At 62.6% G+C, this 224,318-nt stretch carries 212 protein-coding genes, 4 tRNA genes and 1 other RNA gene (2 of these 217 cut by a window edge); 123 read left to right on the plus strand and 94 right to left on the minus strand.

The features are described 5' to 3' along the window. Positions 1–471 carry the 5' portion of an L-aspartate--glyoxylate aminotransferase BhcA gene (gene bhcA, locus ACR0EF_RS01640; RefSeq protein WP_170371644.1) on the minus strand. It extends 720 nt beyond the left edge of the window, so the window shows 471 of its 1,191 coding nt (coding positions 1–471); it begins with the start codon at positions 469–471; the stop codon falls past the left edge of the window. Between the two features lie 196 nt (positions 472–667). Between bhcA and ACR0EF_RS01645 the strand changes: the two genes are divergently transcribed. Further along, on the plus strand, positions 668–1,507 hold the full coding sequence (locus ACR0EF_RS01645) for an IclR family transcriptional regulator (protein ID WP_170371642.1): 840 nt from the start codon (positions 668–670) through the stop codon (positions 1,505–1,507). On the opposite strand, the gene ACR0EF_RS01650 is transcribed toward ACR0EF_RS01645, so the two are convergent. Genes ACR0EF_RS01650 through putA form a run of 3 tightly spaced genes read right to left on the minus strand, consistent with a single transcriptional unit; the run spans position 1,483 to position 6,034 of the window. Further along, a complete protein-coding gene (locus ACR0EF_RS01650) occupies positions 1,483–1,854 on the minus strand; it encodes a GFA family protein (RefSeq protein WP_170369572.1) in 372 nt (123 codons plus the stop codon). The two genes, ACR0EF_RS01645 and ACR0EF_RS01650, sit on opposite strands and share 25 nt — an antisense overlap. Next, positions 1,851–2,594, minus strand: coding sequence for a rhomboid family intramembrane serine protease (locus ACR0EF_RS01655; protein WP_170340691.1), 744 nt, complete (start codon positions 2,592–2,594; stop codon positions 1,851–1,853). Before ACR0EF_RS01655 ends, ACR0EF_RS01650 begins: the two co-directional genes overlap by 4 nt. Before the next feature lie 41 nt (positions 2,595–2,635). Beyond that, positions 2,636–6,034, minus strand: coding sequence for a bifunctional proline dehydrogenase/L-glutamate gamma-semialdehyde dehydrogenase PutA (gene putA / locus ACR0EF_RS01660; protein ID WP_170371640.1), 3,399 nt, complete (start codon positions 6,032–6,034; stop codon positions 2,636–2,638). Positions 6,035–6,136: 102 nt separating this feature from the next. Between putA and ACR0EF_RS01665 the strand changes: the two genes are divergently transcribed. Together ACR0EF_RS01665 and ACR0EF_RS01670 are read left to right on the plus strand one after the other, a co-directional pair. Beyond that, positions 6,137–6,625 carry an Lrp/AsnC family transcriptional regulator gene (locus ACR0EF_RS01665; RefSeq protein WP_093964720.1) on the plus strand — a complete coding sequence of 163 codons (489 nt, stop codon included), beginning with the start codon at positions 6,137–6,139 and terminating at the stop codon, positions 6,623–6,625. Positions 6,626–6,655: 30 nt separating this feature from the next. Continuing rightward, positions 6,656–7,222 carry a tetratricopeptide repeat protein gene (locus ACR0EF_RS01670; protein ID WP_170371638.1) on the plus strand — a complete coding sequence of 189 codons (567 nt, stop codon included), beginning with the start codon at positions 6,656–6,658 and terminating at the stop codon, positions 7,220–7,222. Positions 7,223–7,276: 54 nt separating this feature from the next. On the opposite strand, the gene ACR0EF_RS01675 is transcribed toward ACR0EF_RS01670, so the two are convergent. Then, positions 7,277–9,166, minus strand: coding sequence for a PhoX family protein (locus tag ACR0EF_RS01675; protein WP_170371636.1), 1,890 nt, complete (start codon positions 9,164–9,166; stop codon positions 7,277–7,279). 307 nt (positions 9,167–9,473) lie between these two features. Between ACR0EF_RS01675 and ACR0EF_RS01680 the strand changes: the two genes are divergently transcribed. From ACR0EF_RS01680 to ACR0EF_RS01695, 4 genes are all read left to right on the plus strand, one after another. Then, positions 9,474–9,547, plus strand: a tRNA-Gly gene (locus ACR0EF_RS01680). Between the two features lie 128 nt (positions 9,548–9,675). Further along, positions 9,676–11,496 (plus strand): ABC transporter transmembrane domain-containing protein, encoded by a 1,821-nt coding sequence (locus tag ACR0EF_RS01685; protein ID WP_170369562.1) that lies wholly within the window; start codon positions 9,676–9,678, stop codon positions 11,494–11,496. A 154-nt stretch (positions 11,497–11,650) separates the two neighbouring features. Continuing rightward, positions 11,651–13,540: an acyl-CoA synthetase gene (locus ACR0EF_RS01690; protein ID WP_170340702.1), complete on the plus strand. Its 1,890-nt coding sequence runs from the start codon at positions 11,651–11,653 to the stop codon at positions 13,538–13,540. Between the two features lie 12 nt (positions 13,541–13,552). Further along, positions 13,553–14,476 (plus strand): alpha/beta hydrolase, encoded by a 924-nt coding sequence (locus ACR0EF_RS01695; RefSeq protein WP_170371634.1) that lies wholly within the window; start codon positions 13,553–13,555, stop codon positions 14,474–14,476. A 6-nt stretch (positions 14,477–14,482) separates the two neighbouring features. Here ACR0EF_RS01695 and ACR0EF_RS01700 read toward each other — a convergent pair whose 3' ends face one another. The 16 genes from ACR0EF_RS01700 to ACR0EF_RS01775 form a co-directional block, all read right to left on the minus strand. After that, positions 14,483–15,319: an alkaline phosphatase family protein gene (locus tag ACR0EF_RS01700; protein WP_170371959.1), complete on the minus strand. Its 837-nt coding sequence runs from the start codon at positions 15,317–15,319 to the stop codon at positions 14,483–14,485. 158 nt (positions 15,320–15,477) lie between these two features. Next, on the minus strand, positions 15,478–17,115 hold the full coding sequence (locus ACR0EF_RS01705) for an ABC transporter ATP-binding protein (RefSeq protein WP_170364713.1): 1,638 nt from the start codon (positions 17,113–17,115) through the stop codon (positions 15,478–15,480). Beyond that, a complete protein-coding gene (locus tag ACR0EF_RS01710; protein WP_170340106.1) occupies positions 17,112–17,927 on the minus strand; it encodes an ABC transporter permease in 816 nt (271 codons plus the stop codon). The genes ACR0EF_RS01705 and ACR0EF_RS01710 overlap by 4 nt, the downstream gene beginning before the upstream one ends. Continuing rightward, positions 17,924–18,880 carry an ABC transporter permease gene (locus tag ACR0EF_RS01715; protein ID WP_170340107.1) on the minus strand — a complete coding sequence of 319 codons (957 nt, stop codon included), beginning with the start codon at positions 18,878–18,880 and terminating at the stop codon, positions 17,924–17,926. The genes ACR0EF_RS01710 and ACR0EF_RS01715 overlap by 4 nt, the downstream gene beginning before the upstream one ends. Positions 18,881–18,895: 15 nt before the next feature. After that, positions 18,896–20,482 (minus strand): ABC transporter substrate-binding protein, encoded by a 1,587-nt coding sequence (locus ACR0EF_RS01720; protein ID WP_170371632.1) that lies wholly within the window; start codon positions 20,480–20,482, stop codon positions 18,896–18,898. A gap of 127 nt (positions 20,483–20,609) precedes the next feature. After that, positions 20,610–22,604 carry a CocE/NonD family hydrolase gene (locus tag ACR0EF_RS01725; RefSeq protein WP_170371630.1) on the minus strand — a complete coding sequence of 665 codons (1,995 nt, stop codon included), beginning with the start codon at positions 22,602–22,604 and terminating at the stop codon, positions 20,610–20,612. Between the two features lie 51 nt (positions 22,605–22,655). After that, positions 22,656–23,759, minus strand: a complete 1,104-nt coding sequence (locus tag ACR0EF_RS01730) for a glycerate kinase type-2 family protein (protein ID WP_170371628.1) — start codon at positions 23,757–23,759, stop codon at positions 22,656–22,658. Next, positions 23,759–24,196: a D-aminoacyl-tRNA deacylase gene (dtd, locus tag ACR0EF_RS01735; protein WP_170369549.1), complete on the minus strand. Its 438-nt coding sequence runs from the start codon at positions 24,194–24,196 to the stop codon at positions 23,759–23,761. Before dtd ends, ACR0EF_RS01730 begins: the two co-directional genes overlap by 1 nt. Before the next feature lie 24 nt (positions 24,197–24,220). Beyond that, positions 24,221–24,901, minus strand: coding sequence for a nitroreductase (locus tag ACR0EF_RS01740; protein ID WP_170369547.1), 681 nt, complete (start codon positions 24,899–24,901; stop codon positions 24,221–24,223). A gap of 99 nt (positions 24,902–25,000) precedes the next feature. After that, on the minus strand, positions 25,001–26,116 hold the full coding sequence (locus ACR0EF_RS01745) for a TFIIB-type zinc ribbon-containing protein (RefSeq protein ID WP_170369545.1): 1,116 nt from the start codon (positions 26,114–26,116) through the stop codon (positions 25,001–25,003). A gap of 6 nt (positions 26,117–26,122) precedes the next feature. Further along, positions 26,123–26,440: a CPCC family cysteine-rich protein gene (locus ACR0EF_RS01750; RefSeq protein ID WP_170371626.1), complete on the minus strand. Its 318-nt coding sequence runs from the start codon at positions 26,438–26,440 to the stop codon at positions 26,123–26,125. 9 nt (positions 26,441–26,449) lie between these two features. Beyond that, the gene (locus ACR0EF_RS01755) at positions 26,450–27,598 is read right to left on the minus strand and encodes an SPFH domain-containing protein (RefSeq protein WP_170371624.1); all 1,149 of its coding nucleotides are present in this window, start codon (positions 27,596–27,598) and stop codon (positions 26,450–26,452) included. A 22-nt stretch (positions 27,599–27,620) separates the two neighbouring features. Continuing rightward, positions 27,621–28,574 (minus strand): DUF2927 domain-containing protein, encoded by a 954-nt coding sequence (locus ACR0EF_RS01760; protein ID WP_170369538.1) that lies wholly within the window; start codon positions 28,572–28,574, stop codon positions 27,621–27,623. A 13-nt stretch (positions 28,575–28,587) separates the two neighbouring features. Next, positions 28,588–29,778, minus strand: a complete 1,191-nt coding sequence (locus ACR0EF_RS01765; RefSeq protein ID WP_170340124.1) for a toxic anion resistance protein — start codon at positions 29,776–29,778, stop codon at positions 28,588–28,590. A 30-nt stretch (positions 29,779–29,808) separates the two neighbouring features. After that, positions 29,809–30,723, minus strand: coding sequence for a 5-bromo-4-chloroindolyl phosphate hydrolysis family protein (locus ACR0EF_RS01770; protein ID WP_170369536.1), 915 nt, complete (start codon positions 30,721–30,723; stop codon positions 29,809–29,811). Positions 30,724–30,900: 177 nt separating this feature from the next. After that, positions 30,901–31,779 (minus strand): pseudouridine synthase, encoded by an 879-nt coding sequence (locus tag ACR0EF_RS01775; RefSeq protein ID WP_170369534.1) that lies wholly within the window; start codon positions 31,777–31,779, stop codon positions 30,901–30,903. Here ACR0EF_RS01775 and ACR0EF_RS01780 point away from each other — a divergent pair. Continuing rightward, positions 31,778–32,248, plus strand: coding sequence for a nucleoside deaminase (locus ACR0EF_RS01780; protein ID WP_170371622.1), 471 nt, complete (start codon positions 31,778–31,780; stop codon positions 32,246–32,248). The genes ACR0EF_RS01775 and ACR0EF_RS01780 overlap by 2 nt on opposite strands. Before the next feature lie 7 nt (positions 32,249–32,255). Here the strand turns inward: ACR0EF_RS01780 and ACR0EF_RS01785 are convergent, their stop codons facing one another. Beyond that, on the minus strand, positions 32,256–33,434 hold the full coding sequence (locus ACR0EF_RS01785) for a M24 family metallopeptidase (RefSeq protein ID WP_170369530.1): 1,179 nt from the start codon (positions 33,432–33,434) through the stop codon (positions 32,256–32,258). Continuing rightward, positions 33,431–34,123 carry a metal-dependent hydrolase gene (locus tag ACR0EF_RS01790; protein ID WP_170369528.1) on the minus strand — a complete coding sequence of 231 codons (693 nt, stop codon included), beginning with the start codon at positions 34,121–34,123 and terminating at the stop codon, positions 33,431–33,433. Before ACR0EF_RS01790 ends, ACR0EF_RS01785 begins: the two co-directional genes overlap by 4 nt. A gap of 57 nt (positions 34,124–34,180) precedes the next feature. On the opposite strand from ACR0EF_RS01790, the gene ACR0EF_RS01795 reads away from it, so the two are divergent. Continuing rightward, the gene (locus ACR0EF_RS01795; protein WP_170369526.1) at positions 34,181–34,867 is read left to right on the plus strand and encodes a ceramidase domain-containing protein; all 687 of its coding nucleotides are present in this window, start codon (positions 34,181–34,183) and stop codon (positions 34,865–34,867) included. Here the strand turns inward: ACR0EF_RS01795 and ACR0EF_RS01800 are convergent. From ACR0EF_RS01800 to ACR0EF_RS01810, 3 genes are all read right to left on the minus strand, one after another. Beyond that, the gene (locus tag ACR0EF_RS01800) at positions 34,827–35,585 is read right to left on the minus strand and encodes a class I SAM-dependent methyltransferase (RefSeq protein ID WP_170369524.1); all 759 of its coding nucleotides are present in this window, start codon (positions 35,583–35,585) and stop codon (positions 34,827–34,829) included. The two genes, ACR0EF_RS01795 and ACR0EF_RS01800, sit on opposite strands and share 41 nt — an antisense overlap. A gap of 6 nt (positions 35,586–35,591) precedes the next feature. Continuing rightward, complete coding sequence (locus ACR0EF_RS01805; RefSeq protein WP_170369522.1) at positions 35,592–36,155, minus strand: DUF4202 domain-containing protein; 564 nt, start codon at positions 36,153–36,155, stop codon at positions 35,592–35,594. A 202-nt stretch (positions 36,156–36,357) separates the two neighbouring features. Beyond that, positions 36,358–36,519, minus strand: coding sequence for a hypothetical protein (locus ACR0EF_RS01810; RefSeq protein WP_170371620.1), 162 nt, complete (start codon positions 36,517–36,519; stop codon positions 36,358–36,360). Between the two features lie 227 nt (positions 36,520–36,746). Here ACR0EF_RS01810 and gatC point away from each other — a divergent pair, with 227 nt between their 5' ends. From gatC to rnpB, 5 genes are all read left to right on the plus strand, one after another. Then, the gene (gene gatC, locus ACR0EF_RS01815; RefSeq protein ID WP_005981734.1) at positions 36,747–37,034 is read left to right on the plus strand and encodes an Asp-tRNA(Asn)/Glu-tRNA(Gln) amidotransferase subunit GatC; all 288 of its coding nucleotides are present in this window, start codon (positions 36,747–36,749) and stop codon (positions 37,032–37,034) included. A gap of 3 nt (positions 37,035–37,037) precedes the next feature. Next, the gene (gatA, locus tag ACR0EF_RS01820) at positions 37,038–38,525 is read left to right on the plus strand and encodes an Asp-tRNA(Asn)/Glu-tRNA(Gln) amidotransferase subunit GatA (RefSeq protein ID WP_170371618.1); all 1,488 of its coding nucleotides are present in this window, start codon (positions 37,038–37,040) and stop codon (positions 38,523–38,525) included. Positions 38,526–38,565: 40 nt separating this feature from the next. Then, positions 38,566–39,264 carry a hypothetical protein gene (locus ACR0EF_RS01825; protein WP_093964748.1) on the plus strand — a complete coding sequence of 233 codons (699 nt, stop codon included), beginning with the start codon at positions 38,566–38,568 and terminating at the stop codon, positions 39,262–39,264. Beyond that, positions 39,203–39,970 (plus strand): N-acetylmuramoyl-L-alanine amidase, encoded by a 768-nt coding sequence (locus ACR0EF_RS01830; protein WP_170371617.1) that lies wholly within the window; start codon positions 39,203–39,205, stop codon positions 39,968–39,970. The genes ACR0EF_RS01825 and ACR0EF_RS01830 overlap by 62 nt, the downstream gene beginning before the upstream one ends. Positions 39,971–39,982: 12 nt before the next feature. Continuing rightward, positions 39,983–40,398: RNase P RNA component class A (gene rnpB / locus ACR0EF_RS01835), an RNA gene on the plus strand. 7 nt (positions 40,399–40,405) lie between these two features. Here rnpB and ACR0EF_RS01840 read toward each other — a convergent pair. The 3 genes from ACR0EF_RS01840 to ACR0EF_RS01850 form a co-directional block, all read right to left on the minus strand. Beyond that, the gene (locus ACR0EF_RS01840) at positions 40,406–40,738 is read right to left on the minus strand and encodes a GYD domain-containing protein (protein ID WP_170340147.1); all 333 of its coding nucleotides are present in this window, start codon (positions 40,736–40,738) and stop codon (positions 40,406–40,408) included. Positions 40,739–40,815: 77 nt separating this feature from the next. Then, positions 40,816–41,676 (minus strand): DUF2182 domain-containing protein, encoded by an 861-nt coding sequence (locus tag ACR0EF_RS01845; RefSeq protein ID WP_170371616.1) that lies wholly within the window; start codon positions 41,674–41,676, stop codon positions 40,816–40,818. Then, the gene (locus tag ACR0EF_RS01850; protein ID WP_170371614.1) at positions 41,657–42,292 is read right to left on the minus strand and encodes a DUF1326 domain-containing protein; all 636 of its coding nucleotides are present in this window, start codon (positions 42,290–42,292) and stop codon (positions 41,657–41,659) included. The genes ACR0EF_RS01845 and ACR0EF_RS01850 overlap by 20 nt, the downstream gene beginning before the upstream one ends. A 292-nt stretch (positions 42,293–42,584) precedes the next feature. On the opposite strand from ACR0EF_RS01850, the gene rpmG reads away from it, so the two are divergent. Both rpmG and ACR0EF_RS01860 read left to right on the plus strand, forming a co-directional pair. Next, complete coding sequence (gene rpmG, locus ACR0EF_RS01855) at positions 42,585–42,752, plus strand: 50S ribosomal protein L33 (RefSeq protein WP_007799108.1); 168 nt, start codon at positions 42,585–42,587, stop codon at positions 42,750–42,752. Between the two features lie 219 nt (positions 42,753–42,971). Continuing rightward, a complete protein-coding gene (locus tag ACR0EF_RS01860; protein WP_170340151.1) occupies positions 42,972–43,478 on the plus strand; it encodes a lipoprotein in 507 nt (168 codons plus the stop codon). A gap of 139 nt (positions 43,479–43,617) precedes the next feature. On the opposite strand, the gene ACR0EF_RS01865 is transcribed toward ACR0EF_RS01860, so the two are convergent. Together ACR0EF_RS01865 and ACR0EF_RS01870 are read right to left on the minus strand one after the other, a co-directional pair. Next, positions 43,618–44,355, minus strand: a complete 738-nt coding sequence (locus ACR0EF_RS01865; RefSeq protein ID WP_170340154.1) for a Bax inhibitor-1/YccA family protein — start codon at positions 44,353–44,355, stop codon at positions 43,618–43,620. Positions 44,356–44,528: 173 nt separating this feature from the next. Further along, positions 44,529–44,744 carry a DUF1127 domain-containing protein gene (locus tag ACR0EF_RS01870; RefSeq protein ID WP_170371612.1) on the minus strand — a complete coding sequence of 72 codons (216 nt, stop codon included), beginning with the start codon at positions 44,742–44,744 and terminating at the stop codon, positions 44,529–44,531. A 127-nt stretch (positions 44,745–44,871) separates the two neighbouring features. Between ACR0EF_RS01870 and ACR0EF_RS01875 the strand changes: the two genes are divergently transcribed. Then, complete coding sequence (locus ACR0EF_RS01875) at positions 44,872–45,753, plus strand: LysR family transcriptional regulator (protein WP_093965049.1); 882 nt, start codon at positions 44,872–44,874, stop codon at positions 45,751–45,753. Between the two features lie 5 nt (positions 45,754–45,758). Here ACR0EF_RS01875 and ACR0EF_RS01880 read toward each other — a convergent pair whose 3' ends face one another. After that, positions 45,759–46,715 carry an NADPH:quinone oxidoreductase family protein gene (locus ACR0EF_RS01880; protein ID WP_170371610.1) on the minus strand — a complete coding sequence of 319 codons (957 nt, stop codon included), beginning with the start codon at positions 46,713–46,715 and terminating at the stop codon, positions 45,759–45,761. Between the two features lie 301 nt (positions 46,716–47,016). Between ACR0EF_RS01880 and ACR0EF_RS01885 the strand changes: the two genes are divergently transcribed. The 3 genes from ACR0EF_RS01885 to ACR0EF_RS01895 all read left to right on the plus strand — a co-directional run bounded on the left by ACR0EF_RS01885 (position 47,017) and on the right by ACR0EF_RS01895 (position 49,672). Next, on the plus strand, positions 47,017–47,388 hold the full coding sequence (locus ACR0EF_RS01885; RefSeq protein ID WP_093964756.1) for a helix-turn-helix domain-containing protein: 372 nt from the start codon (positions 47,017–47,019) through the stop codon (positions 47,386–47,388). 44 nt (positions 47,389–47,432) lie between these two features. Next, a complete protein-coding gene (gene hisN, locus ACR0EF_RS01890; protein WP_170369508.1) occupies positions 47,433–48,224 on the plus strand; it encodes a histidinol-phosphatase in 792 nt (263 codons plus the stop codon). A 113-nt stretch (positions 48,225–48,337) separates the two neighbouring features. Then, complete coding sequence (locus tag ACR0EF_RS01895) at positions 48,338–49,672, plus strand: 8-oxoguanine deaminase (RefSeq protein ID WP_170369506.1); 1,335 nt, start codon at positions 48,338–48,340, stop codon at positions 49,670–49,672. A 7-nt stretch (positions 49,673–49,679) separates the two neighbouring features. Here the strand turns inward: ACR0EF_RS01895 and guaD are convergent, their stop codons facing one another. Beyond that, complete coding sequence (gene guaD / locus ACR0EF_RS01900) at positions 49,680–50,969, minus strand: guanine deaminase (RefSeq protein WP_170357217.1); 1,290 nt, start codon at positions 50,967–50,969, stop codon at positions 49,680–49,682. Positions 50,970–51,107: 138 nt separating this feature from the next. Here guaD and mgtE point away from each other — a divergent pair, with 138 nt between their 5' ends. Together mgtE and ACR0EF_RS01910 are read left to right on the plus strand one after the other, a co-directional pair. Then, the gene (gene mgtE / locus ACR0EF_RS01905; protein ID WP_170357218.1) at positions 51,108–52,502 is read left to right on the plus strand and encodes a magnesium transporter; all 1,395 of its coding nucleotides are present in this window, start codon (positions 51,108–51,110) and stop codon (positions 52,500–52,502) included. After that, positions 52,499–53,056 carry a 5-formyltetrahydrofolate cyclo-ligase gene (locus ACR0EF_RS01910; RefSeq protein ID WP_170340768.1) on the plus strand — a complete coding sequence of 186 codons (558 nt, stop codon included), beginning with the start codon at positions 52,499–52,501 and terminating at the stop codon, positions 53,054–53,056. The genes mgtE and ACR0EF_RS01910 overlap by 4 nt, the downstream gene beginning before the upstream one ends. A gap of 3 nt (positions 53,057–53,059) precedes the next feature. Here the strand turns inward: ACR0EF_RS01910 and ACR0EF_RS01915 are convergent, their stop codons facing one another. Beyond that, positions 53,060–53,290, minus strand: a complete 231-nt coding sequence (locus ACR0EF_RS01915) for a putative hemolysin (protein ID WP_217354725.1) — start codon at positions 53,288–53,290, stop codon at positions 53,060–53,062. 129 nt (positions 53,291–53,419) lie between these two features. Here ACR0EF_RS01915 and ACR0EF_RS01920 point away from each other — a divergent pair, with 129 nt between their 5' ends. The 3 genes from ACR0EF_RS01920 (at position 53,420) to ACR0EF_RS01930 (ending at position 56,938) form a co-directional block, all read left to right on the plus strand. Beyond that, positions 53,420–54,232: a TIGR00282 family metallophosphoesterase gene (locus ACR0EF_RS01920; RefSeq protein WP_170357221.1), complete on the plus strand. Its 813-nt coding sequence runs from the start codon at positions 53,420–53,422 to the stop codon at positions 54,230–54,232. 90 nt (positions 54,233–54,322) lie between these two features. Beyond that, on the plus strand, positions 54,323–56,101 hold the full coding sequence (locus ACR0EF_RS01925) for an SLC13 family permease (RefSeq protein WP_170371606.1): 1,779 nt from the start codon (positions 54,323–54,325) through the stop codon (positions 56,099–56,101). Between the two features lie 99 nt (positions 56,102–56,200). Continuing rightward, positions 56,201–56,938 (plus strand): YbaY family lipoprotein, encoded by a 738-nt coding sequence (locus ACR0EF_RS01930; protein WP_170371604.1) that lies wholly within the window; start codon positions 56,201–56,203, stop codon positions 56,936–56,938. A gap of 13 nt (positions 56,939–56,951) precedes the next feature. Here the strand turns inward: ACR0EF_RS01930 and ACR0EF_RS01935 are convergent, their stop codons facing one another. The 4 genes from ACR0EF_RS01935 to ACR0EF_RS01950 all read right to left on the minus strand — a co-directional run bounded on the left by ACR0EF_RS01935 (position 56,952) and on the right by ACR0EF_RS01950 (position 62,102). Beyond that, positions 56,952–58,613, minus strand: coding sequence for an FAD-binding dehydrogenase (locus ACR0EF_RS01935; RefSeq protein ID WP_170371602.1), 1,662 nt, complete (start codon positions 58,611–58,613; stop codon positions 56,952–56,954). Between the two features lie 11 nt (positions 58,614–58,624). Next, positions 58,625–59,482, minus strand: coding sequence for a bile acid:sodium symporter family protein (locus tag ACR0EF_RS01940; RefSeq protein ID WP_170340175.1), 858 nt, complete (start codon positions 59,480–59,482; stop codon positions 58,625–58,627). Positions 59,483–59,554: 72 nt separating this feature from the next. Continuing rightward, positions 59,555–60,289 carry a glutamine amidotransferase gene (locus tag ACR0EF_RS01945; protein ID WP_170371600.1) on the minus strand — a complete coding sequence of 245 codons (735 nt, stop codon included), beginning with the start codon at positions 60,287–60,289 and terminating at the stop codon, positions 59,555–59,557. A gap of 40 nt (positions 60,290–60,329) precedes the next feature. Beyond that, positions 60,330–62,102: an SLC13 family permease gene (locus ACR0EF_RS01950; protein ID WP_170365637.1), complete on the minus strand. Its 1,773-nt coding sequence runs from the start codon at positions 62,100–62,102 to the stop codon at positions 60,330–60,332. Positions 62,103–62,212: 110 nt separating this feature from the next. Between ACR0EF_RS01950 and ACR0EF_RS01955 the strand changes: the two genes are divergently transcribed. Together ACR0EF_RS01955 and ACR0EF_RS01960 are read left to right on the plus strand one after the other, a co-directional pair. After that, on the plus strand, positions 62,213–62,953 hold the full coding sequence (locus tag ACR0EF_RS01955; RefSeq protein ID WP_170340180.1) for a YebC/PmpR family DNA-binding transcriptional regulator: 741 nt from the start codon (positions 62,213–62,215) through the stop codon (positions 62,951–62,953). Positions 62,954–63,130: 177 nt separating this feature from the next. Continuing rightward, on the plus strand, positions 63,131–64,396 hold the full coding sequence (locus ACR0EF_RS01960) for a permease (RefSeq protein ID WP_170371598.1): 1,266 nt from the start codon (positions 63,131–63,133) through the stop codon (positions 64,394–64,396). 21 nt (positions 64,397–64,417) lie between these two features. On the opposite strand, the gene ACR0EF_RS01965 is transcribed toward ACR0EF_RS01960, so the two are convergent. Further along, entirely contained in the window at positions 64,418–65,302 is an 885-nt protein-coding gene (locus tag ACR0EF_RS01965; protein WP_170371596.1) for a LysR family transcriptional regulator ArgP, read from the minus strand. Between the two features lie 84 nt (positions 65,303–65,386). Here ACR0EF_RS01965 and ACR0EF_RS01970 point away from each other — a divergent pair, with 84 nt between their 5' ends. The 6 genes from ACR0EF_RS01970 to ACR0EF_RS01995 all read left to right on the plus strand — a co-directional run bounded on the left by ACR0EF_RS01970 (position 65,387) and on the right by ACR0EF_RS01995 (position 71,219). Beyond that, positions 65,387–65,986: a LysE/ArgO family amino acid transporter gene (locus ACR0EF_RS01970; protein WP_170369487.1), complete on the plus strand. Its 600-nt coding sequence runs from the start codon at positions 65,387–65,389 to the stop codon at positions 65,984–65,986. A gap of 40 nt (positions 65,987–66,026) precedes the next feature. Then, positions 66,027–66,935, plus strand: a complete 909-nt coding sequence (locus ACR0EF_RS01975; RefSeq protein WP_170357230.1) for a DMT family transporter — start codon at positions 66,027–66,029, stop codon at positions 66,933–66,935. Positions 66,936–67,029: 94 nt separating this feature from the next. After that, a complete protein-coding gene (gene betI, locus ACR0EF_RS01980) occupies positions 67,030–67,602 on the plus strand; it encodes a choline-binding transcriptional repressor BetI (RefSeq protein WP_170369485.1) in 573 nt (190 codons plus the stop codon). After that, positions 67,599–69,107 (plus strand): choline-sulfatase, encoded by a 1,509-nt coding sequence (betC, locus tag ACR0EF_RS01985; RefSeq protein WP_170371595.1) that lies wholly within the window; start codon positions 67,599–67,601, stop codon positions 69,105–69,107. The genes betI and betC overlap by 4 nt, the downstream gene beginning before the upstream one ends. 86 nt (positions 69,108–69,193) lie before the next feature. Further along, positions 69,194–70,852 carry a choline dehydrogenase gene (gene betA / locus ACR0EF_RS01990; protein ID WP_170371593.1) on the plus strand — a complete coding sequence of 553 codons (1,659 nt, stop codon included), beginning with the start codon at positions 69,194–69,196 and terminating at the stop codon, positions 70,850–70,852. A 127-nt stretch (positions 70,853–70,979) separates the two neighbouring features. Then, positions 70,980–71,219: an HP1242/YdcH family protein gene (locus ACR0EF_RS01995; RefSeq protein WP_093964776.1), complete on the plus strand. Its 240-nt coding sequence runs from the start codon at positions 70,980–70,982 to the stop codon at positions 71,217–71,219. Between the two features lie 46 nt (positions 71,220–71,265). Here ACR0EF_RS01995 and ACR0EF_RS02000 read toward each other — a convergent pair whose 3' ends face one another. Further along, the gene (locus ACR0EF_RS02000; RefSeq protein ID WP_170369479.1) at positions 71,266–72,666 is read right to left on the minus strand and encodes a helix-turn-helix domain-containing protein; all 1,401 of its coding nucleotides are present in this window, start codon (positions 72,664–72,666) and stop codon (positions 71,266–71,268) included. A gap of 64 nt (positions 72,667–72,730) precedes the next feature. Further along, on the minus strand, positions 72,731–73,936 hold the full coding sequence (locus tag ACR0EF_RS02005; protein WP_170369477.1) for a multidrug effflux MFS transporter: 1,206 nt from the start codon (positions 73,934–73,936) through the stop codon (positions 72,731–72,733). A gap of 172 nt (positions 73,937–74,108) precedes the next feature. Between ACR0EF_RS02005 and ACR0EF_RS02010 the strand changes: the two genes are divergently transcribed. The 5 genes from ACR0EF_RS02010 to ACR0EF_RS02030 all read left to right on the plus strand — a co-directional run bounded on the left by ACR0EF_RS02010 (position 74,109) and on the right by ACR0EF_RS02030 (position 79,530). After that, positions 74,109–75,641, plus strand: a complete 1,533-nt coding sequence (locus ACR0EF_RS02010; RefSeq protein WP_170340194.1) for an acyl-CoA carboxylase subunit beta — start codon at positions 74,109–74,111, stop codon at positions 75,639–75,641. A 70-nt stretch (positions 75,642–75,711) separates the two neighbouring features. Next, on the plus strand, positions 75,712–76,197 hold the full coding sequence (locus ACR0EF_RS02015; RefSeq protein ID WP_170364635.1) for a DUF6497 family protein: 486 nt from the start codon (positions 75,712–75,714) through the stop codon (positions 76,195–76,197). A gap of 127 nt (positions 76,198–76,324) precedes the next feature. Next, on the plus strand, positions 76,325–76,678 hold the full coding sequence (locus ACR0EF_RS02020; protein WP_170340793.1) for a hypothetical protein: 354 nt from the start codon (positions 76,325–76,327) through the stop codon (positions 76,676–76,678). 485 nt (positions 76,679–77,163) lie between these two features. Next, entirely contained in the window at positions 77,164–77,367 is a 204-nt protein-coding gene (locus ACR0EF_RS02025) for a hypothetical protein (protein ID WP_093964781.1), read from the plus strand. A 117-nt stretch (positions 77,368–77,484) separates the two neighbouring features. Next, positions 77,485–79,530: an acetyl-CoA carboxylase biotin carboxylase subunit gene (locus ACR0EF_RS02030; RefSeq protein ID WP_170340795.1), complete on the plus strand. Its 2,046-nt coding sequence runs from the start codon at positions 77,485–77,487 to the stop codon at positions 79,528–79,530. 115 nt (positions 79,531–79,645) lie between these two features. Here ACR0EF_RS02030 and ACR0EF_RS02035 read toward each other — a convergent pair whose 3' ends face one another. Further along, the gene (locus ACR0EF_RS02035) at positions 79,646–80,092 is read right to left on the minus strand and encodes a DUF4174 domain-containing protein (RefSeq protein WP_170371591.1); all 447 of its coding nucleotides are present in this window, start codon (positions 80,090–80,092) and stop codon (positions 79,646–79,648) included. Positions 80,093–80,236: 144 nt separating this feature from the next. Between ACR0EF_RS02035 and scpA the strand changes: the two genes are divergently transcribed. The 6 genes from scpA to ACR0EF_RS02065 all read left to right on the plus strand — a co-directional run bounded on the left by scpA (position 80,237) and on the right by ACR0EF_RS02065 (position 85,800). Next, positions 80,237–82,402 carry a methylmalonyl-CoA mutase gene (scpA, locus tag ACR0EF_RS02040; protein WP_367646401.1) on the plus strand — a complete coding sequence of 722 codons (2,166 nt, stop codon included), beginning with the start codon at positions 80,237–80,239 and terminating at the stop codon, positions 82,400–82,402. A gap of 155 nt (positions 82,403–82,557) precedes the next feature. Further along, positions 82,558–83,160, plus strand: a complete 603-nt coding sequence (locus ACR0EF_RS02045) for a VOC family protein (protein WP_170371957.1) — start codon at positions 82,558–82,560, stop codon at positions 83,158–83,160. After that, positions 83,157–83,645, plus strand: a complete 489-nt coding sequence (locus ACR0EF_RS02050; RefSeq protein WP_170369463.1) for a GNAT family N-acetyltransferase — start codon at positions 83,157–83,159, stop codon at positions 83,643–83,645. The genes ACR0EF_RS02045 and ACR0EF_RS02050 overlap by 4 nt, the downstream gene beginning before the upstream one ends. Before the next feature lie 45 nt (positions 83,646–83,690). Further along, positions 83,691–84,371, plus strand: coding sequence for a molecular chaperone DjiA (locus tag ACR0EF_RS02055; RefSeq protein ID WP_170369461.1), 681 nt, complete (start codon positions 83,691–83,693; stop codon positions 84,369–84,371). A gap of 4 nt (positions 84,372–84,375) precedes the next feature. Continuing rightward, the gene (locus ACR0EF_RS02060; RefSeq protein WP_170371587.1) at positions 84,376–85,389 is read left to right on the plus strand and encodes an endonuclease/exonuclease/phosphatase family protein; all 1,014 of its coding nucleotides are present in this window, start codon (positions 84,376–84,378) and stop codon (positions 85,387–85,389) included. Between the two features lie 39 nt (positions 85,390–85,428). Next, on the plus strand, positions 85,429–85,800 hold the full coding sequence (locus ACR0EF_RS02065) for a hypothetical protein (RefSeq protein ID WP_170340808.1): 372 nt from the start codon (positions 85,429–85,431) through the stop codon (positions 85,798–85,800). Positions 85,801–85,809: 9 nt separating this feature from the next. Here the strand turns inward: ACR0EF_RS02065 and ACR0EF_RS02070 are convergent, their stop codons facing one another. From ACR0EF_RS02070 to ACR0EF_RS02090, 5 genes are all read right to left on the minus strand, one after another. Continuing rightward, on the minus strand, positions 85,810–87,351 hold the full coding sequence (locus tag ACR0EF_RS02070) for a Ppx/GppA family phosphatase (RefSeq protein WP_170364623.1): 1,542 nt from the start codon (positions 87,349–87,351) through the stop codon (positions 85,810–85,812). 49 nt (positions 87,352–87,400) lie between these two features. After that, positions 87,401–88,090, minus strand: a complete 690-nt coding sequence (locus tag ACR0EF_RS02075) for an HdaA/DnaA family protein (RefSeq protein WP_170371585.1) — start codon at positions 88,088–88,090, stop codon at positions 87,401–87,403. Further along, a complete protein-coding gene (locus ACR0EF_RS02080) occupies positions 88,091–89,164 on the minus strand; it encodes an AI-2E family transporter (protein ID WP_170340814.1) in 1,074 nt (357 codons plus the stop codon). Positions 89,165–89,251: 87 nt separating this feature from the next. Then, the gene (locus tag ACR0EF_RS02085; protein WP_170371583.1) at positions 89,252–90,226 is read right to left on the minus strand and encodes an isopenicillin N synthase family dioxygenase; all 975 of its coding nucleotides are present in this window, start codon (positions 90,224–90,226) and stop codon (positions 89,252–89,254) included. Beyond that, a complete protein-coding gene (locus ACR0EF_RS02090) occupies positions 90,226–91,590 on the minus strand; it encodes an FAD-dependent oxidoreductase (RefSeq protein WP_170371581.1) in 1,365 nt (454 codons plus the stop codon). Before ACR0EF_RS02090 ends, ACR0EF_RS02085 begins: the two co-directional genes overlap by 1 nt. Before the next feature lie 165 nt (positions 91,591–91,755). On the opposite strand from ACR0EF_RS02090, the gene proS reads away from it, so the two are divergent. Together proS and ACR0EF_RS02100 are read left to right on the plus strand one after the other, a co-directional pair. Continuing rightward, positions 91,756–93,096 (plus strand): proline--tRNA ligase, encoded by a 1,341-nt coding sequence (gene proS, locus ACR0EF_RS02095; protein ID WP_170340222.1) that lies wholly within the window; start codon positions 91,756–91,758, stop codon positions 93,094–93,096. After that, complete coding sequence (locus ACR0EF_RS02100) at positions 93,080–93,973, plus strand: glycosyltransferase family 2 protein (protein ID WP_170369451.1); 894 nt, start codon at positions 93,080–93,082, stop codon at positions 93,971–93,973. Before proS ends, ACR0EF_RS02100 begins: the two co-directional genes overlap by 17 nt. Here the strand turns inward: ACR0EF_RS02100 and ACR0EF_RS02105 are convergent. Then, a complete protein-coding gene (locus tag ACR0EF_RS02105; RefSeq protein WP_170369449.1) occupies positions 93,970–94,329 on the minus strand; it encodes a hypothetical protein in 360 nt (119 codons plus the stop codon). The genes ACR0EF_RS02100 and ACR0EF_RS02105 overlap by 4 nt on opposite strands. A 312-nt stretch (positions 94,330–94,641) precedes the next feature. On the opposite strand from ACR0EF_RS02105, the gene ACR0EF_RS02110 reads away from it, so the two are divergent. The 3 genes from ACR0EF_RS02110 (at position 94,642) to ACR0EF_RS02120 (ending at position 97,693) form a co-directional block, all read left to right on the plus strand. Continuing rightward, positions 94,642–95,646 (plus strand): DUF6492 family protein, encoded by a 1,005-nt coding sequence (locus ACR0EF_RS02110; protein ID WP_170369447.1) that lies wholly within the window; start codon positions 94,642–94,644, stop codon positions 95,644–95,646. Positions 95,647–95,727: 81 nt separating this feature from the next. Continuing rightward, positions 95,728–97,014: a lipoprotein-releasing ABC transporter permease subunit gene (locus tag ACR0EF_RS02115; protein ID WP_170369445.1), complete on the plus strand. Its 1,287-nt coding sequence runs from the start codon at positions 95,728–95,730 to the stop codon at positions 97,012–97,014. After that, complete coding sequence (locus tag ACR0EF_RS02120; RefSeq protein ID WP_170340830.1) at positions 97,007–97,693, plus strand: ABC transporter ATP-binding protein; 687 nt, start codon at positions 97,007–97,009, stop codon at positions 97,691–97,693. The genes ACR0EF_RS02115 and ACR0EF_RS02120 overlap by 8 nt, the downstream gene beginning before the upstream one ends. Here ACR0EF_RS02120 and ACR0EF_RS02125 read toward each other — a convergent pair. Further along, entirely contained in the window at positions 97,677–98,114 is a 438-nt protein-coding gene (locus ACR0EF_RS02125; RefSeq protein ID WP_093964801.1) for a DMT family transporter, read from the minus strand. The genes ACR0EF_RS02120 and ACR0EF_RS02125 overlap by 17 nt on opposite strands. A gap of 95 nt (positions 98,115–98,209) precedes the next feature. On the opposite strand from ACR0EF_RS02125, the gene ACR0EF_RS02130 reads away from it, so the two are divergent. Beyond that, positions 98,210–98,614, plus strand: coding sequence for a c-type cytochrome (locus ACR0EF_RS02130; protein WP_170371577.1), 405 nt, complete (start codon positions 98,210–98,212; stop codon positions 98,612–98,614). Between the two features lie 3 nt (positions 98,615–98,617). Here the strand turns inward: ACR0EF_RS02130 and ACR0EF_RS02135 are convergent, their stop codons facing one another. Continuing rightward, positions 98,618–99,304 (minus strand): hypothetical protein, encoded by a 687-nt coding sequence (locus tag ACR0EF_RS02135; RefSeq protein WP_170371575.1) that lies wholly within the window; start codon positions 99,302–99,304, stop codon positions 98,618–98,620. 40 nt (positions 99,305–99,344) lie between these two features. Then, positions 99,345–100,007: a DNA-3-methyladenine glycosylase I gene (locus ACR0EF_RS02140; protein ID WP_170340838.1), complete on the minus strand. Its 663-nt coding sequence runs from the start codon at positions 100,005–100,007 to the stop codon at positions 99,345–99,347. A gap of 397 nt (positions 100,008–100,404) precedes the next feature. On the opposite strand from ACR0EF_RS02140, the gene ACR0EF_RS02145 reads away from it, so the two are divergent. From ACR0EF_RS02145 to ACR0EF_RS02175, 7 genes are all read left to right on the plus strand, one after another. Continuing rightward, positions 100,405–101,355 carry an ABC transporter substrate-binding protein gene (locus tag ACR0EF_RS02145; protein WP_170340840.1) on the plus strand — a complete coding sequence of 317 codons (951 nt, stop codon included), beginning with the start codon at positions 100,405–100,407 and terminating at the stop codon, positions 101,353–101,355. Positions 101,356–101,364: 9 nt separating this feature from the next. Further along, positions 101,365–102,417 (plus strand): betaine/proline/choline family ABC transporter ATP-binding protein, encoded by a 1,053-nt coding sequence (locus tag ACR0EF_RS02150; protein WP_170340842.1) that lies wholly within the window; start codon positions 101,365–101,367, stop codon positions 102,415–102,417. Next, positions 102,414–104,480, plus strand: coding sequence for an ABC transporter permease (locus ACR0EF_RS02155; protein ID WP_170371573.1), 2,067 nt, complete (start codon positions 102,414–102,416; stop codon positions 104,478–104,480). The genes ACR0EF_RS02150 and ACR0EF_RS02155 overlap by 4 nt, the downstream gene beginning before the upstream one ends. Before the next feature lie 105 nt (positions 104,481–104,585). Next, complete coding sequence (locus ACR0EF_RS02160; RefSeq protein ID WP_170340844.1) at positions 104,586–105,251, plus strand: NnrU family protein; 666 nt, start codon at positions 104,586–104,588, stop codon at positions 105,249–105,251. Between the two features lie 71 nt (positions 105,252–105,322). Beyond that, the gene (locus tag ACR0EF_RS02165) at positions 105,323–105,844 is read left to right on the plus strand and encodes a DUF2478 domain-containing protein (protein WP_170340846.1); all 522 of its coding nucleotides are present in this window, start codon (positions 105,323–105,325) and stop codon (positions 105,842–105,844) included. A 90-nt stretch (positions 105,845–105,934) separates the two neighbouring features. Continuing rightward, entirely contained in the window at positions 105,935–107,182 is a 1,248-nt protein-coding gene (locus ACR0EF_RS02170) for a D-arabinono-1,4-lactone oxidase (RefSeq protein WP_170371571.1), read from the plus strand. Beyond that, on the plus strand, positions 107,179–108,300 hold the full coding sequence (locus tag ACR0EF_RS02175; RefSeq protein WP_170371569.1) for an alanine racemase: 1,122 nt from the start codon (positions 107,179–107,181) through the stop codon (positions 108,298–108,300). The genes ACR0EF_RS02170 and ACR0EF_RS02175 overlap by 4 nt, the downstream gene beginning before the upstream one ends. 6 nt (positions 108,301–108,306) lie before the next feature. On the opposite strand, the gene ACR0EF_RS02180 is transcribed toward ACR0EF_RS02175, so the two are convergent. The 6 genes from ACR0EF_RS02180 to ACR0EF_RS02205 form a co-directional block, all read right to left on the minus strand. After that, positions 108,307–109,062 (minus strand): ABC transporter ATP-binding protein, encoded by a 756-nt coding sequence (locus tag ACR0EF_RS02180; RefSeq protein WP_093964811.1) that lies wholly within the window; start codon positions 109,060–109,062, stop codon positions 108,307–108,309. Positions 109,063–109,071: 9 nt separating this feature from the next. Next, a complete protein-coding gene (locus tag ACR0EF_RS02185) occupies positions 109,072–109,827 on the minus strand; it encodes an ABC transporter ATP-binding protein (RefSeq protein WP_093964812.1) in 756 nt (251 codons plus the stop codon). A 12-nt stretch (positions 109,828–109,839) separates the two neighbouring features. Then, positions 109,840–111,045, minus strand: coding sequence for a branched-chain amino acid ABC transporter permease (locus ACR0EF_RS02190; protein WP_149774706.1), 1,206 nt, complete (start codon positions 111,043–111,045; stop codon positions 109,840–109,842). 3 nt (positions 111,046–111,048) lie between these two features. After that, the gene (locus ACR0EF_RS02195; RefSeq protein ID WP_170340251.1) at positions 111,049–112,080 is read right to left on the minus strand and encodes a branched-chain amino acid ABC transporter permease; all 1,032 of its coding nucleotides are present in this window, start codon (positions 112,078–112,080) and stop codon (positions 111,049–111,051) included. Positions 112,081–112,184: 104 nt separating this feature from the next. Beyond that, on the minus strand, positions 112,185–113,531 hold the full coding sequence (locus ACR0EF_RS02200; protein WP_093964815.1) for a substrate-binding protein: 1,347 nt from the start codon (positions 113,529–113,531) through the stop codon (positions 112,185–112,187). Positions 113,532–113,961: 430 nt separating this feature from the next. Further along, positions 113,962–114,045 (minus strand) — tRNA-Tyr (locus tag ACR0EF_RS02205). 116 nt (positions 114,046–114,161) lie between these two features. Here ACR0EF_RS02205 and rlmB point away from each other — a divergent pair. The 3 genes from rlmB (at position 114,162) to ACR0EF_RS02220 (ending at position 116,452) form a co-directional block, all read left to right on the plus strand. Continuing rightward, the gene (gene rlmB / locus ACR0EF_RS02210; RefSeq protein ID WP_170365706.1) at positions 114,162–114,935 is read left to right on the plus strand and encodes a 23S rRNA (guanosine(2251)-2'-O)-methyltransferase RlmB; all 774 of its coding nucleotides are present in this window, start codon (positions 114,162–114,164) and stop codon (positions 114,933–114,935) included. A 452-nt stretch (positions 114,936–115,387) separates the two neighbouring features. Next, positions 115,388–115,780, plus strand: a complete 393-nt coding sequence (locus ACR0EF_RS02215) for a YHS domain-containing (seleno)protein (RefSeq protein WP_244952320.1) — start codon at positions 115,388–115,390, stop codon at positions 115,778–115,780. 201 nt (positions 115,781–115,981) lie between these two features. Continuing rightward, positions 115,982–116,452: a CoA-binding protein gene (locus ACR0EF_RS02220; RefSeq protein WP_093964819.1), complete on the plus strand. Its 471-nt coding sequence runs from the start codon at positions 115,982–115,984 to the stop codon at positions 116,450–116,452. 4 nt (positions 116,453–116,456) lie between these two features. Here ACR0EF_RS02220 and ACR0EF_RS02225 read toward each other — a convergent pair whose 3' ends face one another. The 3 genes from ACR0EF_RS02225 to hisF all read right to left on the minus strand — a co-directional run bounded on the left by ACR0EF_RS02225 (position 116,457) and on the right by hisF (position 118,193). Further along, on the minus strand, positions 116,457–117,032 hold the full coding sequence (locus ACR0EF_RS02225) for a hypothetical protein (RefSeq protein WP_170371567.1): 576 nt from the start codon (positions 117,030–117,032) through the stop codon (positions 116,457–116,459). 85 nt (positions 117,033–117,117) lie between these two features. Next, a complete protein-coding gene (locus ACR0EF_RS02230) occupies positions 117,118–117,435 on the minus strand; it encodes a phosphoribosyl-ATP diphosphatase (protein ID WP_170371565.1) in 318 nt (105 codons plus the stop codon). Next, the gene (gene hisF, locus ACR0EF_RS02235; RefSeq protein WP_170371563.1) at positions 117,432–118,193 is read right to left on the minus strand and encodes an imidazole glycerol phosphate synthase subunit HisF; all 762 of its coding nucleotides are present in this window, start codon (positions 118,191–118,193) and stop codon (positions 117,432–117,434) included. Before hisF ends, ACR0EF_RS02230 begins: the two co-directional genes overlap by 4 nt. A 117-nt stretch (positions 118,194–118,310) precedes the next feature. Between hisF and ACR0EF_RS02240 the strand changes: the two genes are divergently transcribed. Continuing rightward, positions 118,311–118,757, plus strand: a complete 447-nt coding sequence (locus ACR0EF_RS02240; protein ID WP_437342727.1) for a DUF302 domain-containing protein — start codon at positions 118,311–118,313, stop codon at positions 118,755–118,757. 6 nt (positions 118,758–118,763) lie between these two features. Here the strand turns inward: ACR0EF_RS02240 and ACR0EF_RS02245 are convergent, their stop codons facing one another. Continuing rightward, entirely contained in the window at positions 118,764–119,246 is a 483-nt protein-coding gene (locus ACR0EF_RS02245) for a DUF2867 domain-containing protein (protein WP_170371561.1), read from the minus strand. Between the two features lie 4 nt (positions 119,247–119,250). Further along, on the minus strand, positions 119,251–119,973 hold the full coding sequence (hisA, locus tag ACR0EF_RS02250; protein ID WP_170371559.1) for a 1-(5-phosphoribosyl)-5-[(5-phosphoribosylamino)methylideneamino]imidazole-4-carboxamide isomerase: 723 nt from the start codon (positions 119,971–119,973) through the stop codon (positions 119,251–119,253). A 135-nt stretch (positions 119,974–120,108) separates the two neighbouring features. Here hisA and ACR0EF_RS02255 point away from each other — a divergent pair, with 135 nt between their 5' ends. Next, the gene (locus ACR0EF_RS02255; RefSeq protein ID WP_170371557.1) at positions 120,109–120,516 is read left to right on the plus strand and encodes a DUF2147 domain-containing protein; all 408 of its coding nucleotides are present in this window, start codon (positions 120,109–120,111) and stop codon (positions 120,514–120,516) included. Positions 120,517–120,520: 4 nt separating this feature from the next. On the opposite strand, the gene hisH is transcribed toward ACR0EF_RS02255, so the two are convergent. Together hisH and hisB are read right to left on the minus strand one after the other, a co-directional pair. Next, positions 120,521–121,159, minus strand: coding sequence for an imidazole glycerol phosphate synthase subunit HisH (hisH, locus tag ACR0EF_RS02260; RefSeq protein WP_170371555.1), 639 nt, complete (start codon positions 121,157–121,159; stop codon positions 120,521–120,523). Continuing rightward, complete coding sequence (gene hisB / locus ACR0EF_RS02265) at positions 121,160–121,747, minus strand: imidazoleglycerol-phosphate dehydratase HisB (RefSeq protein WP_170357270.1); 588 nt, start codon at positions 121,745–121,747, stop codon at positions 121,160–121,162. Between the two features lie 153 nt (positions 121,748–121,900). Between hisB and ACR0EF_RS02270 the strand changes: the two genes are divergently transcribed. Beyond that, positions 121,901–122,140, plus strand: coding sequence for an Lrp/AsnC family transcriptional regulator (locus tag ACR0EF_RS02270; protein ID WP_050602861.1), 240 nt, complete (start codon positions 121,901–121,903; stop codon positions 122,138–122,140). A 3-nt stretch (positions 122,141–122,143) separates the two neighbouring features. On the opposite strand, the gene ACR0EF_RS02275 is transcribed toward ACR0EF_RS02270, so the two are convergent. From ACR0EF_RS02275 to ACR0EF_RS02285, 3 genes are all read right to left on the minus strand, one after another. After that, positions 122,144–123,007 (minus strand): GNAT family N-acetyltransferase, encoded by an 864-nt coding sequence (locus ACR0EF_RS02275; protein WP_170371554.1) that lies wholly within the window; start codon positions 123,005–123,007, stop codon positions 122,144–122,146. 88 nt (positions 123,008–123,095) lie between these two features. After that, positions 123,096–123,170 (minus strand) — tRNA-Gly (locus ACR0EF_RS02280). A 34-nt stretch (positions 123,171–123,204) separates the two neighbouring features. After that, positions 123,205–123,279: transfer RNA gene (locus ACR0EF_RS02285), tRNA-Gly, on the minus strand. 148 nt (positions 123,280–123,427) lie between these two features. Here ACR0EF_RS02285 and ACR0EF_RS02290 point away from each other — a divergent pair. Continuing rightward, positions 123,428–123,580, plus strand: coding sequence for a hypothetical protein (locus ACR0EF_RS02290; RefSeq protein WP_170340270.1), 153 nt, complete (start codon positions 123,428–123,430; stop codon positions 123,578–123,580). A gap of 123 nt (positions 123,581–123,703) precedes the next feature. After that, entirely contained in the window at positions 123,704–124,672 is a 969-nt protein-coding gene (locus ACR0EF_RS02295) for a hypothetical protein (protein ID WP_170340111.1), read from the plus strand. 62 nt (positions 124,673–124,734) lie between these two features. On the opposite strand, the gene ACR0EF_RS02300 is transcribed toward ACR0EF_RS02295, so the two are convergent. Beyond that, complete coding sequence (locus ACR0EF_RS02300; protein ID WP_170357273.1) at positions 124,735–128,172, minus strand: pyruvate carboxylase; 3,438 nt, start codon at positions 128,170–128,172, stop codon at positions 124,735–124,737. Positions 128,173–128,292: 120 nt separating this feature from the next. Continuing rightward, positions 128,293–129,453 carry an alpha-hydroxy acid oxidase gene (locus ACR0EF_RS02305; protein WP_170371552.1) on the minus strand — a complete coding sequence of 387 codons (1,161 nt, stop codon included), beginning with the start codon at positions 129,451–129,453 and terminating at the stop codon, positions 128,293–128,295. A gap of 161 nt (positions 129,454–129,614) precedes the next feature. Between ACR0EF_RS02305 and ACR0EF_RS02310 the strand changes: the two genes are divergently transcribed. Next, positions 129,615–132,035, plus strand: coding sequence for an ATP-dependent helicase (locus ACR0EF_RS02310; protein ID WP_170371550.1), 2,421 nt, complete (start codon positions 129,615–129,617; stop codon positions 132,033–132,035). A gap of 513 nt (positions 132,036–132,548) precedes the next feature. Here ACR0EF_RS02310 and ACR0EF_RS02315 read toward each other — a convergent pair. Next, a complete protein-coding gene (locus tag ACR0EF_RS02315) occupies positions 132,549–132,773 on the minus strand; it encodes a DUF1127 domain-containing protein (RefSeq protein WP_093964832.1) in 225 nt (74 codons plus the stop codon). A gap of 953 nt (positions 132,774–133,726) precedes the next feature. Between ACR0EF_RS02315 and mraZ the strand changes: the two genes are divergently transcribed. The 9 genes from mraZ (at position 133,727) to ACR0EF_RS02360 (ending at position 143,384) form a co-directional block, all read left to right on the plus strand. After that, positions 133,727–134,194 carry a division/cell wall cluster transcriptional repressor MraZ gene (gene mraZ / locus ACR0EF_RS02320; RefSeq protein ID WP_254920219.1) on the plus strand — a complete coding sequence of 156 codons (468 nt, stop codon included), beginning with the start codon at positions 133,727–133,729 and terminating at the stop codon, positions 134,192–134,194. A 4-nt stretch (positions 134,195–134,198) separates the two neighbouring features. Then, complete coding sequence (gene rsmH / locus ACR0EF_RS02325; protein WP_170371953.1) at positions 134,199–135,194, plus strand: 16S rRNA (cytosine(1402)-N(4))-methyltransferase RsmH; 996 nt, start codon at positions 134,199–134,201, stop codon at positions 135,192–135,194. Further along, positions 135,191–135,559 (plus strand): cell division protein FtsL, encoded by a 369-nt coding sequence (gene ftsL, locus ACR0EF_RS02330; RefSeq protein ID WP_093964833.1) that lies wholly within the window; start codon positions 135,191–135,193, stop codon positions 135,557–135,559. Before rsmH ends, ftsL begins: the two co-directional genes overlap by 4 nt. Beyond that, positions 135,556–137,343: a peptidoglycan D,D-transpeptidase FtsI family protein gene (locus ACR0EF_RS02335; RefSeq protein ID WP_170371549.1), complete on the plus strand. Its 1,788-nt coding sequence runs from the start codon at positions 135,556–135,558 to the stop codon at positions 137,341–137,343. Before ftsL ends, ACR0EF_RS02335 begins: the two co-directional genes overlap by 4 nt. Positions 137,344–137,364: 21 nt before the next feature. Further along, entirely contained in the window at positions 137,365–138,846 is a 1,482-nt protein-coding gene (locus ACR0EF_RS02340; protein ID WP_170371547.1) for a UDP-N-acetylmuramoyl-L-alanyl-D-glutamate--2,6-diaminopimelate ligase, read from the plus strand. Then, complete coding sequence (locus ACR0EF_RS02345) at positions 138,843–140,237, plus strand: UDP-N-acetylmuramoyl-tripeptide--D-alanyl-D-alanine ligase (protein WP_170371545.1); 1,395 nt, start codon at positions 138,843–138,845, stop codon at positions 140,235–140,237. The genes ACR0EF_RS02340 and ACR0EF_RS02345 overlap by 4 nt, the downstream gene beginning before the upstream one ends. 34 nt (positions 140,238–140,271) lie before the next feature. After that, on the plus strand, positions 140,272–141,354 hold the full coding sequence (mraY, locus tag ACR0EF_RS02350; RefSeq protein ID WP_170340891.1) for a phospho-N-acetylmuramoyl-pentapeptide-transferase: 1,083 nt from the start codon (positions 140,272–140,274) through the stop codon (positions 141,352–141,354). Positions 141,355–141,504: 150 nt separating this feature from the next. Next, positions 141,505–142,899, plus strand: coding sequence for a UDP-N-acetylmuramoyl-L-alanine--D-glutamate ligase (gene murD / locus ACR0EF_RS02355; protein WP_170371544.1), 1,395 nt, complete (start codon positions 141,505–141,507; stop codon positions 142,897–142,899). A 110-nt stretch (positions 142,900–143,009) separates the two neighbouring features. Next, positions 143,010–143,384: a glycine zipper family protein gene (locus ACR0EF_RS02360; protein WP_093964839.1), complete on the plus strand. Its 375-nt coding sequence runs from the start codon at positions 143,010–143,012 to the stop codon at positions 143,382–143,384. Here the strand turns inward: ACR0EF_RS02360 and ACR0EF_RS02365 are convergent. Beyond that, positions 143,381–144,562, minus strand: coding sequence for a BaiN/RdsA family NAD(P)/FAD-dependent oxidoreductase (locus ACR0EF_RS02365; RefSeq protein WP_170371542.1), 1,182 nt, complete (start codon positions 144,560–144,562; stop codon positions 143,381–143,383). The genes ACR0EF_RS02360 and ACR0EF_RS02365 overlap by 4 nt on opposite strands. A gap of 129 nt (positions 144,563–144,691) precedes the next feature. Here ACR0EF_RS02365 and ftsW point away from each other — a divergent pair, with 129 nt between their 5' ends. From ftsW to ACR0EF_RS02445, 16 genes are all read left to right on the plus strand, one after another. Then, entirely contained in the window at positions 144,692–145,855 is a 1,164-nt protein-coding gene (ftsW, locus tag ACR0EF_RS02370; protein ID WP_170357284.1) for a putative lipid II flippase FtsW, read from the plus strand. After that, positions 145,855–146,952, plus strand: coding sequence for a UDP-N-acetylglucosamine--N-acetylmuramyl-(pentapeptide) pyrophosphoryl-undecaprenol N-acetylglucosamine transferase (locus ACR0EF_RS02375; RefSeq protein WP_170369405.1), 1,098 nt, complete (start codon positions 145,855–145,857; stop codon positions 146,950–146,952). Before ftsW ends, ACR0EF_RS02375 begins: the two co-directional genes overlap by 1 nt. Beyond that, positions 146,949–148,358 (plus strand): UDP-N-acetylmuramate--L-alanine ligase, encoded by a 1,410-nt coding sequence (gene murC, locus ACR0EF_RS02380; RefSeq protein ID WP_170371540.1) that lies wholly within the window; start codon positions 146,949–146,951, stop codon positions 148,356–148,358. Before ACR0EF_RS02375 ends, murC begins: the two co-directional genes overlap by 4 nt. 75 nt (positions 148,359–148,433) lie before the next feature. After that, positions 148,434–148,682: a DUF2484 family protein gene (locus tag ACR0EF_RS02385; RefSeq protein ID WP_170371538.1), complete on the plus strand. Its 249-nt coding sequence runs from the start codon at positions 148,434–148,436 to the stop codon at positions 148,680–148,682. Beyond that, on the plus strand, positions 148,679–148,921 hold the full coding sequence (locus ACR0EF_RS02390; protein WP_170371537.1) for a DUF2484 family protein: 243 nt from the start codon (positions 148,679–148,681) through the stop codon (positions 148,919–148,921). The genes ACR0EF_RS02385 and ACR0EF_RS02390 overlap by 4 nt, the downstream gene beginning before the upstream one ends. Before the next feature lie 55 nt (positions 148,922–148,976). After that, positions 148,977–149,903, plus strand: coding sequence for a UDP-N-acetylmuramate dehydrogenase (murB, locus tag ACR0EF_RS02395; RefSeq protein ID WP_170371535.1), 927 nt, complete (start codon positions 148,977–148,979; stop codon positions 149,901–149,903). A gap of 104 nt (positions 149,904–150,007) precedes the next feature. Continuing rightward, entirely contained in the window at positions 150,008–150,928 is a 921-nt protein-coding gene (locus ACR0EF_RS02400; protein ID WP_170371534.1) for a D-alanine--D-alanine ligase, read from the plus strand. Next, the gene (locus ACR0EF_RS02405) at positions 150,916–151,923 is read left to right on the plus strand and encodes a cell division protein FtsQ/DivIB (RefSeq protein WP_170365776.1); all 1,008 of its coding nucleotides are present in this window, start codon (positions 150,916–150,918) and stop codon (positions 151,921–151,923) included. Before ACR0EF_RS02400 ends, ACR0EF_RS02405 begins: the two co-directional genes overlap by 13 nt. A 7-nt stretch (positions 151,924–151,930) precedes the next feature. After that, entirely contained in the window at positions 151,931–153,265 is a 1,335-nt protein-coding gene (gene ftsA, locus ACR0EF_RS02410; RefSeq protein WP_170340912.1) for a cell division protein FtsA, read from the plus strand. Then, a complete protein-coding gene (locus ACR0EF_RS02415; protein ID WP_170340914.1) occupies positions 153,252–153,668 on the plus strand; it encodes a hypothetical protein in 417 nt (138 codons plus the stop codon). Before ftsA ends, ACR0EF_RS02415 begins: the two co-directional genes overlap by 14 nt. Before the next feature lie 344 nt (positions 153,669–154,012). Continuing rightward, on the plus strand, positions 154,013–155,644 hold the full coding sequence (gene ftsZ, locus ACR0EF_RS02420; protein WP_170364557.1) for a cell division protein FtsZ: 1,632 nt from the start codon (positions 154,013–154,015) through the stop codon (positions 155,642–155,644). Positions 155,645–155,857: 213 nt separating this feature from the next. Beyond that, positions 155,858–156,778: a UDP-3-O-acyl-N-acetylglucosamine deacetylase gene (gene lpxC, locus ACR0EF_RS02425; protein WP_093964852.1), complete on the plus strand. Its 921-nt coding sequence runs from the start codon at positions 155,858–155,860 to the stop codon at positions 156,776–156,778. Between the two features lie 125 nt (positions 156,779–156,903). Then, a complete protein-coding gene (locus ACR0EF_RS02430; protein ID WP_170340921.1) occupies positions 156,904–157,767 on the plus strand; it encodes an outer membrane protein assembly factor BamD in 864 nt (287 codons plus the stop codon). 36 nt (positions 157,768–157,803) lie between these two features. Next, complete coding sequence (recN, locus tag ACR0EF_RS02435; protein ID WP_170364554.1) at positions 157,804–159,453, plus strand: DNA repair protein RecN; 1,650 nt, start codon at positions 157,804–157,806, stop codon at positions 159,451–159,453. 101 nt (positions 159,454–159,554) lie between these two features. After that, complete coding sequence (locus ACR0EF_RS02440; RefSeq protein WP_170369396.1) at positions 159,555–161,240, plus strand: chloride channel protein; 1,686 nt, start codon at positions 159,555–159,557, stop codon at positions 161,238–161,240. Between the two features lie 123 nt (positions 161,241–161,363). Further along, positions 161,364–162,029: an outer membrane protein gene (locus tag ACR0EF_RS02445; protein WP_170371532.1), complete on the plus strand. Its 666-nt coding sequence runs from the start codon at positions 161,364–161,366 to the stop codon at positions 162,027–162,029. 33 nt (positions 162,030–162,062) lie between these two features. Here the strand turns inward: ACR0EF_RS02445 and ACR0EF_RS02450 are convergent, their stop codons facing one another. From ACR0EF_RS02450 to cobS, 4 genes are all read right to left on the minus strand, one after another. Next, positions 162,063–162,407 (minus strand): DUF427 domain-containing protein, encoded by a 345-nt coding sequence (locus ACR0EF_RS02450; protein WP_170371530.1) that lies wholly within the window; start codon positions 162,405–162,407, stop codon positions 162,063–162,065. A gap of 78 nt (positions 162,408–162,485) precedes the next feature. Then, positions 162,486–164,276, minus strand: a complete 1,791-nt coding sequence (locus ACR0EF_RS02455; protein ID WP_170371528.1) for an aminopeptidase P family protein — start codon at positions 164,274–164,276, stop codon at positions 162,486–162,488. Between the two features lie 84 nt (positions 164,277–164,360). After that, positions 164,361–166,238 (minus strand): cobaltochelatase subunit CobT, encoded by a 1,878-nt coding sequence (cobT, locus tag ACR0EF_RS02460; RefSeq protein ID WP_170371526.1) that lies wholly within the window; start codon positions 166,236–166,238, stop codon positions 164,361–164,363. A 125-nt stretch (positions 166,239–166,363) separates the two neighbouring features. Continuing rightward, positions 166,364–167,350 carry a cobaltochelatase subunit CobS gene (gene cobS / locus ACR0EF_RS02465; protein ID WP_170371524.1) on the minus strand — a complete coding sequence of 329 codons (987 nt, stop codon included), beginning with the start codon at positions 167,348–167,350 and terminating at the stop codon, positions 166,364–166,366. A 438-nt stretch (positions 167,351–167,788) separates the two neighbouring features. On the opposite strand from cobS, the gene ACR0EF_RS02470 reads away from it, so the two are divergent. Continuing rightward, positions 167,789–168,799, plus strand: a complete 1,011-nt coding sequence (locus ACR0EF_RS02470; RefSeq protein WP_170371522.1) for a Hint domain-containing protein — start codon at positions 167,789–167,791, stop codon at positions 168,797–168,799. Here ACR0EF_RS02470 and ACR0EF_RS02475 read toward each other — a convergent pair. Next, a complete protein-coding gene (locus tag ACR0EF_RS02475) occupies positions 168,792–169,412 on the minus strand; it encodes a J domain-containing protein (protein ID WP_093964862.1) in 621 nt (206 codons plus the stop codon). The genes ACR0EF_RS02470 and ACR0EF_RS02475 overlap by 8 nt on opposite strands. A 107-nt stretch (positions 169,413–169,519) precedes the next feature. Here ACR0EF_RS02475 and ACR0EF_RS02480 point away from each other — a divergent pair, with 107 nt between their 5' ends. Together ACR0EF_RS02480 and ACR0EF_RS02485 are read left to right on the plus strand one after the other, a co-directional pair. Then, entirely contained in the window at positions 169,520–169,774 is a 255-nt protein-coding gene (locus tag ACR0EF_RS02480) for a BolA family protein (protein WP_093964863.1), read from the plus strand. Positions 169,775–169,856: 82 nt separating this feature from the next. Continuing rightward, entirely contained in the window at positions 169,857–170,246 is a 390-nt protein-coding gene (locus ACR0EF_RS02485) for a DUF805 domain-containing protein (protein WP_170340933.1), read from the plus strand. 12 nt (positions 170,247–170,258) lie between these two features. Here the strand turns inward: ACR0EF_RS02485 and ACR0EF_RS02490 are convergent, their stop codons facing one another. The 6 genes from ACR0EF_RS02490 to pepN all read right to left on the minus strand — a co-directional run bounded on the left by ACR0EF_RS02490 (position 170,259) and on the right by pepN (position 178,199). Continuing rightward, the gene (locus tag ACR0EF_RS02490) at positions 170,259–170,726 is read right to left on the minus strand and encodes a DUF4177 domain-containing protein (RefSeq protein ID WP_170371521.1); all 468 of its coding nucleotides are present in this window, start codon (positions 170,724–170,726) and stop codon (positions 170,259–170,261) included. A gap of 83 nt (positions 170,727–170,809) precedes the next feature. Further along, the gene (gene pepT, locus ACR0EF_RS02495) at positions 170,810–172,066 is read right to left on the minus strand and encodes a peptidase T (RefSeq protein ID WP_170369373.1); all 1,257 of its coding nucleotides are present in this window, start codon (positions 172,064–172,066) and stop codon (positions 170,810–170,812) included. 148 nt (positions 172,067–172,214) lie between these two features. Further along, the gene (gene gatB / locus ACR0EF_RS02500) at positions 172,215–173,726 is read right to left on the minus strand and encodes an Asp-tRNA(Asn)/Glu-tRNA(Gln) amidotransferase subunit GatB (RefSeq protein WP_170371519.1); all 1,512 of its coding nucleotides are present in this window, start codon (positions 173,724–173,726) and stop codon (positions 172,215–172,217) included. Positions 173,727–173,816: 90 nt separating this feature from the next. Continuing rightward, on the minus strand, positions 173,817–175,010 hold the full coding sequence (locus tag ACR0EF_RS02505) for a hypothetical protein (protein WP_367646583.1): 1,194 nt from the start codon (positions 175,008–175,010) through the stop codon (positions 173,817–173,819). Positions 175,011–175,206: 196 nt separating this feature from the next. Continuing rightward, positions 175,207–175,650, minus strand: a complete 444-nt coding sequence (locus ACR0EF_RS02510) for a hypothetical protein (RefSeq protein WP_170340939.1) — start codon at positions 175,648–175,650, stop codon at positions 175,207–175,209. Continuing rightward, entirely contained in the window at positions 175,647–178,199 is a 2,553-nt protein-coding gene (pepN, locus tag ACR0EF_RS02515; protein ID WP_170371516.1) for an aminopeptidase N, read from the minus strand. The genes ACR0EF_RS02510 and pepN overlap by 4 nt, the downstream gene beginning before the upstream one ends. 215 nt (positions 178,200–178,414) lie before the next feature. Between pepN and ACR0EF_RS02520 the strand changes: the two genes are divergently transcribed. The 3 genes from ACR0EF_RS02520 to ACR0EF_RS02530 all read left to right on the plus strand — a co-directional run bounded on the left by ACR0EF_RS02520 (position 178,415) and on the right by ACR0EF_RS02530 (position 181,980). Beyond that, positions 178,415–180,550: a malate synthase G gene (locus tag ACR0EF_RS02520; RefSeq protein WP_170369365.1), complete on the plus strand. Its 2,136-nt coding sequence runs from the start codon at positions 178,415–178,417 to the stop codon at positions 180,548–180,550. A 36-nt stretch (positions 180,551–180,586) separates the two neighbouring features. Continuing rightward, positions 180,587–181,012 carry a GlcG/HbpS family heme-binding protein gene (locus tag ACR0EF_RS02525; protein WP_093964871.1) on the plus strand — a complete coding sequence of 142 codons (426 nt, stop codon included), beginning with the start codon at positions 180,587–180,589 and terminating at the stop codon, positions 181,010–181,012. 188 nt (positions 181,013–181,200) lie between these two features. After that, the gene (locus ACR0EF_RS02530; protein WP_170364538.1) at positions 181,201–181,980 is read left to right on the plus strand and encodes a gamma-glutamyl-gamma-aminobutyrate hydrolase family protein; all 780 of its coding nucleotides are present in this window, start codon (positions 181,201–181,203) and stop codon (positions 181,978–181,980) included. A gap of 63 nt (positions 181,981–182,043) precedes the next feature. Here the strand turns inward: ACR0EF_RS02530 and ACR0EF_RS02535 are convergent, their stop codons facing one another. Together ACR0EF_RS02535 and ACR0EF_RS02540 are read right to left on the minus strand one after the other, a co-directional pair. After that, positions 182,044–184,284 carry a xanthine dehydrogenase family protein molybdopterin-binding subunit gene (locus ACR0EF_RS02535; RefSeq protein ID WP_170371514.1) on the minus strand — a complete coding sequence of 747 codons (2,241 nt, stop codon included), beginning with the start codon at positions 184,282–184,284 and terminating at the stop codon, positions 182,044–182,046. 3 nt (positions 184,285–184,287) lie between these two features. Then, the gene (locus ACR0EF_RS02540) at positions 184,288–184,752 is read right to left on the minus strand and encodes a (2Fe-2S)-binding protein (protein ID WP_170371513.1); all 465 of its coding nucleotides are present in this window, start codon (positions 184,750–184,752) and stop codon (positions 184,288–184,290) included. Between the two features lie 99 nt (positions 184,753–184,851). On the opposite strand from ACR0EF_RS02540, the gene ACR0EF_RS02545 reads away from it, so the two are divergent. Next, positions 184,852–185,430, plus strand: coding sequence for a TetR/AcrR family transcriptional regulator (locus tag ACR0EF_RS02545; RefSeq protein WP_170368159.1), 579 nt, complete (start codon positions 184,852–184,854; stop codon positions 185,428–185,430). Here the strand turns inward: ACR0EF_RS02545 and kynU are convergent. Then, positions 185,423–186,616 (minus strand): kynureninase, encoded by a 1,194-nt coding sequence (gene kynU, locus ACR0EF_RS02550; RefSeq protein ID WP_170369361.1) that lies wholly within the window; start codon positions 186,614–186,616, stop codon positions 185,423–185,425. The two genes, ACR0EF_RS02545 and kynU, sit on opposite strands and share 8 nt — an antisense overlap. A 198-nt stretch (positions 186,617–186,814) precedes the next feature. Here kynU and ACR0EF_RS02555 point away from each other — a divergent pair, with 198 nt between their 5' ends. From ACR0EF_RS02555 to ACR0EF_RS02580, 6 genes are all read left to right on the plus strand, one after another. Beyond that, positions 186,815–187,264: a methyltransferase family protein gene (locus ACR0EF_RS02555; RefSeq protein WP_093964875.1), complete on the plus strand. Its 450-nt coding sequence runs from the start codon at positions 186,815–186,817 to the stop codon at positions 187,262–187,264. A 130-nt stretch (positions 187,265–187,394) separates the two neighbouring features. Beyond that, the gene (locus ACR0EF_RS02560; RefSeq protein ID WP_170340345.1) at positions 187,395–188,966 is read left to right on the plus strand and encodes a Re/Si-specific NAD(P)(+) transhydrogenase subunit alpha; all 1,572 of its coding nucleotides are present in this window, start codon (positions 187,395–187,397) and stop codon (positions 188,964–188,966) included. A gap of 13 nt (positions 188,967–188,979) precedes the next feature. Beyond that, the gene (locus ACR0EF_RS02565) at positions 188,980–190,434 is read left to right on the plus strand and encodes an NAD(P)(+) transhydrogenase (Re/Si-specific) subunit beta (protein ID WP_170371511.1); all 1,455 of its coding nucleotides are present in this window, start codon (positions 188,980–188,982) and stop codon (positions 190,432–190,434) included. 98 nt (positions 190,435–190,532) lie between these two features. Then, complete coding sequence (locus tag ACR0EF_RS02570; RefSeq protein WP_170369359.1) at positions 190,533–190,889, plus strand: VOC family protein; 357 nt, start codon at positions 190,533–190,535, stop codon at positions 190,887–190,889. A gap of 106 nt (positions 190,890–190,995) precedes the next feature. Continuing rightward, positions 190,996–192,273, plus strand: coding sequence for a DUF3422 family protein (locus ACR0EF_RS02575; RefSeq protein ID WP_170369356.1), 1,278 nt, complete (start codon positions 190,996–190,998; stop codon positions 192,271–192,273). A 69-nt stretch (positions 192,274–192,342) separates the two neighbouring features. Continuing rightward, positions 192,343–193,479: an MFS transporter gene (locus ACR0EF_RS02580; protein WP_170364526.1), complete on the plus strand. Its 1,137-nt coding sequence runs from the start codon at positions 192,343–192,345 to the stop codon at positions 193,477–193,479. 7 nt (positions 193,480–193,486) lie between these two features. On the opposite strand, the gene ACR0EF_RS02585 is transcribed toward ACR0EF_RS02580, so the two are convergent. The 3 genes from ACR0EF_RS02585 to ACR0EF_RS02595 form a co-directional block, all read right to left on the minus strand. Beyond that, positions 193,487–194,467, minus strand: a complete 981-nt coding sequence (locus ACR0EF_RS02585) for an ABC transporter permease (protein WP_093964881.1) — start codon at positions 194,465–194,467, stop codon at positions 193,487–193,489. Next, positions 194,460–195,467: an ABC transporter permease gene (locus tag ACR0EF_RS02590; RefSeq protein WP_170340961.1), complete on the minus strand. Its 1,008-nt coding sequence runs from the start codon at positions 195,465–195,467 to the stop codon at positions 194,460–194,462. The genes ACR0EF_RS02585 and ACR0EF_RS02590 overlap by 8 nt, the downstream gene beginning before the upstream one ends. Before the next feature lie 94 nt (positions 195,468–195,561). Beyond that, positions 195,562–197,268 carry a peptide ABC transporter substrate-binding protein gene (locus ACR0EF_RS02595; RefSeq protein ID WP_170369352.1) on the minus strand — a complete coding sequence of 569 codons (1,707 nt, stop codon included), beginning with the start codon at positions 197,266–197,268 and terminating at the stop codon, positions 195,562–195,564. 282 nt (positions 197,269–197,550) lie between these two features. Between ACR0EF_RS02595 and ACR0EF_RS02600 the strand changes: the two genes are divergently transcribed. The 5 genes from ACR0EF_RS02600 to ACR0EF_RS02620 are packed head-to-tail and all read left to right on the plus strand — an operon-like array spanning position 197,551 to position 204,134. Continuing rightward, positions 197,551–199,371, plus strand: coding sequence for an ABC transporter ATP-binding protein (locus tag ACR0EF_RS02600; protein ID WP_170369350.1), 1,821 nt, complete (start codon positions 197,551–197,553; stop codon positions 199,369–199,371). Positions 199,372–199,376: 5 nt separating this feature from the next. Continuing rightward, entirely contained in the window at positions 199,377–200,543 is a 1,167-nt protein-coding gene (gene argE / locus ACR0EF_RS02605) for an acetylornithine deacetylase (protein WP_170371509.1), read from the plus strand. Positions 200,544–200,598: 55 nt separating this feature from the next. After that, the gene (locus tag ACR0EF_RS02610) at positions 200,599–201,765 is read left to right on the plus strand and encodes a M20 aminoacylase family protein (RefSeq protein ID WP_170371508.1); all 1,167 of its coding nucleotides are present in this window, start codon (positions 200,599–200,601) and stop codon (positions 201,763–201,765) included. Between the two features lie 16 nt (positions 201,766–201,781). Then, positions 201,782–202,945: a M20 aminoacylase family protein gene (locus tag ACR0EF_RS02615; protein ID WP_170340969.1), complete on the plus strand. Its 1,164-nt coding sequence runs from the start codon at positions 201,782–201,784 to the stop codon at positions 202,943–202,945. A 25-nt stretch (positions 202,946–202,970) separates the two neighbouring features. Further along, the gene (locus ACR0EF_RS02620; protein WP_170340971.1) at positions 202,971–204,134 is read left to right on the plus strand and encodes a M20 aminoacylase family protein; all 1,164 of its coding nucleotides are present in this window, start codon (positions 202,971–202,973) and stop codon (positions 204,132–204,134) included. A 39-nt stretch (positions 204,135–204,173) separates the two neighbouring features. Here ACR0EF_RS02620 and ACR0EF_RS02625 read toward each other — a convergent pair whose 3' ends face one another. Both ACR0EF_RS02625 and moaA read right to left on the minus strand, forming a co-directional pair. Then, positions 204,174–205,484, minus strand: a complete 1,311-nt coding sequence (locus ACR0EF_RS02625; protein ID WP_170371506.1) for a 3-deoxy-D-manno-octulosonic acid transferase — start codon at positions 205,482–205,484, stop codon at positions 204,174–204,176. Position 205,485: 1 nt separating this feature from the next. Further along, a complete protein-coding gene (gene moaA, locus ACR0EF_RS02630) occupies positions 205,486–206,493 on the minus strand; it encodes a GTP 3',8-cyclase MoaA (RefSeq protein ID WP_170369342.1) in 1,008 nt (335 codons plus the stop codon). A gap of 91 nt (positions 206,494–206,584) precedes the next feature. Here moaA and ACR0EF_RS02635 point away from each other — a divergent pair, with 91 nt between their 5' ends. Beyond that, positions 206,585–206,989, plus strand: coding sequence for a hypothetical protein (locus ACR0EF_RS02635; protein WP_170369340.1), 405 nt, complete (start codon positions 206,585–206,587; stop codon positions 206,987–206,989). Here the strand turns inward: ACR0EF_RS02635 and ACR0EF_RS02640 are convergent. The 3 genes from ACR0EF_RS02640 to glmU are packed head-to-tail and all read right to left on the minus strand — an operon-like array spanning position 206,977 to position 210,850. After that, positions 206,977–207,663 carry a DNA alkylation repair protein gene (locus tag ACR0EF_RS02640; protein WP_170371504.1) on the minus strand — a complete coding sequence of 229 codons (687 nt, stop codon included), beginning with the start codon at positions 207,661–207,663 and terminating at the stop codon, positions 206,977–206,979. The two genes, ACR0EF_RS02635 and ACR0EF_RS02640, sit on opposite strands and share 13 nt — an antisense overlap. A gap of 6 nt (positions 207,664–207,669) precedes the next feature. Beyond that, complete coding sequence (glmS, locus tag ACR0EF_RS02645) at positions 207,670–209,493, minus strand: glutamine--fructose-6-phosphate transaminase (isomerizing) (RefSeq protein ID WP_170371502.1); 1,824 nt, start codon at positions 209,491–209,493, stop codon at positions 207,670–207,672. A gap of 4 nt (positions 209,494–209,497) precedes the next feature. Further along, entirely contained in the window at positions 209,498–210,850 is a 1,353-nt protein-coding gene (gene glmU, locus ACR0EF_RS02650) for a bifunctional UDP-N-acetylglucosamine diphosphorylase/glucosamine-1-phosphate N-acetyltransferase GlmU (protein WP_170371500.1), read from the minus strand. Between the two features lie 133 nt (positions 210,851–210,983). On the opposite strand from glmU, the gene ACR0EF_RS02655 reads away from it, so the two are divergent. The 3 genes from ACR0EF_RS02655 to ACR0EF_RS02665 all read left to right on the plus strand — a co-directional run bounded on the left by ACR0EF_RS02655 (position 210,984) and on the right by ACR0EF_RS02665 (position 214,206). Further along, a complete protein-coding gene (locus tag ACR0EF_RS02655) occupies positions 210,984–211,655 on the plus strand; it encodes an HAD-IA family hydrolase (protein ID WP_170340984.1) in 672 nt (223 codons plus the stop codon). 40 nt (positions 211,656–211,695) lie between these two features. Further along, positions 211,696–212,886: a DegT/DnrJ/EryC1/StrS family aminotransferase gene (locus ACR0EF_RS02660; protein WP_170371499.1), complete on the plus strand. Its 1,191-nt coding sequence runs from the start codon at positions 211,696–211,698 to the stop codon at positions 212,884–212,886. Positions 212,887–213,042: 156 nt separating this feature from the next. Continuing rightward, a complete protein-coding gene (locus ACR0EF_RS02665; protein ID WP_170340987.1) occupies positions 213,043–214,206 on the plus strand; it encodes an isovaleryl-CoA dehydrogenase in 1,164 nt (387 codons plus the stop codon). 51 nt (positions 214,207–214,257) lie between these two features. On the opposite strand, the gene ACR0EF_RS02670 is transcribed toward ACR0EF_RS02665, so the two are convergent. Beyond that, a complete protein-coding gene (locus tag ACR0EF_RS02670; RefSeq protein WP_170369322.1) occupies positions 214,258–214,863 on the minus strand; it encodes an OmpW/AlkL family protein in 606 nt (201 codons plus the stop codon). Positions 214,864–214,999: 136 nt separating this feature from the next. On the opposite strand from ACR0EF_RS02670, the gene ACR0EF_RS02675 reads away from it, so the two are divergent. The 10 genes from ACR0EF_RS02675 to ACR0EF_RS02720 form a co-directional block, all read left to right on the plus strand. Then, on the plus strand, positions 215,000–216,532 hold the full coding sequence (locus ACR0EF_RS02675; RefSeq protein ID WP_170369320.1) for an AMP-binding protein: 1,533 nt from the start codon (positions 215,000–215,002) through the stop codon (positions 216,530–216,532). After that, complete coding sequence (locus ACR0EF_RS02680) at positions 216,522–217,322, plus strand: tetratricopeptide repeat protein (protein WP_170371497.1); 801 nt, start codon at positions 216,522–216,524, stop codon at positions 217,320–217,322. The genes ACR0EF_RS02675 and ACR0EF_RS02680 overlap by 11 nt, the downstream gene beginning before the upstream one ends. After that, positions 217,319–218,923: a carboxyl transferase domain-containing protein gene (locus ACR0EF_RS02685; RefSeq protein WP_170371495.1), complete on the plus strand. Its 1,605-nt coding sequence runs from the start codon at positions 217,319–217,321 to the stop codon at positions 218,921–218,923. The genes ACR0EF_RS02680 and ACR0EF_RS02685 overlap by 4 nt, the downstream gene beginning before the upstream one ends. Positions 218,924–218,936: 13 nt before the next feature. Further along, positions 218,937–219,353, plus strand: a complete 417-nt coding sequence (locus ACR0EF_RS02690; protein ID WP_170357337.1) for an ASCH domain-containing protein — start codon at positions 218,937–218,939, stop codon at positions 219,351–219,353. 5 nt (positions 219,354–219,358) lie between these two features. Next, on the plus strand, positions 219,359–221,290 hold the full coding sequence (locus tag ACR0EF_RS02695; RefSeq protein ID WP_170371493.1) for an acetyl/propionyl/methylcrotonyl-CoA carboxylase subunit alpha: 1,932 nt from the start codon (positions 219,359–219,361) through the stop codon (positions 221,288–221,290). Between the two features lie 57 nt (positions 221,291–221,347). Further along, complete coding sequence (locus tag ACR0EF_RS02700) at positions 221,348–222,202, plus strand: hydroxymethylglutaryl-CoA lyase (protein WP_170371491.1); 855 nt, start codon at positions 221,348–221,350, stop codon at positions 222,200–222,202. 9 nt (positions 222,203–222,211) lie between these two features. Next, positions 222,212–223,000 (plus strand): crotonase/enoyl-CoA hydratase family protein, encoded by a 789-nt coding sequence (locus ACR0EF_RS02705; protein ID WP_170371489.1) that lies wholly within the window; start codon positions 222,212–222,214, stop codon positions 222,998–223,000. Positions 223,001–223,186: 186 nt separating this feature from the next. Continuing rightward, on the plus strand, positions 223,187–223,552 hold the full coding sequence (locus ACR0EF_RS02710) for an NADH-quinone oxidoreductase subunit A (RefSeq protein ID WP_093964903.1): 366 nt from the start codon (positions 223,187–223,189) through the stop codon (positions 223,550–223,552). Continuing rightward, entirely contained in the window at positions 223,543–224,076 is a 534-nt protein-coding gene (locus ACR0EF_RS02715; RefSeq protein ID WP_093964904.1) for a NuoB/complex I 20 kDa subunit family protein, read from the plus strand. The genes ACR0EF_RS02710 and ACR0EF_RS02715 overlap by 10 nt, the downstream gene beginning before the upstream one ends. A 12-nt stretch (positions 224,077–224,088) precedes the next feature. After that, positions 224,089–224,318 carry the 5' end (the start) of an NADH-quinone oxidoreductase subunit C gene (locus tag ACR0EF_RS02720; protein ID WP_170341004.1) on the plus strand. It continues 373 nt past the right edge of the window, so only the first 230 of its 603 coding nucleotides appear in the window; it begins with the start codon at positions 224,089–224,091; the stop codon falls past the right edge of the window.

Raw genomic sequence — 224,318 nt, forward strand, 5'->3', positions numbered from 1 at the left:
CGCCGAGCGGATCGACTGAATATCCGATCGCACGCCGGTGGCCGTTTCATTGTGCGTCACCAGAACCGCCCGGATGTCGTGGTTCCGGTCGTCGGCGAGGATCGATTGAAACCGTTCGGCAGGTGCCCCGCTGCCCCAAGGGCAATCGATGACTTGCACATCCAGCCCATGCCGTTGGCAAAGGTCGATCCAGCGATGGCTGAATACGCCATGGCGGGCCACAAGAACCTTGTCGCCCGGGCTCAGTGTGTTGCTGATCGCAGCTTCCCACCCACCTGTGCCGCTGGATGGAAAGGTCACAATCTGACCCGTGGTCGACCGGAAGACCTGCTTGAGGCCCTCGAGTGCCGGAGCAAAGGCCTGAACGAAATCCGGCGCGCGGTGGTCAATGGTCTGGACCTGCATCGCGCGCAGGAGGCGATCCGGGATATTCGTCGGGCCGGGAATGAAGACCGGGTTCTGTTTTGACATCATCATGTCCTCCGCTTTGCCCCAAGTCTGTCTCCGCGTCGGCGGTGATGCAATTTTCTTGAAAAATATTTTCATTATTTTGTTAAAATGCGTAACCTGCCATAAATGCAGGATATTCACTTTCTCATTTCGCTGAGTGTTTGTGATCAGCTGAGAAAGCCAGACGGCCGTTCGGCCAAAATGAGGGAGAATCACAATGTCAGCCCAGAAGCGGCCGCGCGGACGGCCCAAGTCGTTGTTCAAGGAAAGCTCGGCCGGAACCATGCAGGCGTTGGACCGTGCGCTGGGGGTCCTGACCACGGTCGCACGGCTTGAACGCACCGCGCTCAGCGACCTCGCGCGTGAGATCGACGTGCCTACTGCAACCACGCATCGCATCCTGACGACCTTGCAAAAGCATGGGTTCGTCAGCTTCAGCGAAGAACGTCAGGAATGGATGATCGGAGTCGAAGCCTATCGCACAGGCGCTTCGTTTCTGCGGCACAACAGCGTTGTCGAGATCGGCCGGTCAGTTCTTCGGCGCCTGATGCAGGACAGCGGAGAAACTGCGAACCTGGCAGTTCCCGACGGGTCGGAAGTGGTGTTTGTCGGGCAAGTCGAGACATCGAACCCGATCCGGGCGTTCTTTCCGCCGGGCGCGCGCACACCGATGTATGCCTCGGGTACGGGCAAAGCGATCCTGGCGGCCATGACCGAGGCATCCCGGGCCAAGGTGTTGGCGGACACCAAGCTTGTGCCGTATACGCCCAATACTTGCGCCACATTGGATACCTTGCGCGAGGATCTGACCGAAACGCGGCTGCGCGGATGGTCTTATGATCGAGAGGAGCGCCACTCGGGCATGTCCTGCATCGGAGCCGCGATCTTCAACGACAAGCAGGAACCTTGCGCCGGAATCTCTGTCTCGGGGCCGACCGCGCGATTCAATCCGGACCGGGCACCCGAGCTTGCCGCCCACGTCGTTCAGGCTGCGCAAGAGATCACGCGGCTGAGCGGTGGTCAAACTCCGGATCAGTCAGGCCGATCAGAGGGGTGATTGACCCCGTCGTTCCAGGGAATCGGCCCGTGGGTTCTGGGGTTTCCGCCCTCGATGCAGCCAAGGTTGACGCCGCACTCCCCCGGATCCGAGCGTCTTTGGTGATAAACGTATATCCCGCAGGTCTTGCAGAAATAGTGTTTCGCCGTGTGCGTGCCCCACGTGTAGAGGCTCAGGTTCTCGGCGCCTTCAAGAATGCGCAGGCTCTCGGTTATGGCGGTCACGGCGGCGGCCCCGCGGCGGATGCAGAAGGAACAGTCGCATCGGGCAGCCGTGGACAGGCCACCGGGGAACTCGGCCTCGATCTTCACGGCGCTGCAATGGCAGGTGGCGGTCATTTGGCTCATCGGCGTGGCACTCTTGGTATGCGGGACTGGCTGAGCTTGTAGCGGTGTTCGGGATGCGGCGGGTGGCCGTGGGTGCGGTTCCAATAGGCCGGCCCGCCGCGTTTCAGCCACAGTGGGATGCACAGTACCAAACCGATCACGAAACCGCCCGTATGCGCCCAATAGGCCACACCGCCGGCGTCAGGGTTGCTGGACACGCTGCCAAGGAACTGCATGCCCAGCCAGACGCCCAGCATCACGAAGGCCGGGATGGTGAAGACCCGGAAGTAGATGATCAGAATCAGCAGGATATCGACGCGCGCCTTTGGGAACATCAGCAGGTACCCACCCATCACTGCGGCAATTGCGCCGGACGCGCCGATGGTGGGTACCAGCGACCCGGGAGCCGTAACGATATGGACCAGCCCGGCGCCGATACCCGCGACCATGTAGAACAGCAGGAAGGGCAGGTGGCCCATCTCGTCTTCCATGTTGTCGCCGAAGATCCACAGGAACAGCATGTTGCCGATCAGATGCATCCAGCCGCCATGCAGGAACATCGACGTCACCAACGTCTCGAGCGCCACGCCGTCGCTGATGCGGGCGGGGATGATCGCATAGTCGAAATAGAACCGGTTGATCAGCCGGGCATCGTCCATGATTCCGACATAGCTGAGGAAAACCAGGACATTCGCCGCGATCAGCGCATAGACGACATAGGGTGTGCGGCCCGAGGGGTTGTGGTCTCGAATTGGAAACATGGGGGGACGCTGGGCTTTTCACGGCCCAGCGTCAAGTCAGCTTATGCCGCACCGCCCAGAAGTGCGGCGTTTCCTCCGGCGGCCGTGGTGTCGACGCAGACATGGCGCTCGGCCATCACCCGCGACCGGTCGGGCAAGCCGGGGATCAGCGGCAGGATGGGGCCGTCTCGCCGAGCCAGATGGCGCTCGATCTGACGCGCGGTGTCCGCATCGCCCCACCACAGAACCCCCGATATTCCCGGCAGGTTCTCAAGCCGGTGCAGGTCAAGCGCGCCCTCGGTCTGAATCGCGGTGCCGCCAAGCGCGAGAATGGCGTCTGCTTGCGCCTTGGCCGCCTCGGGGCCGGGGCCCAGGCACAGGAACGGCGCGCGGGGGAACTCGGTCAGCCGGTTCGACTCGCCGGTCGGTCCGGGCATCGAGCGGGTCGTCGGCGCGGCAGGCTGCCCGATCGGTGCGGGCAGGTCGGTTGGGGCGGACCATTCCGAGGCCACGACCTGTCGGTCCGGGGCGCAGAAACGGGCCAGATAGTTCGGGCCGCCCGCCTTGGGGCCGGTGCCGGACAGGCCTTCGCCGCCGAAAGGCTGCGAGCCGACGATCGCGCCGATCTGGTTGCGGTTGACATAGATGTTGCCGGCGTGGATCGCCTCGGTGACGTGCTGCACCCGGTCGTCGATGCGGGTGTGCAGGCCGAAGGTCAGGCCATAGCCGGTGGCGTTGATGTCGGCGATCACCTGGTCGATCTCGTGTGACTTGAACCGGGCGACATGCAGGACAGGGCCGAAGATCTCGCGTTCCAGCGCTTTTATACCGGGGACTTCGATCAGCGTGGGCGCCACGAAGATCCCCTCGGGCGGCAGCGCCAGCTCCTTCAAAACACGACCCTCGGAGCGGGCCTTGGTAACGTGGTCCGCGATGCCCTGACGGGCCTGTTCGTCGATCACCGGGCCGCAATCGGTCGAGAGCAGCCACGGGTCGCCCACCGACAGGGCGTCCATCGCGCCCTTGAGCATGGCCAGCACGTCATCGGCGATGTCGTCCTGCAGATACAGACAACGCAGGGCCGAGCAGCGCTGGCCCGCCGACTGAAAGGCGCTTTCGATGATCGACTGCACGGCCTGTTCGGGCAGGGCGGTGCTGTCCACGATCATCGCGTTCAGCCCGCCGGTTTCGGCGATCAGCGGCGTTCCGGGCCGCATGTGCTCGGCCATTGCCGCGCGGATTTTCAACGCCGTCGCGGTCGAGCCGGTGAAGGCCACGCCCGAGACGCGCGCATCCGACGTCAGCGCGGCCCCGACCGCTGGCCCGCCCGGCAGCAATTGAAGCGCATCGCGCGGCACGCCGGCTTCGTGCAGCAGTTGCACCGCCCGGTGGGCGATCAGCGGAGTCTGCGGTGCGGGTTTGGCCAGAACCGCATTGCCTACGGCGAGCGCAGCCGAGATCTGCCCGGTGAAAATCGCCAGAGGGAAGTTCCACGGGCTGATGCAGGTGAAGGTGCCCACAGGCTCGCCCTCGGGGATGTTGGCGGCGTAGTAGCGCAGGAAGTCCACCGCCTCGCGCAGTTCGGCTACCGCATCGGGCAGTGATTTGCCGGCCTCACGCGCAAGAAGGGCGAAGAGCTCGCCATAATGCTCCTCGTAGAGGTCGGCGGCGGCATTCAGGACGCGGCTGCGCTCGGCAGCTGGGGCCTGCCACGAAGCAGCTGCGGCCAGCGCCAGCTCCACATCCGAGGCGCTGGCCGAGGCGACCGCGCCGGGCCGGTCCTCGGGCAGGGCGGGGTTGATGACAGGTTCCTCGGCCTCGGGCGCTGCGTCACCGGCCAGCAGGGGCTTCGCGAACCAGTGATGTGCGCGAAAGGCGTCGCGGGCGGCATCGATCCGGTCCAATGTCGGTGTGTGATGCAGGTCGAATCCTAGCGAGTTTGGTCTTTCAGGTTGAAACAGTTCGGGGCCGGTTGGGATGCGGCGTGCAGGTTTCCGCACGACCTCGAACGGATCGGCTGCCACCACTTCGGGGGCCACGTTTTCGTCCACGATCTGGTTGACGAACGAGCTGTTGGCGCCGTTTTCCAGCAGCCGCCGCACCAGATAGGCCAGCAGGTCGCGATGCGCGCCAACTGGCGCGTAGATGCGGCAGCGGGTATCGCGTTGGTCCTTGACGATCTGGTGCAGGGTCTCGCCCATGCCGTGCAGGCGCTGGAACTCGAAGGGTTGACCCTCGGCCATGTGCAGGATCGCACTGACCGTGTGGGCGTTGTGGGTCGCGAACTGAGGATAGATCCGGTCGGTCATGCCCAAGAGCTTGCGGGCATTGGCGATGTAAGAGATGTCGGTTGCCGCCTTGTTGGTGAAGACCGGGAAGCCGTCGACGCCCTCGACCTGCGCGCGCTTGATCTCGGTGTCCCAGTAGGCGCCTTTGACCAGACGCACCATCAGCTTGCGGTCATACCGCTCGGCCATCTCATAAAGCGTGTCGAGCACCAGCCCGGCACGCGGTCCATAGGCCTGTACCACCACGCCGAACCCATCCCATCCGGCCAGCGCTGGCTCGGACAGAACCGCCTCGATCACCTGCAGCGACAGCGACAGGCGGTCAGCCTCTTCGGCGTCGACGTTCAGGCCCATTCCGGCGGCCTTGGCCAGCAGCGCCAGCGCCCGCAGGCGCGGCACCAGTTCGTGCATCACGCGCTGTTCCTGGGCCACTTCGTAGCGGGGGTGCAGGGCCGACAGCTTGACCGAGATGCCGGGGTTGGCGCGGATGTCGTCCTGCGTGCAGGCATCGGCAATCGCCGCGATGGCGCGGGAATATGAAAGGTGATAGCGCGCGGCGTCTGCCTCGGTGCGCGCGGCCTCGCCCAGCATGTCGTAGGAATAGGTGTAGCCCTTGGCCTCCATCCCGGCGGCGCGTTTCATGGCGGACTGGATCGTTTCACCCAGAACGAACTGACGGCCCATTTCCTTCATCGCGCGACCGACGGCGGTGCGGATGACCGGCTCGCCCAGCCGCTTGATGGCGCCGCGCAGGGCGCTGACCGGCGAGGCCTTGCCCTCGTCCAGCACCTTGCCCGTCAGCATCAGCGCCCAGGTCGAGGCATTGACAAGCGACGACGACGAGTGGCCGAGGTGCTTGCCCCAATCCGAGGGCGCGATCTTGTCTTCGATCAGCGCGTCGATCGTGTCGGCGTCGGGCACGCGCAACAGCGCCTCGGCCAGACACATTAGCGCGATGCCCTCGTCGGTGGACAAGCCGTACTCCGCCAGAAACACCTCCATCAGCCCCGGCGCGGTGCTGGAGCGGATGTCGCGCACCAGTTGCGCGGCCGCCTCGCAGATGGCGGTTCGGTCCGCTTGGGTCAGGGCGGCCTGATCGGTCAGGGATTTCAGCAACGCGGTTTGGTCCGCGTAGGTCATGGAATCGATGGTGTGGCGCAGGCTGTGAGTCATGTGTCCTCCGGTCTTTCACGCAGTATACTTGCGATTTTGCGGGACAACGGACCGAAAATGAAATAATGGTCGTCCAATGTCCTGTATTTTGGATCAAATGCCATGCGAAAAGACTTTCCGGGTCTGGACCGGTTTGACCGCGCGATTCTGTCCATCGTGGCCGAGGACGGCCGGATCTCGGTCGCGGATCTGGCCCGGCGGATCGGGCTGTCGAAATCACCGACGCAGGCGCGGCTGAAACGGCTCGAGTCCGAGGGGATCATCACCGGCTACCGGGCCATGCTGGACCCGATCCGCCTGGGCCTAGACCATGTGGCCTTTGTCGAGGTGCGACTGACCGACACGCGGGAAAAGGCGCTGGCCGAGTTCAACGCGGCGGTCCGCAAGGTGCCCGAGATCGAACAGGCGCACATGATCGCGTCGAATTTCGACTATCTGCTGAAGGTGCGGACCGGGTCGATGACGGAATATCGCGCGGTTCTGGCCGAAAAGATTTCGTCGCTGCCGCATGTGGCCAGCACCTCGACTTTCGTGGCGATGGAGGCGGTGAAAGAGACCGGGTTGGCCGATGCCATCGATGGCGCGGGTTGACGAAAGGGCGATCCGCGTCACCATTGCACTATGAGACACCTTATTCTTTCCGCAGTTCTGAGCGCGAGCATTGCGATCCCGGCAATTGCTGAGACCTGTCCGCCTGCGCCCGATCACGCCGCCCGGCTGGGTGAGTTAATCGGTCAGATCCAGCAGGCCGAGACCGAGATGGCCGCGCGCGAGATCTCGAACCAGATGTGGGAGCTGTGGGCCGACGCACCTGACGAGGCCGCGCAGACCGTATTGGATCAGGGCATGTCCAGACGTAATGCCTGGGATCTGTTGGGGGCGCTGCAGGATTTCGACCGTTTGATTGCATATTGCCCCGAGTATGCCGAGGGCTACAACCAGCGCGCATTCGTGAATTTCCTGCGTCAGGATTTTGAATCGGCCCTGACCGATCTGGACCGCGCACTAGAATTGTCGCCGAACCATATCGCAGCGATGAGCGGTCGTGCGCTGACCCTCATGGGTCTGCAGAGAATGGAAGAAGCCCGCGTTGCACTGGCAGAGGCGCTGGAACTGAACCCGTGGCTGCCCGAGCGTCACCTTGCAGCCGATGGTGGGCCTTTGGCGATGCCGGGCCAAGATCTCTGAACAGCACTGTCACCCCCGACGCTTCGCCGGGGGTGATCGCTGAGGTAAGACGGTTCAGCCGACCTGTCCGTTGTCCTTGCGTTTGATCGCGATGATCGAGGAACGCGGCGTGCCCCCATCTGGCCAGGATCCACCGGGGTGCTGGATGCCTACAAACATGGTCCGGCGGTCGGCCGACCATGTCAGACCGGTCACCTCGCAGCCGTTCGGGCCGGTCATGAATCGAACGATTTCACCCGTGATCGGGTCGCCAGCCAGCATCTGGTTGTTGCCATGGCCTGCAAAATCGCCTTCGTTGTCGTCGTTCCCGTCGGTCTGGATCCAGACCACGCCGGTGCTGTCGATCATCATCCCGTCGGGCGAGTTGAACAGGTTGCCTTCGTTTACGTTCTCGGACCCGGCATACGCATCGGAATGCACTGTCGGATTGCCGGCCATGACGTACAGATCCCACTGAAACGCCGTTTCTGCATGATCCTGGTTGGCTGGCCGCCAGCGAACAATCTGCCCGTATTTGTTGGTTTCCCGAGGGTTGGGGCCATTGACCGAAGTATCATCGCCACCCGCGTTGGGTTTGACGCCACGGTTCTTGTTGTTGGTCAGGCAGCAATAGGCCTCGGCAAGAACCGGGCTGGTTGCAACCCATTCCGGTCGGTCCATCGTGGTTCCACCGGCCTCAGACGCCGCGATGCGGGCAAAGATCAGAATCTCGGCTTCGTCCATGCCGGTGGTTTCCGGTGTCAGCGGCACCCATTCACCGGACATGTCGTCGTTGAATCTGGCAACATAAAGCGTGCCGTCATCCAGCAGACCTTCGGTATCCCCGCCGGGGGTGTAGACGCCGTTCGAGACGAATTTGTACAGGTATTCGCCCCGCTCATCATCGCCCATATAGACGACAATGCGACCATCCTTGGCCAACTCGACCGCGGCGTTTTCATGTTTGAACCGCCCAAGTCCGGTATGCTTGACCGGGGTGCTGTTGGGATCGGTCGGGTCGATTTCGACCACCCAGCCGACGCGATGTGGTTCGTTGGGGTTCTTCGAGGTGTCAAACCGCGGATCGAACAATTCGTAACCGTTCCAGCTTTCGGCCTTGATGCCGTATCGCTTGAAGCCATCCGCGACCTTTGGAGTATATGTCGCGCTTTCGTTGCTGGAGCCGAAGTAGCCGTTGAAGTTCTCTTCGCAGGTCAGGTAGGTGCCCCAAGGTGTCTTGCCCGAGCCGCAATTGTTCATCGTGCCCAGCGACGTTGTGCCGGTCGGATCGGCCTCGGTCTTCAGCAGGTCGTGGCCAGCTGCCGGCCCCACGATCTTCATGGGGGTGTTGTGGTGAATTCGGCGATTGAAAGGGCTGTCCTTGACCACGGTCCAGCCATCCGGGGTTTCGGCAATTTCCATCACCGTCACACCCTGCAGGTTCTGCAACTTTCGAACGTCATCCGCGTTTGCGGGCACACCTTCCTGCGCTGCGGGCAGGTTGATTTTGCGATTGGGATACTCGTGATTGATGGCGATCAACTGGTGCCCTTGGAACGAGAAGGTTTCCATACCATCAGTGTTTTCGCCAAAAACCTTGTCCGAGTTTTCGACCGGTCCACCATCGGTGATGTCATACCCGTCAGCCTCGGAGAACAGCGGATCGCCCCAGCGCATGAGGACTTTCCATTCATACCCCTCGGGTACATGCACGGTGCCATCGGTCTGGGCCGCAATCGGAGTGAAGGCAAAACGAGAAGCGGTCTGTGCGTGGGCTGAGGTTGACCCCAGAAGACCGCTGCCCATGGCCGCAGCGCCCGACCCGAAGGCCAACACTCCGCCCAGAAAGCCGCGTCGCGACAGGGCGCTTTCGACGACGCGGTCAAAGTCGTTTTCGTCGGGGCGCGGGAAATGCAGTTCGTCCCAGTCGTCGGCGGAAAGGGTGGCTGGATCAACGTCTTTCATTGGATGATTCCTCGCTGTCGGAATGAATTTGTGAAACGGATTTAGGAACTGATTGTTACAGGTACTTAACAACCCCATTAACCGTTTGGGGCGGTACACACGCTGGGCAGGTTTTCGCGAACGGCAAGCACTGCAATCGTATGCTGCGCCAGTGCGCGACCCCAAAACAAGTGCAATTCAGAGCGATGGGCGGTTGGCCGCGCAGTCCGCAATGGTTGACCGCAAGCAGGCAGTCGCAAAAGCGATGCGTAGGTGGATTTCGGTTCTTGACGACGGCCCGGGCATGGACTACTCAGCCCTTCACCAAGCGGGTATAGCTTAATGGTAAAGCCCCTGCCTTCCAAGCAGGCTATGTCGGTTCGATTCCGTCTACCCGCTCCAACCTCTCCGGAATAAGTTGCGTCAAAAAGCCCTTGTCGGGGTGCTATTGCGCGCAGTCTCCTTGACCCGGCGCGCCTGCGCCGCCAAGAAGCCATATCGCGAGTCCCAGAAGGTAAAAAGGGTCAGGCATGGCAAGAACACGCTCCGCCAACCAAGCAAACGTGCAGGCGCCCGGTGCTCATGAAGATCGACCCGGATCCCGGAAGCTGGGCGTGCTGGCCTCTTTGTGGCCGTTCATGAAACCTTATCGGCTGCTGATGCTTGGGGCGACGCTGGCGCTGGTTCTGACGGCCAGCATGACCCTGACCTTGCCTTTGGCGGTGCGGCGCGTGGTCGACAACTTCCGCATCGAAGACGGTGAACTGCTCGATTGGTATTTCCTGGCGGCTCTGGGCATCGCGGCGGTTTTGGCGGTGGGAACGGGTATCCGGTACATGCTGGTGACCCGGTTGGGCGAGCGGGTCGTGGCTGACATCCGCAAGGCAGTCTTTGACCGCGTCATCGGCATGAGCCCCGCCTTCTACGAACGCATCATGACCGGTGAGGTCCTGAGCCGTATCACCACCGACACCACGCTGATCCAATCCGTTCTCGGGTCGTCAGTGTCGATCGCATTGCGGAATTTCCTGATGTTCATCGGCGGGCTTGTGCTGATGTTGCTGACCTCGGCCAAGCTGACCGGGCTGGTTTTGCTGCTGATCCCGGTGGTGGTGGTGCCGATCCTGGTTCTCGGGCGTCGGCTGAGGGTCATAAGCCGCGAAAACCAGGATTGGATCGCCGCCTCGTCGGGCAATGCAGGCGAGGCGCTGGGCGCCGTTCAGACCGTACAGGCGTTCACCCATGAGGACGCCAGCCGCCGCCAGTTCGGCGACATGACCGAGACCTCGTACCATGTTTCCCTGCGCCGTATCCAGACGCGGGCGGTTCTGACGGTGATCGTGATCTTTCTGGTTTTCTCGGGGATCGTCGGAGTTTTGTGGATGGGGGCGAACGATGTGCGCAACGGCGTGATGACCGAAGGCGTGCTGATCCAGTTCGTGATCTATTCGATCATCATGGCCGGGTCCGTAGCCGCCCTTTCCGAAATCTGGAGCGAGCTGCAGCGTGCCGCAGGCGCCACCGAGCGGCTGGTCGAGTTGCTGAACGCCGAAGATACGGTCAACGACCCGACACAACCCAAGGCGCTGCCGCAGCCGATCAAGGGACAGATCACCTTTGACAACGTCACCTTCCGCTACCCGGCCCGGCCAGACGTTCTGGCACTGGACGACCTGTCGCTGACAGTGAACCCGGGCGAGACCGTGGCCTTCGTCGGACCCTCGGGCGCGGGCAAGACGACCGTGATCCAGTTGATCCAGCGGTTCTACGACCCCGAGGCCGGTCAGGTCAGCCTAGACGGGATCGATCTGGGCGACATGCGCCGGGCGGATTTCCGGCAGCACATGGCGCTGGTTCCGCAGGATCCGGTGATCTTTGCGGCCTCGGCGCGCGAAAACATCCGGTTCGGACGGCTGGACGCCTCGGATGCCGAGGTCGAGGCCGCGGCCCGTGCCGCCGCGGCGCATGACTTCATCTCGGCCCTGCCCGAAGGCTATGACAGTTTCGTCGGCGAACGCGGCGTGATGCTGTCGGGCGGTCAGAAACAGCGCATCGCCATCGCGCGGGCGATTTTGCGCGACGCTCCGGTTCTGCTGCTGGACGAGGCGACCTCGGCGCTGGACGCCGAGAGCGAGCGCGCCGTTCAGGCCGCTGTCGACCAGATGCGCGCCGGGCGCACCACCCTGATCGTGGCGCACCGTCTGGCCACCGTGAAAAAGGCCGATCGCATCGTGGTGATGGAGAACGGCCGGATCGTGGCGCAGGGCACCCATGACGATCTGGTGGCGCAAGATGGGCTTTATGCGCGTCTGGCGCGTCTCCAGTTCACCGATGGTGTGGCCGCCGAGTGAAGTGACGCGCGGGCATTTCGCGAACCGCCGTAGCGTCATTCTACTTTTTCCCCTTGCCCGAGGGTAAGCCCTCGCTTGCGCAGGGCTGCATTTGCTTACATCTTGGACGCAAGACAGCCTGCAAAAATGCAGGGTAAAAAAGGGGAGGAACCACATGGCCTTTGTGGGCAAGGAAGACAAACTGAGAATGGAGCAGGAAATGCCGTGGGAGGACCGCGACGTCCCCGTCACGTTCCATCAACTGCTCTCGCGGACGGCCGCCAAGTTCCCGGATCGCAACGCGATCAGTTTCCAGATCCTGTCCGGCCCCAAGGACAAGGCCGAAACCCTGACATGGTCGCAACTGCTGACCAAGACGAACCAGGCGGCCAACCTGTTCCGCTCTTTGGGGGTCAAGGAAAACGACGTGGTGGCCTATGTGCTGCCCAACTGCAACGAGACGCTGGTCACCATGATGGGCGGCGCGGTGGCCGGGATCGTGAACCCGATCAACCCGCTGCTCGAGCCAGAGCAGATCGCGTCGATCCTGCGTGAGACCAAGGCCAAGGTCGTGGTCACGCTGAAGCCATTCCCGAAAACGGACGTCGCGCAGAAGGTCGCCGAGGCCGTGCGCCACGCGCCGGGTGTCAACACCGTGTTGGAGATTGACCTGAACCGGTACCTGACGCCGCCGAAATCGTGGATCGTGCCTTTGGTCCGGCCCAAGATGGCCGACAAAGAGCATCTTGCCCACGCCGATTATCTGGATTTCAACAAGGAACTGGCGAAGCAACCCACCACGCTGACCTTCGAGGACAGCAAAGAGGACCGGGTTGCCTGCTATTTCCATACCGGCGGCACCACAGGTATGCCCAAGGTCGCGCAGCACAAATATTCCGGCATGATCTACAATGGGTGGCTGGGCCACACGCTGCTGTTCTCGGAAGAGGACGTGATCATGTGCCCGCTGCCGATGTTCCACGTCTTTGCCTGCCATGTGATCGTGATGGCGGCGGTGTCTTCGGGCGCCCATGTGGTGTTCCCGACCCCCGCCGGGTATCGCGGCGACGGCGTGTTCGACAACTTCTGGAAGCTGATCGAGCGCTGGAAGGTTTCGTTCATCATCACCGTGCCCACGGCGATTTCGGCCAAGATGCAGCGTCCGGTGGATGCCGACATCTCGACCGTCAAGACGGCCTTCTCGGGCTCGGCCCCGCTGCCGGTCGAACTGTTCCGCCGGTTCGAGAAAGCGACCGGTGTGACAATAGTCGAAGGCTATGGCCTGACCGAGGCCACCTGCCTGGTGTCCTGCAACCCGGTGGATGGCGAGAAGAAAATTGGCTCGATCGGGATTCCGTTCCCGTACACCGACGTCAAGATCCTGCGCGACAGCCCCGACGGCCCCAAGGAATGCGCAGTGGACGAAGTGGGCGAGATCTGCGTGTCGAACCCGGGCGTCTATGCCGGGAACACTTATACCGAGGAAGACAAGAACGTCGATCTCTACTATTTCGACAAATACCTGCGCACCGGCGACCTGGGCCGGTTCGATGCGGACGGGTATCTGTGGATCACGGGCCGCGCCAAGGACCTGATCATTCGCGGCGGTCACAATATCGACCCGGCCGAGATCGAAGAGGCCTTGCTGGGCCATGACGCGGTGGCCTTTGCCGGCGCCATCGGCCAGCCCGACGCCCATGCGGGCGAGGTTCCCTGTGCCTTTGTCGAACTGGTCGAAGGCGCCAGCGTGACCGAGGAAGAGCTGCTGGAATACTGCAAGGTGCACGTGCACGAACGTGCCGCGCATCCCAAGCACATGACCATCCTGCCCGAACTGCCGAAAACCGCGGTGGGCAAAGTCTTCAAGCCGGAACTGCGCAAACAGGCAATCACGCGGGTCTACAATCAGGCGTTGGAAACCGCCGGCGTTGCGGCGCGGGTCGTGTCGGTCATCGACGACAAAAAGCGCGGCCTTGTCGCGCAGCTTGACGCGAACGGCGCATCCGAGGACGATGTGAACCAAGTGCTGGGCAACTTCACCCGGCCGTGGGAGTGGGCCGACTGATCCGGAGGGGCAATGGACTATGAACGTCTGATCGACGAGGAGACCTGGGCGTTCATCCGGCGCACCGCCGAAAGCTATCCCGAAGACGCGGTGGATCGGTCCATCGAGGACCAGCGCCGCGTCTATGACGACATGTGCCGCGCGTTTCGGCAGCCGCGTCCACCGGGCGTCGAAACGCGGGACACCTCGGCCGATGGGGTTGGGGTGCGCATCTATTCCTGCGGAGATCCCACCCGAACCGTCGTCTACATGCATGGCGGCGGGTTCATCGTGGGCGGGCTGGACAGCCACGATGACGTCTGCGCCGAACTGTGCGCCCAAACTGGCTATCGGGTGGTGGCGGTCGACTACCGCCTGTGTCCTGAACATGTTCATCCGGCGCAGTTCCAGGATTGCTGGACCGCGGTGAACTGGGTGGAATCCGAATTCGGCGATCCGCTGGTTCTGGCCGGGGACAGCGCGGGCGGAAACCTGGCCGCAGCCGTCGCCCATCACGCGCGCGGGCGCATCGGGAGCATCCTGGGGCAGGTTCTGATCTATCCCGGTTTGGGCGGCGACCCGAACCAGGGATCGTACATCGAACACGCCCACGCCCCGATGCTGACGCGCGACGAGGTCCTGTTCTATGAAAAGGTCCGCTGCGGCGGCGCCGTCCCGGAACATGACCCAACATTCGCACCCCTGCACGATACCGACTTTTCCGGGCTGCCGCCGACGGTAGTCGTGACCGCCGACTGCGATCCCCTGCGTGATGACGGAGCCGCGTACTGCGCCAAAATAACCGCCGCCGGCGGGCAGGCGCATTGGATCAACGAGGCCGGCCTCGTGCATGGCTACCTGCGCGCCCGCCATTCGGTGACCCGCGCCGCCGACAGTTTCGAGCGGATCTCGATCGCGGTCGAGGCGCTGGGGCAGGGGTTGTGGAACTACGACTGACGGCGCTCAGCGCAGGAACGGCTTGGCCTTCATCGTCTCGGCCACCGGAGCGCCCATGCGGGTCAGGATCGTGGGCGCCAACTGCAGCTGGTCAATGACCGTTTCCGCATCGGGGCCCTCGGCATCGCCAAAATAGTAGAGCGCCGTTTCCTGCTGCAGCGCGCTGCGCCCGCCGTGATGGCCGCGCTCGTCCTGGCCGTGATCGGCGGTCACGATCACCTCGTATCCCAACTGCCGCCAGCGGGGGAGGAAAGGGGCCAGCATCTCGTCCATGACGAAGCAGGCGTGATCCATCTCTTCACAGTCGTGGTAGAAGCGGTGGCCCATGCTGTCGAGCGTACAGGTATGGAGAATGCCGTAATCCAGCCCGAACCGCAGGCACAGGTTCGTCAGAGTCGCGAACAGGTCGACGTCGGACGGCGTCATCTGGTTCGCCTTGCCATAGCCCGTCATCGAGTGGAAGCGGCCGTGGTTGATGGTGGCGCTGTCCGGTTCGTCATATTCGATGTCGCGCACATAGTCGAAAGGGTGGCGGTTGAAGAACTGCGACCAGAAGCTGTGGGTAACGGCCCCGGTCACGCCGCCGGCCTCGCGCACCTGGCTGAATATGTCCTTGTGGTCCAGCCGGAACACGTTGCCGTTTCCGGTGCAGCCATGCTCCTGCGGTGTCACGCCCGTGTGGATCGAGGCATAGCAGCTGGCCGAGATCGAAGGCAGCACCGAACGCAGCTTCCAAACCCGCGCTTCGCCGCTGTCGACCCAGCCTTCGAGGTTGCCGAATAGCCGGCGGAAATTGCGCCAGGGAACCCCGTCGAGAATGATGAGCAGAAGCTTGCGGTCCATCGCATGGCCCTCGTATTGGATCACTTGTTTGGCCCACCCTAGGAGATTCGGTCAGCCAAGGCTGCCCGTTCCCGTCCGGAATGAGAGAATCCCGACACTTCGATAGAAACAAAGTGTCGGGATTTCAGAGTGTTTTGTCGGCTTGCACAGCCAGCGGCTCAGTTGCCGGCGCTCTCCATCTTGCGGTGGGCCACGACCTCTTCCAGCCAGCCCAGATGCATTTCCGGCACCGAACTGAGCAGCAGGTCGGTATAGTCGTCGAACGGTGGGCTCAGCACCTGCGATTTGGGCCCATAGCGAACCACGCGTCCCTGATACATCACGGCGATGCTGTCGCTGATCGCGCGCACCGTCGCTAGGTCATGGGTGATGAACAGATAGGCCACGTCCTCGATCTTCTGCAGGTCCAGCAACAGCTTGAGGATGCCGTCCGCCACCAGAGGATCCAGCGCCGAGGTGACCTCGTCACAGATGATCATCTTGGGCTTGGCCGCAAGAGCGCGGGCAATGCACACACGCTGCTTCTGACCGCCGGACAGCTCGGCAGGATACCGGTCGATGAACCCTTCGCCCAGTTCGATCTCGTCCAACAGTTCGATGATGCGCTTGCGCTTCTCGGCGCCGCGCATGTTGAAGTAGAACTCGAGCGGGCGGCCGATGATCGTGCCCACCGTCTGGCGTGGGTTCATCGCAACATCGGCCATCTGGTAGATCATCTGCAACTCCCGCAGGTCCTCGCGCGAGCGTCCGGCCAGATCGGGGCTGAGCTTGCGCCCGGCAAAGGTGATCTCGCCGTCGCGCGGGGGCAGCAGGCCGGTGATCACCCGGGCCAGTGTGGACTTGCCCGACCCCGATTCCCCCACGACCGCCAGCGTCTGGCCCGGATGTACCTCGACATTGACGTTGTGCAGCACGTCGAAATTCAGCCCCTTGTAACGGGCCGTGATGCCATCGACCTGCAGCACGGGTTCGGGCGTGGGCTGTTTTTCCTCGTGTTCGATCGAACGGACCGAGACCAGCGCCCGCGTGTACTCTTCTTGTGGGTTGTTGATGATCTGGTCGGTGGTGCCGTATTCGACCGTGTCGCCCATGCGCAGCACCATGATGTCATCGCTGACCTGCGCCACGACCGCCAGATCGTGGGTGATGTACAGCGCGGCCACGCCGGTGTCGCGGATTGCTTCCTTGATCGCCATCAGGACGTCGATCTGGGTGGTCACGTCGAGCGCGGTCGTGGGTTCGTCGAACACCACCAGATCCGGCTCGGGGCACAGCGCCAGCGCCGTCATGCAACGCTGCAGCTGCCCGCCCGAGACCTGGTGCGGATAGCGGTTGCCGATGTTGTCCGGGTCGGGAAGGCCCAGCTTGGCGAACAGCTCACGCGCACGGGCCTCGGCCTCTTTGCGGCTGAACTTCTTCTGCTCGACCGCGGCTTCGACCACCTGATCCATGATCTTCTTGGCGGGATTGAAGGACGCCGCCGCCGATTGCGACACATAGGTCACCTCGCCGCCGCGCAGTTTGCGGATATCCGACAGCGACGTCTTGAGGATGTCGCGCCCGTTCACCCAGACCTCACCGCCGGTGATCTTAACGCCGCCCCGGCCATAAGCCATCGATGCCAGCCCGATGGTCGATTTGCCCGCACCGGATTCCCCGATCAGCCCCAACACCTTGCCGCGCTCGAGGTCAAAGCTGACCCCGTGCACGATTTCGATGTCGCGGGGCTTTTCGCCCGGCGGGTAGACGGTTGCGCCGATCTTGAGGTCACGGACCTTGAGAAGGGTATCGCTCATCCCCGGCCTCCTTTCAGCGATGTGGTGCGGTTCAGGATCCAGTCGGCCACCAGGTTGACCGAGATGGCCAGCGTGGCGATGGCCACCGCCGGGTACAGCGCCGCGCCGATGCCATAGACGATGCCGTCTTTGTTTTCCTTCACGATGCCGCCCCAATCGGCCAGCGGAGGTTGAACGCCCAGGCCCAGGAACGACAGGGTCGAGACGAACAGCACCATGAAGATGAAGCGCAGGCCCAGTTCGGCCACCAGCGGGGACAGCGCGTTGGGCAGGATCTCGCGGAAGATGATCCAGCCGCGGCCCTCACCGCGCAGCTTGGCGGCCTCGACATAGTCCATGACTTCGATGTCAACGGCCACGGCCCGGGCCAGACGATAGACGCGGGTGGCGTCCAGCAGGCCCATGACCACGATCAGAACCGGGATGGTGACCGGCACCATGGCCAGAACCACCAGCGCGGTGATCAGCGACGGGATCGACATGATCAGGTCCACGGTCCGCGACATCACCTGATCGGCCCAGCCTCCCAGCACGGCCGCCAGAAAGCCCAGGATCGAACCGGTGACGAAGCTGAGGATGGTGGCGGCGGTGGCGATGAAGATCGTGGTGCGCCCGCCATAGATCATGCGGCTGAGAAGATCGCGGCCGATATTGTCGGTGCCCAGCCAGAATTGCGAACTCGAGGGCTCCCACACGTCGCCGACCACCTCGGCCATTCCGTAGGGCGCCAGGAAGGGAGCAAAGACGGCGATAATGAAATACAGGGCGGTGAAGGCCAGCCCGATCATTGCAGAGATTGGGATGTTCTTCATTTCGGGTGCCTCAGCCTTGGGTTGGCCAGGATCGCGACGATGTCGGCAACCATGTTCAGCCCGATATAGATGGCGGCAAAGATGACGCCGCAGGCCAGCACCACCGGCACATCGCGCTTGGTCACATGGTCCACCAGATACTGTCCCATGCCGGGATAGACGAACACCACCTCGACCACGACGACGCCGACGACCAGATAGGCCAGGTTCAGCATCACCACGTTCACGATGGGGGCGATGGCGTTCGGGAAGGCATGGCGCCAGATGACCTTGAAGTTGCTCAGGCCCTTGAGTTCGGCCGTTTCGACATAAGCCGACTGCATTACGTTCAAAATCGCGGCGCGAGTCATGCGCATCATATGCGCCAGAACCACCATGGTCAGCACGATGACGGGCAGCGCGATCGAGTTCAGCTTTTGCCAAAAGGACATGCTGTCATTGATCATCGCCAGCGGCGAGAACATGCCCAGCTTGACCGCGATGAAATAGACAAGGACGTAGCCGATCAGGAATTCCGGGATCGAGATTGTCGTCAGAGTAACGGCTGAGATCAGCTTGTCGGGCCAGCGGTTGCGGTAGCGTACCGCGACGAGGCCAAGAAAAATTGCTAGGGGGACCGAGACGATGGCCGCCCAAAAGGCAAGAAACAACGTATTGCCCAATCGGTTGCTAACCGACTCGGCGATGTCCAGCTTGTTGGTCAGGGACGTGCCCATGTCACCTTGGACAATTCCGCCAAGCCATTCGAAATACCGGGTCAAGGCGGGACGGTTCAGCCCCATCTCCTCACGGAGGTTGGCAAGGGATTCAGGGGTGGCGGACTGCCCCAGGACGGCTTGCGCGGCGTCTCCGGGTAGGGCCTCGGTCAACCCGAAAATCAGGGCCGAAGCGCCAAACAGCAAGAGGAATCCCAGCGCCAGGCGCTGGGAAACCAGTTTGATAATAGGATGCATACCTGTCGATCCGAGTTAGACGAACCACATCTTGCGGGACATGTTGCCGTTCATCATCTCTTGGGTCGGATCAGTCTCCCAGCCATCCAGCTGGTTGCTGATGCCCTCGACAAAGTCGTTGAACATCGGGCAGATCAGGCCGCCCTGGTCACGGACCATCATGCCCATCTGGCTGTAGATGGCCTTGCGCTTTGCCGGATCCAGCTCGGCACGCGCGGCAAACAGCAGGTCGTCGAACTCTTTGACCTTGAACCGGGTGTCGTTCCAGTCGGCGGTGGACAGATAGGCAGTCGCGTACATCTGGTCCTGCACCGGGCGGCCGCCCCAGTAGGACGCGCAGAACGGCTGTACGTTCCAGACTTCGGACCAGTAGCCATCATTCGGCTCGCGCTTGATCTCAAGCGGGATGCCGGCCTGCTGGGCGGTCTGCTGGAACAGGGCTGCGGCATCCACGGCGCCAGGGAAGGCTCCGTCGGCCACACGCAGAATGATGGGCGACCCGTCATGGCCGGACTTCTTGTAATGTTCGGCGGCTTTTTCGACGCTGAACTCACGCTGCGGGATTGTCTCATCGAACAGCGGGTATGCTGCGTTGATCGGCATGTCGTTCCCGACCGAGCCATAGCCGCGCAGTACCTTCTCGACCAGCTCTTCGCGGTTGATCGCGTATTTCAGAGCGGTCCGCAGTTCGTTGCCGTCGAACGGCGCCGTGTCACAATGCATGATGAACACGTAGTGGCCGCGTCCTGCCGTGGAGTGTACGGTCAGGTTGGGTGCACGACCCAAGAGGTCGGCAACCTTTGGCTCAACCCGGTTGATCGCGTGGACCTGACCCGACTGCAGCGCGGCCGTCCGGGCCGTGGCATCGTTGATGACCACAACTTCGACGCTGTCAAAGTTGCCGAAATCCGGGTTCCAGTGGTTTTCGAATTTGGAGAACAGGTGGCGCACACCGGGCTCGTCCGCTTCCAGCTTGTACGGACCGGTGCCGATACCGGCGCCCGGGTTGTCCATTCCGCCGTCCGGCTGGATGATCAGGTGGTAGTCGGCCATCAGGTAAGGCAGATCGGCGTTCGGCTCGTTCAGGGTGACCTGAAAATACTCGCCATCGGCCTTCATCGACTCGATGCCCTTCATGATCCCCAGCGCGCCCGACTTCGAATCTTCGTTCGAGTGGCGCTGCATCGTTTTCAGCACGTCTTCGCTGGTCATGGTCTTGCCGTTGTGGAACTCGACCCCTTGACGCAGTTTGAACGTCCAAACCTTGGCATCGGCGCTGCCTTCAACGCTTTCGGCAAGGCGCGGCTCGATCGTGCCGTCGGGGGCGACTTCGACCAGTTGGTCACCGAACTGCTTGCCGTTCTGGAATGGAACCGAGCTGGCATAGGTGGCCGGGTCCAGCGAGTTCGTGGATTCACCGCCCTGCAGGCCCAGTTTCAGATCGCCACCTTTCTTGGCGCCGGCGGCGCGGGCCGCGTCGGCGAAGACGGTGCTGGCCATGGCAGCCGATACACCCAATGCGGCTGCCTTCCCCATGAAATCACGTCGGGTCAGTTTCCCGGCGGTCACCTGGCTGGCCATGTGAGTGAGTTGTTCGTTCATTCGGATATCTCCCAGTTGAGTGTTTTGTGTGCCCGTTTTACGGGCTTTTTATTGACGCATGAGTCAACGTTGGCGCATTTCGTCGCGGCGGGCAAGGTCAAATCTCAGGGACTTGCCACCAGCAAAATCACATCTGATCACGAGGTATGGTGTCCTCCACGGTTTTGGAAAAAATCTTCACATCGTTTTCAAAGGCATCAAGCGTCGCACGCAGATGAAAGTTGGATCGGTCCGACCACATCTCGCAATTGGCCTCGGTTCGCAGTTGGATGCCGTCGCGCCGGGTCTCTTGCACCCATTCGCAGAGGCCGCGCGCACTCAGCGGATCGTCCGGATGGATCGACCACCGTTCAAAAGCGGTTCCGCCGCTGACCAGACCATGATCCGCGTCCTCGACCAGGCCGAAGTCATCTTCGATGACCAGATCGATGACGCCGGTCGTCATGTCTGTTTCAACGCGCCGCGCATGGGTCGCCTCTCGCAATTGGGTCACTTGCCACGGAGAGTCCGCATCGGGCGGGGCAAATTGCCATTCATCCCGATCCGACCAGTCGCGCAGGGGGATCGTGAACGTGCCGCCTGTCAGGTGGAGCTCCGCTGTTTCCGGCGAAGGCCAGATCAGCGGCCAATAGGCGCTTGAGACGGCAACGCGCAGGCGGTGGCCCTTTGGAACCCGGTAGGCGATGTGGTCCAGCACAACCTCGATGTCGTAAACCTGTCCGGGTATCAACGTTTTGGGGGACGAATGTCCCTCCCTATGGGTCAGGTTCAATACACCATAGGTAATCCGAGTCGCAGCTCCGTCGGGGTGAATATGGTTCAGCCGAACGGCAACCTGGGCTTGTGGTTTGTCGACACTCACCTTCAAGCGCAGGCGCGGGGCACCGACAATGTCCACATCTTCGGTCAGAGGGGTCGTGTCAAAGCAGGCGGACAGTGCGTCATCGGCCCGCTGGTCACCAGGCATGTCCGGACCCAGCCAGATGGCGCAGTATTCGCCGCCATCCATGCCGCAGTGATGGGGCGAGCGCACCCGGGCGTCCAGTGGCCCGTCCTCACCCAGCCCAGTGTCGGAAAGGGGAAGCGAGACGGTCGGCAGGTGGGACGTCGCGCGAGTATCCTCGATGATCCAATGGCCGGGGCGCTCGGCATACCAGCGCGCCGGGCGCACGCCATCCATCAGATAGGCGCGATAGGCCGGGTCCTGTTCAACTCCGGTATCTTCGCCCTTCAGCCAGCGGTCCCACCAGCGCAGCGCCTCTTGCAGGAAGCCGATGCGTGGTTCGGGGACCGCAAAATGCGGATACTTGTGCACCCAGGGGCCGACGATGCCCTTGACCGGCGCACTCAGGTTCTCGACCAGCCAAGGCACCGTGTTCTTGTAGGCATCACCCCAGCCGCCCACCGCCAGCGTCGCGGCGCGGATCGCTCGGGGGTCTTCGCAGACAGACCCATGTCGCCAATAGGCATCGCGGGTCTGGTGCCGCAGCCAGACCGAGGGCAGGAACGGTTCGGCCTGCAACCGCTGCAGCCACATCTCGCGCCAGTCGTCACGCAGCGCCGGGTCGGGCGGGCGGGACGAATACGACCACATGGTCGCCCCCCAGCCCAGGTTCTCGTTCAACAGGCAGCCGCCCTTGTAGTGGATGTCATCGGCATAACGGTCGGCGGTCGAACACAGTGTGATGATGGCCTTCAACGGCGCGGGTTGCAGCGCCGCCACTTGCAGCGCGTTGAAGCCGCCCCAGCTGATCCCCATCATCCCGACCGCGCCGCTGCACCAGGGCTGTTGGGCCAGCCATTCGATCACTTCGACGGCGTCGTCCAGTTCCTGCTGGGTGTATTCATCCTCCATCAGTCCCTGGCTGTCGCCGTTGCCGCGCATGTCTACGCGGATGCAGGCGTAACCCCGTTTGGCAAACCAGGGATGGGTCAGGGCATCGCGCGCCGTCGTGCCGTCGCGCTTGCGATAAGGCAGGTATTCCAAAATGGCGGGCACCGGGCGCTGCGCCGCATCGACAGGACGCCAGATCCGCGCCGACAGGCGGCAGCCGTCCGACAGAATGATGCCCTGATCCGGAACCTCTTCGATCTCGGCCAGTGAGTTCTTCGCCTGAGTCATGTGCCTAGTCTCAGGCGCATCGGCGGATGGTGTGAGGGTAAAAGCGTCAATTCATTCCTTCGTTGCGACAAGCAGATCCATGACATTGGTTCCCGTGGGGCCGGTCACCAGCAGAGCACCAACACGCTCAAGGAACGACCCCGCATCGGCATCGCGCAAGGCTTGGTCCGCCCCATCGGCCCATGTCGCGCCGGTCACGACACCGCCGGCCGCATCGGTCGGCCCGTCGGTGCCGTCGGTTCCGCCGACCACGACACACAGCCCCTCGCATCCCTGAATCTCGCGCGCCAGCGCCAGGGCCAGCGCCTGGTTGCGTCCGCCTCGGCCCGGGTTTTCGGGTAGGACAACGGTCGGCTCTCCGCCAAAGATCATCGCGCCCGGCGGCATCTGACGCAGCCGCGCCCCGATATCTGCGGCGACGGACAGATAGTCGTCGTGCAGGGCCTCTTCCTCAGCCAGAATTTCCTTTCCGGCGGCATGTGCTGCGTTGGCTGCGGCGCGGCGCGCATGGGCGTTCGAGGCAATGATCTCGACACTCGATTCGAATTGAGGGGCTTCGGGCAGGGCGCCGATGCCCGATCCGATGACGCCGATATCGTCCCCCGGCACGTCCGAGATGGCCAGGACCGTCGCGCGTGCTCCGCCGAAACCGGCCAGCAGACCGCCGCCCTTGATCCGCGACATCTCGCGCCGGCGGGCGTTCATGGCGGTGATGTCCAGCCCCTCGGACAGCAGCTGCTCGTTCAGCCGCGCCAGATCTTCGAGGGTGGCCCCCGGCACAAGATCCTCGGCCAGCGAGGACGCACCGCCCGAGACCAGCAGCAACAGATGCGTGCCGGGCTCCATGGCCTGAACCGCGGCGCGCAGAGCCTGGCCGCCCTTCAGGCTGCGGGCATCGGGCACGGGGTGAGAGGCTTCGATGACCTGCAGATGCGACGGCAGACCTTCGGCATGGCCGTCTTTCGTGACCACAAGGCCCGGTGTTTTACCGAAATGGTCCTGCGCCGCGTTCATCATCGCCGCCGCGGCCTTGCCCACCGCCAGAATCTGATCGGGGCGGGGAACATCGGGCAGTGCCGCCTTGACCGCACCATAGCCGTCAACGGCGGCAACGCCCGCCTTCCAGATCGCGATCGCCTGATCCTGCATCGTCATCACATGTCCATCCAGATCGTGACCGGGCCGTCATTGACCAGGGACACCGCCATATTTGCACCGAAAGACCCGGTTTCGGTCGGAACCCCAAGCGCGGCCAGCGCGCGGGCAAAGTGTTCGTACAGGCGTTCACCGGTTGCCGGATCGGCCGCCGCCGCAAATCCGGGCCGGTTCCCGCGCGACGTGTCGGCGGCCAAGGTGAACTGGCTGACCACAAGGGCCGAGCCGCCGATATCCAACACCGACCGGTTCATCTTGCCCGCGTCATCCTTGAAGATCCGCAGCTTGGCAATCTTGGCCGCCAGTTGCTCGGCGTGCGAGTCGTCGTCGCCCTGCATGGCGCAGACCAGCACCAGTAGCCCCGGCCCGCACTGGCCGATGACTTCCCCCTCGACCGAGACCGATGCCTCGGACACCCTTTGTATCAATGCGCGCATGTCGATGTTTTTCTCAAAGTTCGCTTACTCGGTCCAAGCCCCACGCCAGGTGACGAACTCGTCCAGCGTGGCGCGCTCGGTCCGGAATTGGTTGGCCGGATGATCGACATTCGGATAGCCGAAGGAAATCGCGCACAGGATCAGCCGGTCATCGGGGATGTTGAAATAGCGGTGCAGGAACGGCCCATAGGCGGCCACCGCCGCCTGTGGGATCGTGGCGATGCCCAAGGCCTGTGCCGCCAGTGTGAAGGCCGTGACAAACCCGCCGCAATCCATCGCGCCATAGGGGCCGAGTTCCGCCGGGCTGGACAGGATGGCGCAATGCGGGGCGCCGAACAGGTTGAAGTTTTCCATCATCTGCCGGGCCGATCCAGCGCGGTCGCCCTTTTCCACGCCCACGGCCTCGTACAGGGCCCATCCGCAGGCGCGGCGCCGGTCCTGATAGACGCCGGAATAGCCGGTCGGAAAGGGCAGGTCGGGCTGCGCCTGGCCGGTCTCGGCTTCGGCCCGCAAGGCGCTGCGGAACGCATCCGTTTCCGCGCCGCTGGTCACGACCACCTGCCAGGGCTGCGCGTTGCACCAGCTTGGCACTTGGGCGGCGCTGGTCAGAATCTGTTCGATGTCACCCCGCGGCACCGGATCGGACCGGAAGGCGCGGCAGGACTGGCGCGCGGTCAGAAGCGTGTTCAGATCGGCCAGGGTCACGTCGTCCTCTCCTCCGGGGCAGCCGGCGGCAGGATGGGTGAGAAGCCCGGGATGTTCAAGGGGTTCCGAGGCAGAGTTTTCGGCGGCGGAACCCAGCGGTCATTGCTGTCCGGTCGCCACCAGATACCCGATGCCGGCTGCCGCCAGCAGGCCCAGGACCACCGCAATCGTGATCTTGATCGCCGACCAGGGCCGTTCGCCCTGCACCTGACCGGTGCGACCGTTGACGACAAAGCGATAGGTCTGGCCGCGATACTTGTAGGCGGCCATCCATACCGGCAGCAGGATGTGCTTGAAGGTCACGTTTCGGATGTCGGTTTCGATCGCGTGGATGCGCTGCCGGTCGCCGCCGATGTCGAAGCGGACGTCACGCTCGATCACGCGGGCCATGTGGCCGCGGGCCTCCTGATAGCCTTGCTGCAGATCGACCGTATAGGCCTCGGCCCGGAACCCGGCCAGGTACTCGGGCTGATAGGGCTCGAGCGCGGGGAGGTCCCAGGGTTGCAGCGCGTCGGTGTAGGACTTGGGTAGCGATTGCGAGGCCAGCACCAGAACGTCATCGAAGAACCGGGCCACCCGGCCGGATTTCGGTGTCCAGCGCACCTTGGGCACCTGCTGCTGCACGCGCTTGCCGTCACGCATCACCGTCCGGGTTTCGTAGTAGACCACGCCGCGTTCGCCGCGATAGGCCGATTTCGTGTCGGCGTCGAACGTCCAGTAGGGCACATAGATGCCCTGCATCCTGCGGCCTTTGCGGGCATAGTCCTTGAGCCCGTTCGGCGCGAACCACAGCCGCCCCAGCCAGTCGCTCATGGCCTTGTGCGCGGCGCGTTCGTCCAGCGCAAAGGGCAGAACGCCGCGCGGTTTGATGTGCCGGTTCACGCCGGTATCGGTCACCACCGGGGTGGCGCAGAACGGGCATTCCGCGGCGTGGGTGTTGGGGTCGAACTCGACCTGCGCAGCGCAGTTGGGGCAGGTCAGAACCCGCGTCTCTTCGATCTCGCTGTCGGGCAAGCGGTCGGCGATGGCGGCGTCGAAGTCCAGTTCGCGCAGGCTGGCGCCGCCCCAGGGGCCAGCCCCGATCGGTTCGGAATGGCCGCAATGGTCACAGGTCAGCGTGCCGGATTGCGGGTCGAACCGATAGTCCGCGCCGCAATTGTCACATGGAAAACGATGTTCCGCAGAACCGGGTGGCGGAGCAGAGGGCTGTGTCATGGGGGGTCACGTGTCGAGGGGAAAGTTAAGATAGGCTGCGCGCTGCTCCTCAGGCAGGACATGCGGCAGCATCGCCGCTTCGCAGGCCCCGATCGCCCTGAAATTCTCGCGCGCCTCGGCCAGCGTCAGGCCGTGATTGGCGGCAGTGGGCTCGCGGGGGTTCTTGTCGTACAGAATGTCCTCGCCCTCCCAAAAGCAGATCGCGCAGATCAGGTAGGCCCCGCGCTTGGCCAGGGTGACATAACCGCAGCACGGGCAGATGAATTGCGGCGGCTGCGGCGCTTTGCGCCCGCCTGTCTTCGAGCGTTTCCGCGATGCGGGCATGCCGATGCCTCACGCCCCGGGCGGCGGAGGCGGCAGGATCGTGAACAGCTGCGCGAGTTCCTGCACCTCGCCCGCTTTCTTCCAGCCGTCCTGACCGGGCGTCCACACGAAAGTGTCCCGCGTGATTTCTCCCTCGCTGGCCATGCGGCCCATCTTGGCCTTCGAGAACGGGCCGCTGGTCTGACCATCCACCGCGATATGCCACACATGCTCGACCGGCGGCGGAGGCGGCGGGGCCACATGCGCGGCCGCTTGCGGTGCAGCGGGCGCGGGCGCGCCCCACGGGCCAGACGGCTGACCCGCTGCCATGTTCGACATCTGGTTCGCCATCGCCATTCCCATGCCCATACCAAGGCCGGCACCCATGCCACCGCCTCCGTTCGGGTTGCTGGCGGCCGCCGTCATCGCCTCGGCCGCGGAATACTGGGTGAATTTGCCCAGATCCCCCGCCAGCCCCATCGAGGTACGCTTGTCCAGCGCCGCCTCGACCGCCGGCGGCAGTGAGATGTTCTCGATGTAGAATTCCGGCATCTCGAGGCCGTAGCCGTCCAGCACGGGTGAGACCTCGGCTGCGATCAGCTTGCCCAGATCGGCGGTGTTGGCGGCCATGTCCAGAACTGGAATGCCCGAGCCTGCGATGACCCGGCTGAATTCCTGCACGATGATGTTGCGGATCTGAAAGCTGATCTCGTCCATGGTGAATTCGCCATCGGTGCCGACGATCTCGACCAGGAAACGGGCCGGATCCTTGACCCGGATCGTGTAGGTGCCATAGGCGCGGATCCGGGTCGGGCCGAATTCGGGATCGCGCAGCATGATCGGGTTCTTGGTGCCCCATTTCAGATCGTTGAACCGGGTCGTGTTGACGAAATAGATCTCGGACTTGAACGGAGACTGGAACCCGTGATCCCAGTGCTGCAGCGTCGTCATGATCGGCATGTTGTTGGTCTCAAGCATGTAGAGGCCGGGCGTGAACACGTCGGCCAGCTGGCCTTCGTGCACGAACACCGCCGCCTGGCCCTCGCGCACGGTCAGCTTGGCGCCATACTTGATCTCGTGGCCCTCGCGCTCGAACCGCCAGACCATCGTGTCGCGGGTGTCGTCCACCCAATGAATGACATCAATGAATTCTCCGGTCAGAAAATCGAAAATTCCCATCTGGGTTCTCCTGTCATCGGGGTCAGAGCGACTGCCCCATCAATTCACGGGCGATGATCCGCACCACCGGCGCGGCCTCTTGCGCGGTCATGCCGGGTTTCAGGCGCGGATCATACAACATCGTCAGCAGCTTTTCGTCATGGCTGGTCAGTAGGGCGAATTCGTCGTCATCGTTGAAGATCGACGGTCGTGCCCGGGGGCTGTCATTGGGCAGGCCCAGCCCCTGGGCGATTTCCTCATGGATGCAGCTCAGCCGCATCAAGTCAGGGTGCTCGGCCCGCACCAACGCAACCGCACCAGTGTAGGTGTTCGGTGCCCCGTTCGACGCCGAGGCGAAGACAAAGCAATAGAACGAGCGCGGTAAATCTTGAAACAGGTTCAATTGAGCCTGTCCGATATTGGGAAACAACTGGCGCAGTCGCGTTTGCACGAATTCCGTATCGTCATCGCCGGCGACGAACACATGGAAGTTCGCGTTTCTGGTTGCGGTCGAGATCGGGTGGCCAGTCAAGGACGACATGCGTTCGGTATAGGCCCGGATCTGTGCCTTGTCAGCCGCACGTTGGTCTGGCGATACTGACGGCCCGAACTCTGCCTGTATTCGGACTGGGCCAGACCAGCGGCTTAGCCTTCCGCTGGTACGTTGGCTGCTGCCGGATACGGCGGCGCCGGGATACTCGCTGTAGAACGCGATGGCTTCGAAATTCCGCGCCAAATCATCCGCATCAAACGGGGTGTCCGGCCCGCCACCGTCTGTACGCATCAGACCACGGGTCAACAGGTCGCGCTCGACGCGCTGATAATAACGCGCCAGATCCCGGCTTGCCGCCGAAGGTTCGACATAAGCATTGGCCAATTGCGGCTGGGACGGGCGCGCCTGCGGGGCAATCGAGGACTCGAGCGCATCATCGCAATTGGCCAAGATCAGCAATGCAGCTGCCCCCAACCCGTGCCCTAGAAATCTCCGAAGCCGCACCTGCGATCTCTCCTCAGCCCGGAACGGCGGTTCCGGCGGTGTCGCCCAGCCCGTCTTTCCGGGCCTTGGCCGAAGCCAAGGTGTCCCGCAGCTCGGCTTCCATCTTCTTCAGCTCTTCTTCTGCGGCGGCCCGTTTCGCCTTGCCTTCGTCAGCGATGGCGAGGCTTTCATTGATCGTGCCGATCAGATCCTCGTTGGCCTTCTTGACGGCTTCGATGTCGAACACGCCGCGCTCCATTTCCTCGCGGATCATCTTGTTCGACTGGCGCAGATTCGCGGCGTTCGAGGTCAGCAATTCGTTCGTCAGATCGTTGGCGTCGCGTACGGCGGCGGCGGCCTCGGCGCTGCGCTGGATGGTGACCGCCTGCGCCAGCTGGGTTTCCCAAAGCGGCACGGTGTTCACCAAAGTCGAGTTGATCTTGGTCACCAGCGACTTGTCGTTCTCCTGAACCAGCCGGATCGAGGGCAGCGATTGCATCGTCACCTGCCGCGTCAGCTTCAGGTCGTGCACGCGCCGTTCCAGATCGTCGCGGGCGGCCCGCAGGTCGCGCAGTTCCTGCGCCTTCATCACCTGCTGATCTTCCGGGGCGGCCTGCACCTCGGCCTCTTTCTCGGGGATGTCATGGCTGTCCAGTTCAGTCAGCTTCTCTTCGCCGGCCGCGATGTACAGCGCCAGTTCATCGTAGAAATCCAGCGTCTTCTCATACAGCAAGTCCAGCGACTTGATATCCTTCAGCAACGTGTGTTCGTGCGACAGAAGGTTGTCGGTGATCCGGTCGATCTGATCCTGCACCTCTTCGTAGCGCGCGGTGAACTTGGCGAAAGGCGCAGCGCGGCCCAGCAGTTTCTCCCACCAGCTGCGCTCGCGGCGCACGTCCAGTTCAGACACGGAAAAGCCGCGGATCGTGGTGACGATGTCGCGTAGGCTGTCACCGGCGGGGCCGACATCTTTGTTGCGCACGTCGGCCAGCATGGCCTGGCTGATTTCCTGCAGCTCGGCCTGCGCAGCCGATCCAAAAGCAACGATCGAGTTGGTGTCGCCCATGTCGATTTCAGACATGCGCTTGCGGATTTCGGCGCCCACCGGTTCGTCGGCTTCTTCCAACGGCACGATCTCGGAACTCGGCTCGGGCAATGAAACAGCTGCAACTTCCTGAACCAGCGTTTCGGCCTCGGCCGCCTTTTTCTTGATTTCGTCAGACATGAGAAGCTTCCCTGTTCTTGGTTTGGCCGGTCAGTCGAGCCGGACGCCTTCGCGCTGCAGTCGTTCACGCAGCACGTCGATTTCGACCGTCAGATCACTGCGGTCATCCAATAGCATCTTTCGGGTGCGGGCCGAGAAATTCTGCTCGAGGTCGTCCAGCAGCGCCGAGTAATCGGACAGAGCCTGCGGGTCGCGGGTGCGCGCATAGACATCGGCAAATTTGATCGTCGCATCGCGGGCGCCTTGCAGATAGACGGTCAGGTATTTGCGGGCACCGGCCAGATCGCGCGGGTCCTCCTCGACCGTGCGGAACAGATCGCGAGCGGTGGTCTGAAACCGCTCGACCCGAGCTTCGATCCTGCGGTCGCCGGCCCGTTTGATGGCATCCGTCATCTGGTTCAGATGCGCTTCGGCATCTTCGACCACGCGGGCGACCCGGTCCTGTTGATAGGTGTCCACACCCTCCATGCCTTTGCTTTTCATCGGGTCGAGCCCGAAGGCGACGGAATGCAGGGCCGTGGCCACGCCGCCGAACAAGACCGGCGCCAGGAGGCTGACCTGGCTGGCGGCCTCGGCATCCAGATAGTCGTTGCGATAAGCGGCCAGACCCACCCCCAGCCCGGTCAACACCGACGAGAAGATCTTGCGGGGAAAGGCTGGGCGGCGCGCGGTGCGGCGTGCGTTGTAGGCATCCTCGGCTTTCAGCCCTTCGCGCAGCAGAAAGGCTGCAGCGGTCAGAATGCCGGCCGCGACCAATCCCAGAGTCATCCCGATCGCGCCGTCGTTGAGCGACAGAAAGACCAGCGGGATCGCCGGAACGAACATCACATTGGCGCGGGCGCCGACCGGGTTCACTCGGGCACCATCGTATTGCCCGCGCGGGGCGGGCGCGTCGGTGTCGGATTGGCCGTCGGGGCTGAACTTTCCGCCGTATCGCTTGGCCATGGCGTCAGAGCCCCCCAAGCCAACCGGTGCAGACGCCGAACAACAGCACCAGCAGGGCCGCGTAGGCCATTTTTTGCACTCCGGTCCCGGACATGACGTCCTCCAACTGCGGTTGTCCCCTTGAAAACCTAGGGGATCAAGGGGCTTGGCGCTAGGGGGAAGGTTCGATAACCCGCGTCAATTGCGTGATTTCTTGCCGACCGGCCTGCGGGATCTTTGAGGGCGGCTTGGGCGTTTCGCAGCAGCCGCTGGTTGGGTTTCGGGTTCCAGGCCCAGCTGGTCGCGTAGAACGCGGCGGCGGATTTCCTCGACCTCGCCGGGTTTGAGGTTGCCCAGCTGGAACGGTCCGTAGGACACGCGCAACAGCCGGTTCACGGTAAAGCCGATGTCTTCGATCGCGCGGCGGATTTCCCGGTTCTTGCCCTCGCGCAGTCCGATCGTCAGCCATGCATTCGCGCCTTGCTGGCGGTCCAGCGTCACGGTCATGGGCTGAAACTTTTCGCCTTCGATCACAAGACCTTGGCGCAGGGGGGCGAAATCCTCGTCCTTGGGGCGGCCGTTGATCCGCACCCGGTATTTGCGCAGCCAGCCGGTCGAAGGCAGTTCAAGCTTGCGCTTGATGGCCCCGTCATTGGTCAGCAGCAGCAGGCCCTCGGAATTCAGGTCCAATCGGCCGACGCTCATGACGCGGGGCATGTCCTCGGGCAGGTTGTCGAAGATTGTGGGGCGGCCCTTTTCGTCGCGGTTCGTGGTCACAAGGCCGGTTGGCTTGTGATACAGCCAAAGACGCGCGGGCTCGGGCTCGGCCACGGGCTTGCCGTCGACGGTGATCCTGTCGCTGGGCGTGACGTTCAGCGCCGGGCTGTCGATGGTCTTGCCGTTCACGGTCACGCGGCCCGCTTCGATCATGCGTTCGGCCTCGCGGCGCGAGGCGATGCCGGCGCGGGCCAGCACTTTGGCGATCCGGTCGCCGGGAGGAGGGGTGTTGCTCATGCCTTGCGCATAGCGCATCGGCGCGGCTTGCGAAAGGTGGGTTTCTGGGGCAGTCAGGGGCATGGTCTTCAGAACGCATATGGACAAGGCGCTGGAAGAGGCGCGCGCGGCGGGTGATCGGGGCGAGGTTCCGGTGGGCGCGGTGATCGTGTCGCCCGATGGGCGGATCATCGCGGCGGACGGCAACCGTACGCGCGAGTTGCATGACCCGACCGCGCATGCCGAGATACTGGCGCTGCGCGCCGCCTGCCGGGCTGTCGGGTCCGAGCGGCTGACGGGGCATGATCTGTATGTCACGCTGGAGCCCTGTGCGATGTGCGCCGCGGCGCTGGCGGCGGCGCGGATCCGGCGGATCTACTATGGGGCCGCCGATCCGAAGTCGGGCGGCGTGGCGCATGGGGCGCGGGTGTTCTCGCACCCTCAGGCCCATCACAGGCCGGACGTCTATGACGGCATCGCGGCCGAGGACTGCGCCCGGTTGTTGCGCGATTTCTTTGCCGCGCAGCGCGGTGGCGGCGGGTCCAAAGGCTGAGGCGCGCTCAGGCCGGTTTCACGACCAGTTCGCGGGGGATGTCTGCCAAGGGTTGCCCGCCCGTCGGCGTGACGACGAAGGTTTCGGTGATGGCCAGCCCCCAATCCGGGGTCCACAGACCCGGCATCAGGTGAAAGGTCATGTTGTCCTGCAGAACGGTGCTGTCGCCGGGACGCAGGCTCATGGTGCGCTCGCCCCAATCGGGCGGATAGCTCAGGCCCACCGGATAGCCCGTGCGATTGCCTTTGACATAGCCGGCCCGGGCAAAGCTGTCATAGACGCAGGCGGCGATCTCTTCGCAGGTGGCGCCGGGGCGGGCGGCGGCCAGCGTGTTCTCGAGCGCGGTGAGAATCGCGGTTTCCGCGCGCCGGATATCGGCAGGCGGGTCGCCCAGAAACAGGCTGCGGCTGGCCGGGCAGTGATAGCGGCGGTGGCAGCCCGAGATTTCGAAATAGGTCGCCTCGCCCGGTGTCAGCGGACGGTCGTTCCAGGTGATGTGCGAGGCCGAGGCCTCGGCCCCCGAGGGCGCGATGGGCGCGATCGCGGGATAGTCGCCCGCAAGACCCGGAAGCCCGGCGATGCCCGCCGCCTGAACCTCGGCCACGAGCACGTTCTTGGGAACCCCGGCGCGAAACCCGTCGCGTAGCACCTCGTGCATATGCGCGGTCAGTTGCCCGGCCTTGCGCATCAAGGCAATCTCGGCCTCGCTTTTGACGGCGCGCTGCCAGTTCACCAACCCGGTCGCGTCGACCAGCGCATCGCGGCCGAACGCGGTCTCAAGGATCCGGTGGCTGGCGGCCGAGTAGTAATAATTGTCCATCTCGACACCCAGATGGGTCGTCCAGCCGCGCGTGCGCAGCAGCGATGCCAGCGACTCGACCGGGTGATGGTCGGGGTGCTGCACATGTTCTTCGGGCCAGTCGTGCAGGTCGGTGGGGTCCAGCCAGGTGGTTTGCGCCGCGCCGGGCTTGTCCTGCGTCCGGCCCCACCACAAGGGCGCGCCGTCGCGCGGGACGATCACCACCTGCGGGACGTAGAAGCTCCAGCCGTCATAGCCCGTCAGCCAGGCCATGTTCGACGGGTCCGCAACCAGCAGGGTCTCGACACCTCGCTGGGCCATCGCGGACCGGGTCTTGGCCAGCCGCGCCGCGTATTCTTCCGCCGAGAAGACCAGCGCGGGTGTCAAAGCTCGATCTCCTGCAGGACCTCGGGTTCGATGACGGTCACGCCCGGCAGCCCATCCGCCAGGTCCTTGGCGGATTGTTCCAGGATCGGAAAAGTCCGGTAGTGGCAGGGGATCACCGTCTTGAAGTCAAAATACCGCCGGGCGGCATAGGCGGCGGCTTTCATATCCATCGTGAAATAACCGCCCGCCGACAGGATTCCGATATCGGGTTTGTAATAGTCGCCGATCCACTCCATGTCGGCCATGATCGTGGTGTCGCCCGAGACATAGACCGTGTGACCATCGGCCGACAGGATGAACCCCACCTCGGACCCACCGGCGCGAGGGCCATCGGGTGTGGCGAAGGTCGAGCTGTGCGAGGCCGGCACCATGTCGACCTTGACCCCGTTCAGATCGACCCGGCCGCCCTTGTTGAAGCCGATGGTCTCAATCCCTTCGGCCTCGGCCCAATGGGCCATGACGTCGTATTGGCCCGTCACGGGAATGTTCAGGCGCTTTGCCAGCGGCAGAACGTCGGCGACGTGGTCGAAATGCGCGTGGGTCAACAGGATATGCGTGGCGCCTTGGACGGCCGCGTCGTGCTGATCCTCGGGCAGCATCGGATTGCCGCTCAGCCAGGGGTCGATCAGCAGGACCTGTCCCGCTGCGTGAATTCGGAAGCTGCCATGCCCCAACCAGATGATTTTCATGAAAGACCCTCCTGAAACCGGTTCAGGGTCAGCCTAGCATCGGCTATGTAAAAATCCATGGACTGGATGCGAGAAATCGACGGCTATTGCGAGCGCCTGTCGCCGGACTATTGGGCCGAACCCGTAAACGCCGCGACCAACGCAGCCTTTCTGCTGACGGCATGGGTGATGTGGCGGCGGGTGCAGGGACAGGGTCTGCCCTTGGCCAACCTGCTGGTCGCCATTCTGGCGGTGATCGGCATTGGCAGCTATCTGTTCCACACCCATGCGCAGGTCTGGGCCGCTTTGGCGGATACGACGCCGATTTTGCTGTTCATCCTGGTCTATATCTTCGCGGTGAACCGGGACATCTGGCGGCTATCCACGCCGAAGGCGGCGGGGCTGACGGCCTTGTTCATTCCCTATGCGGCGCTGACCATTCCGGTGTTTCAACTGGTTCCCGGGCTGGGCGGGTCGGCCGCGTATGCTCCGGTGCCGTTGCTGATCCTGATCTACGCCTATCTTTTGCGCGCGTGCAGGCCGCAAGTGGCCCGGGGTCTGGCGGTCGGGGCTGTGATCCTGATCGCGTCGATCACCTTCCGTGCGCTCGATGCTCCGCTTTGCGCCCGCATCCCGATGGGGACGCACTTCATGTGGCACATCCTGAACGCCACTATGCTGGGCTGGATGATCGAGGTTTACCGCCGGGCCATGATGGATGCGCTCAGTCCGGCAGACGCCGCGCCAGATAAAACCCATAGCTGACATAGTCGGAATAGGTTTCATACAAAGCGATCTCGGCCTGTTCGGCATCGACAATGGCTTTGGCCTGCTCGGAATTGCCATGCCTGTGAAGGAAGGCAGGGAAGCTGCGTTGAAGGGGGAGGTAGTAGTTCTCCATCCAGCAGTCGGTGCCCAGCGGGAAATAGCCGACTGGTTCATAGCCAGCGGTCTCGATCTGGCGGATCTTCTCTCCGGCGGTTGCAACTTCGGGATAGGCCTCATCCCAGTGCCTTGTCAGCGGTTCGGGGCGTCGATCGGTCAGCCAGGTCAGCTCGGACACTGCCAGGACCCCGCCGGGTCTCAGGAACCGACGCCAGGCTTTCAAACCGTTCTCGAACCCCATGTTGTAGATCGCGCCTTCCGACCAGATCACGTCAAGGCTGGCATCGTCGAAGGGCAGGTTCTCCATTGACGCCTCAAGGGTGTGAATGCGGGCCGCCAGACCCAAGCCCTGCGCACGCCTGTTTAACTCGGCCAGAAACTCCGGCAGGAAATCCACTGCCGTCACCGATGCGCCCAGATGGCGCGCAAGGCAGAAGGCCGCCGCGCCGGTTCCGCAGCCAATATCGGCGATCTTCAGTCCGGGATCGGCTTGTACGCCCGCCAGCGTCAGCGCCAGTTGCGTTGCCGCGTCGCTGCCGGGGCCTTGCCGGTCGTTGGGCAGGTGCAGGTCGATCAACAGCTGCATGTCATCAGTCATGACCCGTCAATCCTTGAAGGCGCTGGCCAAGTCTTCGGGTAGGTCGAACTCGTCCAGCACGCGTCGGCGCGCCTCGGCCGACATCTTGCGGGCGGTCTTTTCGACGATGCGCTGGATCTTTTCGTCCGAGTGTTTCGTGGCGAAGGGCGCAAAATACCATTTCAGAAAGACAAAGCAGATCACGTCCTCCAGCGCCTGAACGTCGTCGTCGCGCTTGATGCCCTGTTTGCGCAACATGCGACGGGCGGCGTCGATCTCGGCTTGATCGTACCCGGCCTCGGACATCAGCTCGGCCACGACCTGCGCGTGATGCTCGGCCTGGGCCTTGCGCCAGGCCAGATAGCCCGCGCGCCCTTCAGGGTAGGCCGAGCGGGCCAGCTTCCAGCGCTCGACATGCTGGCCGCGGGCGGCGATCTGCAATGGCTCGGAGGCGTCGGGGAACAGCCGGTCCAACTCGGCGCTCATCCGTTCGCCATAAAGCAGCGCGGCGGGGCGACCGTCTTCCTGGGTGGGATCGGCCGAATTGGCCGTATCAATTGCATCCAGAACCTTCTGCTTGCGCTCTGTCATGGCATCTCCTGCTTTGGCAACGGCACCTCGGGACATTCGGTCATGCTGACCTGAAACTCTTGTGTGAATGAACGATAGAGCACCGTGCTTCAACAAAAAAAACGCCGACCCATTCAGGGCCGGCGGTGCCACGAAGGCAGGTGCAGGATCGGGGCGGAAAAAGGGGGGAGAACCGGCCCGATCCAACAGGGAAGCGGTAGGGTTAGTTGCGGAGCGAAGATTTCTCCTGGCTCACCTGATCCGAGGGGTGCTGATCGGGGAAGGTCAGCATCGGTGTCAGGTCGCCCATGGGAACCCCCAGCGCGAGCGCCGGCGCGGCAGCGGTTGTCAGAACAACGGACACAGTAATCAACATGCGTTTCATGATTATTCTCCGGACTGAACTGTTTCGTTCAGTACATAAAGTAACTTTTTGCGTCGGCTTCAATCGTCAAAGTGAACTAATCCGTTTACTTTTTTGCATAGCGGGTATTCAAAATTGTTTGGCTTGGCGGCAACCGCGTGGGCTTTGGACAAATCGCTGTGGCTCAGTGGTCTTGCGACTGCTGCATCAGACGGGTAAATGCCCCTGTAACGCATATGAGGTTTCCCATGTCGATTGACCAAAGCACCGCCGCCAAGGTGGCCAAACTGGCCCGGATCAAGGTCGAGGATGACGCGTTGCCCGCGCTGGCCTCGGAATTCAATACGATCCTGGGGTTCATCGAACAGCTGAACGAAGTTGACGTCGAAGGGGTCGAGCCGATGGTCTCGGTGACGCCGATGCGGCTGAAGCGGCGCGAGGACGTGGTGACCGACGGGAACATGCAGGACAAGATCCTGTCCAACGCCCCCGACGCGCGCGAGGGCTTTTTCGCGGTTCCCAAGGTGGTGGAGTAAGACATGTCCGATCTGAACAAACTGAGCCTTGCCGAGGCCCGCGACGCCCTGCGCGATGGAGATGTGACCTCGGTCGAGCTGACCGAGGCCTGCCTGAAGGCGATCGACGCAGCCGATGCGCTCAATGCCTTCGTGCACAAGACCCCGGAAGTCGCGCTGGAGCGTGCGAAGGCCGCAGACGAGCGGATCAAGGCGGGCGACGCGCCTGCCATGTGTGGCCTGCCGATCGGCATCAAGGATCTGTTCTGCACCAAGGGCGTGCCCTCGCAGGCTGCGTCCAAGATTCTGGACGGGTTCAAGCCCGAATACGAATCCACCGTCTCGCAGCAACTGGCCGACGCGGGCGCGGTGATGCTGGGCAAGCTGAACATGGACGAGTTTGCCATGGGTTCGTCCAACGAAACCTCGGTTTATGGCAATGCGGTGAACCCTTGGCGGCGCGGCAATGATGACGCGCAGCTGACCCCGGGCGGTTCCTCGGGTGGTTCGGCGTCTGCCGTCGCAGCCGATCTGTGCCTGGCAGCGACCGGAACCGACACCGGTGGCTCGATCCGGCAGCCCGCCGCCTTTACCGGAATCACCGGCATCAAGCCGACCTATGGCCGTTGCTCGCGCTGGGGCATCGTAGCCTTTGCGTCCTCGCTGGATCAGGCCGGGCCGATGACCAAGAACGTGCGCGACGCGGCCATCATGCTCGAGGCGATGTGCGGGCACGATCCGAAGGACTCGACCAGCGCCGAGCTGGCTGTTCCGAATTTTGAGGCCATGCTGACCGGCGACATCAAGGGCAAGAAAATCGGCATTCCAAAGGAATACCGGATGGATGGCATGCCCGCCGAGATCGAAAAGCTCTGGGCCGATGGGGCCGAAATGCTGCGTGATGCGGGGGCCGAGATCGTCGACATCTCGCTGCCGCACACCAAATACGCGCTGCCCGCCTATTACGTGATCGCGCCGGCCGAGGCGTCGTCGAACCTGGCGCGCTATGACGGCGTGCGCTATGGCCGCCGTGCGCAGCTGGCGCAGGGCGACGGCATCACCGAGATGTATGAAAAGACCCGCGCCGAAGGTTTTGGCCACGAGGTGCAGCGCCGCGTCATGGTCGGCACATACGTTCTGTCGGCCGGTTTCTATGACGCCTATTACAACCGCGCGCGCAAGGTGCGGACCCTGATCAAGAAAGACTTCGAGGATGTCTTTGCCGCAGGCGTCGATGCGATCCTGACACCGGCGACACCTTCGGCGGCGTTCGGTCTGGGCGAAATGACCGAGGCTGACCCGGTGCAGATGTATCTGAACGACGTGTTCACCGTGACCGTCAACCTCGCGGGTCTTCCGGGTATCTCGGTTCCCGCCGGTCTTGACGGGCAGGGCTTGCCGCTGGGGCTGCAGCTGATCGGTCGTCCGTGGGAAGAAGGTGACCTTCTGAATACCGCCTACGCGCTTGAGAATGCCGCCGGGTTTGTGGCCAAGGCGGGCAAATGGTGGTAACCCTCAGGCAGCGGTAACAACGCGAGGACGGAGCAGTTCCATGCGCAAAATGCTTCTCATTCCGGCCTTCGGGTTCGTCGCGGCTTGCGATACCGTGGCACCAGTCACGGACTCCGGCTTCAATACGCCGCAGTATCAGGCCGAACGCGAGGCGCAGCTGGCCGGGCAGGGCGCAGCAGGCAACCCGCTGCTGCCGCCGCCGGCCATTTCGCAGGAGCAGTTGAATGCCGAAGCCGGTCCCGCCCCCTTCACGACGGGCGACAGCGCCACGGACATTGCCAACCAGACCGCGGCGGCATTGGCGAGCACATCGGCTCAGCCGACTGCACCGGTGGCCGTAAGCTCAAACGGCATTTCGAACGAGCAGGATTTCGCAGCGGTTTCAAGCAGCCGCAGCATCCAGGATGATGCCGCGCTGATTCAGCAGAACCGTCAGACATACGAGGTTGTCGCGCCGACGGCGGTTCCTCAGCGCGGGTCGGACGGACAGCCCAATATCGTCCAATATGCTCTGACTACGACCAATCCAGTTGGAACACAGCTCTACAGCCGAGCCGGGTTCAATTTGCAGGCCAAGGCACAACGCAACTGCGCAGGCTACGCATCGCCCGACCAGGCCCAGATCGATTTCCTGGCCAATGGTGGCCCCCAGCGAGACCGCAAGGGCCTGGACCCGGATGGCGACGGATTTGCCTGCGGCTGGGACCCCAGCCCGTTCCGCAGTGCTGTCGGCAACTGAACTCTCGCCGATCTGGCACCCATCCCCCAATTTCGGCCCCCGCCGGGATGGGTTGAAGCCGTCGCTGGTGGTGCTTCACTACACCGCGATGAACAGCGCTCAAGCCGCGCTCGAGCGTTTGTGCGACCCGGCCACCGAGGTATCAGCCCACTATCTGATCGGCTGCGACGGAACGCTCTGGCAGATGGTCCGTGAGGAAGATCGCGCCTGGCACGCCGGTGCAGGTGCGTGGCGGGGGGTCAGCGACATCAATTCCCGCTCCATCGGGATCGAACTCGACAATCGCGGCGATCAACCTTTCTCCGAACCGCAGATGGCGGTATTGGAAAACCTGCTGTCACATCTGCAAGAGCGGTTGGGGATCAAGCCCTGGAACGTTATCGCCCATTCGGACATGGCCCCCGAGCGAAAGTTTGATCCTGGTCCCAAGTTTGATTGGGATCGTCTCGCGCACCAGAAATTGGCAGCGGGGCCAGCCGTTCTGAAGGGTATATGCCTTGATGAAATGCCGCCAGACAAGGAATACTTTGCGTTGGTTGCGATGAGGGCCGGGTATCCCAAATCCCCTACCGCTGATCTGCTGAAAGCGTTCAGAAGCCGGTTTGCCCCATGGCGGCGCGGGCCCCTGTCCAAGAAGGACATGGGCGACATCGAACGACTGGCTGGTTTGATGGAACACCTTGACGGTATTCGGGTGGACGTTTAACCCGGCAACCGCGCGGAGGGCCGGATGGCCGCTGGGGCTCAGGCCCGAGAGGAAAGTCCGGACTCCACAAGGCAACGGTGCCGGGTAACGCCCGGGCGGGGAGACCCGACGGAAAGCGCCACAGAAAACAGACCGCCATAACGGATCGGAGGTTCGCCTCTGGCACATCATGGCAAGGGTGAAACGGTGGAGTAAGAGCCCACCGCGCCGCTGGCAACAGCGGCGGCACGGCAAGCCCCACCGGGAGCAATGCCGAATAGGGTCCCCGCGCGGGCCGGTCGGCGTCAGCCGATACCGCCGCTAGGCTCGCCTTGGCCGAGAGGGACCGGGTTGGCAGCTCGAGCCGCGCAGCAATGCTCGGCCTAGAGGAATGGTCATCGAAGGGGGCAACCCCGGAACAGGATCCGGCTTACAGGCCCTCCGCGCGTATTTTCTTCATCCTCCGGGCGGCGTGTAGGCCGCGACCAGTTTCGCGGCTTTCTCGGTGATGGCAACAAATTCGTCGGCCGACCAGGCCCGAACCGTCTCGACCCGCGAAACCGCCCCCGAAGCCGCAACGGCCATACCAACGGCCACGGCATCCGTTCCGTCCGGAGCTTCGCTGATGACCACCACGTCATTGCTTCCGGTCGTCACGTAGAACGCCAGCAGTTTGCCGCCAACCTTCTCCAGCAGCGCCGCCACCGGCCCGGTGCGGTTTTCCGGTTTCTTCAGCATCCCTTTGACACCGGCGTTGGAATAAGAGGCATAGGTGATGAAGACAGGCATGACGATCTCCTCGTGAACGAAATGTGCAGAGCGCTCCAATTGGCCGGCTCCTTGGCCCGGAAGACAGGCTTGCCGCATCAAACCAATGCGGTGATCGACACCCAGGCTCCCAATCCGATCAAAACGACACCAACGACCGGCGTCAGCCATCCCGCCCGGGGCAACAGCTTCTCCAAAGCGACGTAGACGGCGATTGCGACGATCCACCAAAGGTTCATGATGCCGCCGACGAACAGCAGCGCCATCAAGGCCCAGCAGCAGCCCAAGCAGTAGGCTCCGTGCAGGGCGCCGCATCGAAACGCACCCCAATGCCCGGGCCGGTTGTGGCGGGTCAGAAAGGCAGCCGGGCTCTGACAGTGGAGGAGGCACGCGGACTTCAACCCGCTGAACTGATACATCCCGGCAGCACAGAGAACGATGCCCGCCAGGATTCCGGACCGGATGGTCATCATCGGGCCATCCATCGCTCCGATCTGTTGCAGGCCCCATTGCAGTCCGGTTGCCCCAAGGCTGAACACGGCCCAGGCAAAAAGATACCCCGACAGAAAGGCCAATCCGAAGCTGGCGCTGCGCTGCCTGTCGGGTCCAACCCGTTTCAACGCCACAAACAATAGGGCAGTCGGGGCCGCGCTGGGCGTCATCATTGCGACCATCATCACCCACCACATGGCAAAGACCAATGCGGCGTACCAAAGCGTCCAGACGGCACCGGCCCCCATCGGCATGGGCTGGCCAATTGGACCGGCCATCCGAGTCATCTCGACGGCCGACATCTGCATCCCGACACCGGCGACCGTGTACCAGACCGCACCCGAAACGATCAGAAGGACACTTCCAGCGACGATCAGACGTTCTTTTCGCAGTACTCGCTCGAGGCTGATCGTTCGGGCAGGGCGGGCCTGTTCCGACGCGTCTGCACTATGGCCCGACAACGCCATGACCTGAGATATTTAAATGCGCCAGATGGGCATGTGAGGACTCGAAGGTCAGGTCTATGGCTGAACCGCTTGTCCTGGCCGTTCCCGAGGCGACCTCGGCGTGGCGGTATTCGAATCCATGCGGCAACTGGATCGACGCGCGATGCGGTTGGCCCGAGACGATTTGTGCGATCGGCTTGACGTCCACATCGAACACGTTCTTGACCTTCGCGTAGCCGGTCCGGTCTTCGCGGCTCCAGTTCACGTCGATTTCAGCAAACAGTGTCTCATGCTTGGTCGGCGCCATGGCGCTGTAGACATACCACATGGTGGCCATTTCATCGGTGTCCTCACCGGACATGATGGCCTGCAGGGCGGCCCGCTGATCGGCGTCCGCCCGTTCGTCGATGATCAGTTGCATCTGCCCGTTGCCCTCGTGAATCGGGCCTGGCCAGTGGTAGACACCCGCAGCCCGCAGGCCGGAAAGATCCGTGTCCCCGTAGTGGCCGCTTGTGATGTCAAAGACGACCACGGCCTCGCAATTCCCGTGACTGGGCAGGCTGCTGAACTGGCAGGGGCAACCGAAATCACAGTTGCAATTGGCCAGAGTCTCGCCCTGAAGTTTCCATTCTGTCATGATTTCCCCCAAGCAGACGTACAAGAAAACTCTGCTGACAGAGGGTCTTGCCCGGTTTCGCTGCCTCACGCCGCACAACCTTGGACCGCGGCGTTCTGGGATGCTGTGACGCGATCATATCACGAAACCGTGATCTGTCCAAACCGGGCGCTGATCCACTGTGTGTCGGATACTGTGATTTGTGTTGAAACACCGCCGATTCCGGTTGACTCGGGCGCGCGACCGGGTAAAAGCGCACGCTCATAGGAATTCAACCGAAAGGCCCCTGCCTTTCCGGACGCAGGAGATAACCATGGCGAAGCCGACGACAATCAAGATCCGTCTGAACTCGACCGCGGGCACGGGCCACTTCTACGTGACCAAAAAGAACGCTCGCACCATGACCGAGAAAATGACCGTTCGTAAGTACGACCCGGTCGTTCGGAAGCATGTCGAGTACAAGGAAGGCAAGATCAAGTAATCTGCCTTTTTTCGACGCGAAAGCTTAGGGGGTTCTGCTTCGGCAGGACCCTTTTTCGTTGTTTTGACCGTGTCGTGTAGCCCTGACGCCGCCCGATCCGGCCGTTTCGGGCCGTTGCAGAGGCGCATCAGGCCGGCAGGTATTCTGATTGGTGTTGGCTTGCTTTTTTGCCCCGCCTGCCAGTACGGTTCAGCAAACCGCCACAAAATGTTGAGCGCCATGAAAAAAATCTTGTTGCCCGCAATCGCCATTCTGACACTTTCGGCCTGTGAGGACCCGTTCAACCGCCAAGGCGTCGGGTTCACCGGCATTGATGGCGAACCAAGAACCGTTTCGGACGTCAAAGGCGCCGTTGCCTTTGTTCCGCCTGCGACGAACGTCCCGGCTGAGTTGGCTGAATTGCCGACCATTCAGGCCAGCACTGACAAGACAGAATTCGACAAGGTCGCGGGCGTTGCCATCGACAATGGCGGACGGTCCGACACCACGGCCGTACAGTTGACCGGCAGCAGCAGCACCATGTTCCTGAGCACGGTGAGCGTGAACGGAACCCTGTTCGGCGTGTTGCGCACCGAAAACAACAGCACCAAGGTGGACAACTCGGTTGGGGCCGCGTTCGGCAGCCAGACCGAGCGCTTTACCGGCTGTCTGCCTGCGGGCGACGTATACCGCAAGGGCGGGTCGTCGCGCAGCTCGGGTTTCGCGGTTCCGCTGAACTGCAGCTGATCGGATCCGTTGCGATTACAATGATGTAAGGCCCTTGCCATTTGGCTGGGGCCTTTTTCTTTGGGCTGGCTTTGCTGACGCCGGAACAAAAAAGGGCGGGCCTTTCGGGCCCGCCCTTTGATTTGGTGTTCCGGCAGTCTTACTCGCGATTGCCGAGCAGCTGCAGCAGGAACATGAACATGTTGATAAAGTCCAGGTACAGGTTCAGCGCACCCATGATGGCGGCTTTGCCCAGCCACTCCTGATCGCCCGCATGGGCCATCTGGATGTAGGTGGTCTTGATCTTCTGGGTGTCATAGGCGGTGAGGCCCGCAAAGATCAGAACGCCCAGGATCGAGACGGCGAACATGATGGCCGGCGATTGCAGGAACAGGTTGATGACCATGGCCACGATCAGGCCGATCACACCCATCATCAGGAACGTGCCCATACCGGACAGGTCCTTCTTGGTGACGTAACCGTACAGCGACAGACCGGCGAAGGCGATGGAGGTCACCAGAAAGACTTGGGCGATCGAAATGCCGGTGAAGGCCACGAAGATCCAGCTGAGCGACAGGCCCATCACCGCCGCGAAGGCGTAGAAGAACAGTTGGGCGCCAGCTGCGCTGAGGCGGTTGATGGCCGCGCCGAAGGCAAACACCATGATCAGCGGGGCGAACATGACGATCCAGCCCAGGATGTTCGGGCTGAGGGTCACCGGATCGCGGAATACCGACAGCAGCTGCGGGCTGGTGCCGACGGCCCATGCAACCGCAAAGGTGATCAGCATGCCCACGGACATCGTGCCGTAGACCTTGTTCATGTGGGCGCGCAGGCCCTCGTCAATCTCGGCAGCGCGCGCGCCAGTCGCCGTCCGGATCGTATCGAATTGTGCCATAGAGGTCTCCCTTGAATTCAGCTTTCAGCCCCCGGTTGCGGGGCGATTTCCCTGCAAATATCGGAGAGTGTAGCGCATGTTTCAAGGGTTTTGGGGCCAAAACTCAGCAATATGGTCAACAATTTCAGCGCCGCTTTGGAAGGTGGCGCTGAAATCCGTTGCAGGCTGCGCATTCAGGGCCGCTTGCGCCAGGTTTCGGGCGCGTCCCAGAACGGGCGGGATGCTTCGGTCAGGGCCTCTGATCGGGTGATCCCGATGTCTTGCAGGGCGCGGTCATCCAGCCGGGCCAGCTCCCGCCGTTGATGAGCGGCCGCAAGCATACGCTGAAACCAATTGCCCGTTCTGATCGATTCCGAGGCACAGGGTCGGTGTGCTGCAATTTGGGTCATTACTTATGTCCTTTCATCGGTCGTTGATGCAAAGCTGTTTTCGCATCAACTTCCTTGAACTATATGGCGGGTTGTGGCATATTTTAAAAATGAATGTTTTTGAATTCATCCATAAGGATTGTTGATGATGCGGAACTTGGATATCACCACCCTGCGCTCATTCGTGGCGGTCGCGGACCACGGGGGCGTAACGCGCGCCGCGGGTTTCCTGCATCTGACACAGTCGGCTGTGTCCATGCAGCTGAAACGTCTGGAAGAGCTGTTGGGCCTGGAATTGCTGGACCGGTCTGGGCGCACCATCGCGTTGACGGCCTCTGGCGAACAGCTGTTGGCATATGCCCGACGAATGGTGGCGTTGAATGACGAGGTCATCTCGAAGCTGACCGATCAGGCCTTTGAAGGCGAGGTGGTGCTCGGGGTGCCGCACGATATCGTCTACCCGGCTATTCCACGGGTTCTGCAGCGGTTCAATGCCGACTTCCCGCGCGTGCGCGTGCAGTTGGTTTCATCCTATTCAATCCAGTTGAAAGAGATGTTTCGGCGTGGCGAATGCGATGTCATTCTGACGACTGAGGCTGCGAACTCGGATGGCGGGGAAACCATTGCAGAGCTACCCCTGCGCTGGATCGGCGCGTCAGGAGGCTCGGCTTGGCGGCGGCGGCCGCTTCCTTTGGCGCTGGGTCGGCGCTGCCTTTTCCGACCTCAGGTCATTGCCGCCTTGGATGCAGCAGGCATTCCATGGGAGCTGTCGGTCGAAACCGAGAACGACCGCACGATCGAGGCAACCGTCAGCGCGGACCTCGCCGTTCACGCCATGCTGGAGGGCACCGAGGCGGCACATCTGGAGAAGATCGATTCAGGTGGGGTTCTGCCCGAATTGCCGGCGCACATGATCAACCTTTACGGAGGCGATCAGGGGCGCGGCGAAGTGGTGGAGGCCCTCGCCGCGCTGGTGCGGCAGAACTTCCACATGCTTGGCGGGACACCGCTGCGCGCCGTGGTGGGCTGATCCGGTCAGATCGTGATGACGACTTTCCCGGTCGACTTTCGTTCCTTGAGCAGAGCCATGCCCTGCGCCACTTCGGACAACGGCAGGGTATGGCTGATATGGGGCCGGATGCGTCCCTCGGCATGCCAGGCGAAGAGGGTCTCAAAGCTGGTGCGAACGACCTCGGGCCGGAACCTCAGATAGCCACCGATGTAGAACCCGATCACGGTCAGGTTCTTCACCAGCAAGTGATTGGCCGGTATCTGCGGGACTTCGCCGCCGGCAAAACCTATCGGCAGCAGGCGGCCTTCGGGATTGGTCGCCCGGAAGGCAGCCTTGAATACATCGCCACCGATGGCGTCATAGACAACGTCTGCGCCGCCCAATGCCAGCACGCGCTCGCGCAGATCTTCGTCCGCGTCGATCAGGTGATCGGCCCCGGCCGCGCGGGCGACCGCCAGTTTATCGGCGCCCCGGGCCTGTGCGATCACCGTCGCGCCCATAAGCTTGCCAATCTCGACCGCCGTCAGCCCGACCCCGCCGGCGGCACCGGTCACCAAGAGGGTCTCGCCCGTCTGCAGCCGCGCCCGATGGTCCAGCGCCATATGGCTGGTTCCGTAGGCGATCTGGATGGCCGCCGCGTCTTCAAAGCTGCACGACTGGGGGATGAGTACGGCTCGGTCGGCGTCAAAAACCCCGTATTGCGCCAATCCACCCTGGCCTGAGTAAACCGCGACCCGGTCTCCGGGTTTCAGATGGCTGACCCCTGCGCCGATCGCGTCTACGACCCCCGCAACCTCAAGCCCCAATGTGAAAGGGGCCGCTGGCGTATCCTGGTACGTGCCCTTCTGCATCAGAAGATCGGCAAAGTTCAGCCCGCAGGCGCGAATGGCCACGCGGATCTGGCCTTCGGCGGGTGCGGGAACGGGTAACTCGTGCAATTTGGCCTGCTCTCCGGCGGACTGGATCTGGTAGGCCAGCATCTCAAATCTCCATGTTGGTGCCATTGATCGGGGCCGCCCCTGACTTGTCAATCATTCCGGAAGGGAATGGCCGGGGCGTCTTTGTCGCACAGGCCAAATCGTGCACAACCGTAAACCTTCCTTCAGGCGCGCAGATTCAACCATCTTGAAAATTTTCCAAAAAGCGGCAATATTGCTTGTCAGTGCTGTTTCGGGGGGCACGTTCCGTATTAGAGAGTTCTTTACAAGCGTCTCGCTAGTGTGCGGTCATGGTTCAGTTAGCGTTTTCCCGGGCGGTTGTGTGTAACAGAGGAGAATACCAATGACCCATCACGTCGATGTCCATGTGGGCAAGCGCGTACGGCATCGCCGCTGGTTGATTGGCATGACGCAGCAGCAGCTGGCACAGCAGGTCGGTATCAAGTTCCAGCAGATCCAGAAATACGAAACCGGGGCCAACCGCATCAGCGCATCACGCCTGTGGGACATTGCCGAAGCTCTGGACGTTCCGGTCAGCTTTTTCTTTGAAGGTCTGGAGGACGCCCAGAAGGAAGACTCGGGCAAAAAATCGGTTCCTGCTGATCTGATGGGCGACAAGGAAGCGTTGGATCTGGTTCGGTCCTACTACGCGATCCCGGAAAACCAGCGCCGGCGCCTGTTTGAGCTTGCGCGCGTTCTCAGCGACGTGGCCTGAGACCGGGGCTTGACTTCGCGCAGGGCTGAGCGCACCAGTTGCGCATGACCAAAGCCTCTGCAAGTGACCTTGAAGTTGCCGAGAAAATGGCCGACGCGGCGCGTGCGGCCATTTTGCCGTATTTTCGCCAGTCGAACCTTGAAACCTCAAACAAGCTACAAGGCGGGTATGACCCGGTGACTGTGGCCGATCGCGCAGCCGAGCAGGCCATGCGATCCGTTCTGGCCGAGCTGCGCCCCGACGACGGCATCTTGGGCGAGGAGTACGGTGCGGTCGAAGGCAAATCGGGGCGAACCTGGGTGTTGGACCCCATCGACGGCACCCGCGGTTTCGTCAGCGGCACACCGACATGGGGCGTTCTGATCGCGCTAGGCGACGATAGCGGGCCGATCATGGGGGTGATTGACCAACCCTATATCGGCGAACGGTTTGTGGGTCTTGCAGACGGTGCGTTCATGACCGGTCCTCTGGGCAGAACCAGCTTGGCGACCCGCCGGACGGACGCCTTGCGGGACGCAATCCTGTTCACGACATTCCCCGAAGTCGGCACGACCGCCGAAGGAGACGCCTTTCGCGCCGTGGCCGGACAGGTGCAACTGACGCGCTACGGCATGGATTGCTACGCATACGCGCTGCTGGCGGCCGGGCAGGTCGACCTGGTGATCGAGGCTGGACTGAACGCGTATGACATTCAGGCCCCGATCGCGGTGATCGAGGCGGCTGGCGGCGTCGTGACCGACTGGCAGGGCGGGCCGGCACATCAGGGGGGGCGGGCACTGGCGGCTGCGAACCCTGAGATCCACGCCGCGGCCCTCGAGATTCTGCGCGACTTCTGACGACGGTTGCCGCTGCGGCCGCGATTGATTAGGGTCTATGCGCCGGTTCTTGCGCCCGTTTTCCACCGGCACACGCATTTCTGGCATGAGGCGGGCAGATGCAGGAGTGCGAGATGCCCGAAACCCTTCTTAGAAACGCCGATGCGATCCTGACCATGGACGACAACCGGCAAGAACTGGCCGGCGCCGATTTGCTGATCCGTGACGGGCAGATTGCCCGCATCGGCCAAGGTTTGACGACCGACGGAGAGGTGCATGACCTCGGCGGCTGTGTCGTGACGCCGGGATTGGTCAATACCCACCACCATCTCTACCAGACACTGACCCGAGCTGTTCCCGCGGGCCAGGATGCGCTGCTGTTTGGCTGGCTGCAGACGCTCTATCCGATCTGGGCGCGGTTCGGTCCTGACGAAATGTTCACTTCGGCTCAGATCGGTCTGGCCGAGTTGGCCTTGTCGGGCTGCACGCTCAGTTCCGACCATCTGTATCTGTATCCGAATGGGTCACGCTTGGATGACACGATCGCGGCCGCTGCGGAGGTGGGGCTGCGGTTCCATCCGACCCGCGGCGCGATGAGCATCGGCGAAAGCAACGGCGGTCTGCCGCCCGATGCTTTGGTCGAGGCCGAGGCCGACATCCTGAATGACATGATCCGAGTGGTCGACGCGTTCCATGACCCGTCCGAAGGCTCAATGTGCAGGGTTGGACTTGCGCCCTGTTCGCCCTTCTCGGTCAGTCGGGATCTGATGCGCGACGCCGCACTGCTGGCACGGGACAAAGGGGTCATGCTGCACACCCATCTGGCGGAAAACGACGAGGATATCCTGTATTCCGAATCCCAGTTCGGCTGTCGACCCGGCCAGTATGCCGAGGAACTTGGCTGGACCGGCCCCGATGTCTGGCACGCCCATTGCGTGAAGCTGGACGGGGCAGAGATCGACCTGTTCTCTCGGTCACGCACCGGGGTTGCGCACTGTCCCTGCTCGAATTGCCGTCTGGGCTCGGGGATCGCGCCGGTGCGCGCGATGCGTGACAACGGGGTCAGGGTTGGCTTGGGCGTTGACGGTTCCGCAAGCAACGACAGCGGCAACCTGATGGCCGAGGCGCGGCAGGCGATGCTTCTGCAACGCGTGGCGAACGGTGCCGATGCCATGTCCGCGCGCGAAGCTCTGGAAATTGCGACGCGGGGTGGGGCGGACGTGCTGAACCGGCCGGACTGCGGCCGCCTGATGCCGGGCAAACGCGCGGATATCGCTGTTTGGGACACAAGGGGTGTGGAGTGCGCGGGCAGTTGGGACCCGGCTGCTCTGCTGCTGGCAGGTCCGGTGCACGTCAAACACCTGTTTGTCGAGGGGCGACAGGTCGTCCGGGACGGCAACATTGCTACATTTGACCTGCCGCGCGCGATCGAACGGCAGAACAGGTTGGCCCTCGCCTTGCAGGGCTGATCTGCCTTCAGGTCGAAACGCGCCGTCCGCCGATCCACACATCGGCGATGGCGCGGTCGTCGCCCATCATGATTGTCGGGAACACCGCCTCCCAAAGGGACTCGGCATTGGCTTCTCGCTGGGCAATCGCGGGGGTCGAGGCGAGGTCGAGCACGATCAGGTCCGCCTCCATTCCAGGGGCGATATTGCCGATGCGGTCGTCCATCCGCAGCGACCGGGCCGATCCTGCGGTGCCCAGCCACAGTAGTTGCGCCGGGTGCAGCGGATGTCCGCGCAATTGGCCGATTTCATAGGCGGCCGCCATGGTCCGCAACATGGAAAAGCTGGACCCGCCGCCGGTGTCGGTTGCCAGGCCGATACGATGGCCATCCCGCATCAACCCGTGCATATCAAACAGACCCGAACCGATGAAAGTGTTCGAGGTGGGGCAATGGATCAGCGAGGCATCGACCTCACGCAGGCGGTCTCGCTCGCGCGGTTCCAGATGGATCACGTGACCATAGAGGCCGTTCGCGCCGAGCAGTCCGAATTTTTCATAGGTGTCCAAGTAGTCGCGCGCCTCGGGGAACAGCGACCGAACCCATTCGATTTCGTCCGTCTGCTCGCTGAGATGCGTCTGCATGAGGCAATCTGGGTGTTCTGCCCACAGCGCACCCATCGCCTCAAGTTGTTCGGGGGTCGAGGTCGGGGAAAACCGCGGCGTGATCGCATAGGAAATCCGGTCGACACCTTGCCATTTTCCGATCAGAGCCTTCGACTGGTCATAGGCTGTTTGGGCCGTATCCCGAAGACCTTCGGGCGCGTTGCGGTCCATGCAGGTCTTCCCGGCCACGACACGCTGACCGCGCTGCTGGGCGGCCGTGAAAAAGGCATCGACGCTTTCGGGATGAATGGTGCAGAAACTGCACATGGTCGTGGTGCCGTGTGCGGCGGTCAGGTCAAGATATCGGTTCGAAATCTCGGCAGCGTAGTCTGCATCACCGAACTTCATCTCTTCTGGAAAAGTGTAGGTGTTCAGCCAATCAATCAGCCGTTTGCCCCAACTCGCGATCATCGCCGTCTGGGGGTAGTGGACATGGGGGTCGATGAAACCAGCCAGGATCAGGTTTTCGCCATGGTGATGAATGGCCGCCTCGGGGTGCGCGGTTTGCAAATCAGCGGTACTTCCCAACTCCCGGATTTTCCCGCCCTCGATCAGAACGGCTTCGTGCAGCCGGACCGCCTGATCCGGTTGCGTTTCGAAGGGGGAGTGTTCGAAACTCAGTACGCGCCCTGTCAGAAGCGTCTTTTGCGCCATCCGCCGTGATCTCCGCCTTGGTGAATCCGGCTTGCAGCATAGGCATGTGAAAGATGCGGGTAAATCGCACCATTGTCATTGTTTTCCGGTAGCAGCTTCTTCTATTTAGGGGCCAATTCCCAGAACAAGGGGCAGCGCATGACGACCGGCACCGAAGACAACAGAACCGACCCCTCCCGCGATGATGACGTCTATGCGCTGGACCGGCGAACGGTGGCCGCAATCCTTTACGCCGTGGATGTCGAGGATCGCGAGAAGCTGATCGAGCTGATGGAGCCGCTGCACGCGGCCGATATTGCCGACCTTCTGGAACAGATCAACCCCTACGACCGGGCGCGGCTGATCCGCCTGTATGACCGGGAATTCGACGGGGACATTCTGTCTGAACTGGACGAATCCGTCCGCGAAGAGGTCATTGGAGTTCTGCGGCCCGACGTTCTGGCCGAGGCCGTACGAGAGATGGAAAGCGACGATGTCGTGGACCTTCTGGAGGATCTGGAGGAGCCGCAGCAGGAAGCGGTGCTGGAGGCCCTTGAGGCCTCGGAACGGATCGCGGCCCTGCAGGCGCTGGCCTATCCCGAGAACTCGGCAGGCCGACTGATGCAGCGCGAAGTGGTTATGGCTCCCGATCATTGGACGGTGGGGCAGGCAATCGACTACATGCGCTCGCAGGACGATCTGCCCGAGCAGTTTTATCACGTTGTTCTGGTCGATCCGCGGCTGAAGCCGGTGGCGCAAGTCATGTTGGGCAAGTTGATGGCCGCGCGGCGCGATACCAAGTTGCAGGACATCGCCGAGGACGAGTTCCACATCATCCCGGTCGATCAGGATGAAGAAGACGTTGCCTATGCTTTCAACCAATACCACCTGATTTCCGCGCCGGTGGTGGACAGTGACAAACGGCTGGTCGGGGTCATCACGATTGACGACGCGATGGCCGTTCTGGATGAAGAAATCGAGGAAGACATGCTGCGACTGGCAGGTGTCAGTGATGACAGCTCGATTTCAGACAGTGTTGCAGCAACCAGTCGTCGTCGTTTGCCCTGGCTGACGGTCAACCTGTGTACCGCCATTTGTGCCTCGCTGGTGATTTCACAGTTCGAGGCGGCAATCGAGCAGATCGTGGCGCTGGCAATTCTGATGCCTATCGTTGCCTCGATGGGTGGCAACGCCGGAACACAGTCGCTGACCGTTGCCGTGCGTGCGTTGGCGACCCGCGACCTGACGGGTTCGAACGTGGCGCGAGTCATCCGCCGAGAATTGCTGGTGGGCATGTTGAACGGGCTGTGTTTCGCCATCGTTCTGGGGACGGTGGGGATGATGTGGTTTGAATCCCCGCTGCTGGGTGTCGTGATCGGTTCCGCCTTGGTCGTGAACATGATCATCGCCGGGTTCGCGGGTACGGTAGTACCGGTGGTGCTGGATCGCCTGGGTGTAGACCCGGCATTGGCCTCGGGAACCTTCGTTACGACGACGACGGATGTGATGGGGTTCTTCATCTTTCTAGGGCTTGCAAGCGTGGTGCTGCTGTGACCGATCTGACTGAAATCAAGGCCGCGGCGCGCAAGGCTGCCTTTGCCCGGCGCAAAGCGGCCTTCGACGCGGGGCCGCCGGCCGCCGCGGGCCGCCTGTCCGAGGTGCTGGCCGGATTTCGTGGGGTTCCGCTGACTGGCTACATGCCGATCCGCACCGAAATCGACCCTCTGCCCGCGATGGCCGAGGCCGCAGCCTATGGTCCCGTGGGTGTTCCGGTCATCCAAGGCGCCGGACGGCCTCTGCGGTTTTCGCGCTGGACACCCGAAGGGCCGCTGAAAGATGGTCCATTTGGCGCCAAGGTGCCCGAGACGGACGACTATTTTGACCCTGAAATCCTGATCGTGCCCCTTGTGGCATTCGATCCGCAAGGCGGGCGATTGGGCTATGGGGGCGGGTTTTATGACCGCACGCTTGAAGGGCTGCGCGCCAAACGTCCCACATTGGCCATCGGTTTCGCCTTCGACGCGCAAGAGGCCGAAGCCTTGCCGCTGGAACCGACGGACCAGCCGCTGGACATGATCGTTACCGAGACCAGGGTCCTGACGTTTTAGCCGTCAGTTCTCAAAGTGGCTCCGCAGATAGTCCCAGGCATCAACCTCGGTTCCATCCTCAAGGATGCACACGCCGTATTCCGATCCATCGGTGTTTTTGCGGATCTGATATTCGCCGCCGTTTTCGATGCAGAAGGTCGCGGCCGGATTTGCCATTGTGGTCTTGGTCGTCGCGTGAGCAAAGCCGCCCGATATAGCGAGAGAGACAGTTGCGGTCAGGACTATGCGTTTCATCGAAATCTCCGAGGGAAAAAACCGGTTGCGCCAGAATTGCAGGTTTCCACCGGAATTCAACCCGCATGCGGCCCGCGAATTGCATCGTTCCGCCTTGTTATTGCCGTTTGCAGGGCCTAGGACCGCGATATGAGAATCTTGTTCCTGGGTGACGTGATGGGGCGCGCGGGCCGCGCCGCCGTTCAACAGCATCTGCCCCGTCTGCGCGACGAGTGGCGGCTGGATTTCGTGGTGGTCAACGGCGAGAATGCCTCGAACGGCATGGGGTTGACTGGCGATCATGCCAAGCTGCTGTTGGAGTCAGGCGCAGATTGTCTGACGTTGGGCGACCACGCTTTCGACCAGAAAGACATGCTGCAATTCATCGAACGCGAACCCCGGATCGTGCGCCCTGTTAATTTCGCCAAGGGTGCTCCCGGTCGCGGACATCGACTGTTCACCGCGCCGGGCGGACGCAAGGTGTTGGTGGTTCAGGTGCTGGGACAGGTGTTCATGAAACGGCCGTTCGACGATCCGTTCTCGGCGGTGGAACCGATCCTGAAGTCCCACCCGCGGGGCGGTCAGGCGCAGGCCATCATCGTGGACATGCATTGCGAGGCGACTTCGGAGAAGATGGCCATGGGCCACTACTGCGACGGACGCGCCAGCCTTGTCGTGGGAACCCATACCCATGTTCCGACCGCCGATGCCCAGATCCTGCCCGGCGGTACCGCTTACCTGACCGATGCGGGCATGTGCGGCGACTATGACTCGGTGATCGGAATGGACAAGCAGGAGCCGATGCGCCGCTTCATCACGGGGATGCCCAAGGCTCGGTTCACCCCGGCCAATGGCGAAGCGACGCTTAGCGGCGTTTTCGTAGAAACTGATGACCGTGACGGGCAAGCCAAGACGATCAGCATGGTCCGGGTTGGCGGGCGCCTGCAGCAGGCAGCACCGTGAACGCACGTCAGGCTTGCTCTGCGGCCTGCAATACGTGAAACTGATCCACAGGCGCTTGGGCCGGGACAGGTTTCGGACAGAACACCACGAATGCAACTCCTTCAATTGTCAGATATGGGCAGCGCGATACTTGCGCTGGCGGTTGTCGCGGGCATGTTCCTCATGTTCATGCGCGAGGTCTATCCGACCGAGGTCGTTGCCATAGGCGGCGTTTCGGTGATGCTGGTCACCGGCGTGCTTCCCTACCAAAGCGCACTGGCGGTTCTGTCGAACCCGGCGCCCTGGACCATCGCGGCGATGTTCATCATCATGGGCGCTCTGGTCCGGACCGGTGCCTTGCACGCCTTTACAGCGACGGCGCAGAAACAGGCGCAGGTCAACCCGCGCATTGCCATCGGTCTGCTGATGGCATTTGTCGTCCTGGCCTCGGCGGTCGTGTCGAACACGCCCGTCGTCGTCGTGATGATCCCGGTGTTCATCCAGATTGCCCGCACGTTGAATATTTCGGCGTCCAAGCTGCTGATCCCGCTCAGCTATGCTGCTATTCTCGGCGGGACGCTGACCCTGATCGGAACCTCGACGAACCTGTTGGTCGATGGTGTGGCCCGGGCACAAGGCCTGCCGGCCTTCACGATTTTCGAGGTCACGCCTTTGGGCATCATTCTTGTCATCTACGGCATGATTTACCTGCGCTTCATCGCGCCGCGCCTTCTGCCCGAGCGTGACAGCATGGCAACCATGCTCAGCGATCGGTCGAAGATGAAATTCTTCACCGAGGCGGTCATTCCGCCCGACAGCAACCTGATCGGCCGTGAAGTGACCGGTGTGCAGCTGTTCAAACGTCCGGGTGTGCGGCTCATCGACGTGATCCGCGGCGACGAGTCGTTGCGGCGCAACCTGAAAGGGGTCGAACTGAAGGTCGGTGACCGCGTGGTGTTGCGCACGGAAATGACCGAGCTGCTGAGCCTGCAAAGCAACAAGGAACTCAAGCGCGTTGATCAGGTTTCGGCGGTCGAAACACGCACGGTTGAGGTTCTGATCACCCCCGGTTGTCGCATGGTCGGGCGCACATTGGGTGCGTTGCGGCTGCGTCGTCGCTACGGGGTTTATGTTTTGGCCGTGCACCGGCGCAATCAGAATATCGGGGGGCAACTTGACGATCTGGTCGTCCGGGTCGGTGATACGCTGCTGCTCGAAGGCTCGCCGGCCGATATCAGCAAACTGGCTGCCGACATGGACATGGTCGACGTCACCCAGCCATCGGCCCGCGCCTTCCGGCGCGGTCATGCACCGATCGCGATTGCTGCGCTGATTGGGATCGTGGTGTTGGCGGCGCTCGGCGTGGCTCCGATTTTCCTGCTGTCGATTCTAGCGGTTGCGGTTGTGCTGCTGACGCGATGCATCGACGCGGACGAAGCGTTTTCCTTTGTCGAGGGCCGTCTGCTGGCGCTGATCTTTGCCATGCTGGCTATTGGGGCTGCGCTGGACAGCTCGGGTGCGGTCACCCTGATCGCCAACGCGATTGCTCCGTCCTTTGCCAACCTGCCGCCGTTCCTCATCGTTTGGGCCATCTATCTGCTGACCTCCGTCCTGACGGAACTGGTCTCGAACAACGCCGTGGCGGTTGTCGTCACGCCGATCGCCATCGGTCTGGCGCAGGCTGTGGGGGTGGATCCGCGGCCGCTGGTGGTGGCGGTGATGGTCGCGGCTTCGGCCTCGTTCGCCACACCGATCGGATATCAGACCAACATGATGGTCTACGGCCCCGGCGGGTACCGGTTCACGGACTTCATGAAGGTCGGGATTCCGCTGAACCTGACGGTTGGATTGCTGGCTTCGCTGATCATCCCGTTCCTCTGGCCGCTTTGATCTCCGGCACGAATTTGCCGCTTGGAACTGAAAAACCTTGTAAAACGCGCTGATGTCCCGATCTTTTGTGCTGGAAACTGGTGACAAAGGGATCGGACAATGCAAACCGCAAAAAGCCTGCTGGCAGGAACCGCGTTGTGGGCAGCCGTGTGGGGCGCCGCCCAGGCGGGGACCGTCGAGGGAACAGCCACATATCGCGAACGGATCGCGGTTCCGCCCGGGGCAACCCTGTTCGTCGAACTGCAGGACGTTTCACTGGCTGACGCGCCAGCCGTCACGCTGGCTGCGCAGCGCTATGCTTTGACGGGCGTGCCTGCCCAGTTCGAGCTGACTTATGACGACGCGTTGATTCAGGATCGGCACCGCTATGTGGTGCGAGCCTCGGTGCATCAGGACGGCAAGCTGCTGTTCACCACCGATACCGCTTACCCGGTTCTGACCAACGACGCCGGAAACTCGGTCGATCTGGTCATGGTCAAGGTGCAGGAACGGGGCGCGGCGATGCTTGAGAACACGCAATGGACCGCAACCGAGTTGAACGGTGTTGCGCTGGACACCGAGAAACGTCCGCAGATTACCTTTGCCGAGGGCGGAGCTTTTGGGGGAACAGGCGGTTGCAACCGGTTCAGTGGACAGGCCGAGATATCGGGTAAGTCGATGTCCTTCCCCGACAACATGGCCGCCACTCTGATGGCCTGCCCGCCGCCGCTGGACGAGGTTGAGCGGGAATTCCTTGCCGCTCTCCCAAAGGTCGCAAGCTTTGTTCAGCGCGGGGACACTCTGGTTCTGCTCGATGCGGCAGGTGAACCGGTTCTGCAGTTCCGCCGCGACCAATAATGCCCAAGGGCCGTCAGGCGACGGCCCTCGACCGCCCGGCATTGCGGCCCGAGAAGATGCATCCGCCCAGGAACGTGCCCTCGAGCGCGTTGTAGCCGTGATAGCCCCCGCCGCCGAAACCCGCGACTTCGCCGGCCGCGAACAGGCCGGGCACCATGTGGCCGTCCGCCCCGATCATCTGACTGTCCAGATTGGTCTGCAAACCACCCAGCGTCTTGCGGGTCAGCACATGCAGCTTGACCGCGATCAGCGGGCCGTTTTTCGGATCGAGGAACTTGTGCGGTTTGGCGGTGCGGATCAGCTTGTCACCGCGATAGTTCCGCGCCGCCAGGATCGCCATCATCTGAGCATCTTTCGAGAACGGATTGTCCACCTGTGAATCGCGGGCTTCGATCTGGGCGCGCAGATGCGCCTCGTCGATCAGGCCGCCGCCCAGATGGTTCATCCCGTTCACCAATTCGGTCAGCGTGTTGGCGACGACGAAATCCTCGCCCTTTTCCTTGAACGCTTCGACCGGCCCGGTGGCCTTCGACCCCGAGAGGACCCGCTGGCGGATGACCTCCTTCCAGCTGCCCGAGGTGAAATCGGGGTTCTGTTCCGACCCGGACAGCGCGAATTCCTTCTTGATGACCTTCTGGGTCAGAACGAACCAGCTGTATTCATAGCCGGTTTTCAGGATCTCGCGCAGGGTGCCCAGCGTGTCGAACCCGGGCAGGCAGGGGGGCTGCAGCCGGTTGCCGCGCGCATCGAACCACATGGAGCTGGGGCCGGGCAGGATGCGGATACCATGCGCGGGCCAGATCGGGTTCCAGTTGCGCACGCCTTCGGTGTAGTGCCACATTCGGTCGCCGTTGATCACGTGGCCGCCGGCCTTTTCACTGATCGCGATCATCCGACCATCCACATGGAAGGGCACACCCGCCACCATGTCCTTGGGCGGTTCGCCCAAGCGGTCGCGGGGCCAACTCTGGCGCACCATCTCGAAATTGCCGCCGATCCCGCCCGAGGTGACGATGACCGATGGGGCGTAGACCTCGAACTCGCCCACTTCGTCGCGGTTGGTCTTGCCGCCGCGCTGGGCCGCGTCATCGGCCAGAACCTCACCCGAGACGCCCTTGGCCTCGCCGTTCTGCATGATGATGTGGCTGACCTGATGGCGGAACTTCAACTGGATCAGGCCGGCGCTGACATGCTCGCGGACCCGGCGGATGAAATGCTCCAGCACACCCGGGCCGGTGCCCCAGGTGATATGGAACCGCGGGACCGAGTTGCCGTGACCGTCGGCATAGGACCCGCCGCGTTCCGCCCAGCCGACCACGGGAAACCAGCGCAGGCCCATCTGGTGCAGCCAGGGGCGCATCTCGCCGGCGGCAAATTCGACATAGGCCTCGGCCCATTTGCGGGGCCAGGCGTCCTCGTCCCGGTCGAACTGGGCGCTGCCCATCCAGTCGCGCAGGGCCAGGTCGCGGCTGTCGCGGATACCCATACGGCGCTGCTCGGGCGTGTCGACCATGAACAGGCCGCCAAGGCTCCAGAATGCCTGACCGCCCAGGAAATGCTCGGGTTCCTGGTCCAGCACGATCACCTTCTTGCCGCGGTCACCCAGTTCGGCTGCCGCGGCCAGCCCGGCCAGCCCGCCGCCCACGACGATCGCATCAGCAGTGTTTTCGGTCATGCTCTGTCCTTTCAGCGGTTGCGGTACCAGGCGATGAAGGGGATCGCGACGGCGTACATGGTGATCCCGTAGACGGCCGAAGGCAGGGCCAGCGGGCTGAAGCCGCTTTCGGTTCCGGTGATCAGGGCCGCCAGCGTGATGCCCAAGGTCGAGTTCTGGATGCCGGTTTCGATCGAGATGGTCTTGGCCTCATTCCACGACAGTTTCGCCGCCCGCGCCAGCCCCAATCCGATCAGCAGCAGCGCGAGGTTCAGCGAGATCAGCCCGGCGCCCATGATGCCCAGATTGTCGACGAACAGCTGCCAGTTTCCAGCCAGCGCGGCGATCACGATCAACACGAACAGGATGGTGGCCAGTTTGGAAAGGGGGCCGTCGATCCGGTTGGCAAAAGCGGTTGCAAAGTGGCGCAGGCCAACGCCGATGGCGACGGGCAGGGTGGTGATCAAGAACATCGCCAGCGCAAGACCGCTGATCGACACTTCAGGTGCGTCCTCGCCCATGAAGTGGTCAATCGACCAGGCCGCCAGAACCGGCACCGTGACGATCGACAGCAGGCTGATCACCGCCGTCAGGCTGACCGACAGCGCCACATCGGCCTTCGCCAGTTTCGACAGGATGTTGCTGGTGACGCCGCCCGGGCAAAAGCTGAGCAGCATGAACCCGACCGCAATCGCCGGCGGCAGCGCGAACAGCTTGACCGTGACGAAAGCCGCGACCGGCAGCAGAACGACCTGGCAGACCGCGCCGATCGCAAACGGATAACGCCGACTGATCACGCGCCGGAAATCCGCCGCCTCAAGCCCGATGCCCAAAGACAGCATGATGATGGCCAGCGAAACCGGCAGGCCCACGTTTATCAGAAGATCCAAAACAACCCCTCCCAAAGTCGTTTCGGTCCAACCTAAGCGCGCGGTCCCCGGTCAGGCAACCGCGCCGTTGGGTCACCCGTAGCGCTGGGCGAAACGGCGCAGGATTTCGCCGGGCTGCGTGACCTCGGCCGCGTGGCAGCGTTCGATCAGCGGCTGGGCGTCCTCGGGACGGAAATAGCCGTGGTCCTTGTAGATGTGGATGCGCTGCTCAAAGTCCTTGGCGTCGGCTTCGGGGTGGAACTGCGTGGCATAGACATTCTGGCCCCAGCGGATCATCTGGAACGGGCAGGGGTCTGACGCGACCAGATGCACGCAGCCCGCGGGCAGGGCCTGCACCGCCTCTTTGTGACCGACGAAGGCATCGAAGTCGGGCTCGAGCCCGGCGGTTAGCGGGTCGCGGGCGCCATCCTCGGTCAGGTGGCAGCGCGACGGGCCGACCGGCTCGCCATAGCGGTCCTTGCTGACCGGCGCGCCCAGATGCGCGGCCAGAATGCCCAGGCCATAGCAGCAGCCCATGAAAGGATGATCGTGCGCCGTGATCTGCGGCATCAGCCCCATGATCGCGCCCTCGATTCGGGCATCCATCTGAGATTTGCTGGCCGGGTCGTCGCTGACGCAGCCCGGCCCGCCGCCCACGATCACGCCAGCATAGTCGGTCACGTCAAGACCTTCGGGCAGGGCCTCGCAATCCAGACGGATGCGGTGGGTACGCTCGGGTGTCAGCCCGGACCGGTTCAGGATCGAGGCATATTCGGCGTCCGAGGCATCGGTCTCGGGGCGCAGCTGCAGGATCAGAAAGCGTTTCATGCGCTGCCCTTAGCGCGCGGTCCGGCAGTCACGCAAGCCCTCACAGCGGCCAGAACACGAGGATCGCCGGGACCGAAACCGCCACGATCAGAATTTCCAGCGGCAGGCCCATACGCCAATAGTCGCCAAAACGATAGCCGCCGGGCCCCAGCACCAGCGTATTGTTTTTGTGCCCGATCGGGGTGAGGAACGCCGCCGAGGCGGCCACCGCCACCGTCATCAGGAACGGATCGGGTGAAACCTCGAGCGTGCGCGCCATCTGGATGCCCACCGGCGCGGCCACGATGGCGGTTGCTGTGTTGTTCAGCACGTCCGACAGCGTCATGGTCACGACCATCAGAACCGTCAGGATGGCCCATGCCGGCAGGCCGTCGGTCAGTTGGACCAGCGCGTTCGCGATCAGTTCCGTCCCACCCGAGCTTTCCAGCGCGCTGCCCAGCGGGATCATCGAGCCCAGCAGGACCACGACCGGCCATTCGATCTGATTGTAGATCTCGGTGATCGGGATGATCTTGGTCAGCACATAAGCGATCACCACCAGCCCCAGCGCGATCGGCAGATAGATCAGCCCAATGCTGGCGGCCAGAACGGCAGCGGCGAACAGGCCGATGGCCAGCCACGCTTTGTCATTCGCGGTCACGTTCAGGCCGCGTTGGGCCAGAGGCAGGCAGCCGAGCCACTCGGTCACGTCCGCGCCCCGGTCGCGCGGGCACAGCAACAGCAGGATGTCGCCCGGCTGTACCTCGGTCTTGCGGACCTGTTGGGTGATGCGCCGGCCCTGGCGGGAAATGCCCATCAGGATCGTGTTCTGCCGCCAGGCCAGCCCCAGCCCCTGTGCCGTTCGGCCATTGATGCGGGCGCTTTCGGGTACGACGACTTCGATCACCTCCAACCCGTCGCCGGCCGCGGTCAGCAGCTCTTGCCGGCGGGCATCCGAGAAATCCAGGTTCAGCGCGGCACGGAACTCGTCCAGCGCCTCGGGGCTGGCTTCCAGCACCAGCGCGTCGCCTTCCTGAAGGATCGCGTTTGCTGCGCGGCCATAGCGGCGCTTGCCGTCCCGGATCAGGCCGATGATGGCGACGTCGGATTTCTCGGCGACCTCGTCCAGCTCGGCGACGCGCTTGCCGATATGGGGAGACTCAGCCGGGATTGTCAGTTCAGCGATATATTCCGCCAGCGTTTCCGAACTCTCGGTCTGTTCGCCGCGGTTGGGGATCAGTCGCCAGCCGATCAGGGCGACGAAGGCCAGACCTGCGATGGCCGCCAGCCCGCCAACCGGGGCGAAATCGAACATGTGGAACGGCTCGCCCAGGGTTTCCTGTCGGATCGACGCGATGATGATGTTGGGCGGTGTGCCGATCAACGTGGCCATGCCGCCCAGAATGGTGGCAAAGCTCAGCGGCATCAGCGTCAGCCCAACTGAACGCCCCGCCTTGCGCGCGGTCTGAATGTCGACAGGCATCAGCAGCGCAAGCGCCGCCACGTTGTTCATGAAGGCGGACAGAACCGCTCCGATCCCGCCCATCAGCGCGATATGCGCACCCAGACCCCGCGAGGCATCGACCAGCGTGCGGGTGATCAGGAACACCGCACCCGACCGCACCAACCCGGCCGAGACCACAAGCACCAGCGCCACGATGATCGTGGCCGGATGGCCGAACCCTGCAAAGGCTTTGTCAACCGGAACAACGCCCAGGATCACGCCGACCATCAAGGCGGCAAACGCCACAAGGTCATAGCGGAACCGCCCCCAAAGCAGCAGACCGAATACCGTAATAAAGAGTGCAAAGAGAATGATCTGATCTGTCGTCATTGGGCCACCATAAACGCGCTGACTGCACGAGCAAGCGGGTGTCTTGATCCTTTGCCCCGCAAAAGTCTATATGTGCGCCGAATACGCAATCACGATTACGAGGACGCAACATGGCAGGCCACTCAAAATGGGCCAACATCCAGCACCGCAAGGGGCGCCAGGACGCCGCGCGGTCCAAGCTGTTTTCCAAGCTGTCGAAAGAGATCACCGTGGCCGCCAAGATGGGTGACCCCGATCCCGACAAGAACCCGCGCTTGCGTCTGGCGGTCAAAGAGGCCAAGTCGAACTCGGTGCCGAAGGACGTGATCGAACGCGCGATCAAGAAATCCCAGGCGGGCGACGGTGAGGATTACGAAGAAATCCGGTACGAAGGCTACGGTCCCAACGGTGTGGCCGTGATCGTCGAGGCGATGACCGACAACCGCAACCGCACTGCGTCGAACGTGCGTTCGACCTTTTCCAAGAATGGCGGAAACCTGGGCGAGACCGGCTCGGTCGGGTTCATGTTCGACCGGAAGGGCGAAGTGATTTATCCCGCATCGGCGGGCGATGCCGACACGATCTTCGAGGCGGCCATCGAGGCTGGGGCCGAGGATGTGGAAAGCTCGGAAGACGGTCATATCATCTGGTGTGCGGATACCGACCTGAACGAAGTGTCCAGTGCGCTCGAGGCGGCTCTGGGTGAATCTGAATCTACCAAGCTGGTGTGGAAACCCACGACCACCACCGAACTGGGCCTTGAGGACATGCAGCGCCTGATGAAGCTGGTCGAGGCGCTAGAAGACGATGACGACGTTCAGCGCGTGACCACCAATTTCGAGGCCACCGACGAGGTGATGGCGCAACTCTAAGCGTCGCACTCGGTTGTTTTTGGAGCCCGGCCGAACACGGCCGGGTTTCTTTTTTTGCCTGCGTCGCAGTTGGTCCTTGGCGCATGTGGGTCCTGCGCATACCCTTAGGGTTGAACCGCGCAGAAAGGAACTGGCAGAGACCTTGCGACAGACAGGTCGGGGCCGGCACGACAGGACATGACAGGCAAATCCACGGAATTGGAGCGGCGAAATGTACCGGTTCTGGCAAGTCAAAGCGTGCTGTCCCAGGTGGCGTGGACGATGGGCAGCCCTTCGATCGTATTGCCGTTTCTGGCGGTCTCATTGGAGATGCCCATGTTTCTTGCCGGGGCGCTGGTTTCCGTGCGTCAGGCAGGCAACATGATTTCGGACATGTTCTTTGCGGTCCCTGTGTCCGCGAAGCAGCAGAAGAAACGTTCCATTGCCCTGACCGAGGTCGCGATTGGTGCGTGCCTTCTGGCAGCCATCGTGGTTGCGGCGATCGGGGGCTCGCCCATGGTGGCTGCGGCTTTCGTCCTAGCCTTCTTTGCAATCGGCATGATCGAAGAGGTCCAGGCGCTGATGTTCACTGACCTTTGGGGGGATCACCTGCGCTCGAAATCCCGGATCTGGATGAGCTATCTTCAACTGGGGGCAGGGGGGCTTGGGGCCATCGGGCTGACACTGACGCTGCATCATCTGACTTCGGACAACCCGCCATTCTCGCGTCACTCGACCGTGATCGCGGTGTCTGCCGGGTTCTTTGTGCTGTCCGGATTGTCCATTCTTGCCCTTGCGGAACTGTCGCGGTCGCAACCCCAGGCGCAAACCGGTCGTCGAGCGGCGGGGCAGTTCCTGTCGGACGCTCGGGCCATGTTCGAATTCCCCTGGTTCCGACGGTATCTGACCATGCGGTTGCCGCTGGTCGGGGTTTCTCTGTCGGTGCCGTTCTTTGCATTGATCGCAGCCGAGGCGCATCATGGATCGGCCAAGGGACTGACGGCGTTGATCATTTCGTCGGCGACCGGCTATCTGGTCGCCGCGCCCCTGTGGCAGCTCGTGAACATGAAGTCACACCGGGCGGTCATGGTGGCCGGGTCGTTGATGGTGGGGGTGACGGGCGTCGTTCTGGTTGCGGTTCACTGTTTGCACCTTGACCACGACGTTCACCTGCACGCGATCGCCCTGTTCGTGGCGACCGTCGCGACAACCGGCATCGGCAGTGCGCGCAAGCTGTATTTCATCGACACCGCGCCCAAGGAACAGCGGGTCAAGGCGTCGGCCGCGATCAAGAGCATTTGCAGACTCGTGGCGATTGTCGGGTCGGCCGGGTTGGCGGCGGTTGCGCATATGAACGAGGTCGCACTGGCGGTCGCTTTCCTCACCCTGTGCAGCTTCTGGTCGGCAATCGCATGCTATCGTCTGGTCACGCCGCAGCGGAAGGATGCGGAACGCGCCACCTGAGCCATCGATCACAGCGTGGTGTTACGGGTTTGCCAGCACTTGCGCCGCAACTTTCCGGACCGCTCGCGTCAACGGTGAAAGCGCCGGTGCAAGGATACGCCCGACCTGCCAGGTCAGAGGCACATCCAACGGGGTGTTGGGCACAAGCTCGCGCAGACGGCCATCCGCGATCGCGCTTTGGACCAGATGCGCGGGGTTCATCCCCCAACCCAAACCTGCGGCAGCAGCGGCTACGAACCCGTGAGACGAGGGCAGAAAGTGGGTCGGCGGAGACAGCCGGCTACCCGTTTGCGCATGTATCCAGGCCTTTTGCAGGGCATCCTTCCTGTTGAAGGTCAGGCAGGGTGCCTGCGACAGGCTCTGAGCATTCACTCCGCCAGAGAACCAACGAGCCATGAACTCGGGGCTTGCCGTCGGCAGGTATCTGAGCGTGCCGAGGGCAATGGAATCGCATCCCGGGACGGTTTGCCCGCCCACCGAGATGGCGGCGCTGACATCCCCGCGCCGCAGCCATTCAGCCGAGTGATCCTGATCGTCGATCACAAGGTCAAACAGCATATCATCAACGGCTGCCATCGCGTCTATGAACCAGGTGGAAAGAACATCCGCCGGAACCGCGATCCTGACTCGGGTGGGGCCTGTGCCCTGTTCCAGCGAAAGCTCGCGATTGAGTTGCGCTTCAAGCAGGCCGATGTCTTCGGCATGGCGGGCAAGCCGCAAGCCAGCCGGGGTTCCGGTGCAGGGTGTGCCGCGGTGAATCAACGATACGCCGACCCGATCCTCCAGCGCCTTGATCCGTTGCGAAATCGCAGATGGCGTTACCGCCAGTTCAGCGGCGGCGGCGTCAAAGCTGCCATGCCGCAGAATAGCGGCCAACGCGGCCAGGTGATGTGGGTCCAAGTGCATTAGAAAAACTAATTATGGCTCATTATCTTTAATTTGATACATGCGTATCTGTCGCGTAGTCAACAGACCTGAACAGGAGGGTCCATGTCTACATCCGTCATCGCCGGCTTTGCGCTTGGCTTCAGTTTGATCCTGGCAATCGGCGCTCAGAATGCGTTTGTCCTCAGGCAGGGGCTCCGGCGCGAGCATGTTTTTGTGTTGTGCCTGACATGCGCCGTGTCGGACGCCATTCTGATCGCCGCAGGTGTCGCGGGTTTCGGCAGCCTGGCAACTGCGGCGCCGTGGTTCGAGCCGATGATGCGATACGGCGGCGCGCTGTTCTTGACGTGGTACGGACTGCGCAGTCTGGCGTCAGCCTGGCGCGGCGGCGCCGCGCTTGAGGTCGGAGAGGCGAAGCGTACAAGCCTGCGCGCGGCCTTGCTGACCGTTCTGGCCTTCACCTGGCTCAATCCGCATGTCTATTTGGACACGGTGGTGCTGATCGGTTCGATTTCGGCGCAGTATGAAGACCGGATGGGTTTCGCCATCGGCGCCATGTTCGCCAGTTTCGTTTTCTTCTTCTCTCTGGGATATGGGTCCAGGGTGCTGTCTCCCATTTTCGCCCGGCCCAGGGCATGGCAGGTGCTGGATGTGCTGATCGGTATCGTCATGTTGGCGATCGCCTGGAAGCTGGTCGCAATGTAGAGGCTTGTTCGTCGCCGGGTTTCCGTGTTCAACCGGACCCATGACAACGATCGCCACCCAATCCCGCCCGCTTGCCGGAATGTTCTGGATGTTCAGCGCTGGGCTGTCTTTTGTGGCGATGACAGCCTTGGTCAAATCTCTGGGTACCTCGATGGATCCGATTGAGGCTGCGTTCCTGCGTTATGCTTTGGGGCTGGTCTTTCTGCTGCCAGCCATGCGGGCGATCCTGACCACGCATCTGACCCGCCGGCATATCGCCTTGTTTGGACTGCGTGGGGCCATACATGCGGTCGGGGTCATGTTGTGGTTCTTTGCGATGACCCGTATCCCGCTGGCGGAAGTGACTGCGATGAACTACCTGACGCCGGTCTATGTGACCTTGGGCGCCGCGCTTTTTCTGGGCGAGACGATGGCTTTTCGCCGTATCGCGGCCGTGCTTGTCGCCATCGTGGGCGCTGTGATCATTCTACGGCCCGGGTTCCGCGAGATTTCCGCCGGGCATCTGGCGATGCTGGGCACCTCGCTGATGTTGGGGGGGTCGTACCTGCTGGCCAAAGCGATGGTGCAGGACGTGCGGCCTTCGGTCGTTGTGGCGCATCTGTCGATCTGGACGACGTTGTTTCTTATCCCTTTTGCGATCGCCGTCTGGACTCCGCCCAGCCTGCGCGACATCGGCGTGCTGTTCATGATCGCCAGTTTTGCAACGGCGGGGCACTATTTCATGACCTTGGCTTTGCAGGCTGCACCTGTCGCGGTGACTCAGCCGGTCACCTTCCTGCAGCTGATCTGGGCCACGCTTCTGGGTGCGCTCGTGTTTCAAGAGGGCATCGATATCTGGGTCGTGGCCGGGGGGACGCTGATCCTCGCAGCGGTCAGTTTCATAACCTGGCGCGAGGCCGTCCTGAACCGCAGTGGCTTGACCCCTCCAAGCCTTGCCCCCAAGCTGTAAAAGCCTCGGAGCCCCCAAGGGCAACGTTATTGATTGACGAGTCAATAAAAAGCCCTTAGCGTTTGTTCTGTTGAGACTAGGTTTGGGGGCGGTTATGCCAAAACTCGGAATGGAGCCGATCCGGCGCGATGCGATCGTCAGGGCGACGATTGCCGAGTTGGGGTCCAAGAAGTCTCTGGATGTAACCGTCAGTCAGATCGCCAAACGCGCCGGCATGTCCAGCGCCCTCGCGCACCATTACTTCGGGGGGAAAGACCAGATCTTTCTGGCGGCGATGCGGCGCATCCTTGGCGATTTCGGCGCCGAAGCCCGAACCGAACTGAAAGCCGCGGCCCCGGACCAGCGCGCCCAGGCCATTATCCGCGCCTGTTTCGCGCCGTCATGCTTTACGCCCGACGTGATCGCCGCGTGGATGACCTTTTACGTTCTGGCCCAGACCAATGATGACGCGCTGCGCCTGTGGCAGATCTATCAGGCGCGGATCCGGTCGAACCTGATCCACGCCTTGCGACCGCTGATGAAGGACCCGGTCGAAGCGGCCGAGAACATGATCGCCCTGATCGACGGTCTGTACATCCGCGCCGCTTTGTCCGCGCCCGAGGAACCGCAACTGGCGGTTTCCCACGCCATGCGCGTCCTGACGACCTTGCTCGAGGCCGAAAAATGACACGACCCAACCTTCTGATCCTGATGGTGGATCAGCTCAACGGTACCCTCTTTCCCGACGGTCCCGCCGAGTGGCTGCACGCGCCCAACCTCAAGAAACTGGCGGCGCGGTCAACGCGGTTTGCCAATGCCTATACGGCCTCGCCGCTGTGTGCGCCTGGGCGGGCCAGCTTCATGTCGGGCCAGTTGCCTTCGCGCACGGGGGTCTATGACAACGCGGCCGAGTTCCGCAGCGACATCCCCACCTATGCCCATCACCTGCGCCGCGCGGGCTATTACACCTGCCTGTCGGGCAAGATGCATTTCGTCGGCCCCGACCAGCTGCACGGGTTCGAGGACCGCCTGACCACCGACATCTATCCGGCCGATTTCGGCTGGACCCCGGATTACCGCAAACCGGGCGAGCGCATCGACTGGTGGTATCATAACATGGGTTCGGTCACCGGGGCCGGCGTGGCCGAGATCACCAACCAGATGGAGTATGACGACGAGGTCGCCTATCACGCCAAGGCCAAGCTCTATGATCTGGCCCGCGGCAAGGATGACCGCCCGTGGTGCGTGACCGTCAGCTTCACCCACCCGCATGACCCCTATGTGGCGCGGCGCAGATACTGGGACCTGTACGAGGATTGCGAGCACCTGCTGCCGCAGGTTCCCGATCTGGGCTATGACAACCAGGATCCGCATTCCCAGCGCATCTTCGACGCCAATGACTGGCGCAGTTTCGACATCACCGAACAAGACATCCGCCGCTCGCGCCGGGCCTATTTCGCCAACATCACCTATCTGGACGACAAGATCGGCGAGATCCTCGAAGTGCTGGAGTCCACCCGGCAGGAGGCGATCATCCTCTTCGTCTCGGACCACGGCGACATGCTGGGCGAGCGGGGCCTTTGGTTCAAGATGAACTTCTACGAAGGCTCGGCCCGGGTGCCGCTGATGATCTCGGCGCCGGGCCTGCCGACGGGCCGCATCGACACCCCGGTTTCAACGATAGACGTGACCCCGACGCTGGGTGAACTGGCGGGGGTGGACATGGCGGAGATCGCTCCGTGGACGGATGGCGAAAGCCTGGTGCCGCTGGCCAACGGCACCGAGCGCGCGGCGCCGGTTCTGATGGAATACGCGGCCGAGGCGTCTTATGCCCCGCTGGTGTCGATGCGCTATGGCAAGTGGAAATACAACCGCTGCGCGCTGGACCCCGATCAGCTGTTCGACCTCGAGGCCGACCCGCACGAGTTGGTGAACCTGGCCGGCAAGCCCGAACACGCCGGTACGCTGCAAACCCTGCGCGCCAAGTCCGAGGCGCGCTGGGATCTGGACCGGTTCGACGCCGAGGTGCGCGCCAGCCAGGCGCGGCGCTGGGTCGTGTACGAGGCGCTGCGGCAGGGCGGCTATTACCCGTGGGATTATCAGCCGCTGCAGCAAGCGTCCGAGCGCTACATGCGCAACCACATGAATCTGGACAATCTCGAGGAAAGTCAGCGCTTCCCGCGCGGCGAATGACCTCTTTCGCATTTTGAAGTTACGCCCACCGGTGGCAACGCACGGGACATCCCGCGCCACCGGTCGGGACCAATGGAGATACGACCATGGAAGCAGATTTCGTCATCGTCGGCGCCGGATCCGCCGGATGCGCGATGGCCTATCGTCTGAGCGAGGCAGGGGCCTCGGTATTGGTGATCGAGCATGGCGGCACCGATGCCGGGCCGTTCATCCAGATGCCGGCGGCGCTGAGCTATCCGATGAACATGCCGATCTATGACTGGGGCTATCAGTCCGAGCCCGAACCCCACCTGAACAACCGGCGGCTGGCCTGCCCGCGCGGCAAGGTGATCGGGGGGTCGTCCTCGATCAACGGGATGGTCTATGTGCGCGGCCATGCGCGCGACTTTGACACCTGGGCCGATATGGGCGCGGATGGGTGGTCCTTCGCGGATGTTCTGCCCTATTTCAAACGGATGGAAAGCTGGCACGACGGCGGCCATGGCGGTGACCCGAAATGGCGCGGAACCGACGGCCCGCTGCATGTGTCGCGAGGGCCGCGCAAGAACCCACTGTTCAAGGCCTTCGTCGAGGCCGGGCGGCAGGCGGGCTACGAGCTGACCGACGACTACAACGGCGAGAAACAGGAGGGCTTCGGCCCGATGGAGCAGACCGTCTGGAAAGGGCGGCGCTGGTCGGCGGCCAATGCCTATCTGAAGCCTGCGCTGAAACGGCCGAACTGTGACATCGTCCGGGGCCTCGCCACGCGCGTGGTGATCGAGGATGGCCGCGCAACAGGGGTCGAACTGATCCGGGGTGGCCGCACGCAGATCGTGCGCGCCCGGCGCGAGGTGGTGCTGGCGGCCTCGTCGATCAACTCGCCCAAGCTGCTGATGCTGTCGGGGATCGGAGCGGCCGCGCACCTGGCCGAGCACGGCATCAATGTTGTCGCCGACCGGCCCGGCGTGGGCGCGAACCTGCAGGATCACCTGGAACTGTATATCCAGCAGGCCTCGCTGCAGCCGATCACGCTGTACAAATACTGGAACCTGTTCGGCAAGGGCCTGATCGGGGCGCAGTGGCTGTTCACCAAGACCGGCCTTGGCGCGTCGAACCAGTTTGAAAGCGCGGCGTTCATCCGGTCGAAGCCGGGGGTCGAGTACCCGGATATCCAGTACCACTTCCTGCCCATCGCCGTGCGTTATGACGGCAAGGCCGCAGCCGAGGGGCATGGCTTCCAGGCGCATGTCGGGCCGATGCGTTCACCCTCGCGCGGGGCGGTGACGCTGCGCTCGGCCAAGCCCGAGGACGCGCCGGTGATCCACTTCAACTACATGAGCACCGAGCAGGACTGGGAGGATTTCCGCACCTGCATCCGCCTGACCCGCGAGATTTTCGGCCAAGACGCGTTCAAACCCTATGCGGGCAAAGAGATCCAGCCCGGTGCGGACGTGCAGACCGACGAAGAACTGAACGCTTTCATCGCCGAACATGCCGAGAGCGCCTATCACCCCTGCGGCACCTGCCGCATGGGGCGGGCGGACGACCCAAACGCGGTCGTCGACCCGCAGGGCCGTGTCATCGGGGTGGATGGGTTGCGTGTGGCGGACAGCTCGGTGTTCCCGCAGATCACCAACGGCAACCTGAACGCGCCGTCGATCATGGTGGGCGAAAAGATGTCGGATCATTTGCTGGGCAAAGACCCGCTACCCCGGTCCAATGACCGGCCGTGGATCCACCCCAAATGGGCCGAGGCGCAGCGTTGAATGCATTGTCGGTAGGGGGGATGCGACCGCGAGGGAAACATTCCCCTTCCAATTGATCCGAGTCAAAGTCAGCTTTGGTATTAGGGTCTAGCTGTAGTGCGAAACCAAACTCAAGGAGCGAGCAGGAATGTCCCATACCCCGCATGAACTGGCCGAGGAATTCCCGGACAAGGTTGAACTGATGAGCCAGCTCAAGCAGACCGATGCCCATTTCGCCCGGCTTGCAGACGAATACCACGAACTCAACCGTATGGTGCATCGGGCGGAAACCAATGTTGAGCCGATGGAAGACCTGGCCGAGGGCGAACTGCGGAAAAAGCGAGCCGCGCTCAAGGATCAGATCTGGTCGATCCTGAGCAAAGCGTGAACGAAAAGGGGCGGGAACTGATCCTGCCCTTTTCCGTTTTTTGGGCTCAGGTGACTTCGTAGGGCAGCGTGCCGCGCGTGTGGGCGTCGATCTTCAGTCGGCGCTCCAGCGGTGGGACGGACCGTTGGTGGCAGGTCTGGCGTTCGCAGATGCGGCAGGAAATCCCGATCGGCTCGTAGGCGCTGGTGTTGTTGATATCCAGATTGTCGGCATAGACCAGTGCTTCGGCGTGCCGGACCTCACACCCGAGGGCGATGGCATAACGGCGCACTGGCGCACCGAAGGACCCGCCCGATTTCGACACGTCCCGCGCGATCGAGATATACCGAACCCCGTCGGGTGTTTCCGCCAATTGCAGCAGGAAATGACCAGGCGTTTCAAAGGCCCGGTGCACGTTCCAAAGCGGGCAGGCCCCGCCGAACCGCGCAAATTGCAGCCGTGTGGCCGAATGGCGTTTGGTGATCGTGCCCGCCTGATCGACCCGCACAAAGAAGAACGGGATGCCCTTGGCGCCTGGTCGCTGAAGGGTGGACAAGCGGTGGGCAACCTGCTCGATCGAAGCGCCGAACCGGTTGCTCAGCAGTTCAAGATCGTGCCTGTCTTCCTGCGCCGCTGACAGAAAGGCGGTGTAGGGCATCAGCGACGCACCGGCGAAATAGTTTGCGAGGCCGATCTTGGCGATCGCCCGGGCTTCGTCGCTTTGAAACTTGGCAAAGTCCAGCGTGGCCTCGAGCAGTTTGTCCTGGCTGATCAGTGCGACCTGCAGCAGCAGTTGAAAGACCTGGGTCTGCGGCGCAGCGCGCGAGGACAGGCGCAAAGTTTTTGTAGCGTTGTCATAGCTGCGCAGGGCCGGAATGTCTTCGAACATCACCTGAACCCCGCGTTCCTTCAGGCTGTCCAGTGCTGCCTGCCGAATGCCTCCCGGTCCTTCGGCGCGGGCGGCGAACCGCTCAGCGGCCCGATCGACCGCGTCGATGTAGTTGTCGCAGTAGTGAAAGAAATCGCGCACCTCTTCCCACGGGCTGGCCTGAATACGCGCGTCCTCGCGTCCGAGGGCCTCGTCCAGCGAGGCGAGTCTCTCATGGGTCTGCCGGTAAGCTTTGTGCAGCTCGATGAAGGACCGCGCCAATGCGGGGGCATTGGACGCCGTTAGCCGCAGGTCCGCCAGAGGGGGGATGGCATCCGCGAAGACAGGATCGGCCAACGCCTCGCGCATGTCCGAGACCAGACGCTCGCTGTCGCCGGTGCTCAGCTCGGTAACATCCATGCCGAATTCCTGCGCCAGCGCCAGAACAACCGTGGTCGAGATCGGCCGGTTGTTGTTCTCCATCTGGTTCAGATAGGGCAGGGAAACACCCAGCTTGGCCGCAAATTCCTTTTGCGTCAGCGTCAGACGCGTCCGCATTTCGCGCAGCTTTGCGCCTGCGTAGAGTTTCTGAGTGGCCATCGGTTTTCTTTGCAGTTATTCCGCCTTCGCAGGCTAACTTTGCAAAGTCCCGGGTGCAAGGTGGCTAGATGCCGAGTTGACGTTCCCGCCAGATCACGCTGCTGATCGCGACGATGGCCAGAACCGATGTGGCCAACATCAACCACAACAGCGGCATGGCGCCGGTTTCATTGGTCAGCATTGCACCGGCCAGGGCGCTGAGAGCTGCGCCGCCGCCCAGCATGATCGCGCCGCTCAGCCCGGATGCGGTCGCGGCCAGATGTGGTCGCACGGACAGCGATCCGGCGGTTGCATTCGGGATCGACATGCCGTTGCCCAAGCCGACGAATGTCATGAACCCGAAAAAGCTGAGCGCCGAGCCCCAACCCGCCAGAAACAGAACCGCGGACAGCGCGACGCCGATTGCATTCAGCCAGCAGCCCCAGCGCACCATCCGGTTCACGCCATAGCGCACCGAGTACCGGCCGCTGATGAAGTTCCCGAAGAAGTAACCGACAGCCGGGGCGCCGAAATAGATTCCGACTTCGGCGGCGGTCAGGCCAAAGATCTCGGTGCCGATGAAAGGCGCGCCGCCCAGATAGGCGAAGAACGCGCCAGACGACAACGCGGATGACAGCGAATACCCCCAGAACCGCGGAGAGGTCAGCAGTTCGGGATACTCCCGAAACTGTTGGATCAGGGTTTTGCCGCTCTTGGCCGAGGTTTCTCCGAAGTCATGATAGGTCAGAGCCAGCGCGAAGGCAGCCAGTCCGAAAGGCAGCCAGAAATTGGCCTTCCAGCCAAAGCTTTCCTCCAGAATGCCCCCGATGGCCGGTCCGATCATCGGCACGACGGCCATGCCCATGGTGACGTAACCGATCATGGATGCGGCCTGATCCTGATCATACATGTCGCGCACCGCTGCGCGGCTGAGGACGATCCCCACGACGATAACGGCCTGCCCCATGCGGAAAGCAAGAAATGTCTCGACGTTTGGGGCGTAGATGCACCCCAGCGTTGCCAGCAGAAACAACACCAGCCCCCACAGCAGCACCGGCCGCCGCCCGGCCTTGTCGGCGATCGGACCGATCAGGATCTGCAGAACGGCGTTGATCAGCAGATACAACGCAATCGACAGCTGCATGACCTTGTAGTCGGCCTCAAAATACACCGCCATGAAAGGCAGGCTGGGAAGGAACAGGTTCATGCTGAGCGCCGACAATCCCGACAGCAGGACAAGCGTTAGCAGCTTGGGCGGAGAGCGGTGCGTAGACGTGGAACTGAACTGCATGGTTCACTCATAGTTCCGGTATTCGGGAAAGGCCATGCCGATGCACAAACATTAACTGATTTGCAATTCCCAGAAATCTAATTGCCAAAATTTTGCAAATTTGCCGAAAAGGCCTTTGGGTGATGCGGAGCAATCTATATTGTCGCCACAAATTTGACAGGGGAAAATCGTGATGAAGGACATCCTTGCCGAGCTTGAAAACCGCCGTGAGGACGCGCGCCTGGGTGGCGGGCAAAAACGGATCGATGCGCAGCATGCGCGGGGCAAGCTGACGGCGCGCGAGCGGATCGAGCTGCTGGTCGATGAGGGCAGCTTTGAAGAGTTCGACATGTTCGTGACCCATCGCTGCACCGATTTCGGCATGGAAAAACAAAAACCTGCCGGGGATGGCGTTGTGACCGGCTGGGGTACGATCAATGGCCGCATGGTCTATGTGTTCAGCCAGGACTTTACGGTGTTTGGCGGTTCTCTGTCGGAAACGCATGCGCAGAAGATCTGCAAGATCATGGATATGGCCATGCAGAACGGCGCGCCTGTAATCGGCATCAACGACTCGGGAGGGGCGCGAATCCAGGAAGGTGTCGCCTCGCTGGCGGGCTATGCCGAGGTGTTCCAGCGCAACATCATGGCCTCGGGCGTGGTGCCGCAGATCTCGGTGATCATGGGCCCCTGTGCCGGTGGCGCGGTCTACAGCCCGGCGATGACCGACTTCATCTTCATGGTCAAGGACACGTCGTACATGTTCGTGACCGGCCCCGACGTGGTGAAGACGGTCACCAACGAGGTCGTCACCGCCGAGGAACTGGGCGGTGCGTCGACCCATACCAAGAAGTCCAGTGTGGCTGATGGCGCTTTCGAAAACGATGTCGAGGCGCTGGCCGAAGTGCGGCGGCTGGTCGACTTCCTGCCGCTCAACAACCGGGAAAAGCCGCCCGTGCGCCCGTTCTTTGACGAGCCGGGGCGGATCGAGACTTCTCTGGACACGCTGGTCCCGGAAAACCCCAACACCCCCTACGACATGAAGGAACTGATCACCAAGGTAGCCGATGAGGGTGATTTCTATGAAATCCAGGAGGATTTCGCGAAAAACATCATCACCGGCTTCATCCGGCTTGAGGGGCAGACCGTCGGCGTGGTGGCCAACCAGCCGATGGTTCTGGCGGGGTGTCTGGACATTGACAGCAGCCGCAAGGCCGCACGGTTTGTACGGTTCTGCGACTGTTTTGAGATTCCGATCCTGACCCTGGTGGACGTTCCCGGCTTTTTGCCCGGCACCAGCCAGGAATATGGCGGTGTCATCAAACATGGCGCCAAACTGTTGTTTGCCTATGGCGAAGCGACTGTGCCCAAGGTGACCGTGATCACTCGCAAGGCTTACGGCGGCGCCTATGACGTCATGGCGTCAAAGCACCTGCGCGGTGATTTCAACTATGCCTGGCCAACCGCCGAAATCGCGGTGATGGGCGCGAAGGGTGCAACCGAAATCATCCACCGCGCCGATCTGGGAGACCCGGATAAGATCGCGAAGCACACTCAGGACTATGAGGATCGGTTCGCCAACCCGTTTGTCGCGGCCGAACGCGGCTTCATCGACGAGGTGATCATGCCGCACTCGACGCGCCGCCGTGTGTCGCGGGCCTTTGCCAGCCTGCGCAACAAGCAGCTGAAGAACCCTTGGAAGAAACACGACAACATTCCGCTGTAATCCGCCGGGGCGCTTTGCCCCGGTTCGATCCACGAATGTTCCTGATTGACCGCTGACACAAAACCGTTTCATGATCCCAGCCACCAGATACGGAACAGCGCAGGAGATGATCCTGGCGCCTGCGACCCCGGAAGGAGGAGCCTGCCTGTGGCGGGTCCGGGGTCGCGCTCTTGTTCTGGCATTCATGTGTTTTGGATCGCCCGGTTTCGCGCAGGACGGAAACCTGTTGCCGGTTCCATCCGGCCAGCCGGTGACACTTGAGGACGTTCTGGTCGATACCAACCCGGGCGAACTCTGGCTGCGGTTTCGATTTGTCGCGCCCAAGATTGGCGATGAGGTGGGCGGTATCGGCTATGACGTGGCCGCGACCGACATGGAGCATCTGTGTCAGACACTGGCCATTCCTTATGTCGCGCACCATCAACTCAGCCCGGCGCGGGTCGTGATCTCGCTGTCCGACCGCCCGGTGGAATTCGGCAACTCGTCTCCGGATGCGACGCAGTATTTTGAAGCCTACCGGTTGGAGCAATCCGCATGTATCTGGGAGGGACTCTGAACATGATTTCCCGATCTCATGTCGTCGGAGCATTCCGAGAAACTGATGCGGCTTTGGAGATACGCATGACACATTCATCCCTGCGCGGGTGCCCGTCGCGGACCGGTTTTTTGAACGAGGTGCCGGCATGTTGAAGCACCGTGGTTTCCCCGGACGGCTGCCGGGAACCGATTTCCAGTTCACGATCCGCCGGGCAAACCCCAAGGGCGTGACGCCATTGACCCGTCGTGAACGCTATCGGGACCGAAAAGCCGCGGACAAGCGTGCCGATACGGCATTCCTCGAAGCTTTGTGGGAGCATTTCGGAGATCAGCCGTTTGAACGCGGAAATCTGGACGCTGGCCGCCTCAGCTGGCTGTTTGGGCGCGAGGTCGTGCCTGCCGAGGATCCGTTCGATCCGGCCAGCTATGATGCGTTGCTGAAGATCGACTTTGAGACCGCGCGGCAATCCTTCCCCGATATCTTCGGTGGGGAGGCATAGTTCGGCATGAGCCTTCAGCCAAATATCATGGGTTCATCTGCTTGGAGCGCGATCCGGCGGCGACCGGATATGCGGTCCAGTCGGCGCCCAGTGATGGCGGAAGTCTGTGCCGGAACCCGTTGCAAACCGGGCTCTTTCGGCACGAACCTGCGCGCCGTTTCTGGGAATGGGCAATTTCCAGCCGGAATTTCCGGCGTTGCAATTGATCCGTTGGCGGCCGCATTTTTGCTGTGCAAGGTGAACGGGCCGTGCGGCTCGACTTTGCCTGCGCCGCACATGCACCTACTATTCCGTACCCCTTCCTTCCGCGGGCAGGACCGTGTTTCCAACACAGACCTGCCCGCGCTTTTCTTTGCCCGAACTGCGGAGCCAGGGCGGCAAAAACCTGCGCAAAGCCCTGTTTCACCCCGTTTGATATTGAATAACAAAGCCCGATTCAGGCATTTGCTGTTCAATTCGACAAGAAACCAAAAGGGGCAGTATACATGCGAATCTCACGAGTTTTCCTTGCGCTCGCAACCTGCGGCGGGTTGGCAGCCTGCGGTGATTCAACCGGGGAACAGGCGCTGCTCGGCGGCGGTGTCGGGGCTGTCGGGGCTGCGGTTCTCAGCGCGGACCCGATCCTTGGGGCTGCGGTCGGTGCGGCCGGCAACGTGCTGTATTGCAAGACGCAAAACAACTGTAACTGATACCGGTTTTCCGGGGCGCGCGCCGTCCCGGCCATCATTTGACGGAACGCCGTTGCGGGGCATCAGCCCGGCAGCGGCGTTTTCGTTTGTCCAGAACACAAAGACAGAGGACGTTCCATGTTCAACAAGATCCTGATCGCCAACCGAGGCGAGATTGCCTGTCGGGTCATTAAGACCGCTCGGAAAATGGGAATCGGCACTGTCGCCATCTACTCGGATGCCGACAAGCACGCGTTGCATGTGGAAATGGCCGACGAGGCGGTTCACATCGGCCCCCCGCCGGCGAACCAGTCCTACATCGTGATCGACAAGGTGATGGACGCCATCCGCCAGACGGGCGCGCAGGCGGTGCATCCGGGCTATGGCTTCTTGTCGGAAAACGCGAAATTCGCCGAAGCGCTCGAGGCCGAAGGCGTCGTGTTCGTGGGACCCCCGAAAGGGGCGATCGAGGCCATGGGCGACAAGATCACCTCGAAGAAGATCGCGCAGGAGGCCGACGTCAGCACCGTTCCCGGATACATGGGCCTGATCGAGGATGCGGACGAGGCGGTGAAGATCAGCCAGCAGATCGGCTATCCGGTGATGATCAAGGCCAGCGCTGGCGGCGGCGGCAAGGGTATGCGCATCGCCTGGAACGACGAAGAGGCGCGCGAGGGTTTTCAAAGCTCGAAGAACGAGGCGGCGAATTCCTTCGGCGATGACCGGATCTTCATCGAGAAATTCGTGACGCAACCGCGCCACATCGAGATTCAGGTTCTGTGCGACACGCATGGCAACGGCATCTATCTGGGCGAGCGGGAATGCTCGATCCAGCGCCGCAACCAGAAAGTGGTCGAAGAGGCCCCGTCGCCCTTCCTGGACGAGGCGACCCGCCGCGCGATGGGCGAGCAGGCCGTGGCGCTGGCCAAGGCCGTGGGGTACGCCAGCGCGGGCACGGTGGAATTCATCGTGGATGGCGACAAGAATTTCTACTTCCTGGAAATGAACACCCGCCTGCAGGTGGAACACCCGGTGACCGAGCTGATTACCGGTGTCGATCTGGTCGAACAGATGATCCGCGTCGCTGCAGGCGAGCCGCTGTCGATCACCCAGGATGACGTCAAGCTGACCGGCTGGGCGATCGAGAACCGGCTGTATGCCGAGGATCCTTATCGCAACTTCCTGCCCTCGATCGGGCGGCTGACCCGCTATCGTCCGCCGCAGGAGGTGGCCGCGGGGCCGCTGCTGGAAAACGGCAAATGGCAGGGCGATGCGCCCAGTGGCGAGACAGCCGTGCGCAACGATACCGGCGTCTATGAGGGCGGCGAGATCAGCATGTACTATGACCCGATGATCGCCAAGCTGTGCACCTGGGCGCCGACCCGCGAGCAGGCGATCGAGGCGATGCGCGTGGCGCTGGACAGTTTCGAGGTCGAAGGAATCGGCCACAACCTGCCGTTCCTGTCGGCGGTGATGGATCACCCCAAATTCGTCAGTGGTGACATGACCACCGCCTTCATCGCCGAAGAATACCCCGATGGGTTCAACGGTGTCGAACTGCCCGAAGGCGACCTGCGCCGAATCGCGGCCTCGTGCGCGGCGATGCACCGGGTGGCCGAGATCCGCCGCACTCGCGTTTCGGGCCGGATGGACAACCACGAACGCAAGGTCGGCAAGCGTTGGGTGGTCACGCTGCAGGGGCAGGAATATGCCGTGCAGGTGAATGCGGACCGTGACGGTGCCACGGTCAAGTTCGAGGACGGCGCCGCCCTGCGCGTCAGTTCGGACTGGACGCCCGGCGACCAGCTTGCGGTTCTGGACGTGGACGGCAGCCCGCTCGTGCTGAAGGTGGGCAAGATCTCGGGCGGTTTCCGCATCCGCAACCGGGGCGCCGACCTGAAGGTGCATGTGCGCCGGCCGCGCGCAGCCGAACTGGCCAAGCTGATGCCCGAGAAACTGCCGCCAGACACCTCGAAGATGCTGCTGTGCCCGATGCCGGGCCTGATCGTGAAGATCGATGTCGAGGTCGGGCAAGAGGTGCAGGAAGGTCAGGCGCTGTGCACGGTCGAGGCGATGAAGATGGAGAACATCCTGCGCGCCGAGCGCCGGGGTGTGGTCTCCAAGATCAACGCCGGTCCGGGCGACAGCCTCGCCGTCGATGACGTGATCATGGAGTTCGAATAACGCCCATGTGCGCTTGCCCGGAAAATGTGGGTTTCGCCCGTTTTGCCGCCATCTGCACCGTCGGTGCGGATGAGGCGGGCGTGGCAGACCCCTTGCGCCGGGCGGGTCTGGGTCGTCAGCGCCCCTCGCGTCGCTCGCGGACTTCGCGTTCGCGCAGGGGGGTCTTGTCGATGGACCGGCTGATCTCGCGCACGCTCCACGGCGTGGGCTTGCGCAGCTTCACCACACCGTCCTTGTCGACGAAGACCATCGCGAACCCACGCGGGCGCAGTTGCGTCCGGATCGGGGATCGCGCCGAAGGGTCGGTGTCGGTCAGCACGATGACATCCCGGTCACGCATCATGTCTTCGCCCTCCAGCAACATGTCGATCTGCTGCTGGAACCGGGGATCGGCTGGCGTATCGGCAAACACCACTATGGGGCGGTGTGTCCACAGAAACTCGTTCAGATCGCTGTCTCCGGCTGGCCGGATATATGCGGTTTCATCCGGGGCCGCACCGTCGGCGGCGATGGCAGCCACAGGCAAAAAAGCTGACAAAACAAGGGCAAGCGTGCGGGTCATGTGGTCTCCTGTTCCATTGAATATAGACCCAGTTGCCGCGAATGCGACCGGCGAAATGCGTGCGACGATCAAAAAATTGAATGATCGAACCTGCCGTGCGCCGGGTCGGCCCCTCCATATTCATACCCAGCCCCTCGGCGCGCCATTCGGGCCCGCGACGGGAACAGACAAGAGGATTACGCTATGACCGATACGAAGGATTGGCGCGCCCTGGCCGAAAAAGAGTTGCGTGGGCGCCCTGTCGAAGACCTCACCAAGACGACGCTGGAGGGGATCGAGGTCAAGCCGCTTTACACGCAGGACGACATAGAGAACCTGCCGCATATCGGGTCGCTGCCCGGCTTCGGGCCGTTCACACGCGGAGTGAAGGCAACCATGTATGCGGGCCGCCCGTGGACCATCCGCCAATATGCAGGTTTTTCCACGGCCGAAGAATCGAATGCCTTCTACCGCCGCAACCTCGCGGCCGGTCAGCAGGGCGTTTCGGTCGCCTTCGATCTGGCCACGCACCGCGGCTATGACAGCGACCACCCGCGCGTGGTGGGCGATGTGGGCAAGGCCGGGGTGGCGATCGACAGTGTCGAGGACATGAAGATCCTGTTCGACGGCATTCCGCTGGATCAGGTCTCGGTCTCGATGACGATGAACGGCGCAGTGATTCCGATCCTCGCCAATTTCATCGTCACCGGCGAAGAGCAGGGCCATGACAAGTCGGTTCTGGCGGGCACCATTCAGAACGACATTCTGAAAGAGTTCATGGTCCGCAACACCTATATCTACCCGCCCGAGCCCTCGATGCGGATCATCTCGGACATCATCGAGTACACCTCGAACGAGATGCCCAAGTTCAATTCGATCTCGATCTCGGGCTACCACATGCAGGAGGCCGGGGCGAACCTGGTGCAGGAACTGGCCTATACCCTGGCCGACGGGCGCGAATATGTGCGCGCAGCCATCGAAGCGGGAATGGACGTGGACAAGTTCGCTGGCCGTCTGTCGTTCTTCTTTGCCATCGGCATGAACTTTTTCATGGAGATCGCCAAATTGCGCGCCGCGCGTACGCTGTGGCACCGGGTGATGACCGAATTCGGGGCCAAGTCGGACCGCTCGAAGATGCTGCGCACCCACTGCCAGACCTCGGGCGTTTCGCTGCAGGAGCAGGACCCGTACAACAACGTGATCCGCACCGCATATGAGGCGATGAGCGCGGTGTTGGGGGGCACGCAGTCGCTGCATACCAACGCGCTCGACGAAGCGATTGCTCTGCCTACCGATTTCTCGGCCCGAATTGCGCGGAATACACAGTTGGTGTTGCAGGAAGAAACCGGCGTTACCGATGTGGTCGATCCGTTGGCTGGCTCCTACTATGTGGAAAGCCTGACCAATGAACTGGTCGAAAAAGCCTGGGCCCTGATGGAAGAGGTCGAGGAGATGGGCGGCATGACCAAGGCGGTTGCCGGCGGCATGCCCAAGCTGCGGATCGAGGAAAGCGCCGCGCGCCGTCAGGCCATGATCGACCGTGGCGAAGAAGTAATCGTCGGCGTCAACAAGTACCGCAAGGAAAAGGAAGACCCGATCGAGATCCTCGAGGTCGACAACCAGGCCGTCCGCGAGGCGCAGATCGCCCGGCTGGAACGCATCCGCGCGACCCGGGACGAGGCCGCCTGTCAGGCTGCGTTGGACGAACTGACCCGGCGCGCGAAAGAGGGGGGCAACTTGCTGGAAGCCGCCGTCGAGGCCGCGCGTGCCCGCGCAACCGTAGGAGAGATCAGCATGGCAATGGAAAAGGAATTCGGCCGTCATCGGGCCGAAGTGAAAACGCTGGCTGGTGTCTATGGCGCAGCTTACGAAGGTGACGAGGGCTTTGCCGCCATCCAGAAATCGATCGAGGAATTTGCCGAGGAAGAGGGCCGCCGCCCGCGTCTTCTGGTGGTCAAGATGGGCCAGGACGGTCACGACCGCGGGGCCAAGGTGATCGCCACCGCGTTCGCCGATATCGGTTTCGACGTGGACGTCGGTCCGCTGTTCCAGACCCCGGCCGAGGCCGCGCAGGACGCGATCGACAATGACGTGCATGTGGTTGGCATTTCCAGCCAGGCGGCAGGTCACAAGACACTGGCGCCGCAATTGGTGGAAGAACTGAAGAAGGCTGGCGCCGAGGACATCATCGTTATCTGCGGTGGTGTCATCCCCCAGCAGGATTATCAGTTCCTGTATGATCACGGGGTCAAGGCGATCTTCGGGCCGGGGACCAACATTCCCGAGGCGGCGCAGGACATTCTGCGCCTGATCCGCGAGGCGCGCGCCTGAGCTGTGACTTTGGGGGGCTTTCTGCCCCCTTGTGCGCGATGCCTGCGGCCTCGGGCATCGCCCGCGGGGATGTTTGGTGTCAGATGAAGTGCCCGATCGGAATTTTCATGGTATCCGATGGCATGAGGTCGGTTTTAGACGCTGGAGGCGCAATTATGGAGCTTGATCATTTGGCGGTGGCCGCGTCGACCTTGGACGAGGCGGTCGCGCATGTAGAGCAGGCCTTGGGTATTCCGATGGTGCCCGGCGGCACACATGGAAAATTCGGCACCTACAACAAGCTTCTTGGGCTGGACGAGGGCCTGTATCTTGAAGCGATCGCGATTGACCCGGACGCTGCCGATCCTGGGCGGCCACGTTGGTTTGATCTTGATCGTTTCTCGGGGCCGCCGAGGCTCAGCAACTGGGTCTGCCAGGTTTCGGATCTGCAGGCCTGTGTCGATGGATTCTCAATCGACATAGGCGATATCCATGAACTTGATCGTGGTGCCTTGCGGTGGAGGATGGCGGTGCCGGGATCGGGGCGTTTGCCGTTCGACAACCTGTTTCCCGCCTTAATTCAATGGCAAGGTGACTTGCATCCGGCTGGCATGCTGCGGGCCAGTGGCTGCCACCTGCGGCGGCTGGTGGTCTTTCACCCGGACGCGCTGGATTTGGCGCAATTGCTCGGCCCGCTCGACAGGGTAGATTTTGATTCCGGGCCTGCGGCTCTGCGGGCTGAATTTGAAACGCCGCACGGACCGCGGGTACTGGAATGATCATTCGCCCGGCTCTGCCCCGGGATGCGGCTGAAATTGCGGAGATCACCAATTCGATCATCCGCGAGACGCTGATCACGTTTACCACGACCGAGCGAAGCCCCGAAGAAATCGCGCGGGATATCGACGAGCGAGGGCTGGCGTTCCAAGTTGCCGAACTTGACGGCCGTGTCGTGGGATTTGCGACTTATGGCAGTTTTCGCTCGGGTCCCGGATATGCGCACAGCCGGGAACACACCATCCTGCTGGCTCCTGAAGGTCGGGGGCGGGGCGCGGGTCGCGCGCTGATCCGAACCTTGGAGGAGGTGGCGCGATCGCAAGGCGTGCATGTTCTGGTCGCTGGAATCTCGGCCGAGAACCCGGGCGCGATTTCCTTTCATGCGGCGGTCGGTTTCGAGACTGTCGGCCGAATGCCGGAAGTTGGTCGTAAATGGGGGCGTTGGCTGGATCTTGTGCTGATGCAGAAAATTCTGGCCCCGGAATGAATGGTCGCACCTGACAGTCCGTACTCGGCGCGCTAGTGTGCGCCCATGTCGATCTGGTCCCGCATATCCGAGGCGCTGAGCGCGCTTGCCAAAGGTGAAAGCCTGACGGCCGTTTTCGAAAAGCTACGCACGCCGCCCGAACGCTCGGTGGCCTTCGCGATTGCTGTCATCGCCTTGGGCGCAAAGATGGCCAAGGCGGATGGGCAGGTGACCCGCGACGAGGTGACCGCGTTTCGCGAGGTGTTTCGTATTCCGCCGGAGGAAGAGGCCGGCGCGGCGCGCGTGTTCAACATGGCCCGGACGGATGTGGCCGGGTATCAGGAATACGCACGCAAGATCGCGCGCATGTTCGCCGAAGACAGCACCACCCTGTGCGACCTCATGGAGGGGCTGTTTCACATCGCCATGGCGGACGGGTTCTATCACCCCAACGAAAACGAGTTTCTGGAGGATGTGGCGCGGATTTTCGGCCAGACCGATGCACAGTTCAAAGCCCTGCGCGCGCGCTTCGTTCCCGATGCGCCCAAGGATCCCTACACCGTTCTGGGCGTGGCCCCTGACACTCCGCTCCCCGAGATCCGAAAAATCTGGCGCAGGCTTGTGCGTGACACACATCCCGATGCGATGATGGCCCGTGGTGTTCCCGAAGAAGCAATTCGGCTTGCCGAGAAAAAGATGATCGACATCAACCGCGCCTGGGATGAAATCAACGGCGCGCGGGTCTGAGACGATGCGTCTGGCGACCTACAACATTGAATGGTTCGCCAATTTGTTCGACCGCAATGATGAACTGGTTGTCGATGACAGCTGGTCGGGCCGGCACAATGTCACCAAGGCACAGCAGATCGAGGCCATTGCGACGGTGCTGACGGCCGTCGACGCCGACGCCATGCTGATCGTCGAGGCGCCGAATACGGGCAAATCGCAAAACACGGTGCGCGCCTTGCAGCATTTCGCCGAGACGTTCGATCTGCGTACATCCAATGCGATCATGGGTTTCGCCAACGATACGCATCAAGAACTGGCCCTCTTGTATGATCCCGAGGCCCTGACCGCCCGGCACGACCCGAAAAGAGTGCAAGATGGCGGCCACGATCCCGACGATCTCCCACGCTTTGACCGCGAGTTTCGGATCGATCTGGACATTGACGCGACCGAGGATCTGGTGCGGTTTTCAAAACCACCCATGGAACTGGCGGTCCGAACCCGGGCCGGGTTCGAGTTCCGGTTGATCGGTGCACATCTGAAGTCCAAGGCACCGCACGGAGCCCAATCACGCGACGAAGCCTTGCGCATCTCTATCGCCAACCGCCGCAAGCAGTTGGCGCAGGCTGTGTGGCTGTCGCGTCGGGTGCGCGCGCACATAGCCGCTGCTGAACCGGTGATCTTGCTGGGCGATTTGAATGACGGGCCGGGATTGGATGAATTCGAACATCTTTTCGGGCGGTCATCGGTGGAAATCCTTCTGGAAACCGGCCTGTACGATCCGCATCCCGCACAGGCGCTTCGACCTCGGCCGGGCTGGATCCCATCGACCGCGCGCTTTGCCCGCCCGAAGGAAGGCCAATATCTTGAGGCTTTGTTGGACTACATCATGATCAGCGAGGATCTGAGGGTCCGCAATCCGGTCTGGCGCATCTGGCACCCGTTCCGGGACGAACACTGCTGGACGGTGCCAGAGTTGCGCGATGCCTTGGTCACGGCCTCAGATCATTTTCCGGTGACGCTGGACATCGACATCTGACCCTTTCAACAACTGTTCCCGCCCCTTATATTTCAGGTCATGAAACGATTGATGCTGATAGGTGCCACGGCCCTTTTTGCCGCGCCGGCCGCGGCCCAGGACGAAGGCGGTAAGTCCCTGATGGAGCAGGGGGCCGAGCTGTTCTTCGAGGGCCTGCGAAAGGAAATGGAGCCCGCGCTTGAGGATCTTCTGGGGCTTGCCGAGCAATTCGGCCCGGCCATGCAGTCCTTTATCGAGGAGATGGGCCCGGCCCTTGCCGAGATCGGCGGCAAGGTCAAGGATTGGAGCGCCTATGAGGCGCCCGAAATGCTGCCCAATGGCGACATTATCATCCGCAGGAAACCGGACGTTCCCGACCAGCCCGATGAGGTTGCTCCCAAAGAGGACGATGAAGGCGCAACCGATATCTGATCGTCCGGATCAGCCCTGCATTTTGACGATCGGGCGCGATTTCAGCGCGTTTGCCAGTGACTCGAATCTTGCCTCAGCCACTTCGTTGAACAAGGGGCTGAGCGACTTGGGCAGGTAAAACTCCAGTTCGCGCTTCTTGGGGTAGAAACGCAGCTTGCCAGTGGCCGCGTCGTTCTGCATCCACAGCATTGCGCCGAAACGCATGGCCTTTCCCAGAATCTCGGCCTGCTTCTGGTCGCGCTCGTCCAACAGTTCGTACAGAGGGGCGAAGCGGTTGCCCTCTCGCTTGTTCCGGTAACGATGCTGCAGGGCAAGTCCGATGAAGACACGTTCCGAGTGTTTCAGGCCGCCCAGGTTGGCGCGAGTCACATTGTCGAAACAGACCTCGGCCCGATAATCGGGGTGGGCGCGCCAGCTGACATCGTGCAACAGGCAGGCCGCCTTGATCAGCCGAACTCGGGCAGGAGGGGCGGACCGGAACAGCGGCATCACGAAATCATAAAGATGCGGCCCGAAACCGGGCAGCCGAGCGTCCTTTTGCTCCGAGAACCGGCAGGCCTCGATCAAAGGGTCGCAATCCCGCAGAATCTGGGGCATCTGCTCGTACAGCAGGCCCTCGCGGATACCATAGCTGGATATTGCGATGTCTTTGGGTTTGAAGGTGCGGATCAGCCGCGACAGCACGTCCATCGCGTAGGGGATCAGGGCCATCCGCGAGCTTGAGACCCCGGCCTGAGAGCGCAGGTGTTCGTGGTCGCCCTTTTCGATGAACTTGATCGTTTCGCGCACCTGCTTGGTGGTCATGCGGTATTCGTGCAGCACGTTCAGCGGATACCCGCGGCGCAGCATGTCCAACCTTGCAAAGGCTCGCCAGCTTCCGCCGACCAGGAACAGGCGGTCGCGCTGCGGCCCCATCTGGTCCCGCAGCGCCTCGAGTGTTTCCTTGATGTGGGCCTTGCGGGCGCGGCGCCCGCCCTTGATATCCCGGAGTTTGAGCGGCCCCAGCGACGAGGACACGCACCGTCCGACCGATCCGCCGCCGATCTCTGCCAGCTCCATGGACGAACCGCCGATGTCGCAGATCAGGCCGTAGGCGCCCGGCCAGCCCAGCAGGACACCCTGAGCCGACAATCGGGCCTCTTCCTCGCCGTCGATGACCGAGATATGCAGCCCTGTCTCGGCCAGAACTTCCTGACAGAACTCCGGACCGTCTTCCGCCTCGCGCACGGCGGCGGTGGCTACAACGTGCAGTCCGGGCAGGCCAAGATCGCGGGACAGGTGTTCAAAGCGCCGCAGCGCCGCCAGCGCACGTACGCGACCGCGCGGGTTCAGCCTGCCGGTTTCCGACAGCCCGGCGCCAAGCTCGCACATGACTTTTTCGTTGTAGAAATAAGCGGGTGACCGGGCCGCGCCGTCAAAGATAACCATCCGAACCGAGTTCGATCCGACATCGACCACGCCAACGCGCGAGAGATCTCGGATTCCCGGATGGTCGAACAGCGGTCTTCCGAATGGTCCCCAGTCCGGGATCCTTGCAGCGCTCTGTTCCATGATCTCCCCAACGTTGCCTCGCGCAGGATGCGAAATCGGACCCCACGGGTCAATCACCGGAAACCGCCGTGTCGATTTCGTTGTTCAGAACGCGCACGGCCAAGGTCCGTGTGATCTCGCGCTTTTCTGCCAAAGCGACCCGATCAAGTTGGGCCACCACCTCGGCTGCGGTTTCAAACCGGCGATCCATGTGCTTGACGAGGTAGGCGATGACGTCCGGGCCCGGGTTCAGCTGTCGGTCGACGAACAGCTTGGCCAGAACCGCGCACAGCAAGGCATCATCGGGCGGATCAAGCGCCACATGATGGGCACCTTCCACCCGGCTCTGCAGGTCGGCCAGCGGCAGTTCCCAATATTTGGGGGCAAGGCGCCCGGTCATCAGCAGGGCATGCCCCTCGGCCAGAACCAGATTGTGGAGGTGAAACAAGGTTTTCTGCTGCTCGGTATCCCCGGCGATCATCGGGATGTCCTCGACCGCCACGGGATTTTGCGCAAGTGCGGGAACATCTTCGTGTTTCAGATCAGCGGCCTGCACGATACGCCCGCCCGTCTCGGCGGCCCAGACATGCGCAAGATGGGTTTTACCTGATCCGGCGGGGCCGCTCAGGACCAGCTTGTTGCCCGGCCAAGAATTGGCCGAGATCATTGCGACGGCCAGCGCATTCGCAGGGGATACGAAAAAATCCTCGCGCCCCAGCGCGGTCATCGCCGGAAGATCAAAGCTCAGCTGTTTGGCCATTCACTCGCTTTCCGGATCCAGCTCATCACGCCCCGTGTACAGGCGGCTTGTCAGATATTGCGAAGTTCCGAAACGTGCAAGCACGCCCAAGGCCGCAGCGACTGGAACGGCGATCAGCATGCCGACGAACCCGAACAGCGCGCCAAAAACGGACAAGGCCAGAAGCAACCAGACCGGGTGAAGGCCAACCGAGTCACCAACCAGTTTGGGCGTCAGGAAATTGCCTTCGACGACTTGGCCGATGGCGAATATCCCGGCCACCAGACCGATCGAGGCCCAGTCACCCCAGAATTGGAACAGCGCCAGGCCAATGGCCAGCGTACCGCCGATCAATGCGCCCAGATAGGGAATGAAGGTGACCAACCCGGCGATGAAACCGACCACCAGGCCGAATTGAAGGCCGACGATCATCAAGGCAACAGCGTAGTAGGTGCCCAGGATAAGGCAAACCGTACCCATGCCGCGCACGAACGAGGCAAGCACAGCGTCAATATCGGCCGCCAGCTTGCGGATCGTCGGCGCATGGTCCCGGGGCAGCAGATCGTTGATCCGGGCGATCATCCGGTCCCAGTCCAGCAAAAGGTAGACGGCCACCACGGGCACAATCACCAGAAGGACCACGATGTTCACCGCTGACCCGACCGAGGCCATGACCGTTTCGAGGATGTCGCCTGTTTTGCCCTTCAGCGTATCGCCCATTGATAGAAGGAACTGGTGGGTGTTCGATTCCCGGTCCAGCAGCGACGGGAATTGCCGCTCGACGAAGGCTCGCAATTCCTGGAACAGGCTGGGCAGTACATCCACAAGATCGATCAGCTGAGTGATCAGGGCCGGAACCACCATCAGGATCATCAAGGCGAAGGCAAGAATGCTGAAGACGGTAATGATCGCCGTCGCAGCCGCGCGCGAAAGCCCCATGTTCTCCAGCCGGTCGGCTACGGGATCCAGGAAATAGGCCACTGCGCCGCCGATCACGAATGGCAGCAGAACGTCGCCCAGCAGCCACAACAGCAATATGAATATTGCAGCGGCGATGCCCCAATATCTGAATTGATCCCGAACCGGCAACGCCATCGCGGCCTCCTGACTGCGTCGTTGCCCTTGTTCTTGGCTGATGAAGGCCCGCGATGCAAGCGGTTCATGGATCAGTGTTTTTGTGTCTCAGTCGTGTAGAGTGCCCAGTTCCGGCGTGTCTTCGGCGGCGGTCTCGTCGGACCAGTTGGTACGCCAGATCTCGGCGGACCAGTGACCGCAATGCACGGACGGGCGGTCAAATCCCGGCAGCGGCGGCAGCATCGGAGAAACCACCACGTCGTGCCGCGGTACCGCGAAGTAGGGAAAGGAGTAGCGCTCCTTTCCGGATCGGTTGACCACGCGGTGCGGGGTCGATTTCAGGCGCCCGCCGGACCAGAGCTCGAGCATGTCCCCGATGTTGACGACAAACCCACCGTTCGGGCAGTCGGGAGTGATCCAGCCGCCGCCCCGCGTCTGGACCTCCAGCCCACCCACCGGGTCGGGGGCGATGATGGTCAACGCGTCAGTGTCCTTGTGGGGGTGGATGCCATAGCCGTCCTCTTCCGGGGCCTGCGGCGGGTAGTGCAGCAAAGTCATGTTGGTCAACGGGTCGCGGAACGCATTCCGCAGGCAACCCGCAGGCAGTTCCAGCCCGGCCTCCAACGCGCCCAGCAAGCTGTCGGCCACCTGATCCAATCGCGCCCAGTATTCAAGGATGATGCCCTGCGCATCCGGTACCTCTGCAGGCCAGAGGTTGGGTCCGTACAGCGCGCAATCCCGGCGGATGGGCGCATCCTCGGCCACTTCGTGGTGCAGCTTGTAGCCCTCATACTTGTCCGCATGTCCCGACCCGTCATTGGGCGTGAAGAACCCCATCGGGATATATCCGCGATAGTTCTCGCGGGTGATCGCCTGCTGCCATTTGCTGGCTTCGTCCACGTCGAAGATTGCGCGAACGCAAATCCGGACCCTTTCTACAAGCTCTGGCGGGATGCCGGTGCCGGTGATCGAAAGGAAACCTATCCCGGTGCACGCATCCATGACCTGCTGGACGATTTTCCCGCGGTCAGGGTGGTTCTCCTGCATCAAAGGCGCAATGTCGATCGTCGGGATGCGTTCCATCAGTGGATCCTCACGCCCTGTCTGTCCAATTCGGAATGAACCGGGGTCAGGTTCAATTCGGACAGCTCCTGATTGCTTTTTAGTGCGATGGCGGCCGCGATGCCGGCCCCTTGGCCCATCACAGCGCAGCAGGCCATGTTGCGTGTCGCCGCGTGGGCGATGCGGTCGGCCCCATGAGACCGGCCAGCCACCAGCAGCCCGCGCACCCCCTTTGGCAGCATCGAACGGTAGGGTACCTGCATGTAGCGACCGGTGGTGGGCAGGATCAGGATGCCGTAACCGTCGATGAACTCGGGGTAGATGCCGATCGTGTCCTCGAACCGGCCCTGATGGCGCACGTCGTCCTCGGTCATGTTGTAGACCGCGTCGATCTTGCGGGTGTCACGGATGCCGATGGTCATGCCGAAGTTGCGCAGCCGTGCGTCTTCGCATCCGGGCATGAACCGACGCAGAGCGTCAATCGCCAGCATGGTCTGGCGGCGGCCCTCGATCTCGCCTCTGGTCAGGCTGTCCGGGTCTGTTCCGTCGATCCCGGCCAAGTGGATCAGGTTCATGTAGGTCAGCTCGCCCGTGTCATGCATTGCGCCCCAGGTGCCCGCGATGGTGTTGAGATGCGCCGGGATCAGGCCTTGGTCGATGGCCTGCTGGAACGGCTTGTAGACGAAGGGCGAAAACATGTCGTCCTCTTTGCCGCTGGTTTCGATGTTCCATTCGCCGCCGCCGCCCCAGTCCTTGTAGGTCTGCGGGTCGGCCTTTACGCCCTCCATGAAGGCGCGCTTGTCGACCCCGGCCAGGTGGAACATGACCGAGGCCGCCATCATCTGTTCCGGCTGGGTCTTGCGGGTCGGGGCGCCGGCACGGTGGGCCACGTCGGCATCGCCGGTGGCGTCGATCACGATACGGGCAAGGATCGCCTCGCGCCCCGCCTTCGACTCGGTGATCACACCGGTGATCCGGTCGCCGTCCATGATTGGGGCCACGAACTGGCGATGCAGCATCGGGCGGACACCGGCCTCTTCCACCAACCGGTCAGCCACCAGCTTGAACCCCTCACTGTCCAACTCGTAGCTCAGCGATTGGCTTTCCGGGACCGCCGCGCCCATCTCCTTGGCGCGTTGCTCGAACTCCCATCCGATGCCGCCGGCCTCGATGGTCTTGTCGTGTCGGTACCAGGCAAAGCCCTCGACACCGACGGCGGTGATATTGCCGCCCATGCAGCCGAAACGGTCCAGCAGAGCGACCTCGGCCCCGGCGCGCGCGGCCGCAAGCGCAGCGGCCAGCCCTGCCGGGCCAGAGCCCACCACCAGTACGTCAGTCTTGTGCACCACGGGGATGTCTCGGGCGGGTTCGCGGATGGTCTGCATTGGGGCCTCGTCTTCAGAAGTTTTCCCAATGTTTCGAGACCTGATTGGCGGGTCAATCAAAATTCCGACTGACCTGAGGTCGCAAATCCGCCATTGCCCGATTGCCCCCGGCGGGGCTTTCGCATAATCACGTGGCCGTGGAATTCTCACCTGCAAGGTAAAAACATGCGCCTCAGCCGTTACTTTCTGCCCGTACTCAAGGAAAACCCGTCCGAGGCCCAGATCGTCAGCCACCGGCTGATGCTGCGCGCCGGGATGATCAAGCAGGCTGCCGCCGGGATCTATTCGTGGCTGCCGCTGGGTTTCAAGGTGCTGCGCAAGCTGGAAAACATCGTGCACGAGGAGCAGATCCGCGCCGGGCACATCCCGATCCAGATGCCGATCCTGCAATCGGCCGATCTGTGGCGGGAATCCGGGCGCTATGATGATTACGGTCAGGAAATGCTGCGTATGCAGGACCGCCATGGCCGCGATATGCTCTATACCCCTACCGCCGAGGAACTGGTCACCGACATTTTCCGCGGTCACGTCAGCAGCTACAAGGACCTGCCGCTGACGCTCTACCAGATCCAGTGGAAGTTCCGCGACGAGATCCGCCCCCGTTTCGGCGTGATGCGCGGCCGCGAGTTCTACATGAAGGACGGCTACAATTTCGATCTGACGAAAGAGGACGCGCTGCACGCTTATAACCGCCACCTGGTCAGCTATCTGCGCACCTATGAACGCATGGGCCTGCAGGCGATCCCGATGCGCGCCGACAGCGGTCCGATCGGCGGGGACGACACGCATGAATTCCTGGTGCTGGCCGATACCGGCGAATCCGAGGTGTTCTATGACAGCGCGGTCACCGACATCCGTCTGGGGCAGCGCGACATCGACTATGACGACAAGGCCCAGTGCCAGGCGATCATGGAGGAGTTCACGTCGCTCTACGCCCGAACGGATGAGACCCATGACGAGGCCCTGTTCCAACAGGTGCCCGAGGAACGCCGCCGCAGCGCGCGTGGCATCGAGGTGGGCCAGATCTTCTATTTCGGCACCAAGTATTCCGAGCCGTTGGGCGCCACCGTTCAAGGCCCCGACGGCAAGCAGGTTCCGGTGCACATGGGCAGCCACGGAATCGGCGTCAGCCGCCTGATCGGCGCGATCATCGAGGCCAGCCACGACGACAAGGGTATCATCTGGCCCGAGGGCGTGACCCCGTTCCACTGCGGCATCGTCAACCTGAAGCAGGGCGATGACGAGGCCGACGCGGCCTGTGACAAGATCTACAAGGCGCTGACCGCGCTGGGGCTTGAGCCGCTCTATGACGACCGCAACGAGCGGGCAGGGGGCAAGTTCGCCACGATGGATCTGATCGGCCTGCCCTGGCGCATCACCGTCGGCCCGCGCGGGTTGAAGAACGGAGTGGTCGAGCTGACCAGCCGCCGTACCGGCGAAAGCGAAGAACTGAGCCCCGAGGCCGCCGTAACCCGCATTGCCGAGATCTATGAGCGCACCGTCTGAAACCGGTGACGCGCCGCTGATCTCGGTGATCACGGCGACTTGGAACCTGCTGTCCCAAGGGCGCCAGGACACATTTCGCCGCGTCATCGAATGCATGGCGCGGCAGAATTGCGACCGTTCCGAGCACATCATTCAGGACGGAGCCTCAACGGACGGGACGGTCGAATTCATTCAGGACTTGATCGCCGACGCGCCGCGTACACGCCTGATCAGTGAACCGGACCAAGGCCTGTACGACGCGATGAACCGCGGCGTCGAAGCGGCACGCGGCGAATACGTGCTGTTCCTCAATTCCGACGACTCGTTGGCCGCGGATGATGTTCTGAACCGGGCGGCCGAGCGATTGACCGCGACCCGCCCCGACTATCTTTTTGGGTCCACCTTACACCGGTCCGCGGACGGCGGCGAAAAGATGGAAAAACGGATGTCGGTCAAAGCCATCCTTCAGCGGATGCCGTTTTGCCATAACTCTGTTTTTCTACGGCGGGATGTTTTTATGCAGTTGGGTGGCCATGACACCCAGTTTCGCATTGCTGGCGATTATGACCTGATGCTGCGGCTGGTTGCCGGTGGCTATCGCGGCGAAAGGATGGATGAACCTATTTCGCTGTTCTGGGACCGTGGCGAGACCAGCGACCAGCAAGCGACGGGGCAGGACTATGCCCGAGTCTGGCAACGGTTCTTTGCCGACTATCGTGCGGCACAAGGCTTGGATCTGGGTGATTTCGCCGAGTTCTATCGCCGCGGGCATATGCCGGCAAACCTGCTCATCGAGGTGCTGAGGCGCCCGGAAACGCCACTGCCGATCCGGCGGGCCGCTAAACACGGCCTTGCCAAGTCTCTACGCCGGTCCGTCCAGTTCTGGCGGCGGTACTAGGACCCGCCCGTCGCCGGACGCGCGCGAAGCAGTTCACCATCCGCCCTGTCACCTCGGGCGACTACGACGGGGCGGCCCATGCGTCGGACCAGATCCTTCAATTCGATGTCCAAGAACCGCAACCCGCAAAGCCGTGTGCCGGTCGCCCGGTCCATCAGGCACATGCGCCCGCTTTGGAATGCCAGGCGATAGCCTTTTTCGCGCAGCGTGTCGGCAAGACTGGCCCAACTGGCCGCACCGGCAAACAGCGGTCGGATGACGGCCCGCAGCAACGCCGCGGTTTCGCAATCCATGTCCTGAGATGTGATCGTCGTGGCTGGCGCACCAACCTGTTCAATTTCCTTTTCAATATTCATGAGCGACCCCCGCTCTTTAAAATGTATTCCCCCACAATCAGGGTGCCAAAATTTCTCAAAAGAAGCAAAATGCGAAACAAAGTTGCTGTGAAAATGTTGCATTTCAAGTTCAGTTTAATGTCTGAACCTCACATTGACTTCATACCTGAAACAATAAGGGCCTGTCTGTGATGGGCTTCACAACCAGCGGTGTAATCGTCTTCCGAAATTCATCCGCTGCTGGAATTTGCGCCCGACGGCTGATTCTGCGGCAACACGGCAAAGCGGATTTGGCGGCCGGTCGAGAAGCTGATACAGCGGCGCCAAGTGATTATGAAAGGCAACCCGACCGTGCTGAGTTTTGCCACGATAGTGTATTCCAAGGATTACCCGCTGCTCGAGTTGCAGGCGCGTTCTTTTGCGCGATTTGCTGATCCGGCCAAGGTTGCTTCCATCCATGTTGTCCTGAACGACGTCGACGAAACCACATTGCGGGCGCGTATCGAGCCAATATTGGCGGCCTATGGTCCTTTGCAATCCAAGGTTCGGGTCGTCGGGGGCGACGACATTCTGCTTGGGGCAGGTCAATGCACCCGGCGTTCACTAGGCGACCGGCTTCTGATTGAAGGACGGCACCGTATCCCTTTCGTGCGAAAGGGGGGCTGGCGCGGCAACAACGGATACCGCACGCAGCAAGTGCTCAAGCTGGGTGCCGCACGGATCGCCGAGGCGGAGCAGATGGTTATCCTGGACACCAAAAACCTGTTTCTGCGGTCTTTCACTGAGTCAGAGTTCTTTTCGGATGGCGGAGCCGCCCGGCTTCCGTTCATTTCGGTCAACAGCGACTTTCACCGCAACTGGCTGCAGCAGAGCCTGGACGCTTTGCAGGTCACCGTCCCGGACGTTGAGACTTTGAAGACCACGACGTTTTCGACGCCGTTCCCGGTGCGTAGGTCGATGGTTCTGGAGATGTTGGACGAGATCAACGAACGCTACGGTTCGGTGCAGTCGCTCTTCGGATCGCGCCGGAGACCCTCGGAATTCATGCTGCTGAATGCGTTTTGTCTCCGGTCGGATCTGGCTTTGCGCCCGTGGTTCGAGGACGCACCCAGCACCGCGCTGGGGCTTTGGCCGACCTATTCGCAACAGAAGCTGGAAGACCTGATCGCCAGGATCGACGAACCGGAACTGTTGAGCCTTGGTCTGCACAACCGGGCGGTTTCCATGCTGACGCCTGAAACCCAAGATCGCTTGTTCGATGCCTTGGCGCGTCGGGGGATCAGTGATCGTGAGACGACCCAGTCCGTGCTGAGTGCAACTGCGTCGCTGGCCGGTTGAACGGGCGCGTACATCCAGAACCGGCTTGACCATCCAGCCAAATCCCGAAAATGTCCCCACCACAGATTTGCCGGAGCAGGAATGGCCAGAACACCCCCTCCCTTTGCCGCCTTCGAATGGAAGATCGCTTGGCGCTATCTGCGCGCCCGGCGTGCCGAAGGCGGTGTAAGCGTGATGACGTGGATCTCGTTGATCGGGATCACGCTGGCCGTGTTCGCGCTGATCGCCACGCTGGCGGTCCGGTCTGGGTTCCGGTCCGAATTCGTGGGCACCATTCTTGGGGCCAACGCTCATGTAACAGTCTACTCGGCCGGCGAACTGGACGCGCAAGGGCAGGTTGATCGCACCATCGTTGAATACGACGCCATGGCCGAACGTATCGCGCAGGTGCCGGGTGTTCAGCGCGCCGCTCCGCTGGTCAAGGGGCAAGTTCTGATCACCAACCGCGATCGTAGCAGCGGGGTCGAGGTGTTCGGTATCCGCCCCGACGACCTGTACAGCCTGCCCGGTATCGCCGAAAGCGATCAGGCTTACGGCGACCTGTCCCGGTTCGAAGAGGGGATCGCCATCGGCTCGGGCGTGGCCCGCGCCATCGGCGCAACGGTGGGGGATCGGGTCAAGCTGACCTCGCCCAACGGGGTGAAGACCGCCTTCGGCACCTCGCCCCGCGTGAATGCCTATGAAGTCGTCTACGTGTTTTCGGCCGGGCGCTATGACATCGACCGCACCCGCGTCTACATGCCGTTTTCCGAGGCGCAGAGCTTTTTCAACCGCGAGGGCGTCGCCGACGAGATCGAAGTGATGGTCGATCGCCCCGAGGACCTGAACCCCATCCTGATCCCTATCCTTGAGGCGGCGGGAGAACGCTCGCAGATCTGGACATGGCAGGATGCCTCAGGCGGTTTTCTGCGCGCGCTCGAGGTCGAGGACAACGTGATGTTCATCATCCTGTCGATCCTCGTGCTGATCGCCGCGATGAACATCGTCTCGGGGCTGATCATGCTGGTGAAAAACAAGGGCCGCGACATCGGCATCCTGCGCACTATCGGGCTGAGCGAGGGTTCGGTGCTGCGGGTGTTCTTCATCTGTGGCGCCTTCACCGGGATCATAGGCACCGCGATGGGCGTCATCCTGGGCTGCCTGTTCGCGCTCTATATCGATCCGATCTTCTCTTTCGTGAACTACGTGATGGGCGGCGGCGTCTGGGATCCGGCGATCCGCGGCATCTATGCCTTGCCGGCCGAGCTGCACCTGTCGGACGTGCTCAAGGCGGTTGGGCTGTCGCTGGGTCTGTCCTTCTTCGTCACCTATTTCCCGGCCCGCCGTGCGGCACGGCTGAACCCGGTCGAGGCGCTGCGATATGAATGATGTCACCTTGCGTCTGACCGGCCTGACCAAGACCTATCTGAAAGGCACGCCCGCCGAGGTGCAGGTGCTGCGCGGCGCCGATCTGGAGCTGCGCGCGGGCGAGGCGGTAGCTCTTGTGGCGCCCTCGGGGGCGGGCAAGTCGACCCTTCTGCATATCGCCGGTCTGCTGGATACACCGGATTCCGGGACGGTCGAAATCGGCGGTCAGGACGCGACCGGCAAGGGCGACCGCACCCGCACCGCGATGCGTCGGCGGGATGTGGGTTTTGTCTATCAGTTTCATCACCTGCTGCCGGAATTCACCGCGCTGGAAAATGTCGTGCTTCCGCAATTGGCCAACGGGGTGTCCGACAGGGCGGCCAAGGCCCGCGCGATGGATCTGCTGGGACGTGTCGGCGTCGCCGAACGTGCCGACCACCGCCCGGCAGCTTTGTCGGGGGGCGAGCAGCAGCGGGTGGCCTTCTGCCGGGCCCTAGCCAATGAACCGCGTGTCCTGCTGGCGGACGAGCCAACAGGGAATCTGGACCCGGGTACCTCGGATCAGGTCTTTGCCGCGCTGATGGATTTGGTGCGCGAGTCCGGCCTGTCGGCGTTGATTGCCACGCACAACCTTGACCTTGCGGCGCGTATGGACCGGATGCTGCGGCTGGATGGGGGTGTGCTCAGGCCAGCTGAGTGATCGCGACGCCTACGGCCATCACCGCGATCCCGCCGGCGCGCATCAGGGTCAGCGGTGTGACCTGCGCGCCGAAAAGGCCGAAATGGTCGATGGCCGCGGTGCTGATCAACTGTCCCAACAGCACGAAGAACACCGCGTTGCCGACGCCGAAATGCGGTGCGACATGTGTGATGGATAGCACGTAGAAGGCAATAAGAACCCCACCCAACAGCAGATGTTTCGGTGTCTGCGCAACCTTTGCCAAAGCTTGTGTTCCGGGGAACAGCAGCATCACCAGCGCCGAAGACCCAAGCGCCACTGCAAACAGGATGACCGCAGCGGTGGTGGGCGAGCCGATCAGTTTTCCGAGCGCCGCATTCAGCGCGGCGAGAATCGGAACTCCGATCCCGGCGGCGAGCATGATGGCTGCATAATGTGTCATGGCCCGGACCCCTTAGCCGATTTCGTTGATCTGGATCATTGCGGGTCGGGACGGTTCGGGCAACCCTGCTTTTGGCGTTAGAACGGAGGAACGCAATGAAACTGTTGACGTTTACGGCATTGGCTATGGCCAGTACGATAGCCGCCACAGGCGCTGCAGCCCAGGATGCCGAAGCCGGGGAGCAGCTTTACCTGCACCATTGCGCCACCTGTCATGGACTGGATGCGACTGGACATGGACCAATGGCCGGCGTGCTGTTGATCCAACCGACCAATCTGAAGACGCTTGGGGACGCGGGCGGAAAATTTCCGACCGCGCGTGTGGTGCAGCGGATAGACGGCCGCGATCCTCTGGTCAGCCATGGCAGCCCGATGCCGGTCTACGGGCCGTATTTCGAAGGGCAGGACACCGCCATCAAGACAGATGTCGGACAGCCGATCCTGACCAGCAAGCCGATTGCCGATCTGGTCGCGTATCTAAAGACCTTGCAGGGCAAGTGAACCTCAGCGGCAGATGCCTTCCACCTTGGCGCCGCTCCAAGGGATGACCACGTCGCTTTCTCGCCGGGCACCCGGCAGTTTTGCCGGGTCAAAATGCTTGGCCAGCATGTCATGCAAACGCTGGGTCCGCGGGGCGTCCGGATCCAATGCGCGGCAGCAGACATATTCCTCGACGATGGCGCCCTGCTGCTCAAACCCGTAGTCCAGAAAATCGGCCGAGTTATCCAGATCGAACAGGTAAGGATCCTTGCGGCCACCATGTTCGGCGGCCGCCCGCAACGGGTGATAGCCGGTGGTTTTCCGGTTCTGCCATTGCCAGACATGGGTCAGTTCATGGGCAAAGATCATGGCGGCCACCAGGTTCATCTGGTCGGGGTACCGCGCCATGTAGTCGTCAAGATACCAGTCCTTGGTGAAGTAAACCCGGTTGAACAGAGCGATCGCCGCCGGTTTTCCGGTTACGATCTCGTCCTTGACCGGCGGCAGGATACGCTCGCGGCAAGCCAGCCTCGGTCTGGCTTTTCGTTCGTAGGTGATGGAGGTGACCGGCGCGCCCTCGACCAGCCGAACCCGGTCAAGATCCAGCGTTTCACCTTGAACCTTGCTTGCAAAGGCGCGCTCGTTCTCGGTCAGAGGACGACCGCAGGACAACAGAGCAAGAAAGAGCAGGATCGAAACCAACCGGACCATGACCAAACCCTAGCCCGCTGTGGTTCGGTCGCAAGCGATTCTAGAGGCTCATCGCAAGCACCCGGCTGATTTCGGTCAACGACCTGCCGGATTGATGCATCCAGATGTTGAAGGCGTCCTGCACCGCAGCCATCGCTTTCTTGGAGGTGGCTGGCTTGTCTATGACGCCTTCGGCGATCAAACGGGCGGTTACGTCGCGTGACAGGATAAAGCTGTCTCTTCCGGCAAAGCGCATCGCATACTGGGCTGAAGCCCCGCCCAACCGAGAACCACGTATTGCGAGCATGTCCAAAAGTCCGACATAGTCGGTCGATGGCCAGCCGCCCAACACTTTGCCGGCACCGCCTTCCGTGCGGAGTTCCAGAAGAAACGCTGCGTTGTCGCGCACGGTGGCGATCTTGGTGCCGTTGCGCACGATGCGCGTGTCCTGCAACAGCGCGTCGAATTTCTCATCATCCATGAAGGCGCAGCGCCCGACGTCGAACCCGTCAAAGGCCGCCTCGAAACCGTCCCACTTGGCCTCGATGACCTTCCAATTGAACCCAGCCTGAAAGATGCATTTTGTGATTGTCGAAAGCCACCGATCCTCTGGCAGGGTGGCCAATTCCTCTGCGGATTTGGGCTTGGACAGTTTGTCTTCAAGCGCGTGTTGTCCGCCGTGCCGGTCGGCCGCCAGCCCATAGATCTCATCGAAATGGTGCATCGCAAAGCTCCCTTCGCGCCAAATGTTGCCAATTTGTTCCACTAAATGCAAGGGCGGCGGCCGAGTATGGTCTGCCATTTGGGCAAAACAGTCGGAAAATCAGGAATTTGCCCCATCGCCACAAGAAATACTCGACAAACGACCCCAATTGGGTTTGTGATTGACTCGTCAATCAATGTCCGGTCCGCGAAACCTCGGGCAAGCCGCCCCACGACACGAGGGCGCAAGGGGAATGAAATGCGGTACCAAGGCCGTTTATTGGGAATGACGCGAACTGTTCGCTTTCCTTTTCCGGCCAAATTTGTGCATGTTGCGACATGGTATTGTCGTTAGACAAGTCAGCCGGCGGGCACGTTTCCGCCGGGGTGGGCAAAACAAAGAAACAGGGAGAAAATCCATGAAAAAACTGAATGTAAGCCTTCTGGCGATCATGGTCGCTGGCGCCGCGCACGCGGCTGACATGGGCGCGGTGGACGAGCCGATCAAACTGGCGATCAACGAGTGGACGGGCCAACACGTCACCACTCATGTCGCTGCAGAGATGCTCAAGGCCGCCGGTTACCAGGTCGAATTCGTCACCGCGGGCATGTTGAACCAGTTCCAGGCGCTGGCCGACGGAGACATCGACGCCACGCTCGAGATCTGGTCGTCGAACGTGTCGGACGAATACGCCAAGAAAATCGAAGAGGGCACCGTGGTCGAAATCGGCGACCTTGGCCTCGATGCGAAGGAAGGCATCGCATATCCGGCCCATGTCGCCGACCTTTGCCCGGGCCTGCCCGCGTGGGAAGCGCTGAAGGACTGCGCACAGAATTTTGCGACGGCCGAGACCCTGCCGATGGGACGTCTGGTCGACTATCCGGCTGACTGGGGTACGCCCGGGGCAGACCGCATGGTCGGGCTTGAACTGCCGTTCAAGGCTATTCCTGCCGGGTCCGAGGGCGCGCTGATTGCCGAACTACGCGCTTCGACCGAACGCAAATCGCCTCTGCTGATCACCTTCTGGCAACCGCATTGGGCCATGTCGGCCTATGATGTGAAATTCGTTGAGTTGCCGCCGGGTGAAGACGCTTGCTTCAACGATCCGGCCTGGGGGCCAAACCCCAATGCCGTCAATGACTGCGATTTCTCGCCCTCGCGCATCTTCAAAGCCGGGTGGAGCGGTCTGGCGGACAAGTGGCCTGCCGCGTATGAAATCCTGAACAACTATCAACTGGCGGTCGAAGACCAGCAGCCGATGATGGGGGCGATCGATGTCGACGGCGGCAAGGTCGAAGAGGTTGTCGCGGCCTGGATGGCGGACAACGAAGACAAGTGGCGTCCGGTCGTGGACGCGGCAACGAAGTGAGCCACCTAAGTGACTGACGCGAATACGCCAGCCATTGCCTGCCAGTCTCTCTGGCAGGTTTTTGGCCAAGGCGCAGAAAAAGCCCTGACCGACGCGTTGTCTCGGTCAGGGAACGACGCCGACAAGGCCGCCGCCAATTTGCGCGAACAGGGGTTCATCCCGGCTGTTCAGGATGCAAATTTCGAAGTCCGCGATGGTGAATTGTTCGTCATCATGGGTCTGTCGGGGTCCGGCAAGTCGACCCTGATCCGTTGCATCTCGCAACTGTTGCCCGGAACGGGTGGCGAGATCCGCATCGACGGCGACAACGTGATGGGTGCCCCGAAGAAGCAGCTGACCGAACTGCGCCGCAAGAAACTGGGCATGGTGTTCCAACATTTCGGACTGTTCCCGCACATGACGGTGGCCGAGAACGTCGCCTATCCGCTACGCGTGCAGGGTGTGGGCCGCAAAGAACGTCTGGCCCGCGCGCAGGAAGTCATTTCGCTGGTAGGGCTTGAGGGCCGCGAGGACAGCTTTCCCCGGCAACTTTCGGGCGGTCAGCGTCAGCGCGTGGGCATCGCCCGGTCTTTGGCAGTGAACCCCGACATCTGGTTCTTAGACGAGCCGTTCTCGGCCTTGGACCCGTTGATCCGGCGGCAGCTGCAGGACGAATTCCTGCGCATTCAGGCGACGCTGAAGAAATCCATCGTCTTCATCACGCATGATATTCAAGAAGCGCTAAAGCTGGCGGACCGCATCGCAATCATGCGGGACGGCAAGATTGTGCAGATCGGCACGCCGACGGATATCGTTCTGCGCCCCGTCGACGACTATGTGCGCGAGTTCTCAAAGGACGTGGCCAAGGGCCAGCACGCCAAAGTCGCCTCGGTCATGCAAGCGGGCGAGGCCGAGCGCGGTCCCGATGACCCTGGCCTGACAACAAAGATGACATTGGACGCGGCGCTGGCGCGCTGTATGGCATTGTACGAGCCCGTGCCGGTGCATGACGAAACCGGCGCGATCGTCGGCACCGTGCACCCCTCGGATCTGGCCGCAGCCCTGCAGGTGGATGACGCATGACCGTCGTCGCCGATGTTCCCAGACCCACTCGGATTCACCTGACAGCCGGAGCGCAGGCGGCCCTGATCACGCTGATCGTGGGCGCGCTGAGTCTGGCGCTTGAGCCGCACGCGCCCTGGCTCGTCAAATGGCCTGCGTCATGGGAAGTGCCAGCCACACAATGGGTGGGCGCCTTCCTCGACTGGTTTCTGAACGCGATCAAACCGGCGGCCCGGCTGTTTTCCGGCCTTATGGCCTACCCGATGAACTGGGCCAATTTCGTGCTGGGCAATACGCCCTGGCCAATTCTGATCGGGCTGGTGACGGCACTCGGCTGGTATTTGGGCGGGTTGCCCATGGCGGCGCTGGGCTTTCTGGGCCTCAGCTTCGTGCTGGCCTCGGGCTATTGGGCCGAGAGCATGAACACCTTGGCGCTGGTGGCCGTATCGGTCCCGGTCGCGCTGATCGTCGGCAGTGCAATTGGCATTCTGGCCAACGAAGTGCCGCGGGTGAAATCGGCCGTTCAGGCGGTGTTGGACATCATGCAGACGGTGCCGACCTTTGCCTATCTGACACCGTTGCTCCTGCTGTTCGGTTTTGGCCCTGTGGTGGGGCTGATCGCCTCGGCCATCTATGCGGCGCCGCCGATGGCGCGAAACGTGATGCTGGGGTTGGAGCGCGTGGAGCCCGAGATCAAGGAAGCCGCCATCATGTCGGGCGGCACCCGGTTCCAGCAGCTGTTCCAGGTGGAAATCCCGGCGGCGGCGACGCAGATCATGGTGGGTGTGAACCAGTGCCTGATGGCGGCCCTGTCGATGGTGATCATCGCTGCGGTCATCGGCGGGTTCAACGACATCGGCTGGGAGGTCCTGCTGACCATGCGCAAGGCGCAGTTCGGTGAATCTCTGCTGGCCGGCATGGTGATCGTTGTCTTTGCGGTGGTGATCGACCGCATGAGCGGCACGCTCGCAACCGAGCGCAACCGCCATGACAACCGCGTCGTCTGGGCGGTTCTCGGCTTTGCGGTCCTGTTCACGCTGCTGTTCTGGGCGCGGCTGCCCAACCCGTCCGAACTGACGCTTCTGGATCCGGTCGCGGAGGCGGTGGACAGCGGCCTGACAGCCTTTACCCAGAATAACGGCCCGTGGCTGGATTCGCTCAAGAACAACTCGATGTTCTATGTCCTGCTGCCGCTGCGGATCGGTCTGGATCAGGCAGTTTTGCCCTTTACCTGGGGGTTCCAGTGGACCCCGGCCATGAGCTTTGGACTGTTCGCCGCCGGTGCGGTGATCGCCTTGCTGATGGCATGGCGCGGGCACCTGACCGGTGGTCTGGTCACGCTGATCCTGATCGGCATGCTGGAAACCGGCATCGCGAACCTGCCATGGCCGTTCGTCCTGACCGGCGCGGCGGCGCTGGGCTGGGTGGCGGGCGGTTGGCGCCTGGCGGCGCTGTCGGTAGCGCTGCTGAGCACGATCCTGATCTCGGGCCTGTGGGAGAGGGCGTTGCTGTCGCTTTATCTCAGCGGTGCGGCGGTGTTTTTCTGCGCCGTCGTCGGCGGGCTGATCGGCCTCGCCAGCGCGGTCTGGTCGCCGGTCTGGAAGATCGTGCGCCCGATCTGCGACATGCTACAGACGATTCCCCTGTTCGTGTTCCTGATCCCGGTGCTGATGGTGTTCCAAATTGGCGAGTTCTCGGCCTTTCTGGCGATCTGCGCCTATGCGATCGTGCCGATGATCCGGTACACCCGTCACGGGCTGGTCAACACCCCGGACGAGATGATGGAGGCCGCGATCTCAAGCGGCGCGACCGAGTGGCAGATCATGCGCGACGTGCGTGCGCCCTATGCAGCGCCCACGATCCTTCTGGGGCTGAACCAGACGATCCTCTATGCCTTTGCGATGCTGGTGATCGCGGCGCTGATCGGCACGACCGGTCTGGGCCAGTCGATCTATCTGGCGCTGGGGCAGGCGGATGTGGGGCTGGGCATTTCGGCCGGGGCGGCGATGGCCATTCTGGCGCTGATCGCCGACCGCATGGTTCAGGGTTTTGCCGAGGAACGCCGCAAGGCGCTGGGCCTGTAACTCTGGATCGGGGGCGGCGCAGCTGCCCCCGACCACACTTGATTTCGGACAAGGACCGGGGCCGTTTCCCCCGGTATCTCGTGCGCAAAACAGGCGGAGATGACCATGGCCGGTTGGGGCGCTTTTGTTGCTGCACTTCTGATCTTTCTGCTGAGCCACGCCATTCCGGCGCGTCCGGCAGTGCGTGGCCGGCTGATCGGGTTGATGGGGCGCGGGCCCTATTTCGCGGTCTATTCGGCACTGTCACTGGCAGTTCTGGCCTGGCTGATCGTTGCCGCGGCCAACGCGCCCTATGTCGAGGTGATCCCACAGCTGGCGATCCTGCGCTGGGTGCCGCTGCTGGTGATGCCCGTCGTCTGCTGGCTGGCGGTGGCCGGGCTGGCGGCGACCAACCCGTTTTCCTTCGGCGGGCTGGGACGCCGCCCGTTCAACCCCGAGCAGCCCGGCATCCTGCGCACCACCCGCCACCCGATCTTGCTGGCGATGATGCTGTGGGCGCTGGCGCATCTGCTGGCCAATGGCAGCCTGGCGCATGTGGTTCTGTTCGGACTGTTCACGGGTTTCGCCTGGATGGGCATGGCCCTGATCGACAGGCGTAAGGCGCGCGAGATGGGGGCCGATTGGCCGCGCCTGTTGCGCAACACAGCACGCCTGTCGCTGCGGCTACCGCGCCCCTGGCCGAGGCCCTGGGTCTGGTTGGTGGCGGGGCTGGCCTATGTCGCGCTGTTGCACCTGCACGCGCCGGTGATCGGAGTGTCTCCGCTGCCTTGATGCTGGTGCTGGAAGGGGCGCCCCATGCGTGCTAATTAAAACAACAAGATGAAACCCAGAAAGGTCTGCCGATGCACCTGGCCTATGTCACCACTACCGATCGCGGCGCAACCGACCGCCTGCTGAGCGCGGTGGCCGAACGCCTGCTGGCCAAGGGCGCCCGTCTGGCCGGTGTGGTTCAGACCAACACCGATTGCGCCGACAGCAGCAAATGCGACATGGACCTGCGCGTGCTGCCGAATGGCAAGACCATCCGCATCTCGCAATCGCTGGGCCGCCAATCGCGCGGGTGCCGGCTGGATCCGGCCGCGTTGGAGCAGGCGGTGGGCTATGTGACGGCGTCTTTGGCCGACGGTCCGCAATTGCTGATCGTCAACAAGTTCGGCAAGCACGAGGCCGATGGCCGCGGGTTCCGCCCCGTCATCGCCGAGGCGCTGGCGCTGGATATCCCGGTGCTGGTCGGGGTCAACGGCCTGAACCGTGACAAGTTCGTGGATTTCACCGATGGCTCTGCGCAGTCGCTTGAACCCGATCTGGACGCCATCGAGGCCTGGTTCGACAGCGTCGCCAACCTGCGGCCTGCCGCCGAATAACAGCTTTCCCGACGTAACGTCCTGAAAACCGGGCTTGTTCCCTATCGCCCCGGCTGCAATCCTCTGCCCCGGATGGGAGGAGGATCAGCCATGTGGCAGAACTGGGCAGGCAACCAGACCAGCCAAATACGGCCCAAGCGGCCGACCACGACCGAAGACTTGCAGCAGCTGATCGCCTCGGCCGAAACCCTGCGTCCGGTCGGGGCAGGGCATTCCTTCACCCCGCTGGTTCCGGGCGCGCAACATATCATTGACCTTACCGCCTTGGACCTGCCTGCCGTGACGCAGATCGAAGGTGCACGGGCTTGGGTCAACGCCAATGCCCGGCTGCGCGATCTGTCGCCGGTCCTGGGCCAGCACGGTAAGGCCTTCCGCAATCTGGGTGATATCAACGTGCAAACTCTGGCCGGCGCGGCGGCCACGGCAACCCACGGCACCGGGCGCACCCTGCCGTGCCTGTCTGCCGAGATCACTGCAGCCCGGCTGATCGGCGCTGACGGACAGACCCTGACCACCGACGACATTCCACTGAACATGGTGCAGGTATCGTTGGGGATGCTGGGCATCGTGACCGAGGCGCAGATCAACGTCGTGCCGAAATACAACCTGCGCCGCCGGGTGCGTCTGTCAGACCTGCAGGACACACTGGAGCGCATGCACCAGCATTGGGACGAAAACAGGAATTTCGAGTTCTTCTACATCCCCTTCACCGGCAAGACCGTTGAAATCCGGCATGACATAACCGACGCGACCGAGACCCGCGCGCCGCGCGATCTGGACATGATCGCCGTCAAGGTTCTGAAGCTGGCGCGCAATGCGGGCCGGCTCAGCCCCGGTTTGCGGCGCGCCCTGCTGCGTCTGCTGACCTTGGCCCAATCCGACGAGGACTACACTGGCGAAAGCTGGCGTGTGTTGTGCAGCGACCGGCATATCCGGTTCAAGGAAATGGAATACCACCTGCCGCCGGAAAACGCCCGTGACGTGCTGTCAGAGCTGATCCGACGGTTGGAGCGTGACCACGCCGACATCTATTTCCCGATCGAGGTGCGGCAGACCGCAGGCGACGACGGCTGCCTGTCACCGTTCCGGGGTGGCCCGCGGGTATCGGTCGCCATCCACACCGATGCGAAGGAAGGCCATCTGCGCTATTTCGAGGCGATGGAGCCGCTGTTCCTGCAGGCCGGCGGCCGCCCCCATTGGGGCAAGTTGCACAGCCTGACCTATTCCGATCTGTCGCGCCTCTATCCCGAATTCGATGCATTCTGCACATTGCGTGAACGGCTGGACCCAAAGGGCAAGTTCCTGACACCCGCGCTGGCCCGGATGTTTCGCCCATGACTGCAGAGTATCTTGAACATCTCGCTCAAGCGCTGCGCGATCATGGTGTCGATCGGCCGGTTGCCGTCGTCGATCTGGACCGGGTCGATGGGAATTGCGACGCCGCCCGCGCGGGGTTGGACCACGGCTTGCAGGCCCGGCTGGTGGCCAAATCGCTGCCGTGTCTGCCTTTGCTGGACCATATCCGCGCCCGAATTCAAACATCGGGCCTGATGAGCTTTTCCCAACCCATGCTGTCGGCCCTGCTGGCCGCCGAGCCGGACACCGACCACCTGCTGGGCAAGCCGCTGCCGGTGACGGCCGCCCGGCGGATTCTTGAGACGCATCCCGACGCCGCCCAAAGGGTGCAGTGGCTGATCGACACGCCACAGCGGCTGGACGCATATCTGTCGCTTGCCGCTGACACGGGCCAAACCCTGCGCCTGTCGCTCGAGATCGACGTGGGCCTGCATCGCGGCGGGTTGACCCCCGATCAGGTCGCAGGCGTCGCGGCACGGATCGCGGATCGCGCCCATGTCACACTGTCGGGCGTGATGGGGTACGAGGTGCATCTGGCCAAACTGCCTGCGCCGCTCCGACGCCGCGCGCGGCGAGCCAGTGCCAAAGCCTTTGGGCAAGCGGTCGCTGCGCTGGGGCAGGGGGCGCAGGGGCTGTGCCTGAACACCGGTGGTAGCCTGACCTTTCAGGACCCGGCCACGCGAACCCCGGCGACCGAGGTCGCCTTTGGGTCGGTTCTGGTGAAACCTTCGGATTTTGACCACGCATCGACGAAGGCATTTTTGCCCGCCCTGTTCCTGGCCACACCGATCCTCAAGGTCATGCCGCGCAACCCGGTGCCGGGGATCGACCTGCCCGGCCTGCGCCGGTCCAACCTCGCCATTTCCGGTGGTCACTACCTGGCCAGACCCGTCTGGCCCGACGGGTTCGGCTATTCCGGTGTTTTCGGGCGTTCAAGCAATCAAGAGGTCTGGGTGGGTCCCAAAACAACCAGGGCGCAGCCCGGCGATATCGCCTTGCTGCGCCCCAGTCAGAGTGAAGCGGTTTTGAACCAGTTCGGCACGGTTCTGGCACTGCGGCAGGGGCGGGTCGTGGCGGAATGGGCCTGCCTGCCCAACTGACGCGGGTCAGATCGCCAGATATTCCTCGCGCAGCTGGGTGTTTTCCAGCACCTCGTCGGCGGTGCCGTCAAACACGATGCAGCCGGTGTCCAGAATGATCGCCCGGTCGGCCAGTTGCAGCGCGCGCACAGCGTTCTGTTCGACGATGATGGTGGTCATGCCCTGCTGCTTGATGTGGATCAGCGTCTTTTCGATCTCGTCCACGATCACCGGGGCCAGCCCTTCGTAGGGTTCGTCCAGCAGCAGCACCTTGATGTCCCGGGCCAACGCACGGGCGATGGACAGCATCTGCTGTTCGCCGCCCGAAAGGGTCACACCTTCTTGCTTGCGCCGTTCGCCCAGACGCGGGAACAGCTCGTAGATCCGTTCCAGCGACCAGCCGATCGGCGGGGCGATCTGAGCCAGCTGCAGGTTCTCCTCGACCGTCAGGCCGGGGATGATCCGCCGATCCTCGGGCACAAGGCCCAACCCGGCCGCGGCGGCCTCGTAACTGGTCATGTTGTGCAGTGGCTTGTGGTCCAGCCAGATTTCGCCGTGGCGCACCTCGGGCTCGCCCACGCGCGCGATCGAGCGCAGGGTCGAAGTCTTCCCGGCCCCGTTCCGCCCCAGCAGGGCCAGGATCTCGCCCTCGTGGACGTTGAAGCTGACGCCTTGGACGATGTAGCTTTCGCCATAATACGAATGCATGTCCCACACCGACAGAAACGCGGGCGCGGTGCTGGCCATGTTGGCGTTTTTCGAAAAGTCAGGTTTCTCGTTCATAGCTTTTCCTCACGCCGCCTCGCCCAGATAGGCCTCTCGGACCTTGGGGTTTCCGCGGATGTTTTCGGGGGTGTCTTCGACCAGCGGCGTGCCCTGCGCCAGAACGGTGATCCGCTCGGCCAGGCTGAACACCACATGCATGTCGTGCTCGATGATCGCGATGGTGATGTCGCGCTCGTCCTTGATCTGCTTCAGCAGGTCGATGGTGTTGTTGGTGTCGGCCCGTGCCATGCCGGCCGTAGGCTCGTCCAGCAGCAGCAGGCGCGGCTTCTGGCTGAGACACATGCCGATTTCGAGCCGCCGCTTGTCGCCGCGCGACAGCGAGGCTGAATGCATGTGCCGCTTGTCGGCCATGTTCATCTCTTCCAGCATGGCCTCGGCCTGTTCGACCACCTCTTTTTCGTTGGCGATGGTTTCGTAGGCGTGCATGCGGAATGCCCCGTCGCGCATCGCGAAGATCGGGATCAGCATGTTTTCCATCACGGTCAGCTCACCAAAGATCTCGGGTGTCTGGAAAACCCGGCTGATGCCCATCTGGTTGATCTGGTACGGCTCGCGCCCCAGCACCGACTGGTTGTCGAACAAGACCGAACCGGTATCCGGGATCAGTTTGCCCACCAGGCAGTTCAGCAGGGTGGACTTGCCCGCCCCGTTGGGGCCGATGATCGCATGGACCGAGTTTTCCTCGACGCTCAGGTTCACGTCCGTCAGGGCCTTGAGGCCGCCGAAGCGCTTGCTGACATCTTTTACTTTCAGAATTGCCATTGACGCGTTTCCTTATTCTGCCGGCTCGGTTTTGCCCTCGCGGGTGTCATCCCCGCCAACGCTTTTGCGGCGGATCCAGTTCAGCAACCGCTGACCGCCCTCGACCAGCCCGCCGGGCAGGTAGATCACCACCAGCATGAACAGGATGCCCAGGGTCAGGTGCCAGCCCTTGCCGATGAACGGGTGGATGATGAACACCACCGCGTCCTCAAGCCCGTCAGGCAGGAAGGCGAACCAGCTGTGCAGCACGTTGTCGTTGATCTTCGAGAAGATGTTCTCGAAATATTTTATGAAGCCCGCACCCAGAACCGGCCCGATCAGGGTGCCGGTGCCGCCCAGGATGGTCATCAGAACGACCTCGCCCGAGGCGGTCCATTGCATCCGTTCTGCGCCGGCCAGCGGGTCCATGGCGGCCATCAGGCCGCCGGCCAGACCGGCATACATGCCCGAGATCACGAAAGCGGCCAGAGTGTAGGGCTTGGAGTTCAGACCGGTATAGTTCATCCGCTGCTGGTTCGACTTCACCGCCCGCAGCATCATGCCGAAGGGCGAGCGGAAGATGCGGATCGCCAGGTAGAACACCACCATCATGATCACCGCACACAGGTAGTAGCCCGCGTTGAAGTCAAAGCTCCACGCGCCCACATCCATCGTGTAGGTCGCGCGCATCGGCAGTCCGAACAGATGCGGTAGATCGGGCGCATTGGCCCCCTGCAGGATCTGCGGGTCGTCGGCATAGACCTGCAGGCCGGTTTCGCCGTTGGTCAGGTTGAACTTGGGGTTCGACAGCACCGAATAGGCCAGCGCAAAGCTCATCTGCGCGAAAGCCAGCGTCAGGATCGAGAAGTAGATCCCCGACCGGCGAAGGCTGACATAGCCGATCAGCACCGAGAACAGCCCGGCGACCACGACGCTCAACGCGATGGCCGGGATGACGTTGTAGCTGAGCAGCTTGAACATCCAGACGGCCGAGTAGGAACCCACCCCCAGAAAGGCCGCGTGGCCAAAGGACAGGTATCCGGTCAGGCCGAACAGAATGTTGAACCCGATGGCAAAGATGCCGAAGATCACGAACCGCTGCATCAGGTCCGGATAGCCCGCATTGAACTGCGCCATGGCGCTGTCAGTGGGGAAGGGGTTCAGGATGAAGGGGGCCAGCAGCGTCAGGATTGCGACAATGATCAGCAGGCTTGTGTCTTTTTTGTTCAGTCCCAGCATGGGTTATTCCTCCATCACGCCTTTGCGGCCCATCAGACCCCGCGGACGGGTCAGAAGAACGATGATGGCGACAAGGTAGATGATGATCTGGTTGATGCCCGGGATCGTGGTGGTCGCCCAGGTGGTCGAGGCAAAGCTTTCAAGGATGCCCAGAAGGAACCCGGCCAGAACCGCGCCGGGCAGCGAGCCCATGCCGCCGACCACGACGACCACGAAGCTGAGCACAAGGAAATCCATTCCCATGTGATAGTTGGGCGGGTTCAGCGGCCCGTACATCACGCCAGCGAGGCCAGCCACCGCGGCTGCGATGCCGAACATGATGGTGAACCGCCGGTCGATGTTGATGCCCAGAAGGCCCACGGTCTCCCGGTCGGCCATTCCGGCGCGCACGACCATGCCGAAGGTGGTGAACTGCAGGAACGAGAACACGCCCCCGATGATCACGACCGCGAACAGGAAATATACCAGACGCCAGATCGGATAGATGATCGCGTTGGGATCGAACCCCAGCGCCACGCCCAGATCGACGGACCCGCTCAGTGCCGCAGGCGGCGGGGTCTGGATCGGGTTGGCGCCGAAGAAATACTTGATGATCTCTTGCAGAACGATGGCCAGGCCGAAGGTCACAAGGATCTGATCTGCATGGGGACGCTTGTAGAAATGCTTGATCAGGCCGCGTTCCATCACGTAGCCGACCATCAACATGATCGGGATGGCAAACAGGATGGCCAGTGGCACGGACCAGTCGATGATGGTCGCGCCCAGTTCGGGGCCGAACCAGCTTTCGACATAGGGGGTCTTCACCTTCAGCGGGTTGCCCAGAAAGTCGGTCTGGGTCTCGTCGACCACCTCGTAGCTGAGGTTGAAGATCTTCTGAAGCGTGACGGCACAGAAGGCGCCGATCATGAACAGGGCCCCGTGGGCAAAGTTCACCACGCCGAGCGTGCCGAAGATCAGCGTCAGCCCCAGCGCAATCAGCGCATAGGCCGAGCCCTTGTCCAGCCCGTTCAGAATTTGCAGTAGGATTGCGTCCATTGTCCTTACCTTTGACTGGTCCCGGCAGCTCTCCCCGGTCGTCTGACCGGAGAGAGCCGTTTTGAGGACTCAGGGGTTTTCTTGCGAAAAACCTAGTGTCGGGGTTACGCGCCCGGGTTGCACTTGCCCAGTTCGCCGCCGGCGAACATCGGGTGATCCGGATCGTACTCGACCTGCGCCCGCGGAGTGATTTCGACGATCTCCAGCGTGTCATAGGCGTTGGTCGGGTTTTCGTTGCCGCGCACGACCAGCACATCCTTGAAGCACTGGTGGTCGGCACCGCGATACCAGGTCGGGCCGTTGCCCAGACCGTCGAACTCGAAGTCCTCGAGAGCTTCGACCACGCCGCACGGGTTGAAGGTGCCTGCGCGCTCGCACGCATCCGCGTACAGCAGTACCTGGGCATAGCAAGTCTGAGCCGAGTTCGACGGCGGCTTGCCGTACTTCTCGCCGAAGGACTTCACGAAGGCCTTGGTGCCCTCATCCTGCAGCTGCCAGTTCCAGTTCATCGAACCCAGAACGCCTTTGATGTTCTCGCCAGCGCCGGCGGCCATCAGTTCCGAGTACAGCGGAACGACGATCTTGAAGTCCTTGCCGTTTACGACCTTGTCCAGCAGGCCGAACTGGATCGCGTTTGTCAGCGAGTTGACCATGTTGCCGCCGTAGTGGTTCAGAACCAGCACGTCCGCGCCCGAGTTCAGAACCGGCGCGATGTAGGACGAGAAGTCGGTCGAGGCCAGCGGGGTCTTGACGGTGTTGACCGTCTCCCAGCCCATCGCCTCGGTCGACGCCACGATCGACTCTTCCTGGGTCCAACCCCAGTTGTAGTCGGCGGTCAGGTGATAGGCGCGGCGTTCGGTGCCCATTTCCTTGGCCAGCACCGGCGCCAGAGCGGCACCCGACATGTAGGCGTTGAAGAAGTGACGGAAGCCGTTCGCCTTCTTGTCCTTGCCGGTGGTGTCGTTGGCGTGGGTCAGGCCGGCCATGAAGATCACGCCCGCCTCCTGGCAGAGGCCCTGAACCGCAACGGCCACGCCCGAGGACGAGCCGCCGTTGATCATGATCGCGCCATCCTTTTCGATCATCGACTTGGCCGATGCACGGGCAGCGTCGGACTTGGTCTGCGTGTCGCCGGTGACGAACTCGACCTTCTTGCCAAGGATGCCGTTCCCTTTCAGCGCCTTCGACGTGAAGGTGTTCAGGCAGCCGCCGTCGCCTTCACCATTCAGATGCTCGACCGCCAGCTGCTGCGCCAGCAGTTCGTCATTGCCTTCTTCGGCATAGGGGCCGGTCTGCGGCACGTTGAAGCCCAGCGTGACTGATCCGCCAGTGGGTTCGTTGGTATAGGCCGCGGCCGACGAGGCCGTGAAGATCGTCGGCAATGCCAGACCGGCGCTTGTGACGGCACCAGACTTCAGCACGCCGCGACGCGTGACAGATTTGTTTGACATGAATTCCTCCCAATTAGCAGGCTACGCCCTCGGGCTCCTCTTCCGTCGGGTAAAACGCAACCTGCGCAGGGCAAGTATGAGGGGCAGAATGAAAATTCCCCAACAAGTCCCTAGAAATGAAATATTATTTTGTAAATTCTTGAACTCTTTGATTTATGAATTTGTAAATTTTTGGAATTGGAAGATGCTAAGCTGCTCATTGGAAAGGATGAGTCAGAAAATCCCGTTTCGATACAAGCATCGGGTGTCTCGACGCAACCGCCAGTCCCACGCCGTCCGATGTCCGGCCGTTGATGCTCGGAGCATCGCATGATCTCCGGGCACTCAACCTTTGCCTGAATTTCCTCGCAGAATCGAGGGCAAACGCAAGGGACCACCTGGACAAATCCGGTGTGCAATATCCATCTGTGTTCTGATTTGCGGAAGAAAATGGTGGGCGACCCTGGAATCGAACCAGGCGTGCGTCTCCGCGAGGGAGTTACAGTCCCCTGCCACACCTTGCGGCCTGTCGCCCACTGTCAGGCGTTGCACCTGACGTGGAGGCGTGATTACTAGCGCTCAAAAGGAGCGTCAACAGGAAAATTCCGCTTTGGCGCAGGAAACATTGTTCCCGGCCCGGAGGCCAGTAAAATGAAGAAACCGAAGTGGGTGATCGAGAAAGAGCAGGCGCGCAAAGCGGCGGCTTCCGAAACCGTTTGGTTATTCGGATTGCACGCCGTGCGTGATGCGTTGATGAACCCCAAACGGCAGAAACTGCGCCTGATCGTGACCCGCAACGCGCAGGACAAGCTGGCGGATGCGATCGCGGAATCGGGCATGCAGGCTGAGCTCGTCGATCCGCGAAAATTCAACGCGCCAATCGACTCGGGCTCGGTGCACCAAGGCGCGGCGCTTGAAGTCAAGCCGCTGGAATGGGGCGGTCTGGCCGAGAATTGCATCGGGCGCGAAAACCCTCGGGTGCTGCTGTTGGACCGCGTGACCGATCCGCACAATGTGGGCGCGATTCTGCGCTCGGCCGAGGTTCTTGGCGCCAGCGCGGTCATCGGCACGCGCCACCACTCGGCGCCGGAAACCGGTGCGCTGGCCAAGACCGCCAGCGGTGCGTTGGAACGCCAGCCCTATCTGCGGGTGCGTAACCTGGCTGATGCGATCGTCGAGTTGCAGAATATGGGGTTCCTGGTTCTGGGCTTGGATGGTGAGGCCGAACAGACCATCGAGGCCGCTTTGGAGGGCAAGCGCGATCGGCCGGTTGCGCTGGTTCTGGGCGCCGAGGGGCCGGGGTTGCGGCAAAAGACCAAGGAAACGGTGGATATGCTTGTCAAAATTGACGCAGCGGGCGGTTTCGGATCCCTGAACGTCTCAAATGCCGCGGCGATTGCCCTATATGCTTCTCAGCCGCATTGAGAGGAGAGACCCATTCCCGCCCCGTCCAAGATTGCTACGTGCTGCTACTGCGGCACCCGCGCGGCGCTGGTCCTCAAGGGTCGCCAGCGGCACGAACTCAGCTGTTCCAGTTGCGGCGCCCCGTTGCATAACCTGAAGATGATTCCGGTCAAAAAGGCTTCGGATCCACAGCCGCGACACAGCATTCCGATGCAGAAGCCCAAAAAGAAGAGCTACAAGAAAAGAAAAAAAGGCCTTTTCTCGCGCGTTCTGGACGAAGCTTGGGATGTGATCGAGGACGTGTTCGACTGAGCCCTTTCCGACACGACCCTTCACAACTGCGTCAAATGGGTTTCGCGGCGCGTCAAAAGTTGCATCTTATAGCGTCTGTAAAACACAACCCGTGAAATCTGATGCTACCCCGACGATCCGTACTTGCCGGTCTTACCTTTTCAATCGCTTGTCCGCTGATATTGCGGGCGCAGACCGCCCCGGTCTTCTATTCCGCAAAAGGTGCGGCCATTACCGGTTATGACGCGGTCAGCTATTTTCGAGATGGCGGCCCGGTTCAAGGGCGACCCGACATTGCGGTGATGTGGAAGGGCGCTACCTGGCGGTTTGCCTCGCAGGAGAACCGAGAGGCGTTCGAGCTTAATCCGCGTGCCTACGCGCCGAGGTTCGGCGGATATTGCGCCTATGCCATGGCCTATGGCGAGCTCACCAGCACGGACCCGATGGCGTGGAAAATCGTAGGTGGCAGGCTGTATCTGACGCATTCCCTCGAGATCGAAAAGATGTGGCTGACGGACACGACCGGCTTTATCCAGAAGGCCGAGAAAAACTGGCCGGCGATCCTATACGGTTGACAGGCAGATTCCCGCTTATCCGCTCGTGTCATCACAAAAATGCGCGCAGCCCCTTTTTTTTCCTCAACTCATGCCTAAATGTCACAGTGACCGCGGAACGGAACTGCCGCGGGTCATTTCACTGTCCCTCGTTCCAACAACTGGCGCCCAAGGTATCCTTGGGCGCTTTTTTCTTTTCCAAGTCACGGCTAGGCTGCAGCCATGACCGACTATTCCGATGACTTCCTCAGATCCGTCCTGAAACGCACCAAGGTGGTTGCGGTCGTTGGCGTGTCGATGAACCCGGTGCGGCCCAGCTATTACGTCGCGCGCTACTTGTCGCTCAAGGGGTATAGGGTGATCCCGGTCAATCCCGGCCATGCCGGAGCCGATCTTTTTGGGGAAACCGTTCGGGCCTCGTTGTCCGAAATCAGTGAACCCGTTGACATGGTGGATATTTTTCGCAGGTCCGAAGCCGTTCCTCCGATCGTGGATGAAGCGCTGGCTGCATTTCCCGACCTGCGCACGATCTGGATGCAGATCGGCGTCGAAAACGCCGAGGCCGCCGCGGTGGCGCAGGCGCGCGGTGTCGATGTCGTCATGAATCGCTGCCCCAAGATCGAATATCAGCGCCTGTTCGGCGAGCTGCGCATGGGCGGGTTCGCCACCGGCATCATCTCATCAAAACTCTGACCGCTCAGTTGACCGCCACGGCGTTGAGTTCCGCAAGCTGCTCTTGCCGCCGTTTCTCCAGCACGATGTCGCGCGGGACCCAGTCATAGCGCGTGTCCTCGCGCAAAGGACTCCAAAACAGGACCCCTCCATAGCGCCATGGGTCCAGAACGACACCGTCGTACATCGAATCACCGCGTCGGCTGATTATTGCCGTGCTGTGATCGATTCGGAACGGGTTGTCGGCGTTGGCGATCGCGCGGTGCAGGGTCAGCGTGCGAAAGTTCTCCTGCTTCAAGCGCCGTTCGATGTCCTCGGCCCAGTGCCAGCACAGCCCGCGCGGGCGCAGCCCTTTGTTGACCTTGGCGTTATGGATCAGAGGGGGGTCTGTGATCTGGTATTCCTGCGCCAGCTGCGCGGTATAGGCATAGGTGACGCGGGCCGCACGCTGGGCCTCTTCCGGGTCGACTTCGGGCCCCAGCGCCTGGATCTGGGCTGCAAGCCGTGCGACGTCGTGGCTGCGGGCGGGCGGCGCGGATGAGCATGCGCCGAGCCCCAGAATGGCCAGCGTCGCCAGTGCCCAGATCATGGGTTTGAACATGCCTGTGTCCCTTGTCGCCCCTGCGCCCGGCAGGCGCTTCGGTCAATCACTATAGGGCGCGGACGCTATTGGTGAAAGCCGGGTCTCAGCCCCGGTCGCGTGCGGCCTTTTCGGCGATGCCGCTGGTGCCCTGCCGCCTGGCAAGCTCGGCCAGAACGTCATCCAGCGCCACGTCGCGCGCGGCCAGCATGACCAGCAGGTGATAGAGCACGTCGGCGGCCTCGGATGTCAGCCGGTCGCGGTCACCCTTCACGGCTTCGATGATCGCCTCCACGACCTCTTCGCCGAACTTCTCGGCGCATTTCTCGGGACCTTTGGACAGCAGCTTGGCGGTCCAGCTTGATTCGGGGTCCGCGCCCTTGCGGGATGCGATCGTGGCGGCCAGATCGTCCAGTATGCTCATGTCAGCCTCATGGGGATACCCGCGGATGCCATGTGCTCTTTGGCCTCGCGAATGGTGTATTCGCCGAAATGAAAGATCGAGGCCGCAAGCACCGCGCTGGCTCCGCCTTCCGTCACGCCTTCGACCAAATGGTCCAGATTGCCCACGCCGCCCGAGGCGATCACCGGCACGTCGACCGCATCCGAGATGGCGCGGGTGAGGGGAATGTTGAACCCCGCCTTGGTGCCGTCGCGGTCCATCGAGGTCAGCAGAATCTCACCCGCGCCCTTGGCGACGACGGTCTTGGCGAACTCTACCGCGTCGATGCCGGTTGGCTTGCGTCCGCCATGGGTGAAGATTTCCCATTTGCCGGGGCTGACGGTTTTGGCGTCGATGGCACAGACGATGCACTGGCTGCCGAACTGGTCGGCGGCCTCGGAGATCACGTCGGGGTTGGCCACGGCGGCCGAGTTGAAGCTGACCTTGTCGGCCCCCGCCAGCAACAGCGCGCGCACGTCTTCCTTGGTGCGCACGCCGCCACCCACCGTCAAAGGTACGAAGCACTGCTCGGCCGTGCGCTGAACCACGTCGAACATGGTGCCGCGGTTTTCGTGGGTGGCGTGGATGTCGAGAAAGCAGATCTCGTCAGCGCCGGCCGCGTCATAGGCCTTGGCCGATTCCACCGGATCGCCCGCGTCGCGCAGGCCCACGAAGTTCACGCCCTTGACCACGCGGCCATCGGCGACATCCAGACAGGGAATGATGCGGGTTTTCAGCATGGTTTGTCCTTTGTTGCCGCACCTCTACCGGCAAAGCCCCGCCGATGCCAGAGTTGTGATTGTTCTGCGCCCGGAACCTCGTGAAACTGAAGCGGATTTCAGCAGGAGGTGAAAACCATGCGCAACTTGTTTCTTACAACCGCTTTCATTCTGTCCGGTGCGACTTGGGCGATGGCTGACGACATCATCAAGGTTCCGACCGACAAGTCCGTGACCGAGGCCATCGACGCGCTGCAGGCCGCCGTCGAAAATGCAGGCGCCACTGTGTTTGCCCGCGTTGACCACGCGGCCGGTGCGCACAAGGTCGACAGGACGATACCGCCCAATCAGCTTTTGATCTTTGGAAACCCGGCCCTGGGAACGCCCGCCATGCAGATCGACCCCCGTGCGGGATTGTTCCTTCCGCTCAAGGTGCAAGCCTATGAGGATGCCGACGGCCAGGTCTGGTTGGCCTACGAGGATCCCAAGGAAACCATGGACGAGCTTGATGCGGTGGAAAAATCCCCCGTGATCGGCAAGATGCGCGGTGCGTTGAGCAAGCTGACGAGTGCCGCAGCCAACTGATCGGCGTCATACCTGAGAGGCGCGCGCGATCCGTTTCATGCAATTGCGCACGATCAGAATGTGAAAGGGCATGATCACCGTCAGATAGATCCGTCCCAAACGATTGTGAGTCCGCACCCAGGTTGCCATGACTATTCGGTCTTTGTCGCGATGCACGGCGATGCGGAAATCCAGATGGCGGTCATCGATTCCCACGATGACCTCTGTCTCATCCCTGTAAGTCACGGGAAAAATCGCGCCGGTGCCTGCGTCGGGCGAACCATTGTCGGTGTTCAAGTGCTTGCCGCCCTTCAAGCCGAATGGGGCAACGATTGCGCTCCGGATTCCCATCAGGATCTTCACCCACCCCGGCATGGTCAGACCGATTTTCATTGCGTCAAACGGTGCAAGGTCGCTTTGGACCGAGTACCCATCAACAAAATCGCCCGGAGTGTACAGCGACCACAATTCAGACTGCTCGGGCAGAACCTGTTTGCGGACCGCTCGCAATAGACTAACCCTTCAAAGCCGCCAGGGCTGCGCGCAGATCCAGCGCTCCGTCATAGAGCGCGCGGCCTGAAATCGCGCCGTTCAAATTTGCGCCGCAGTCGCGCAGGGCGATCAGGTCGTCCAGCGAGCTGACCCCGCCGCTGGCAATCACCGGGATCGAGACGGCACGGGCCAAATCGGCCGTGGCCTCGACATTGGGGCCTTGCATCGCGCCGTCGCGGTTGATGTCGGTGTAGATGATCGCTGCAACGCCTGCGTCTTCGAAGCTGCGCGCCAGGTCGGTCACCATCACGTCGGTTTCCTCGGCCCAGCCCTTGGTGGCGACGCGTCCGTTGCGCGCGTCGATGCCGACGGCGACCTGGCCGGGAAAGGCCTTGGCTGCCTGACGGACCAGATCGGGGTTTTCAACCGCGACCGTGCCCAGAATCACTCGGGCCAGCCCTTTGTCCAGCCAAGTCTCGATCGTGGCCATGTCGCGGATGCCGCCGCCCAGCTGGGCCGGCACGTTGCAGGATTTCAGGATCGCCTCGACCGGGGCGGCGTTCACGGGTTCCCCGGCGAAAGCGCCGTTCAGGTCCACCAGATGCAGCCATTCGCAGCCGGCCTCGACAAAGGCGCGGGCCTGGGCCGCGGGGTCTTCGTTGAAGACCGTGGCCTTGTCCATCTCGCCGCGCAGAAGGCGTACGGCCTGGCCGTCTTTCAGGTCGATTGCGGGATAGAGGATCATGTCGGGCGGCCTTTTCGTGACTGGTACTGGCGCGGGATATGACACAGGCGGGGCAGGGGATGCAACGCGACGCAAAGTCAATCTTGCCCGAACGGGTGCCGGCGGTCAGACTGCCTGCAAAACAGGGAGGATACCATGAACAAACTTGCTCTGGCCGCTGCGGCTGCACTTGTCACCTTGGCCACCGGCGCGCGCGCGGATGACCCGGTCGACGGGATTTGGAAAACCCAGCCGGGCGATACCGGCGGATATCTGCACGTCTCGATCGGGCCTTGCGGCAGCGCCGTTTGCGGCACCATCGACAGCGCCTTTGACAAGGACGGAAACCAGCAGCTGGATTACGAGAACCTGGGCAAGAACATCATCTGGGACATGGTCGCGGATGGCGGCGGCAGCTATAGCGGCGGCAAGATCTGGGCGCCGGACCGGGACAAGACCTACAATTCCAAGATGTCGCTGGACGGTCAGAACAAGCTGACGGTCAAGGGTTGCGTCGCGGGCGGCCTGATCTGTCGCGGTCAGACCTGGACCCGCGTACAGTAACCGGTCAGGGGGCCCAGGTCAGGAAGTTCCCGATCATCCGCAGGCCCACATCCTGGCTTTTTTCAGGGTGAAACTGCATCCCGATCATCGTGTCTCGGCCGATCACGGCCGTGACCGGCCCTCTATAGTCCACATGGGCCAGGCGTTGCGCCGGATTGGCGACGCGGAAATGGTAGGAGTGGACGAAATAGACGTGGTCGCCTGAGGCGACGCCGTTGAACACCGGGTGCTCGCTCTCGATCACCAGATCGTTCCACCCCATATGCGGAACCTTCAGCGCCCGGTCTTCGGGCTCGATCCGCACCACGTCCCCGGTCACCCAATTCAGGCCCGGCGTGTCGGTATATTCGCGGCCCGTGGTCGCCATCAGCTGCATGCCGACGCAGATGCCCAGAAACGGACGGCCCTTCTGCTCGACCGCTTCGACCATCGCGTCGTGGATGCCTTTGTGCCCGCGCAGCTCGGCCGCGCAGGCGGGAAAGGCGCCGTCGCCGGGTAGCACCAGCCGGTCGGCGCGCGCGACGACATCGGCATCCGAGGTCACGACGACCTCACCCGCGTCCAGCTCGCGCGCCATGCGTTGAAACGCCTTTTCCGCCGAGTGCAGGTTGCCGCTTTCGTAGTCGATGATCGCGGTCAGCATCTATAGCGCGCCCTTGGTGGACGGAATCGCATCCCCCTTGCGCGGGTCGGTCTCGACCGCATGACGCAGGGCGCGGGCGACGGCCTTGAACGCCGCTTCGGCGATGTGGTGGCTGTTGAAGCCGTGCAACTGGTCGATATGCAGGGTGATGCCGCCATGGGTGGCCAGCGCCTGAAAGAACTCGCGCACCAACTCGGTGTCGAAACTGCCGATCTTGGGCGTCGGCAGGTCCACGTTCCACACCAGAAACGGTCGGCCCGACAGGTCCAGCGCGCAGCGCACCTGCGCATCGTCCATCGGCAGATGGCACTCGCCATACCGCCGGATGCCTTTCTTGTCCCCCAGCGCCTGCGTCAGCGCCTGACCCAACGCGATGCCGGTGTCCTCGACCGTGTGGTGGTCGTCGATATGATAATCGCCTTTGGCCCGGATCGTCATGTCGATCAGCGAATGGCGCGCCAACTGGTCCAGCATGTGATCGAAGAACCCGACGCCGGTCTGGTTGTCATAGGTGCCGGTGCCGTCGAGGTTGACCTCGACCGTAATCGCGGTCTCGGCGGTCTTGCGGCTGATCGAAGCTGTGCGCATTGGCGAAATCCTCTTGCTACAGGGGCGCTTATAGACGGGGACGGGCGGCCTTATCCAGCCCGATCATTGCAATCGCAGCAAACTGTTGCAGGGGATTGCGCGCGGGCGCGGGGCGTGCCAGCCTGCGCCAAACGGAAGCAACAAGGCCACGAAATGTCCACCTGCGTTTTCATCCAGATCCGCTGCAAGCCCGGCACCACCTACAAGGTGGCCGAAGAGATCGCTCTGCGCGAAATCCACTCGGAACTCTACTCCACCAGCGGTGAATATGACCTGCTGCTCAAGCTTTACATTCCCGAAACCGAGGATGTGGGCCATTTCATTAACGAACACCTTCTGGTCATTCCGAACATCGAGCGGTCGTTGACGACAATGACCTTCAAGGCGTTCTAAGGCTCAGCCAAGTTCGAACGTCGTCACGCCGAACACGCGGTTCAGGTCGATATCCGGCTCGTGGTCGGAATACATGCGCGCGGTTTCAAAGACTTTTTCTAGGCCCAAAGCGTCAGCCAGTGCAAAGGCCGCCGCGTTGGGCTGTGGCATGTCGACATAGACCTCAGAACTGTGGTGATCAGCGGGAACTTCGGCCAGAACCGCAGCCAAAAGCGCCTGCGCGATGTCCGGATCGTCGGCGAACAGCGGCCCTACCTTGTAGCCATTCAGGCAGGGGCGCAGAGTTGCATAGCCGGCGAGGCGACCTTTCTGGATACAAAAACGCGAGATGTGGCCCGGTGCGCTCAGCCACTCCGTCAGAAAGGCATCCCGATGCGAGGGGAACAGGGCACGGTCATAGGTGCGAAGGTCTTCGGTCAGGCCACCGATGGGCGCGACCTCGATACTGGTCTTGGGTAGGCTGGACAGGATGCCTGAAACCGTGCCGGAGAACCGATAATTGTTGTAGGCGAAGACAAAGCCCGACTTGCGGTAGTTGTCCTGTTGTTCGACCACCCCGTCCAAGCCCATATTTCGCCCCGTACAATGCGCTAGGGCGTGCTGGGCGATTTCCAGACCATGACCGGATCCGCGAAACTCGGGCCGCACGATATAAAAGCCCAGAAACGAAAACGCGTCGTCGTAGTTCACGGCTGAAACCGAGGCGATCATCTCGCCATCCAGAAACCCGCCCAGAAATCCGTCGGGGTCGGTCGAGCGGAAACAAATTGCATCCTCATGGCCCGGGTTCCAGCCCTCGCGCCCGGCCCAATCCACTGCGTGGCGCAGTTCTTCGGCGGTCAGCGTGCGAATTTGGTAGTCTGACATCGGAGCATCCATCTGACTGCTGCTTGTCAGAACAGAATGGCGCAGGACCGACCGATCCGCCAGTGCTTGTTGTGGGAAGGTGGATATCTGGAGCGGGCGATGAGATTCGAACTCACGACCCTAACCTTGGCAAGGTTATGCTCTACCCCTGAGCTACGCCCGCAATCAGATATCTTGTGCGACCTTTCGGTCCTCGTTGGAGCGGGCGATGAGATTCGAACTCACGACCCTAACCTTGGCAAGGTTATGCTCTACCCCTGAGCTACGCCCGCGCCGTCGAGTGAGGCGTGAACTATAAATTCTGGCGGAAAGCTGCAAGAGGAAAAACGCACTTGGTCGGAAAAAATTTTGCGACAGAACAGGTGTGCTGAGCCGTTGAAACCTACAGCCCCGGATATTGACAACGGTGGAGACGGAGGGATGAACAAGGTTGAGAACATAAAACTGACTGCGCTGGTCGGAGCTATGCTTCTGAGCCTCTTTGCAGGTCAGTTGAGAAACGAGCAAGCCTATGAAGTTAATGATATTTTCAAACTGCCGCCAGAGGTCAATTCTCTCGAATTGAGTGGGTGACAGTGGTTTCGTTCGAAGGCCAAATTTTGCCGTATTCGATAACTAGTATATGCATAATGCGAAATTTCTGCTCAAACTTGTGCCGGTTGGCGCAAGTATTTGGATACCTAAAAGGGGATTGGCATGCATTGGTTTATTTCCATGTCACGGGTTGTGGCGACATCTTTGTTGCTGACCGGGGCAGTTAGCTTCGTTGCGGTGTTGGCTACGCCAGATATCGCCATAGCCAAGAACGGGAATGGCAATGGTGGCGGAAATGGTAACGGTGGTGGAAACGGAAATAGTAACGGTGGCGGCAACGGAAATGGCAAAAGCGCCGAAAAATCCAGTGCCAGCCTCGGAGGATCTGCGCGCAGCACGAAGGGTGGATCCGGCCAGGGCAAGGGTTTTCTCGCCGGTCTCGGTCTCGCTAAACCAAAAGCACAACGAAAGAACACCAAAACTACATCACGGATCAAAGGGCAGAACGGTTTTGCAGCCAAACTCGACGAATTCTTCACTGGAAAAAAGAAAGTCGAGAAGCCGATCCGTAAAGCGCGGGTAGCGGCGGCAGTTGTCGAGGAGCCGTATGTCAAACCAATCAAGCACGGCAAAATCGCGTCCGAGCTCAAGGGCTTGAATGCCGCGCACGCCAGCCAGACTGCCCTGATGAATGCGGCCCCGAACAGCATGCCTGGCAAGCTCTACAGCTATCAGCAGAGTATACTTGGTTTCTCTGGCGCGACAGAGGAGCTTGAAATGCGCGAACAGGAATTGTCCGAACTAGAAGGTCTGACCGAAGCGGAGATCGAGGACCAATTTGCGCCAACTGAAGAAGAAGCAGCCGAGGGCATCACCGCACAGGACAAATACGAGGATGCCGTGGCCGAAGCGGAGCAGGCTGTGACCGAAGCCGAAGAAGCCTTGGCAGGGGCGGATGATCCGCAGGAAGCACTTGATACCTTGACCGGTGGCCGTGACTTGTCCGATCCGGCTCTTCATGAACTGCACGATTTGTTGGGCTTGCCAGCGCCAATCGAGGAAGAGGTTTCGATTGACAGCACGCCGGAACAGTTGCCGCAACAGCCTGTCGCGGAGTCCAGCGACGGTTGAACTAGCCCGCTCGGATGAAAAAAGGCGCGCCTGATGGCGCGCCTTTCTGTGTTTTAACGGTTTTATTCCAACTCGACCAAAAGATCCTTGGCGTCGATCTGGCCGCCGGGCTGGACATGCACCGCCTTCACGGTTGCGTCGCGTTCGGCATGGATGCCGGTTTCCATCTTCATCGCCTCGATGGTCAGCAGAAGGTCGCCTTCTTTGACCTCCTGCCCGGCGGTGACGGCGACAGTCGAAACCACGCCCGGCATTGGCGCGCCGACATGGTTGGCGTTTCCGACCTCGGCCTTAGGGCGCTGGGCGGTCGAAGCTTGCACAAGGCGGTTGGGAACGCGGATGACGCGCGGTTGGCCATTGAGTTCAAAGAACACTTTGACCTCGCCATTCTCGTCCGTCTCCCCAATAGCCTGGCAGCGGATTTCCAGCGTTTTGCCCGGGTCGATCTCGGCCGAGATCTCCTCTCCCGGCTCCATTCCGTAAAAGAAGGTGCGGGTGGGCAGGGTGCGTACCGGGCCATAGATGCGGTGACGGCCCATGTAGTCCAGGAACACCTTGGGATACATCAGGTATCCGTTCAGGTCCTCGTCATCGACCTCCATGCCTTCCAGCTGTTTCGAGAGCTCCGCGCGGGTGGCCTCCAAATCAACCGGAGGCACGTCTTTGCCCGGCCGTTCGGTGTTCGGCTTTTCGCCTTTCAGCACCTTGGTCAAGATCGTTTCGGGGAAACCGCCCGGAGGCTGGCCCAGATTGCCGCGCATCATGTCGATGACTGAATCGGGGAAGGCCACGTCGGTCGAGGGATCCTCGACCTGCTCGCGGGTCAGGCCCTGACTGACCATCATCAGCGCCATGTCACCCACAACTTTCGAGGACGGCGTCACCTTGACGATGTCACCGAACATCTGGTTCACGTCCGCATACATCTGCGCGACTTCGTGCCAGCGTTCCTCCAGCCCCATCGAGCGCGCCTGCGCCTTGAGGTTGGTGAACTGGCCGCCCGGCATTTCGTGCAGATAGACCTCGGAGGCGGGGGCCTGCAGCCCGGATTCGAAGGCCGCGTATTGGCCGCGCACCGCCTCGAAGTAGTCGCTGATTTCGCGGATCGCCTTCACGTCCAACCCGGTGTCGCGGTCGGTGTGGCGCAGGGCCTCGACCACGGTGCCCAGCGTCGCCTGGCTGGTGTTGCCCGAGAAGCTGTCCATCGCGCAATCCACCACGTCCACGCCCGCCTCGCTGGCGGCCAGGATGGTGGCGCTGGCGATGCCGGCGGTGTCGTGGGTGTGGAAATGGATCGGCAGGCCGACCTCTTCCTTCAGTGCGCGGATCAGCACCCGCGCGGCGGCGGGTTTCAGCAGGCCGGCCATGTCCTTGAGGCCCAGAACATGGGCGCCGGCGTCGCGCAGTTCCTTGGCCATGCCGACATAGTATTTCAGGTCATACTTGGCGCGGTTCGGGTCGAGGATATCGCCGGTATAGCAGACGGTGCCTTCGCAGATCTTGCCGTTCTCGATCACCGCATCCATCGCCACGCGCATGTTCTCGACCCAGTTCAGCGAGTCGAAGACGCGGAACACGTCGATGTTCTGCGCGGCCTGGCGCACGAATTCCTGCACCACGTTGTCGGGATAGTTGGTATAGCCCACCCCATTGGCACCGCGCAGCAGCATCTGGGTCATCAGGTTGGGCATGGCCTCGCGCAGGTCGCGCAGGCGCTGCCAGGGGCATTCCTGCAGGAAACGATAGGCCACGTCGAAGGTCGCCCCGCCCCAGCATTCGACGCTGAACAGCTGCGGCAGGTTCGCGGCATAGCTGGGCGCCACGCGGATCATGTCGATCGAGCGCATGCGGGTGGCCAGCAGCGACTGGTGCCCGTCGCGCATGGTGGTGTCGGTGATCAGCAGCTGGCGCTGGGCCTTCATCCAATCGGCCACGGCCTGCGGGCCCTTCTGTTCCAGCAGGTTGCGCGTGCCCATCAGCGGTTCCGCCTTGGGCGCGGGGGGCTTGGGTTCCTTGAGGTCGGCACGCGGCCGCGGGCGATCCTTGGTCTCGGGGTGCCCGTTCACCGTTATGTCGGCGATATAGGTCAGAACCTTGGTGCCCCGGTCGCGGCGCTTCTTGAACTGAAACAGCTCGGGCGTCTCGTCGATGAACTTGGTGGTGTATTCGTTCGACAGGAAGGTCGGGTGCTTCAGCAGGTTTTCGACAAAGGCGATGTTGGTGGAAACACCGCGCACGCGGAACTCTCGTAGGGCGCGGTCCATCCGGGCAATCGCCTTTTCCGGCGTCGGCGCCCAGGCGGTGACCTTGGTCAGCAACGAGTCGTAATACCGCGTGATCACCCCGCCGGCATAGGCCGTGCCGCCATCCAGCCGGATGCCCATGCCCGTGGCCGAACGATAGGCCGTGATGCGCCCATAGTCGGGGATGAAGTTGTTGAGCGGGTCTTCGGTGGTCACGCGCGTCTGCAGCGCGTGGCCGTTCAGGCGGATTTCGTCCTGGCTGGCCTTGCCGGTGGCCTCGGCCAGGGTCTTGCCCTCGGCAATCAGGATCTGCGCCTGCACGATGTCGATGCCGGTGACCTCTTCGGTCACGGTGTGTTCGACCTGGACGCGGGGGTTTACCTCGATGAAGTAGAACTTGCCGGTCTCCATATCCATCAGGAATTCGACCGTGCCGGCGCATTCATAGTTCACATGCGCGCAGATGCGGCGGCCCAGGTCGCAGATCTCGGCGCGTTGCTCTTCGGTCAGATAGGGGGCAGGGGCGCGTTCCACGACCTTCTGGTTTCGGCGCTGAACCGAGCAGTCGCGTTCATACAGGTGATAGATCTGCCCGTGTTTGTCGCCCAGGATCTGCACCTCGACATGGCGGGCGCGGGTGATCATCTTTTCCAGATAGCCCTCACCATTGCCGAATGCGGCCTCGGCCTCGCGGCGGCCTTCCAGAACCTTTTCTTCCAACTCGTCTTCGGAATAGATCGGGCGCATCCCCCGGCCGCCGCCGCCCCAGGACGCTTTGAGCATCAGCGGATAGCCGATCTCGGCCGCTTCCTTGCGGATCGCGTCCATGTCATCGCCCAGCACTTCGGTCGCCGGGATCACCGGCACACCGGCGGCAATCGCCACCTTGCGTGCGCTGGCCTTGTCGCCCAGGGCGCGCATGGTTTCGGCCTTGGGGCCGATGAAGGTGATACCGTTCTGCACGCAGGCATCCACGAAATCGGGGTTTTCCGACAGCAGGCCATAGCCCGGGTGGATGGCGTCAGCGCCGCTTTCCTTGGCGACGCGGATGATCTCGTCGATCGACAGATAGGCCGCGACCGGGCCCAGACCCTCGCCGATGCGATACGCCTCGTCCGCCTTGAACCGGTGCAGGCCCAGCTTGTCCTCCTCGGCATAGACGGCAACGGTGCGTTTGCCCATCTCGTTCGCGGCGCGCATCACGCGAATGGCAATCTCACCCCTGTTGGCGATCAGGATTTTCTTGAAGTCAGTCATGGCAAGTCCCGGTCTTTTGCATTTGGCCGTGTTAATAGACCGAGATTACGCGCAGATATATCTGTAGTTCTGGGTAGAACCGGCATGTTATCGCTCGCAAACGCCGCCTATTGCGGCGTTTTATGGCACATGCTGCATCGCGGCATCAATGTTTGCGTTAACACTAGGCAGATATTTTAGCGTTGCGGCACCCAATTGTCCCATATTTGCAAGCATGTCCTGCCGCAGAATATCGATGACATGGGTCGGGCCGCGCGCGCCCAATGCTGCAACGCCATAGAGGAACGCCCGCCCCAGCATGACCAGATCGGCGCCCAAGGCCCGCGCCCGCAGAATGTCCAGCCCGCCCGAAACGCCGCTGTCGAAGATCAGCGGCAGGTCGGTTGCGGCGCGGATGGCGGGCAGCATGTCGATGCTGGCCGGCGCGCCATCGAACTGGCGGCCGCCGTGATTCGAGACCCAAAGCGCGTCGATCCCAGCCTGTTTCAGCCGCTCGGCATCCTCGGGGCGCAGCACGCCCTTTATGATGAACGGCCCCTGCCAGTGGTCGCGCAGCCACTTGACGTAATCCATGCCCGGAGAGGTCCTGAGCAGGTACCCGATATGCGCCGTGGGCGGCAGATTGGCGGTGCCGTCGATATATTTGTCCAGCGTGCGCATCCGGGGCTTGCCGTGACGCGCCATGCCCCAGGCCCAGGCCGGACGGGCGGCGATCTGCGCCAGCAGGCGCGGCGTCAGGCGCGGCGGATGGGTCAGGCCCGAGCGGGTTTGCCGTTCCCGGCGCGAGGCCACGGGCACATCGACGGTCAGCACCAGCGTGCCGAACCCGGCGGACCGGGCGCGGGACAGCAGGTCGGCGCGAATCTCCGGGTCCTTGGGCGGGTACAGCTGGAACCAGGCGTCGGGTCCGATATGCGGGGCCATGTCCTCGGGGCTTTGACTGGCGACAGTGGACAGAACATACGGAATGCCCGCCTGCGCCGCGGCGCGCGCCATCAGCGCTTCGGCCCCCGGCCAGACCAGTCCGCACATCCCGATCGGGGCCATGCCGAAGGGCAGCGGATGGTCGCGCCCCAGAAAGCGGGTGCTGGTGTCGAATTCCAGCGGGCCTTTCAGGATGGCGGGCAGAAACCCGATGCGGTCCAGCGCCGCCCGGTTGCGTTTCAGCGCGGTCTCGGCCCCGGTGCCGCTGTCGACATAGTCCCAGACAAAGTGCGGCAGCCGACGGCGTGCGCGGCGCTTCAGATCCTCGATGCCTGGATAGGTGCTGTGCAGGTCCATGCTGATTGATCCGACCTGAGGCCCGATTCGGCAAGGGTTTCAATCGGATGCAGCCCGCACCTGACGGCTCAACCAGCGCAACGAAAGAAATTCGTAAAACCGTGCGAACAAGCCGTGAACAAACCCTTTCCCTCGGCGCGCTTCCGGCTTAGTTTGGGCGCATGAGCAGTTTCGATGAAAATGACGCCTTCGAAGGCGCCTCGCTGTCGGCCCGCGCCATGGCCGCGCTTCGGCCCGAGGTGGACTACTTGAATGAATTGAACCCGGCGCAGCGGGAAGCGGTCGAGCTGTTGGATGGCCCGATCCTGATGCTGGCCGGGGCGGGCACCGGCAAGACCAAGGCCCTGACCACCCGCATCGCGCATCTGCTGAACATCGGGCGGGCCCGCCCGAACGAGATTCTGGCCGTGACCTTCACCAACAAGGCCGCGCGCGAGATGAAGGAACGGGTCGGCCGCCTGCTGGGCCAGCCCGCCGAGGGCATGCCGTGGCTGGGCACCTTCCACTCGATCTGCGTCAAGCTGCTGCGCCGCCATGCGGAACTGGCGGGGCTGAAGTCGAACTTCACCATCCTCGACACCGACGACCAGTTGCGATTGCTCAAGCAGTTGGTGCAGGCCGCCAATATCGACGACAAGCGCTGGCCTGCGCGGATGCTGGCCGGCATCATCGACGACTGGAAGAACCGCGCCCTGACGCCCGACAAGGTGCCCGCCGCCGATGCCGGGGCCTACAACAACAAGGGCGTCGAGCTTTACGCTCAATACCAGACCCGCCTGCGAGAGTTGAACGCGGTGGATTTCGGCGACCTGCTGTTGCACATGGTCACCATCTTCCAGACCCACCCGGACGTGCTGGAGCAATACCAGCGCTGGTTCCGCTATATCTTGGTGGACGAGTATCAGGACACCAATATCGCCCAGTACCTGTGGCTGCGGCTGTTGGCCGGTGGGCACAAGAATATCTGCTGCGTGGGGGACGACGACCAGTCGATCTATGGCTGGCGCGGGGCCGAGGTGGGCAACATCCTGCGTTTTGAGAAAGACTTTCCCGGCGCCCACGTGGTGCGGCTGGAGCAGAACTACCGCTCGACCCCGCATATTCTGGCCGCCGCCTCGAACGTGATCCGTGGCAATGAAAGCCGTCTGGGAAAGGAGTTGTGGACCGACAAGCCCGGGGGCGAAAAGGTCCGCCTGATCGGCCACTGGGATGGTGAGGAGGAGGCCCGTTGGATCGGCGAAGAGATCGACGCCATGCAGGGCGGCACCCGTGGCGTGCGACCGATGAACTTGGACGAAATCGCCATCCTCGTGCGCGCCAGTCACCAGATGCGCGCCTTCGAGGACCGGTTCCTGACCATCGGCCTGCCCTACAAGGTGATCGGCGGCCCGCGATTCTACGAACGGATGGAGATCCGCGATGCCATGGCCTATTTCCGGCTGGTGGTCAGCCCCGAGGATGATCTTGCGTTCGAGAGAATTGTAAACACGCCAAAACGCGGCCTGGGTGACAAGGCGCAGCAAACCATCCAGATGACCGCGCGCGAAAATGGGGTGTCACTGGTCGAAGGGGCTCGGATTGCGGTCGATAACGGGTTGATCAAGGGCAAGGGCGGCAAGGCGCTAAAGCAACTGGTAGACGATTTGGCGCGCTGGCGGCGCAAAATGCTCGGTCCTGCCAAGATAATTCAAGAGCCAAACGACGACCTGATAGATGGGGAAATGCCCATATTCGTCGGACGAACGGAATATGGACCTCCTGACCTAAGTCACATCGAACTTGCGCAGATCATTCTCGACGAATCCGGCTATACCGCCCACTGGCAGAACGACAAGACGCCGGAGGCTCCGGGGCGGTTGGAAAACCTGAAGGAACTGGTCAACCAGCTGGACAACTTCGAGAACCTGCAAGGGTTCCTGGAGCATGTCAGCCTGGTGATGGACAACGAACAGGACAGCGGCGGGCCCAAGGTCTCGATCATGACCCTGCACGCGGCCAAGGGGCTGGAGTTTCCGGCCGTGTTCCTGCCGGGGTGGGAGGACGGTCTGTTCCCCTCGCAACGGTCGATGGACGAATCCGGCCTCAAGGGGCTCGAGGAGGAACGGCGGCTGGCCTATGTGGGCATCACCCGCGCCGAGGAGGTCTGCACCATTTCCTTCGCCGCCAACCGGCGCGTGTTCGGGCAATGGCAGAATGCGATGCCCTCGCGCTTCATCGACGAATTGCCCGAGGATCATGTCGAGGTTCTGACGCCTCCGGGCCTCTATGGCGGCGGCCAGATGTCGACAGGCATTGAGACCCGCGCGGCGCAGGCCAATGTCTACAACTCGCCGGGCTGGAAACGGATGCAGGCGCGGCAGGGGCAATACGGCATGTCGCAGCCGCGTGAATCCCGCAACACAGTGATCGACGCGACCGCCGTGGCCAGCTTTACCCTGGGCGAGCGGGTGTTCCACCAGAAGTTCGGCTATGGCGGCGTGGTCGGGATCGAGGGGGACAAGGTCGAGGTCGAGTTCGACAAGGCCGGAACCAAGAAGGTCGTCGCACAGTATCTATCCGCAAAAGACGACGTGCCGTTCTGATCCAGCGGAATGTGCCTCCCGGCACATGCTCGACTTTTTTGTTTGGCGCCCGGTCCTGCCCGTGGCGCCTTTTTCATGCCGAATGAAAAAAACGGCGGTTCCCAGGGAGGAGGAGGGAACCGCCGTTCTTGTCAACATCAGAGCAGGGAGGAGGAGAGCCCCGATGTATCCGAACCCGGGTTTTCCCCGGTATCTGAAGCGCGCGGTGACACCAGGGAGGAGGAAGGGTGCCACCGCGCTCTTTTCACATCGGGAAGGGAGGAGGAGAACCCGATGTATGCGTTTCCGGGTCTGGCCCGGTATTAGAAGGGCGCGGTGGCATCAGGGAGGAGGAAGATGCCACCGCGCGCTTTCAACATCAGAGCAGGGAGGAGGAGAGCCCCGATGTATCAGCATCCGGCAGGTTGAGGCCGGTATAGGGCGCGGCAGCATCAGGGAGGAGGAGAGATGCTGCCGCTGAAATACAGGTCCTATGGGAGGAGGAGTGGACCTGATCTCGGTGTTTCGTGGCGCTTAGCGCGCGAATTGTTCTTCGGCGGCCTGCATGGCCAGGCGACGGATCATCGAACGGTGCAGGCCCAGATCGGCCAGCTCGCGGTCCGACAGTTCTGACAGTTCGTTCACCGTCTGGCGGTACACGCGATAGCGTGCGATACGGGTCTTCATGGTTTCGATCAGAGAGGCGAAACCAAAGGTCGATGCGCTTTTGTGTGCGCTGTTGGTGCTTGCGACTGCCATGTTCGTTACCCAATCATTTGTCGTTGCCGCCGCGATGTTCCGGCGCTTGCTTGAGACTGAAGATAGGCAAATGCTGCGATTGCACAATACCGGACAGGATCAATGCTGCTATGCAGCAAGTGCATAGATTGACTGCCGGAATCCAGACACCCGAAAATATGCCTTTAAAATATGGATATTTTCGTTAGCGCGAACTGCGGGGCATTGCTCGGGTCTGGCTGCCGCCCATCATTTTGATGAAAATTTGCGCGCGTAAACGTGGAATTTGTGCGGTTCAGGATTGCGCGATTTTTGTGCGTCTGGGTCAACTCCCGATTTGGGTGAGGTCATGGGACTTTGTGGGACTGGCGGGAATTGGTGGGAAATCCGGGGCGGTCTCTCCGGGGCTCGGCCAGGATCGCAGGGTGATTCGGCGCCATATGGCCGAATTCGTGAGGGTATTGGACGGACTCAGGGTCGTTCCACAGAAAATGTGGGAAATCGTGGGAAGAATTTTCCAGCGCGATATTTGTCTATATGTTGTGCTGGATTGGTTTAGTGCGTCTAACTGTGGACAGATTTCATGTTTGCGTATGAATTTCTACTGCTGTGGTTTTCCGAATCTAACCTTCTTGGAAAAAAATCTCATTGATTTCCATGAATTCCCATGGCATCCCTTATTCATCCGATGAGGACGAGGCACATGGGGCGCCAAACGACCCCGAACCAAAAATAAACAGGTTTCATACAGGCATCTCGCTTTCATCACTCAAGAGATCCGGCGCGCGGGCGAGCAGACATCCCCCCAGGTGGCGCGCGCAGCTGGACATCCCGCGAAGCGGGTCAATGCGGCGGGTTGATCAGTGGCAGCAGATCAACCCGCCGTTTTTCATCCGGGGGAAGACGTAGGTGGGGCGCAAGCGAAAGGGACAGTCGTCTTGGCGCGCAGGTTTAGAGGTGAAAGCCACCACAAGGTGGACGCGAAGGGCAGGGTGTCGATCCCGGCCTCGTTTCGCCGTGTGCTTGAGGCCTCGGACCCCAACTGGCAGCCTGGCGACAATCCTGAACTGGTAATCGTATACGGTGACCACCGCCGCAAATACCTTGAATGCTATACTATGGAGGCGATCGACGAGGTCGACGCCAAGATCGACGCGCTGCCGCGCGGCTCGATGCAGCGCAAGATGTTGCAGCGCCTGTTCCACGGGCAGTCTTTCCCGACCAACGTCGATGAAACCGGACGCCTGGTGTTGCCGGCCAAGCTGCGCAACAAGATCGGGCTGGAAGGCGAGGCGTTCTTCATCGCCGCGGGCGACACGTTCCAGATCTGGAAGCCCGAGACATACGAGGCCGAGGAACTGGCCGCCACCGAAGACTGGCTGGACGAACTGCCCGAGGATTTCGATCCGATGCAGTTCCTTGACGGCATCGAAGGTGCGTGACGGCATGGCCGGCGCGGATCACACTTCATCTGATAAACCCCACATTCCCGTTCTGCTGCGCCCGTTGCTGGACGCGGTTCATCCGGTATCTGGCACGTGGCTGGATGGCACCTTTGGTGCAGGCGGCTATACCCGGGGTTTGCTTGAGGCTGGCGCCGACACGGTTATCGGTGTCGATCGCGATCCGTTGGCCTTTGAAATGGCGGCGGAGTGGGCAGCCGTATATGGCGATCGGCTGGTGATGCAGCCGGGTGTCTTTTCTCGCATGGATGAATACGCCAGCAACCTCGATGGCGTGGTGCTGGACCTTGGTGTCTCGTCCATGCAGCTGGATCAGGCCGAGCGCGGCTTTTCCTTCATGAAGGACGGCCCGCTGGACATGCGCATGAGCCAGGAGGGCGAAAGCGCGGCTGATCTGGTCAACAGCGCGACCGAGGAGCAATTGGCCGACATCCTGTTCCACTACGGTGAGGAACGGGCCAGCCGCCGCATCGCGCGCGCCATCGTCAAGGCCCGCACCGAGTCGCCCATCACCACCACCCTGCGTCTGGCCGAGATCGTCGAATCCTGCCTGCCGCGCGCCAAGCCCGGACAATCCCATCCGGCCACTCGGTCGTTCCAGGCGCTGCGCATTGCGGTGAATGCCGAATACGAGGAGCTGTTCCAGGGACTGATGGCCGCCGAGCGCGCGTTGAAGCCGGGCGGGCAACTGGCCGTGGTCACCTTCCACTCGGTCGAGGACCGGATGGTCAAACGCTTTTTCCAGTCGCGCGCTGGCAAGACCGGCCGTGCCAACCGCTATGCGCCCGAGATCCAGCAGGATCAGCCGCAATTCACATTGAAGACCCGCAAGGCCATCGGCCCCGACCCGCAGGAGTTGCGGGACAACCCGCGCGCACGCTCGGCCAAGTTGCGGGTTGCTGTTCGTACCGATGCTCCGGCGGGGGAAATTGATGCCCGCGCCATCGGCATGCCCGTGATCGGGGGAAAGGCAAGATGAAGAGTATTCTGTTTGTATTGACCGCCTTGGGTGTTTTTGGGCTGGCCTTGTGGGCCTATCAGGAAAACTACCGCACCCAACAGGTACTGAAGGAAACCCAGTCTCTGCAGCACCAGATCGGCGCGGCCCAGGCTCGGCTGGCTGTATTGCAGGCCGAATGGGCCTATCTGAACCGCCCCGACCGACTGCGTGAACTGGCCGACCTTAATTTCGAGCGTCTGGGCCTTCTGCCGCTGCGCGCCGAGCAATTCGGACGCGCGGACCAGATCGCCTATGCCGAGGATCCCGACCTGCCCATCGCCGACCCGATCGAACTGCAGGCGATCACGGACACCCAGGCCCTGGGCGAGGTGCAGATCCCATGACACGCACACCGCTCCGCCCGCTTGCCCGCATCCTTGAGGCCCGTGCCCGCGGGGAAAACCCCAAGGTGATCGAGCGCGAGAACATCCGCCGCCGCCACGAAGAGATGAAGGACCGCGCCCGCGCCCGCGCCGAAGGGCGGTTGCTGGTGCTCAGCGCGTTTTTCTTTGCGGCATTTGCCGTTGTCGGGTTCCGAATGGGCGCTTTGGCTACTTCGGAGGCGCAAGAACCGCTGGCGAGCGCCCCGGGCGCGTCGATTGCCATGCAGCGGGCAAATATCGTGGACCGCGAAGGCCGAATCCTTGCTACCAACCTTGATACCTATTCCGTTTATGCCCAGCCTCCGCTGATGATCGACCCGATCGCGGCCGCGGAAAAGCTGGTGGCGATCTTTCCGGATCTGGACAAAGAGCGGTTGGTCAAGGACTTCACCGGCAAGCGCAAATTCCTGTGGATCAAAAAGCGTATCTCGCCCGAGCAGAAGCAGGCAGTGCACGACATCGGCGATCCGGGCATCCTATTTGGCCCGCGCGAAATGCGGCTCTATCCCAACGGCCGGCTGGCCGCGCATATCCTAGGTGGCTCCGGCTTTGGGCGCGAAGGCGTCTCGGCCGCCGAGGTGATCGGTGTGGCCGGGGTGGAAAAACAGTTCGACGACTATCTGCGCGATCCCGCCAACGGAACCAAGCCGCTGCAGCTGTCGCTGGACCTGACCGTTCAGGCGGCGGTCGAGCAGGTGCTGGACGGCGGCATGAAGATTATGAACGCCAAAGGCGCCTCGGCGGTGCTGATGAACGCCCATACCGGCGAAGTGATTGCTGCCGCCTCGTTGCCATCGTTCGACCCGAACGACCGTCCGCGCCCGCCGACCTCGGGCTTTGACCCCTCGGACAGCCCGCTGTTCAACCGCTATGTGCAGGGGGTGTACGAACTGGGCTCGGTCTTCAAGATCTTCACCGCCGCGCAAGCGGTCGATCTGGGGCTGGTCAATGCCGACACGATCATCGACACCTCGGGGCCGATGAAGATCGGACGTTTCCCGATCGGCGAATTCAATGGCAAGAATTATGGCAAGATCAGCGTGGCCGATGTGATCGTGCACAGCTCGAACCGCGGCACGGGGCGGTTGGCGCTGCAGATCGGCGCCGAGCGCCAACAACAGTTCCTGGACGCGCTGGGCATGTTCGACCCCACGCCGTTCGAGATCGTCGAGGCCAAGGGTGGGGTGCCGCTCAAGCCCAAGAAGTGGGGTGAATTGAGCACCGTCACCATTTCCTACGGCCACGGCCTGTCGACCAGCCCGATGCATCTGGCGGCGGGCTATGCGGCCATTGCCAATGGCGGGCACTATGTCAGCCCCACGATCCTGCGCCGCAACGGTCCGCAATACGGGCCGCGCGTGATGTCGGAAAGCGCGGCCAAACAATCGCTGATGATGCTGCGCAAGGTGGTGACGGATGGAACCGCCAGCTTTGGTGACGTTCCGGGCTATGCCGTGGCCGGTAAAACCGGCACCGCCGACAAGCCCAAGCCGCGCGGCGGCTACTATGATGACAAGGTGATCGCCACCTTCGCTTCGGTCTTTCCGGCCTATGATCCGAAATATGTTCTGATCGTTGCGCTGGACGAACCGTCGATCCTGGCCTACGGCGAAAAGCGCCGCACGGCAGGCTGGACGGCGGTACCCGTGGCGGCCGAGTTGATCGGCCGCATCGCGCCGCTGCTGGGCTTGCGTCCGCGGCTTGAGCCTGAGGATCGCGCTGCTATAACGCTGACCTCGAATTAGGCAGTCCGACAGAGGTGGGTCATGGGCGCAAGGTCAAAGAAACTCAGCCAGCTGGCCCTGACCGCGCGCGGCGGTGCCGACCCGGAGATTACCGGGCTGGCGGTGGACAGCCGTCAGGTCAAGGACGGCTTTCTGTTCGCGGCGCTGCCGGGGACGCGCGTGCATGGGGGCGAATTCATCCAATATGCCCTGCGTATGGGGGCTGCAGCCATCCTGACCGATGCCGAAGGCGCGCGGATCGCCGCTGATGAACTGGCCGCCTCGGACGCCGCCCTGGTGGTGGTACAGGACCCGCGCCAGACGCTGGCATACACCGCCGCATTGTGGTTCGGGGCGCAGCCGCGCACCATGGTGGCGGTCACCGGCACCAACGGCAAGACCTCGATTTCGACCTTCGTGCGCCAGATCTGGACCGAACTGGGCCACATGGCCGTCAATCTCGGCACGACAGGGGTCGAGGGCGCGTGGACGGCACCGCTGGCCCACACGACACCCGAACCCATCACCCTGCATCGCTGTCTGGCCGAGGCCGCCGAGGCCGGCGTGACCCACGCAGCGATGGAGGCCTCGTCGCACGGGCTGGAACAGCGCCGGCTGGACGGTGTGCACCTGACGGCGGCGGGGTTTTCGAATTTCACCCAGGATCACCTGGACTATCACGCGACGTTCGAGGCCTATTTCGCCGCCAAGGCCGGTCTGTTCGACCGGGTTCTGCCGCAGGACGGAACGGCCGTGATCAACATGGACGACCCGAAAGGCGTCGCGATCCGTGATATTGCGCAGGCGCGCGGTCAGTCGATCCTGACCGTGGGTAGCGGGGATGCTGATCTTTGCCTGTTGAACCAACGGTTTGACGCCACCGGGCAGGATCTGCGCTTTGCCTGGCGCGGCAAGACCTTCCAGACCCGGCTGAACCTGATCGGCGGGTTTCAGGCGGAAAATGTTCTGCTGGCCTGCGGATTGGTCATCGCCAGCGGAGACGAGCCCGAGCATGTCTTCGACACCCTGCCGCATCTGACCACGGTGCGGGGGCGGATGCAGTTGGCGGCGACCCGCAGCAACGGGGCGGCGGTATTTGTCGACTACGCGCACACGCCCGACGCCGTGGCCACCGCCTTGCAGGCGCTGCGTCCACATGTGATGGGCCGGTTGATCGCCATCGTCGGCGCGGGCGGCGACCGCGACGCGACCAAGCGCCCGCTGATGGGCCGCGCCGCGGCCGAGAACGCCGACATCGTCTTTGTCACCGACGACAATCCGCGCTCGGAAGACCCCGCCGCCATCCGCGCCGCGGTGATGGCCGGGGCCCCCGACGCGACCGAGGTTGCCGACCGGGCCGAGGCCATCCTGCGCGGCATAGATGCATTGCAGCCGGGCGATGCGCTGCTGATCGCGGGCAAGGGGCACGAGACCGGGCAGATCGTGGGTGACCAGGTTCTGCCCTTCGATGATGTGGAACAGGCCAGCATCGCCGTGGCCGCGCTGGACGGGAGGGGCGCATGACGCTCTGGACCGCATCCGAGGCCGCCGCCGCGACGGGCGGACGGGCCACGACCGACTGGCAGGCGGGCGGTGTGTCCATCGATACGCGTACGCTGCAACCGGGTGACCTGTTCGTGGCGTTGAAGGCGGCGCGCGACGGGCATGATTTCGTGGCGCAGGCGCTGGACAAAGGGGCTGCTGCCGCGCTGGTCACGCGGGTGCCCGAAGGTGCGGCCGCCGATGCGCCGCTGCTGATCGTCGATGACGTACAGACCGCGCTCGAGGCGCTGGGTCGCGCGGCCCGTGCCCGGTGCAAGGCCCGCGTGGTTGGGGTGACGGGCAGTGTGGGCAAGACCTCGACCAAGGAGATGCTGGCGACCATCCTGTCGGATCAAGGCCGCACCCATGCCAGCGTTGCCAGCTACAACAACCATTGGGGCGTGCCGTTGACTCTGGCCCGGATGCCGCGCGACACCGAATATGCGGTGATCGAGATCGGCATGAACCACCCCGGCGAAATTGCACCCCTGGCGCGGCAGGCTCGCCCGCATGTGGCGCTGGTCACCACCGTCGCCGCGGTTCACCTCGAGGCGTTCGAGTCGGTTGCCGGCATCGCTCACGAAAAGGCCGCTATCTTTGAAGGTTTGGAGGCCGGAGGCACCGCCATCGTGAACGCCGACCTGGATCATACCGAAATCCTGCGCACATGCGCCGCCCGGCACGGCGGGGTGATCGTGGATTTCGGCCGCACCGCATCGGATTATCGGCTGACCGGCGTGACCCAGTCGCCCACGGACATTCACGTGACCGCCGAGGCCATGGGCCAGCCATTCGCTTTCGAGGTGCAATCTGCGGGGACGCATTTTGCCATGAACGGCCTGGGCGCGCTGGCTGCCTGCGTCGCGCTGGGTTTCGATCTGGACGCGGCCATTGCCGGCCTGGCCAAATGGGCGCCGGTCACAGGGCGGGGCGTGCGAGAGACGCTGGCCCTGCCGGACGGCGGGCAGATCGAACTGCTGGACGATAGTTACAACGCCAATCCGACCTCGATGGCGGCGGCGCTGGATGTGTTGGCGGCGGCGCAGGGCGCACGGCGCATCGCCTTTCTGGGTGACATGAAAGAGCTGGGGCCCGACGAACGCGCGATGCACGCAGCGATGGCAGACGTGCCGGCCATGACGCAGATCGACAAGGTGCATTGCATCGGTCCGTTGATGCGGGCGCTGCACGAGGCCTTGCCCGAGGACAAGCGCGGGCTGTGGTTTGAGACCAGCGCCGAAATGGTTCTAGAGCTGCCGCAGCTGGTTCGGGCGGGCGATGCCGTGTTGGCCAAAGGCTCGCTCAGCATGGCGCTGGCACGGATTGTTGACGGTTTGCGGAAAATAGGGCAAGTGGGCGCGCTTGATGCATGACCACCCATGACCGCGGTGTGAGAAAGGTTTTGTAATGCTCTATTGGTTGACCAGCCTGTCGGACGGAGGGGATTTCTTCAACCTCTTCCGCTACATCACGTTCCGCGCAGGCGGCGCCTTTCTGACGGCTCTGATCTTTGGCTTCCTGTTCGGCAAGCCGTTGATCAACGTGCTGCGCCGGAAACAAGGCAAGGGTCAGCCAATTCGGGATGACGGCCCCGAGGGGCACTTTTCCAAGGCCGGCACGCCCACGATGGGGGGCCTGCTGATTGTCGGTGCTCTGGTGACGTCCACGCTGATTTGGGCGCGGTGGGACAATCCCTATGTCTGGATGGTTCTGTTCGTCACGCTGGCCTACGCAGCCATCGGATTTGCGGACGACTATGCCAAGGTGTCGAAGCAGAATACCAAGGGCGTTTCAGGCAAAATGCGCCTGGCTTTGGGCATCATTATTGCCGCGCTGGCCGCGCTGTGGGCGACGCTGCACCACCCCGAAATGCTCCAAAACCAGCTGGCCGTGCCGATCTTCAAGGACACGCTGATCAATCTGGGTATCTTCTACATCCCGTTCTCGATTGTGGTGATCGTGGGGGCGGCGAATGCCGTGAACCTGACCGACGGGCTGGACGGGCTGGCCATCATGCCCGCGATGATCGCGGCCTCGACTTTGGGCGTGATCGCCTATGCGGTGGGTCGCGTCGACTTTACCGAATATCTGGACGTGCACTATGTGCCCGGCACGGGTGAGATCCTTATCTTCACCGCCGCGCTGTTCGGCGGTGGGCTTGGGTTCCTGTGGTACAACGCTCCGCCCGCGGCGGTGTTCATGGGGGATACCGGCTCGCTAGCCCTCGGCGGCGCACTGGGCGCCATCGCCGTTGCCACCAAGCACGAGCTGGTTCTGGCCATCGTCGGCGGCCTGTTCGTGGTCGAGGCGCTGAGCGTGATCATCCAGGTGCTGTATTTCAAACGCACAGGGCGGCGGGTCTTCCTGATGGCGCCAATCCATCACCACTATGAGAAGAAGGGCTGGGCCGAGCCAACCATCGTGATCCGGTTCTGGATCATCTCGCTGATCCTGGCGATGATCGGTCTGGCCACGCTGAAGGTACGGTAGGGCTCCCGCCGGGCGCGGTGGGCCTGCGGCCCGCCTGTACCCGTTGGGCCCGGCTCGCGCCGAGGGCGCGAGCCTGACGCCGCCCTTGCCAAGGGTCAATTCTTCGGTACAGGGTAGCGGCGCATTGGCAGATGGAAGAAGGTGCGCGGCATGATCCCGGTCAAAGGGTTTTCAGGACATAAGGTTGCGGTTCTGGGGCTGGGGCGGTCGGGCCTGGCCACGGCGCGCGCATTGCGGGCGGGCGGAGCCGAGCCGGTGTGCTGGGATGACAACCCCGCCGCGCGCGAAAAGGCCGAGGCCGAGGGGTTCATGTGTCAGGACCTGCGGCGGGAAGGCGCCTTTGACGCGATTGCCACGTTGATCGTATCGCCCGGCATTCCCCATCTTTATCCCGAACCCAACCCGGTTGTTGCCGCCGCACTGCAGGCTGGCGTCCCGGTCGACAATGACATTGGTCTGTTCTTTCGCTCGTTGGGCGGTGCCGAATGGGACAAGTTCGATGTGCCGCCGCGTGTGGTCGCCGTCACCGGCTCGAACGGGAAATCTACCACGGCGGCGCTGATCCACCACATCCTGACCCAATCGGGGCGCGAGGCGCAGTTGGCAGGCAATATCGGGCGCGGCGTGCTGGATATCGAGCCCGGCGGCGACGGATCGGTGGTGGTGCTGGAGCTTTCCAGCTATCAGACCGAGCTGGCGCGTGCGCTGACGCCCGACGTGGCGGTGTTCACCAATCTTTCACCCGACCATCTGGACCGGCACGGGGGCATGGGCGGCTATTTCGCCGCCAAGCGCCGCCTGTTCTCTGAAGGCGGTCCTGACCGTGCCGTGATCGGCGTGGACGAGATCGAAGGCGCGTTTCTCGCTGGGCAACTGGCCGAAGGGCCGGGCGACGACCGGGTGATCCGCGTCTCGGTGGCGCGCAAATTGGCCGGCCCGGGCTGGCAGGTCTTTGCCCGCAAGGGGTTCCTGTCGGAATATCGAAAGGGGCGGCAGGCCGCTTCGATCGACCTGCGCGGCATCAAGGGCTTGCCCGGAACGCACAACCACCAGAACGCGTGTTCGGCCTATGCCGCCTGTCGCGCACTGGGCCTTGCGCCCAAAATGATTGAGGACGCGCTGCACAGCTATCCAGGCTTGCCGCACCGCAGCCAGATCATCGCTGAGGCAAACGGTGTGACATTTGTGAATGACTCCAAGGCCACCAATGTGGACAGCGCGGCCAAGGCGCTGGGCGCGTTCAAAAAGATCCGCTGGATCTGCGGCGGGCTTGAGAAAGAGGGAGGTATCGCCGCGCTGAACGACGCGATCGACGAGGTTCTGTGCGCCTACGTGATCGGGCGCGAGGCGGCAGGCTTCGCCATGCAGTTGTCGGTTGAGGCCCGCGTTTGCACCACCATGGCCGAGGCAGTCGAACAGGCCATGCGCGACGCCGCGCCGGGTGAAACCGTGCTGCTGGCGCCCGCGGCGGCCAGTTTCGACCAATACGACAATTTCGAACAGCGCGGCGATGATTTCGTGGCGCAGGTGCAAAAGCTGCTTTGAACTGTGCATTTGCAATGAACCGCCGGTTGGGCCAAATTGAAGTGCTATCAGCTTGACGCACCAGAATTAATGATTTTGTTACCCTAGGAATTCAACACGAGGTTAAGACCATGCTGAACCGCAAGCTTTCAATGATCCTGCCGGCCATTCTGGTGGCAGGGGCCTGCACGAACACAGGCGCGAACTACCAACCCATTGTGGATGGACCCGTTAGCCCGAACTACAACGCAGACCTGGCGCAGTGTCAGGCCGTGGCGCGGCAGCAGGGCACGATCGACAGCAATACCGCTGGGGCGGCGGCCATTGGCGCGGCGGGTGCCGCGGGCACCAAAGCCATCATCGACGACAGCGCAAGCGATCTGGGCCGTGCGGCCGTAGCTGGCGCACTGGTGGGGGCAGGCGCCAGCGCTCTGCAAAACACCCAGAAGCAGGAAGTCATCGTCCGCAACTGCATGCGCGGCCGCGGGTACAACGTCGTAGGCTAAAGGCGACCGGCGATCGCAATTCCGGCGGCGTGGCCCGAGGACCACGCCCACTGGAAATTGTATCCGCCCAGCCATCCGGTGACATCCACCGCTTCACCAATCGCATAGAGGCCGGGGACATCCCTGGCCTCCATCGTTTTGGAAGACAGGCTGTCCGTATCGATGCCGCCCAAGGTGACCTCGGCGGTGCGGTACCCTTCGGTGCCCGAGGGGGTCAGTGCCCAGTCGCTCAGCGCATCGGTCAGTGCCTGCAGCGCCGCATCCGACTGATCGGCCAGGTTGCTACGCATCGGGATCTGGGCGCTCAGATACTCGACCAGCCGGGCGGGCAGGTGGTGCGCGAGTTCGGTTGTCAGGGCCTTGCGGCCTGCGCTTTGCCGCCGTTCGCGCAGAAGGTCGAAAAGGGGCAGCTCGGGGATCAGGTTGACCCGGATCGCCTCGCCCTCGCGCCAGTATGAGGACAGTTGCAGCACCGCCGGCCCACTCAGGCCGCGATGGGTGAACAGCAGCGCCTCGTCGAAACTCGTGCGATCGTTCGACAGTCGCGCGGGGACGGACACACCGGACAAGTCTTTGAACCGCCCATCGGGGAAGGTGAACGGCACCAAAGCGGCGCGGGTCTCGGTGACGTGCAATCCGAACTGCGCGGCGATGTCATAGGCCAGCCCGGTCGCCCCCATCTTGGGGATGGATTTTCCGCCGGTGGCCAAAACCACGTTGGCACAGCTCAGGTCATATCGCGCACCCTCGCGCTCGACCACCAGTTCAAAGCCGGCTTCGGTCTTGCGCAGATCGCGCAGCGACGTGTGCAACCACAGCTCTGCGCCGGCGCGGTCCATCTCGGCCAGCAGCATGGCGATGATCTGCTTCGACGAGCCGTCGCAGAACAGCTGCCCCAGCGTCTTTTCATGCCATGCGATGCCGTGACGGCCCACAAGGTCGATGAAATCCCATTGCGTGTACCGCGCCAGGGCCGATTTGCAGAAATGCGGGTTCTGCGACAGGAAGTTCTGTGGTCCGGCGTAGAGGTTTGTGAAGTTGCACCGCCCCCCGCCCGAGATGCGGATCTTTTCCCCCGGCGCCTTGGCGTGATCGATCAGCAGCACACGCCCGCCGCAATGGGCGGCGCACATCATGCCGGCGGCTCCGGCGCCCAGTATGATCGTGTCAAATCGCATCTCTCGCCCTTGGCGCGGATTGACGCCAATGACAAGAGGAAGAGGCTGGCCTGAGGGGCATTTTCCCTGTAGACTCTCGAACAGATCCCGAAAACGGGACGGTAACGAGGCAGATAGTGGCGGTATCTCATGACTGAGATGGTGTATGGCGCGGTCCAGGACCAGCGCGGTGAACCGATCCTTCCGAAATGGTGGCGGACGATTGACCGCTGGACGATGTCCTGCGTGCTGATCCTTTTTGCGATCGGGCTTCTGTTGGGGCTGGCCTCGTCGCCGCCGTTGGCGCAGCGCAACGGGTTCGATCCGTTTCACTATGTCGAGCGTCAGGCCCTTTTCGGTGTGTTGGCGCTGATCGCGATGATGCTGACCTCGATGATGTCACCCACCTTGGTGCGTCGGTTGGCGGTGCTGGGCTTTCTGGCCTCATTTGTTGCGCTGGCCTTTCTGCCGGTCTTCGGAACCGATTTCGGCAAGGGTGCGGTGCGCTGGTATTCGCTGGGCTTCGCCTCGCTGCAACCGTCCGAGTTTCTGAAGCCGGGCTTCATTGTCGTGGCCGCCTGGCTGCTGGCCGCAGCGCAGGAAATCAATGGCCCGCCGGGGCGGTTGTGGTCGTTTGCGCTGTGTATGTCGATCGTTGGCATGTTGGTGATGCAGCCTGATTTCGGTCAGGCCTGTCTGATCCTGTTCGGCTGGGGCGTGATGTATTTCGTGGCGGGTGCACCGATGTTCCTGCTGCTGGGAATGGCCGGAGCGGTCGTCTTGGGTGGCATGTTCGCCTACGCCAATTCTGAACACTTCGCCCGGCGCATCGATGGTTTCCTGAATCAAGAGGTCGATCCGACGACCCAGTTGGGCTATGCCACCAACGCAATCCGCGAGGGCGGGTTGTTTGGCGTTGGGGTTGGTGAGGGCCAGGTGAAATGGTCGCTGCCCGATGCACATACCGATTTCATCATCGCCGTCGCGGCCGAAGAATACGGCCTGATCCTGGTGCTGATCATCATCGCGCTTTATTCAATCATCGTGGTACGGTCCCTGCTGCGCCTGATGCGCGAGCGTGACATGTTCACCCGGTTGGCAGGCACGGGGCTGGCTTGCATGTTCGGTGTGCAGGCGATGATCAACATGGGCGTCGCGGTGCGCCTGCTGCCGGCCAAGGGCATGACGCTGCCTTTCGTCAGCTACGGCGGCTCGTCGTTGATTGCGGGTGGTATTGCGTTGGGGATGCTTCTGGCGTTCACGCGGTCGCGGCCCCAGGGCGAGCTGGGCGACATTCTGCGCGGACGAGGCTGATGACGAACCCCTATTTGCTGATTGCGGCTGGTGGAACCGGGGGCCACATGTTCCCCGCCCAGGCGCTGGCCGAGGCCATGCTGAACAAGGGTTGGCGCGTGCGCCTGTCCACCGACGCGCGCGGCGCGCGTTATACGGGCGGCTTCCCGCATTCCACCGAGATCGTCGAGGTCTCCTCGGCCACCTTCGCACGCGGCGGGCTGGCGGCCAAGGCGCTGGCTGGTCCCCGGATCGCAGTCGGGGTTGCCGGGATGACGGCCCAGTTGCTGCGCGACAAGCCGGACGTGGTGGTGGGGTTCGGCGGCTATCCGTCGATCCCGGCACTGAGCGCGGCAGTGATGCTGCGTCTGCCCCGCATGATTCACGAACAGAACGGCGTTCTGGGGCGTGTGAACCAGCTGTTCGCCACCCGTGTGGCGCATGTGGCCTGCGGCGTCTGGCCCACCGACCTGCCCGAAGGCGCTCACGGCATCCACACCGGCAACCCGGTCCGTGCTGCCGTTCTGGAACGCGCCGCCGCGCCTTACATCCCGCCCGGAGATTACCCGATGTCGGTGCTCGTGATGGGCGGCAGCCAAGGCGCCCGCATCCTCAGCGACGTGGTGCCCGGCGCCATCGCTGCACTGCCTGAGAGCCTGCGCCAGTATATCCGTGTTTCGCACCAGGCGCGCGAAGAGGACGCCGAGCGGGTCACCGCCTTCTACGCCGACCACGGGATTCTGGCCGAGGTCCAACCGTTTTTCCACGACGTCCCCCGCCGCATGTCCGAGGCGCAATTGGTGATCAGCCGTTCGGGCGCCTCCAGCGTGGCCGACATTTCGGTGATCGGGCGGCCCTCGATCCTGATCCCCTTCGCCGCAGCCGCAGGCGATCACCAGACCGCCAATGCGCGCGGGCTGGTGCAGGCGGGCGGGGCGATCATGATCCCCGAAAAGGCTCTTGACGCTCCCGCCCTGACCGAGCAAATCGCACTGGTTCTGACCAACCCCGAAGCCGCACAGAAAATGGCCCATGCTGCCCTGTCGGTCGGGGCGCCCGACGCGACCGAGCGTCTGGTGGCCCTTGTCGAACAGCTGGCGCAGAAGGAGACCCCATGAATCCAGCAACCAAACTGCCGCAGGATGTCGGACCGATCCATTTCGTGGGCATCGGCGGCATCGGGATGTCGGGTATCGCCGAAGTGCTGCTGAACCTTGGGTACCAGGTGCAGGGATCCGATCTGAAGGCCTCGAAGATTACCGACCGTCTGGCGTCGCTAGGGGCCGAGATCTTTGTGGGTCAGCGGGCTGAAAACCTCGACAATGCGGCCGTCGTGGTCGTGTCGACCGCGATCAAGCCGGGCAACCCTGAACTGGACGGCGCCCGCGCATTGGGCCTGCCGGTGGTGCGCCGTGCCGACATGCTGGCCGAGTTGATGCGGCTGAAATCCAACATTGCCATCGCCGGTACCCACGGCAAGACCACCACCACCACCATGATGGCCGAGCTGATGGTGGCGGGCGATTTCGACCCGACCGTCATCAACGGCGGCGTGATCCATGCCTACGGCTCGAACGCGCGGATGGGGCAGGGCGAGTGGATGGTGGTCGAGGCGGACGAGTCCGACGGCTCGTTCAACCGGCTGCCGGCGACCATCGCCATCGTCACCAATATCGACCCCGAGCACATGGAGCATTGGGGTGATTTCGACCGGCTGCGCGCGGGCTTTCATGATTTCGTCTCGAACATCCCGTTCTACGGTCTGGCGGTGTGCTGCACCGACCATGCCGAGGTTCAGGCGTTGGTGGGCCGCATCACCGACCGCCGCGTGCGCACCTATGGGTTCAATGCCCAGGCTGACGTGCGCGCAGTGAACCTGACCTACAAGGGCGGCATTGCGCATTTCGACATCCACCTGCAATACGAGGACACCGTGATTGAGGGTTGCACCCTCCCGATGCCGGGCGACCACAACGTCTCGAACGCGTTGTCGGCGGTCGCCGTGGCACGTCATCTGGGCATGAAGACCGCTGAAATCCGCGACGCGCTGGCCAATTTCGGCGGCGTCAACCGCCGCTTTACCAAGGTGGGCGAGGTGAACGGCGTCACCATCATCGACGACTACGGCCACCACCCGGTGGAAATCGCGGCGGTGCTCAAGGCCGCGCGCCAGGCGACCGAAGGCCGCGTGATCGCCGTTCACCAGCCGCACCGCTATTCGCGCCTGTCCAACCTGTTCGACGATTTCTGCGCCTGTTTCAACGATGCCGATGTCGTGGCCATTGCCGAGGTCTTCTCTGCCGGAGAGGACCCGATCGAAGGCGCCAGCCGCGATGATCTGGTGCAGGGCCTGATCCGTCACGGCCACCGCCACGCACGCGCGCTGCTGGACGAAGGCGACCTGGAGCGTCTGGTCCGCGAACAGGCCCGGCCTGGCGACATGGTCGTCTGCTTGGGCGCTGGCACCATCAGTGCCTGGGCCAATGCGCTGCCTGACCGGCTGAAGGTAAAACAAGCCGTTTGACGTTAGCAGGCATTTGGGTGCACAACTTGCGGATGTGTAGCTGCCCTGGTGCGTGACTCATTTGCGGAGAGAACCATGGATTATTCCGTCATCTTTGCCGCCCTTTGGGTGATCTGCGCCACTGTCGTGGCGCTGTTGCCGATGCGCCTGCAATTCCCGCCGGGCATCGTGCTGCTGATCTGCGCGCCGGTTCTGATCGCCTGGCTGGGCATGGCGCATGGCTGGCTGATCGGAGCGCTGGCCTTTGCCGGGTTCGTATCGATGTTCCGCAACCCCATCCGGTATTACTGGCGCAAATGGTCCGGCCGCGAGGTGGGGCAATGAGCTGGTCGATCGCACTTGCCGCCCTGTGGGGCATCGCCGCCAATGTGCTGGCCATGATCCCCAGCAAGGACAACCATTGGACCCGCGCCTATGCGCTGATCGCCGTGGGCATTCCGATCCTGGGTTATGTCACCTATGAAAACGGCCCGTGGGTCGGCCTGTTCGTTCTGGCCGCCGGCATGTCAGTGCTGCGATGGCCGGTGATCTACCTTGGGCGGTGGCTGCGGCGGCGGATTTGACCCTGCGGCTTGGAACGGGCTTGCCACGCCCCGCCGAATCCGCGATCTAGCCTCAATGACCACTTTGCCAACGCCTCAAGGCCGCCTGACGGCGAACCGACCACTGAACGACCTCACATGGCTGCGAGTCGGCGGCCCGGCGGATTATCTGTTTCAGCCGGCTGACCTTGAGGATTTACAGGCCTTTCTGCGCGACCTTCCGGCCGAGGTGCCGGTGTTTCCCATGGGCGTCGGCTCGAACCTGATCGTGCGCGACGGGGGCTTGCGGGCCGTTGTGATCCGGCTGGGGCGCGGCTTCAACGGCATCGCGGTCGACGGCACCACCGTCACCGCGGGGGCAGCCGCGCTGGATGCGCATGTGGCGCGCAAGGCGGCGGATGCGGGGGTGGACCTCACCTTTCTGCGGACGATTCCGGGTTCCATCGGTGGGGCCGTGCGGATGAACGCCGGCTGCTATGGCAGCTACACGGCGGATGTTCTGAAATCGGCTACGATCGTCACCCGGCAGGGCGAGTTGGTCGAGCTGACGCCGGCCGACCTGAACTTCCGCTATCGCCAGTCCGACCTGCCCGAGGGTTCGGTGCTGGTGTCGGCCACGTTCCAGGGCCCGGCGGGTGACCCGACCGACCTGCACGCCCGGATGGAGGCGCAGCTGAAAAAGCGAGACGAGACCCAGCCCACCAAGGACCGCAGCGCCGGGTCGACCTTCCGCAATCCGGCCGGGTTTTCCTCGACCGGGCGGGCAGACGATGTGCACGACCTGAAGGCCTGGAAGGTGATCGACGACGCCGGAATGCGCGGCGCCCGGCGCGGGGGCGCACAGATGAGCCACAAGCATTCGAATTTCCTGATCAACACTGGAAACGCCACCGCCGCCGACCTCGAAGGGCTGGGTGAAGAGGTGCGAAAAAAGGTTTACGAAACAAGCGGGATCACGCTAGAGTGGGAAATCATGCGGGTCGGTGATCCGCTGACAGATTGAAGCCCCGACCGTCAGACCAAAACAGGCAAATTCAGGCGACGGATCAAAGGCATAACGAAATACGGACCACCAGATAAGGTCCGGGGACATTGAGGCGCACGAACGTGGGTAGGTCGAGCAGGACAAACCCCAAAGTGGCGGTATTGATGGGTGGCCCCTCGGCGGAGCGCGAGGTGTCTCTCAGCAGCGGGCGCGAATGCGCAGCCGCCCTTGTGGGAGAAGGGATCGAGGTCGTCGAACTGGACGCCGGTCCCGACCTTTGTGCGCGTTTGCAGGACATCAAGCCCGACGTGGTCTTCAACGCGTTGCATGGCCGCTGGGGCGAGGATGGTTGCGTGCAGGGTCTGCTGGAGTGGCTGCGGATGCCCTACACGCATTCCGGCGTGTTGGCCTCGGCGCTGGCCATGGACAAGCAACGCAGCAAAGAGGTTTTTCGCGCGGCCGGCCTGCCTGTAGCCGAAAGCGTGATCGTTCCGAAATCGGACGTGATGGCGGGGCACGTCATGCCCGCGCCATATGTGGTCAAGCCCAACAACGAAGGTTCGAGCGTCGGGATCTATCTGGTGTTCGAAGGCTCGAACGGCCCGCCGCAGCTGTCGGAGGACATGCCCGAACAGGTCATGGTCGAGCAATACGTCGCCGGGCGCGAGTTGACGGTGACCGTGATGGGCGACCGCGCCCTGACCGTGACCGAGATCCTGACCGACGGCTGGTATGACTACGACGCCAAATACAAGCCCGGCGGATCACGCCACGTGCTGCCCGCCGATATCCCGCCGCGGATCTTCGATCTGTGCATGGATTACGCCCTGCGTGCCCATCAAGTTTTGGGCTGCCGGGGCGTCAGCCGTACCGATTACCGCTGGGACGAGGCCCGGGGCGAAAAGGGCCTGTTCCTGCTGGAGACCAACACCCAGCCGGGTATGACCCCCACCTCGCTGGTGCCTGAACAAGCCGCGCATCTGGGCATGACCTTCGGTCAGCTCTGCGCCTGGATGGTCGAGGACGCCTCATGCGACCGCTGACTGCCACTCGTGCGCCGGTGATCCACCGCACCAAGCCTCTGTCCGGCCCTGATGCCGAGTTTCAGTCTGCGGACGCCGACGCCGTCCGTGCTGAGCCCAAATTGCGGTTGCGCGGTGGTCGGTTCTTCCGCCGTGGCAAGGGCCGTGCGGACCCGGCACCGTCGCGGTTTAGTTATCGGTTCCAGCGATGGATGCTGACGCCGGGAATCCGGCTGGGGGTCAAGATCGGAGTGCCGCTCTGCGCGGTCGTGGCCACGGTTGGGCTCTACTTCGCGGCCGAAGAGCGGCGAGAAGCGGTTCGGGCGCAGGTGGACAACTTGATCACGTCGTTCCAGGAGCGTCCTGAATTCATGGTCAAGCTCATGGCGATCGACGGGGCGGGGGCCGGCCTTGCTGACGACATCCGCGAAGTCGTGCCTTTGGACTTCCCGCTCAGCTCCTGGGATCTGGATGTCGAGCAGATCCGGGACACGATCACCGGCTTGGACCCGGTCAAATCGGCAACCGTGCGGATCCGTCCGGGCGGCATTCTGCAGGTCGATGTTGTCGAACGTCAGCCCGTGATCGTCTGGCGCACCCGTGAAGGCATCCAGCTGTTGGACGAAACGGGCACCCACGTGGCCGAGATCGCGGCTCGGACCGAGCGCTCCGATCTTCCGCTGATTGCCGGTCAGGGTGCAGATCAGCATGTGGCCGAGGCACTGGAGCTTCTGGCCACTGCGCGCAGCCTGGGCAGCCGGGTGCGCGGTCTGGTCCGCGTCGGCGAGCGGCGCTGGGACCTGGTTCTGGACCGAGGCCAACGGGTCATGCTGCCGACGGAACGTCCGGTGCGCGCGCTCGAGCGTGTTCTGGCGGTGAACGAGGTGCAGGACCTTTTGGAACGGGATGTTGCCGTGGTCGATATGCGCATAGGGGCGCGGCCGACCATTCGGATGACAGAAGCCGCCAGCGCAGACTGGTGGAATACAAAAGTGACTATGGGTAACGGGCAGTAATACGATGATGACGGATCTCTATCAGTCTCAACGCGCAATGCGCCAGATGCGCAGACAGGCCATGCAACGCGGTGTCGTTGCGATCCTGGATGTCGGAAGTTCCAAGATCGCCTGTCTTGTGCTGCGGTTTGATGGGTCGGCGCGGCTCAGCGAGGACAACTCGATCGGGTCCATGGCCGGGCAGACCGGGTTCCGGGTGATCGGTGCGGCGACGACCCGATCGCGCGGGGTGCGCTTTGGTGAGATCACGGCCATGCAGGAAACCGAGCGCGCCATCCGCACCGCGCTGCAGGCCGCTCAGAAGATGGCCGATATCCGGGTAGACCATGTGATCGCCTGTTTCTCGGGGGCAAACCCTCGGTCTTATGGGCTGGATGCGCAGGTGGATCTGGACGGTCAGTTGGTGACCGAGGCCGAGATCGGTCGTGTCCTGAACGCCTGCGATGTCCCAGACTATGGGGCAGGGCGTGAGGTGCTGCATGCACAACCTGTGAACTTCGCTCTGGACAACCGATCTGGCTTGATCGACCCGCGGGGGCAGATGGGTCAGACGCTTGCGGTCGACATGCACATGTTGACGGTCGATGCGGTGGCGATTCAGAACATCGTTCGTTGCGTCAAGCGGTGCGACCTGGAATTGGCCGGCATCGCGAACTCGGCCTATGTGTCGGGGATTTCTGCGCTGGTTGAAGACGAGCAGGAACTTGGAGCGGCCTGTATCGACATGGGCGGTGGGTCCACCGGCGTTTCGCTCTTCATCAAAAAGCACATGATCTATGCCGACAGTGTCCGCATGGGCGGGGATCACGTCACCAGTGACATTTCGATGGGGCTTGGTGTGTCCGCCTCGGTTGCCGAGCGGATCAAGACCTTCAATGGCGGGGTTCACGCCACCGGAGCCGATGACCGCGACATGATCGACATTGGCGGCGACACCGGGGATTGGGAACACGACCGGCGTACCGTCAGCCGTGCCGAGCTGATCGGCATCATGCGTCCGCGCGTCGAGGAAATCCTCGAGGAAGTCCGTGTTCGGCTGGACGCTGCAGGGTTCGAACATATGCCAAGCCAACAGATCGTGCTGACCGGTGGAGCCAGTCAGATCCCAGGTCTGGATGGGCTGGCCAGCCGCATATTGGGTCAGCGTGTGCGTCTGGGTCGACCGCTGCGTGTGCATGGGTTGCCGCAATCTGCGACAGGCCCAGGGTTCTCCTCGGCGGTCGGTCTTGCGCTGTTTGCGGCGCATCCGCAGGACGAATGGTGGGACTTTGAAATCCCGGTTGATACCTACGCAGCACGGCCATTCAAGCGTGCCGTGCGTTGGTTCCGTGACAACTGGTAGGTTCCTGCTCCGGGCTGCGGTGTTTTGCGCAGCCTGGGTTCCGGCTGCGGCTGTCGCGCAGAGCCGTATCTCGCCCGAAGCATTCCTGGAAGCGGTGGTCGGAAAAACCGTCACGTTCCACGAATTGACCAGCGGTATGCTTGTGGGCACCGAGGAGTTCCTCAGCCCAACCCGCTCGGTCTGGCGGCGAGAGGGCGAAGGCTGTGTCTATGGCCAGATCACGACGCCGGACGGCAAGCTGTGCTTCCTCTATGACACCGAGCCCGGCCCGGTATGCTGGTGGCCATTCGAGCATGATGGGCGGTTGCTGGTCAGGATCGCGCGGCTGGGGGATGGCGAAATCCAGGAAGTCAGCGGATTTTCGGACGACGGCCTGGATTGTCCTTCCGTTCCCATCAGCTGAAAATTCTGGTTGCGGTGCAGGGATTTATCCCTCAGAATATCAAGAAGGCCCGTCAGAGGCTCATCGGCAGGACCCGAGCAGTCAGCCGCAGTTTGAACAGGATGTCCAGCATCGCACCCGCCAAATCAGGCTGGGGGTTTTCGCGTGTGTGGTGGTCTGTCCGCCCTGAACCGCTAGATTTGCGCAGTCGGGCGAAATGCCGCGAAAAACCGCCTTATTTCTTCCATATTTTGTGGATTCACGCGATTTTTGGCGTGACGTTTGACGTTTGGAAAGGTAGAATCACAAGCGGATAGGCAAGAAAAACACCGCTTTGCGGGATCATAAATACAGGCGGACAGAGCATGACATTGAATCTTTCGATGCCCGGGCACGACGAACTCAAGCCTCGGATTACGGTATTTGGCGTAGGCGGTGCAGGTGGAAACGCCGTCAACAACATGATTGAAAAACAACTCGACGGCGTTGACTTCGTGGTGGCCAACACGGACGCGCAGGCACTGCAGCAAAGCCGCTCGTCGGCGCGGGTGCAGCTGGGTATCAAGGTGACCGAGGGTCTGGGCGCAGGCGCCCGCGCATCGGTCGGCGCCGCCGCCGCCGAAGAAAGCATCGAACAGATCGTCGATCACTTGGCCGGCGCGCATATGTGCTTCATCACCGCCGGTATGGGCGGGGGCACCGGCACCGGCGCCGCTCCGATCATCGCGCAGGCTGCGCGTGAACTGGGTGTATTGACCGTGGGCGTGGTGACCAAACCGTTCCAGTTCGAAGGCGCCAAGCGCATGCGCCAGGCCGAGGACGGCGTCGAGGCGCTGCAGAAGGTTGTCGATACACTGATCATCATCCCGAACCAGAACCTGTTCCGTCTGGCCAACGAAAAGACCACGTTCACCGAGGCCTTCTCGATGGCCGATGACGTGCTGTACCAGGGCGTCAAGGGCGTGACCGACCTGATGGTGCGTCCGGGCCTGATCAACCTCGACTTCGCCGACGTCCGCGCGGTGATGGACGAGATGGGCAAGGCCATGATGGGTACGGGCGAGGCCGAGGGCGAAGATCGCGCCATCCAGGCTGCGGAAAAGGCCATCGCCAACCCGCTGCTGGACGAAATCAGCCTCAAGGGCGCCAAGGGCGTGTTGATCAACATCACCGGCAGCCATGACCTGACCCTGTTCGAACTGGACGAGGCCGCCAACCGCATCCGCGAGGAAGTGGACCCCGAGGCCAACATCATCGTCGGCTCCACTTTGGACCCCGAGATGGAAGGCAAGATGCGCGTATCGGTCGTGGCAACCGGCATCGACGCCAGCGAAAGCGGCTCCGAGGCGCCGGCTCCGCGCCGGTCCATGTCCGCACCTCTGACCCGCACCGTATCGGCGGAAGAAGAGGCAGCACAGCCGGCTCCGGTTGCGGCGGAAGTTGCTGAACCGGCTCCGCAGCCCGAAGCTCCGCGCGAACCGTCACTGTTTGAAGCGGCCGAAGAGCCTTCGCACACGACTTTGCAATTCGGTCAAGGCGCGGATGAGGCTGTCGAGGACGATGACGACGGGCTGCCTCCCCCGGCCTACCAGCCGCGCAGCACCGAGTTCGATCCGCAACCCGAGCCGGTCGAACGCCCGGCGGAAAGCTATCAGCCGCAACAGGTGCCGCATACCCCTGGAACGCCTTCGCCGGCCGCGCTGGAACGGTTGCAGGCAGCTGTTCAGAACGTACCGACTTCGGCCCAGCGTCTGACCGCGTCGCGCCCGCAGGAACCGGCGCCGCAGCGCCAGCCCACCGCTGAGGAACGGCCGCGGTTCGGGTTCAACCGTTTGATCGACCGGATGACTGGGCACGCCCCGGATACCCCCGCTCAACCGGCCCGGCAGCAGCCTGCGATGCGCCAGACTGACGCTACGGCACCCTCGCATGAAGAGGTTGATCCCGAGCAGGAGCGGATCGAAATTCCGGCTTTCCTGCGCCGTCAGGCCAACTGATCGCGGTAACAATATCCACTCACGGGGTCGCCGAGAGGCGGCCCTTTTTCCTTTTGATGCAAACGTTTAAGTGCCAGTAAGCAGGGTTTTGCCGATCTGTTGCAGAACTGTTTCATTCAGTTGCAAAGAGTGAGTTGAGCCTTGACCCGCCCTTCCTTAACTGAGGGTGCAACACAGCCGGAAAAGGCTGGACACCGCTCACTGAGGTTCAATTTGCAACAGACGCTCAAATCTTCGATCACGTTCAAAGGCGTGGGTCTGCACAGCGGCAAGCCCGCGACGATGGTTCTGAAACCGGCGGCTGCCGGTCACGGGATCTGGTTCAAGCGGACCGATATCGAACTGGGCAATGCGTTGATCCCGGCCATCTACGATGTGGTCGAAAGAACCCAACTGTGTACGCGCTTGGTCAATGACGCAGGCGTTTCGGTGTCGACTGTCGAGCATATCATGGCCGCGCTGGCAGGGTGCGGGATCCACAACGCATTGATCGAGATTGATGGACCCGAAGTTCCGATCATGGACGGTTCGTCGATCGACTTCGTGCGGGGTATCATCGCCAAGGGCGTTCGCCGTCAGGCCAGCCCGGTTCTGGCGTATGAGGTTCTCAAGCCGGTCGTGGCCGAGCGGGAAGGTGCCCGTGCGTCGATCCGGCCGGCAGACGGTTTGATCATCGAGTTCCACATTGATTTCGAAGACACTGCGATCGGCAGCCAGTCGAAGATCCTGGATATGCGCAACGGGTCGTTTGCTCGGGAACTGTCCGACTGCCGGACCTTCTGCCGCCGAACCGATGTCGAGGCGATGCGCGAAAACGGTCTGGCCTTGGGTGGCACTCTGGAGAATGCGGTTGTTGTTCAAGGGGCCGAGGTGCTGACACCGGGTGGCTTCCGTCACCAGGATGAAGCCGTGCGCCACAAAATGCTGGACGCGTTGGGAGACCTGTATCTGGCCGGCGGCCCGATCTTTGGTCACTTCGTCGGCGAGAAATCCGGCCATGCCATGACCAACACATTGCTGCGCAAGCTGTTCGAGACGCCCGGCGCCGTGCGTCCGGTGCTGTGCACGCCTGAGCAAGCCGCACAACTTCCCGGGCAGGGGTTGGTCTGGGACGAAATCCCCGAAGTTGCCTGATCCGGCACGGCCCGGCGACAAATCGGTCGCGGGACCGATAAGGCGTTTTGCACCGGAATTTTATGTGCTAGACCAAAGCTCAATCCGGGGTTACCCAAAGAGACAAGACGACTAGGATGGGCGGTATGGTTGGCACCAAAGCGGCAGTCAGGCTTGCGGGCGCGATTCTTCTGGCAGCTACTTTGACGGCCTGCGGCAACGCGGGCGGCCTGTTTGGCAACAAGGGCGCTGACAAGTCCCAGAACCTTGAAGGCTTTACGCCCGAGCAGATCTACACCCGTGGCGAATACGAGCTTGCGCAGAATCGTCCCGCAGATGCGGCCTGGTACTTTTCCGAAGTCGAACGGCTTTATCCCTATTCCGACTGGGCCAAGCGGTCACTGATCATGCAGGCTTTCGCGTTCCACTCGGACAAGGAGTATGAAGAAAGCCGCGCCGCGGCGCAGCGGTATATCGACTTCTACCCAACCGACGAAGACGCAGCTTATGCGCAGTACCTTCTGGCGCTCAGCTATTATGACCAGATCGACGAGGTCGGCCGCGACCAGGGCCTGACCTTCCAGGCGTTGCAGGCGCTGCGCACGGTGATCGAGGTCTATCCCGACAGCGAATACGCCACCTCGGCCGTGCTGAAATTCGATCTGGCCTTCGACCATCTGGCGGGCAAGGAAATGGAGATTGGGCGCTATTACCTGCGTCAGGATCACTATACTGCGGCCATCAACCGTTTCCGTGTCGTGGTCGAGGATTTCCAGACCACCAGCCACACAGCCGAGGCGCTGTACCGCTTGGTCGAGGCTTATCTGGCCTTGGGGCTGGTCGACGAGGCTCAATCGGCCGGCGCGATCCTGGGCTACAACTACCAGTCGTCTGAATGGTATGACGCGGCTTACAAGCTGCTGACCTCGCGCGGGCTTGAACTCAAGAGCCGCGGCAACAACTGGCTCAGCACGATCTACCGCCAGACCATCAAGGGCCAGTGGTTGTAATCGCCATGGTCACAGGCTTGGGACGCTGACGACCCGATGCTGCGCGCCCTTGATATCCGCGATATGCTGATCATCGACCGGCTGGAATTGACCTTTCAGCCGGGCTTGAACGCGCTGACCGGCGAGACGGGGGCGGGCAAGTCGATCCTGCTCGACTCGCTGGGATTTGTGCTGGGCTGGCGCGGTCGGGCCGAACTGGTCCGGCAGGGGGCCGCGCAGGGCGAGGTCGTGGCCGAGTTCGAACTGCCCGAGGGCCATCCCGCCCATGCGATCCTGGCCGAGGCTGGTTTGCCCGGCGGGTCAGAGCTGATCCTGCGCCGCGTCAACACTGCCGAGGGGCGCAAGACCGCCTGGGTCAATGACCGCCGCTGCTCGGGCGAGGTGCTGCGGGCGCTGTCGGAAACCTTGGTCGAACTGCACGGACAGCATGATGACCGGGGCCTGCTGAACCCGCGCGGCCATCGCGGCATGCTGGACGCCTATGCCGGGGCCGAGCCGCAATTGGCCGCCGTGCGCGCCGCCTGGACCGAGATGGCGCGGGCCCGCAAGGCCCTGGCCGAGACCGAGGCCGCCGTGGCCGCCGTGCGCAGCGAAGAAGAATTTCTGCGGCATTCCGTGGCCGAACTCGACAAACTTGATCCGCAGCCGGGCGAGGACGCCGAACTCGACGCGCGCCGCCGGATGATGCAGGGGGCCGAGCGCATCCGTGACGACGTGGCCCGCGCCTTTGCCATGCTGGGTGGTGACGGGGCCGAAGGGGCGATGGCGGATGCCTTGCGCTGGCTGGAAGGCGTCGCCGACCGGGCCGAGGGCCAACTGGACGAGCCGATCGCGGCCCTTGGGCGCGCCCTTATCGAACTGGGCGAGGCGCAGGACGGCGTGACCGCCTGCCTCGAGGCGCTGGACTTCAACCCGGCCGAGTTGGAGCAGACCGAGGAACGTCTATTCGCCATCCGAGCGCTGGCCCGCAAACATGACGTGGCCCCCGATGACCTGAGCGGTTACGCCGACACGCTGCGCGCCCGGCTGGGCCAGCTTGAGGCCGGTGACGCCGACCTGGCCGACCGCCGTGTTGCGGTGCAGGCCGCGCAGGCCACCTATAACGCGGCCGCCGAGGCGCTCAGCGCCCTGCGGCGCGAGGCTGCCGGCCGGCTGGACGCGGCGGTAATGGCCGAGCTTGCGCCGCTCAAGATGGAGCGTGCGGTGTTCCAGACCCAGATCACGCCCGCCGACCCCGGACCCGAGGGGCAGGACGCCGTGGCCTTTACCGTGGCCACCAACCCGGGCGCCCCGTCGGGCCCGCTGAACAAAATCGCCTCGGGCGGGGAGCTCAGCCGCTTTCTGCTGGCGCTCAAGGTGTGCCTGTCGGGCGATGACAGCACCCGGACAATGATCTTTGACGAAATCGACCGCGGGGTGGGCGGCGCCACCGCGGACGCCGTGGGCCGCAGGCTTGCTGCGCTGGCGCAGGGCGGGCAGGTGCTGGTGGTAACCCATTCTCCGCAGGTCGCGGCCCGCGCGGCGCATCACTGGCGGGTTCAGAAGCACGTGACCGACGGGCAGACCCTGTCCACTGTCCTGCCGCTGTCCGAGCCGGACCGGATCGACGAGATCGCGCGCATGGTCTCGGGCGACGTCATCACCGATGAAGCCCGCGCGGCAGCCCGTTCGTTGTTGCAAGCCTGATGCAGCCGGGCGGCGACACTTGCCTTCAATATCTTGTCAGCCGACTTTTCTAAGCGCCCGGCGTGGCTTAGTAAGGGATACCTGTTTATCCGCAAAGCCCTATGACACAATCAACCCGAACCGTCCTGCGCACTCAGCTCAACCAGGCCCTGGCCGCGCTCAAGGACGCGTGGCGGGTACTGCGGCACCGCGGGCCAAGCCAGATCCAGTTCTGGTTCATCGCGCTGGTGATCGGGATCACGGCGGGCTTCATGGCTTTGGGATTTCGCAAGGGGATCGCGGCCCTGCAAGCGCTGGTCTATCAGACCGACGACATCCTGTTTCTGCACAGCTTTGCCGAGAAACTGCACTGGGCCTGGATTTTGGCGATCCCCACGGTTGGAGGGCTGGTCGTCGGGATCATCCTGCACCGCTTTACCGATGACGGGAGAGTTCGGTCTGTCGCCGATGTGATCGAAGGATCCGCGATCAGTGATGGCCGGGTCGAAACCAAAGCAGGGGTCGCGTCGTTTTTCGCCTCGCTGATCACACTCAGCACGGGCGGGTCGACGGGTCGCGAAGGGCCAGTGGTGCACATGGCGGGCGTGCTTTCGACTTGGGTATGCCAGCGTATCAACGCGGATGGAATAACCGGCCGCGACCTGCTGGGCTGCGCCGTGGCCGCCGCTGTATCGGCCAGTTTCAACGCCCCGATCGCCGGAGCGCTGTTCGCGCTGGAAGTCGTGCTGCGCCATTTTGCAGTCCACGCATTTGCACCGATCGTGATTGCGTCGGTGGCGGGCACCGTCATCAACCGGCTGGCATATGGCGATGTGACCGAGTTTGTCCTGGACACGCCCGGATCCCTGCAATTCTACGTCGAACTTCCGGCCTTTCTGATCCTTGGGTTGATCTGCGGGCTGGTCTCGCTGTTGCTGATGCGGTCGATCTTTTTTGCCGAAGACTTCGGCAATCACGTGCAGGCGCGCCTGTCGCTGCCGCGCTGGCTGCGACCCGCCGTGTCCGGCGCGATGCTGGGCGTGCTGGCGGTGTGGTTTCCGCATATCATCGGCGTCGGATACGAGACGACCATCCGTGCCCTGACCGGAGATCTGGTGCTGACCACGGCCATCCTGTTTGCAGTGATGAAAACCGTGGCAGTGGCCATAACCATGGGTGGTCGTATGGGCGGCGGGGTATTTTCTCCGTCGTTGATGATCGGCGCGCTGACCGGCCTTGCCTTTGGCCTGATCGCCACAGGCCTTCTGCCAAGCGTGTCGGGCACGCATACGCTATATGCTTTTGCCGGCATGGGTGCTGTTGCGGCGGCGGTTCTGGGCGCTCCGATCTCGACCACGTTGATTGTGTTCGAACTGACCGGAGACTGGCAGATCGGCCTTGCCGTGATGGTCTCGGTGTCCATGTCCACGGCGTTGGCCTCCCGCCTTGTGGACCGGTCCTTCTTCCTGACCCAGCTCGAGCGCCGCGGGGTGCATTTGGCCGCCGGGCCACAGGCTTATTTGCTGGCGATGCTGCGCGCCGGGGCCGTGATGCGCCCGCTGGGAGATCCGAATACGGCAAGCAGGGAGGAGGTTCAGGAGATGATCGAGCAGGGCCTGTGCGTCCGGGCCAGCGCAACCCTCGAGGCGGCAATGCCGTATTTCGATCGAGACGGAGTCACCTGGCTCCCGGTGGTTGTTCGGGATGACGACGGGGTCGAAAATCCGGTCGGAGCCTTGTACCACGTGGACGCATTGAAGGCGTACAACCGTGCACTGGCCGCAACAGCGGCCGAGGAACACTCATGACGAAGCAGTGGCAGGCCAGCCACTGAGAGTTTCTCTTTGATTTTGACGCCTAGTCAAAAGGTGAGAACATTCTAGCCTGATGGAAGAATTATCCTTGATAGTCACTTTTATGGAGGTCTGAACATGTCTTTCGAACGGTCTTCTTTGCTGACTGTGGTGGTTGCGGTTTCGATGATTGGTGCTGTCCCCGCGCGGGCGCAGGAGGCTCCGTACGTGACCGGATTTCTCGGTATCACCGATATGGGCGACTATGATTTTGATTTTTTCCAGACAGTTCCTTCGGTCGTGGTTGGCCAAGGCACCATCACAACCGACAATGGTGTAACCTACGGCCTGGCCGTCGGACTGCGTGTCGCACCAAATCTGCGGGCCGAGATCGAACTTTCATATGCTTCGAATGATACCAAGGAAATCGGTCGCCCGTTTACTCAGTATGACGGAAGCTTTGATGCGACCTTCGGGATGGCAAACCTTTGGTATGACGTCCCGGTACAGGGCAGGTTCAAGCCCTATGTTGGTGGCGGGCTCGGGTTTGCGCGCGTGTCCCACGACGGTCAGTCCGGTGCTGGCGTGACACTGGTCGATGACAGTGACACCGCCATTGCGGGGCAATTGGGGTTTGGCGGACGCTTTCAGGTAGGGGAACGCGGGAACATTGACATCGGGTACCGCTACAAGACGACCGGCGATCTTGATTTCACCACCACCCAAGTGTTCATCCCGACAGATCTCGCGAATGGCCGCTACTCTTCGCACTCGCTCATTGTCGGATACAGCTACAGTTTCTGACAGACGTAGTTGAGGGCTAGGTTTGTCTAGCCCTCAAATCTGTTCGACCCTCACCGATTCCAGCGGGTAGAAAGCAAGGTAGCCCTTGATTTCGGCAACGGCGGGAATTGGATCTTCATAGCTCCAGACCGCATTCTGCGTCACGCTCGACTTGTTAACGATCGAGTAGTGCGTAGCATCGCCTTTGTGCGGGCAGTGGGTCAACTTGTCGGTCTTGTCCAGAAAGGCCATCGCGATGTCTGCGCGTGGAAAGTAGATGACGGGGGCCAGATCGCCTTCCAACAGTTCCAGGGCGTTGGTCGTTTCGCCCATAATCGCGCCACCGGATCTGACGCACCACTTGCCAGGTGCTTTGCGGATCTTGATGTAGTCTGTCATGTCTGCTCCTTCCCTCGTCGTCGCGGCCTCGTTGTGGTCAGGCCTTCGCCTATGCCCATAGTATGTGACAAACGGGTGTCACAAGGGCGCGGTTGCGGCATCCAACCACAGTTGCGCGGCATGTGACAGTCTTGGCCGGACTTTTTCCGCCACGTCCCGGTGATACGCGTTCAGCCAATCACGCTCGGCACTGGTCAGCATGTCGACGACGATCAGGCGTCGATCGATGGGGACATATGTCAGTGTCCGCCAGCACAGCATCGCGCGCTCGGGGTCTGCGCCGGGCAGGGCGGGGGCCTCCTCAACAACCAGCAGGTTTTCAATCCGAATGCCGAAGGCACCTTCGCGGTAGTAACCCGGTTCATTCGACAGGATCATCCCGGGCTCGAGCGGAACGTGGCTGACCCGCGCCAGACGCTGTGGTCCTTCGTGAACGCTCAGGTATGCGCCGACACCGTGGCCGACGCCGTGATTGAAATCCTGGCCCGCGGCCCACAAAGGTGCCCGGGCGATGCACTCGATGTCTCGACCGGCCAGACCAACGGGCCAGCGCAGTTGCGACATCGCGATCATTCCCTTCAGAACCCGGGTAAAGCAGCTCTTTTCCTCGTCTCCTAGCGTGCCGATGGGGATCGTCCGGGTGATGTCCGTGGTGCCATCCAGGTATTGTCCACCGCTGTCCAGAACCAGAATATGACCGTCCTCAAGCCGGCTGTCGGTTTCTTCGGTCACTCTGTAGTGCATGATGGCGCCGTTTGGCCCGGTGCCCGCAATGGTGTCGAACGAGATATCCTGCAACGCATTGTCGCGCCGCCGGTTCTCCTCCAACCGTGTGACCACCTGCATTTCGGTCACGCTGCCGGGTGGTTGGGCATCCAGCCAGCACAGTGTTTCGATGACTGCGGCGGCGTCACGAAGATGCGCGGCGGCGCTGCCGGCAATTTCGGCTTCGTTCTTACAGGCCTTGGGGCGGGCGCAGGGATCGCCGCCATCCACGGCCCGGTCGCCAAGCACATCGGCAACGGCCTGCGGCAGAGTTCCCATGTCCACTTGCACCGCGCCCTCAAGCGCTGCAACAGCGTTCAGGAACGCGTCGGGTTCGTGGATCGAAACGCGCGGCCCCAGATGCTCGTCCATCCCCTTCAGCTTTTTTGCGGCCATGAACAGGTCCACGTGCCCGTCGGCCTGCAAAATCGCAAATCCATGCGCAACCGGGTTGTACGGAATGTCCGATCCGCGGATGTTCAGCAGCCACATGATCGAATCCGGCAACGTGATGACGGCAGCCGACCTCCCGTTCTGAGCCAGCGCCGAAGCCAGCCGCGAGACCTTGCTTTCGGCGCTTTCACCTGCATATTCCAGCGGGTGCACCTTGACCGGGTTCATTGGCGGTGGTGGCTGGTCGGACCAGATGCGGTCCACAAGATTGTCTGACGCAACCAACTCTATCCCGCTATTCTGCAGCTCGGCCCGGGTTGCGGTGATCTGTCCGGCGGAATGCAGCCAGGGATCGAACGCCACTTTCCCTCCATCGGGCAATTGCTGCTTCAACCACGCCGCAAGGCTTACGTCCGGCCAAGGTACCGGCGTGAAATCGGATGCCACCTGCGCCTTGACCTGAGTGCGATACCGTCCGTCCACAAATACGCCGGCCACGTTTCGCAGCGCTGCGCAGAACCCGGCAGAACCAGTGAATCCGGTCAGCCATGCCAGCCGCCCGTCGCGGGCGGCCACATATTCGCCCTGATGCGCGTCGGCACGCGGGACGATGAAGCCATCCTGTCCTTCGCGCTCCAATTCTTTGCGCAGCGCCGCCAAACGTGGCGGCCCCTGTTCGGGTCGCGCCGTGACTTCGAAAGACTGGAACATCTGCATCTCCTTCGGCTCACTACAGGTCTTGATCGCCTGCCTTCACCTTTCTTTTAAATGCTCTCGCTGGAGGCAAGACCGGCCTCATCCGGCCTTTTTCATGCCCATCACGCGGGCCCGCGCGCGCGGGTCGCTGTCGAACAGCGCGGCCAATTGCTCGGTTATCGCTCCTGCCAGCTGTTCGACATCGGTAATCGTGACCGCGCGATCATAATAGCGGGTGACGTCGTGGCCGATGCCGATGGCCAGCAACTCGACCATCTTGCGCTTTTCGACCATGGCGATGACATCGCGCAGATGCTTCTCAAGGTAGTTGGCGGGGTTCACGCTGAGTGTTGAATCATCGACCGGAGCGCCATCCGAGATCACCATCAGGATCTTGCGCTGTTCACGACGCGCCAACATCCGGCGGTGGGCCCATTCCAGCGCCTCGCCGTCAATGTTTTCCTTCAGCAGGCCTTCTTTCATCATCAGGCCAAGGTTGGGCCGTGCGCGGCGCCAAGGCGCGTCGGCGCCCTTGTAGACGATGTGGCGCAGGTCATTCAGGCGGCCGGGTTGCTGTGGGCGGCCATCGTTCAGCCACGCCTCACGCGCTTGTCCACCCTTCCATGCCCGCGTCGTGAAGCCCAGGATCTCGACCTTCACGTTGCACCGTTCCAGCGTGCGGGCCAGAACATCGGCGCAGATCGCTGCAATGGAAATCGGCCGTCCACGCATCGAGCCCGAATTGTCCAGCAACAGTGTCACCACGGTGTCGCGGAACTCGGTATCCTTCTCGACCTTGAAGCTGAGCGGTGTCGTGGGGTTGGCCACCACCCGCGCCAGCCGACCGGCATCCAGAATGCCCTCTTCGCGGTCAAACTCCCAGCTGCGGTTCTGCTGTGCTTGAAGGCGGCGCTGCAGCTTGTTGGCCAAGCGGCTGACGGCGCCCTTCAGCGGCTCGAGCTGCTGATCAAGATAGGCCCGCAGCCGTTCCAGTTCGGCGGGTTCGGCAAGGTCCTCGGCCGCAATCTCTTCGTCATGCGTGCTCAGGTAGACCATGTAGTCCGGATCGGCCTCGGATGCGGGCGGAGGGGCAGGCGGCTCCAAAGGCGCTTCGCCCTCGGGCATCTCGGCTTCTTCACCCATCTCGTCCTCGGCCATCTCGTCCATCGAGACCTGCGCCTGAGACTGATCCTGTTGCTCTTCCTGAGTTTGCTCGGGCGTCGCGTCGGCGTCCTGGTCGTCTTGGTCGTCCTGGCCGGTGCTGTCCGGATCGGGCTGTTCTTCGGCGTCTTCCTCGGCCTGATCTTCCTGATCTTCGTCCAGTTCGTCCGGGTCGTCACCCAACTGGTCGCCATAGCCCAGATCCTTGATCATCTGGCGGGCGAATTTGGCGAATTCGGCCTGATCCGAGAGCACCTCGTCGAGATTCTCCAACACCCCGCCGGCCTGTTCCTCGATGAATCCGCGCCACAGGTTCATGACGTTCTCGGCTGCAGCGGGCAGATCACGCCCGGTCGCCAGATGACGGATCAGATAACCCGCCGCCACCGCAAGCGGTGCCTCGGAGGGTTGCTTGCATTGGTCATAGCCGCGCCGCAACGCCTCGTGGCCGATCTTGACGTCAATGTTCGAAGCCGTGCCGGGCATGTCCCGGGCGCCCATCGCTTCGCACCGGGCGGTTTCCATCGCTTCATAGAGGTCGCGCGCCATATCTCCCGGAGGCGCATATCGTGCATGCGTCGCATCGTCATGGTAGCGACGGTTCAGCGCCAGGGCATCTGCGGTGCCCCGCGCCAAAAGAACCTCTTCGCGTGTCATTCGGCGTGACACCTGCGGCAGGCGCATCGAGTCTCCGGACAGGCCCGACGGGTCGACGGAATAGCTTACCGACAACTCGGGATCATCGGCCATGACCTTGGTCGCCTCGGCCAGAGCCTTCTTGAACGGATCAGCAGGGTTGTCGTTCTTCTGCGCCATATCTATCAGCCCTCACTCACGCCCTTAGGCCCGACGCCCGGTTAAAGTGGCCGGACCCCGTCTTCATCTGGCCCCCGATGTCCCCGCCGGGGGCGTTGCGCCCGATCTGGGCGCAATCGATGCCATCAACCCAGGCTCACGCTGGCCGCGCTTTCCGGCAGTTCTTCGTCAAAACAACGCTGATAGAACTCGGCAACGGTCTGCCGTTCCAACTCGTCGCATTTGTTCAGGAAAGACAGGCGGAAGGCGTAGCCCACGTCGCGGAAGATCTCGGCGTTCTGCGCCCAGTTGATAACGGTACGCGGGCTCATCACGGTCGACAGATCGCCGTTCATGAACGCCGTCCGTGTCAGGTCGGCAACGGTGACCATCTGGCTGACGGTCTTGCGGCCTTTTTCGGTGTTGTAATGCGGCGCTTTGGACAGAACGATCATGACCTCGGCGTCGTGGCTGAGGTAGTTCAACGTCGCCACCAGCGACCAGCGGTCCATTTGGGCCTGGTTGATCTGCTGGACGCCATGATACAGGCCGGTGGTGTCACCTAGGCCCACGGTGTTGGCGGTGGCGAACAGGCGGAAATAGGGGTTGGGCGTGATGATCTCGTTCTGGTCCAGCAAGGTGAGCTTGCCGTCATGCTCCAGAACCCGCTGGATCACGAACATCACATCGGCACGGCCGGCGTCGTATTCATCGAACACGATGGCCACAGGGTTGCGCAGCGCCCACGGCAGAATGCCCTCGTGGAACTCGGTCACCTGTTTGCCGTCGCGCAGCTTGATCGCATCCTTGCCGATCAGGTCGATCCGGCTGATGTGGCTGTCCAGATTGACGCGCACGGCAGGCCAGTTCAATCGCGCAGCGACCTGCTCGATATGGGTCGATTTGCCGGTGCCGTGATAGCCCTGGATCATCACCCGGCGGTTGTGGGTGAACCCGGCCAGAATTGCCAGCGTGGTTTCGGGATCAAACTTGTAGGTAGGGTCGATTGCCGGCACGCGTTCGCTGCTTTCGGCGAACCCTTTGACGGACATATTGCTGTCGATCCCGAACACGTCACGGACCGAGATCTCTTCGGTGGGTTTTGCGTTGATATCGGTCGATCCGTCAGCCATTCGCCTTGTCCTTATCCTTTGGCCCGTTTTGCCGGGTTTGAACCAGTGTGTGGTGCAACATATTGCAGGCAAGGGCAAGGGAAAGCCGTTCGCGCCGTCACGTAGTCCGGTGTTTCTTTGAAACTGGCTCTATACACGGGCGGTCGGCCGCGGATGGGCGGGATAACCGGAAGTCCGCACCATGCGGTTCCCAGATCATCCAAGTGTGCACCGGCGTAGTTGGGGTCGGACCTAAGAAACAAACACCCGCCGGCAATTCGGATTGGTCGGGATTTCGTTGTGGGGCAACACGCAAATCCGCCTAATCGGGCTGACACTAGGCAAAATAAATTCAAACAATATAATACCTTCAGTTCTTGGTTTGAGCGGGACGCGCGCTGTCATGCAATTCGCCGCCGGTGTGGCGGTGCACTAGGGCGCAACCCGTCGGGTGTTTGTATGGTTTCGACCCCAATTGATCCGCTTGACGCGGTCCTTCTGACCATATCAGGGGACACATCCGGCACGGTGACGGGCGAGCCCCCTTTGCCGGCGACTGGCGAGCTGGACGGAACAATTGGTGTCCCAGGCCCTGGATGGACGCCATTTGCCACTTTCTGGGAGATTTCGACGCCGCCGCAGTTCGGTACGGCATCAATCACGCTGGTCAGCGGGCAATGGACCTATGAGGTGGACCCCGCCTACTACGACAGCCTCGATCCCGGCACGTATACCGACACCTTCGTCGTGCGCGGTGTTGGCACCGCGTTCAACCCGGGTGGGGAACTGATCGGAGGCGAGGCGTTTCAGACCATCACCATCGAGATCGAGGTCGTCTGCTTTGCCTTGGGTACACTGATTGAAACCCCATCCGGGCCAGTGCCGGTGGATCAGCTGGAACCCGGAGATCTGGTTCTGACCATGGATCGCGGGGCGCAGCCGGTTCGATGGGCGGAATCCGCGCGTATTTCGACGGATCAACTGGACCAGAGCCCGCATCTCTGTCCGATCGAAATCGCGCCGGGCGCGCTTGGGCCGAACCGACCATCCAGACCGCTGCGGGTATCTCCACAGCATCGCATGTTGCTGGACGGCCCGCTGGTGGAATTGCTGTTCGGCGAGTCCGAGGCCTTGGTTGCGGCCTGCCATCTGGTCGGCCTGCCCGGAATTCGCTGGGTCCGTCCGCGTGAAGGCGTGACCTATGTGCATGTCCTGCTGGATCATCACGAAATTCTGTTCGCAGAAGGTGCGCCCGCCGAAAGCCTGTTTCTGGGAGAAGAGGCGCTGACGACGCTCAGCTCGGACGGGTTGCAGGAGTTGGCCGACATTTTCGGGGACCGGTTGAACGCGCTGGTCGATGGGTTCCCGAACCTCGCGCGCCGGGCGCTCAAACGGTTCGAGGCGCAGGTATTCCTGTCCGAATATGCCCAGGCAACGGACCGGTCCGCTGCGGCGGCCGAACTTACTTGAAGTTCCTGCTGTCCTTGATTTGATCCCAGGCCCAGACGACTTCCTGCAGCTGTTCTTCTTGGCTGCGGTCGCCGCCGTTCATGTCCGGGTGCAGCACCTTGATAAGCTTTTTGTAGGCTTTGCGAACCTCGGCCTTGGTCCAGGTGTCCTTGGCTTCGAGGATTTCGATCGCACGACGCTCAGTGGGCGGCAGGCGACGGCCTGTTGCGGCCCGACCGGGGTTTTTGGTCGCGTTTTCGCCCAGAACCTGATGCGGATCTTCGATGCCCAGCCGGGCCCAGGCCCGCGCCTCGGGATCGCCCATCGGCTTGGTTTCGCGTTCCCACACTTTGTCTTTCGACCGTTGGGCGTTCAGCTCGGCCTCGGTGGTGCCGTCGAAGAAATTCCACTTCTGGTTATATTCGCGCACATGCTGCTGGCAGAACCAGAAAAAGTCGTCTAGCACATCCGGTGCCTTGGGCGCGCGGAACTTGCCGGCTTCCTGGCATCCTTCGTGGTCACAGACCCGGGTCGAGGTCTCGGACGCGCCCGACATGCCCCGACGCCCGCGCGGATTTTTCTTCTTGGCGCTGGACACCGACATGTCGAATCCGAAGGGATCTGATTTCACCATATGCTCATCCTCATGAACGCGTCTTTTCGACTCGGAGGCAGCAGTTTAATCTAAGTGATCGAAAGTAGAAGAGGGGCGCGGCAAAATAATTGCCGCTGAGCGTAAAAATGACCGTGACCGACGAAATCCGCCAGCGACTTCAGGCCGAGTTCAACCCGCGTGAGCTGGAAGTCGTGGACGACAGTGAACGCCATCGCGGCCACGCAGGGTTTCAGGAAGGCGGCGAAAGCCACTTCAACGTCCGAATTCGCGCTGCCGCGTTTCAGGGGCAGTCCCGCGTTGCGCGTCACAGGGCCGTTCACAAGGCCCTGGGCGACATCGTTCCGCGCATCCACGCCCTGGCTTTGGACATCGGTGACTGAAGCCTTTCGCCCGACGTTGTCGATTATTGTCGGCTTTTTTCAATAATCTGCTATGTTTCCCGTGATTTGCGCGGAGGAAACTATGGAACAGATGAGCCACGCCGTTCGTACGGTGCTGTCAAAATACGCAACCTTTCAGGGGCGCGCGCCGCGCTCCGAGTTCTGGTGGTGGGTGTTGGCGCTCTTTTTGGTGCTGGTTGTCACACAGTTGATAGACGGTGCGGTGGTGGCGCCTTTGCTGGGCTTCGATGCCTTCGCTTCGGAAGCCGGTCAACCGCTGTCGTGGCTAGTCTCGTTGGGCGTGATCGTGCCGAACATCGCGGTGGGTGTGCGCCGTCTGCATGACACCGGGCGGTCCGGTTGGTGGATCCTGATCGGTTTGATTCCGCTGATCGGTACGCTGATCCTTCTGTATTTCTACATTCAACCCAGCGAGCAGGCCGAAAACGCCTACGGTGCCGCGCCGGCCTGACGCGGCCTTCGCCTAGCTGTCGGGCTTTTCTTTCTCTTCCTCGGCATCCGCTTTGGGGGCATCTTCTGACTTGGCCGGCTTCAGCGTCAGCGGCGGGTCGTCATGATCCTGCGCGATGCGGGCCGGAGCCTCGACTTGACCCGCCGCAGCCGCATCGTCCGGGCCAGGAACCGGCCGTGCCAGAGGAGTGTCATCCGCTTCTGGCGGGGTCAGGAGTGCGGCGACGTCGTCGTTGGCGACTTCGGTTTCGACCGCACGGCGAAACACCAGAACATTGCGCCAGTTTTCGGCGGACCCGGTCAGGCCGACCCGCTCCTCGCTGGGCAGCAGCTCGGCGCGCTGGTACTCCCAGCCTTTCGCACCCAACTCGTTCAGCAATTGCTCGATGGTGACGGCAAACCGGCCCTCGGGTGTTTTGACCCCTTTGGCTTTGGTGCCTTTCTTGGGGGCCGGGACGACCTTGTATTCGTAACGCTGCATCAATGGTTCCTGAACTGGTGTTGGCGGGCAATGTATCGTTCCGTCCGGGACGGGGAACAGAAAACTTCGCGCCCCGGCGAATTTCAGCCTCGACTGTTGCTTTCCCCCTGCGTCGCCTTTGAGGCGATCTTCAGGCACAGCTCGGTCGCCACCGCCATGTCCTGGACCGAGATCCACTCCAGCGGCCCGTGGATGCATTGCATCCCGGTAAAGATGTTGGGGCAGGGGGTGCCGAACTCGGTCAGGCGCGACCCGTCCGTGCCGCCGCGGATCGGAACCGAGACCGGCTCGATCCCCATGTCGCGGCAGGCCTCGCGCGCCAGATCCACCGGTGTCATGTCCTTTTCCAGCCAATAGCGCATGTTGCGGTACTGGTGGCTGATCTCGACGCTGATCCTAGCGCGCGGTTCGCTGGCCTGCACCGCGTCGCAGACCTTGCGCACCAGTTCGCCCTTGGCTTCCAGCCCGTCCATCTCGAAATCGCGCAGGATCAGTTTGATCTCCATCTCGGACGAGCCGCCGTTCAGATCGGTCACGTGGATGAACCCTTCGCGCCCGTCGGTGACTTCGGGAGTCATGGTGGCCTGCGGCAACGTCTGCACGATCTTGGTCGCCAGATGGGTCGCGTTCACCATCTTGTCCTTGGCCAGGCCCGGGTGAATCGAAACGCCCTCGATCCGGATCACCGCCCGGTCGGCCGAGAAGCTCTCGTATTCGATCTCGCCCAGTTGCTGACCATCCAGCGTATAGGCGAAGTCGGCGCCCAGATCCTTGGGAAGCGCCTCGGTCACGCCGCGGCCGATTTCCTCGTCGGGGGTAAAGGCGATGCGGATCGGTCCATGCGCGATCGTCCTATCGGCCAGCAGGTGCCCGGCCATGGTCATGATGATCGACACGCCCGCCTTGTCGTCGCCTCCCAGTAGCGTGGTGCCCGAGGCGGTGATCAGGTCGTCGCCGACCTTGCTGGCCAGATAGGGATGCTCGGCTGGGGACAGCACCAGCGACGGATCGTCGGGAAAGGTGATGTCGCCGCCATTGTAGCCCTTGATGACCCGCGGCTTGACCCCGGTCGCGTTGAACTGCGGCGCGGTGTCCACATGGGCCAGAAAGCCGATGGTCGGCCCCGGCGCGGTGCCCGGAATGGTGGCCAGAACGACGCCATAGTCCGTCATGGTCACATCCTGCGCGCCCATTTCGGTCAACTCCTGCCGCAGCAGGTTCAGCATGTCGTACTGGATTTCGGTGCTGGGGGTGGTGGGCGAGTTTTCGTCGCTCTGGCTGTCGATGGCCGCATAGCGAACCAGCCGCTCCTCCAGCTCCTGGTCAAATCTGTTCTGCATGGCACCTTACCTCTCTGGCCAAGACAAAGGCCGCAACCGGCCGCCCGAGTCAAGCGCCGCCTCGAGCCTGGAAGGCGTCAAGAACTCCGGGTAAAACTTTGAGCAACCGGGCAAACCCGGCTGCCCGGCCTGTACAAATGGAAAGACCTTATTGGCCCAGCTTCTGCGCAACCAACTGGTTGACCGCCTTGGGGTTGGCCTTGCCGCCGGTGGCCTTCATCACCTGTCCGACGAACCAGCCGGCCAGCTTTGGGTTCACCTTGGCCTTCTCGACTTGGGCCGGGTTGGCAGCGATGATCTCGTCCAAAGCAGCCTCGATGGCACCGGTGTCGGTCACCTGCTTCATGCCGCGCTCTTCGACGATCTGCGCCGGGTCGCCGCCTTCGGTATAGACGATCTCGAACAGGTCCTTGGCGATCTTGCCCGAGATGGCGTCCGAGGCGATCAGGTCGATGATCTCACCCAGCTGCGCGGGCGAAACCGGCGAGTCGGTGATGTCGCGGTCGTCTTTCTTCAGGCGGCCGAACAGCTCGTTGATGACCCAGTTCGCGGCCAGCTTGCCGTTGCGACTCTTGGCGACCTCTTCGAAGTACACGGCCGATTCAACCTCGGCGGTCAGCACCGAGGCGTCATAGTCAGTCAGGCCAAAATCGTTGATGAAACGGGCCTTTTTCTCGTCCGGCAGCTCGGGCAGCTTGGCGGCGATGTCATCGACCCAAGCCTGCTCGATCTCAAGCGGCAGCAGGTCGGGGTCCGGGAAATAGCGATAGTCGTGCGCCTCTTCCTTGGACCGCATCGAGCGCGTCTCGCCCTTGTCGGGGTCATACAGGCGGGTCTCCTGCTCGACCTTGCCGCCGGCCTCGACGATGGCGATCTGGCGACGCGCCTCGACCTCGATGGCCTGCTGGATGAAACGCATCGAATTCATGTTCTTGATCTCGCAACGCGTGCCCAAGTGCGAAAAGTCCTGCGTTTCCATGTATTTCTCATAGTCGCCCGGACGGCAGATCGACACGTTCACGTCGGCCCGCAGATTGCCGTTCTGCATGTTGCCGTCGCAGGTGCCAAGGTAACGCATGATCTGGCGCAGCTTGGCGATGTAGGCGGCGGCCTCTTCCGGGCCGCGGATGTCGGGGCGGCTGACGATCTCCATCAGGCAGACGCCGGTGCGGTTCAGGTCGACGAAGGACATGTTCGGATCCATGTCGTGGATCGATTTGCCTGCGTCCTGTTCCATGTGGATACGCTCGATGCGCACCATGCGCGCGGTGCCGTCGCCCAGTTCCACCAGAACTTCGCCTTCGCCCACGATCGGGTGATACAGCTGGGAAATCTGGTAGCCCTGTGGCAGGTCGGGATAGAAATAGTTCTTGCGGTCAAAGGCCGATTTCAGGTTGATCTGCGCTTTCAGGCCAAGACCCGTGCGCACTGCCTGTTCCACGCAGAATTCGTTGATCACCGGCAGCATGCCCGGCATGGCCGCATCCACGAAAGACACGTTCGAGTTCGGCTCGGCCCCGAATTTGGTCGATGCCCCCGAGAACAGCTTGGCATTGGACGAGACCTGCGCGTGCACCTCCATCCCGATCACCAGTTCCCAGTCGTGTTTGGCACCGGCGATGGTCTTGGGTTTGGGCAGTTCATAGGTCAAGTCGAGCATGGCGCGCCTCATTTCCGCAGAAGTTCAGGCATGGGTATTATGCCCGGCAAGGCCAAGGGGCAAGGGGCAAAGGGTGCCGAGACGCAATTCTCAGTGGCTGGTCAGTTGCAGACCTGAAGGCGTGAAGGTCACGTCGGTCCCGTTGCGCAATTCCTCGCGGAACAGATCACCGATGGCGCGCAAAGCGTCACGCTGTCCACGTGCCGCGAACCGCTCGGGTGAGTTGACGCGGACCGAGTTGTTGAACCCGTTGGCCGCGTGGGCCCAGATGAGCGGGTGCAGTTCGGTCAAATGATCGCGGATCAGCCATTGGGCGGCCTCCCGGATCTGGCACCGGACCAGATCGGCCTTGTCGTCCAGACCGAACCCATTCTGCACCGTGATCGCGCAATACGAGGCCAGCAGGTTGATCGTTTGCTGGTCCGGCATCCGTTGCACAATGTCGCGCAGACCTTCCAGAAAATACTCGACGTCCAGCCGCGCGCAGGCTTGTTCATCCAAGGCAATTGCGTCGAACTGAACCCACGTGTATCCGCCGGCACCCCACGTGTCGCGCGTATTCGCGGCATTGCGCAGGGCCTGCACCTCAAGCTCTTCATAGCTGCCGAACCATCGCGGCAGCAGGTGGCTGCCCATCGCGCGCATGTGTCGATGGTTTCGCGGATCCAGCGAAATAAGGCGTTCGTACTGATCCGCCACCCGGGCCCGCTGGGTGCGCTGACCAGCCAGCAGGGCACAGTCGGCGGCGGCGACCACAGGGCTGTCCGGCAGCGCCTTGCGGCACTCGGGCAGGATGGCTGCAGCCCGGTCAAAATGTGCAGCACAGCGTGAACGATGCAGCGGCGGCAGCGCCGCGTCCAGAGCCGTGCCACGCCACGCCCATGCCAGATCGATGTGGGCCAGGGCGACGATGAGAGCAATCATCGGATCATCGGGATGATCTTGTTTCACACCCTCAAGCTCGGAAATACCGCCAAGCAGGTCGTACTCGGCGATCGCACCGCCGTCGGACAGCGCGTGTTCGGCGGCCAGGACAACATCCGATCGCGCGCCAAATGCCAGAAGATCGGCGATGGGCAGCCCGTCCGGGGCTGTTGTCCGCGCTTGGTCCGCGGCCCGGATCTCGGTTGACAGTTCGGCCCAACGATCCTGCCGAGCAAGATGGCGCCCGCGTTCGATCATGTCCCGCCCGATCAGGTCAGCCGCACCCAGTTCCGCAACGGGAATATTGAGACGCCCGACATCTTCCAGACAGCGGGAACCCGCGTCCGAAACCGGAGCCACGTGAGTTGATATGGGATTGATACGGGCAAGACCTGCCCAGAACGACCGGAACATCGAAAACACTCGAAACTGTACAAACTTGTTAACTAGCGGTGAATTCTGAACCGGAATTGTGACCAGTTCAAGGATTCTAACATTAAACTTTCTGCTTCAATGGATCAGACAGGATCAATCGACGCGGATTCCGTGAATCGTTTCAGAATACCGTGAAATGGTGTCGGTCAACCCGAAATCCAGCCTGTTGCAGCGCCTGTTCCAGCTGTTTGTGCGGCGGCAGGGCTTCGTCGGGCAGGCGCAGGCGTTTGCCGTTGGTCAGGATGATCGACACGCGCACCGAGAAGTCCCAGCGCGTGTCGAAGCGGAAGAAGTCGATCTCGGTCACGTCGATCTCGCCCTGCCGAGCGCCCGAATGCCAGCGCAGTTTTACCGGGTCCAGGTTCAGCCCGGCGTCGGTGTCTCGCAGCACGTCCCACAGCGCGGGCAGGGTGCCCAGCGCCAGCAACCCGATCAGCCACCAGGCCGCGTCGAAAACCAACACCAGCGCCAGCAGCCCCGCATAGACAGCCGCCAGAATGACGATGCTGCGGGGCGACCGGTTGTGGCGGGTAAAGCGGAACCCGGAGCCCTCGGGCGCCGTCATGCCCCGAGGATGCGCGAGACCATCTCGGTCGTGTCGCGCGACAGGTTCGGGGTTTCGGCGATGCGGGTCAGCTGCGCGCGGATCAGCTCCTGACGGTCGGCGTCATAGCGTTTCCAGGTCTGGAAGGCGGTGCACATGCGCGCGGTGGTCTGCGGGTTGACCGGGTCCAGCCGGATCAGCCAGTCGGCCAGCAAGGCGTAGGACGCGCCGCCGGCATGGTGGAACCCGGCGTGGTTCATCGCCAGCCCACCCATCAGCGCACGGAACCGGTTGGGGTTCTTCCAGTTGAAATCGGGATGCTCGGACAAGGTGCGGGCGATCCGCGGCGCATCATCCGGTGCGGCAAGCGAGGCCTGAAGCCCAAACCATTTGTCCAGAACCAGCCGGTCGTCGTGCCACTGGTCGTAGAATGCCGCCAGTTCCGACTGACCTTTGCCGGCACGCAGCAGGCAGGACAGAGCGCTGAGCTGCAGGGTCATGTTGTCGGCTTTGGCATAGACCTCGGCCGCCATGGCGCCGCCGTCCAGCCGGGTGGTCAGCGCCAGCGCGGCGCTGCCCAGGGTGCGCTTGCCCGCCTGTTCGGCATCGGGCGAATAAGGGCCGTCGACCAGCGCCTCGGAGTGCAGGCGGGGCAGCAGGTCCTGCATGTGCTGGGCGGTGGCCTGGCGCAGGGTCTCGACCGCACGCCAGATCGCCATCGGGTCGGGCGTTTCGCCCTGTTCGTGCAGCGCGGCGGCCAGTTCCGACTGGGTCGGCAGGCCCAGCATCAGCGCGCGATAGGCCGGGTCCAGATCGGCGTCGCGCAGAACAGCCAGCAGGCCATCCAGATATTCCGCATCGGGGGGCGCGTCCTGGGTGATCATGCGCAGCAAACTGTCTTGCGCCAGCGTCCGCCCGGCCTCCCACCGGTTGAACGGATCCGTGTCATGGGCCAGCAAAAATGCGCGTTCGGCGTTCGGGCGGTCGTGTTCAAGGATCACCGGCGCCGAGAACCCCCGCAGGATCGAGGCGACGGGCCGCGCGGCCAGCCCCTCGAACGTGAAGCTCTGGCGCGCTTCGGTCAGTTCCAGCACCTCGGTCCCGCGCACCTCGTCGCCATTGGGGCCCAGCAGGCCCACGGCCACGGGGATCACCTGTGGCAGCTTCTCGGGCTGGCCGGGTGTGGGTGGGGTGCTTTGGGACAGGGTCAGGGTAAAGGTGCCGTCGGCCCAATCCTCCTCGACCTTTACCCGGGGCGTGCCAGACTGGCTGTACCAACGCTTGAACTGGGCCAGGTCGCGGCCAGTCGTGTCCTCGAACACTTTCAGCCAGTCCTCAATCGTGCAGGCTTGCCCGTCATGGCGTTCGAAATACAAGTCCAGCGCCTTGGAATAGGCCTCGTCCCCCACCAGCGTTTTCAGCATGCCGATCACCTCGGCGCCTTTTTCATAGACGGTCGCGGTGTAGAAGTTGTTGATCTCTTGAAAGCTTTCGGGGCGCACGGGGTGCGACAGCGGCCCGTTGTCCTCGGGGAACTGGCGCGCGCGCAGGTCGATCACGTCATGGATACGCTTGACCGGGGCCGAGCGCATGTCCGAGGTGAACTGCGCGTCGCGGAACACGGTCAGTCCCTCTTTCAGACACAGCTGGAACCAGTCGCGGCAGGTGATGCGGTTGCCGGTCCAGTTGTGGAAATACTCATGCGCGATGATCGCCTCGATCCGTTCGAAATTGGCATCGGTCGAGGTTTCCGGGCTGGCCAGCACCGCCGACGAGTTGAAGATGTTCAGCCCCTTGTTCTCCATCGCGCCCATGTTGAAATCATCCACGGCGACGATGTTGAACACGTCCAGATCGTATTCGCGGCCATAGACATCCTCGTCCCATTTCATCGACCGCTTCAGGGCCTCCATGCCAAAGGCGCATTTGCCCTCGTCCCCGGGGCGGACCCACAGATTTAGTTCCACATGCCGCCCCGATTTGGTGGTGAAACTGTCGGAATGGGCAACCAGATCACCGGCGACCAGCGCGAACAGATAGGCGGGTTTGGGCCAGGGGTCGGTCCATTCGGCCCAGCCTTCGCCCTTGCCCGTCGGGTTGCCGTTCGACAGCAGCACCGGCAGGTCGCCGTTGATGCGCACGGTGAAGGTGGACATCACGTCGGGCCGGTCGGGATAGAAGGTGATCTTGCGGAACCCCTCGGCCTCGCACTGCGTGCAGTACATGCCGTTGGACATATAGAGCCCTTCGAGCGCGGTGTTGTTGCCGGGGTCGATCTCGACCTCGGCCTCCCAGACGAAGGGGGTGTCGGGGACGCTGGTGGTCAGGCCTTTGTCGGTGACCTCAGGAGTGATCGGGGTGCCGTCGATGCTGGCGCGGATCAGCTTCAGCTCTTCACCGTGCAAAAAGAACGTGCGGTCGGTGGCTTGCGGATTGGGCCGGAACGCGATGCGCGATGTCACGCGCGTTGCATGCGGGGCCAGATCGAAGGTCAGGTGAACGCTGTCGACCAGAAAACCGAAGGGCGAATAGTCGGACAGGTAGATCGTGGTGGGGGCGGCGTCGCGCATCTGGGGCCTCGTGTCGGTGTGTTCCCGCGCGACGTTAGGAGGATCGCCGTGGCGCTGCAAGCAGGCGGGTCGGGGCGGCATTACCTTGCACGGTTTGAAGCTGTTTCAGGCGGAATTGAAAGGCGGATTGATGCAGCGGCAAGTTGCCTATCGGAAACAATGCCCCTAATTGATGACTGCATACAACGGCACACGAAGGGCAGGAGATTCGAGTCATGAGCGGCAGAGCTATCCGGAGCGGATTGGACGTAGATCAGGTTCTGATCGATTTCATCGAGGAACGCGCGCTTCCCGGAACGCGCGTTGAGCCCGATGCATTCTGGGCTGGACTTTCGCGGATGGTGTCCGGGTTTGGCCCGAAAAACCGCGACTTGCTGCAGAAGCGCTCGGATATCCAGGGCAGTGTCGACGCATGGCACCTTGCGCGCAAAGGGCAACCCATCGACATGGCTGAGTATCAGGCGTTCCTGCGCGAAATCGGTTATCTGCTGGATGAAGGCCCCGATTTCCAAATCGACACGGCGAATGTCGACCCCGAGATCGCCGCGACGCCGGGGCCACAGCTGGTTGTGCCGATCACCAATGCGCGTTTTGCCCTGAACGCGGCCAATGCCCGCTGGGGCAGCCTGTATGACGCGCTCTATGGCACCGACGCGATGGGCGACCTGCCGCAAGGGGGCGGCTATGACACGGCCCGCGGCGCGCGGGTGATCGCGTGGGCTAAGGCGTTTCTGGACGAGGCCGTGCCGCTGGCCCAAGGCAGCTGGGCCGATGTGTCCGGTCTGAAGGTCGAAGGCGGCGCATTGGTCCCGGCGCCGGCTGATCCCGGGAAATTCGTGGGCTTCGGCGGCTCGGCCGAGGCCCCGGACTTCGTGCTGCTGCAGAACAACGGTCTGCACGTCCAGATCATGATCGACCCGTCCAGCACTATTGGCGCCTCGGACCCGGCGGGCATTTCCGATGTGCGCCTGGAGTCGGCCCTGTCCACCATCATGGACTGCGAAGACTCGGTGGCCTGTGTCGATGCCGAGGACAAGGTCGTGGCCTATGGCAACTGGCTGGGCCTGATGAAGGGCGATCTGACCGAAGAAGTCTCGAAGGGTGGCCGAACATTTACCCGCAAACTGGCCGAGGACATCGCCTTTGCCCGGCCCGACGGTTCACAAGGCAGCCTCAAGGGTCGGTCGCTGATGCTGGTGCGCAATGTGGGCCACCTGATGACCAACCCCGCCGTGTTGGACGCCGAAGGCAACGAGATCGGCGAGGGGCTGATGGACGCGCTGTGCACCACGCTGATCGCGATGCACGACCTGCAGCGTGATGGCGGCAACTCGGTCCACGGTTCGGTCTACGTGGTCAAGCCCAAGATGCACGGCCCAGAAGAGGTCGCGTTCTCGGTCCAGATCTTCGACATGGTCGAGGACATTCTGGGCCTGCCGCGCAACACCGTGAAACTGGGCATCATGGATGAAGAGCGCCGGACTTCGGTGAACCTCAAGGAATGCATCCGCGCCGCGAAATCGCGGGTGGCCTTCATCAATACTGGGTTCCTCGACCGGACGGGGGATGAGATCCACACCTCGATGGAGGCCGGGCCGATGCTGCCCAAGGGCGACATGAAGAATACGCCCTGGATCCAGTCCTACGAGGATCGCAATGTCGATATCGGATTGGCCTGCGGACTGAAAGGCCGGGCGCAGATCGGTAAGGGCATGTGGGCCATGCCCGACCGGATGGGTGAGATGCTCGAGGCCAAGATCGGCCACCCCATGGCCGGCGCGACCTGTGCCTGGGTGCCGTCGCCCACCGCAGCGACCCTGCACGCGACTCATTACCACAAGGTAGACGTTCTGGCCCGTCAGGACGAGATCGCTACCGGAGGTCCGCGCGGCACGCTGGACGATCTGCTGACCATCCCGCTGCTGAGTGGCCGCAACCTCAGCGACGATGAAATCACCCGGGAGATCGAAAACAACGCGCAGGGCATCCTGGGCTATGTCGTGCGCTGGGTCGATCAGGGTGTCGGCTGCTCGAAGGTGCCCGATATCAATGACGTGGGTCTGATGGAGGATCGCGCCACCTGCCGGATTTCGAGCCAGGCGCTGGCCAACTGGCTGCATCACGACGTGATCGGCGCCGATCAGGTGATGGCCGCGATGAAGAAGATGGCCGCCGTGGTCGATCGGCAGAACGCAGGCGACCCGGCCTATCGGCCCATGGCACCGGGTTTCGACGGCATCGCCTTTCAGGCCGCCTGCGATCTGGTGTTCAAGGGGCGGGTACAGCCCTCGGGCTATACCGAGCCGGTCCTGCATGCGCGGCGGCTGGAACTGAAGGCCCGTCAGGGCTAGAACCGGGGCAGACCACCGCAGACAGAGGACAAGATCATGTCGGTTTCACTCAGAAAGGCCCGCACCATCATTCGCAAAACCCTTGAGAAAGGGCGCGAGATGGACCTGAAACCCCTGTCGGTGGTGGTTCTGGACGCCGGTGGCCATGTCATCGCCTTCGAGCGCGAGGACGGCGCGGCCCCCGGCCGCTTCGCGATTGCCCATGGCAAGGCCTATGGATCGGTCATGCTGGGCATGGCAGGCACCGCCCAGATGCAGCGGGCCGAGGCGCAGGCCTATTTCATGGCTGCGGTGAATGGGGTCTATGGCGGGCAGGTCGTTCCGGTTCCGGGCGGCGTGCTGCTGCGCGACCGCAAGGGCGCTGTGATCGGGGCCGTCGGGGTCACCGGCGACACCTCGGACAACGACGCCGCTGCCGCCATGGCCGGGATCGAGGCCGCCGGGCTGACTGGCGAGACCTGATCTGTAAAAGCGCCGTTCCGCCGCGGCCGCCTGTTTCGGGAAATTCGTCCAGCGCTCTGCGGAAATCGGGAACAATATGTGCGTATCTGAACACGTCCTTGCGCCATGGTGCAGGGCGTGTTTTCTTGCACGTTACTGAAGGGGCGGATAATTTCCGACCAGTTCAAGTAAAACAGCAAGGTAGCGCAATGTCCCGACCCGTCGTTGGCATCATCGGCAATTCGTATCTGATGAACGACCAGTACCCCACCCATGCCGGGGGGACGATGAATTCGGACGCGGTCGCGAATGTTGCGAACTGTCTGCCGCTGCTGATCCCGGCCGACCCGCGTTATGTCGACGTGGCCGAACTGCTTGAGGTTTGCGACGGGTTCCTGCTGACCGGTGGCCGCCCCAACGTTCACCCCGAAGAATACGGCGAGCCGGCGACCGATGCGCATGGCGAATTCGACCGGGCGCGCGATGCGATCACCCTGCCACTGGTGCGGGCCTGCGTCGAGCGCGGCCAGCCCTTTCTGGGCATCTGCCGGGGCTTCCAAGAGGTCAACGTGGCCATGGGCGGCACTCTGTACCCGGAAATCCGCGATCTGCCTGGACGGATGAACCACCGCATGCCGCCCGATGGCACGCTCGAAGAGAAATTCGCCCTGCGCCATGTGGTCAAGCTGACCGAGGGCGGGGTGTTCCACCGCCTGTTCGGTGCCAGTGAGGTGATGACCAATACGCTGCACGGGCAGGGCATCAAGACGGTGGGCAAGGGCGTGGTGATCGACGGCCACGCGCCGGATGGCACGCCCGAGGCGATCTATATCCAGGATGCGCCCGGGTTCACCTTGTCGGTGCAATGGCACCCGGAATGGGATGCGGCGAATGACCCGGTCTCGCGGCCCCTGTTTCAGGCTTTTGGCGACGCGGTGCGGGCTTGGTCGGCAGGCGCCATGCCGACGCCGGTGCGGCAATCGGCCTAAAAGTCGGCAGTCAGGTTCTTTCAAAAGACCGGTGCGGCAACCAACGCACCGGTCTTTTTCGTTTCACACCAGCAGGTTGAACTGCTTGTTGAGCGGCAGGGTCCGAGCGCGCTGGCCGGTCAGGTCAAACAGCGCGTTGCCAAGCGCCGGCATCGAAGGCGGCGTGCCCGGTTCACCCGCGCCGCCCATGAAGCGGTTGGTTTCCAGCACCTGAACCTCAACCTGCGGCGCGGTGTGCATGCGCAGCGCGTCATAGTCGGGGAAGTTCATTTGTTCGACCTCGCCATCGGCAAAGGTGATCTCGCCGTAACAAGCCGCCGACAGGCCATACATCATGCCGCCGAACATCTGCGCCTTGACGTTTTCGGGGTCCAGTGCCAGCCCCATGTCGCATGCGATCCAGGCCTTGCTGATGCGGATGGTGCCGTCTTCGTCCACCACCTCGATCACCTGCGCGACGGGGGTGCCGAAGCTGTAGGTTAGGGCCACGCCTCGACCCACGCCATCGGGGGTCTTGCCGGTCCAGCCGGACATGTCGCGCACCGCCTCAAGACACCCGGCCGAGGGCGCATGTTCGCCGCGCGCCAACTCCAGCCGGAACTCCAGCGGGTCGCGGCCGGCCGCGTGAGCCATCTCATCCATGAAGGTTTCGTGGAAGAAACCGTTGTGGCTGTTGCCGACCGAGCGCCAGAAGCCCACCGGGATCTTCAGATCGGCGATATGGCCGCTCATGCGATAGTTGGGCACCGCGTAGGGCTGATTGAAGAACCCTTCGACCAGCACCTTGTCGGGGCCGGCGCCGGGCATTCCGGTATAGCGCTCGACGGCTTGCTGCGTGCAGGACTGCGCGGCAACTGCACCGTCGATCAGCACTGCTTTGCCATCCTGAACCGCACCGCGCATGCGCGCCATCGCACCGGGGCGGTAGTAGTCGTGGCGCATATCCTCTTCGCGGCTCCAGGTCGTCTGGACCGGAGTGCCGGGCATCGCCATGGCCACTTTGGTTGCTATGTCGCCGAAATCCAGTTCTCCACGGCGACCAAACCCGCCACCCAGATAGGTGGTGTGGATTTGGACGGCTTCGGTGTCCAGACCGGCCGTGTTGGCAACGCGGAACTGGATCAGCGTGGGGGCCTGGTTGCCGCACCACAGTTCCAAGGCGTCGCCGGTGAACAGCGCGGTGGCGTTCATCGGTTCCATCGTGGCGTGGGCCAGGTAGGGGACAGTGTATGCGGCCTCGATCACTGTCGCGCCTTCGGGAACGGTGCTGACATCGCCGTCATCGCGCATGGTCGAGTTCGGGTCCGCGTCGAAGGCCTTGGCGATCTCGGCAAAGATGGCGTCGGTTTCAGGCGGATAGGGGGCCTCGCCCCAATCGACGGCGATGGCCTCGACCGCCTGGTTGGCCAGCCAGGTGTTGGTGGCGATCACCGCAACACCGTTGCCCAGTTCGACAACCTTTTCGACACCAGGCATTGCCTTGACGGCGCTGTCGTCAAAGCCGTTCATCTGGCCGCCCAGCTTGGGGTTCATCCGGACGCTGGCGAATTTCATGCCGGGCAGGCGCACGTCGACGCCGAACTGGGCGGTGCCGGTGGCCTTTTCCACCATGTCCAGACGCGGCAGGGTTCGGCCCAGATAACGCCACTCGGACGGGTCGCGCAGCTCTGCCTCAATCGGTTCCATCTTCGCCACGTCTGCAGCCAGTTCGGTATAGGCGATCTTGCTGTCATCAGGCGCGATGACATGGCCCGAAGCGGTCTTCAACTGAGCCCGATCCACCCCCAGTCGGTCGGCGGCGGCCTGTTTCAGCGTCTCGCGGGCCGAGGCACCAGCCGCGCGCATCCGCTCGAACCCGTCCTTCATCGAGGTCGAGCCGCCGGTGACCTGCAGGCTGAGCGCCTTGCCGATCACGCCAAGGGCCTCGCCCAGATTGTGCTGGAAGTTCGAGACGTCATAGCCCTTGTTGGGCAGGCTCTCGCCGATCAGGGCCGAGTTGTAATAAGCCGCCGCCGCAGGTCCGTGCAGAACGGTGACCTGATCCAGATCCACGTCCAGTTCCTCGGCAATCAGGGCGGCCCATGTGGTTTTGACGCCCTGGCCCATCTCGGCGCGGGGCGCAAACAGGGTCACGCCGTTCTGGTCGATCAGGATGAAGGGGTTCAGGGCCGCTTCGCCGTCGCCCGGTTTCAGCGGGTTCTTGGCGGGGCGGTTGACGTAATAGACGCCGAAAGCCACGCCACCGACGATGGCGGCTGATCCGATCAGGAAGGTGCGGCGCAGGATTTTTCCGATGCTGGCCATGGATCAGGCCTCCTTCAGCTTGGCGGCGGCGTCGTAGATCGCGGCGCGGATGCGGGGGTAGGTGCCGCAGCGGCACAGGTTGCCCTGCATCGCCTCGTCGATTTCTTCGTCAGAGGGGGCAGGGTTTTCGGCCAGCAGCGCGGCGGCCTGCATGATCTGCCCCGACTGGCAATAGCCGCATTGCGCGACCTGATGGTCGACCCAGGCCTGCTGGATCGTGGCCAGGTTGTCGGGCGTTCCCACCCCTTCGATCGTGGTGACCTCGCCCCAGACATCGGACAGAGCAACTTGGCACGAGCGGACGGCCTCGCCGTCGATCTGCACCGTGCAGGCTCCGCAGGCGGCCACACCGCAGCCGAACTTGGTTCCGGTCAGGCCCACCTCGTCGCGCAGCACCCACAGAAGGGGGACATCGTCGGGCAGATCGACCTGATGTGGCTTTCCGTTGATCGTCAGCGTGGTCGCCATGGCGCACCTCTTTTGGCTGTGGCTGGTTTCTGACATAATTGATGAAAAATGTCAGTGCGTCAATTGACAATTTCGCGCGAAACTGTCAGAGGTCAATTCATGGCGGAAAAACTGGATGATACACGGGCAAAGGCGATCCTGACTTCGGCGTTTCAGGCTTTTTCCGCCTATGGGTTCCGCAAGACCTCGATGGATGACATAGCGCGCGGCGCGGGCATGTCCCGTCCAGCGGTCTATCTGCATTACAAGAACAAAGATGCCATCGTTCGCAGCCTGACACAGGCGCATTACGCCGAAAAGATCGCGGCGGTGGCACATGCGCTGCAGGGCGACGGAGCGGTGTCCGAGATCCTGGCGCGGGCGATTGATGCGCAGATCGCCGGGATGGCGGCCATCCTGGCCTCGCCGCATGGGCTGGAGATGCTGGATACCAGCAAGTCCACCGCTGCCGACATCGTGGCCGAGGGCGAGGCGGCGCTGGCGGATCTCTACGCTGAATGGCTAAAGCGCGAACTGGCGGCCGGTCGCGTGCGCCTGCCGGACGGTCCGGCCGAGACCGCGCGGACCATCACCGCCGCGCTGAAGGGGATCAAGATGACCGCCTCGAACGCCGAGGAGTTCGAGCAGCGCATCGCCCAGCTGACCGCGCTGATCGGCGCGGGGCTTGAGGTCAGGTAACCCGCTGCCGGATCTTGAATTCTGGTTTGTTCCACAAACGGTTCTGCATGATGTCGGTCAGTATCTCGACGGCGCGCGTCACGTCGCCTTCGTCGATATACAGCGGCGTGAAGCCGAACCGCATGATGTCGGGCGCGCGGAAATCCCCGATCACGCCGTGGGCGATCAGGGCCTGCATCGCCGCGTACCCGTCGGCAAACCGGAACGAAACCTGGCTGCCGCGCAATACAGGGTCGCGGGGGCTGGCCAGTTCCAGATCGGGGCAGGTCGCCTCGACCTGCTGGATGAACTGTTCGGTCAGGGCGATGGACTTGGCGCGCACATCATCCATGTCGGCCATGTCCCAGATATCCATCGCTGCGGCCAGCGCGGTCATCTGGATCACCGGTGGCGTGCCGACGCGCATGCGCTCGATGCCTGCGCCGGGGCGATAGTCCAGGTCGAAGGCAAAGGGGGCCTCGTGCCCTAGCCATCCCGACAGGGCCGGGCGCGCGGTGTCGGACCATTTCGGCGCGACATAGATGAAGGCCGGGGCGCCCGGGCCGCCGTTGAGGTATTTGTAGGTGCACCCCACCGCGAAATCGGCGTTGCACCCGGCAAGGTCCACCGGGATGGCCCCGGCAGAGTGGGCCAGATCCCACACCGTGATGACGCCGCGCGCATGGGCCAAATCGGTCAGCGCCTTCATGTCATGTCTGCGGCCGGTGCGATAGTCGACCTCGGTCAGCATCAGCACGGCGACCTCGTCGGTGATGTGCTCAGCCACGGCCTCGGGGTCCACGACCCGAAGCTCGTACTCCTCGCCCAGCGAGCGCAGCAGCCCGTCAGCCATGTAGAGATCTGACGGAAAGTTGCCATTGTCCGACAGCACCACCTTGCGCCCCGGGTTCAGCTCCAGTGCCGAGGCAACCGCCTGAAAGACCTTGATCGACAGCGTGTCGCCGACCACGACCGTGCCGGGCGCGGCGCCGATCAGGCGGCCGATCCGATCGCCCAGGTCGGTCGGCATGCCCATCCATCCGGCTTTGTTCCACCCGGTGATCAGCATCTCGCCCCATTCCTCGGTCAGCATCTTCTGCACCTTTGCGGCCGCCGTCTTGGGCAGAGGGCCCAGCGAGTTGCCGTCCAGATACAGCACTCCTTCCGGCAGGTGGAACATGGCTTTGGTGGCGGCGAAGTCGGTCATGATAAATCCCGGTGTTTTCTTGTGTCCGAACCGGGGTATCGGATCGGTGCCGGGCTGTCCACGCCCGCCTGTTTGTGGCCCGGGTGCACAATATTCGGCCGCAAGGCCAAGATGCTTTGCCATCGGGGTCTGAAAGCGGTAGGACTTGGCCCGGAAGCGACATGTGTCGGTACATGTCGTCGTTCAAAAGGGATGCTCATGCGCCGTATCGACGTACCGCCACTGTGGCTTTTGGGCTTCGCGGTGTTGGCCTGGTTGCAGGGCCGTTATCTGTCGCTCGGCCTGTCGCTGGAAGGCGGGTTGACCGACCTGCTAAGCGGGTTGCTGATTGGTGGGGGTATCCTGCTGGCGGTTCTGGCCATCGTAGAATTCCGCCGTCACCGTACGACGGTCATTCCGCATGAAACTCCCACCGCAATGGTGCAGTCGGGCATCTACAAACGCAGCCGCAATCCGATCTATCTGGGCGATGTCCTGATCCTTGCCGGGTTGATCCTGCGCTTTGATGCCGTGCTGTCGCTGGTTTTGGTTCCGGTCTTCGTCTGGGTATTGGAACGGCGGTTCATCCTGCCCGAAGAGGACCGCCTGCGCCGCACCTTCCGTGCGGATTTCGCGCGTTATGAACGCAAAACCCGTCGGTGGATCTGAAATGCGCCGACCCGTGACACAACGTAATGAATGCTGCGCTTGCGAAATAATGTTGCGCAGGATAGACCTTTGCTTAACAAACAATACCGACCACCCGCTCGGTCAGAGTGAAAATTAGGGGGACTTGCCGGTGAAAATAGGCACGCCAAAGGAAATACTGAAAGGCGAGAACCGGGTCGCGATGACTCCGGAGTCAGCCGTGCAGCTGCAGAAATTGGGCTACGAATGCGCCATCGAGAAGGGGGCTGGTGCTGCCGCCGGTTTCTCTGACGAGGCTTACGAGGCCGTCGGGGTCGAAATCGTCAAGACAGCCGCCTCTTTGTGGAAATCGTCGGACATCATCGCCAAGGTGCGCGTGCCCACCGAGACCGAAATGAAGCGTCTGACCAAGGGCAAGACGCTGATCTCGTTCTTCAACCCGGCCGGGAACGAAGAAGGGATGGAATTGGCGAAAGCCAAGGGCGCCAATGTCATCGCGATGGAGATGGTGCCCCGCATCAGCCGCGCGCAGAAGATGGACGCTTTGTCTTCGATGGCCAACATCGCCGGGTACCGTGCGGTGATCGAGGCGGGCAACAACTTTGGCCGTTTCTTCACCGGCCAGGTGACGGCCGCGGGCAAGGTGCCGCCGGCCAAGGTTCTGATCGTTGGTGCCGGCGTGGCAGGTCTGGCCGCCATCGGGACGTCGACGTCGCTTGGCGCGATCACCTATGCGTTCGATGTGCGCCCCGAGGTCGCTGAACAGGTCGAGTCGATGGGCGCCGAATTCGTCTATCTGGACTTTGAAGAGGAACAGCAGGATGGGTCGGCCACCGGTGGGTATGCTTCGGTTCAGTCCGAGGAGTTCCGCAATGCGCAGCTGGCCAAGTTCCGCGAGCTTGCGCCCGAGATGGACATCGTCATCACTACGGCCCTGATCCCCAACCGCCCGGCCCCCAAGCTGTGGCTTGAGGATATGGTCAAGGCGATGAAGCCCGGCTCGGTCATTGTGGACCTTGCGGCCGAGCGTGGAGGCAATGTCGAAGGCACCGTGCCGGATGAAAAGGTTGTGACCGACAATGGCGTGACCATCATCGGCTATACCGACTTCCCCAGCCGGATGGCGGCGCAGTCCTCGTCGCTTTATGCGACCAACATCCGTCACATGATGACTGACCTGACGCCCGACAAGGACGGTCAGATCAATCACAACATGGAAGATGACGTGATCCGTGGCGCGACCGTCACCTACGAAGGTGAGATCACTTTCCCGCCGCCACCGCCCAAGGTGCAGGCCATCGCGGCCAAACCCAAGGCCGAGGTCAAGGAACTGACGCCCGAAGAAAAGCGCGCGCAAGAGATTGCGGCCTTCAAGGCGCAGACCAAGCAGCAGGTCACCCTGCTGGGCGTGGGCGGAGCGCTGATGTTGCTGGTGGGGCTGGTGGCTCCTGCCAGCTTCATGCAGCATTTCATCGTCTTCGTGCTGGCCGTTTTCGTGGGCTTCCAGGTGATCTGGAACGTCAGCCACAGCCTGCACACACCGTTGATGGCGATCACCAACGCGATTTCCTCGATCATCATCGTGGGCGCGTTGATGCAGATCGGGTCGGGGTCTTTCCTCGTCATTCTGCTGGCGGCGCTGTCGATCTTCATGGCCGGGATCAACATCTTCGGCGGTTTCCTCGTAACCCGGCGCATGCTCGCCATGTTCCAGAAATCTTAAGGAGGCCGGGCACATGGAATTTGGCTTCACCACTGCCGCCTATGTCGTTGCGGCTGTTCTGTTCATCCTTTCGCTCGGCGGCCTGTCGAACCAGGAAAGCGCCAAGCGCGCGGTCTGGTACGGCATCGTCGGCATGGCACTGGCTGTTTTTGCCACGCTGGTCGGTCCCGGGTCGGGCCTGTGGCTGCTGTCGCTGCTGCTGATCATCGGCGGTGGTCTGATCGGTCAATACGTGGCGCAGCGCGTCCAGATGACCGAGATGCCGCAGCTTGTGGCCGCCATGCACTCGCTTGTGGGTCTGGCGGCGGTTTTCGTCGGGTACAACGCCCATTTCGAGATCAAGAATGTCGCCGAAGTCTTTGCGATCGTTGACGCGGCCAAGGATGCCGACCTGTCGGATCTAGGCGCCTTCGCGAAACTGATCGCCAAGAAAACCCCGGCCGAGCTGGCCATTCTGCATGTCGAGCTGTTCCTGGGTATCTTCATCGGTGCGATCACCTTTACCGGTTCGGTCGTGGCATATGGAAAACTGGCCGGCAAGGTCACCTCGGCGGCCACCAAACTGCCGGGCGGGCATGCGCTGAACGCGGCGGCGGCGGGCCTCTCGCTGATCTGTCTGATCTGGTACACCGCTTCGGGTGGCTTCTTCCCGCTGTTCCTGATGACGCTGGCGGCGCTGTTCATCGGCTATCACCTGATCATGGGCATCGGCGGCGCCGACATGCCAGTGGTGGTGTCGATGCTGAACAGCTACTCGGGCTGGGCGGCGGCTGCGATCGGTTTCTCATTGGGCAACGACCTGCTGATCGTGGTCGGCGCGCTGGTCGGCTCGTCGGGCGCGATCCTGTCCTACATCATGTGCAAGGCGATGAACCGTCACTTTGTCAGCGTGATCCTGGGCGGCTTTGGCGGCACTTCGGGGCCCCAGATGGAGGTCGAAGGCGAACAGGTGGCGATCGACGCCGACGGTGTTGCAGCAGCGTTGAACGATGCCGACAGCGTCATCATCATCCCCGGCTACGGAATGGCGGTGGCGCAGGCGCAGCAATCGGTCAGCGAACTGGTCCGCAAGCTGCGCGCGAAGGGCAAGAATGTGCGCTTTGCCATCCACCCCGTCGCGGGCCGTCTTCCGGGCCACATGAACGTGCTGCTGGCCGAGGCCAAAGTGCCCTATGACATCGTGCTGGAAATGGACGAGATCAACGACGACTTTTCGGAAACGGATGTCGCGATCGTCATTGGCTCGAACGACATCGTGAACCCTGCGGCACAGGAAGACCCGAACAGCCCCATTGCCGGGATGCCGGTTCTGGAATGCTGGAAGGCCAAGCAGGTGATCGTCTCGAAACGCGGGCAGGGCACCGGGTATTCGGGCATCGAAAACCCGCTGTTCTACAAGGAAAACACCCGCATGTTCTATGGCGACGCCAAGCAGTCGCTGGACAAGCTGCTGCCAATGATCGACTGATCTGTGGCTCATATCCTTGGAAAAGGCGCCCTTCGCGGGCGCCTTTTTTCGGTTCAGGGTATGATGCCGTATCAACCCCAATCGGCAGGAGGTGTTCCATGCATAAGGTAAACGGCATCGGCGGCGTGTTCTTTCGCGCCCGCGATCCGAAGGCTCTGTCGCAATGGTACGAGACCCATCTGGGCGTCAAACACTATGACCCGGTTCCGTGGAAGCAGCGCGAAGGCTACACCGTGTTTGCCCCTTTCGCCGCAGATACGGACTATTTCGGCGATGCGGCTCAGCAATGGATGATCAACTTCCGCGTCGACGATCTGGCGGCCATGGTCGACCAGCTGCGTGCGGCTGGAATCGAGGTGGAGACCCGTGACGAATGGAACAGCGAGATCGGAAAATTCGCCCGCTTGCACGACCCCGAGGGCAATCCCATCGAGCTCTGGCAGCCAAATCAATGAGATAGCTGGCTTGTATACCGCGGTATCCACCTAAGTATATGAAATAAAAAGAGAATTGATGAAATCCCCCGGTGTCGTATAGTGCCCGGAACACAAGGAGCCGTTCATGACGCCAATCGAGGATCATCCGCTGCGCTATGCGTTGGCCAATGAATTGCACGCTCGGCCGTTCCCCGTGGCGCAGGCGCCGTGCACGGTTGTCTTCCTTGCGATCAAAAAGCCGGTCGCCGCGGTGGCCCGCGACCGAGCCGAAGATATGGCCCACCTGATCGACCTGTTGGACCGCCACGGGGCACAGCATCCGCAGCCCGATGCTACCCATTATGCCGGGCAGATCGGGCGGCATTGGTTGAAGTGGGAGCATCACACGGAGTTCGTGACCTATACGGCCATCACTCAGAATGTCAGCGAACGCGCGTTCAACCCCGCCGATTTCGAAGTATTCCCCCCCGACTGGTTGATGACCAGTCCAGGCCAGCGCGTGACCTCAATCATGCTGCGGGTGGTGCCGCGCCCGGATGACGGGGCCACGCAAGCCGCGCTGGCAGATTGGTTCGAGCCGGAAAGCCTGGCGGTGTCGCGGGTGCTGGACGACTCGGCGATCTGCGCCAGCGATTTTCGCATCGACCCGGCAGGCCACATGCGGTTTGCCCTGTTCGTGTCCGAGGGGACCGGGCGCAGGCGCACCGGCCGGATCATCCAGCGCCTGTGCGAGATCGAGACCTACAAGGCGATGTCCATGTTGGGCTTTGCCCGGGTCAAGGCCCTGATGCCCCAGATCGGCGAGTTGGACCGACAACTGACCCAGTTGATGGGCGAGATGACCAAGGACACGACCCATCCCGACGATCTGCTGCCGCAATTGCTGGCCACCTCGACCGAGCTCGAGACGCTGTCGGCGCGTTCGGCCTTTCGCTTTGCCGCGACGGGGGCCTATGAGGCCATCGTGCACCAGCGGATCGAGGCGCTGCGCGAGGATCGCTTCCACGGGCGTCAGACATTCGCCGATTTCATGATGCGCCGCTATGACCCGGCAATGCGCACGGTCAAAGCGACCGAACGGCGGCTGCAGGCGCTTTCGGACCGGGCCATTCGCGCCGGCGACCTGCTGCGAACGCGCGTCGATGTCGAACGCAGCGCGCAGAACCAGGCATTGTTGGAGAGCATGGACCGCCGGGCGGATCTGGCCTTGCGCCTGCAGCACACGGTCGAAGGTCTGTCGGTGGTCGCCATCAGCTATTATGCGGTGTCTCTGGTCAGCTACCTGCTGTACCCGTTGACCAATGCGGGGATCAGCAAGGGGATGCTGACCGCAGGCGTGACGCTGCCTGTAGTGGCGCTTGTCTGGCTGGCCGTGCGCCGCATCCGCCGCAAGCTGGAATAGCGCGGCTTGCCAACCGGCGCGCGGCCTGTATTGCTGCGAGGCAGATATTTCGCAGGCAGGGCAGGTTTCATGATCGGATTGGTTTCAGCCTGGCGGGCCGTGGCCGCCATGTTCATCCTGAACGGCGCCCTGTTCGGGATCTGGGCCTCGCGCATTCCGGCCGTCCGTGACCGTCTGGGGCTGAGCCACGAGGAACTGGGCTATGGCCTGCTGTTCATGGCGGCCGGGGCGGTGTGTTCCTTTCCAGTCACCGGACGCCTGACCGACAGGTTCGGCGCGGTGACCGTGACGCGGGTGATCGCGGTCCTGTACACGGCCTCACTGATCCTTCTTGCGGCCGCCGACAGCTTCGCCATGCTGGCTGCGTTCCTGTTCATCTTCGGGGCCTTCCACGGCTCGATGGATGTGGCCATGAACGCCTGGGCCGCCGAGGTCGAGCAGGCCTATGCCAAACCGGTGATGTCCTCGTTCCACGCGATGTGGAGCCTTGGTGCCGGGTTGGGTGCGCTCAGCGGCTATGGCGCGGTTCAGCTGCAGCTTGACGTGTTGCCGCATTTCCTGCTGGCCGGCGGGGCAACCGTCGCGCTGGCGCTTGCCCTGTCCTGGGTCCGATGGACGTCGCGGCGGGTGCAGTCCGACGGCAACGCGATCTTTGCCTTGCCCAGCGGCGTTCTGGTTTTGGTCGGGCTTACCGCGATGTGCGGCGCGTTGGGCGAGGGAGCGGTGGCCGATTGGAGCGCCATCTTCCTGCGGGATGTCACGGGTGTGGCTGAAAGCGTTGCGGCCTTGGGCTATGCCGTCTTTTCGGTGGCCATGGTCGCGGTGCGTCTGCTGGGGGGCCTCGTGATCGCCCGGTTCGGCCCGGTGCCGGTGGCCCGGGTCAGCGGAGCCTGCGCGGCCGTCGGCGTATTCCTGGTGGTATCGGCCGGCGGCGCGATCGGGGCGCTGGCTGGATTCGCGATGATGGGCGTGGGCTATGCGGTGATCATGCCGCTGGCCTTCAGCCGGGCGGCGAATGATCCGCATGTCCCACCGGGGCAGGCCATCGCCAGTGTCGCCACTTTGGGGTACGGAGGTCTGCTGATCGGTCCGCCGCTTATCGGGCTTCTGGCGGGGATCCTGTCACTGCGGCTGGCCTTTGCCGTCCTGCTGCCGCTGGCGGTGGTGATCGTGGTGTTGGCCGGCGCGCTCAGGCGCGCCGACTGACTTTGGATCAGCGTCCGCGGATACGCGGATCGAGCGCATCGCGCAGGCCGTCGCCCAGGTAGTTCACGCTGAGAACGGTCAGCGAGATCGCCAGACCGGGCCAGAACACACGCTCGGGGTATTGCTGCAGATAGTCGACGCCATCGAACAGTAGCCGGCCCCAGGTGGGGAAGTCAGGCGGGAAGCCCAGCCCCAGGAAGGACAGCGCGCTTTCCGTGATGATCGCCGTGGCGATGCCCAGCGTGGCCGACACCATGATCGGCGACAGCACGTTGGGCAGGATGTGCCGTGTGATGATCTGCGTGTTGCTGGTGCCGATCGAGCGGGCGGCCAGAACGAACTCGCGTTCCTTGATCGCCAGAACGTCGCCACGCACGATCCGCGCCGTGGGCATCCACGAGGTGATGCCGATGGCGCAGACGATCAGGATGAAGATCCCACGCTCGAGCCCGAACGCAGCGGATAGAGGTTCGCGGAACAGCAGCATCATCACCAGCAGCAGCGGCAGCAGCGGCAGGGCCAGGAACAGGTCGGTCAGGCGCATCAGCGGCCCGTCCAGCCGTTTGAAGAACCCGGCAACCACGCCGATGAACGACCCCAGGAACAGCGCCAGCAGCATCGCGGTGATGCCGACCGATACCGAGGTCTGCCCCCCAGACATCATTCGCGCCATGATGTCCCGGCCCAGCTGATCGGTGCCGAACGGATGGGCCCAGCTGGGCCCCTGGTTGCGGGCACGGATGTCGATCTGGGTCGGGTCGATGGTCCACAGGAACGGGCCAAGGTAGACGGCCGCGACGATGAAGATGAACAGCATCGCGCCGATCATGGCGCCCTTGTGGGTCTTGAACTGGTCCCACACGTCGCGCCACTGGCTGCGGGGCGGGGTGGTCAGTTCTTCCATTACATCGGCAGTCGGCAAGGCCGTCGAGGCCGGCGCCAGGCCCTCATCAGGGACCAGCGTGTCTGATTGATTGTGATCAGTCATAGCGGATCCTCGGGTCCAGAATGCCGTAAAGAACGTCCGCGATCAGGTTGAACAGGACGATCAACACGGCAAAGATGAAGGTCAGCGTCTGCACCATCGGCAAGTCATTGGCCTGAATGGCGCCGATCAGCAGCTGGCCGATGCCGTTCACCTTGAACACCTGCTCGGTGATGATCGCGCCACCAAAGATCGCCGGAATACCCAGAGCGATCACGGTAACCACCGGGATCATCGAGTTGCGCAGGACATGTACCATGACGACGGTGTATTCGCTCAGGCCCTTGGCGCGGGCGGTACGGACGTAATCCTGGTTGAGGTTGTCCAGCATCGAAGCGCGCATGAACCGGCTGAGCTGCGCGGTAATCTGCAGCGCCAGTACCATCACGGGCATGATCATCTGTTTCAGCTGAATGACGAAGCTGTCCCAGTCATTGACCACATGCGTCGTGTCATAGATCGACGGGAACCAGCCCAACTGGACCGAGAAGATCACGATCACCAGCACCCCCGAGAAGAACGGCGGAACCGAGAAGCCGACCATCGACACGAAGGTGCCCATCTGGTCGAACCAGGAATACTGGCGATAGGCCGAATAGATGCCAATGGGCAGGGCGATCAGGATGGCGACCACATAGGCGGTGCCTACAACCCACAGGGTCTGCGGGATACGCTGAACGACGATGTCCATGACGGGCGAGCGGGTCTGCCACGAAATCACACGCAGGTCACCTTCGGAAAAGGTGGTGCCAAAGATGTGGTCGACCAAAACCTGCGGTTCGATCCAGAAGAACTGCACGATCCATTTCCAGAACCGGACATGCATAGGCTGGCCGAGGCCAAGCGCCTCGCGCATCTTCTCTTTGACTTCAGGCGGAACGGTAAGCGGAACCTGTGCCATCGGGTCGCCGGGGGCGAGCTCGAGCAACAGGAAGATGACGAGACTGATGAACAACAGCGTCGGAACGGCCAGGATCAGTCGTCGAATGGTGAAGTTGAGCATTAAGAGGCGCCTTTATATGCGTCTTCTTGTTGGTGGAACTTGCGAAAGTCCGCGCCCCGATACAGATCGGGACGCGGCTGTGCAAGGCTAGCGCTTAGGAACCGGTCTTGCGGTACCAGTCAGCGATGTTCCACAGTTCGCTGTCCCACACGTTCAGGACGACACCGCCCAGAGTGTTTGCGTGGGCCGACAGACGACCACGGTGGACCAGCGGGATCATGCCGCCGTTCTGAACCATGATGTCGTTCAGCTGCTTCGCGATTTCGGCGCGCTGCTCCAGACCGGCGGTCTGCGCCAGTTGGGCATGCAGCTTGTCGAACTCTTCGTTGCAGAATCGGCTGATGTTCTCACCCTGCCACTGGGTCTCGGGACGCGGTGCCTTGTCGCACAGGCCGTTGCCCAGATAGCTTTGCGGGTCGGTGCCGTTGAAGGTGTTGGCGTACATCTCGACGTCAGCATAGAACTTCTGGAACGTGTCGGGCGAGCCCGGGTCACCACCGAAGAAGACCGAGGCGTTGATGTTGCGCAGTTCGGTTTCGATGCCGATCTGGCTCCACCATTCCTTGATCAGCGCTTGGAAGTCCTGACGGACGGCGTTGGTCGAGGTCTGATAGACGATCTTCAGCGGAACGCCATCCTTCTCGCGGACGCCGTCGCCGTCGGTGTCGACGATGCCGGCATCATCCAGCAGTTTCTTGGCGCCTTCGATATCCTGCGTGTCGCAGGTCATCGAGGTCGAGTTGAACGCAGCCGGAGCCGGCACCCAGTTGCAGGTCACTTTACCCGCCTGGCCATAGCCGATCTCAACCAGCAGCGGGCGGTCGATTGCCATCGACATAGCCTTGTAGACCGCCGGATCCTTCAGGAACGGGTGCGGGTGCTTGGCCGTCGAACGCTCGCCTTCCGGCAGTTCGGGCGACGGGTTGGTCTGGTTCAGCATGATGCGCTCGACCAGCGGGCCAAAGCCTGCCACCGGAGTGCCTTTGCCGCCTTCTTGCATCTGCGCGATAACTTCGGGCGCCAGCTGCAGGTTCCAGGCATAGTCGAACTCGCCGGTTTCCATCACGGCGCGACCGGCCGCAGTCGCATCGCCGCCGCCCTTGAAGGTCACGGTTGCGAAGGCCGGTTTCGCCGGGTCACGATAGTTGTCGTTGGCCTTGAAGGTGATCACATCGTTCGGCTTGAACTCGGTGACGATAAACGGGCCGGTGCCGATCGGGTTGAAGTTCTGCTCGGTGCATTCCGGAGCTTTCGCGCCCATGCAGTCCGCGAACTGAGCGGCCTGAATGATCGGGCTTTCGCCGCCGACGAACGGACCATAGGGGAACGGGGTCGGCTTGTCGAAAGTGACCTTGACGGTCAGATCATCCACAGCTTCGACGCTGGTGACGCCTTCGAACTTGGTCACCTGCGCACAGCCCCCTTCGGGGTCCATGCAGTAATCGGCGGTGAATTTCACGTCGGCCGAGGTGAACGGCGTGCCATCCGACCAGGTGATCCCCGGGGCGATCTTCCACGTGATCGAGGTGAGGTCCTCGCTCACGCCGCCGTTTTCGACGGTCGGGATTTCGGCTGCCAGATACGGCACCATGTTGCCGTCCTGGTCGTAGCGGGCCAGAGGTTCGATCACCAGCGAGGCCGCTTCGACGTCTTTGGTGCCGCCCGACAGAAACGGGTTCAGGATCGAGGGTGCTTGCCAATAGATGATGCTGACGTTGCCGTCCGATCCGCGCTCGGCCATGGCCATCGGGGCCATCGCCGTGCTTGCAATCGCACCAAGCAAAAGGGTTTTGATTTTCATCATACACTCCTTGTTGGACACATTCGTGTCTCGATTTTCTCCGCAAGGCCTGCGGATTTGGCGTTGCCGTGCCGGGCTCAAGCCACTGAAACAAAAGACAATTGCGCAAATGTCTGCGCACTACGCCCAATTTCTCGGCACGGTTACGCGGGGTATCGAAACAGAGTTTGCAGAAATTGCAAGCCTTGCCGCAGCGAAACTGGCAATGCGTTTGACTTTTCCTGTCAGCCCGCCTTAGCGTTCGGCAATCAAAACACTCATGCAGCCAAGGGGAGCGCTCGCGTGCTGGATCAGCCTATCGCCCAGATCAGGGAACTTCGGGTCGAATTCCAAACCAAGGATGGGCCCGTCGTCGGGGTCGAGGATGTCTCGTTCGAGGTCCGTCCGGGCGAAACCGTCTGCATCGTGGGCGAATCGGGATCGGGCAAGTCCGTATCTTCGTTGTCATTGATGCGCCTTGTTGAATTCGGCGGGGGTGAAATCGCCGGCGGACAGTTGATTTTCGACCGCAACGACGGGACCGAACTGGATCTGGCCAAGGCCGATCAGGACCTCATGAAGCAGATTCGCGGCAACGAAATCGGGATGATCTTTCAGGAACCGATGACTGCGCTGAACCCTGTTTTCACGGTCGGGCGACAGCTGACCGAAGGGCTGCGGATTCACAAGGATATGTCCAAGTCCCAGGCCGAAGCACGCGCCTTGGAATTGCTGAAACAGGTCCGCATCCCCGAACCCGAGCGGCGGCTCAAGCAGTATCCGCACGAATTGTCGGGCGGGATGCGCCAGCGGGTTGTGATCGCCATGGCCATGGCCTGCGAGCCGCGCCTGCTGATCGCCGATGAACCCACCACGGCGCTGGACGTGACGATCCAGGCCGAGATCCTGGCCTTGATGGACCGGCTGAAGCGCGAAACCGGCACGGCGGTCATGTTCATCACCCATGACATGGCCGTGGTCGCCCAGATGGCCGACAGGGTCGTCGTCATGTACCGCGGCAACAAGGTCGAAGAGGGCACCGTCACCGAGATTTTCGAGGATCCCCAGCATGACTACACCAAGGCTCTGCTGGCTGCGGTGCCCAAGCTGGGTGAGATGCGCGGAAAATCCGCCCCCGAGCCGATGAAGTTGCTGGGTGTCGAAGGACAGAAAATCGCCCCGATTCCCGGAACCGAGGATGTATTGCTGTCAGTCCGGAACCTGACCACGCGGTTCCCGGTAAAAGGCGGGATCCTGCGCCGCACCATTTCGAATGTGCACGCGGTCGAAGACGTCTCGTTCACCCTGAACAAAGGGCAGACGCTGAGCCTCGTCGGCGAGTCGGGTTGTGGAAAATCTTCGGCCGGACGCTCGATCCTGCGGTTGATCGAGCCCATGGCGGGTGAAATCAGTCTTGATGGCATGGACATCATGAAGCTGGACCAGAAGGGCCTGCGCAAGGCCCGCCTGGACATGCAGATGATCTTTCAGGACCCATTCGCATCGCTGAACCCGCAGATGCAGTTGGTTGATCAGGTGGCCGAGCCGATGCGCAACTATGGCGTGGCGTCGGGGTCGGAATTGCAGGACCGGGTCGCACAGCTGTTCGACAAGGTGCACCTGCCACGCAGCTTCATGCGTCGATTCCCGCACGAAATGTCGGGTGGGCAACGGCAGCGAATTGCGATTGCCCGGGCGCTGGCCCTGAACCCGAAACTGATCATCGCGGACGAAGCCGTTTCCGCGTTGGACGTTTCCGTTCAGGCGCAGGTTCTGAACCTGATGATGGAATTGCAGTCCGAACTTGGCCTGAGCTATCTGTTTATCAGCCACGACATGGCCGTGGTTGAGCGGGTCAGCCACCACGTGGGTGTGATGTATCTGGGCCGGATCGTCGAACTGGGCCCACGGGCGCGTGTTTTTGAGAACCCGCAGCACCCCTATACGCAGGCATTGATGAAGGCGGTTCCGATCGCGGATCCCAATCAGCGCAAGTCGGAAAAAGATTTGAATTTCAAACCGATCCCGTCTCCAATTCACCCAATCGGCTATGAGCCTGCACCTTCGGAATACCGCGAGGTCGAGCCGGGTCACTTCATTCTGACGACCGACAGCGGTTACTGACCCATATGCCACAGCGCCTGACTCCGCTTGAGATCATGACCAAGCTGATCTCGTTTCCCACCGTCAGCCGCGACAGCAACCTGCCGCTGATCGACTGGGTCGAAGACTACCTGAACGGCCACGGTATCCGCGCCCACCGATGGCCGGATCCGGACCAGCCGCACAAGGCGGCCCTGTTTGCCCATGTCGGCCCCTGGGAGGAAGGCGCGGTCGTGCTTTCCGGTCACACGGATGTGGTGCCGGTGGACGGACAACCCTGGGACAGCGACCCGTTTGTCGTGACCGAACGGGACGGCAAGTATTTCGGACGTGGTACCTGTGACATGAAGGGCTTTGACGCCCTCGCCATCTGGGCGCTGGTCGAGGCGCAATACGCCGACGTCAAGCGCCCGCTGCAATTGGCGCTGAGTTTTGACGAGGAGGTCGGCTGCACCGGTGCGCCGCCCATGATCGTCGCCATGCAGGAGGTTCTGCCCAAGGGCTCGGCCGTGGTGGTGGGCGAGCCGTCGATGATGCAGGCCGTCACCGGCCACAAGGGCGGCTTCGGCTTTGATACCCACGTGGTTGGATACGAGGTGCACAGTTCGATCATGCATACCGGTGTCAATGCGATAATGTATGCCGCGCCGCTGATCGACTGGGCAAATGCGCAGAACGACATCAACATGGCGGCGGACCCCAGCGATATCGCGGCAGTCTTTGATCCTCCTTGGACAACCTGTCACGTGGGCATGATCAAGGGCGGCACTGCGCACAACATAACGGCCAAGGATTGCCGTTTCATGATGGATTTCCGGGTCGTCCCCGGCGAGCAGGCATCAGCTTGGAAAGAAGCCTATCTGGAACAGGTAAGAGTGGCGGAAAGGAAGATGCAGCAAGTGCATCCGGACGCCCATATCGAGGTGAAGGCCAGCTTTGCCGTTCCGGCTTTGGTCCCGGAAACCGATGGCGAAGCTGAGACGCTGGTGCGTGCCCTTACGGGCGACAACGCTACCCATGTCGTCAGCTATGGCACCGAAGCCGGTCAGTTTCAGGAAGCCGGTTACTCAGCCGTGATCTGTGGGCCCGGAGATATCGCCCAGGCGCACCAGCCGAACGAATACATCACGATCGCTCAGTTCAACGCCGGCCATGACTTCATGCAGCGTCTGGTCTACAAACTGGCGGCGTGACCCAAAAGAGGCACTGGAAACTCAGGATTTCAGTCAGAAGCTCGGAGAGTTGAACATGCCGGTCAAAAACAGACTTGCCGAAATGCACGCCGAGATCACCAAGTGGCGGCGGCACCTGCATGCGCATCCCGAGTTGATGTACGACGTGCATGAAACCGCCGGCTTCGTTGTCGACCGACTCAAGGCGTTCGGTATCGATGAAATCACGCCGGGGATAGGTAAAACCGGTGTCGTGGCCGTGATCCGAGGGCGGACGGACACGCAGGGGCGGGTGATCGGGTTGCGGGCCGACATGGATGCCTTGCCGATCAACGAGGCGACCGGACTGGACTATGCCTCGACCGTGCCGGGCAAGATGCATGCCTGCGGGCATGACGGGCACACGTCGATCTTGCTCGGCGCTGCGCAATACCTTGCCGAGACGCGCAATTTCGACGGAACGGTGGTTCTGATCTTTCAACCGGCCGAAGAAGGCGGGGCCGGCGGTCTGGCCATGTGCCGCGATGGGCTTATGGATCGCTGGGGCATTCAGGAAGTCTACGGCTTGCACAACATGCCCGGCCTGCCTGTCGGAGAGTTCGCAATCCGGCCCGGCGCGCTGCTGGCGTCGTCGGACGAGTTCGAGATTGTCGTGACCGGCAAAGGTGGCCACGCCGCCGCACCGCATGAAGCCATCGACACAACCTTGGTGGCATCGCATATCGTGGTTGCGCTGCAATCGGTTGTATCCCGCACCGTCGATCCAATCCGACGGGTGGTGCTGACGGTGGGGACGTTTGAAACTGACAGCGTCGCCTCGAACGTGATTGCGCACACAGTCCGGCTGCAGGGCACGGTTCGCACACTGGACCCGGAATACCGTGGCATCGCCGAGGAGCGCGTGCGCCGGATCGCCGAAGACACAGCCTCGGCTTTTGGCGCCAAAGCCCGCGTGACCTGGACGCCCGGCTACCCGGTGACGGTGAATTCCGAAGCGGAAACGGCCTTCGCCGCCGAAGCCGCCGAGGCGGTGGCCGGCAAGGTCAATGACGCAACGGATCCGATCATGCCGTCGGAAGACTTCGCCTACATGCTTGAAGAACGGCCCGGAGCCTACATCTTCTTGGGGAACGGCGACACGGCCATGTGCCACCATCCCGAATACAATTTCGACGACCAGGCCATTCCTGCCGGATGCAGCTGGTTCGCCGAGCTTGTCGAACGACGAATGCCCATCGCCTGAAACAGGAAAGACAGTCATGCCGATCAAGAACCGTTTTGCCGAAATGCACCCCGAAATCACCGGTTGGCGGCGCGACATACATCAACACCCCGAAATTCTCTACGATACCCATCGGACCAGCGCATTGGTTGCGGAAAAACTGAAAGAGTTCGGTTGCGACGATGTCGTGACCGGAATTGGCCGGACCGGGGTAGTCGGCGTGATCAAGGGCAGGACCGACACCCAAGGCCGGGTGATTGGTCTGCGGGCCGATATGGATGCGCTGCCAATGCAGGAGCAGACGGGAGCGGAATATGCCTCCAAGACTGCGGGCGCCATGCATGCCTGTGGCCATGACGGTCACACTGCGATGGTTCTGGGCGCCGCCAAATATCTGGCCGAGACCCGAAACTTCGATGGGACCGCGATCGTGATCTTTCAACCGGCCGAAGAAGGCGGCAACGGTGCTGAAGCCATGTGCCAGGACGGTTTGATGGACCGCTTCGGCATCCAGGAAGTCTATGCGATGCACAACGTGCCGGGCCTGCCGACCGGGCAGTTTGCCATTCGCTCCGGGCCTCTGCTGGCGGCGGCGGACGAGTTCGACATCCATCTTGAAGGCCGCGGCGGTCATGCCGCCAAGCCGCAGGAAACCGTGGATACTACGGTCATGCTGTCGCAACTGATCGTGGCCCTGCAGACCATAGTTTCGCGTAACGCCGACCCGATCTTGCAGGCCGTTCTGTCGGTCACTGCGGTCGAGACTTCGTCGAATGCGTTCAACGTGATCCCGCAATCGGCCCGGCTGCGCGGCACTGTCCGCACCCATTCGAACGAGGTGCGCGACCTGATCGAACTGAGACTGAATGAAGTTGTGCAAGGTGTCGCGGCGACCATGGGTGGCACCGCCACGGTGACCTACTCGCGCGGCGTTCCGGTCACGATCAACGCGGAAGAGCAGACCGGATATGCAGAATCCGCGGCAATTGCCGTCGGTGGCAGCTGTGCCGAGGCACCGATGGTGATGGGGGGCGAAGACTTCTCGTTCATGTTGCAGGAACGTCCCGGGGCCTTCATAGTCTTGGGAAATGGCGACAGCGCCGGGCTTCACCACCCCGAATACGATTTCAATGACGAGATCATTCCGATCGGATGCTCGTGGTTTGCAGAGATGGTCGAACGCCGGATGCCGGTGGCCTGAGATTTTTTAAGGAGAGAAGACGAAGATGCCAGTGAAGAACCGCTTTGCCGAATTGCAGGATGAAATCACCGCCTGGCGGCGTGATATTCACGAGAATCCTGAAATTCTGTTCGATACGCATCGCACCAGTGCGCTGGTTGCGGAAAAGCTGAAAGAATTCGGCTGCGACGAGGTGGTCACGGGGATTGGCCGCACCGGAGTTGTCGGGGTGATCAAGGGCAAGGCCGACACCAAGGGGAAGGTGATCGGATTGCGGGCGGATATGGACGCTTTGCCGATCCACGAGGCGACGGGTTTGGACTATGCTTCGAAAACGCCGGGTGCGATGCATGCCTGCGGCCATGACGGCCACACCGCCATGCTGCTGGGGGCGGCCAAATACCTGTCCGAAACGCGCAATTTCGACGGAACCGTCGTTGTGATCTTCCAACCCGCCGAGGAGGGCGGCGGCGGCGGCCGCGAGATGTGCGAAGACAACCTGATGGAGCGTTGGGGCATTCAGGAAGTCTACGGGATGCACAATTGGCCTGGTAAGCCTGTGGGCAGCTTCTCGATCCGGCCGGGCGCGTTCTTCGCGGCGACTGACCAGTTCGATATCACGTTCGAAGGTCGCGGAGGTCATGCCGCCAAACCGCATGAAACCGTGGACACCACTGTCATGACTGCGCAGGCCGTTCTGGCGTTGCAGACCATCGCGTCGCGCAATGCCGATCCGATCGATCAGGTCGTTGTTTCGGTCACCTCGTTCGAGACTTCGTCGAAGGCGTTCAACGTGATTCCGCAGAAAGTGCAGATCAAGGGCACCGTGCGCACGATGAGCAAAGAGATGCGGGACCTTGCTGAGCAGCGCATCAACGAAATCTGCTCGGGCGTCGCCGCGACATTCGGCGGTACTGCCGATGTCAACTATATCCGGGGCTATCCGGTCATGATCAACAGCGATGAGCAGACCGAGTTCGCCGCCGAGGTCGCCCGCTCGGTCTCGGGGACCTGCGAGGAGGCACCTTTGGTCATGGGCGGCGAAGACTTCGCCTACATGCTGGAAGAGCGTCCCGGTGCCTATATCCTGGTCGGCAATGGCGACACGGCGATGGTTCACCACCCGGAATACAACTTCAACGACGAGGCGATCCCTGCCGGGTGCAGCTGGTGGGCCGAGATCGTCGAACAGCGGATGCCCGCAGCCTGATACCGTGGCGGGGGCGCAGGTCCCCGCTGCCGCTTGCGGTCAGCGGCCTGCGTCCTCCAAACCCAGCTTGTCGCATAGCGTATCCACAACCGAATCCAGCGCCGATTTCTGGGTGTTCACGCAGGTTTGCGCCGCCGCTTGCGCCGCTGCCAGCGCCGATCTGTCCGACAGCCAAAGCTCGACCGCCTTGGCCAACTCGGGTGCCGAAGCGACTTCGACCGCGCCGCCGCTGTCCACCAGCGGGGCAAATGTCTCGGCGAAATTGTAGTAACCCGGCCCGGTGATCACCGCAGCGCCAGCCTGAGCCGGCTCGAACGGGTTGTGGCCGCCGATCTCTTTCAGCGACCCGCCCAAAAACACGATCGGGCACAACGCGTACCACGTTCCGGTTTCGCCCAGCGTGTCGGCCACATAGACCTGCGTGTCGTCGGTGATCGGCTGCCCGGCGCTGCGCAGAGCATGGCTTTGACCCGTGGCATCAATCAGGGCGCAGACCTCGTCCCGCCGTTCCGGGTGGCGGGGGATCAGCAGCAGCAGCAGGTCGGGCCAGCGGTTCAGCAATTCGGCATGGGCGGCCAGAACGGTCTCCTCCTCGCCCGCATGGGTCGAGCTGGCGATCCAGACCGGCCGCGCGCCGATCTGCGCGCGGATCTTCGTCAGCGTATCCTGATCCGCCGGCAGCGGATCGGACATGGCCTTGAGGTTGGTTCCGGGCTGCACCAGATCGGCGGGTGCGCCCATGGCGATCAGGTTTGCGGCCGTGCGGTCGTTTTGCGTCAGGAACAGGCGGAACTGGCTCAGGACAAAGCGGGCGGTGTCGGGGCGCTTCTTCCACCCGGCCACCGATTTCTCGGACAGGCGCGCGTTCAGCAGGGCCAGAGGCGTTCCACGCTGGGCGGTCTCGACGATCAGTCGTGGCCAGATCTCGCTTTCGACGAAGACGCCGGCATCGGGCCGCCAGTGATCCAGAAACCGCGCCACCGGTCCGGCGCTGTCCAGCGGGGGGTATTGGTGGCGGGTGCGCGGTGGTAGACGTTTTTCCACCAGCGCCGCCGAGGTCGGGGTGCCAGAGGTGATCAGGAACTGCGCATCCTCGATCCGTTCACTGATGCGCTTGATCAGGCTCAGAACCGACAGGCTCTCGCCCACGCTTGCCGCATGGAACCAGATCAGCCGACCGTCGGGGCGGGGCTGGCTCGCATGGCCCAGCCGCTCGCGCTGACGGACCTCGGAAACACCCGCCGTCTGCAGCTTGGCGCGAACGGTGCGCCAGGCCAATGGCATGGCGATGGACGTCAACGCGCAGTACATACGGTACAGCGTCGTGGGTTGCCCCGACTGGTCTGCCATGTCAGCCGCCCGTGTGGCTCATGTGACGGCTCATCTGGCCATCGATCTTCTGGCGGGAATAGTCGAAATCATGGCCCTTAGGCTTGAGGGTAATCGCCGCGCGGATCGCCTGTTCCAGTGGCTCTTCACTGTTGGGGTGGTCGCGCAGAGGGGCGCGCAAGTCGGCCATGTCCTCTTGCCCCAGGCACATGTACAACTCGCCCGTGCAGGTCAGGCGTACCCGGTTGCAACTTTCACAGAAATTATGGCTGAGCGGCGTGATGAAGCCGATCTTCTGCCCGGTTTCCTCCAACCGGACATAGCGCGCCGGTCCGCCCGTGCGCTCGGCCAGATCGGTGACAGTATAGTGGTTTTCGTACTCGGCCCGCACGTCTTTCAGCGACCAGTACTGGTCCAGCCGGTCCTCGTTGCCGATGTCACCCATGGGCATGACCTCGATCCAGGTCAGGTCCATGTCGCGCTCGGCGCACCAGCGGGTGATCTTGGGGAGTTCGTCCTCGTTGAACCCTTTCAGGGCCACTGCGTTGATCTTGACGCGCAACCCGGCCTTCTGCGCGGCATCGATCCCGCCCAGGACCTGTTTCAAGCGACCCCAACGGGTGATCTGGGCGAATTTGTCCTCGTCCAGCGTGTCGAGCGAGACATTCACCCGCCGCACCCCGGAGGCATACAGGTCGTCGGCGAACCGGGCGAGTTGCGAGCCATTGGTGGTCAGCGTCAGCTCTTTCAGTGCGCCGCTGTCCAGATGCCGGGTCATCGAGTCGAAGAACCCCATGATCCCACGGCGCACAAGCGGCTCGCCCCCGGTGATCCGCAGCTTTTCCACGCCCAGTCGAATGAAGGTCGAACACATCCGGTCCAGTTCTTCCAGCGTCAGCAGCTCTTTCTTGGGCAGAAAGGTCATGTTTTCAGACATGCAGTAGACACAGCGGAAATCGCAGCGGTCCGTGACGGAGACGCGGAGATAGGTGATTGCGCGGGCAAACGGGTCGATCAACGGAGCAGTCATGCCCAATAGGTAAAGCGCACCGTGCCTTGCGACAAGTCAGAACTGCGCTTGAGGGGTGGAACGCGGGCGCGGGCAGGGGTAGGCTGGTCGCATGCGATACCTGTTTGTCCTTCTTCCTGCGTTTCTGACCGGCTGTGATGCGGTGCGGCAAGGCCGTGATCGCGCGCCGGATGCAGAACCCGCGCAGGCGACAGAAACCGCCGCTGCCACCGAAGAGGTGGCAGCAACGCCTGTTGCGGCTGTGAACACCGGATGGGCCGGTGCCAAGACAACGATTGCCGGACTGGGCGATCCGAACAAGCCCGGACGCTGGCTTGAAACGCCGTTGGTCGAAACTGAGATCAATGGCCGGGTGGTCGTACCCAAGACGGGCGCGCAGGCTTACATCACCCTTGTGCCAGCACCCTCGGGCGGCAGCCGCCTGTCGGTTGAGGCGATGCGTGCGCTGCTGGTGCCGTTTGACGAACTGGTCGAACTGGACGTTTATTCCAATTGATCTTTCAGGTACTTGCCAGCCTCTTTGCGGGCAAAGGGCTTCATCGCGTCACCGTACGTGACCAGAAACGCCCGGACCCGATTGGGATCGTGTTTGGACAGGTCGCGCAGCCACCAGGCCACCGCCTTCTGGATGAACCAGTCGCGATCGGGGACATACTTGGCGGCCCAACCCAGGATGCGGTCGCGGCGCTGTAGGTCCTCGGGCTTGGGGTGGTTTTGCTTGGTCCAGGGCAGGGTGGCGACCAGTGCCGCGCGTCGGGCCCACATGTGATCCGAGGTCGTCCAGCCTTCGACCTGATCCAGCCGCGACGGATCGGCCCACAGGCGCTTTTGCATGGCCATGCTGGCATGGTCGGCCACCGCCCAAGCGTCGAAATCGGACAGCCAGCTTTGCAGCAGGTCCCAAACCGCCTGATCGGGGCGGATGCGCGCCTGCGTCAGCAGCTTGGCGGCGGCCAGCCGCGCCTCGTGGATGTTGGTCTGCCACAGCTGATCGGCCAGCGCGACACGGGCGTCCACGTCCATCTGCTGCCGCCAGCTTTTGGTCAGATCATTCAGCACCGGGTTCGGTACACCAAGATAGGGGCGATCGACCTTGTGATAGGCCGCCATCTGGGCGGCCCGGTCCGGGTCGGCATGGGCCTTGATCTGGTCCAGAGGGCTGTCCGGCATGGCGGCTTACTCGACCGTGACGGATTTCGCCAGGTTGCGCGGCTGGTCCACATCGGTGCCCTTGGCGACCGCCGTGTGATAGGCCAGCAGCTGCGCGGGCACCGAATACAGGATCGGCGCGACCGAGGCGTGGGCATGCGGCATTCGGATCGTGCTCCAGACCCCGTCCTTGGCATCTGCGATCCCGTCGTCGTCCGAGACCAGAATGACCTTGCCCTTGCGCGCCATGACCTCTTGCATGTTCGACACGGTCTTGTCGAACACCGCATCGCGCGGTGCCATCACCACCACGGGCATGTGCTTGTCGATCAGGGCGATAGGGCCGTGCTTCAGCTCGCCCGATGCATAGCCCTCGGCGTGGATATAGCTGATTTCCTTGAGTTTCAGCGCCCCTTCGAGGGCCAGCGGGTACATCAGGCCGCGTCCCAGGAACAGAACGTCGCGCGCCTCGGACAGGCGCTGGGCGGATTTCCGGATCGCCTCCTCCTGGTCCAGCGCGGCATTCAGCAGTGTCGGCAGGCCGCGCAGCGCGGCGGCGTGATCGGCCAGCGCATCGTCGTCCAGTGTGCCCCGGTCGGCCGCGGCCTTGAGCGCCAGCATCAGCAGAACGCTCAGCTGGCAGGTGAAGGCCTTGGTCGAGGCCACGCCGATCTCGACCCCGGCATGGATGGGCAGCGCCACGTCACTTTCCCGCGCAATCGAGCTTTCGGGGACATTGACCACCGACACGATCTTGTCAGCCTTGCCCTCGCAATAGCGCAGCGCGGCCAGGGTGTCGGCGGTCTCGCCCGACTGGCTGACGAAGAGGGCCAGCGTGCGGTCGGTGATCGGCGGTTCACGATAGCGGAACTCGCTGGCGATATCGACCTCGACCGGCATCCGGGCCAGTTGCTCGAACCAGTATTTGGCGGTCAGACAGGCATAGAAGGCCGTGCCGCAGGCCACCATGGTCAGGCGGTCCAGCTTGGAGAAATCAAGGTCCGTGTCCGGCAGAACCACCCGGTCGCCGCCGGTGGGCAGGTACGAGCGGATCGCTTCGGCCACCACCACCGGCTGTTCGGCGATTTCTTTGGCCATGAAGTGCTTGTGCCCGCCCTTGTCGGTCCGGGTCTGATCCAGCTGGATCTTGCGGATCTCGCGATTTGCGATCTCACCGGCCTCGTTGCGGATCTCAACCGAAGTGCGGGTGACCACGGCGCGGTCGCCTTCCTCCAGATAGGTGATCCGGTCGGTCAGCGGCGCCAGCGCGATGGCGTCCGAGCCGACGAACATCTCGCCATCCCCGTGCCCGATGGCCAGCGGCGAGCCTTTGCGGGCGGCGACGATCAGGTCATCTTCGCCGTCGAACAGGAAGGCCAGCGCAAAGGCGCCTTGCAGCCGGTCGATGGTCTTGAAGGCGGCCTCGACCGGGCTCAGCCCCGATTTCATGTAGAATTCCGACATCAACGCGACGGTTTCGGTGTCGGTCTCGGTCTGGAAATCGATGCCGTTCTCAGCCAATTCGGCCCGCAACTCGCGATAGTTCTCGACAATGCCGTTGTGGACCACGGCGACCGGCCCGGCCTGATGCGGGTGCGCGTTGCTGACAGAGGGTGCGCCATGGGTCGCCCAACGCGTGTGCCCGATGCCGGACTTGCCAGGCAGGGGGTCATGCACCAGCAGGTCACTGAGATTGACCAGCTTGCCCACCGCGCGCCGACGGCCCAGCTTGCCGCCGTTTACGGTTGCGATGCCCGCACTGTCATAGCCGCGGTATTCCAGCCGCTTCAGCGCTTCGACCAGGATGGGCGCCGCTTCGTGCTTGCCCAATACGCCAACAATTCCACACATTTACTCAGGCTCCCTTGTCCCGGCGTGCCTTTTTCGCCTTCAGCATCTCGAACAGCTTGCGGGCGTAGCCCGGCTTGTTTTCCTGTTTGGCGCGGCCCACCGCCAGGGCGTCGGGTTCGACGTCGCGGGTCACGATGGTGCCTGTGGCCGTCATCGCGCCGCTGCCCACGGTGACCGGGGCCACCAGCATGGTGTTCGAGCCGACAAAGACATTCTCGCCGATCACCGTGCGGTGTTTCATCACGCCATCATAGTTGCAGGTGATGGTGCCCGCGCCGATATTCGTGCCCGCGCCAACCGAGGCATCGCCGACATAGCTGAGGTGATTGACCTTTGCGCCCTCGGCGATTTCGGCATTCTTGATCTCGACGAAATTGCCGATACGGGTGTTCTCGGCCAGTTCCGCCCCCGGACGCAGCCGGGCATAGGGGCCGACCACGGCGCCGCGGCTGACATGGCAGCCTTCCAGGTGCGAAAACGCCCGGATCGTCGCGCCGCTTTCGACGGTGACGCCGGGGCCGAAGACCACGTTGGGTTCGATCACCGTGTCGCGGCCGATCACCGTGTCGGCGGCCAGAAAGACCGTCTCGGGGGCCATCAGGGTGACGCCCAGATCCAGCAGCTCGGCCCGGGCGCGGGCCTGGAACACGGCATCGGCCGCGGCCAGATCTGCGCGCGAGTTCACGCCCAGCGTCTGCGCCTCGTTGCACGAAACGGCGGTGACCTTCAGGCCGCGGTCGCGTGCGATCTCGACCACGTCGGTCAGGTAGTATTCGCCCGAGGCGTTGTCGTTTCCGACCGCGTCGATCAAGTCGAACAGAGTGCCCGCGTCACAGGCCAGAAGTCCCGAGTTGCAGAAGGTTATGGCGCGTTCTTCATCTGACGCATCCTTGAACTCGACGATCCGTTCCAGAGCATCTCCGTTCATCACCAAGCGGCCGTACCGGGCCGGGTCTACGGCCTCGAAACCCAGGATCACCAGATCGTTGTCAGCCCGCGCGGCGATCATGCGCTCCAGCGTGTCGGGCTGAAGAAACGGGGTATCGCCGTACAGAACGACCACGTCACCGGTGAACCCTTCCAGCGCCGCGCGCGCCTGGGCGACGGCATGGGCGGTGCCCAGTTGCTGGTCCTGCACGACGATGCGCGCGTCTTCATCCTCGGCCTGCGCGACTTTGGCCACCGCCTCAGCGCCGTGGCCGGTGACGATGACCGTGCGTTCGGGTGCGAGAACCGACCCGGCGCGCATGGCGTGCACCAGCATCGGAACCTGGGCGATCGGGTGCAGAACCTTTGGGATATCCGAATTCATCCGGGTGCCTTTTCCGGCGGCAAGGATGACAAGGGCAGTGCTCATGAATGCGTTTTCTCTTTTGTTTTGTCGCGGTCCGTTTTATCCGCTGAGGGCAAAGGCGCAAGCCGTTCGGCCATCAAACAAGATTGCCGTTTGCAACACGACATGGCGGAAAACTGCCGAGCAAGGAGACAGAATGCGCACGGTCATCTTCGATCTGGACGGGACTTTGGCCGATACGTCGGGCGATCTGCTGGCGGCGGCCAACCATTGTTTCCGGCAGATGGGGCATGGCGACGTGCTGGTGCACGGGCAGGATGCGGCGGTGGCTTTGCGCGGCGGGCGGATGATGCTGACCCACGGGCTGAAACGCGTGGGCGCCTATGACGAAGAGACCGTGAACGCCTATTACCCGGTCCTGCTCGAGGCCTATGGGCAGGCGATCGACACCCACACCACCTTCTATCCCGGCGCGCTGCAGGCGGTCGAGGCGCTGAAGGCCGCCGGATACGGTGTCGGCATCTGCACCAACAAGCCCGAGGCGCTGGCCGAGCTGCTGATGACGCGGCTGGGAGCGCGGGCGTTGTTCGGCTCGTTGGTGGGGGCGGACACGCTGCCGGTGCGCAAGCCCGACCCCGCGCCGCTGCGTGAAGCGGCGCGCCGGGCCGGCGGGCTTCCCGACCACTGCATACTGGTGGGCGACTCGGATACCGACCGTAACACGGCCCTCGCCGCAGGGGTGCCTTCGATCCTTGTGACCTTCGGCCCGTCCGGTGATGACATGGCCGCACTGCAGCCCGATGCGCTGCTGCACCATTTCGACGATCTGCCCGCAATCGTCGCCGAGCTTGTGGGCGCGGCGGCCTGATCTCTTGACCCGCGCTGCGACTGGCCCCACAAACGACGCCATGACCGAGCGATTTTCTGGCAGTTTCACCCAGCAGGAGCCGATCCCCGACGCGGCGATCGAGGCGGCGCTGGCTGTTCTGCGTCACGGGCGGTTGCACCGCTACAACGTGGCCCCCGGAGAGCTGAGCGAAACCGCCCTGTTGGAACAGGAATTTGCCGCGCAGATGGGTGCGAAATACTGTCTGGCCGTGTCGTCGGGCGGCTATGCGCTGGCCACGGCCCTGCGTGCCGTGGGTGTCCAGCCGGGAGATGCGGTTCTGACCAACGCCTTCACGCTGGCCCCGGTGCCGGGGGCGATCGCCTCGGTCAATGCGCGCCCGGTTTTCGTGGGCGTGACCGAGGGGCTGACCATCGATCTGGACGATCTGGCGGCCAAGATGGACCGCGCCAAGGTTCTGATGCTCAGCCACATGCGCGGGCATCTGTGTGACATGGACCGGTTGATGCAGAGGTGCGACGCCGCCGGGGTGACGGTGATCGAGGATTGCGCCCACACGATGGGCGCCGCCTGGCGCGGACAGTTGTCCGGCCGTCAGGGGGCGATCGGCTGCTATTCCTGCCAGACCTACAAACATGTGAACTCGGGCGAGGGTGGTCTGTTGATCACCGATGACGAGATGCTGGCGGCCAAGGCCACGATGCTGTCGGGCTCGTACATGCTGTACGAACGCCACCTTGCGGCGCCGGGTCCCGAGGTGTTCGAGCGGATCAAGTACACCACGCCAAACGTGTCGGGGCGGATGGACAATCTGCGCGCGGCGATCCTGCGCCCCCAGTTGCGCGATCTGGATCGGCAGGTGCGGCGCTGGAACGAACGCTATGCCGAGATCGAGGCGGGTCTGCGCGGCACACCCGGCCTGACCATCGTCGAGCGGCCTGCCGAGGAGAGCTATGTCGGCTCGTCGATCCAGTTTCTTCTACTGGATTGGGCGTCTGAGCAGATCGCCGAGGTTTTGCGGCGCTGCGCAGATCGCGGGGTCGAGCTGAAATGGTTCGGCGGGGCTGAGCCAACCGGGTTCACCTCGCGCTATGACAGCTGGCGCTATGCCGAGTCGGAGCGGATGCCCGAGACCGACCGGATTCTGCGCGGGATCATCGACATGCGCGTTCCGCTGACCTTCTCGCTGGACGATTGCCGTCTGATTGCCGGCATCATCCGCGCCGAGGTCGGCGCTGTTTTCCAACGGTAACTCAATCGAGTGCGCCATGCGGCGCACGCTCGAACCCTGCACAAGCCGCCTTGGGGCGGCTTTTTCATTTGGGTCACGCGATGATTGACCGCGCGGGGAAAGGTCTGTATCAGTTTATTGAACACCTGTTCATTAACGCGAAAGAGGAGAGCGCGGATGTTCACGGCGACAATGCAATTCGATCTGGGTGAAGATGTGAACGCGCTGCGCGAGATGGTGCACCGCTGGGCGCAGGAGCGGGTCAAGCCGATGGCGGCCGAGATCGACAAGACCAACGCCTTTCCCAACGAGCTGTGGAAGGAAATGGGTGAACTCGGTCTGCTGGGCGTAACCGTTCCCGAACAGTATGGAGGCGCCGAAATGACCTATCTGGCGCATACGATCGCGGTTGAAGAAATCGCACGCGCCTCGGCATCGGTGGCGCTGTCCTACGGGGCGCATTCCAACCTATGCGTCAACCAGATCAAGCTGAACGGCACTGAAGAGCAGAAGCAAAAATACCTGCCGCGCCTGATTTCGGGCGAACACGTAGGTGCCCTTGCCATGTCGGAACCCGGCGCGGGGTCGGATGTTGTGTCGATGAAACTGCGGGCGGAAAAGCGCAACGACCATTACCGCCTGAACGGCAACAAATACTGGATCACCAACGGTCCGGATGCCGATACGCTGGTCGTCTATGCCAAGACCGACCCGGAGGCCGGGTCCAAGGGCATCACCGCCTTCCTGATCGAGAAAGAGATGAAAGGGTTCTCGACCTCGCCCCATTTCGACAAGCTGGGCATGCGCGGGTCGAACACGGCCGAGCTGATCTTTGAAGATGTCGAGGTGCCCTTCGAGAACGTGCTGGGCGAAGAAGGCAAGGGCGTTGCGGTTCTGATGTCGGGCCTCGACTATGAGCGCGTGGTGCTGGCCGGCATCGGCACCGGCATCATGGCTGCCTGCCTCGACGAGATCATGCCCTATCTGGCCGAGCGCAAGCAGTTCGGCAAACCGATCGGAACCTTCCAGCTGATGCAGGGCAAGATCGCCGACATGTACACCGCGATGAACTCGGCCCGGGCCTATGTCTACGAGGTGGCCAAAGCCTGTGACCGGGGCGACGTGACCCGGCAGGATGCGGCGGCGTGCTGCCTCTATGCATCCGAGCAGGCGATGGTGCAGGCGCATCAGGCCGTTCAGGCCATGGGCGGGGCCGGGTTCCTGGCGGATGCGCCGGTTAGCCGGATCTTCCGCGATGCCAAGCTGATGGAGATCGGCGCGGGCACCAGCGAGATCCGCCGGATGCTGATCGGCCGCGAATTGATGAACGAAATGCTCTGAAGAAAAACGCCTCGCCGACGAGGTCACGGCGAGGCGTTTCCGATCAAGGGATCAGAAGCGATGGACGTAGGAAACGCCAACCAGCCACGGATCGATTTCGGCCTTGCCGATGTCGGCTCCGTTGAGGGTGACGTCCGAGTCGATGTCGAACCAGCGGACGTTCAGGCGAACCGCGCCCTTGTCCGTGACCATGTAGTCCAAGCCGGCCTGCAGCGACACGCCGAAGGAGTTGTCGACCTTGAGATCGCCCAGCGGCGATTCCTCGTCAAAGAACACGGTGTAGTTCAAACCGGCGCCGACATAGGGTTTCCAGGCGCTGTTGGTTGCAAAGTGGTAGTTCAGCGACAGTGTGGGCGGCAGGTGCTTGACGCTGCCCGCGTCGACGCTTCCGCCCAGCGTGATGTCATGGCTGAACGGGGTTGCGGCCAAAAGCTCGATGCCCAAATTGTCGCGGATGAAATACTCGGCGGTGAAGATCGGGCGGGTGTCCGAGTCGACGTCGGCGCTGAAGCCGGCGAGGGACCCGTTGTCGGATTTCGGGTCGAGGTAGCCGACACCGACACCAACGGTCCAGTCCCCTTGAGACTGGGCGAATGCGGGGGCCGAAACAGCGGCCAACGCGGTGGAAAGGGTGAGGATGGCGAGTTTGCTGGTCATGTTCTTGCCTTTGGTTTTGTGTGCAAGCCGACCATGCCTGCAGGACGGGGCGCCCACTCTGATCTGCATCAAGTTTCGTCGATGTTCGATATTCAAATTGGCGCGGCAAGTCGCTTAAATATAAGGGAAAAACGCCATGTGTCCCGCTGAGGTCATACCGGGTTTGCGGCCTGGTGGCAGCTGGGACATTCCGCCGAGGCTGAACATGGCACGTCAGTGCCTGTCGCGGCCTACTGAGCAGGTGGCGATCCTCGATCTGTCTTCCGCGGCTACGACCGAGATCACCTATGGTGAACTTGAGCGTATGACCGACCGGCTGGTGCGCGGGTTGCTGGGTAGGGTGCAACCCGGCGATCGGGTCGGCGTGCTGCTCAGCCAGTCGCCGTGGTGCGCGGCCGCGCATCTGGCCATCTGGAAGATCGGGGCAATCTCGGTACCGCTGTTCAAGCTGTTCAAACGCGATGCCCTAGCCTCGCGCATCGGCGATGCGGGGGCCGGGTATGTGCTGACCGACGGCGAGGGCGCCGACATGCTGGGCGATCTGGCGCAGCCGCTGATCGTGTCCGAGCTGGGGGCGGACGGGCCTGCCGTAGGTTTTGCTGACACAGGCCCCGAAGATCCGGCGGTGCTGATCTATACCTCGGGCACGACGGGCAAACCCAAGGGTGCGCTGCATGGGCACCGGGTGCTGACCGGGCATCTGCCGGGCGTTTCGATCAGCCACAACCACCTGCGCGCGGGTGACTGCCTGTGGACGCCGGCCGACTGGGCCTGGATCGGCGGGTTGTTCGACGTGCTGATGCCTGGGCTGGCGCTGGGCATTCCGGTTGTCGCCGCGCGGCTCGACAAGTTCACCCCCGAGGCTTGCGCGGATGTGATCGCGCGCGGCGGCGTGCGCAACGTTTTCTTTCCGCCCACGGCGCTGCGGATGCTCAAGGCCTCGGATGTGACGATCCCCGGCCTGCGGTCCGTGGCCTCGGGCGGCGAGCCTTTGGGTGCGGAAATGCTGGCGTGGGGACAGCGGGCCTTTGGTCTGACGATCAACGAATTCTATGGCCAGACCGAATGCAATATGGTGGTTTCCTCCTGCGCCGAGGATTTCCCCGCGCGCCCGGGCTGCATTGGCAAGCCCGTGCCGGGCCACGAGGTCGCGGTGATCGACGCGGACGGCAATCCGACCGACGCCGAGGGCGACGTAGCCATCCGGCGCGGCTCAGCCTCGATGCTGCTGGAATACTGGAACAACCCGCAGGCCACGGCCGAGAAGTTTCGCGGTGATTGGCTGATCACCGGTGACCGCGGCGTGTGGGAGGGCGATTATCTGCGCTTTGTCGGCCGCGAGGATGACGTGATCACCTCGGCTGGATACCGCATCGGCCCGGCCGAGATCGAGGATTGCCTGCTGACCCATCCGGCGGTGGCCACCGTGGGCGTGGTCGGCAAGCCCGACCCGCTGCGGACCGAGATCGTGAAGGCCTATGTGGTGTTGAAACCGGAGTCCGAGGCCTCGGAACAAGAACTGCAGGATTGGGTCAAGGACCGTCTGGCGCATTATTCCTACCCGCGAGAGGTGGCTTTTGTGCAAGACTTGCCATTGACCGTGACGGGAAAAGTCATTCGCAAGGAATTGAAGCGTCGCGCGTTCGAGGAGATATGCCATGGCAGATAAATCCAGCGTCCGGACCGGAGTTGAATTCAGCGCGACCGTCATCGCGGTCATCGGGGCCGTTTGGGCCGGAAAGACCTATTTCGAAACGTGGATGCACGACACGATCGACAAGGCGGTCGAAGAAAAGATCGCCGTCATCGAAAAACTGCAATTGGCCGACCTTCTGGTTTTATACGGCTACCCGGATGACGCCATCTCGGAATTGCGCAAGATCGCCGATCGGGTCGCCAGGCTGGACGCCGATGACAAACGAAAGATCGCGTTTTACGACAACTATCTGGATGCGGTGGCCGATTCCGACGGGACCCTGAAATTCGAACCGGAAATCCGGATGCTGCACAGCGTCTTCAGCAACGAGATGCAGACCGACGGCTGGCATGACGAGAAGCTGGCCTATGTCGCGATGTTCCTGCCCGAAGCGCAGGCGGATGATGGGTATTTCGACCGTCAGGTCGTGGGGCGGCTCAAGCTTGCGGTCAACCAATACGAGGCAGACGACGACTATGAGAGCCTCGGGAGCGCCTATCGCAACCTGTCGCTGGCCTATCTGTGCCGGGGCGAACAGGACAAGGCCGTCGAGGCGATGGAAATGGCAGCCGAGATGCAGCCGTTCGAGTATTATTTCATGGTTCCGATGTGGGACCTTGAGGATTTCCTCGAAGAGCCGGAAATCAAGAAGCTGGACACCGTCTGCTCCGGCAACGTGTCGCAGGGATATGCGCGCATCATGCAGAGCTTTGGCGTCAGCGAAAACCCCGTTCGCGAATTTCTGAGAGAGTATACCAGATGAAGCTGCGATCTTCCGTTTTGCCCTCGTCCGATGGCTTCAAACAAAACCGTGCCGCGCATCTTGAGGCGTTGGCGCAGATCTCTGAGGTCGCCGAGGCCGCGCGTATGGGCGGGGGCGAGAAATCGCGCGACCGCCATGTGTCGCGGGGCAAGATGCTGCCCCGGCGGCGGGTGGCCAACCTGCTGGATCCGGGGTCTCCGTTCCTCGAAATCGGCGCGACGGCGGCGCATGGCATGTATGGTGGCGCGGCCCCCTGTGCCGGTGTCATCGCGGGCATCGGTCGGGTGCAGGGGCAAGAGGTCATGGTGGTCTGCAACGACGCCACCGTGAAGGGCGGCACCTATTATCCGATGACGGTCAAAAAGCACCTGCGCGCGCAAGAGATCGCCGAAGAAAACCATCTGCCCTGCATCTATCTGGTGGACAGCGGCGGCGCGAACCTGCCCAACCAGGACGAGGTCTTTCCCGACCGCGACCATTTCGGCCGCATCTTCTACAACCAGGCACGGATGAGCGCCAAGGGCATCCCGCAGATCGCCGTGGTCATGGGCTCGTGCACCGCGGGCGGCGCCTATGTGCCGGCCATGTCCGACGTCACGATCATCGTCAAGGAACAGGGCACGATCTTTCTGGCTGGCCCGCCGCTGGTCAAGGCGGCAACGGGCGAGGTCGTCAGCGCCGAAGACTTGGGCGGCGGCGACGTGCACACGCGCCTGTCGGGTGTGGCCGATTATCTGGCCGAGGATGATGCCCACGCGCTGGCGCTGGCCCGCCGGGCCGTTGGTTCGCTGAACCGGCACAAGCCGCAGACGGTGGATTGGGCCAGCTCCGAAGACCCGGCCTGTGACCCCGAGGAAATCCTGGGCGTCGTCCCGGCCGATCTGCGCACCCCGTATGACATCCGCGAGGTGATCGCGCGCTTGGTCGATGGCTCGCGCTTTGACGAGTTCAAGCCTCGGTTCGGTGAAACGTTGGTGACCGGCTTTGCCCATGTCAAAGGCTGCCCCGTCGGCATCGTCGCCAACAATGGCGTGCTGTTTTCCGAGGCCGCGCAGAAGGGCGCGCATTTCGTCGAATTGTGCAGCCAGCGCAAGATCCCGCTGGTCTTCCTGCAAAACATCACCGGGTTCATGGTCGGCCGCAAATATGAGAACGAAGGCATCGCGCGCCACGGCGCCAAGATGGTGACGGCGGTGGCTTCGACCAATGTGCCCAAGATCACCATGCTGGTGGGCGGCTCTTTCGGGGCCGGGAACTATGGCATGGCGGGCCGCGCCTATCAGCCGCGGTTCCTGTGGACCTGGCCGAACAGCCGCATCTCGGTCATGGGCGGCGAGCAGGCCGCCGGTGTTCTGGCAACGGTCAAGCGCGACGGGATCGAACGGCAGGGCGGCACATGGTCGGCCCAGGAAGAGGCCGAGTTCAAACGCCCGACGCTCGAGATGTTCGAGGAGCAGTCGCACCCGCTCTATGCCTCTGCCCGGCTGTGGGATGACGGCATCATCGACCCGCGCAAAAGCCGCGACGTGCTGGCCCTGTCGCTGAGCGCCGCGTTGAACGCCCCGATTGAGGACACGCGCTTTGGCGTGTTCCGGATGTAGAAGGGGCGGTTTGATGCTGGAAAGCTTGAAAGAAAGATATCCGGGGGCCGAGACCTTTCAGTTCGGCGACAACCGCGCATTGTGCGACGAGTTGCTGGCTCTGGTCCGCTCGGGGCGCAAGACAGCGACATGTGGCGCGTTGCGTGACTTTGCGACGGGTGGCGAGGCGATGCCGCAGGCAGGCCGCCGCGACATCGCGTTGGACTGGGACGGACGGCCCGCGCTGGTCATCGAAACGGTCGATGTGACGGTTCGGCGCTATTGCGATGTGGACGAGGCATTTGCCCTGGCCGAGGGCGAAAACGACAGCCTGGAAGGCTGGCGCGAGGATCATCGCAGATATTTCGAAAGAAACGGCGGCTTCGACCCGAAGATGGAGTTGGTCTGCGAACGGTTTCGCCTTGTGGAAGATCTGGCAGGGAAAGGGTAACGGCCATGTTTGACAAGATCCTGATCGCCAACCGGGGCGAGATTGCTTGCCGGGTCATCGAAACGGCGCACAAGATGGGCGTGGCCTGCGTTGCCGTGTACTCGGATGCCGACGCGGCCGCCAAACATGTCCAGATGGCGGATGAGGCCGTGCATATCGGCGGGGCGGCTCCGGCCGACAGCTATCTGAAAGGCGACGTGATCATTCAGGCCGCGTTGGATACCGGCGCGCAGGCGATCCATCCGGGCTATGGGTTTCTGTCCGAGAACCCCGATTTCGTCGATGCGGTGCAGGCCGCGGGCCTGACCTTCATCGGCCCCTCGGCGGATGCGATCCGCAAGATGGGCCTGAAGGATGCGGCCAAGGCGCTGATGGAGCAGGCCGGCGTCCCGGTCGTGCCCGGTTATCACGGCGACAACCAGGACCCCGAGCATCTGGCCGGCGCGGCCGACACCATCGGCTACCCGGTTCTGATCAAGGCGGTGGCCGGCGGTGGCGGCAAAGGGATGCGGCTGGTCGAGAGGCCGGCGGATTTTGCGGCCGCCCTGGACAGCGCCCGGGGCGAGGCCAAGACCGCCTTTGGCAATGATGCCGTTCTGGTCGAGAAATTCGTGGCCAAGCCCCGCCATATCGAGGTTCAGGTCTTTGGTGACGGCACCCATGCCGTGCATCTGTTCGAACGCGACTGCTCGCTGCAGCGCCGCCACCAGAAGGTGATCGAGGAAGCGCCGGCCCCCGGAATGACGCCCGAGATGCGCGAAGCGATGGGCCAGGCGGGCGTGCGCGCGGCCGAGGCCATCGGCTACAAGGGCGCGGGCACCGTGGAGTTCATCGTCGATGCCTCGGACGGTCTGCGGCCCGACCGGTTCTGGTTCATGGAGATGAACACCCGCCTGCAGGTCGAGCACCCGGTGACCGAGGCCATAACCGGCATCGACCTGGTCGAATGGCAGTTGCGGGTTGCGGCCGGGGAAAGTCTGCCCAAGCGGCACGCAGAGCTGTCGATCAACGGCCACGCCTTCGAGGCCCGGCTCTATGCCGAGGACGTACCCAAAGGGTTCCTGCCCGCCACGGGCACCCTGACCCATCTGGAGTTTCCGCACGGCTGCCGCGCCGACAGCGGCGTGCGTGCGGGCGACACGATCAGCCCATGGTATGACCCGATGATCGCCAAGGTGATCGTGCACGGCCCGACCCGCGCGGTGGCGCTGGAACAACTGCACCGCGCGCTGCGCTGGACGCAGGTGGCAGGAACCGTCACCAACCTGTCTTTCCTGGGCGCACTGACCCGGCACGCCGGGTTTGCGGCGGGCGATGTCGATACCGGGTTGATCGGCCGCGATCTGGATGATCTCGTGCGCGAACCCGCCGTCACTCCGGCAATGACCGTTGCGGCGGCGATGGCCGCGACCGGACTGGACAAACCCGCCGAGGATACGGGGTTTACTCTCTGGGCCCCGCTGCACCGGGCGCTTCAGCTGAAGCGCGACGGCGAGGTTCTGGATATGGACGTCCAGGTCGCAGGGCCGGACCGGCAGGACTGGCAGGTCGACGGGACCAGCGTGATCGCCGAACGGGTCAACGGCCGCTGGATCATCGACGGCCAGCCGATGCCTCCGGTTGCGGTTGCGGGCCACGATGTCACCGTGTTCGACGCCTATGGCGTAAACTTCGAGATGCTGGACCCGCTGGACCGAGACGTCAGCGCCGCCGGCGACACCAACGTGGTCGAGGCGCCGATGCCCGGGCTGGTCAAGGCGGTGTTCGCCGCGCCGGGGCAGCCGGTGAAGGAAGGCGATCGGCTGGCCATTCTCGAGGCCATGAAGATGGAGCATTCGCTGCTGGCCGCCCGCGACGGTGTCGTGGCCGAGGTTCTGGCCGAGGCCGGATCGCAGGTCGAGGCCGGCGCGGCGCTGGTCCGGCTGGAAGACGACTGAAACCCTGAACGCCCGCCCTGGACGGGACGGGCCGGGACTGAACAGGAGGGCACCGCGATGGCGGAACGTGTCGAGATTTTCGAAGTGGGGCCGCGCGACGGGCTGCAGAATGAAAAGCGCGAAATCCCGGTTTCCGAGAAGATCGCGCTGGTCGACTGCCTTAGCCGGGCGGGGTTCAGCCGGATCGAGGTGGCCAGTTTCGTGTCGCCCAAATGGGTGCCGCAGATGGCCGGCAGCGCCGAGGTTCTGGCCGGGATCACCCGCGCCCCCGGCGTGCGCTATGCCGCGCTGACCCCGAACATGCGCGGCTATGAGGACGCGCTGGCTGCCGGGGCGGATGAAATCGCGGTGTTTGCCTCGGCCTCCGAGGGGTTTTCCAAGGCCAACATCAACGCGACCATCGCCGAATCCATCGAGCGGTTCGTCCCGATCCTCGAGGCGGCGCGCCATATCGACCTGCCGGTGCGCGGCTATGTTTCCTGCGTGACCGACTGCCCCTATGACGGGCCGACTCCGCCCGCCAAAGTGGCCGAGGTGGCCGACCTGCTGTTCTCGCACGGCTGTTACGAGATCTCGCTGGGCGACACGATCGGGCAGGGGACACCCGATAGCATCGCACAGATGCTGCTGGCGGTGCGTGAATACGTGCCCGCGACCCGCCTAGCCGGGCATTTCCACGACACCAACGGGCGCGCGATCGACAATATCGACGCATCTCTTGCGCTGGGCGTCCGGGTGTTCGACGCGGCCGTGGGCGGATTGGGCGGCTGCCCCTACGCGCCGGGCGCGGCCGGGAATGTGGCAACCGAAGCCGTGGCCGCGCATCTCGAGCGGCTGGGCTATGACACCGGACTGGACGCCGCCGTGCTGAACGAAGCGGCGGAAATGGCCCGCGCGATGCGGGCGGGATAAGAGGCTGACATGTTTGAAACCATCTCGATCTCCACCGATCTGCGCGGCGTTGCCAAGCTGACGCTGAACCGGCCGGAAAAACATAACGCGATGTCGGCGCAGATGATCGCCGAGCTGACCCAGGCCGCCGCGCAACTGGGGGAAACCAACGACGTGCGCGTCGTAGTTCTGACCGGCGCGGGCAAAAGCTTCTGCGCAGGGGGTGACCTGGGTTGGATGCAGGCCCAGATGGCCGCCGACCCCGAGACCCGCTTTGTCGAGGCGCGCAAGCTGGCCGAGATGCTGAACGCCCTGAACACCCTGTCAAAACCGTTGATCGGCGCGCTGCAGGGCAACGCCTTTGGCGGTGGCGTGGGCATGGCCGCGGTCTGCGACGTGGCAATCGGCGTGGACAGCCTGAAGATGGGTCTGACCGAAACCCGGCTGGGGTTGATCCCGGCCACCATCGGGCCCTATGTTGTCGCCCGCATGGGTGAGGCCCGCGCGCGGCGCGTGTTCATGTCGGCCCGTCTGTTCGACGCGGCCGAGGCGGTAGAACTCGGCCTGCTGGCGCGGGCCGTTCCGGCAGATGAGTTGGGTGCCGCGATCGAAGCCGAAGTGCGGCCTTATCTGTCCTGTGCGCCGGGCGCCGTGGCCTCGGCCAAGGCGCTGGTGCGGGACCTCGGGCCGCGCATCGACGACGCGGTGATCGACCACACGATCCGGGCGCTGGTCGACCGATGGGAAACGGACGAGGCGCATGAGGGAATCAGCGCTTTCTTCGACAAGCGAAAACCTTTATGGAATAGTAAGGTTTGACCGCCCGCGACCATTTGAAGCCAAGGGCTTGCGCCTAGGCAGCGCTGGGCGTTGGCAAGCCGAATATTCGGTGCCATGCGCGCTTCTGCTCGGTTGACCCTCTGACCCCGCGCGGATAGAGAATGTCCAGTCAACACGCCAATTGACGGCGCGTCTCGTTCGGGATGCGCAGGAAAGGAGCCACTCGTGGAAGAGCTGTTGCGGGAATATCTCCCGATCCTGGTGTTTCTGGCCGTCGCCGTGGGCCTTGGAATCGTCCTGATTCTGGCCGCCGTCGTTCTGGCTGTCCGCAATCCCGACCCCGAAAAGGTCAGCGCCTATGAGTGCGGGTTCAACGCGTTCGACGATGCGCGGATGAAGTTCGATGTCCGATTCTATCTGGTGTCGATCCTTTTTATCATCTTCGACCTCGAGATTGCGTTCCTGTTTCCCTGGGCCGTGGGCTTCAAGGACATCAGCGATGTCGGCTTCTGGTCGATGATGGTGTTCCTGGGCGTTCTGACCATCGGCTTTGCCTATGAATGGAAGAAGGGGGCCTTGGAATGGGAGTGATGACGGGTGCAAACACCGCGGGCGTCGACAAGGAAGTCGCCACCCAGGCCCTGAACGCCGAGCTGCAGGACAAAGGGTTCCTGCTGACCTCGTCCGAGGACATCATCAACTGGGCGCGCACCGGCTCGCTGCACTGGATGACCTTTGGTCTGGCCTGCTGCGCGGTCGAGATGATGCACACCTCGATGCCGCGCTACGACGCCGAACGCTTCGGCATAGCGCCGCGCGCATCCCCGCGCCAGTCGGACGTGATGATCGTGGCCGGTACGCTGACCAACAAGATGGCCCCGGCGCTGCGCAAGGTCTATGACCAGATGCCCGAGCCGCGCTATGTGATCTCTATGGGCTCCTGCGCCAATGGTGGTGGCTATTACCACTATTCCTATTCCGTCGTGCGTGGTTGCGACCGCATCGTTCCGGTGGACATCTACGTTCCCGGTTGCCCGCCGACCGCCGAGGCGCTGCTGTACGGTCTCCTGCAGCTGCAGCGCAAGATCCGCCGCACCGGCACCATCGTCCGCTGAGGAGGGACCGAGATGAGCGAAGCACTCAAGGAGCTCGGCACGCATATCGAGCTGAAGCGCACGGACTGCGTTCTGTCATGGACCGTAGCCCATGACGAACTGACGGTGGATGTTGCGCCCTCGAGCCTGGTGGAATTTGTCGAGTTTCTGAAAACGGATCAGAACTGCAAGTTTTCGACCTTGGTCGACATCACCGGAGTTGATTACCCCGAACGCGCCAAACGGTTCGACGTGGTTTACCA

Source organism: Ruegeria sp. CG8, assembly GCF_056537165.1.

What these genes read in the sequence shown, in the direction of transcription:
- ACR0EF_RS01645 (WP_170371642.1), top strand. Translation starts at nt 668, where the DNA reads ATGTCAGCCCAGAAGCGGCCGCGCGGACGGCCCAAGTCGTTGTTCAAG.
- ACR0EF_RS01650 (WP_170369572.1), bottom strand. Translation starts at nt 1,854, where the DNA reads ATGAGCCAAATGACCGCCACCTGCCATTGCAGCGCCGTGAAGATCGAG.
- ACR0EF_RS01655 (WP_170340691.1), bottom strand. Translation starts at nt 2,594, where the DNA reads ATGTTTCCAATTCGAGACCACAACCCCTCGGGCCGCACACCCTATGTC.
- putA (WP_170371640.1), bottom strand. Translation starts at nt 6,034, where the DNA reads ATGACTCACAGCCTGCGCCACACCATCGATTCCATGACCTACGCGGAC.
- ACR0EF_RS01665 (WP_093964720.1), top strand. Translation starts at nt 6,137, where the DNA reads ATGCGAAAAGACTTTCCGGGTCTGGACCGGTTTGACCGCGCGATTCTG.
- ACR0EF_RS01670 (WP_170371638.1), top strand. Translation starts at nt 6,656, where the DNA reads ATGAGACACCTTATTCTTTCCGCAGTTCTGAGCGCGAGCATTGCGATC.
- ACR0EF_RS01675 (WP_170371636.1), bottom strand. Translation starts at nt 9,166, where the DNA reads ATGAAAGACGTTGATCCAGCCACCCTTTCCGCCGACGACTGGGACGAA.
- ACR0EF_RS01685 (WP_170369562.1), top strand. Translation starts at nt 9,676, where the DNA reads ATGGCAAGAACACGCTCCGCCAACCAAGCAAACGTGCAGGCGCCCGGT.
- ACR0EF_RS01690 (WP_170340702.1), top strand. Translation starts at nt 11,651, where the DNA reads ATGGCCTTTGTGGGCAAGGAAGACAAACTGAGAATGGAGCAGGAAATG.
- ACR0EF_RS01695 (WP_170371634.1), top strand. Translation starts at nt 13,553, where the DNA reads ATGGACTATGAACGTCTGATCGACGAGGAGACCTGGGCGTTCATCCGG.
- ACR0EF_RS01700 (WP_170371959.1), bottom strand. Translation starts at nt 15,319, where the DNA reads ATGGACCGCAAGCTTCTGCTCATCATTCTCGACGGGGTTCCCTGGCGC.
- ACR0EF_RS01705 (WP_170364713.1), bottom strand. Translation starts at nt 17,115, where the DNA reads ATGAGCGATACCCTTCTCAAGGTCCGTGACCTCAAGATCGGCGCAACC.
- ACR0EF_RS01710 (WP_170340106.1), bottom strand. Translation starts at nt 17,927, where the DNA reads ATGAAGAACATCCCAATCTCTGCAATGATCGGGCTGGCCTTCACCGCC.
- ACR0EF_RS01715 (WP_170340107.1), bottom strand. Translation starts at nt 18,880, where the DNA reads ATGCATCCTATTATCAAACTGGTTTCCCAGCGCCTGGCGCTGGGATTC.
- ACR0EF_RS01720 (WP_170371632.1), bottom strand. Translation starts at nt 20,482, where the DNA reads ATGAACGAACAACTCACTCACATGGCCAGCCAGGTGACCGCCGGGAAA.
- ACR0EF_RS01725 (WP_170371630.1), bottom strand. Translation starts at nt 22,604, where the DNA reads ATGACTCAGGCGAAGAACTCACTGGCCGAGATCGAAGAGGTTCCGGAT.
- ACR0EF_RS01730 (WP_170371628.1), bottom strand. Translation starts at nt 23,759, where the DNA reads ATGACGATGCAGGATCAGGCGATCGCGATCTGGAAGGCGGGCGTTGCC.
- dtd (WP_170369549.1), bottom strand. Translation starts at nt 24,196, where the DNA reads ATGCGCGCATTGATACAAAGGGTGTCCGAGGCATCGGTCTCGGTCGAG.
- ACR0EF_RS01745 (WP_170369545.1), bottom strand. Translation starts at nt 26,116, where the DNA reads ATGACACAGCCCTCTGCTCCGCCACCCGGTTCTGCGGAACATCGTTTT.
- ACR0EF_RS01750 (WP_170371626.1), bottom strand. Translation starts at nt 26,440, where the DNA reads ATGCCCGCATCGCGGAAACGCTCGAAGACAGGCGGGCGCAAAGCGCCG.
- ACR0EF_RS01755 (WP_170371624.1), bottom strand. Translation starts at nt 27,598, where the DNA reads ATGGGAATTTTCGATTTTCTGACCGGAGAATTCATTGATGTCATTCAT.
- ACR0EF_RS01765 (WP_170340124.1), bottom strand. Translation starts at nt 29,778, where the DNA reads ATGTCTGACGAAATCAAGAAAAAGGCGGCCGAGGCCGAAACGCTGGTT.
- ACR0EF_RS01770 (WP_170369536.1), bottom strand. Translation starts at nt 30,723, where the DNA reads ATGGCCAAGCGATACGGCGGAAAGTTCAGCCCCGACGGCCAATCCGAC.
- ACR0EF_RS01780 (WP_170371622.1), top strand. Translation starts at nt 31,778, where the DNA reads ATGGTCTTCAGAACGCATATGGACAAGGCGCTGGAAGAGGCGCGCGCG.
- ACR0EF_RS01775 (WP_170369534.1), bottom strand. Translation starts at nt 31,779, where the DNA reads ATGCCCCTGACTGCCCCAGAAACCCACCTTTCGCAAGCCGCGCCGATG.
- ACR0EF_RS01790 (WP_170369528.1), bottom strand. Translation starts at nt 34,123, where the DNA reads ATGAAAATCATCTGGTTGGGGCATGGCAGCTTCCGAATTCACGCAGCG.
- ACR0EF_RS01795 (WP_170369526.1), top strand. Translation starts at nt 34,181, where the DNA reads ATGGACTGGATGCGAGAAATCGACGGCTATTGCGAGCGCCTGTCGCCG.
- ACR0EF_RS01800 (WP_170369524.1), bottom strand. Translation starts at nt 35,585, where the DNA reads ATGACTGATGACATGCAGCTGTTGATCGACCTGCACCTGCCCAACGAC.
- ACR0EF_RS01805 (WP_170369522.1), bottom strand. Translation starts at nt 36,155, where the DNA reads ATGACAGAGCGCAAGCAGAAGGTTCTGGATGCAATTGATACGGCCAAT.
- ACR0EF_RS01810 (WP_170371620.1), bottom strand. Translation starts at nt 36,519, where the DNA reads ATGAAACGCATGTTGATTACTGTGTCCGTTGTTCTGACAACCGCTGCC.
- gatC (WP_005981734.1), top strand. Translation starts at nt 36,747, where the DNA reads ATGTCGATTGACCAAAGCACCGCCGCCAAGGTGGCCAAACTGGCCCGG.
- gatA (WP_170371618.1), top strand. Translation starts at nt 37,038, where the DNA reads ATGTCCGATCTGAACAAACTGAGCCTTGCCGAGGCCCGCGACGCCCTG.
- ACR0EF_RS01825 (WP_093964748.1), top strand. Translation starts at nt 38,566, where the DNA reads ATGCGCAAAATGCTTCTCATTCCGGCCTTCGGGTTCGTCGCGGCTTGC.
- ACR0EF_RS01830 (WP_170371617.1), top strand. Translation starts at nt 39,203, where the DNA reads ATGGCGACGGATTTGCCTGCGGCTGGGACCCCAGCCCGTTCCGCAGTG.
- ACR0EF_RS01840 (WP_170340147.1), bottom strand. Translation starts at nt 40,738, where the DNA reads ATGCCTGTCTTCATCACCTATGCCTCTTATTCCAACGCCGGTGTCAAA.
- ACR0EF_RS01845 (WP_170371616.1), bottom strand. Translation starts at nt 41,676, where the DNA reads ATGGCGTTGTCGGGCCATAGTGCAGACGCGTCGGAACAGGCCCGCCCT.
- ACR0EF_RS01850 (WP_170371614.1), bottom strand. Translation starts at nt 42,292, where the DNA reads ATGACAGAATGGAAACTTCAGGGCGAGACTCTGGCCAATTGCAACTGT.
- rpmG (WP_007799108.1), top strand. Translation starts at nt 42,585, where the DNA reads ATGGCGAAGCCGACGACAATCAAGATCCGTCTGAACTCGACCGCGGGC.
- ACR0EF_RS01860 (WP_170340151.1), top strand. Translation starts at nt 42,972, where the DNA reads ATGAAAAAAATCTTGTTGCCCGCAATCGCCATTCTGACACTTTCGGCC.
- ACR0EF_RS01865 (WP_170340154.1), bottom strand. Translation starts at nt 44,355, where the DNA reads ATGGCACAATTCGATACGATCCGGACGGCGACTGGCGCGCGCGCTGCC.
- ACR0EF_RS01870 (WP_170371612.1), bottom strand. Translation starts at nt 44,744, where the DNA reads ATGACCCAAATTGCAGCACACCGACCCTGTGCCTCGGAATCGATCAGA.
- ACR0EF_RS01875 (WP_093965049.1), top strand. Translation starts at nt 44,872, where the DNA reads ATGCGGAACTTGGATATCACCACCCTGCGCTCATTCGTGGCGGTCGCG.
- ACR0EF_RS01880 (WP_170371610.1), bottom strand. Translation starts at nt 46,715, where the DNA reads ATGCTGGCCTACCAGATCCAGTCCGCCGGAGAGCAGGCCAAATTGCAC.
- ACR0EF_RS01885 (WP_093964756.1), top strand. Translation starts at nt 47,017, where the DNA reads ATGACCCATCACGTCGATGTCCATGTGGGCAAGCGCGTACGGCATCGC.
- hisN (WP_170369508.1), top strand. Translation starts at nt 47,433, where the DNA reads ATGACCAAAGCCTCTGCAAGTGACCTTGAAGTTGCCGAGAAAATGGCC.
- ACR0EF_RS01895 (WP_170369506.1), top strand. Translation starts at nt 48,338, where the DNA reads ATGCCCGAAACCCTTCTTAGAAACGCCGATGCGATCCTGACCATGGAC.
- guaD (WP_170357217.1), bottom strand. Translation starts at nt 50,969, where the DNA reads ATGGCGCAAAAGACGCTTCTGACAGGGCGCGTACTGAGTTTCGAACAC.
- mgtE (WP_170357218.1), top strand. Translation starts at nt 51,108, where the DNA reads ATGACGACCGGCACCGAAGACAACAGAACCGACCCCTCCCGCGATGAT.
- ACR0EF_RS01915 (WP_217354725.1), bottom strand. Translation starts at nt 53,290, where the DNA reads ATGAAACGCATAGTCCTGACCGCAACTGTCTCTCTCGCTATATCGGGC.
- ACR0EF_RS01920 (WP_170357221.1), top strand. Translation starts at nt 53,420, where the DNA reads ATGAGAATCTTGTTCCTGGGTGACGTGATGGGGCGCGCGGGCCGCGCC.
- ACR0EF_RS01925 (WP_170371606.1), top strand. Translation starts at nt 54,323, where the DNA reads ATGCAACTCCTTCAATTGTCAGATATGGGCAGCGCGATACTTGCGCTG.
- ACR0EF_RS01930 (WP_170371604.1), top strand. Translation starts at nt 56,201, where the DNA reads ATGCAAACCGCAAAAAGCCTGCTGGCAGGAACCGCGTTGTGGGCAGCC.
- ACR0EF_RS01935 (WP_170371602.1), bottom strand. Translation starts at nt 58,613, where the DNA reads ATGACCGAAAACACTGCTGATGCGATCGTCGTGGGCGGCGGGCTGGCC.
- ACR0EF_RS01945 (WP_170371600.1), bottom strand. Translation starts at nt 60,289, where the DNA reads ATGAAACGCTTTCTGATCCTGCAGCTGCGCCCCGAGACCGATGCCTCG.
- ACR0EF_RS01950 (WP_170365637.1), bottom strand. Translation starts at nt 62,102, where the DNA reads ATGACGACAGATCAGATCATTCTCTTTGCACTCTTTATTACGGTATTC.
- ACR0EF_RS01955 (WP_170340180.1), top strand. Translation starts at nt 62,213, where the DNA reads ATGGCAGGCCACTCAAAATGGGCCAACATCCAGCACCGCAAGGGGCGC.
- ACR0EF_RS01960 (WP_170371598.1), top strand. Translation starts at nt 63,131, where the DNA reads ATGACAGGCAAATCCACGGAATTGGAGCGGCGAAATGTACCGGTTCTG.
- ACR0EF_RS01965 (WP_170371596.1), bottom strand. Translation starts at nt 65,302, where the DNA reads ATGCACTTGGACCCACATCACCTGGCCGCGTTGGCCGCTATTCTGCGG.
- ACR0EF_RS01970 (WP_170369487.1), top strand. Translation starts at nt 65,387, where the DNA reads ATGTCTACATCCGTCATCGCCGGCTTTGCGCTTGGCTTCAGTTTGATC.
- ACR0EF_RS01975 (WP_170357230.1), top strand. Translation starts at nt 66,027, where the DNA reads ATGACAACGATCGCCACCCAATCCCGCCCGCTTGCCGGAATGTTCTGG.
- betI (WP_170369485.1), top strand. Translation starts at nt 67,030, where the DNA reads ATGCCAAAACTCGGAATGGAGCCGATCCGGCGCGATGCGATCGTCAGG.
- betC (WP_170371595.1), top strand. Translation starts at nt 67,599, where the DNA reads ATGACACGACCCAACCTTCTGATCCTGATGGTGGATCAGCTCAACGGT.
- betA (WP_170371593.1), top strand. Translation starts at nt 69,194, where the DNA reads ATGGAAGCAGATTTCGTCATCGTCGGCGCCGGATCCGCCGGATGCGCG.
- ACR0EF_RS01995 (WP_093964776.1), top strand. Translation starts at nt 70,980, where the DNA reads ATGTCCCATACCCCGCATGAACTGGCCGAGGAATTCCCGGACAAGGTT.
- ACR0EF_RS02000 (WP_170369479.1), bottom strand. Translation starts at nt 72,666, where the DNA reads ATGGCCACTCAGAAACTCTACGCAGGCGCAAAGCTGCGCGAAATGCGG.
- ACR0EF_RS02005 (WP_170369477.1), bottom strand. Translation starts at nt 73,936, where the DNA reads ATGCAGTTCAGTTCCACGTCTACGCACCGCTCTCCGCCCAAGCTGCTA.
- ACR0EF_RS02010 (WP_170340194.1), top strand. Translation starts at nt 74,109, where the DNA reads ATGAAGGACATCCTTGCCGAGCTTGAAAACCGCCGTGAGGACGCGCGC.
- ACR0EF_RS02015 (WP_170364635.1), top strand. Translation starts at nt 75,712, where the DNA reads ATGATCCCAGCCACCAGATACGGAACAGCGCAGGAGATGATCCTGGCG.
- ACR0EF_RS02020 (WP_170340793.1), top strand. Translation starts at nt 76,325, where the DNA reads ATGTTGAAGCACCGTGGTTTCCCCGGACGGCTGCCGGGAACCGATTTC.
- ACR0EF_RS02025 (WP_093964781.1), top strand. Translation starts at nt 77,164, where the DNA reads ATGCGAATCTCACGAGTTTTCCTTGCGCTCGCAACCTGCGGCGGGTTG.
- ACR0EF_RS02030 (WP_170340795.1), top strand. Translation starts at nt 77,485, where the DNA reads ATGTTCAACAAGATCCTGATCGCCAACCGAGGCGAGATTGCCTGTCGG.
- ACR0EF_RS02035 (WP_170371591.1), bottom strand. Translation starts at nt 80,092, where the DNA reads ATGACCCGCACGCTTGCCCTTGTTTTGTCAGCTTTTTTGCCTGTGGCT.
- ACR0EF_RS02045 (WP_170371957.1), top strand. Translation starts at nt 82,558, where the DNA reads ATGGAGCTTGATCATTTGGCGGTGGCCGCGTCGACCTTGGACGAGGCG.
- ACR0EF_RS02050 (WP_170369463.1), top strand. Translation starts at nt 83,157, where the DNA reads ATGATCATTCGCCCGGCTCTGCCCCGGGATGCGGCTGAAATTGCGGAG.
- ACR0EF_RS02055 (WP_170369461.1), top strand. Translation starts at nt 83,691, where the DNA reads ATGTCGATCTGGTCCCGCATATCCGAGGCGCTGAGCGCGCTTGCCAAA.
- ACR0EF_RS02060 (WP_170371587.1), top strand. Translation starts at nt 84,376, where the DNA reads ATGCGTCTGGCGACCTACAACATTGAATGGTTCGCCAATTTGTTCGAC.
- ACR0EF_RS02065 (WP_170340808.1), top strand. Translation starts at nt 85,429, where the DNA reads ATGAAACGATTGATGCTGATAGGTGCCACGGCCCTTTTTGCCGCGCCG.
- ACR0EF_RS02070 (WP_170364623.1), bottom strand. Translation starts at nt 87,351, where the DNA reads ATGGAACAGAGCGCTGCAAGGATCCCGGACTGGGGACCATTCGGAAGA.
- ACR0EF_RS02075 (WP_170371585.1), bottom strand. Translation starts at nt 88,090, where the DNA reads ATGGCCAAACAGCTGAGCTTTGATCTTCCGGCGATGACCGCGCTGGGG.
- ACR0EF_RS02080 (WP_170340814.1), bottom strand. Translation starts at nt 89,164, where the DNA reads ATGGCGTTGCCGGTTCGGGATCAATTCAGATATTGGGGCATCGCCGCT.
- ACR0EF_RS02085 (WP_170371583.1), bottom strand. Translation starts at nt 90,226, where the DNA reads ATGGAACGCATCCCGACGATCGACATTGCGCCTTTGATGCAGGAGAAC.
- ACR0EF_RS02090 (WP_170371581.1), bottom strand. Translation starts at nt 91,590, where the DNA reads ATGCAGACCATCCGCGAACCCGCCCGAGACATCCCCGTGGTGCACAAG.
- proS (WP_170340222.1), top strand. Translation starts at nt 91,756, where the DNA reads ATGCGCCTCAGCCGTTACTTTCTGCCCGTACTCAAGGAAAACCCGTCC.
- ACR0EF_RS02100 (WP_170369451.1), top strand. Translation starts at nt 93,080, where the DNA reads ATGAGCGCACCGTCTGAAACCGGTGACGCGCCGCTGATCTCGGTGATC.
- ACR0EF_RS02105 (WP_170369449.1), bottom strand. Translation starts at nt 94,329, where the DNA reads ATGAATATTGAAAAGGAAATTGAACAGGTTGGTGCGCCAGCCACGACG.
- ACR0EF_RS02110 (WP_170369447.1), top strand. Translation starts at nt 94,642, where the DNA reads ATGAAAGGCAACCCGACCGTGCTGAGTTTTGCCACGATAGTGTATTCC.
- ACR0EF_RS02115 (WP_170369445.1), top strand. Translation starts at nt 95,728, where the DNA reads ATGGCCAGAACACCCCCTCCCTTTGCCGCCTTCGAATGGAAGATCGCT.
- ACR0EF_RS02120 (WP_170340830.1), top strand. Translation starts at nt 97,007, where the DNA reads ATGAATGATGTCACCTTGCGTCTGACCGGCCTGACCAAGACCTATCTG.
- ACR0EF_RS02125 (WP_093964801.1), bottom strand. Translation starts at nt 98,114, where the DNA reads ATGACACATTATGCAGCCATCATGCTCGCCGCCGGGATCGGAGTTCCG.
- ACR0EF_RS02130 (WP_170371577.1), top strand. Translation starts at nt 98,210, where the DNA reads ATGAAACTGTTGACGTTTACGGCATTGGCTATGGCCAGTACGATAGCC.
- ACR0EF_RS02135 (WP_170371575.1), bottom strand. Translation starts at nt 99,304, where the DNA reads ATGGTCCGGTTGGTTTCGATCCTGCTCTTTCTTGCTCTGTTGTCCTGC.
- ACR0EF_RS02140 (WP_170340838.1), bottom strand. Translation starts at nt 100,007, where the DNA reads ATGCACCATTTCGATGAGATCTATGGGCTGGCGGCCGACCGGCACGGC.
- ACR0EF_RS02145 (WP_170340840.1), top strand. Translation starts at nt 100,405, where the DNA reads ATGAAAAAACTGAATGTAAGCCTTCTGGCGATCATGGTCGCTGGCGCC.
- ACR0EF_RS02155 (WP_170371573.1), top strand. Translation starts at nt 102,414, where the DNA reads ATGACCGTCGTCGCCGATGTTCCCAGACCCACTCGGATTCACCTGACA.
- ACR0EF_RS02160 (WP_170340844.1), top strand. Translation starts at nt 104,586, where the DNA reads ATGGCCGGTTGGGGCGCTTTTGTTGCTGCACTTCTGATCTTTCTGCTG.
- ACR0EF_RS02165 (WP_170340846.1), top strand. Translation starts at nt 105,323, where the DNA reads ATGCACCTGGCCTATGTCACCACTACCGATCGCGGCGCAACCGACCGC.
- ACR0EF_RS02170 (WP_170371571.1), top strand. Translation starts at nt 105,935, where the DNA reads ATGTGGCAGAACTGGGCAGGCAACCAGACCAGCCAAATACGGCCCAAG.
- ACR0EF_RS02175 (WP_170371569.1), top strand. Translation starts at nt 107,179, where the DNA reads ATGACTGCAGAGTATCTTGAACATCTCGCTCAAGCGCTGCGCGATCAT.
- ACR0EF_RS02180 (WP_093964811.1), bottom strand. Translation starts at nt 109,062, where the DNA reads ATGAACGAGAAACCTGACTTTTCGAAAAACGCCAACATGGCCAGCACC.
- ACR0EF_RS02185 (WP_093964812.1), bottom strand. Translation starts at nt 109,827, where the DNA reads ATGGCAATTCTGAAAGTAAAAGATGTCAGCAAGCGCTTCGGCGGCCTC.
- ACR0EF_RS02190 (WP_149774706.1), bottom strand. Translation starts at nt 111,045, where the DNA reads ATGCTGGGACTGAACAAAAAAGACACAAGCCTGCTGATCATTGTCGCA.
- ACR0EF_RS02195 (WP_170340251.1), bottom strand. Translation starts at nt 112,080, where the DNA reads ATGGACGCAATCCTACTGCAAATTCTGAACGGGCTGGACAAGGGCTCG.
- ACR0EF_RS02200 (WP_093964815.1), bottom strand. Translation starts at nt 113,531, where the DNA reads ATGTCAAACAAATCTGTCACGCGTCGCGGCGTGCTGAAGTCTGGTGCC.
- rlmB (WP_170365706.1), top strand. Translation starts at nt 114,162, where the DNA reads ATGAAGAAACCGAAGTGGGTGATCGAGAAAGAGCAGGCGCGCAAAGCG.
- ACR0EF_RS02220 (WP_093964819.1), top strand. Translation starts at nt 115,982, where the DNA reads ATGACCGACTATTCCGATGACTTCCTCAGATCCGTCCTGAAACGCACC.
- ACR0EF_RS02225 (WP_170371567.1), bottom strand. Translation starts at nt 117,032, where the DNA reads ATGTTCAAACCCATGATCTGGGCACTGGCGACGCTGGCCATTCTGGGG.
- ACR0EF_RS02230 (WP_170371565.1), bottom strand. Translation starts at nt 117,435, where the DNA reads ATGAGCATACTGGACGATCTGGCCGCCACGATCGCATCCCGCAAGGGC.
- hisF (WP_170371563.1), bottom strand. Translation starts at nt 118,193, where the DNA reads ATGCTGAAAACCCGCATCATTCCCTGTCTGGATGTCGCCGATGGCCGC.
- ACR0EF_RS02240 (WP_437342727.1), top strand. Translation starts at nt 118,311, where the DNA reads ATGCGCAACTTGTTTCTTACAACCGCTTTCATTCTGTCCGGTGCGACT.
- hisA (WP_170371559.1), bottom strand. Translation starts at nt 119,973, where the DNA reads ATGATCCTCTATCCCGCAATCGACCTGAAAGACGGCCAGGCCGTACGC.
- ACR0EF_RS02255 (WP_170371557.1), top strand. Translation starts at nt 120,109, where the DNA reads ATGAACAAACTTGCTCTGGCCGCTGCGGCTGCACTTGTCACCTTGGCC.
- hisH (WP_170371555.1), bottom strand. Translation starts at nt 121,159, where the DNA reads ATGCTGACCGCGATCATCGACTACGAAAGCGGCAACCTGCACTCGGCG.
- hisB (WP_170357270.1), bottom strand. Translation starts at nt 121,747, where the DNA reads ATGCGCACAGCTTCGATCAGCCGCAAGACCGCCGAGACCGCGATTACG.
- ACR0EF_RS02270 (WP_050602861.1), top strand. Translation starts at nt 121,901, where the DNA reads ATGTCCACCTGCGTTTTCATCCAGATCCGCTGCAAGCCCGGCACCACC.
- ACR0EF_RS02275 (WP_170371554.1), bottom strand. Translation starts at nt 123,007, where the DNA reads ATGTCAGACTACCAAATTCGCACGCTGACCGCCGAAGAACTGCGCCAC.
- ACR0EF_RS02290 (WP_170340270.1), top strand. Translation starts at nt 123,428, where the DNA reads ATGAACAAGGTTGAGAACATAAAACTGACTGCGCTGGTCGGAGCTATG.
- ACR0EF_RS02295 (WP_170340111.1), top strand. Translation starts at nt 123,704, where the DNA reads ATGCATTGGTTTATTTCCATGTCACGGGTTGTGGCGACATCTTTGTTG.
- ACR0EF_RS02300 (WP_170357273.1), bottom strand. Translation starts at nt 128,172, where the DNA reads ATGACTGACTTCAAGAAAATCCTGATCGCCAACAGGGGTGAGATTGCC.
- ACR0EF_RS02305 (WP_170371552.1), bottom strand. Translation starts at nt 129,453, where the DNA reads ATGGACCTGCACAGCACCTATCCAGGCATCGAGGATCTGAAGCGCCGC.
- ACR0EF_RS02310 (WP_170371550.1), top strand. Translation starts at nt 129,615, where the DNA reads ATGAGCAGTTTCGATGAAAATGACGCCTTCGAAGGCGCCTCGCTGTCG.
- ACR0EF_RS02315 (WP_093964832.1), bottom strand. Translation starts at nt 132,773, where the DNA reads ATGGCAGTCGCAAGCACCAACAGCGCACACAAAAGCGCATCGACCTTT.
- rsmH (WP_170371953.1), top strand. Translation starts at nt 134,199, where the DNA reads ATGGCCGGCGCGGATCACACTTCATCTGATAAACCCCACATTCCCGTT.
- ftsL (WP_093964833.1), top strand. Translation starts at nt 135,191, where the DNA reads ATGAAGAGTATTCTGTTTGTATTGACCGCCTTGGGTGTTTTTGGGCTG.
- ACR0EF_RS02335 (WP_170371549.1), top strand. Translation starts at nt 135,556, where the DNA reads ATGACACGCACACCGCTCCGCCCGCTTGCCCGCATCCTTGAGGCCCGT.
- ACR0EF_RS02340 (WP_170371547.1), top strand. Translation starts at nt 137,365, where the DNA reads ATGGGCGCAAGGTCAAAGAAACTCAGCCAGCTGGCCCTGACCGCGCGC.
- ACR0EF_RS02345 (WP_170371545.1), top strand. Translation starts at nt 138,843, where the DNA reads ATGACGCTCTGGACCGCATCCGAGGCCGCCGCCGCGACGGGCGGACGG.
- mraY (WP_170340891.1), top strand. Translation starts at nt 140,272, where the DNA reads ATGCTCTATTGGTTGACCAGCCTGTCGGACGGAGGGGATTTCTTCAAC.
- murD (WP_170371544.1), top strand. Translation starts at nt 141,505, where the DNA reads ATGATCCCGGTCAAAGGGTTTTCAGGACATAAGGTTGCGGTTCTGGGG.
- ACR0EF_RS02360 (WP_093964839.1), top strand. Translation starts at nt 143,010, where the DNA reads ATGCTGAACCGCAAGCTTTCAATGATCCTGCCGGCCATTCTGGTGGCA.
- ACR0EF_RS02365 (WP_170371542.1), bottom strand. Translation starts at nt 144,562, where the DNA reads ATGCGATTTGACACGATCATACTGGGCGCCGGAGCCGCCGGCATGATG.
- ftsW (WP_170357284.1), top strand. Translation starts at nt 144,692, where the DNA reads ATGACTGAGATGGTGTATGGCGCGGTCCAGGACCAGCGCGGTGAACCG.
- ACR0EF_RS02375 (WP_170369405.1), top strand. Translation starts at nt 145,855, where the DNA reads ATGACGAACCCCTATTTGCTGATTGCGGCTGGTGGAACCGGGGGCCAC.
- murC (WP_170371540.1), top strand. Translation starts at nt 146,949, where the DNA reads ATGAATCCAGCAACCAAACTGCCGCAGGATGTCGGACCGATCCATTTC.
- ACR0EF_RS02385 (WP_170371538.1), top strand. Translation starts at nt 148,434, where the DNA reads ATGGATTATTCCGTCATCTTTGCCGCCCTTTGGGTGATCTGCGCCACT.
- ACR0EF_RS02390 (WP_170371537.1), top strand. Translation starts at nt 148,679, where the DNA reads ATGAGCTGGTCGATCGCACTTGCCGCCCTGTGGGGCATCGCCGCCAAT.
- murB (WP_170371535.1), top strand. Translation starts at nt 148,977, where the DNA reads ATGACCACTTTGCCAACGCCTCAAGGCCGCCTGACGGCGAACCGACCA.
- ACR0EF_RS02405 (WP_170365776.1), top strand. Translation starts at nt 150,916, where the DNA reads ATGCGACCGCTGACTGCCACTCGTGCGCCGGTGATCCACCGCACCAAG.
- ftsA (WP_170340912.1), top strand. Translation starts at nt 151,931, where the DNA reads ATGACGGATCTCTATCAGTCTCAACGCGCAATGCGCCAGATGCGCAGA.
- ftsZ (WP_170364557.1), top strand. Translation starts at nt 154,013, where the DNA reads ATGACATTGAATCTTTCGATGCCCGGGCACGACGAACTCAAGCCTCGG.
- ACR0EF_RS02430 (WP_170340921.1), top strand. Translation starts at nt 156,904, where the DNA reads ATGGTTGGCACCAAAGCGGCAGTCAGGCTTGCGGGCGCGATTCTTCTG.
- recN (WP_170364554.1), top strand. Translation starts at nt 157,804, where the DNA reads ATGCTGCGCGCCCTTGATATCCGCGATATGCTGATCATCGACCGGCTG.
- ACR0EF_RS02440 (WP_170369396.1), top strand. Translation starts at nt 159,555, where the DNA reads ATGACACAATCAACCCGAACCGTCCTGCGCACTCAGCTCAACCAGGCC.
- ACR0EF_RS02445 (WP_170371532.1), top strand. Translation starts at nt 161,364, where the DNA reads ATGTCTTTCGAACGGTCTTCTTTGCTGACTGTGGTGGTTGCGGTTTCG.
- ACR0EF_RS02450 (WP_170371530.1), bottom strand. Translation starts at nt 162,407, where the DNA reads ATGACAGACTACATCAAGATCCGCAAAGCACCTGGCAAGTGGTGCGTC.
- ACR0EF_RS02455 (WP_170371528.1), bottom strand. Translation starts at nt 164,276, where the DNA reads ATGTTCCAGTCTTTCGAAGTCACGGCGCGACCCGAACAGGGGCCGCCA.
- cobT (WP_170371526.1), bottom strand. Translation starts at nt 166,238, where the DNA reads ATGGCGCAGAAGAACGACAACCCTGCTGATCCGTTCAAGAAGGCTCTG.
- cobS (WP_170371524.1), bottom strand. Translation starts at nt 167,350, where the DNA reads ATGGCTGACGGATCGACCGATATCAACGCAAAACCCACCGAAGAGATC.
- ACR0EF_RS02470 (WP_170371522.1), top strand. Translation starts at nt 167,789, where the DNA reads ATGGTTTCGACCCCAATTGATCCGCTTGACGCGGTCCTTCTGACCATA.
- ACR0EF_RS02475 (WP_093964862.1), bottom strand. Translation starts at nt 169,412, where the DNA reads ATGGTGAAATCAGATCCCTTCGGATTCGACATGTCGGTGTCCAGCGCC.
- ACR0EF_RS02480 (WP_093964863.1), top strand. Translation starts at nt 169,520, where the DNA reads ATGACCGTGACCGACGAAATCCGCCAGCGACTTCAGGCCGAGTTCAAC.
- ACR0EF_RS02485 (WP_170340933.1), top strand. Translation starts at nt 169,857, where the DNA reads ATGGAACAGATGAGCCACGCCGTTCGTACGGTGCTGTCAAAATACGCA.
- ACR0EF_RS02490 (WP_170371521.1), bottom strand. Translation starts at nt 170,726, where the DNA reads ATGCAGCGTTACGAATACAAGGTCGTCCCGGCCCCCAAGAAAGGCACC.
- pepT (WP_170369373.1), bottom strand. Translation starts at nt 172,066, where the DNA reads ATGCAGAACAGATTTGACCAGGAGCTGGAGGAGCGGCTGGTTCGCTAT.
- gatB (WP_170371519.1), bottom strand. Translation starts at nt 173,726, where the DNA reads ATGCTCGACTTGACCTATGAACTGCCCAAACCCAAGACCATCGCCGGT.
- ACR0EF_RS02510 (WP_170340939.1), bottom strand. Translation starts at nt 175,650, where the DNA reads ATGACGGCGCCCGAGGGCTCCGGGTTCCGCTTTACCCGCCACAACCGG.
- pepN (WP_170371516.1), bottom strand. Translation starts at nt 178,199, where the DNA reads ATGCGCGACGCCGCCCCCACCACGATCTACCTGTCCGACTATTCGCCC.
- ACR0EF_RS02520 (WP_170369365.1), top strand. Translation starts at nt 178,415, where the DNA reads ATGAGCGGCAGAGCTATCCGGAGCGGATTGGACGTAGATCAGGTTCTG.
- ACR0EF_RS02525 (WP_093964871.1), top strand. Translation starts at nt 180,587, where the DNA reads ATGTCGGTTTCACTCAGAAAGGCCCGCACCATCATTCGCAAAACCCTT.
- ACR0EF_RS02530 (WP_170364538.1), top strand. Translation starts at nt 181,201, where the DNA reads ATGTCCCGACCCGTCGTTGGCATCATCGGCAATTCGTATCTGATGAAC.
- ACR0EF_RS02535 (WP_170371514.1), bottom strand. Translation starts at nt 184,284, where the DNA reads ATGGCCAGCATCGGAAAAATCCTGCGCCGCACCTTCCTGATCGGATCA.
- ACR0EF_RS02540 (WP_170371513.1), bottom strand. Translation starts at nt 184,752, where the DNA reads ATGGCGACCACGCTGACGATCAACGGAAAGCCACATCAGGTCGATCTG.
- ACR0EF_RS02545 (WP_170368159.1), top strand. Translation starts at nt 184,852, where the DNA reads ATGGCGGAAAAACTGGATGATACACGGGCAAAGGCGATCCTGACTTCG.
- kynU (WP_170369361.1), bottom strand. Translation starts at nt 186,616, where the DNA reads ATGACCGACTTCGCCGCCACCAAAGCCATGTTCCACCTGCCGGAAGGA.
- ACR0EF_RS02555 (WP_093964875.1), top strand. Translation starts at nt 186,815, where the DNA reads ATGCGCCGTATCGACGTACCGCCACTGTGGCTTTTGGGCTTCGCGGTG.
- ACR0EF_RS02565 (WP_170371511.1), top strand. Translation starts at nt 188,980, where the DNA reads ATGGAATTTGGCTTCACCACTGCCGCCTATGTCGTTGCGGCTGTTCTG.
- ACR0EF_RS02570 (WP_170369359.1), top strand. Translation starts at nt 190,533, where the DNA reads ATGCATAAGGTAAACGGCATCGGCGGCGTGTTCTTTCGCGCCCGCGAT.
- ACR0EF_RS02575 (WP_170369356.1), top strand. Translation starts at nt 190,996, where the DNA reads ATGACGCCAATCGAGGATCATCCGCTGCGCTATGCGTTGGCCAATGAA.
- ACR0EF_RS02580 (WP_170364526.1), top strand. Translation starts at nt 192,343, where the DNA reads ATGATCGGATTGGTTTCAGCCTGGCGGGCCGTGGCCGCCATGTTCATC.
- ACR0EF_RS02585 (WP_093964881.1), bottom strand. Translation starts at nt 194,467, where the DNA reads ATGACTGATCACAATCAATCAGACACGCTGGTCCCTGATGAGGGCCTG.
- ACR0EF_RS02590 (WP_170340961.1), bottom strand. Translation starts at nt 195,467, where the DNA reads ATGCTCAACTTCACCATTCGACGACTGATCCTGGCCGTTCCGACGCTG.
- ACR0EF_RS02595 (WP_170369352.1), bottom strand. Translation starts at nt 197,268, where the DNA reads ATGAAAATCAAAACCCTTTTGCTTGGTGCGATTGCAAGCACGGCGATG.
- argE (WP_170371509.1), top strand. Translation starts at nt 199,377, where the DNA reads ATGCCACAGCGCCTGACTCCGCTTGAGATCATGACCAAGCTGATCTCG.
- ACR0EF_RS02610 (WP_170371508.1), top strand. Translation starts at nt 200,599, where the DNA reads ATGCCGGTCAAAAACAGACTTGCCGAAATGCACGCCGAGATCACCAAG.
- ACR0EF_RS02615 (WP_170340969.1), top strand. Translation starts at nt 201,782, where the DNA reads ATGCCGATCAAGAACCGTTTTGCCGAAATGCACCCCGAAATCACCGGT.
- ACR0EF_RS02620 (WP_170340971.1), top strand. Translation starts at nt 202,971, where the DNA reads ATGCCAGTGAAGAACCGCTTTGCCGAATTGCAGGATGAAATCACCGCC.
- ACR0EF_RS02625 (WP_170371506.1), bottom strand. Translation starts at nt 205,484, where the DNA reads ATGGCAGACCAGTCGGGGCAACCCACGACGCTGTACCGTATGTACTGC.
- moaA (WP_170369342.1), bottom strand. Translation starts at nt 206,493, where the DNA reads ATGACTGCTCCGTTGATCGACCCGTTTGCCCGCGCAATCACCTATCTC.
- ACR0EF_RS02635 (WP_170369340.1), top strand. Translation starts at nt 206,585, where the DNA reads ATGCGATACCTGTTTGTCCTTCTTCCTGCGTTTCTGACCGGCTGTGAT.
- ACR0EF_RS02640 (WP_170371504.1), bottom strand. Translation starts at nt 207,663, where the DNA reads ATGCCGGACAGCCCTCTGGACCAGATCAAGGCCCATGCCGACCCGGAC.
- glmS (WP_170371502.1), bottom strand. Translation starts at nt 209,493, where the DNA reads ATGTGTGGAATTGTTGGCGTATTGGGCAAGCACGAAGCGGCGCCCATC.
- glmU (WP_170371500.1), bottom strand. Translation starts at nt 210,850, where the DNA reads ATGAGCACTGCCCTTGTCATCCTTGCCGCCGGAAAAGGCACCCGGATG.
- ACR0EF_RS02655 (WP_170340984.1), top strand. Translation starts at nt 210,984, where the DNA reads ATGCGCACGGTCATCTTCGATCTGGACGGGACTTTGGCCGATACGTCG.
- ACR0EF_RS02660 (WP_170371499.1), top strand. Translation starts at nt 211,696, where the DNA reads ATGACCGAGCGATTTTCTGGCAGTTTCACCCAGCAGGAGCCGATCCCC.
- ACR0EF_RS02665 (WP_170340987.1), top strand. Translation starts at nt 213,043, where the DNA reads ATGTTCACGGCGACAATGCAATTCGATCTGGGTGAAGATGTGAACGCG.
- ACR0EF_RS02670 (WP_170369322.1), bottom strand. Translation starts at nt 214,863, where the DNA reads ATGACCAGCAAACTCGCCATCCTCACCCTTTCCACCGCGTTGGCCGCT.
- ACR0EF_RS02675 (WP_170369320.1), top strand. Translation starts at nt 215,000, where the DNA reads ATGTGTCCCGCTGAGGTCATACCGGGTTTGCGGCCTGGTGGCAGCTGG.
- ACR0EF_RS02680 (WP_170371497.1), top strand. Translation starts at nt 216,522, where the DNA reads ATGGCAGATAAATCCAGCGTCCGGACCGGAGTTGAATTCAGCGCGACC.
- ACR0EF_RS02685 (WP_170371495.1), top strand. Translation starts at nt 217,319, where the DNA reads ATGAAGCTGCGATCTTCCGTTTTGCCCTCGTCCGATGGCTTCAAACAA.
- ACR0EF_RS02690 (WP_170357337.1), top strand. Translation starts at nt 218,937, where the DNA reads ATGCTGGAAAGCTTGAAAGAAAGATATCCGGGGGCCGAGACCTTTCAG.
- ACR0EF_RS02695 (WP_170371493.1), top strand. Translation starts at nt 219,359, where the DNA reads ATGTTTGACAAGATCCTGATCGCCAACCGGGGCGAGATTGCTTGCCGG.
- ACR0EF_RS02700 (WP_170371491.1), top strand. Translation starts at nt 221,348, where the DNA reads ATGGCGGAACGTGTCGAGATTTTCGAAGTGGGGCCGCGCGACGGGCTG.
- ACR0EF_RS02705 (WP_170371489.1), top strand. Translation starts at nt 222,212, where the DNA reads ATGTTTGAAACCATCTCGATCTCCACCGATCTGCGCGGCGTTGCCAAG.
- ACR0EF_RS02715 (WP_093964904.1), top strand. Translation starts at nt 223,543, where the DNA reads ATGGGAGTGATGACGGGTGCAAACACCGCGGGCGTCGACAAGGAAGTC.